Genomic DNA, 229,308 nt, shown 5'->3' on the forward strand with positions numbered 1-229,308 from the left:
CGCGGAATCGTCCGGCCCCGCAGCCGCCATCAGCGCGCGGATGTCGTCGTGATCTGCGGGAAGGGCCGCGACCTGCGCAGCGACGGGCCGGAAGCGGTCCCCCGGGAGATACGCGAGGGCGGCGGGCCCGAGCATGTCGACGACGGGCAGCCTCGCCGTGGCGGCGTCCGCCCGGACCAGGGCGTCCACGGGCGTCCCGGCCAATGCCTGTCGCAGCAGCCCGGTACGCGGCTCGTCGGGCCCGGTGACGATCGCGCCGTCCTCCAGCCTGACGATCCCGGCCCACCCCGGCGGGCAGAGCCGTGACCGCGGCGAGTGGACGATCATGACGCCGCCGCCCGTCGGGAACGGCCCCGGCACGGCGGCCAGCCGCCCCCAGAGCCCGTGCACCCGGCTCAGCAACGCGTCCCCGGTCATGTCCGCTCGGCCTTGGCCAGGGTCAGGCAGAAGGGGTGGCCGGCCAGGTCGGTGAGGACCCGCCACCGGTCACCGCCCGGCTGCGACTCGGGTTTGCCCGCGCCCAGCTCCAACAACCGTCGCTCGGCGGCGTCGAGGTCGTCGACGGCGAAGTCGAGATGGATCTGCTGCGGCACGCTCTGCCCGGGCCGGCGCGGAGGCTCGTAGTCGTCGACCCGCTGAAAGCCGAGCAGCAGACCACCCGCACCGACGAGCCCGGCGAAGTCCACACCGGACGCGTCGTGCAACGGAAGACCGGTGGCGCACGCGTAGAACGCTGCCAGAGCCGGCGGGTCGGGGCAGTCCAGAGTGATCGCCGTGAGTCGCATGCCGCTCACTCTCCTGACGGCGGCATGGTTGGATCAAGAGCCCGGGGGAAGCGGGTCTGTGACCTGCGGCACCACTTCACGAACCGCTGGCGGTGAACCGATGTGCTGGAGTGCGACGGCCGACGTGGTCGCCGGGGTCGGCGTCTGTGCGGTCGGGGTGGCTTGTGTGGCGCGGGTTCGACGTGGGGCGGAACTGCCGCTCGCCGCGCTGCCGTTGCTGCTGGGGGTCCATCAGTTCGTCGAGGCGGCGGTGTGGGCGTCGGACGGGGGGCGGGGGCCCGCCACCGTCGTCTGGGCCGTCATCGCGCTGCCCCTGCTCGCGGTGTGGGTGCCGTCGGGGACGGTGTGCGCCGCGCCGCCGCGGGCCCGGCGCCGACTGCTCGTCCCGCTGGCGGTGGGCGTGGTCACCGCCGCGGTGCTCGGGTACGCGCTGGCGACCGGGACGGTGACGGCCGAGATCCGCGGGCACACCGTGGGCTACGCCGTCGGCCTCTCCCACCCCGCACTGCTTGTCGCGGGTTATCTGTCGGCCACCGTGGGGGCTCTCCTGCTGTCGGGCGACCGGTGGCTGGTGGGGCTCGGGGGCCTGCTGGCGGTGGGCGCGGCGGGATGCTGGGCGCTGTGGCGGCTGGAGTTCGTGTCGACCTGGTGCGCGGTCGCGGCGGTGTGCTCGGTCGTGCTGTACGGGTGGGCGCGCGAGCGGTCCGCCATGGCGGGAACCCGGGCGGGGCGGGAGGCGTTGCGTGGATGAGCGGGGCGAGCCGGCCCGCCCGGTGGCGCCGGACGGGCACAGGAGCCGGTGCCGGACAGCCGGCGCCCGGACCGGCGCTGAGGAAACGGGGACGACATGGCGAGTGACAAGGCGCGGAAACTGTTCGAGGCGCTCGACCTCGACGCGAACGGCACGCTGACGCGTGAGGAAGTGATCGTCGCGCTGCGGAGAAAGGGCCCCGTCCTGGCGGCCTCGGGCGACCTGCCGTTCTGGGCCCTGGGCGACGCGGACGCGTCCTCCGCGCTGTTCGACGCCGCCGACCAGAACGGCGACTCGGTGCTGACGCTGGAGGAGTTCGCCGCGGTGGTCGACCGCCGCTTCGGCTGGCGCTGAGCGGCCCCGCCGAGAGCGCTCGCGCTGCTCCCCCGTATGGTCCGCCCCGCCGGGTGGTGCGACGCTGGAGGGGTCAGTTTCGCTGGAGGGGAGTGCCGGGAGGGCCGATGGGACGGGACGTCCCGGCGATGGTCTTCACCCGCGAGGACCGCCGCCGGTACCGGATCAAGATGCAGGACTGCCTCGACGCGCTCGCGCAGATGCTGCGTGACTCCCGCTTCGAATCGGAGCGGCCCCGGGTGGGGCTGGAGATCGAACTGAACCTGGTCGACGGCGAGGCCGAGCCGGCGATGCGCAACAGCGACGTGCTGGAGGCGATCGCGGATCCGGCCTGGTCCACCGAGCTGGGCCGGTTCAACCTGGAGATCAACGTCCCGCCGCGCCGGCTGACGGAGGGCGGCCCGGAGTCCTGGGAGTCCGAGATCCGCGCCGCGCTCAACCACGCCGACGAGCGCGCCAGGACGGTCGCCGCCCGGCTGATCATGATCGGTATCCTGCCCACGCTGCGGCAGGAGGACGTGGGCGAGGGGTCGCTCTCGGAGAACCCGCGCTACCGCCTGCTGAACGACCAGGTCTTCGCGGCGCGCGGCGAGGACCTGCGGATCGAGGTGGACGGCGTCGACCGCCTGCGGACGTACGCGGACACGATCACCCCGGAGGCCGCCTGCACCAGCACGCAGTTCCATCTCCAGGTCTCCCCTGAGGAGTTCGCCGCGTACTGGAACGCGGCGCAGGCCACCGCCGGCGTGCAGGTCGCGCTCGCGGCGAACGCGCCGTTCCTGTTCGGCAAGGAGCTGTGGCACGAGACGCGGATCCCGCTGTTCGAGCAGGCGACCGACACCCGCCCGGAGGAGATCAAGGTGCAGGGGGTGCGGCCCCGGGTGTGGTTCGGCGAGCGGTGGATCAACAGTGTCTTCGACCTGTTCGAGGAGAACCTGCGCTACTTCCCCGCCCTGCTGCCGCTCTGCGACGAGCAGGAGCCCAAGCGCACGCTGGACGAGGGCGACATCCCCGAGCTGGCCGAGCTGACCCTGCACAACGGGACCATCTACCGGTGGAACCGCCCGGTGTACGCCGTGGCCCACGACATGCCGCACCTGCGGGTGGAGAACCGGGTGCTGCCCGCCGGACCGACCGTCGCGGACACCCTCGCCAACGGGGCGTTCTACTACGGGCTCACCCGCGCCCTGGTGGAGGAGGAACGGCCGGTGTGGTCGCGGATGTCCTTCGCCGCCGCCGAGGAGAACCTGCACATGGCGGCCCGGCACGGCATCGAGGCGCCGCTGTACTGGCCGGGGATGGGCGAGGTGCCGGTGCCCGAACTCGTCCTGCGGCGGCTGCTGCCGCTGGCGCACCGGGGGCTGGAGCTGTCCGGCATGGACGCGTCGTGGCGGGAGCCGCTGCTCGGCGTGATCGAGCAGCGGTGCGTGACCGGCCGCAACGGGGCGGTGTGGCAGAAGGAGATGTTCCACCGGATCGAGGCGGCCGACCACGCCGGCCGGCACGAGGCGCTGCGCCGGATGACGCAGCTGTACATCGACTACATGCACCTCAACGCCCCGGTGCACACCTGGCCGGTCGACTGACCCGGCCGGGCGTCGCGCGCGGGCCGAGCGGAAGGGGCCCGCCGCCCGCGACGGGCCCCCTCCACGGCCGCGTGGTTCAGTAGCTGGACGTGCGGCCCTGGTACGTCCGCGCGCCGCTGTCCCACTCGCCCTTGGCGTAGGAGGTCACGTTGACGTCGTTGACCATCCGCGTGTAGCAGCTGGAGCCGCCGGCCGGCACGGAACAGGTGTACTCCCGCCCGTCGGAGTTGCGGTGGACGGTCGCGAACGGGGTGAACTGGCCGTTCCCGTAGCTCGCGCGGGAGATGCGCGCCCACGCCGCCCGGCAGCTCGGGCTGTAGCGCAGCTCCACGTACGCCTGGCCGAGCCACACTCCGCCCACGGGGGACGTCGCGTCGCCCCCGCAGTAGGTGTCGGGGTCCTTGCCCTCGCAGGACGAGCCGTAGCAGCTCGCGGTGGGGGCCGCGCTCGCGGGAGCGGCGACGGCGGTGCCCGCCCCGGCCATCAGCAGGACGGACGCGGCCGCGGCCCAGCGCCGAAGGTTCATCTTCTCTCTCCTCTTGGGGTGTTCTGATTCAAGCCCGCCGGGTCCCTGCCGAACCCCGTACGACAGGGACCCGCGCGCAGCTGATGTGAGGCTTCGTCAGGGGCTCGTCCGGTGGGGCTGGTTCGTGCGGCGGAACGCCTGACGACCTGCGCCGTGAGGATCTACGGTGGACCTTGCGAAAACCTTGTGACGGCAGGCGGTGGGCCGGCGCGTCACCGTGAACGGAACTGTCGGAGGACGAGTGGAAGCCCGGCGTCAGCGGTGATACTGCACTTGCTCGGCCCCCTGGAACTGCGGGTCGCGGGGCGCGTGCGCGAGGTGGGTCAGCCGCGCCGGCGAGCGGTCCTCGCGGCACTGGCGGCGGACGCGGGACGGCCCGTCCCGGTGGACGCCCTGATCGACCGCGTGTGGGACGCCGACCCGCCCGGCGGGGCAAGATCGGTCCTGTATGCGCACATCAGCCGGCTGCGCCGGCTCCTGGACGACGCCTCGGCCGAGGACGACGGGCGGAAGACGGAGGGGGCCGCGCTCCGTATCGCCAAAGCGTCGGGCGGCTATGTCCTGGAGGGCGACGACGGCGCCGTCGACCTGCTGCGCTTCCGCGCGCTCGTCGCCCGGGGCCGCGCGTGCCCCTCGGCGGCGGAGCGGGCCCGTGTCCTTCGGGAGGCGCTGGGGCTGTGGCGAGGTGCGCCGCTGCCGGAGCTGTCCGGGGCGTGGGCCGAGCGTGTGCGGGCCGTGTGGAGCGGCGAGCGGATCGAGGCGGCGCTCGCCTGGGCCGAGGCGGTCCGGCACGAGGGGAGGCCCGAAGAAGTGCCCGCCCTGCTCGGAACGTTGGCGGCCGAGCATCCCCTGTCCGAGCCTCTGGCCGTGACGCTCGTCCGCGCTCTGGGCGAGGCCGACAGGACGGCGGAGGCCGTGCACGCCTACACCACCGTCGAGCGCCAACTGGCCGAGGAGCTGGGGGTGGGCCCGGGGCGCGAACTGCGTTCGGCGTACGAGGAGTTGCTGAGCGAGAGGGACGGCGGGCAGCCGCCGTCCGCCGCTCCGCGCCCCGTACCCGCCACAGCTCCCGTCGCCACCGCTCACGTACCGGCGCAACTCCCGATGGACGTACGTCCTTTCACCGGCAGGGACGATCAACTCGCCGATCTGACAAGGCATCTGCTCGACGGGGAGGACACCTGCCGGACGGCGGCGGTCGTCGTCTCCGCCGTCTCGGGCACGGCCGGCGTCGGCAAGACCGCACTGGCCGTCCACTGGGCGCACCGGGTCCGCGACGTCTTCCCCGACGGTCAGCTCTACGTCGACCTGCGCGGCTACGACCCGCAGGAGCCGGTGTCCGCGGCGCAGGCGCTCGCCGGGTTCCTCACCGCGCTCGGCGTCCCCGGGCCGGAGATCCCGCTGCGGCTCGACGACCGGGCGGCGCGCTACCGTACGGCCGTCGACGGACGGCGGCTGCTCGTCGTCCTCGACAACGCCGCCTCCGCCGCGCAGGTCAGACCGCTGCTGCCGGGCAGCCCGGCCTGCCGGGTGCTGATCACCAGCCGGGACTCGCTGACGTCGCTGGTGTCGGTGCACGGAGCGCACCGGGTGGTCCTCGACGCCCTCTCCCCCGACGAGGCGACGGCGCTGCTGCGCACGCTCATCGGGCCGCGCGTGGACGCCGAGCCGGCCGAGGCCGCGGCGCTGGCCGAGCGGTGCGGGCGGCTGCCGCTGGCGCTGCGGGTGGCGGCGGAGCTGGTGCTGTCGCGGCCCGCCGAGCCCCTGGCCGCGCTGGTGGCCGAACTGCGCGACCGCAGACGGCGGTTGGACCTGCTGGACGGCGACGGGGACCCGCGGGCCGCGGTGCGCGCCGTCTTCTCCTGGTCCTACGACCGTCTGCCCGAACTGCCCGCCCGGCTGTTCCGGCTGCTGGGCCTGCACCCGGGGCCGGACGCCGACGTCCACTCCGCCGCCGCCCTGGCCGGCGAGTCCGCGGACCGCACCCGGCGGGCGCTCGACCTGCTGGCGGGGGCGCACCTGGTGGAGCGCACCGCGCCCGGCCGGTACGGCATGCACGACCTGCTGCGGGCCTACGCCGGGGAGCTGGCCGTCCGGCACGACGCGGCGCCCGACCGGGACGCCGCCCTGGCCCGGCTGCTGGACCACTGTCTGGCGGCGTCCGCCGCGGCCATGGACCTGCTCTACCCGGCCGAACGGCACCTGCGTCCCGTGGTGGACCTGCCGGACGCCGGTCTGCCGCCGCTGCGGACGCCCGAGGAGTGCCGGGCCTGGCTGACCGCCGCGCAGCCCACGCTGGTGGCCCTGTGCTCGCGGACCGAGGAGCCCGGCCCGTCCGGCCACACCGTGCGGCTCGCCACCACCCTGCACCGGCACTACGAGCGCTGCGGGCACTACGCCGACGCCCTGGCCGTGCACACCCACGCCCTGCGGGCGGCCCGGTCGGCCGGCGACGCCCGCGGCGAGGCCGACGTGCTGGTCTGCCTGGGGGCGGTGCACCGGCGGCTCGGCGAATACGACAGCGCCCACCGCTGCCACGACACCGCCCTCGCGCTGTGCCGTCGCGTCGGGTACCGCACCGGCGAGGCCCGGCATCTGACCAACGTCGGCGTGCTGCACGAGCTGCGCGGGCAGTACCGGGAGGCCGCCGACCACCATGAGCGGGCGGTCGGGCTGTTCCGCGCGGCGGGCGACGCGCACGGCGAGGCGGACGTGCTCAACAACCTGGGCATCGTGCACGAGTTGCTGGAGGACTACCAGGCGTCGATCGAGCGGTATCGCAGAGCGCTGGACCTGTACCGGTCGACGGGTCACGCGCTGGGTGAGGCCAGCGCGCTCGGCAACCTGGGCATCGTCGTGGCCCGGCTCGGCGACCATGCGTCCGCGGCCGGGTACTTCGAGCGGGCGCTCGCCCTGTTCCGGCGGCTCGGCAACACCGGCGGCGAGGCTCACGCGCTGTCCAACCTGGGCGACGCGTTCAGCGGACTCGGCCGGTACGAGGAGGCCGCCACGCACCAGGGCCGGGCGCTGGAGCTGTTCCGGCGGACCGGGGAACGCTACGGCGAGGCCGGGGCCCTCAACGGTCTGGGCGAGGCGCTGCACGGGGCCGGGCGGCACGCCGAGGCCCTCGACGCGCACGCCTCGGCGCTGGAGGTGGCGTCGGGGATCGAGGAGCGGGAGGAGCAGGCCCGCGCCCACGTCGGCACGGCCGCGGTCCGGCAGGCGCTGCGGGATCCGGAGCGGGCCGAGCACCACCTCCGGGCGGCGCTGGCGCTGTACACGGCGCTCGACTCGCCCCGCGCCGACGAGGTGCGCAAGGCGCTGCTGCTGGTGCGGGACGCCTGAGGGGCCTCGCCCCGCGCTCGTCCGGTCACGGCCCGGCACCGCGCCTCGCCGTGTCGCCGCACCTGCAGCTGACGCCGGCGAGCCGGGTGCGGCGCGGGCGAGACGCCCGTGCCGCACCCGCCCGAACGCCCGCGGCTTACGCCTTCTCCCCCGCCCGCTTCCCACCGCCATGCACCAGACTGGGGGGCGCAAGCGCAGTTCGTGTCCGTCGGCCTCGTGTCGCGCGGGCCGTGCCCCAGGAGGAAGCGACAGCGTGATCATCTTCGGCACCAAGGGATACCTGTACCAGCTCGCCATACTGACCCTGGTGTGCGGCCGGTGTCACAACCCCGCCGCGCACACGCTCAGGAAGCGGGTCACGAAGTTCACGCTGTTCTTCGTGCCGCTGTTCCCGATCTCGACGAAGTACCTCACCCAGTGCACGTTCTGCGGCGCGGAGCAGAAGGTGGGCCGGGAGCAGGCGGAGCAGCTGCGCGCGCAGAGCGCGGGCGGCCCGGCGTACGGGCAGCCGCAGCACCAGCAGCCGTACCAGTCGTAGCCGAACCAGCAGCCGTACCAGTCGTAGCCGAACCAACGGTCGTGGCGGTCGCGACGCCGCCGCGCGAAGACGACGTGCGAACCGTGCAACCATCGCGCCGCCCGGATTGTCCTGTCTGGTATCAGACACTTCGGAATCCCCGGGGGACACCATGGTGCGAAGCAGAACCGCCTGGGCGGCCGCCGCCCTCATGACCGCCACGCTGGCCGTGGCCGTGACGCCGGCCGAGGCCGCCCCGGCCGCCGCCCCTCGGGCCGCCGCGGCCTGCCCCACCGGCTGGGGCAGCGTCGCCAAGACGTACTCCGCCGGCACGGCGGACTCGGTGACGAACGTCAGGACCGGACGCCACGACTGCTACGACCGGTTCGTGGTGGACGTCCCCGGCGCGGCGAGCAACGAGCTCGGCTACTCCGTCAGGTACGTCGACCGCCTCTTCCAGGACGGTTCCGGCCGTCCGATCCCCGTCGGCGGCGGCGCCGTTCTGGAGGTGCGCGTGAACGCGCCCGCCTACGACGTGGACACCGGCGCGCCCACCTATCCCGGCCGGGTCGCCCAGCCGCTCCCGGGCGTCGACCTCACCGGGTACGGCACGTTCCGCGACACCCGCTACGCCGGCAGCTTCGAGGGCGTCACCCAGCTGGGGCTCGGAGTGCGGGCCCGGCTGCCGTTCCGGGTGCTGAGGCTGGACGGCGTGCTCGTCGTGGACGTCGCCCACTCCTGGACCGCCGCCCGCTGACCGGCCGCCGTCGCCCTCACCCACGACCGCCCGCCGCCCGGGCCGCCCGTCGCATCGGGCGACCCGGCGCGGGTACCCGGGAAGACAGGACGCTCCACGGCGCGCCGGGAGGAGGCCGAGGGGTCATGAGACTGACCGGAGCGGGCGTGGCCGGCCCGAGGGAACGGCTCGGCAACGGCCTGTTCATCCGCGTCGCCGGGCCGGACGGCCCCCGCAACCGCGCCCGTATCCACGACACGCCCGGCCCGCGCTGGTTCGGGCCCGAGCGGCCGGTGCGCCGGGTGCACGGGGACGCCTCGATGTTCATCGGCGGCCTGTCCGCGCTGCTGCTCCAGTCGCTGCACCCGCTCGCGATGGCCGCCGTGGCCGCCCACTCCGGCTTCCGCGGCGACCCGTGGGGGCGGCTCCAGCGTACGAGCACTTTCCTGGCGACGACGACGTACGGCACCGCAGAGCACGCCCAGCAGGCCTGCGACCGGGTCCGCGCCGTCCACGAACGGGTGAGGGGGGTGACGGACCTGGGCGAGGAGTACCACGCCTCCGACCCGCATCTGCTCGGCTGGGTCCACGCCGCGGAGGCCGACAGCTTCCTGCGCGCCCACCAGCGTTACGGCGCGCGTGCGCTGACGGAGGAGGAGTGCGACGGGTACGTCGAGGACATGGCGCGGGTCGCCGTCGCGCTCGGCGTGCCCGATCCGCCGCGCAGCCGGGCCGCGCTCACCGAACGGCTCGCCGCGTACCGGCCGGAGCTGAGGGCCACGGCCCCGGCGCGGGACACCGCGCGCTTCCTCCTGCTCAGCCCGCCGATCCCGCTCGTCGCCCGGCTGCCGTACGGGGTGCTCGCCGCGAACGCCGTGTCGCTCCTGCCGGACTGGGCCGCCCGGGAGCTGCGGCTGCCCCGGCTGCCGGTCGTCGACGGCCTGTGCGTACGGCCCCTCGGCCACGCCATGACGGCCACGGTCCGGTGGGCCATGGCGTCGGCGCGGCGCGCGGCGGCGGCTCCCGCCACCTGACGGGGCGACGGGTCCGCGAGTCGAGCGGGAGGGTGCACCCGTGTCCCCCGTTCGAGCAGGGGGCCCGGCTCCGACGGAGAATGCGTCAACTCTCCTGTACCGCTTGGCGTTTGGTTTCCACGAGGCGGCCCGCGACCGCGTCCGGCCGCCGTCGGGCGTCACCCGGGTGAGCGCCTTGAGTGGTGGCCCGCAGGCGTGTGGCTGACGGTGGATCACGTCAGGCCGGTACGAGTCAGCTGACTGCCTGCCAGCTGCCCGGCTGTGACGGAAGGACTCACAGATGCGCTCTGCCCGCATGCTCTTCGCCACCGCGGCGGCCTCGGCCGTCCTCGCCCTCACCACGCCCGGCGCCGCCTTCGCCGTCGGCGCGTACGACCACGACGACTCCTCCTCCTACAGCAAGGAAGCGGACAAGGACAAGGACAAGGAGCACGGCAAGGAGGAGGACAAGGAGAAGGGTTCCTGGTCCAAGGACAGCGAGAAGGACAGCGAGAAGGACAAGGAGTCGTGGGGCGGCGGCCACGGCAAGCCGGACGGTGGCGTCCACACCGGTGGCGGCGCCCTGAGCCTCACGAACGACGACGAGTGGAAGAGCAAGGACGACGAGTACAAGAGCAAGGACGAGGAGAAGGGCTCCTGGTCCAAGGACAGCGAGAAGGACAGTGAGAAGGACAAGGGGTCGTGGGGCGGCGGCCACGACAAGCCGAACGGTGGCGTCCACACCGGTGGCGGCGCGCTCGCCGCGCCCGGCGTGACCACGAGCGGGCTGGCCGCCCTCGCGGTCGTCGGCGCCGGTGTGTACGCGGTGCGCCGCCGGAAGACGGCGGGAAGCGCGGCCTGAGCCGTGCAGGGTGCGATAGCAGCCGTGGCCGCCACCGTGCACGTGTGGCGGCCCGGCCGCCTTTCCGGCCGCCGTTCACGGCGGCCGGTTCCCCGGCCCGTTTCCGTGGCCGTGTCGCGCCCGCTCCGTCCGCCCGTCCGCTCCGCCGCTGTGCCCAGTGAGGTGGTTTCCCGATGACAGCCAGTCCTCCCTCCCTCGCCGGCGCCGAGCCGACGCCGCCGGTCCAGGGGTCCCGTGCCGGAATGACCGCGCTGTGCGCCGTGGCGGTCCTGGCGGTGGGGCTGAACCTGTTCGGAGGCGGTGCCACACCGCCCGACGCCTCTCCCCCGCCGCACGCCCCGCTGCCCGTCCGCGTCTCCGCCGCGCCGACCGCGCCCGTCGGCAGCCCGACCGGCAAGCGGCTGCCCCGTTCCCGGCCGGTGCGCCTGCTGATCCCTAAGATCGGCGTCGACGCTCCGTTCACCGACCTGAGGATCGGTCCCTCGGGGCACCTCGAAGCGCCCCCGCCGAACGACACCAACCTGGTCGGCTGGCACGTCGACGGCGCCTCGCCCGGCGAGGCGGGTACCGCGATCATCGCGGGGCACGTCGACACCAAGACGTCCCCGGCGGTCTTCGCGGGACTGAGCGAGTTGACCGAGGGGGACGTCTTCCAGGTCAAGCGGGCCGACGGGCGCAAGGCCTCCTTCGTCGTCGACGACACGCAGACCTTCGAGAAGGACGACTTCCCGAGCGAGCGCGTCTACGCCGACACCCCGCAGGCCCAGGTCCGGCTGATCACCTGCGCCGGGGACTACGACCGCGCGGCCAAGGACTACACGGCGAACCTGGTGGTCTTCGGCCATCTCCTCTGAGTCTGACGCCTCCTCACGGCGTGCGGCTCCGGTCGGAGGCGGGCCAGACGTAGGGCAGGTCGTCGGGGACGCCCGGGAACAGAGGGGCGTAGAACCCGGGCTCCTTGCGCACCAGCGCGGACCGGTGGCTGCGGTGGAAGGCGGGGTCGCCCAGCCACGGCGGCAGGTCGCCGGCCTCGGCAAGCCGCCGCTGGCTGCGGACCGCGCCCGCGCCGCCTCCCGGCCCGGCGAAGCCGGCGACCAGGGAGGCGGCGCAGGTGTCCGTGCGGCCGGACGCCGTCCACACCCCGCACACCTCCAGGCCGTAGCGCACCAGCGCCTCCTCGTACCCGGTCCACATCCGCACCGCCGGGTGGTGCCGCCAGCCGTAGCCGGCGACCGTCAGCCCGCGCAGCACCTGAAGGGCCTCGACGCGCTGCTTGCCCAGCCGGCGCGGGTCCAGGACGGCGGCGGACCGGGTGAAGTCGGAGTACGGCAGGAAGGTCTGCATGGTCTCCCGTCACACGAGGACGAACCGCTCCCAGGCCCGGTGCTCGCCCAGGAGCCGGGTGACCTCACGCGCGGCACCGGCTCCGTCGGACGCGAGGACCACGCCCGGCGCGTCGACGGCGATCCCGCAGGCTTCGAGGGCGCTCTCCCCGCCCGCCCAGGCCCCGATGGCCTTGCCGTGGCGGAACGCCTCCGACAGCAGCAGGGTGACGCGGGGGTCGACCGCCGCCTGCCGCGGGGCGGCCGGGAACGCCTTGGCGTCGCGGGCGCCGAACGCGTCGCCGCCGATCGGAGGGGTCCCGGCGAGGAGCAGGGCGTCGAACTCGACGGACCGTGCGGTGGCGTAGGTCCGCTGAACGGTCACCGCCCCCTCGCCCGAGCCGAGCACGCCGCCCGTCGGGGCGACGACCAGCGGGACCATGCCCGCTTCGAGGACCGCGTCGCGTACGGCCCGTACGCCGTCGAGGTCGCTGTCGGGTGAGGCGACGACGCCGATGATCCGGCCGTCCGTGGGCCAGGTGCGGCCGAGCTGGGAGAGGGCCGGGCTGGGCTCGACGTCGGCGAGGGGCACGGTGGGCTCGGGCGCGGGGAGGCCGAGGCCCTCGGCGACGGCCGCACACAGCTCCGGGTCGATGTTGGCGAGCACCTTCAGGCCGCGTTCCTTGATCGCCTGCTCGTAGCACTTGCCCAGTTCGAAGGTGTAGGCGCCGATGATGTGCTCGCGCTCCACCGGGGTCATGCTGAGCCAGAAGCGGCGGGGCTGGCTGAAGTGGTCGGCGAAGGACTCGGGCGCCTCACGGACCTTGGTGGCCTCCGGCACCCGTACCGGCGTCTCGATGAACGCGCCGGCGTCCGCGCCGGCGGTGAACGGGCATCCGCCGTCGAGGGAGTTGGGCCGGTAGGGGGCGACGCCCCGGTGCACGGCCGTCTGGTGCATGCCGTCGCGCAGCATGTCGTTGACCGGCGCGTGCGGGCGGTTGATGGGCAGCTGGGAGAAGTTGGGGCCGCCGAGGCGGGTGATCTGGGTGTCCAGGTAGGAGAAGAGACGTCCGGCGAGCAGCGGGTCGTCGGTGACGTCGATACCGGGGACGAGGTGGCCGACGTGGAAGGCGACCTGCTCGGTCTCGGCGAAGTAGTTCGACGGGTTGCGGTCGAGGGTGAGCAGGCCGACCGGCTGCACGGGGGCCAGTTCCTCGGGGACGAGGTTGGTGGGGTCGAGCAGGTCGATGCCCTCGAAGGTCTGGTCCGGGGTGTCGGGGAAGGTCTGGATGCCCAGCTCCCACTGCGGGTGGGCGCCCGCCTCGATGGCGTCGGCGAGGTCGCGGCGGTGGAAGTCGGGGTCGACGCCGTTGATGATCTGCGCCTCCTCCCACACCAGGGAGTGCACGCCCAGCTTCGGCTTCCAGTGGAACTTCACCAGTGTCGTCGCGCCCTCGGCGTTGACCAGGCGGAAGGTGTGGACGCCGAAGCCCTCCATCGTCCGGTAGGAGCGGGGGATGCCCCGGTCGGACATGTTCCACAGGGTGTGGTGGGTGGCCTCGGTGTGCAGGGTGACGAAGTCCCAGAACGTGTCGTGGGCGCTCTGCGCCTGCGGGATCTCCCGGTCGGGGTGGGGCTTGCCCGCGTGGACGACGTCGGGGAACTTCACGGCGTCCTGGATGAAGAACACCGGGATGTTGTTGCCGACCAGGTCGAAGACGCCCTCGCTGGTGTAGAACTTGGTCGCGAATCCCCGGGTGTCGCGGACGGTGTCGGAGGAGCCGCGGGAGCCGAGCACGGTGGAGAAGCGCACGAAGACGGGCGTCTCCTCGTCGTCGGCGAGGAAGGCGGCCTTGGTGACGGCGGACGCCGTGCCGTAGCTCCGGAAGACGCCGTGCGCCGCCGCGCCCCGGGCGTGGACCACGCGCTCGGGGATGCGCTCGTGGTCGAAGTGCATGAGCTTCTCGCGCAGGTGGTGGTCCTGCAGCAGCACCGGTCCGCGCGGGCCCGCCTTGAGCGAGTGATCGGTGTCGTGCAGGCGGGTGCCCTGCGCGGTGGTCAGATGGCTGCCGGACTGCGCGGTGCGCGCCTGGTCGGCGCCGGTGGGCTGGCCGGTCGGCGAGACGGTGTCGGGGCCACTCTGGTCGTGCTTGGGCGGGAGCGGCTCCCGGGGCCGCGTGGGCTCCACGACCGGCGGGGACTGCGGGGCGGGCTTGCCCGGGACACCTCCTTCCGGGCCCGCGCCGTCGCCGTGAAGCGTGTCGGCGATCTTGTCCGCGGCCCGCTTGAGGGGGTTGGTCTCGCTCATCAGCACATCCTTCGCGTCTTGAGGCTGTCCGCTGTGGTCGACAGGACGTCCGCTCGCCGCGCTGTCGAAAGCCGGTTCCACGTCCGCCCGCCGCCGCCGGGTCCCCGGCTGGGGCCGATACGAAACTCCGTGGCCGGGTGGGGACGCGGGACGGCGGCCGCGGCACGCGGACGCGACTGCGCCCCCGCCGAGGCCTCGGTGGCTTCGGCGGGGGCGCGTGGCGACCGGCCGTCGCGGCCGGCGGCGGGCCGGGCGTCAGTTCATCGGCCGGGTCCGGAGCGGCGGGCGCCTGCGCCGGCCCGGGAGTCCTGCTGGATCCGGTACAGCTCCTGGGACGTCGTGATCAGTTCCTTGCGCTCCTCCTTCGAGCCCACCATCGGCTGGGAGCCGTTCAGGGAGACCTGCGCGCTCTCCGGCAGGAACTTGACCGTCACCAGGCCGATGACACCGGCCAGCATCAGGTAGTAGGCGGGCATCATGTCGTCGCCGGTGACGCTGATCAGCGCCTCGGTGACCAGCGGCGTGGTCCCGCCGAACGCGGCGACGGCGAAGTTGAAGCCGATCCCCATGGCGGCGTAGCGGACGGCCGTCGGGAACAGCGCGGGCAGGGTGGCGGCGCTGGGCGCGGCGAAGCAGGCCAGCAGCGTGGACAGGATCAGCACGCCGAGGATGGGCGGCCAGGTGCCGTCCATCTTGATCAGCAGGAAGGAGGGCACGGCCAGCACGATCATCGCGGCGGCGGCGACTCCGTAGATCGGGCGTCGTCCGATCCGGTCGCTGAGCCGGCCGATGAAGGTGATCAGCAGGACGATCCACAGCATGCCTATGAGCACGAGGACGTCGGCGGAACCGCTGGAGCGGTTCAGGGTCTCCGTCTGGTAGGTGGGCAGGAAGCCGGTGATCATGTAGTTCGTGACGTTGTACAGCAGCACCAGGCCCATGCAGATGAGCAGCGGCCGCCAGTGGTTCTTGACGATGGTCTTGAACTCGCCGCCGGTGGACTCCTGGGCGAGGCTCTTCTCGTGGTCGTCGAGCTGCTGCTGGAAGGCGGGCGACTCCTCGAGCTTGAGCCGCATGTACAGGCCGATCACGCCGAGCGGGCCGGCGATGAGGAACGGCAGACGCCAGCCCCAGGAGAGCATCTGGTCGTCGGTCAGGGCCAGGTTCAACACGGTGACCAGGGCGGATCCCAGCGCGTAGCCGACGAAGGTGCCGAAGTCGAGCCAGCTGGAGAGGAACCCGCGTCGCCGGTCGGGTGAGTACTCGGCGACGAAGGTGGTGGCGCCGCCGTACTCGCCGCCGGTGGAGAAGCCCTGCACCATGCGGGCGAGCAGCAGCAGGATCGGGGCGGCGATGCCGATGGTGGCGTAGCTGGGGATCAGGCCGATGGCGAAGGTGCCGACCGCCATCATGATCATGGTGGTGGCGAGCACCTTCTGCCGGCCCAGCCGGTCGCCGAGCGGGCCGAAGACGAGGCCGCCGAGGGGGCGCACGACGAAGGCCGCGGCGAAGGTCGCGAAGGAGGAGATGACCTGGGCGGCGGGGGACGCACCCGGGAAGAAGACCTTGCCGATGGTGGCGGCGAGGTAGCTGTAGACACCGAAGTCGAACCACTCCATGCAGTTGCCGAGCGCCGAGGCGCCGACCGCGCGCTTGAGCAGCGGCGGCTCGACGACCTGGACGTCGTCCTCACGGAAGGCGCGCTTGGTGCGGCGCAGCCGGCTCAGGAGGTCCTTGCGGACCTGTACGGGCAGCTCCTCGACGGTGTCGTCCGCCGTCGGCGTCGGCTTCGGGTCTGGTCGCCCTTCGGACATGACATCGGACACAGCGGTACCTTGGCGCCTTTCTCAGTGGGGAGATGTGTGCTCTGAAAGGGAGGTGGGGTTTCGCGGGGGACGCGTGCTTCGCGGGGTGTGTGTACTTCGGCCGGGGTGACGCGGCGCGGAACGCGACGGGGGCGGTGCAGACCTCCCCAGGCAGCACCGCCCCCGCATCACATCACCCGTCCGTGCTTGTGCCCCGCGATCTCGCGATCACACCGGTCACGTGTCCGTTGTCACAGTCGCGCACACGAGGGCGGCCCGGCCGCCCTCGCATGTGGGGCGGCCGGGCCGGAACGCGCAGGTCAGACGGTGGTGCAATCGGCGCCGTTCAGGTTGAAGACGGTGGGGGCCGTGTTGGCGGCGCCCTTCGCGCCGATGAAGCCGACGGTGACCGTGCCGCCGGCGGGGACGGCCGAGGTGTAGGAGGCGGCGGCGACGCTCACCGTGCCGCCGGTCTGGGTGGGCGTCCCGCCCCACATGCTGCTGACGGTCTGCCCGTCGGCGAAGGCGAAGCGGAGGGTCCAGCCGTCGACGGGAGCGGTGCCGGTGTTGCGCAGGGCGATCTCGCCCTGGAAGCCGCCCGGCCACTCCCCCAGCACGCGGTAGCGGACGGAGCAGGCCGCGCCGGGGCTGCCGCCGCCCAGGGTGGTGAGGGTCACCGTGGCCGAGCGGGGCGAGCGGTTGCCGGCGGCGTCGCGGGCGTAGACGGCGAAGGTGTACGCGGTGTTCGGGGTGAGGCCGGTGAGGGTCGCGGAGGCGGTCGTGGAGGAGGCGGCCGGGGTCTCGGCCCCGCCGCTGATCCGGACGACGTCGTAACCGGTCACCCCGACGTCGTCACTGGCGGCGCTCCAGGTGAGGGTGGCGGAGGTGGCGGTCACGGCGGAGGCGGCCGGGGCGCCGGGGGCGGTCGGGGGCCGGGTGTCGCCCGGACTGCCGCCGCCGAAGACGGTGGCTTCCTCGGCGGTCCGGGCGATGCCGTTGACGCCGTGGAAGACACGCTGTCCCCAGGCGCTCAGGTTCGCGGGGTCGAAACCGATGGACAGGTCGAGGGCGGGGTCGGTGTTGCCGCTCCACGACCAGGCCAGGTAACCGAGGTCGAGCTGCTCGGCGGCGGCCATCATGGTGTCCTCGTCCGGGTCGCCCCACTGGTCCGCCGGGCCGCCGAACTCGCCTATGAGCAGCGGGAGTCGGGCGTTCACGAAGTCGTTGAGGTAATCGGTGATCTCGGCCGCGGTGTCATAGACGCTGTACATGTGGATGGAGAAGATCAGGTTGCCTGTGGGGTCGGCGTCGTACACCGAACGGGCGTTGGCGCGCATGACGCCCTGCCAGTCCTGGCCCCAGTTGGGGGCGTCCACCATGAGGGTGTGCTGGAGGCCGGCGGCGCGCAGTTTCTTCACGGCGGCGATGGTGGGGGCGGTCCAGCCTTCCGGTGCGGTGTTGCCCCAGGGCTCGTTGCCGAGGTTGACGATGACGTAGTTCTCCTCGCCGGCCAGCACGCTCTTGAGGCCGATCCAGTAGTCGGCCGCCTGGTCGAGGGTGCCGGCGGCTGCCTCCTCGCCGTAGCCGGTGGTGTCGTGCACCTCCAGGACGCAGATCAGGCGGTTGGCCTTGCACTGGGCGATGACGGCGGCGACTTCGGCGGGGGTGTTCCTCGTCCAGCGGTGGCCGTCGGCCAGAACGACCCGGACGGTGTTGGCGCCCAGCGCCTTGATGTCGGCGAGGGACCGGGTCTGGTTCGGGTACCAGGTGTACGCGTGGTTGACCCCGCGCATGACGAAGTCGTTGCCGTTGGCTTCCAGCAGCCGGCCGTTGCTGATGTGCAGCCCGGTGGCGAGGGTTCCGGGCGCCGGGCCGATCCCGGCGGGCCGGGCGCCGGCCCGGTCGGCGGCCTGTGCGACGACGGGGGTGAACACCCCCACGGCCAGAGCCAGTCCGAGCAGGGCGGCCAGCCAGGTGAGGAAGTTCGTGGGTGCGGTGCTGTGTGCTCTTCTCACTGCGACTCCAGGGGAGTGGGCGCCGGAAACCGCGGGGCAGCGGTGGGGGGAGAGATATGGGAGCGCTCCCATAAAGCCATCGATGCCAAGTACACGTCAAGCCGTTGGGCGGGAGGGAGAGTTGCGAAAAGCGGGTGTCGTGAGGTCGCGTTCCGGTGGAGCCCGGTTGCCGTCGGCGACACCCGCCGATGCCTCCGGGAGGTCCACCGCCTCTCCGGATCCCTCCCGCCCCTGGCCTTCCGGCCCAGACGGAACCGAGTCCAGCACCCGGGCCCGACCGGACCGACAACCTGGCTCCGGCCCCGCTCTCCCGAAGCTACGACGAAGGCGGATGTCCGCGCTCGGCAGGTCCGGGTCGATCGGCGCCGGGGGCGGGCTCCGCAGCCGGCCCGGGCCGAGGTCGCACGAGGCCGGACCTCCACGCTGGGCCCTGTGCGGTCCGCGGCGCCGATTCCTGCGCGGCGTCGGAGCCGTGTCAGTTTCCCCGGCGCCCAAGTCCCTGATCTTCCCGGGCGGTCGGGGCCTTCGTGCTGTCGGAGCTGTACCGTGCGGACCCAAAGTGGTGGGGCTGTCGGACCGGGGCCCAACCACGGTGCCGGTCCGACAGCCCCGAGAGCACGGTGGCGATGCCGCCGCGGAAGTCCGAGGTGAGGTCAGCGGCCGGGCCAGGGGTAGGGGTGGGCGAGGATCGTCCACTCCTCGTCCGCACGGCCTGCCACCAGGCGGCACGGCCCTCTCCCATTGCTCAGCGAGCTCGCTGGAAATCGGCTCAAGCGCGGGGCGCAGAACCGTTTCGCTCCCGGGGTGGCCCACGCCGGTGACGGGCGTGAGCCGCATCGTCGCGGCCACGCCGGGTTCAACGGCGGCGCGGCCGTTCGGGTCCGGCTGCCGATCAGCCGGCGGTCAGCGGCTGCTGGGGTACCTCGATCAGGTGTGGTTCGTCCGTGGCCAGCGCGGCTGTCACCGCCGCTGTCAGTCCGGCGAGTGTGTCGACGCGGGTGGCGGAAATGCCGTATGCCGAGGCGATACCGGTGATGTCGATGCCGGGCAGTTCGAGGCCCGGCACGCCGGGTGCCTGCATGACCTGGGTGAATTTCTTGAGCGCCCCGTACTCGCCGTTGCGGGCGACGACGAAGACCACGGGGACGCGGTATCGGGCTGCCGTCCACAGCCCACTCACGGTGTAATGCAGGGCGCCGTCACCGAGCATGGCCAGTACGCGGCGCGAGGGATCGCCGAGCTGGAGGCCGATGGCCGCTGGCAGGCCCCAGCCAAGGCCTCCGGACGCCGGAAAGTACAAGCTTCCCGGTCGTGAGATGTCGAAGCGGTCCCAGGTGGTGTCGACCGACGTCCATTCGTGGGCGAGAACGGTGCTCTCGTCCTTGGCCGCGTCGAGGGCGTCGACGATCGCCTCCGCGCTGAATGCCGGGCCGGCCTCGTTCAGGCGGCTGGTTCGTTCGAGTTGTGGTGGCGGCGGTCGGTGGCGGGCGGGGACGGTCTCGGCGAGGCGGGCCAGGGCGTCGGAAGGGTTGCCGACCAGGATGTGCCCGAACGGTGCTCGGGTGGCTTCGTCGGGATCCGAGGTCACGGCCCACAGCTCGGTGCCCGGAGGCAGGTAGTCGCCTTCCTCGAACGCGTGATAGCGGAAGATCGCCGCGCCGAAGGCGACCACGAGATCGTGTCCGTCGAAGTGGCGTGCGACCCCGGGGATGTCCGAGGGCAGGACACCGCGATAGCCGGGGTGCCGGGTGGGAAACGGGCAGCGGGACGGGCTCGGCGCCACGAACACGGGAAGGGCGAGCCGGTCGGCGAGCCGACAGGCTCCGTCCCATCCGGTGGCGTCGTCGATGCCGGGCCCGACGACCATGACCGGGTTGGCCGCGCCGGTGAGCCGGCGGCGCAGGAGGTCGAGGGCGGGTTCGGAAACGACCGGGTCGCCTTGCACGGTGCGGGCCTTGAGATGCTTCAGTACGCCGGGATCCGCCTGGTGATCCCAGTCGTCCAGGGGCAGCGAGAGGTAGACGGGGCCGGCGGGGGCGGATCCTGCCAGCAGGATGCCCTGGGAGAGCGCCTGGGGCACGTCCTCGGGGCGCAGCGGTTCGCAGCTCCATTTCACCAGCGGGTCGGCCAGTGCCGTGGCTTCGACGTTCGTGAGCAGCGCGTTCAGGGCGGTGTAGCGTCGGGCCTGCTGTCCGGAGGTGACGACCACGGGCACGTGGCCGGACTGGGTGTTGGTCAAGTTCCCCATTGCGTTGCCGGTGCCGGCCGCGGCGTGCAGGTTGACCAATGAGGGTCGGCCGGTCGCCAGGGCATAGCCGTCCGCCATCGCGATCGCCGCGCCCTCGTGCAGTGCGAGGACGTAGCGGAAGTCGTCGGGGAAGTCACGCAGCAGCGGCAGTTCGTTCGAGCCGGGATTGCCGAAGACGGTGGTGATGCCGTGGCTCCGGAGCACCTCGAAAAACGCGTCGCGTACCTTCACGCCACCTTCCTCTCCCACAGTACGGAGCACAGTGCGCGCTCGGCACGATCAGCGACCCGGGGTGGAACTGTCGGCGTCATCGGCGGCATCTCCTCCCGCCCACAGCGCTCGCATGTCCCGCAGCACCCAGGTAAGTGCCTCGTCGGGGATCAGGTAGCCGCCGATGCCGCTGCTGTGCAACATGTCGTAGATCCGTCCGGACACGTCGGCCAGTCGGGCGGCCGGGTCGACACCCGGCCCGGGGGGAGCCGGGATGATCGCGGTGATCGTGTCCGCTCGTTGCTCGATGACCTCGACGCGGTACGCGCCGTCGACGACGGAGCCGAAGTAGGCGGCGAGCGCCGCCTTGGGGTCGGCCAGCAGCGCTGCCCTCATCGCCGGGTCGGTGCTGAGCAGCCGGTAGTGCTCGGTGAAACGATCGGCACCGCTCATCGGCCCTCCCCGCCGCCACGATTGCGGTACTGCTCGCGCATCCCCAGCAGTGCCGTCTTCGCGTCCTGCGGCAGGATCCAGACGAACTGCTCGCCGCTGCGCCACAAGTCCATCTGGTTCACGACGTTCTCGCCGCCGTCTTCTTCGCAGGACACGGGCGGGATGACGAGGTACAGCGTGTCCGGACGCTGGACCCTCAGGTCGAACCGCAGGGCGGGAGGTACATCGATGCCGAGCCGGGTCAACGCCGCGCCGGGGTTTTCGGTCAGTGCGGGATCGCTCCAGGCGAGGATGGTCAGGGCCTGCTCGAGGTCGAGGCTGCCCGGGCCGTCGGAGCCGGCGTTCTCATCAGGCTCATCCTTCACGAGTTCACGCCCGCATCCGGGGTGCCCCGGTCGTGCTGCCCGGCCACGGACAGTACGAGCCTCGACGACGAACGCACGGTGTTGCGGCTGCTCGTGCCGACGGGCGCATGGCGGAAGCCCATGATGGCCGGGGTGCTGCGGTCCTGGTCATCGCTGGTGACCACGAGCCGGATGCGATGCCCGGTGGTGAACCTCCGGGCGTTGGTGACGAGCGGGATCCGATACGTGGTGACCGAACCCGGGACGACGATCTCGGGTTCACGGCAGGGGAGTCCCGGCGGCCTGGCCGGGTCGGCGTCAGGATCGGTCCGGCGCAGACTGGCCCGGAGCCATCCGGCGGTGACGTCGACAGCGGTGTCGTCGGGCGCTACGTCCTGGAGGGTGACGACCCATGCCGTGTCGGTGGCGGTGGCGGCGGCGTGGAGCTCGACCTCGAAATCCCCGGCGGCGTCGAGCGTCTCGGTCAGCGGCTCGCTGGACCATGCCAGCTGGGTGGGAGGGTCGGCGTCGCTCGACCACGACCGACCGAGCCCCGCGCCGAGCACCATGAGCGACCGCTCGCCCGGACTGTCCTGTTCGTCGCCGAGCGTGCCGTCGGCACGCAGGCTCCATTCGCGTTGCTCAGTTCCCTCGGGGGGCCAGGTATCGCTTGTGCGCCACTCGTCGGCGCCGGGCATCCAGTACCGGATCGCGGGGCCGTCGAGGATGCCCGTGTCGTGATTCTTCAGCCAGTGGTCGAACCAGGCGAGTGCCTCGATGTGGAGGCTCTCCCACGGCCATGTGAGTCCGAACTCGCCGAGCATCGCGACCCGGACGACCGGAGTGCCGGTCAGCGCCCGCATGACGGGGAACGTGGAGGGGAGGTGGAGCGGGACGTTCTGCCAGTCGCAGCCGAGATAGGTGGGGACCTCGACTCGATCGAGGAGCGGCAGGAGGTTTCGTTCGTCCCACCACGCGTCACGCAGCGGGTGCTCGACCGCCATGGCGCGCCACAAGTCGTCCCACGGGTGCGGGTCGTGGTGGAGCTTGAGCGCGGCACGCAGGAGCGTGACCGACGACTCGCCGTTCATCGTGGCGAACTTCTTGTGCAGCGGCGCCGCACGCAGAACGTCTCGGGCCGCATCGATCAGCCGGTTGCGCCAGAACCGGTCGCCGCGAGCCGAGGTGAGCCCCACCATGGCCAGAAAGGGCGTCACGAAGCTGGAGCTGAACAGCCCGTGGTGCATCGCCGCTTCGTACAGGTCGGTGGTGACAGCCACCGGGAAGATCGCCCGCAGGTGCGCGGGGCGCTCGACGGCCGCCTCCAGCTGGGCCATGGCGAAGTAGCTGATGCCGATCATTCCGACCTTGCCGTCGCACCACGGCTGCTCCGCAGCCCACTCGACCAGGTCGTGCAGGTCGCGACGCTCCTGAGCGTCGAAGAACCCGAACGTCCCCCCGGATCCCCCCGTCCCCCGGAGGTTGGCGATCACGTGCACGTAGCCGCGCGGCACCCAGAAATCGGACGCACCGGCCTCGATGAAGCCCATCGGCGCGCCCAGGTCCTGGATCTGGCGCGGGTACGGTGATGCCGCGATCAGTACGGGAAACCGCCCGTTGCTGTCCGGTCGATGCACGTCGGCCAGCAACTCGATACCGTCGCGCATCCCCACGGTGACGTCCCGGTCGCACCGCATGCCGTGCACCGGCTCCGACAGATTGCGGTACTCGCGGCCAGTCGTCTGCGGACCGTTCAGGCGGCGCTGATCCGCTTCGACTCCTGCCACCCTGGACACAAGCTTCCTTCCCTGCCCTGTTCCGTCGATGCAGTGAGGGCACCCGATCGAAGACTAACAGGGCATATCGGGCAATTCGCGTATCTCTCCCGGCCATCGGCACGATCGCCTTCGCCTCCAGGTGCCGCATCACGGCGGTGAGCATCGCGGTGCGCTTGGGCTCCTCCGCCCGTTCCGGGCTCGCCGCCTTCGACCCCAGCCCGTACCGGGCCAGCGCGGCCAGCCGGTTCCGCGGGACCTGCGACAGCCGCACCCGGCCCAGACCGAACGCGCCGATCTCACCGGCCCGCTCCAACGGCCGGGCGAACGCCGTCCCGGTCGTCCGCGTCGGCGGCCGGCGCAACCGCTCCAGCTCCGAGAACCGGGCGCCCTCCGGCACCGCCACGACGCGGAAGACGGCACCTGCACCCTGATGCTGCCGGCCAGTTCCCGCCGCGCCTCCGTCCGCTCCCTGGAGCGATACGCACGGCCCGGCGTCGACTCGGTCGCTCGGCACGTCGCCGAACTCGACCCCGCTGCACGTCGCCGCACGTAGATCCGAGCGGATCAGGGCTTCAAGATCATCCCGTTGCCCCTTTGACGCGTATCTCGGTCACACCCCGAGTACTCACGGCGACGACGGAGGCGTTGACGTGCGCAGCACTGGACGTACTGGGGGACGCACCGCTACGTGCCGAGGCATGGGCGGAGCACGGCCGCGAAGGGTTAGCGGGGTGGGTGGGGTCAAGGGTCCGGGGGCGTGGGTTTCTTCGGGGGGCGGGTCGGCGGTTCGTCCGCTGTGAGGTGTTCGAGGACCTCCACCAGTTCCTGACAGGCGCGTTCCACCGAGCGGCGCGTGTTGCGCTGCTCGGTGATCAGCGCGGAGAGGAGCAGCGCGGTCAGGGCCATCGTCCCGTTGAAGGCCTGGAGCTTGATCATCACCTCGACCTGGGTGAGCCCCTCGAAGGGGCCGGAAGCGTCGGTGGCCGCGACGGTGGCCACGACGGAGGCGGCGAGGGCGCACAGGATGCTGCCGACGAGCTGGAAGCGCAGGGCGGCCCAGATCAGCAGCGGGTAGACCAGGAAGAGCAGGCTGAGGCTGCTGTAGGCGACCAGCGGGACGACGGCGACGGTGATGAGGAAGAGGCCGGTGGCCTCCGGCCAGCGGGACAGGGGCGGGCGACGGCGGGCGCCGTACAGGACGAGCAGCATCGGGGTGACGAGCAGAACGCCCATCGCGTCGCCGACCCACCAGGCCAGCCAGACGGGCCAGAAGGCGCTCGCCGCAAGCCGGTCGAAGAGGACGAGGACGCCGACGCCGACGGTGGCGCTGAGCAGCGTCGCGGTGAGGGCGGCGAGGAAGACCAGCGCCAGGCCGTCCCGCAGCCGGGCGAGGTCGTTGCGGAAGCCCACCTTGCGCAGCATCAGGTAGGCGCAGACGGGGGCGGCCGTGTTGCCCAGGACGTTGAAGATCGCCATCGGGCGGAGCGCGGTGATCGACATGATGACGAGCAGCGATCCGAGGGCGATGCCGAGGGTGGAGCGCAGCCCGAGGACCAGCAGGCAGGCGACGGCGACGCCGGAGGGCGGCCAGATGGGGGTGAAGACGGCCCCCTCGACGACGAGCTGCCGTACGAGGCCCAGCCGCCCGGCCGCGTAGTAGGCGAGGGCCACCGCCGCCGTCTCGACGGCGAGGATGCCCGCGCGGCGCAGTTCGCCGGTAGCCACCACAGCAGCTATCAGACACCGGGGCGGCCCGGACGGCGAGGCGAGCACCCCGGCTGACCGGCCCTATGGCTGAACGCGGGGCGCCCGCGGGCCGAGGACGCCGTCGTGCCCGACGACGAGGACGGCCGCGTCGTCCTCGTGTCCCACGCGCTCGGCGCCCCGGATGACGGCGGCGGCGAGGGAGCCGGCGTCCATGCCCGCGACGGCGGCGACGCCGGCGAGCCGCACGACCTGGTCGAGGCCTTCCTCGACGCTCAGTGAGGGCCCTTCGACCACGCCGTCCGTGAGGAGGACGAAGAAGCCGCCCTTGGTGAGCCGGTAGCGGGTGACCGGGTACGCCACGTGCTCCAGGACGCCCAGGGGCGGCCCTCCCTCGTCCTCGGCGACGCCGGACTTGCCGTCGGCGGTGGCCCACACGCAGGGGATGTGACCGGCCCGGGCGCTCTCCAGCAGGCCATTGACCGGGTCGAGGCGCATGAAGGTGCAGGTGGCGAAGAGGTCGCTGCCGAGGGAGAGGAGCAGCTCGTTGGTGCGGGCGAGGAGTTCGCCGGGCTCGCCGGTGACGGAGGCCAGTGCGCGCAGTCCGACGCGCACCTGGCCCATGAAGGCGGTCGCCTCGATGTTGTGGCCCTGGACGTCGCCGACGGACAGGCCGACGCGGCCGTCGGGCATGGTGAAGGCGTCGTACCAGTCGCCGCCGACGTTGAGGCCGTGGCAGGCGGGGGCATAGCGGACGGCGAGGCGGACGCCGCGGGGCTCGGGCAGGTCCCTGGGGAGCATGCCGCGCTGGAGAGCGATGGCCAGCTCGACGCGGGTGCGCTGGAGCTCCGCGCGCTCGCGCGCCTGGGCGGTGAGCGATCCGAGTCTGGCCAGCAGCTCGTCGTCTTCGTCCGTGGTGCGCTTGCGGGGCATGGATCACCTCGGAGAGACGGTTGCCCTCTCGGGGCGAACGTCACCATTAGACGCAAAAGCGTCATCTTTTACGTCTAATGGATGATAGCGACCCGGGCGGCGGCCCGTGGTGTCGTACGGCCGCCACCACGGCCCGCCCGCCTCTTGATCCCGGTCAGCCGCCGAGCGCCGCCATGACCACGTCCTTCGCCTCCTCCTGCACCTGGGCGAGGTGGTCGGGGCCGTGGAAGGACTCGGCGTAGATCTTGTAGACGTCCTCGGTGCCCGAGGGGCGGGCGGCGAACCAGGCGTGGTCGGTGGTCACCTTGATGCCGCCGAGGGCCGCGCCGTTGCCCGGGGCCTCGGTGAGCACACCCGTGACGGGGTCCCCGGCGAGGGTGTCGGCGGTGACCTGCGCGGGCGAGAGCTTGGCGAGCAGCGCCTTCTCCTCGCGGGTCGCGGGGGCGTCGACGCGGGCGTAGGCGGGCGCGCCGAAGCGGGCCGTCAGCGCGGCGTAGTGCTCGGAGGGGGTCTTGCCGGTGACGGCGGTGATCTCGGAGGCGAGCAGCGCCAGGATGATGCCGTCCTTGTCGGTGGTCCACACCGAGCCGTCGCGGCGCAGGAAGGACGCGCCCGCCGACTCCTCGCCGCCGAACCCGAGCGAGCCGTCGGCGAGGCCGTCCACGAACCACTTGAAGCCGACGGGCACCTCCACGAGACGGCGGCCGAGGTCGCCGGCCACGCGGTCGATCATGGAGGACGACACCAGGGTCTTGCCGATCCCGGCGCCGGCGGGCCACTGCTCGCGGTGGGAGTAGAGGTAGGAGATGGCGGCGGCCAGGTAGTGGTTGGGGTTCATCAGGCCGGCGTCGGGGGTGACGATGCCGTGCCGGTCGGCGTCGGCGTCGTTGCCCGTGGCGATGTGGAACCGGTCCCGTTGGTCGATGAGGGAGGCCATCGCGTAGGGCGAGGAGCAGTCCATGCGGATCTTGCCGTCCCAGTCCAGCGTCATGAACCGCCAGGTGGGGTCGGTGAGCGGGTTGACCACGGTGAGGTCGATCCGGTGCTGCTCGGCGATGCGGCCCCAGTAGGCGACGGAGGCCCCGCCGAGGGGGTCCGCGCCGATGCGGACGCCGGCGGCGCGGATCGCGTCGAGGTCCAGGACGGCCGGGAGGTCGGCGACGTAGGCGCCGAGGAAGTCGTGGCGGCCGGTGCCGGAGGCGGTGAGCGCCCGCGCGTAGGGGATGCGGCGTACGTCCTTGAGGCCGGCCGCGATGATCTCGTTGGCCCGGTCCTGGATCCAGGACGTGGCGTCGGAGCCGGCGGGGCCGCCGCTGGGCGGGTTGTACTTGAAACCGCCGTCGGCGGGCGGGTTGTGCGAGGGGGTGACGACCACGCCGTCCGCGAGGCCGGCGGTGCGGCCGCGGTTGTGGCTGAGGATGGCGTGCGACACGGCCGGGGTGGGCGTGTAGCCGTCGGCGCTGTCGATGAGCACCGTGACGTCGTTGGCGGCGAACACCTCCAGGGCGGTGACGCGGGCGGGCTCGGACAGGGCGTGGGTGTCGGCCCCGAGGAAGAGGGGGCCGTCGGTGCCCTGGGCGGTGCGGTACTCGCAGATCGCCTGGCTGGTGGCAGCGATGTGGTCCTCGTTGAACGCGGTGTTCAGGGAGGAGCCGCGGTGCCCCGAGGTGCCGAAGGCGACCCGCTGCGCGGGGTCGGCCGGGTCGGGGTGCAGCGCGTAGTACGCGGTGACCAGCCTGGCGACGTCGACGAGGTCCTCGGGGCCGGCCGGCCGACCCGCTCGTTCGTGCTGCATGGTCCGTTCCTCCGCATGGTGTTTGATCCGTCGCTCGCCGTCTCATCTTTCCTCGTGACGGCGGGGGCACGCGAGGGGGGTCGGCCGGCCGGGCGGGGGACGCCGTGCGGCGCCCCGGTCGGAAAGCCCGCGGTTCAGACCTCGGAGTCGATGCCGGTGACGACCGCGGGACCGAGTGGGGCCGCGCCGTCGTCGAGCCCGGCGTCGCGCAGGGCCGAGTCGGCGAGCTCGCGCGCCTCCTCTTCGGCGTGGGGGACGCTGTCGGCCTCGACGGTGAGCCGGATGGTGAAGGTGCCGTCCTCGTTCACGGTGAGGGCGTCGAGATCCTCGGAGGCTCCCATCCGGGTGCGGTGCGGGTCGGTGGGGCGCAGGCTGCGGCTGAGGTGTGCGCGGGTGTCCTCCTCGACGGTGGTGGTGAACGTGCCGGGCACGGTGATCACGTAGGTCGTCATGGTGGTCCTTTCCTCGGATCCTCTCCCGCGTACCCAGACCTGGCGGGCGGCATGGCCCGTCCCGTGCGGGGACGGGCCGTGCCGCGGTCAGCGTCTGCCGCGGACCGACCAGCCGCTGCCGACGCCGGCGAGGTGGAGGGCCAGCAGGGTCAGGCCGAGGAGCATGATGTTGACGGAGGTGAAGGCGTCGTTGGTCGAGATCTCCGCCGCGTTGATGAGGAAGGCGATGAAGAACGCCACTGCCGCGATGATGGCGAGCACGGATGTCCGTCCCTTCGGTCGTGTGGATGCGCTGCCGTTCGTGTGGTGACTTGGTGTCCCTGTTCCCGGATGCCCCCGAGCGGGCGGTGAACACGGGTCGCGGCGGGCGGAGTCGGCGGCGTTTCTGAGTAGCCGTACTCAGGCGTGGGTGGGTTGCCGCCGGGAGACTGAGGGCCACCGCGCTTCGCGCCACGCCCCGAGTGGAAAGGCCTTGTCGTGCTCACTCGCGCCGCCTCCGTCCTGGTGCCCCTCTTCGGACGCCTCACCGTGACCAGCGAACTGAGGATGCGTCTGCCGGCGGGGACCATCTTCGCCGCCAACCACGACTCCCTGGCCGACCCCGCGGTCGTCCTGAGCGCGCTGCGCTCGCTGGGCGTGGAGCCGGTCGTCATGGCCGCGGCGGGGCTGTGGCGGGTGCCGGTGCTCGGCCGGGCGCTGGCCCGTGAGGGGCACATCCCGGTGCACCGCCGCTCGGCGCGCGCCGCGCACGCGCTCGACGCCGCCGCCGAGGCGCTCGCGGACGGACGGCACGTGCTGCTCTACGGCGAGGGCGGGCTCCCGGGGCGCAGGGACGCCACCCCCGGCCCGCCGGAGGCGTTCCGCACCGGGCTCGCGCGTCTCGCGCAGCTTTCCGGCGCGCTGGTGGTGCCCGTGGGGCACGTCGGCGCCCGCCGCATCTCCTCGGGCTCCACGGCGAAGCAGCTGGCCGGCGTCCTGACGGCCCCGGTGCGCCGCCCGCGCTGCCACGTCCACGTCGGGGCGCCGCTCAGACTCCCCACCGAGGCCGACACCGGTACGGCGGCGGCCCGCCGGGCGGTCACGGTGGCCTGGCGTACGGCGGCCCGCGCGGTGGGCGACCGGGAGGCACAGCTCCACCTCGTCTGACGCCCGCCGCCCAGCCCTCGGGAAGGGGAGACGACTCGGGGCCTGACGGCCCCTCAGTGCGTCGGGTCCTCAACTCCTCGGCGGCGGCGCCGTGCTGGAGCGCTGGACCAGGCGGGTCGGCACCAGGGTGGTCCCGTGTTCGGGGCCGTCCCGGCGCATCTTGCGCAGCACGGCCTGGACGCAGAGGCGGCCGACCTCGGCGAAGTCCTGGTGGAGCGTGGTGAGCGGGGGCTGGAAGGAGCCCGCCTCGGGGATGTCGTCGAAGCCGATGACGCTGACGTCCTCGGGGACGCGGCGTCCGCGTTCGTGCAGGGCGCGCAGCAGGCCGAGCGCCATCTGGTCGTTGGCCGCGAAGACGGCGGTGCAGTCCTCGTGCGCGGCGATCTCCAGTCCGGCCCGGTAGCCGGACTCCGCCGACCAGTCGCCCCGTACGACGGGCGGCACGGGGCGGCCGGCCTCGGTGAGGGCGCCGCCCCAGGCGTCCGCGCGGCGCTGGGCGGCGAAGGAGCCCTCGGGACCGGCGAGGTGCCAGACGGTGGTGTGGCCGAGGTCGAGCAGATGCTGGACGGCGGTGCGGGTGCCGCCGGCCTGGTCGGTGTCGACGACCGTGTAGTGGCTGCCCGCGTCGGAGTCGACGACCACGACCTGGACGTGCGGCGGGAGGGTGACCGTGGCCGCGTCGAGGAGGTGCACCTCCATGATCACGATCACCGCGTCGACGGCCAGCTCCTCCAGCCGGGAGAACGCGCCGCGCACCTCGTCCTGGGTGGGGACGGCGACCGGCAGCAGGGTCACGGCGTACCCCTCGGCCGCGGCAGAGGTCGCGATGGCCTCCAGGGTGCGGACGTTTCCGGTGGTGGAGAGGGTGAAGGTGATGACGCCGATGGTGCGGAACTCGCCGCGCTTGAGGGCCCGGGCCGCGCTGTTGGGGCGGTAGCCCAGCTCCTTCATCGCCGCCAGCACCTGCTGCCGGGTCTCCTCGTTGACCCCGGCGTAGCCGTTGGAGACCCGGGAGACCGTCTGGGAGGAGACGCCCGCGAGGCGGGCCACGTCCGCCATGGAGGCGGTGGTCCGGCGTCGCGACCGCGTCCGCCGCGCGGCGACGCCCGCCGCGGGCAGGGTTTCCGGCAGCCCGGAGACGCGCCCGTGAGTGTCCCCGCCCGGGCCCCGCGCCCTCCCGGTCTCGTCCGCCCGGGATCTTCCCGCCATCTCCACTGCGCAGCCCGACCCTTTCTTCCACCGCGGCTTCCCATGGTCTCCCCGCGGTCTCCTCAGAGGACCCTTGACCATGGTTATCGGGGCAGTGTAGACATGCCGCCATCAGATGTTTACGTAAACATAACAGGCGATCGCCCCTTTCGCGGCGCTGATGTTTGCGTAACCATCCTGGCGGTGCGCGCAGCAGGCCGGCGCGGTGCCGCGGGCTCCAGGACAGGACGAACGAGGAACGACATGACGACGTTGCAACCGCCGGCGGCCGCCGCACCACGGCCGGCTCCTCCCCCGGCGAGACGGGACCGACGCTCCTGGGCGGGGTGGGGGTTCCTGGGTCCCTTCGTGGCCGTGTTCGCCCTGGTCTTCCTGGCCCCGATCGGTTACTCGATCTACCTCAGCCTCTTCCGCGACCAGCTCATCGGCGGCACCACCTTCGTCGGCCTGGACAACTACACGCAGGCCCTGAAGGACGACCAGTTCTGGGACTCCCTGGCCCGCGTGGCGCTCTTCCTCGCCGTCCAGGTGCCGATCATGCTCGGCATCGCCCTGCTGGTGGCCCTCGCGCTGGACAGCGGGCGGCTGTACGGCAAGAGCTTCTTCCGCATCACGATCTTCCTTCCGTACGCGGTGCCCGCCGTGGTCGCCACCCTCATGTGGGGCTTCATGTACGGCACCAAGTACGGCCTGGTGGGAGACGTCAACGAGGCGTTCGGCGTCTCGCTGCCCGACCCGCTCTCCCCCGACCTGGTGCTGGCCTCCATCGGCAACATCGTGACCTGGGAGTTCGTCGGCTACAACATGCTGATCTTCTACTCTGCGCTGCGCGTCGTCCCGCACTCGCTGTACGAGGCCGCGGAGATCGACGGCGCCGGGCAGATCCGCGTGATCACCGCGATCAAGCTGCCGGCGATCCGGGGCGCCCTCGTCATCGCGACGATCTTCTCGATCATCGGCAGCTTCCAGCTCTTCAACGAGCCGAACATCCTGCGCCCGCTGGCCCGCAACGCCATCACCACGGACTACACCCCGAACTTCTACACGTACTCGCTGTCCTTCAACGGCCAGCAGCACAACTACTCCGCGACCGTGGCCATCATCATGGGCCTCATCACGATGGTGATCGCCTACGTCGTGCAGCTGCGCGGCATGCGCAAGGGAGCGTGACCCGATGAGCAGCCCTCTCACCACCGCCTCCCCCACCCCGGCCGCAGTGACCGCCGACACCCCCAGGGCCGCCCCCCGGCTGCGCGGGCCGCGCCGGCACAGCGTCCAAAAGCCGCGTCGCAGCGTGCTGTTGACGGTGCTGACCTCGCTGATCGTCCTCTACACCGTGGTGCCGCTGGTCTGGCTGGCCGTCAACGCCACCAAGACGCAGGCCGGTCTGGCCGACTCCAGCGGTCTGTGGTTCAGCGACGACTTCGCCCTCTGGGACAACATCCGCGACACGTTCACGTACAACGACGGTGTGTTCGGCCGCTGGCTGCTCAACACCCTGCTGTACGTGGTGCTCGGCGCGGGCGGCGCCACCTTCCTCGCGGTGCTGGGCGGTTACGCGCTGGCGAAGTTCGACTTCCCCGGGAAGCGCGGCGTGTTCGCCGTCGTCATCGGCGCGGTCGCCGTCCCCGGCACGGCGCTCGCGGTGCCCACGTTCCTGATGTTCAGCAAGATGGGCCTCACCGACACCCCGTGGGCGGTGATCATCCCCTCGCTGGTGTCCCCGTTCGGCCTGTACCTGATGTGGGTGTTCGCCTCCGAGGCGATCCCCACCGAACTGCTGGAGGCCGCCCGCATCGACGGGGCCGGCGAGGCCCGCACGTTCTTCCGGGTCGCCCTGCCGCTGCTGGCCCCCGGCATCGTGACGGTGCTGCTGTTCACCACCGTGGCCACCTGGAACAACTACTTCCTGCCGCTGATCATGCTCAAGGACCCGGACTGGTATCCGCTGACCCTGGGGCTGAGCGCCTGGAACGCGCAGGCCGAGACCATCGGCGGCGAGGTGATCTTCAACCTGGTGATCACCGGTTCGCTGCTCACCATCCTGCCGCTGATCGCCGCCTTCCTGCTGCTGCAGAAGTACTGGCAGTCCGGTCTGGCCGCCGGAAGCGTCAAGGAGTGACCCCGCGGCCCGGCGGCCGCCCCTGAGCCCCCCCCATGGCGCACCACTCCCTCCCACGCACTTCACCCTCACACCCTCACCCACCACCAAGAAGCGGAAGCACTTCCATGCACAGAAGGACCAGCCGCGCGCTGCGTGGCCTCGCCCTCCTCTCCACGCTCGCCCTGGGCGCCACCGCCTGCGGCGGCTCCGACGACAGCTCGGACCAGAAGGCGGTCTCCGCCGGCGACGTCAAGGCTGCCCTGGAGAAGGGCGGCACGGTGACGGTGTGGGCCTGGGAGCCCACGCTGAAGACGGTCGCCGCCGACTTCCAGAAGAAGTACCCCAAGGTCAAGATCAACCTGGTCAGCGAGCGGTCCGGCGACAAGCACTACACCGCCCTGTCGAACGCGATCTCGGCCGAGAAGGGCGTGCCCGACATCGCCCAGGTCGAGTACTTCGCGGTCAGCCAGTACTCCCTCACCAAGGGCCTGACCGACCTCAAGGCGTTCGGCGCGGACAAGCTCGCCTCCAAGTACACCCCGGGCCCGTGGAACGCGGTCAGCGAGGGCGACGCCGTCTACGGCCTGCCGATGGACTCCGGCCCCATGGCGCTGTTCTACAACAAGAAGGTCTTCGACAAGTACAAGATCGCCGTCCCGACCACCTGGGACGAGTACGTCGAGGCCGCCCGCAAGCTGCACAAGGCCGACCCCAAGGTCTACATCGCCAACGACGCGGGCGACGCCGGCTTCACCACCAGCATGCTGTGGCAGGCCGGTTCGCGCCCCTACAAGGTCGACGGCACCAAGGTGAAGGTCGACTTCGCCGACGCGGGCGCCAAGAAGTACACGGAGACCTGGCAGAAGCTCCTCGACGAGAAGCTCCTCGCGCCCGTCAACGGCTGGACCGACGACTGGTACAAGGGCCTCGGCGACGGCACCATCGCCACCCTGGCCTCCGGCGCCTGGATGCCCGCCAACTTCGTCACCGGCGTCCCGAACGCCAAGGGCGACTGGCGCGCGGCCCCCATGCCGGCCTGGACCAAGGGCGACAAGGCGAGCGCGGAGAACGGCGGCAGCTCGCTGACCCTGCCCACGCTGGGCAAGAACAAGGAACTCGCCTACGCCTTCGCCGAGTACGCCAACGCCGGTGACGGCGTGAAGACCCGCGTCAAGCAGGGCGCCTTCCCGGCGACCACCGCGGAGCTGCAGTCCAGCGAGTTCCAGTCGACCAAGTTCGACTACTTCGGCGGCCAGGAGGCGAACAAGATCTTCGCCGAGTCCGCGGCCAACGTCGCGAGCGACTGGTCGTACCTGCCCTTCCAGCAGTACGCCAACTCGATCTTCAACGACACCGTCGGCAAGGCCTACGTCGGCGGCAAGAAGCTGACGGACGGTCTGAAGGCCTGGCAGGACGCCTCCGTCAAGTACGGCAAGGAGCAGGGCTTCACCGTCGAGTAGACCTCGGCACGCAAGTCCGCCGGGCGGCGCGGCACGTCGGCCGCGCCGCCCCCGCGCACCCCCATCCGGAAGGACCGCCATGATCTCCACCCTCCAGTCCCGCATGCTGCGCGGGACGGACGGTGACCCCGCCCCGCGTCTGGCCTACGGCGCCGACTACAACCCCGAGCAGTGGCCCCGGGACGTGTGGGAGGAGGACGTCCGGCTGATGCGCGAGGCCGGCGTCACCGTCGTCTCCGTCGCGATCTTCTCCTGGGCGCGCCTTCAGCCGGGCCCCGAGGAGTGGGACTTCGGCTGGCTCGACGAGGTCATGGACCTGCTGCACGCGGGCGGCATCGGCGTCGACCTGGCCACCGCCACCGCCTCCCCGCCGCCGTGGCTGACCACCGCCCACCCGGAGATCCTGCCGGTGACGGCGAACGGCGAGACGCTGTGGCCGGGGGCGCGCCAGCACTGGCGGCCGACCTCGCCCGTCTTCCGCGAGCACGCCCTGCGCCTGGTCCGCGAGATGGCGAACCGCTACAAGGACCATCCGGCGCTGGTCGCCTGGCACGTCTCCAACGAGCTGGGCTGCCACAACGTCTACGACTTCTCCGACGACGCGGCCCGCGCCTTCCGGACCTGGCTGCGCGCCCGCTACGGCACCCTCGACGCCCTCAACCACGCCTGGGGGACGGCGTTCTGGTCGCAGCGCTACAGCGACTGGGAGCAGATCCTGCCGCCGCGGCTCGCCGCCTCGCACCCCAACCCGACCCAGCAGCTGGACTTCAAGCGGTTCTCCTCCGACGCGCTCAAGGACCATCTGCGCGCCGAGCGGGACATCCTCCGCGAGATCACCCCGGACGTGCCGGTCACCACCAACTTCATGGTGATGGGCGGCACCAAGGGCATGAACTACCCGGACTGGGCCGACGAGATCGACTTCGTCTCCAACGACCACTACGTCCACCCCGGCCCGCAGGACCGCGACGAGCTGTCCTTCTCCGCGAACCTGGTCAGCGGCATCGCGGGCGGCCGGCCCTGGTTCCTGATGGAGCACTCCACCAGCGCCGTCAACTGGCAGCACGTCAACGTGGCGAAGCGGCCCGGCGATCTGGCCCGCGACTCGCTGCTGCACGTGGCGCACGGCGCGGACGCGGTGTGCTTCTTCCAGTGGCGGCAGTCCGCGGCCGGCGCGGAGAAGTACCACTCGGCGATGGTTCCGCACGCCGGCCCCGACAGCGACCTCTTCCGCGCGGTGCGCGACCTCGGCACCACCCTGAAGTCCCTTGCCCCGGTGGCCGGTTCGGAGCGGGAGTCCGCCGCCGTCGGCATCCTCTACGACTGGGAGTCGTGGTGGGCGAGCGAGCAGGACTCCCACCCCACCGCGCTGCTCGACTACCGGCAGGAGGCGCTCGACTGGTACTCGGCGCTGCTCGCCCTCGGCGTCCGCGCCGACCTCGTCACCACCCGCGCCGACCTCTCCCGGCACCAGGTGCTGATCGCCCCCGTGCTGCACATGGTGCCCGCCGAGCTCGCCAAGGAGCTGACCCGGTACGCCGAGCAGGGCGGTCACCTCGTCACCACCTACTTCTCCGGCGTCGTCGACCAGAACGACCATGTCTGGCTGGGTGGTCACCCGGGCGCCCTGCGCGAGCTGCTCGGCATCCGCGTCGAGGAGTTCGGGCCGCTGCTCGACGGGCAGAGCGTGGAGCTGGACGACGGCGGCACCGGCACCCTGTGGACCGACCAGGTCGACGTCGCCGACGACGACACCGAGGTCCTCGTCCGCTACCGCACGGGCACGCACGCCGGCCGGCCCGCCGTCACCCGCCGGGTCACGGAGCGGGGCTCCGCCTCGTACGTCTCCACCCGCCTCGGCGTCGACGGGCTCGTCCCGCTGCTGCCGCGGCTGCTGGAGCCGGCCGGGGTGCGCAGCGAACTGCCGGCCGAGGTCCGCGGACGGGTCGAGCTGACCGTCCGCCGAAGCGCCTCGGAGCGCTTCCTGTTCCTGGTCAACCGCACCGACGCCGCAGTACCGGTGACCGGGCTGGACGGCGAGGTCCTGCTCGGCGCCCGCGACGAGGGCGGCGCGCTCGTCCTGGGGCCGCGCGAGGTCGCCGTACTGCGTCGGCCCGCCGGCTGAGCGCGAACGCGCCCGCACCACCCGCACCACCTCCCTGACTCCTCGGCGGGGGCACGGCCTCCGTGTCCGCGCCGGGGGCCATCCCCTCCCGCTCTGGCGGCGGGAGGGGCCCACGCCAGCGACCGCACCGCAGTTGGGAGCACAGATGGCACGCCGTATCCGCAGCAGACGGTCCCTCGGGGCCGCGGCACTGACCGCCCTGGCCACCGGGGCCGCCCTGCTCAGCGTCCCCGCGCAGGCCGAGGCCGCGTCCTCGGTCACCGTTCGGCCGGACCCGTCGTACCAGCAGGAGAAGTTCGAGGGCTGGGGCACCAGCCTGGTCTGGTTCGCCAACGCCACCGGCGACTACCCGCCGGCGATCCGCGAGAAGCTGGCGAAGCTCCTCTTCGACGACGACGGCCTCGCGCTGAACATCGCCCGCTACAACATCGGCGGCGGCAACGCCCCCGACGTCAGGGACTACCTGCGCGCCGGCGGCGCCGTCGAGGGCTGGTGGAAGGCCCCCGCGGGCACCACCCGCGAGGACACCGACTGGTGGAGCGCCGACGACCCGGCCGACTGGAACGCCGACGCCGACGCCACCCAGCGCTGGTGGGTGGACCGCATCAAGAAGGACATCACCCACTGGGAGACGTTCAGCAACTCGCCGCCCTGGTTCATGACCGTCAGCGGCTACGTCTCCGGCGGATTCGACTCGGGCGCCGACCAGTTGAAGGCCGAGTCGGTCGACGACTTCGCCGCCTACATGGCCGGCGCGACCAAGCGGCTGGAGCGGGCGCACGGCATCAAGGTCAAGACCGTCGACCCGTTCAACGAGCCGAACACCACCTACTGGGGCACCCGGCTGGGCGCGGACGGCCGGCCCGTCGGCGGCCGTCAGGAGGGCGCCCACATCGGGCCCGAGCTCCAGCAGAAGGTCCTCGCCGCGCTGGACCCGGCGCTGAAGAAGGTGAAGACCAACGCGCGGATCTCGGCCATGGACGAGACCAACCCGGGCATCTTCGCGCAGAACTGGAACTCCTACTCCCAGGCGTCGCGCGACCTGGTCGACCAGATGAACGTCCACACCTACGGCACCGGGCAGCGCACCACCGTGCGCGACCAGGCCAAGGCCGCCGACAAGACGCTGTGGATGAGCGAGGTCGAGGGCGACTGGGGCGACGGGCAGAGCTTCACCGACATGCGCCCGGGCCTCGGCCTGGCCCAGCAGATCGTCAACGACCTGCGTGAACTGGAGCCCAGCGCCTGGGTGTTCTGGCAGCCGGTCGAGGACTACGACAACATGAAGCCGGGCGGCGAGTCCGCCAAGGGCGGCAACTGGGGCTCCATCCAGCTCCCGTTCAGCTGCACCTCGAAGGACACGCTGCAGAGCTGCCCCATCCACACGAACACCAAGTTCGACACCGCCCGCAACTTCACCCACTTCATCAAGCCCGGCGACCGGCTGATCAAGGTCGACGACACCTCCAGCGCCGCCGCGGTGACCGCGGACGGCAAGGGCCTGTCGCTCGTCCACGTCAACAGCACCGCCGAGGCCCGCACGGTCACCATCGACCTGTCGAAGTTCCGCAAGATCAGGGACGGGGCGACCGTCACCCCGGTCGTCACCAGCGCCGACGGCAAGCTCCAGGAGAAGGCCCCGGTCGAGGTCAGCGACGGCAAGGCCTCCTTCACCGTTCCGGCCCAGTCGGTGACCTCCTTCGCCGTCACCGGCGTGTCCGACGCCGCGAAGGACGCCCCGGTGGTCCGCGAGGGCCACACCTACACCCTGACCGGCGTCCAGAGCGGCAAGGCGGTCACCGTCGCGCCCGACGGCGCCTCCCTGGTCATCGGCACGGCCAACGGCTCCGCCGCGCAGCAGTGGCAGCTGGACGCCCGCTACGGCGCCACCGACGGCGCCCGCCAGCGGTACGTGTTCGCCAACCCGGCGCAGGGCAAGCGCCTCGCCGTCCGGGGCAACGTGCCGGTGGTGGAGCCCGACACCGGCGTGCGCGACGCGGCCACCGAGTGGATCCTGTCCACCACCGGCGACGGCACCTGGACGCTGGTGAACCCGGCGAGCAGCCGTGTCCTCGAGGTCGGCGGGCAGGCCACCGCCGAGGGCGCCGCGGTCACCACCTGGCAGCCAAACTCCGGCGCCAACCAGCGCTGGAAGGTGACGGACGTGACCGCTTCGGCGAAGGGAACGAACGCGCCCTGACCCACGCGCCCGCAGCGCCCTGAACGACCCGCGCCCGCACCGTGTCCTCACGGGCGGGCGCGGTCGTGGGCGGGTCAGGCCTTGCGCGGGCGGGCGCGGGCCGCCGCCCGCCACAGCTTCGGCAGGCTCTCCTCGCGGGCCTCCGCCGAGGCCTGCTCCCGGCCGTACAGCAGGCCCCAGGTGAAGCCGGGTTCACCGGCGGCGTGGGCGGCCACCGCGTGGCGGCGCAGGGCGTCGCGCGCGACCACGCTGTCATGGTGGTCGCCGAGCGCCTTCTGCACCGACTTGACGCTCTTGCTCAGGCGCTTCGCCGGCTTGCCGAGGGCGGGGCGGGCCACCTCGGCGGCGTAGCGCAGGCGCTTGGCCTTCTTGCGGGCCTCGTGGAGCGCGGCGTCGCGTTCGGGGCCCGCGGGCGTGCGCAGCGCCCGGTCGACCCGGTCCGCGAGCCGGTCGAACTCCTTGCCGAGCGCCTCGGGCAGCACCTTCGCCGCCTTCTTGGAGGCCCCGGCCCGCAGGGGCGGGTCGGCGACGATCCGGTCCAGCGCGTCGAGGAGGGCGAGGTACCGGGATGAGGACAGGGCGGCGAGGCTGCGTTCGCGGGCTTCGGCGGCCTTCGTGACGTCCCAGGCCTGGAGACGGGCGGAGACGGGGCCGAGGACCAGTTCGCCGGGCAGCCGGTCCACGCCGTCGCGCAGCCGCTGGGCGAGGACCTCCTGGTCGCGCTCGGCGCCCAGCTCGACGCCGAGCCATCGCAGGTCGGCCCGGACGGGGTCGGTGACCTCGCGGTCGACGAGGGAGCGGTAGGAGCGCAGGCAGCTGCGCAGCCGGCGGCAGGCGACCCGCATCCGGTGCACCGAGTCCGGCAGGCCGCGCCGTACCGCCGGGTCGAGGTCGACGAGGGCGCGGACCTGCTCGGTGAGGTAGGCGTGGAACTCCGCGCCGGCGGTGCCCGGGCGGGGGCCGGAGGCGGGGCGGGGCGCGCTCGCCTCGCCGGAGGCGCCGGCCGCGGTGTCGCTCAGCGCGCGGGCCAGTTTGGACGCGGACCCGGAGCGGGTGAAGCCCTCGGCGCCGAGTGCGTTCTCCACGCGGTCCAGCAGGGCGGGGTCGCCGTGACCGGGGGCCAGTTCGACTTCGAGTTCCGCCCAGGAGGCGTGGCCGCCCTCCGGGCGCAGCGAGTCGGCGTCCACCCGGTCCAGGGCGACCTCCGCGAGGACCGTGCCGTCGGCGTCGACGAGGTCGCGCACGCTGCGCCTGGAGCGGATGCGTACCACGGGCTGGAGGCGGGCGCCGCGGGTCCGGGACAGCGCCAGTTCGCGCAGCCGCTCGGGGACGCCGTCCTGAAGGGGGGCGCGGATCTCCTTCCGGTCGTCGCCGGGCAGCGGCAGCTTGAGGTGCCAGCCGGCGTCGGGGCCGCCCGTGCGGCGGCGCAGGGTCGCGGCGGAGCGGGCCAGCCGCAGGTCTGCGGTGTCGTAGTACACCGCGTCCAGGTCGTGCGCGCCGCCGTCGACGAGCGAGAGGCCGGGGCTTTCGGCCGTGACAGCCCGCTTCTTGCCCTTGTCCTTGCCCTTGGTCTTGCCGTCGGCGCCCTTGCCCTCACGTGACAGGGCGGCCAGCGTCGGGAAGCCGCCGGTGTCCGGCACCTCGTACTTTCGTTCTGTCTCCCGCGTCGACTGCGTCATGTCTCCCCGGTAGACACAATGGACGAAATCAAACCTCGCCGGCCGGGACGCGGGGCCGGGCTCAGGCCTTCTGCGGGCGGGTGAGGATGTCGGTGACCTGGTCGCTCAGTGCCGCCCAGGCGAGCGGGTCCAAGGCGCCCAGGTCCGTGTGGCGCAGGGCGGTGACGGTGTCCTCGGGTGTGGAGTCGCAGGCGGTGGTCTCGCTCAGCACCTCGTAGCCGTCGCGGACGGCGACCCGCAGGCGTCGTCCGCCTTCGGCGTCGGCGTGCACGGCGGCCGCCACGACGAACGGCGGCGGGCCGCCCGCCTCGCCGGCGAGCTTGCGGTAGCCGCTGACCGAGGGCTCGTCCCACTTGAGGTCCAGCAGGAGGGGCCGCTTGGCCACGACCTCGGCGAGGTCGGTCTCGTACACCCGGTCGGGTTCCAGCACGGTGGCCCGGGCGTCCAGGACGAGCGCCGCGGGCAGCAGACAGCGCAGGGTGCTGCCGACGATGTTGCCGCCGACCGTCGCCGTCCGCCGCACGGCCCCGGTGCCCACCGTGGCCGCGGCCCCGCGCAGCACCTCCGGCACGTCCTCGCCGATCCGGCTCAGCACCACCGCCGCGCCCAACATCCCCCGCCCGACCACGTTGGCCTCCGGCACCTCGCGCAGCGACATGGCCTGCTGCGGGAAGCCGTCCCGCTGCCAGGTCGCCCACACGAGGGAGGCCCCGCCTATCGGCATGGCCCCGGCCGCCAGGAACTCCTGGGCTTCGGACACGGAGGTGGGAAGACGCAACCACACGACGACCGACCTGCCTTCCCTGTACGTCGGCGGCCGCGCACCCGGTGTGTGACCGCCGCTTGATCGCGGACGGAGGAATTCTCCCCGGGCGGCCGGGGGCGCATACAGGGCTCACCCCTCGATTCATGCGCCCCTGGGCGGTGTTGCCTGTTCCAGGCCTGCCCGGAGGGGGCTGTCGCGTCCCCGGCGAGTGCGCTCCCCCGCACCCCCGCACGCCCCCCTCTCCCTTTCCTTCTTTTCGTATCGCGGGGGTGTCGATTCGGCCAACGCCGCTACGGTGGATCGGTATTCACCACCCCGCCCGTCAATTCACGTCCGGCGACGCGGAATTTAGGTGTGAACACATTTCGGGGGGACCGAACATCCTTGGACCAGAGAACGATTCCGACGCGTGTCGGGCCGTACCAGGTGGCGCGATTCCTCGGCCAGGGCGGCATGGGTTCCGTATATCTGGCGCACAGTCCGGGCGGCCGGCCGGTGGCCGTGAAAGTGGTCCGTCCCGAACTCGCCAGGCAGCCCCTTTTCCGTAAGCGCTTCGCACGTGAGGTGGCCGCCGCCCGGGCGGTCAACGGCGCGTACACCGCGCCGGTGGTGAACGCCGACACCGACTGCGACGAGCCCTGGCTGGCCACCGTCTTCGTCTCCGGCCCCTCCCTGTGGGAGACCGTCCGGGCGAACGGCCCGCTCACCGCCCGGGAGACGAGGCGGCTGGGGGCCGGACTGGCCGAGGCGCTGCTCGACATCCACGCCGCCGGGATCGTCCACCGCGACCTCAAACCGCACAACGTGCTGATGGACACGGCCGGTCCACGGGTCATCGACTTCGGCATCGCCCATGTGCCGGCCCTTCCCTCGCTCACCGATCCCGGCGCCGTCCTGGGCACCCCGCATTTCATGTCCCCGGAGCAGATCACCGGCAAAGGGCTGACCCCCGCGAGCGACGTCTTCGCCCTCGGGCTGGTCCTCGCCTTCGCAGCCGGCGAGCGCAGTCCTTTCGGGGCGGGGAGCAACGCCGAACTGCTGTACCGCATCGTGAACGCCCCGCCCGACGTGCGGTCGCTGCCGGACGGGCTGCGCACCCTGGTCACCACCTGTCTGGCCAAGCGCCCGGCGCAACGGCCCACCCCGGCCGAGCTCCTCGACGCGCTCGGCCGCCGCTCCGACGACCCCGGCGCCCCGGCCGGCGTCCGCTCTCCGTCGGCGCCGCCTCCGCCGCCCTCGGCGCCCCCGGGAGCGCTGTCCGAGACGATCCCCGCGGCGGGGCCGTGCGCCCCGACGCTGTGGCAGCCGCAGCCCCAGCACGACGACCTGGACCTCGCCCGCAACGCGCACGCCGTGCTGGCGGACGGGCTGACGGACGCCCTGCTCCTGGAGGCGGCCGGCCATGTCTGCTGAGCCCGACGCCCGCACCGCCCCCCTTCTCCTCGACGCCGAGTGGAGCCGCCTGGCCGCCGGCTGGGCCGCGGCGAGCGGGATGGACGTACGCGAGGAGCCCACGCACATGACCCTCAGCATGACCCGCCGCCCGGCGGGAGCCGACGAGCTGGAGGTCCGCCTGACCACCTCCCGTCGCTTCCTGGTGGCGTTCATGACCAACGGCCGCGGCCTGGCCCCGGGCGAGCTGGCGCGCGGCGCCGCCGCGGCCAACGCCTGGAACACCGAGCAGCTGACGCCGACCCTGTCCGTGTGGAACGTCCGCGGCACACGGCCGCACCTGGGAGGCGTGTGCACCCTGCCCCTGTCGTGCCGGCTGAGCCAGGAGGACTTCGACGCCGTCGCGTCCGGCTGGATCGACCAGGCCGTGACCATGTTCGCCCGATGCCGCGAGGTCTTCCGCCTGTGACGCGTCCCGCACCCACGCCGCGCCCCTCCTGCAGCACGCCCGAGGGCCGATCCCGCCGCACGCCGCCGCGCCGCTCCCGCCCGGCCCCGCGCCGAGGGCGGGCCCGGTTCGTCGTCCGCCGGCTGCTGCTGTGCGCCGCTCTGCTCGTCCCGTCGCTTCTCCTCGGCCTCGCGACGCGGTCCGGCGCGATGCAGCCGGAGCCTCCGCCGCCGTCCGTCACCGCGACCACCCGCGCGGCGACCGGATGCGCCCACACCGACTTCACCCGGTCGATGCGGTGCTGGGGGAACGCCGCCGCCGGCGGTGAACGCTCCATCGTCGTCACCGTCTCCGCGCCCCAGTCCCTGGGCGGGGAGCCCGGTCTCGACGCCGTCGCGGACGCGGTCGAGAAGCTGCGGGACAAACTCGTCGTGATCGTGCCCGACGGCGTCGGCACCGGCTCCGGCGGCACTCTCCTGCTCGCCCTCGCTTCGCACCGGATCGTCGGCGAGCACAGCTCGATCAGCCCGCTGAGCGTGTCCGAACACCGGCGTCTGACGGAACTCAACGGCTGCCCGCCCGACCGTTTCTGCGACACCGTCCGCAGCGTGACCCGCAGCGGCGGCGACCTGGTACGGCGCGGGCTGGCCCAGGACGCTCGCACCTCCCTGTTCACCGCGGGACCGGCGCGTTCCACCGCCCCCGCCGATTCCGGCGCGAACCCGGCGGACGGCGGCGGGGCCGGCGGCGTGCCCCCTACGGACGTGGAGGCGCAGGACGACGCGTCGGGCGACTCCTTCGCCGTGCTCCTCGTCATCGGCGCGGTCCTCCTCTGCCTGGTCACCACGCTGGGCCTCATGGTCCGCAGGACCGGAGGCGCGACGGAGGCGGCGCACCGCCGCCGGTCGCCGACCCCGTCGGCCTCCCGTCGGGAGCCGACCTCGCGACGGCGGCAGTTCACCGCCCGTCCGGGACGGACCGCACGGCCACCGGAGACGCCCCCGGGCCGGGAGCCGACCGCACGGGCACCGGAGACGAGCGCCCGCGCGCAACGGTCCGCACCGCGACCGGAATCCGCCCACCCGGCCCCGCACCGGCTGCCGACGACCGTCCCGGACACGCCGACGGCGGCAGCGGGGCGTCCCACCGCACAACAGCCCCGAGTGCAAAGGGCGATGACACCGCAGGCGGTGACGCCGCGGTCCGCCGAACTGCCCACGATGCCCGGCCCGACCGCCGCGTACCGGTCCGGCGTGGTCCGCACCGTCCTGCGGCCGCAGGGCTACGTGGACGTCGACGGCCTGCTGTACCGGGCCGGTTGGGGCGGCCCGGGCGAACCCCCGCCGCCCGGACGGCCGGTGCGCGTCGTCCGGGACGGCGCCGACGGACTGACCGCGCATCCCGCCGCGCACGACGACGATCTGATGCGCACCACGTCTGACTGAACGTCAGCACCCGCACCCCCGGCGACAGCGACCCACAGAGGTACTTCCATGCACGACGAGCGTTCGCGCAGTGTTCCGCTCTACTACGACGACATCGTGCCGGACGGCAACGCCCAGCGGCAGCCGCTGGTGCTGTGCCTGGACACCTCGATGTCCATGGCCGACGCGCCCATCACGATGCTCAACAGCGCGTTGCAGGAATGGGTCCGCGATCTGAGCACCGACGTCAACCTCGCCCACAGTGTCGAGGTCGCCCTCATCACCTTCGGCGGGCGTGAGGTGTGCGCCTGGCGGGGCGCCACCGTGCTGCCCGACGCGGCCGACCCGGACGCCTTCGTCGCGGCGCACTCGTTCCGCCCCCCGCTGCTCCAGGCCGGCGGCGTCACCCTGATGACGGACGCCCTGCGCACCGCCGTACGGCTGGTGGCGGCCCGGAAGTCGGCGCTGCGGCAGGCCGGTCACCAGTACTACCGCCCGCAGATCTGCCTGATCACCGACGGCCAGCCCACCACGAGAGAGGGGCACCTCACCGACGACTGGAAGGAGGTGGTGCCGCTCCTCGCCGAACAGCAACGGCGCAAGAAGTTCCGGCTGTTCGCGATCGGCGTCGGCGGGATCACCCCGCGCGGCGAGGAGGTGCTGCGGGCCATCGCGCCCAAGTACTACGCCCGGCTCCAGGGATTCCCCTTCCGCCAGGTGCTCCAGATGATGTCGGCGAGCGCCGGCGCGCAGGACAAGGGGGACGGCGAGGAGATCTACGAGAAGATCTTCGCCCGTTTCACCAGTCAGCGGTCCGCGTGGAACAACGGGTGAGCGGCATGACGTACTCCCCGGAGTGGCGGCTGCACGGGCTGAGCGTGCCCGGCCACCGGCACCGCAGCGACAACCTCCCCTGCCAGGACGCCTTCGTCTGCCACCAGACCGGCCCCGACACCTTCCTGCTCGCCGTGGCGGACGGGGCCGGCAGCCGCCCGATGTCCCGTGAGGGCGCACGACTGGCCGTGAGCCTCGCCCCGTCGGCGTTCCTGGCCACGCCCTCGCTGCCCAGGGAGCCCGACTACGTGCGCCCGTTCCTGCGGGACCGGTTCAGGCGCCTGCGGGCCGATTTCCTTCAGTCCGCCGGGCCGCGGCACGACGACTACGCGACCACCCTGACCGTCGTCGTGCGCACCCGGCACTGGCTCGGCTACCTCAGCGTCGGCGACGGGTTCGCGATGCTGCGCGCCGGGACCTCCGACGGGCAGCCCCTGTTCCATCTGCTGCCCCAGCCGGCCCCGGTCAGCGAGTACAGCAACGAGGCCTTCTTCGTGACCTCCGACGACGCCGCCGAACGGCTGGAGACGGCCTGCGTCCTCGACGACGGCATCACCGGGATCCTGCTGTCGACCGACGGGCTCACCCAGGCCGCCGTGGAGTCCCCCGGCAACGACAACCGGCGCGCGAAGCACACCTTCGTCTCCAAGGTGCTCGGGGCGATGGAGCGGCCGGACGTCCCCGCCGACGAGGAGGAGGCCGAACTGACCCGGCTGCTGCACTCACGGCGGCTGGCCGCGGACAACGCCGACGACAAGACCCTCGTCAGGGCGGTCAGAAGCTGATGGACCAGGTCTACATCGAAGGTGAGCCCACCCCGCTGGAGGAGGAGCCGCTCGCCAGCGGCGGGCAGGCCGCCGTCCACGCGGTCGTCGGCCGGCCGGAGCGGGTGGTGAAGATCTACCACGAGCCGCCCGGCCCGGAGCAGCAGCGCAGGCTGGCCGGCATGATCCGGATGTCGCCGCTGACCGGCCGGGCCACCGACGGCCGTCAGGCCCCCGAACTGGCCTGGCCGGCGGCGCTCGTCCGGGACGCCGAGGGCGCCGTCGTGGGGTACGCCATGCAGCGCTTCGCCCAGCCGGCGCACGTGCCGCTCGCGGCGCTGTTCGACCGGCGCAGCAGGGCCGAGTGGTTCCGTCCGGAGCTCGACTGGCGCTTCCTGCTGGGCGTCGCCTGGAACCTCGCCTATCTGACGGTCCGGCTGCACAGCGAGGGCATCGTCGTCGGCGACTTCTCCGCCCGGAACATCGTCGTCGACCGGGACGGTTTCGTGACGTTCCTGGACTGCGACTCGATGTCCTTCGACGACCCCGAGGACGGCACCCACTACCCGTCGGAGATGCACACGCCCGCCTACAGCGCCCCGGAGCGCTTCACCCGGGGCACGGCCTCGCGGGCCAGCGACAGCTTCGCCCTGTCGGTCTGCGTGTTCCAGCTGCTCACCGGCGGCACCCATCCGTTCGCCGGCCACCTCAAGGACGCCGGCTCCGAGAGCGTGTCGATGCGCAGCCGCATCTCCGGCGGCGTCTCGTACGTCAACCAGCCCGAACGGGTCGTCGTGCCGCGCGGCACGGTGCGGCCGGGGGTCCTTCCGCCCGCCCTGTTCGACCTCGCCCGGCGGACCTTCGGCACGGGGCCGTCGGACCCGGCGGCCCGGCCCACCGCGATCGAGTGGTTCGAGGCCCTGGAGAGCACCCGGAGCGCGGTGTCGTCCTGCGCCGTGCGCACCCATCACACCTACGCCTCCCACCTCATCACGTGCCCGTGGTGCGAGCGGCTCGCGCAGCGCCATCCCGACCTGTTCGACTCGGCCCCCGTTGCGCTGCCCCCGCCTCCGCCCGCCCCGCCGGCGCCGGCGCTGCCGCCGCCCGCGGGGCCGGACGCCTCGACGGCCGTCCTGTTGTGGTCGCTTCTCGCGCTCTTCGTCCTGTGCGTGCTGGTGCTGGCCCTCGCGTGAGAACGCGCGCGCGGACGCGGACCCGGCCACCGCTCGAACGCCGTTGTGCGGAAAACCCGTTGCGGCGGCCGCCGCTCCCCCGGACCCTGGCCCCATGTCCTACGTCCTGCGTGCCGCCACGCTCACCGACGCGCCCGCCGTCACCGACCTGCTCAACGCCGTCGACCTGATCGAGATCGGCCGGCCGGAGACGGACCTGCACACCGTCGAGGCGGACCTGAAGCACCCCGAGGTCGATCTGGCGCAGGACTCCTGGCTCGCCTTCGACGGGGACCGGCTGGTGGCTTACGGGCTGCTCTGGGACGAGTCGGACGGCGAGCGCGTCGACATCGACCACTACGTCCTGCCCGAGCACCAGGAGGCCGGGCGGCTGCTGCTGGACGCGATGGAGCCGCGCGCGCTGCGCAGGGCCAGGGACAACGGCGCCGAACGGGCCGTGGTGCACCTGAACTTGAACGTCGCGCCCACACTGGACACCGGTCTGCTCCGGGAGCGCGGCTGGTCAGTCGTACGGCGCTACCACGTGCTGCGCCGGCCTGTCGACCCCGTCGAGGACCGGGCCCCGGAGCCGCCCGCCGGAACACGGATCCGGCCCTGTGAGTCGGAGGCGGACCGCCGGCGCGTCCACGAGCTGTACCAGTCGACGTTCGCCGAGCACTTCGACTTCCAGCCGCGCGGCTACGAGCAGTGGCTGCACGACATCGACGGGACCGCCCTGGACTGGTCGCTGGTGTGGATCGCCGGCACGGACCACCTGGGGGACGCCGGGTTCCTGCTGGCGCGTGACGACCGGGAGGCGATGGGCTGGATCCGCAGCATCGGCGTCCGGCGCGAGGCCCGGGGACAGGGTCTGGCCGGGCTGCTGCTGCGGCACGCCTTCGCGGCGTTCGCCGCCCGGGGCCGGGACACGGTCGGCCTGGGCGTCGACACCTCCAACGAGACCGGCGCGCCGCAGCTCTACGCCCGCAACGGGATGACCGTGCACTACGCCGTGGACACCTGGGAGGCGGTGCTGCGGTGAACCGCAGCGCGGCGCGGCGCCGGTCGCCTCAGCCGCCGGCGCCCAGCCAGGGCCCCGGATCGGCGTAGTAGCCGTCGTAGACGACCTCGAAGTGCAGGTGCGGGCCGGTGGACAGGCCGGTCGAGCCGGCCCGGCCGACGAGGGTCCCGGTCCGCACGCTCTGCCCGACCCGCACGTCCAGCGCGGAGAGATGGCTGTACGTCGTCTCCAGCCGCTTGCCCTCGATGGTGCCGTGGTCGACGACGACCCGGTTGCCGTACGCCTTCGTCATCGCGGCGAACACGACCCTGCCGTCCCGCGCGGCCGTCACCGGGGCCCCCAGGGGAGCGGCGAAGTCCACGCCGGTGTGCAGTTTGGTCACGCCGGTCAGGGGGTGCCGGCGCGAGCCGTACGGGGAGGTGACGGTGAGCGCGGTCAGGGGCGCGGTGAGGACCGGGCCTCCCGCCGGACCGGTGTCGGTCTGCGGCTCCTTGTCGAAGGCCCCGTAGCGCGGCAGGAGCCCTTTCACCTCGGCCAGGTAGGTCAGCGCCCCGGCCGGGACGCGGCCGGCCCGCTTCACCGCGTCCGTGCCCACCGCGTACGCCGCGAGGGTCAGGTCGACGAGGTCGCCGTTCACGGTGCCCTCGGTGCGCAGCTCGGTGACCTGCTGGGCGAGGGAGCAGTCCTGCCGGCCGAGGGCCATGACGGCGTCGGCCGGATCCCGCGGCGAGGACTTCCCGTTGCCGTCGTCGTCGCGGCCCCAGCTGCGCCATTCGCCGTCGGTGAAGCCGGCGATGCCCTGTTCGCCCGAGGCGCCGGTGTCGTCGCGCCAGCCGGAGAGCTGGTCGATCTGGGCGGCGAGGAGCGCCGGGGTGACCACCGTGCAGGCCCCGGCGGCCTTGCGCAGCCAGGGCCCGTACGTCTCGTTCACACCGCCCGCGGCGCTCTGTCCTGAGCCGGCGTCCGGTGAGCCCTCGAGGGGGAGGCCGCCCGTCAGGGTGAGGACGCCGGCCACCGCGGCGAGGGTCAGCAGGCCCGGCAGCACGAGCAGGGTGACGGGGCCCGGGCCCCGCCGCGTCCTGCGGGGCGGGGACGGGACGGACTCGGGGGGCCGGTCCTGGGGTGCTTCGGCGGTGTCGCCGTGCGGCGGGTGCGGTGGTCGCGGTGCGTGCGGCCGGGCCTCGACGGTGCTGTCGTCGCTCACGCCACCGGCCGTCGCGGGGAGATGCGGTTGCTCACGGGCGGACGTTAGCGCGGGGCGCGCCCGGCGTCATCGGACGCGGAGGCAGAGGGCCCTGTCCCCGGGGGCAGACCTGCCCCGTCCGCGCGGCCCTCCCGGTCGTCGGCGGAGGGGCCCGGCGGAGGACCGCCGTAGGGGTTCTGGTGCGGCACGCTGTACGGGGCGTGCGGTCCGCCGGTGTGCGAGGGGTGTGGCGGGCCGCCGTACGGGGTCTGGTGCGGCACGGGGTACGGGCCGCCGTACGGATTCTGGTGCGGGCCGGCGTACGGAGCGTGCGGGTACCCCGGGTACGGGGCCGGCCGGCCTGCGTACGGGAAGTGCGGGTGCGGGGGGACCGGCGGCGGGGCCTGGGCCGTGCGGACCGGCGGGCGGCGGCGGGCGAGCCACAGGACGACCGCCGCGTACAGGAGCATGCCGGAGACGTCGACGAGCACGACCTGCCACGGTGAATCGGCGGCGGTCTCGTCGCTCTTGAGGCCGTCGACGATCGCGGCCGAGAAGCCGAAGGCGAACAGGTTGTTCACCGTGTGCAGCGCGATGCCCGCCTCCAGTCCGCCGGTGCGCACGCTCAACAGGCCCGCGACGACGCCGAACACGACCAGGTCGGCGAAGCCCCACGGGGTGCCCCACCCGTGGGCCGCGGCGAACAGCACCGCCTGCGGCACGACCGCCACCCAGGGCCGGCGGAGGAACGCGCCCGCGGCCTGGGTGAGCCAGCCGCGGAAGACGTACTCCTCGGCGGCGGCCTGGAACGGCACGAGCACCAGCAGCACGGCCATGGCGGACAGGAAGAACCCCCATCCGGCCCAGCGCACCGGCTCGTCGTCCCCCGGCAGCAGGAACATCACGGCGCCGGTGACGACGCTGACGGCGAGGGCGGCCAGCGTGTACGTGCCCAGCAGGCGCCAGCGCAGACGGCCGGTCACGGAGGAGACGGTGCCGGCCGGCCGGTCGCCGATCCAGCGCACCGCGAGCAGCACCACGGGGATGGCCACGGCTATCGCGACGAGGTCTACGGCGGTGCCCGCGACGGGTCCGAACTCCGTCATGCCGTCGCGGTCCACGGGATAGTCCCGAACGGCTCCCCAGACGTCGGCGAGGCCGTACACCAGGAGCAGGGTGAACGCGATGCCCCCCAGCAGGAACAGCGTGCCCACGAGCGGCCGCCACCATCGGTGGCGGGCCGATGTTCGGGCCAGGCGATGGTAGGCGAGCGTCTCGGAGTGCCCCGGGTCGGGTGCGGGCGGCGCCGGGTAGGGCGGGTACGTCGGGCCGGCGGGCGGAATCGTCATGCGGCGAACTCTCTCAGGGGCCGGTGCCCGGCATCGGCACCGGGCACGAACGGGGCGTCACCCATCTGAACGGACCGCCCGTCCACGAGTTCCCGCCCCGCCCGGCCCGGACATCCGACGCCACCGACCGGCCGCCGTCGATGCCCCGCGGGGTCGCGCTATCCGATCTCGACCAGCAGGTCCCCGCCCTCCACCTGCTGGATCCTGTTGATGGCGAGCCTGCTCACCCGGCCGCCCTTCGGGGCCGTGATGGTGGCTTCCATCTTCATCGCCTCGATGGTGGCCACGGTGGCGCCGGCCTCCACCTCGTCGCCCTCGGCGACCGTCAGCGTCACCACGCCCGCGAACGGGGCGGCGACATGGCCGGGGTCGGAGCGGTCGGCCTTCTCGGTGACCGGGACGTCGGTGGCGGCGGCCCGGTCGCGGACCTGGATGGGGCGCAACTGGCCGTTCAGGGAGGACATCACGGTGCGCAGACCACGCTCGTCGGCCTCGCCGATCGCCTGGAGCTCGATCAGCAGCCGCACGCCGGGTTCGAGATCGACGGCGTACTCCTTGCCCGGGCGCAGACCGTAGAAGAAGTCCTTGCTGTCCAGGACGCTGGTGTCGCCGTAGGCCTGGCGGTGGGTGTCGAACTCGCGGGTGGGACCGGGGAACAGCAGCCGGTTGAGGGTGGCGCGGGGGGACTTCTCCAGGCCCTCGCGGTCCTCGGCGCTCAGTTCGGTGACCGGCTTGGGCTCGGCGCGGCCCTGGAGGGCCTTGCTGCGGAACGGCTCGGGCCAGCCGCCGGGCGGGGTGCCGAGTTCGCCGCGCAGGAAGCCGATGACGGAGTCGGGGATGTCGTAGCGGTCGGGCGCCGACTCGAAGTCCTCGGGGCTGACGCCGGCGCCGACCAGGTGCAGGGCGAGGTCGCCGACCACCTTGGACGACGGGGTGACCTTGACCAGGTGGCCCAGGATGCGGTCGGCGGCCGCGTACATCGCCTCGATGTCCTCGAAGCGGTCGCCGAGGCCGAGCGCGACGGCCTGGGTGCGCAGGTTGGACAGCTGTCCGCCGGGGATCTCGTGGTGGTAGACGCGCCCGGTCGGGGAGGCGAGGCCCGCCTCGAAGGGGGCGTAGATCCTGCGGACGCCCTCCCAGTAGGGCTCGAGGTCGCCGACGGCCTGGAGGTCGAGGCCGGTGGGGCGCTCGGAGTGGTCGGTGGCGGCGACGAGCGCGGACAGCGACGGCTGGGAGGTCGTACCCGCCATGGAGGCCACGGCGCCGTCGACGGCGTCCGCGCCGGCCTGGATCGCGGCGAGGTAGGTGGCGAGCTGGCCGCCCGCGGTGTCGTGGGTGTGCAGGTGCACCGGCAGGTCGAACTCGCGGCGCAGCGCGGAGACGAGGGTGGCGGCGGCAGGGGCGCGCAGCAGGCCGGCCATGTCCTTGACGGCGAGGACGTGGGCGCCGGCCTCGACGATCTGCTCCGCGAGGCGCAGGTAGTAGTCGAGGGTGTAGAGGCGCTCGTTCGGGTCGGACAGGTCGGAGGTGTAGCAGAGGGCGACCTCGGCGATCGCGGTGCCGGTCTCACGTACGGCGTCGATGGCGGGGCGCATCTGGCCGACGTCGTTGAGGGCGTCGAAGATGCGGAAGATGTCGATGCCGGTGGCGGCGGCCTCTTGGACGAAGGCGTCGGTGACCTCGGTCGGGTAGGGGGTGTAGCCGACGGTGTTGCGGCCGCGCAGCAGCATCTGGAGGCAGATGTTGGGGACGGCCTCGCGCAGGGCGGCGAGCCGCTCCCAGGGGTCCTCGGCGAGGAAGCGCAGGGCGACGTCGTAGGTGGCGCCGCCCCAGCACTCCAGGGAGAGCAGTCCGGGCAGGGTGTGGGCGACGACCGGGGCGGTGGCGAGGAGGTCCTTGGTGCGCACGCGGGTGGCCAGCAGGGACTGGTGGGCGTCGCGGAAGGTGGTGTCGGTGACGCCGATGGTCGGGGACTCGCGCAGCTGCCGGGCGAAGCCCTCGGGGCCGAGGTGGATCAGGCGCTGGCGGGAGCCGGCGGGCGGCTCGCCCTGGGGCAGCGGCGGCAGCTTGGTGGTGGGGTCGATCAGCTCGGGCCGTTCGCCGTGCGGCTTGTTCACGGTGACGTCGGCGAGGTAGGTGAGCAGCTTGGTGCCGCGGTCGGCGGAGTGACGGGCGGTCAGCAGGTGCGGGCGCTGCTCGATGAACGAGGTGGTGACGCGTCCGGCCTGGAAGTCGGCGTCGTCCAGAACGGCCTGGAGGAAGGGGATGTTGGTGGCGACGCCGCGGATGCGGAACTCGGCGACGGCGCGCCGGGCGCGGCCGATCGCGGTCGGGAAGTCGCGTCCCCGGCAGGTGAGTTTGACCAGCATCGAGTCGAAGTGGGCGCTGATGTCGGTGCCGGCGTGGGTGGTTCCGCCGTCGAGGCGGATGCCGGAGCCGCCCGGGGAGCGGTAGGCGCTGATGCGGCCGGTGTCGGGGCGGAAGCCGTTGGCGGGGTCCTCGGTGGTGATGCGGCACTGCAGGGCCGCGCCGCGCAGCCTGACGGTGTCCTGCGACAGGCCGAGGTCTGCGAGGGTCTCGCCGGAGGCGATGCGCAGTTGGGCCTGGACGAGGTCGACGTCGGTGACCTCCTCGGTGACCGTGTGCTCGACCTGGATGCGGGGGTTCATCTCGATGAAGACGTGATTGCCGTCGCGGTCGAGGAGGAACTCGACGGTGCCGGCGTTGCGGTAGCCGATCTCGCGGGCGAAGCGGACGGCGTCGGCGCAGATCCGGTCGCGCAGCCCGGGGTCGAGGTTGGGCGCGGGCGCCATCTCGATGACCTTCTGGTGGCGGCGCTGGAGCGAGCAGTCCCGTTCGAACAGGTGGATGACGTCGCCCTGGCCGTCGGCGAGGATCTGCACCTCGATGTGGCGGGGTTCGACGACGGCCTTCTCGAGGAAGACGGTGGGGTCGCCGAAGGCGGAGGCCGCCTCGCGGGAGGCGGCTTCGACGGCCTCGCGGAGCTGCGCCGGGTCCTCCACGCGCCGCATGCCGCGCCCGCCGCCGCCGGCGACGGCCTTCACGAAGACCGGGAAGCCGATCTCGTCGGCGGCGCGGACCAGTTCGTCGACGTCGGTGGAGGGCTGCGAGGAGCCAAGCACCGGCACGCCGGCGGCGCGGGCGGCGGCGACCGCGCGGGCCTTGTTGCCGGTCAGCTCCAGGGTGCGGGCGTCGGGTCCGACGAAGGTGATGCCCGCTTCCTCGCAGGCGCGGGCCAGTTCGGGGTTCTCGGAGAGGAACCCGTAGCCCGGGTAGACGGCGTCGGCGCCCGCGCGGCGGGCGGCGCCGACGATCTCCTCCACGGACAGGTACGCGCGCACCGGATGTCCCGGCTCCCCGATCTCGTAGGCCTCGTCGGCCTTCAGTCGGTGCAGCGAGTTGCGGTCCTCGTGGGGGAAGACGGCGACGGTGCGCGCGCCGAGCTCGTAGCCGGCGCGGAACGCCCTGATCGCGATCTCGCCACGGTTGGCGACCAGCACCTTGCGGAACATCCTGGAATCCCTTCAGCCTGCCGGTGACGGCACCATGGTGTCGGTGCGGTCACCTCAGTGCCATGTGAATCAGGCCACTCGGCTCAGCGTGCCGACCTGTGCTCCGTACGGGGTAGAAGGGGCCGGCGCCCAGGGTGGGGCGACGGCGGCCGTGCGGTCCGGCGTCCCCGGTAGGCGCCGGTCTCCTGACCTCTGTCGCCAACTCGTCGTCACTGAGGGCGCTTTGAGAGGACACCAGGCCTTGTTCGACAGGTCGGACATCGTTCGAGATCTATTGACGCCGCACCACAGCCCGTTTGACACTCTCGCAACACCACGTCACACAGCTGAAACGGCGGGCCCCATGACGCACATCCCCCCACCCCGCAGCAGGGCGAGACGCCGCGCGAAACGGCTCGCCGGACTCGTCGCCGGTTCCATGCTCCTCGGGCTCACCGCGACGGCGGCCCCCGTCCAGGCGGCCGAGAGCGCGGACGTCACCGACGGGCTGGCCCTCTGGTACAAGTTCGACGGCCCCTCCGGCGCCGCCGACTCCTCCGGGCACGGCCGTGACGGCGTGGTCCAGGGCTCCGCCGACTGGTCCCGGCCGGGCGAGGGCCTCGGCTTCAACGGCGCCGACACCTACGTCAAGGCGCCGAACGACCTGATGAAGGGCATGGCCTCGATCACCGTCTCCACGGACGTGCTGATCGACGCCACGCAGAGCGCCCCCTACTTCCTCTACGGCTTCGGCAACACGAGCGGCGGCAGCGGCAACGGCTACCTGTTCACCACCGGCAACTCCTTCCGCACCTCGATCGCCACCGGCAACTGGTCGACGGAGCAGACCACCAAGCCCGCCGACTCCCACAATCTCACCCGCGCGGTGTGGAAGCACATCGCCTACACCCAGACGGGCAGCACCGGCGTCCTGTACGAGGACGGCGTCGAGGTCGCCCGCAACACCGCGGTGAGCACCACCCCGGGCGCCATCGGCGCCGGCACGACCACCGCCAACTCCATAGGCAGGTCGGTCTATTCGAGCGACAAGCTGTTCAAGGGCCGGATGCGCGACTTCCGCGTCTACGACCGGGCGCTGGCCGCCTCCGAGGTCGAGCGGCTCTCCCTGCCCGTGGCCGCGCGGGGCGTCGCCGACGACAAGGCCGCCCTCACGCTGGGGGACACCGCGGCCGTGACCGCCGACCTCGACCTGCCCAGGACGGGCCCGGCGGGCGGCTCGGCCATCACCTGGGCCAGCGACGCCCCGGCCGTGGTGTCCGCCGCCGGGAAGGTGACCCGCCCCGCCGCCGGCGAGCCCGACGGCCACGCCACGCTCACCGCGACCCTGAAGAAGGGCACGGTCACCGCCACCCGGTCCTTCGACGTCACGGTCCTCGCCGCCTACGACGACGCCACCTCCGTCCGGCAGGCGGCCGAGGCGCTCACCGTGCACAACCTCGGCGACGCGCGCGGCAACCTCTCCCTCCCGGCGTCCGGCGCGTACGGCACCTCCGTCGCCTGGACCTCCGCGCGCCCGGACGTGGTCTCCGCCGACGGCGTGGTCCGCCGGCCCGCGCACGGGGCCGGCGCGACCGCCGTCGAACTCACCGCGACCGTCACCAAGGGCGCGGCGAAGGCGACCCGCGCGTTCACCGCGAAGGTCCCCGAGCTCCCGGCGCCCGCCGCCCTCAAGGGCTACCTCTTCAGCTACTTCACCGGCGAGGGCACCGCGGACGGCGAGCAGGTCTCCTTCGCGCTCAGCCAGGGCGACGACCCGCTGAAGTGGCGGGAGCTCAACGACGGACGGCCCGTGCTGACCTCGTCCCTCGGCGAGCGGGGTCTGCGCGACCCGTTCATCATCCGCTCCCCCGAGGGCGACAAGTTCTACCAGATCGCCACCGACCTCAGGATCTACGGCAACGGCGACTGGGACGCCGCCCAGCGCACCGGCAGCAAGTCCATCATGGTGTGGGAGTCCACCGACCTCGTCCACTGGACGGACCAGCGCCTGGTGCGGGTCTCCCCCGACAGCGCGGGCAACACCTGGGCGCCTGAGGCGTTCTACGACGCCGAGCGCGGCGAGTACGTGGTGTTCTGGGCGTCGAAGCTGTACGCGGACGCGGCGCACACCGGCGACACGTACAACCGGATGATGTACGCCACCACGCGCGACTTCCACACCTTCAGCGAGCCCAAGGTGTGGGTCGACCGGGGCTATTCGGTCATCGACTCCACCGTGATCCGGCACGACGGCGTCTACTACCGGCTCTCCAAGGACGAGCGCAACAACAGCTCCTCCACGCCCAACAGCAAGTTCGTCTTCGAGGAGAAGAGCGACTCGCTGCGGAACCTCTCCTGGGAGCCGGTCGCCGAGGGCATCGGCAAGGGCGCGATGAACGCGGCCGAGGGGCCGCTGGTGTTCAAGTCCAACACCGAGGACAAGTGGTACGCGTTCCTCGACGAGTTCGGCGGACGCGGCTACATCCCGTTCGAGACGACCGACCTCGCCTCCGGCGTGTGGACCCCGTCCACCGGATACGAACTGCCCGCGCGGCCCCGGCACGGCACCGTCCTTCCCGTCACCCAGGCCGAGTACGACCGGCTGCTGCGCGCCTACCAGCCCGACCAGCAGGTCACCGACGTCGAGGACGTGAGCGTCGGCACCCGCGTCGGCCAGGCGCCCGTGCTGCCCGCGACGGTCGTCGCCGGGTACGCCGACGGCGTGCGCCGGCCCGTCGCGGTCACCTGGGACGCCGTCCCCGTCTCCGCGTACGCCCGGCCCGGGACCTTCGCCGTGGCAGGCGTTCTCGCGGACGGCTCCGCCACCGCCGTCCGCGCCCAGGTCACCGTGTCGGCCGAGGGCCCGGACACACCCGCCGACCTGCTCCTGCACTACACCTTCGACGAGACGTCCGGCAGCATCGCCCGTGACGTGAGCGGCCACGGCCTGCACGGCGCCTACGAGCGCACCCCCGCCTTCGGGACCGGCGTGCACGGCGGCTCGTTCGTGATGTCCGGGGACTCCGCGACCTCCCCCTACGTGAAGATCCCGAACGGACTGCTGAAGGACGCCGGTGGTGTGACGGTGTCGACGTACGCCAAGTGGAAGGGCGGCGCCGGCTTCCAGTGGCTGTTCGGGCTCGGCCCGGACAGCGACAAGTACCTCTTCGCCACCCCCTCCAACGGCGGCAACAGCCTCTACTCGGCCATCACCACGGCGAGTTGGTCGGCGGAGTCCAAGCTGACGGCGGGCTCCCCGCTGACGCCCGGGGTGTGGCGGCATGTGACGGTCACCCTCGACGGCGCGACCGGCCGGATGGTCCTCTACGTCGACGGGGTGGAGGCGGCCCGTACGACGACCGCCGTCAAGCCGTCCGAGCTGTACGACGCGGCCAAGGGCCAGAGCGGATACATCGGCAGGTCCCTGTACGCGGCCGACCCGTACTTCGGCGGCGAGGTCGACGACTTCCGCGTCTACGGCCGGGCTCTGTCGGCCGAGGAGGTCATGGAGCTGAGCGGCAACACCGCGGGCATCGCGAAGGCGTCGCACCCCGCGCTGAAGGTCGACGCGATCGTCGACGACGCGGGCGGCCGGATCACCCTGCCGATGAAGGAGGGCACCGATCTGAGCGCCCTGACACCGGAGTTCACGCTCGCCCACGGCGCTGCCGTCAGCCCCGCGTCGGGCAGTGTGCAGGACTTCAGCCATCCGGTGACGTACCAGGTGACCGGCTCCGACGGGAAGAAGCGCACCTGGACGGTGTCGGCGCTGGTCATGCGGACGCCGGCGCTGCCGGGTCTGAACGCCGACCCCAACATCGTCCGCTTCGGCGACACCTTCTACCTCTACCCGACCACCGACGGCTTCGAGGGCTGGAGCGGCACGCAGTTCAAGGCCTACTCCTCCACCGACCTGGTCCACTGGAAGGACCACGGCGTCATCCTCGACCTCGGGCCCGACGTGTCCTGGGCGGACAGCAGGGCCTGGGCGCCGACGATGGCGGAGAAGAACGGCAGGTACTACTTCTACTTCTCCGCCGACGCCAACATCGGCGTCGCGGTGGCCGACTCGCCCACCGGTCCCTTCAAGGACCCGCTCGGCCGGCCGTTGCTGAAGGCGGGCCAGCTCAGCGGCCAGATGATCGACCCGGCGGTGTTCACCGACGACGACGGGCAGTCGTACCTGTACTTCGGCAACGGGCGCGGATACGTCGTCCCGCTCAACGCGGACATGACCTCCTTCGACGCCTCGAAGATCAAGGACATCACCCCGAGCGGCTACAACGAGGGCTCCTTCGTCGTGAAGCGCAAGGGCGTCTACTACCTCATGTGGTCGGAGAACGACACCCGGGACGAGAACTACCGCGTCGCCTACGCGACCGGCTCCTCCCCCTACGGGCCGTGGACCAAGCGGGGCGTGATCCTGGAGAAGGACCTCTCACTGGGCGTCAAGGGCACCGGCCACCACTCGGTGACACAGGTGCCCGGCACCGACGACTGGTACATCGCCTACCACCGCTTCGCGATGCCCGGCGGTGACGGCATGCACCGCGAAACCACCCTGGACCGGCTGGAGTTCGACGCGGACGGCCTGATCAAGAAGGTCGTGCCCACGCTGACGGGCGTGGGCCCGGTGGGCATCGCCCACGCCGGCGCGGACGCCGCCGGGACGGAGGGCGCGGCGATCGCGCTCACCGGCACGGTCTCCGGCGCCGGCGGCGCCAAGTGGACGCTCCAGGCCGGCGCGCCCTGCACGCTCGCCGACCCGGCCTCCGCCCGCACGACGCTCACCTGCACCGACGACGGCGTCCACACGGCGGCCCTGACGGCGGGCCGCAGCAGCGACACCGTCACCGTCACCGTGGCCAACGCGGCCCCCGCGATCACGGCGGCCGCGGCCGCGCAGTCCCCGCTCCCGGTCCGCCGGCCGGCCGTCGTCACCGCCACGTTCACCGACGCCGGCGCGTCCGACACCCACACCTGCACCGTGGACTGGCGGGACGGCACGAAGCCGGCCGCCGGCCAGGTCACCGCGACCGGCTGCCGCGCCGAGCACACCTACGCCCGGCCGGGCATCCACCGCCCCGTCGTCACCGTGACGGACGACGAGGGGGCGACGGCCGCCGCGACGCTCCCCGAGCTGATCGTGTACGACCGCACCGCGGGCCCCGTGGTCGGCGCGGGCCTGTTCGACTCCCAGGCGGGCGCCTACCCGGCCAAGCCGGCACTGAAGGGCCCGGCGTTCTTCTCCGTCGCCGCCGGCTACCTGCCCGGCTCCACCGCCCCGGCCGGATCGGTCACCTTCGACTTCGCCCCGGCCGGCCTGACCCTCCGCTCGACCGCCCTCGACTGGCTGGTCGTCACCGGCGACACAGCCGTCCTCCAGGGCTCCGCGGCCCTGGGCGGCAAGAAGGGCTACGCCTTCCGCGCCACGGCGACGGAAACCCCGGGCACCTTCGCCCTCCGCGTCTGGAACACCACCACAGGAGCCGTCGCCTACGACAACACCCCCGGCACGAAGACCCACGCCCTCCTGACCGTCGGCCTGTGACCCCACCCGACACCGCACGGGCCCCCGCCGTTCCGGCGGGGGCCCGTCGCGTGCTCAGCCCGCCGGGATCGCCAGCAGGGCCGCCAGTGCCTCGGTCGTGGTCGGGTGGTGGGTGAGGAGGGTGGTTCCGGGGGCCTCGGGGCGGGGGGTGGTCGAGGTCGCCCACGTGCCGGGGTAGGTGAGGTGGGCTGCGAGGGCGTCGCAGGTGGTGGGGTGGCTGATGAGGAGGGCCAGGGGCTGGGCCGTGCTGGGCTCCGGAGCCGGGGGCAGCAGGGCCGGCTGGTGGTCGTGGAGCCAGGGTGGGGTCCAGGCGTCCAGGTCCTGGAGACCGGGCGGGAAGAGGCGGGCGGCCTCGCGGATCAGGAGGGGGGCCTGCTCGGCGCCGTCGGCGCGCAGGGTGCTGATGAGGGTGGGCAGCCAGGGCAGCAGGACCGGGTCGGGGAGGCGGGCGAAGGCGTTCGACACGGCCTCCACGACGAAGTCGGCCAGCGCGGGCACCGGTTCGAGGGCGTGCAGGAAGCCGCTGAGGTAGCGCGGGTAGGCCGGCAGCGCCAGCGGGTCGGCCAGCAGGGCGTCGCAGCGGGAGCGCAGGGCCGGCCGGGACAGGGTGCCCAGGTGGGTCCGGGCCGCCCACAGCAGCGCCGTCCTGGACGGCTCCTCCGGGTGGCACTGGGCCAGGGCCAGTTCGAGCTGGGCCCTGTCGCAGCCGAGGGAGAGCGCGAGGTGCTCCATGCCGAACAGGAAGCCCAGCATGGCCCCGACCTGGCGCACGGTGGCGTCCTCGTCGGTGAACGCCGTCGGCAGCAGCGTGCAGTAGTGCGCGTAGCCGGTCTTGACGAACGACTCGATCCACGGCGGCAGCACCGGTTCGCTGGTGCGGTAGTGCGTCAGCAGTCTGCGGATCCGGCGCAGGACCTCCGGCGCGCCGTCGACGCTGCGCTCGCCCGACAGCACGTCGAGGGCCCGGGTGCCGAGTTCGTCGGCGAGGCGGCGGCTGCGCAGGTAGAGGATGGCGTCCTCGACGGTTTCCAGGACCTGGGCGGCCGTGGCCTGCGGGGCGTACGCCGTCCGCCGCAGCCGCTGCTCGAGGACCTGTTCGATGCTGACGCCCTCGTAGCCGAGCTCGATCAGGGCCCGCTCGTGGGTGCCGAGCGCCAGGTCCCACGACTCCTGGATGGGGCGCTCGCCGAAGCTGCGCTCGCCCATGACGATCCGGGCCGCGCCCTGGGGCAGCAGACGACGCAGCATCCACAGCACGTCGGAGCAGCGCTCCAGCTCGGGCCGTGCGGCGATGTCGAGGAGGGCCCGCTGGACGCCCCGCTGCTGCAGTCGGAGGCCGAGCGGGGCGAGGCGGTCGTGCACGTCCCGGGCGAGGGGCGGCAGGGCGTCGTAGCCGACCCGGCCGATCCGGTCGCCGCCCATCATGATCTCGACCAGCCGGCGTACGTCCCGCCGCCCCGGCACGGCGTCCTTCTCGATGCAGGTGATCGCCGCGTCCTGGAAGTCGTACGGGGTGGGCTTGACGCGGTCGCGCATCCCGGCGAGCAGGATGGACGTCTCGAACACGGCGATGGCGTCGGCGGTGGAGGCGAGGTAGCCGCTTCGCCGGGCGGCCCGCACGATGTCCACGGACCAGCCGAGCAGTTCGGCCTCGTCGAGCGGGTCGAGGGCGGGCGGCCGCTGGAGGAAGCCGGTGAGCCTGTCGGCGGGCCCGCTCACGGACGCGGACGCGGATGCGGGGAGGGCCTTGCGCGCGCGGGTGCTCTTCTTCGCGCCCGCCTGGCCCGCCAGCCGGTACGGCTTGACGCCGGTCCGGTCGAGGTTCTTCGCCCACTGGGTCGCCGCGATGGACACCGAGCCGGCGGCCAGGCCGAACTGCGCCTCGATCGCGGCGTGGCTGGACGGGATCAGCCCGTGCAGCCACTTGGTGGGGGTGCGCGGGGTGATGGTGAAGGTGTCGCTGCCGTGCACGCCGAACTCGGCGACCTGGCTGGCGGCGTGGAACGCGCCGCACACGTACAGGCAGTCGGCGGGGTCGGCCCCGGTGGCGGCGAGGTGTTCGCGCATCCGGGTCCACATGTACCGTTCGCGGTCCTCGTCGACGCGCACCTGCCGCGCGTCGCCGGGGGCGAGCCGCCGGAAGAGGCTGCCGATGAGCAGCATGACCTGCCGGTAGGTGTCGTGGTCGCCGTCGCCGAGGGGGACCTCGACGTACTGGTGCCACCACTCCGACCAGTGCCGCACCCGGCCGTGGCGCAGCAGGTGCTCCTCCAGTTCGGCGAAGCGGGGCCGCAGGTCGCCGATCTCCACGCCGACGGCGTCGCCGTGGAGGGCGCTCTCCTCGTCGGCGGGCGGCGCGTCGAGGCTGGTCCCTTCGGCGGGCGGCGTCTGCCATTGGAAGACGTGGTCGGAGGAGCGGTCGACGAGGACGAGTTCCACGCCGGGGGTGTCGAGGGCGTAGGCGATCGCCTGGTACTCGGCGGACGCCTCGGTGACGGGGGCGACGACCGACAGCGGCGACCAGTCGGCGGGGAATCCGTCGACCTGGCCGGCGAACGCCTGGACGGCCACCGGAAGGCGGCAGTTGCGCAGTTCGGTCAGGAGCGGCGCCATGTCCTCGCACAGCTCCAGGTAGACCACCTTCGGCTGCTTCTGGCGCAGCCGGCGTGCCATGGCGAGCGCGGACGCCGGTGAGTGGTGGCAGACGGGGAAGATCTCCAGCGGTTCGCGCACCGCGCGTTCGACGTCGTCGACGATGCCCCGCAGGATGCCCTCCAGCGCGCCGGGCCCGTCGGCGAAGGTGAGGGCGGCGTCGTGGAGTTGGCCGCGCAGCGCGTCGAAGGCGCCGCCGCTCGTGCCGCCGTTCACGACAGGGTCGCGATCGCGTGGCGGCCGCCCTCCAGGAACTCCGGCCAGGAGCCCCCTTGTTCCTTGCTGCGGGGTTCGACGACGCCGTGCAGGTACTTGTTGAGGATGGCGAGGTCCTCGGGCTCGCGGCGGGCGAGGGAGCCGACGAGGGAGGAGGCGAGGGTGTGCGCGGTGAGGGCGCGCTCGCCGAAGAAGTTGCTGTGCAGGATGGCGTCCTCCAGGACGCCGATCTGTTCGGCCGTGGACAGCGCGGACTCCAGTTTCTCGTCGTCGCTGCCGGCCGCGGCGGCGGAGGCGCGCAGGTCGGCGAAGCTCTGCAACAGCACGTCCAGCAGGGTGGGCGGCACGTCGAGGTCGATGTGGTGGCGGCGCAGCAGTTCCTCGGTGCGGAAGCGGACGATCTCCGCCTCGCTCTTCTTGTTCGTCACCACGGGGATGCGGACGAAGTTGAAGCGGCGCTTGAGCGCGGAGGACAGGTCGTTGACGCCCCGGTCGCGGCTGTTGGCGGTGGCGATGACGGAGAAGCCGGGCTTGGCGAACACGATGTTGTCAAAGTCGCCGTCGCCGCCGAGTTCGGGGACGGAGATGTACTTCTCGGACAGGATCGAGATCAGCGCGTCCTGGACGTCGCTGGTGGACCGGGTGAGCTCCTCGAAGCGGCCGATGGAGCCGGCTTCCATCGCGGTCATGATGGGTGAGGGGATCATCGACTCGCGGGACTGTCCCTTGGCGATCACCATGGACACGTTCCACGAGTACTTGATGTGGTCCTCGGTGGTGCCGGCCGTGCCCTGCACGACGAGGGTGGAGTTGCGGCAGATCGCGGCGGACAGCAGCTCGGCCAGCCAGCTCTTGCCGGTGCCGGGGTCGCCGATGAGCAGCAGGCCGCGGTCGGAGGCGAGGGTGACGATGGAGCGCTCGACGAAGCTGCGGTCGCCGAACCACTTGGGCGCGATCTCCCGGTCGAGGCCGTCGGCGCGCTCGGAGCCGAGGATGAACAGCCGGACCATCTTGGGCGACAGCCGCCAGGAGAACGGCTTGGGGCCGTCGTCGACCGACTCCAGCCAGTCCAGTTCCTCGGCGTACTTGATCTCGGCGGGGGCGCGCAACAGGTCGGACATGTGAGGGCCTTTCACTTCGATGAGGGCGGTTGCCTAGACGAGGGACGACTTGAGCTCGTGGACGAGCTTGCGGACGTGGCCCGATATCAGCGGTGTGCCGAGGGCCTTGAAGCGCTCCCGGAACCAGGGGTTGACCTCCTGCCGGCCGGAGCTGGTCACCGAGCCGACGGGAATGAACTTCACCCCGGAGCGGTGGACCTCTTCGATGCCCTCGAAGAGAGGCTGCGAGCGGTCGAACTCGTAGAAGTCGGAGATCCACACCATCACGGTGTTCCGCGGCTCGGTGATCTTCGGCCGGGCCATGGCCATCGCGACCGGGCCGTCGTTCCCGCCGCCCAGCCGGGTGCGCAGCAGCACCTCGAACGGGTCGTGCACCCAGGGGGTGAGGTCCAGCGCCCGCGTGTCGTACGCGATGAGGTGGACATCGACCTTCGGCAGTCCGGCGAAGATCGAGGCCAGGATGGTGCAGTTGACCATGGAGTCGACCATCGAGCCGGACTGGTCGACGACCACGATCAGCCGCTGCGGTGTGGTCTTGCGGGCGGTGTGCCGGTAGTAGAGGCGGTCGACGTAGAGCCGTTCCTCCTCCGGGCTGTAGTTGGTGAGGTTCTTCCAGATCGTGCGGTCGAGGTCCAGGTTGCGGTAGACCCGCTTGGGCGGGACCGAGCGGTCGACGGCGCCGACGGTGGCCTTCTCGACCTGGGTGCGCAGTACTTCGGCGACCTGGTCGACGAAGCGGCGGATGAGCGACTTGGCGTTGGCCAGGGCGACGCCGGACAGGTTGCTCTTGTCGCGCAGGAGCTGCTCGATGAGTGACATGCTCGGGGTGAGCTGTGCGGCGAGCGTGGGGTCGGCCAGAACTTCGCGCAGCCGCATGCGCTGGACCAGGTCGGCCTCCAGGGCGCCGAGTTCGGGTCCGATCTGCGGGATGAGCCGGCTGAGATCGGGCGTACCGGTGCCGCCGCCGGAACCGGTGGGGCCGGCGCCACGACCGCCGGTGCGGCCACCGCGCAGGTCGCCGGGCGCGCAGCCGAGGGCGCGCTCCAGCCAGCCGGCGTCGGACTGCCAGCGCGCGAGCTGCCCGGCGCTGACGGATCCGCTGCCGGTGGCGAAGACGTTGAGCAGCACCTTGGACACCAGGGCCGCGCGCCGCACCTCGGCGGGCCGGTCACGTACGGCGGCGGCGTCTTCGTCCTCCGCGCTTTCCGGCGGCTCGGGTGCCATCAGCCCGTCGAACTCGGCCGCCAGTGCGGGGTGGCGCTGCACGATCGAGTCGACGGAGGCCCTCGGGTCCAGCAGTGCGGCGGGCAGGCCGAGGTCCTTGACGACGGCGAGGCTCGCGGACTCCAGGGCGGCCTGCTCCTCGGGGTCGAAGAGACGGGCGAGCAGTCGCCAGTAGAGGACCTGACGTCGGTTGTCGTGCGGGGCCGCCTCGCGGGGGTCCTCGTGCTCGACGGTGGGCTCGGTCGCCTCTTCGTTCATGGGATCGGTCATTTCCGCAGCAGCCTCCCCGCCCGCTCCCGCAGCACGGTGACCGCGTCCGTCGCGGCCTTCTCCGCCCTGACGCCGGCCTTGTCGGCGGTGCCGCCGGCCCACGCCCCGGCCTGGACGGTCACGGTCTTCCTGCGCACGGTGGTCTCCACAGCGAGCGGCTGCACGCGGAACCGTCCGTCGTCCCAGCGGAGCAGGCCGAGGCAGGCGCCGGAGGCCTCGACGGCCTCGGGGGTGAGCGGTCCGGCGGCCGGGATGCGGTCGGTGTCGACGGCCAGGGTCCGTCCGGCCACGGTGAAGGCGAGCGTGTCGCCGTCCCGCCGGACGTCGTAGCCCTCCAGGAAGACCGGTTCGGCCAGCCGCGCGGGGTGCCGGTCCAGAGGCGGCGTCGGCGGGGCGGTCGCCGTCGGCAGCGCGACGCGGGCGGCGGCGAACGCGTCGGCGCTGTCGCCCGGGCGGGCGCGCTCCTCGTCCCAGAGCAGGTCGCCGCCGTCGGTGAGGGGCATGTCGGTGAGGTCCATGGCCCGGCCTTCGCCGAGGGCGGCCAGCAGCGACAGATGCGGGCGCAGCAGCTGCCAGACGCCGGCCGCGACGACCGTGTCGGGCTTCGGCGCGGACACGCCGGCGCGGACCAGGCGGGGCGGGCCGCCGTCGGCGGGTTCGAACACGGCGTGCACCTGGGCCTGTGCGGCGGTGGCGTGTTCGTGCAGGTCGACGCCGAGGGGCAGCAGTCGCCCGGTGGCCGGGGCCACGGCTGCCGGCTCGGCCGCGCCGGGCCGGGTGAGCAGCAGGGCGCGCGCCCACAGGTCGCCCCAGCGGCGTGCCGGGAACCGTTCCTGGCCGGCGCCGGGGCAGGAGGCGGCGAGTTCGGCGGCGAAGCCGTCGAGCAGCGTGGCCAGACGGCGCAGGGCGGGGTCGGGGAGCATCGCGGAGACGATCGGGGCGGCCGCGCCGGCGAGTTCGTGGTCGAGGCCCTGCCAGCCGGTGCGGGCGAGGTCGGTGAGCCAGGTGCGGGCGGCCAGCAGCAGGTTGACCGTGCGCTGCTCGCCCGGTTCCGCCACGGCGCTTTCGCCGCGGGTGCGGCCGGTGGCCTCGTCGACGCGGGCCGTCAGCGCGTCGTGGGCGGCGCCGAGCAGGGCGGTGCGGGCGGCGGCGAGGGCGAGGAAGTGGTCCTCGCTCGCCGCTCCGGCCGCCGCCTTCTCCGCCGCCTCGGCGACGCGGTCGGCCAGGGGTGTGCCGGCGACGGCGCGGGCGAGTTCCGCGAGGTCGGCGGCGCGGGCGGGCTGGGGGCGCAGCAGGCCCCCGGTGAGGGCGCGGTCGAGGGCGTCGACCGCCGCCAGGGCTTCGTCCAGGCCGTCGACGGGCTCGGCGAGGTAAGCAGGGCCCTCTCCCTCGCTCGGGCCGCTGTCACGCGCGGCCTCGTCCGTCGCTTCCGCCCTGGTCGGCGCGAACCACTGCATCTCCGGCAAGGGGGCGGTGGTGGGCGCCAGTTCGAGGTAGGCGAGGTGGCGCAGGAAGCGGCTGAAGACGGGGGCCGCCAGGGTCTTCCCGTCGGCCTGCGGGGGCCGGGCGCCGGTCATGGCGGAGGTGAGGGACGCGGCGTCGCACTCCGTGCCGTCGGCCGTCTCGACGCGCAGATACCGGGCGACGCGCCGTGCGCCGTACTGCAGGACCGCCTCGGTGACCAGGGCGCGGATGTGGTTGCAGAACGAGCCGCGCGCACCCCCGCACGGGCGGTTGTTGTTGGTGCTGCACGCGAACGCGTAGGTGCCGGCGGCCACCGACGACACATACACGCGTTCGATGTCCGAGCCGCTGGAGACGACGCCCTGGAGGCGTCCGTCGGCCAGTTCGACGAAGGGGACCTTGGCGAGTTTGCGCGGGCGAGCCGGCGGCACCACCCGGGCCGTGCTCGACTTCTCCCAGTCAGACAACGCACCATCTCCTTTGCGCGCACAGCGGTGTCACGCCGTGTCGGCGCAGCACAGGGGGACTGTCACGCCCGATCCGGCGCGACAAGAACGAAACTACCGGCGACCACTGACAACGCCCTGGCGACGGCGGGCGCGGCATCCTTCGCGGTCCGCGCGCTCTCTTAGAATTCGCATGATCACGTCCGGGGGCGCGGAGGGGGCGTGACGGTCAGAAGGGGCGGGGTTGAGCGGGGAGCGGACGGCGTTCGGGGCGCTGTTGAGGGAGTTGCGGCTGTCCGCGTCGCAGACCATCGAGGGCCTGGCGGAGGCGTCCGGGGTGAGCGTGCGCGGCATCGGGGATCTGGAGCGCGGGCGGCGGGCGGCTCCGCAGCGGCGGACGGTCGCCGCGCTGGCGGACGGTCTGGGTCTGGACGAGGCGCTGCGGGAGCGGCTGCTGTCGGCGGCGCGGGCCGGGCGCACCGCCGGGTACAGCCCGGTGGGCGTGCGGGCGTTCCCGCGCGGCATCGGCGACTTCGTGGGCCGTGAGGAGGAGTTGGGGCGGCTCGCGCTCCTCGCCGGCGGTGGGGGCGACCGGCCGTCGGGGGCGGCGGGGCCTCCGGTGGTGGCCGTCTCCGGGGCGCCGGGCACGGGGAAGACGACGCTCGCGCTGCACGCCGCCCGGGATCTCGCCGACCGTTTCCCGGACGGGCAGTTGGTCCTCGACCTGCGGGGCACGGACGACGATCCGCCCGGCCCTGCCGAGCTGGTCCTCGGTGTGCTCAGGGCCTTCCAGGTGGCCGACCGCGATCTCGTCAAGGCCGGCCCGCAGGGGCATGTGGCGCTGTACCGGCGGCTGTCGGCGGAGCGGCGCTGTCTGCTGGTGCTGGACAACGCGCGTGACGAGGGTCAGGTGCGGCCGCTGCTGCCGGCGGCGGGCGGGGGCATGGTCGTGGTGACCAGCCGGCGGATGCTGACCGGGCTGGAGAGCGTGCACCGGCTGCCGTTGGGCGAACTCAGCCCGCGGGAGGCGGCCGCGTTCCTCGCCGGCCTCGTGGGAGCCGAGCGCGCCCAGGCCGATCCGGCCGCTCTCGCCGAGGTCGCCGAGCGTTGCGGGCATCTTCCGCTGGCCCTGCGGGTGGCGGGCAACTGGCTGGCCACCCGCACCGGTTGGACGGTGCGGCGGCTGGCGGACCGGCTCGCCGCCGACGAACGGCGGCTGGACGCGCTGGTCGCCGGCGACGTGCGCGTGGACGCCGCCTTCGACCTGTCGTACCGCCAACTCACCCCGTCCGCCGCCCGGTTGTTCCGACGGCTGGCGCTGGTGCCCGGTCCGGACGTCGGGGCGGCCGGCGCGGCCGCGCTGACCGGGCGGCAGGTGTTCGACGCCGAGGACACCCTCGAAGAGCTGGTCGAGGCGGGGCTGCTGGGGACCGACGGCGACCGTTACCGGCTGCACGACCTGCTGCGGCTGTACGCCCGTTCCCGGCTGGAGGCCGAGGAGAGCGCGAGGGAGGCCCGGGAGGCCCTGTACCGGTGGCTGCTCGACACGGCGGTGGTCGCGGGCCGCTGGTTCGAGCCGGACCACGGCGCTCCCCCGCCCTCGTGGCGGGGCACGGTCGACCTGTCGGGCGCCGAGCCGGCCCGCCGGTGGCTCCAGGCCGAGGGCGCCAACTGGCTGGCGGCCCTGCGCGCCGCCGTGAGCGCCGGGGAGCACGCCACGGTGGTGGAGGTGGCCGAGGCGCTGCACTGGTTCTCCGACCAGTGGATCTTCTGGGGGCACTGGCCCGAGGTGTTCGGCGGCGCCGCCCGCAGTGCGCGTGCGCTGGCCGACCCCGTCCTGGTGGCGACGCACGTCAACTATCACGCGTGGGCGCTGCTCCTGTGCGAGGGCCGTCCCGGGGACAGTCTGGCGGCCTCCGCCGAGGCCCTCGCCGCAGCGCGGGGCGCCGGGCACACCGGGCAGGAGGCGTGGGCCCACCTCTACCGGGGCTGGGCTCACCGGCAGTTGGAGGACCTCACGCCGGCCGCGGAGCATCTGTACCGCGCGGCCACGCTGTTCGAGACCGTCGGGGACCGGCACGGCAGTCTCCAGGCCCGGTTGGGGCACGGGCTGATCCTGCGGGACCAGGGTCTGACGGAGGAGGCCGTCGAGGCGTACACGCGCGTGCTCGATTTTCTGGAGCGGTCCGGCGACCGGCTGGAACCGTACATCGCCGAGACGGCCCGTATCTCGGTGCACGCCGGACTGGGCGGCGCCCACGCGGCGGCGGCCCGATGGGACCGGGCGGTCGATCACCTGAGCACCGCCGCGGCGATCTGCCGCCAGAACGGCAACGTGGCGTTGGAGAGTCGCCAACTCATCCTGCTGGGGGAGGCGTTGCTGTCCGCAGGCCGCCCGGACGAGGCCCGCGAGGCCTTCACCCGCTGCGTCGGCCTCGGCCCCGACGCCGACCCGAAACCGGTCGCGAGGTCCCGGTCCCACTTGGATCGCCTCGCCGGCCTCGCGTAGGCCCGAACTCACCAGCTCCGACGGGCACTTCCGCCTCGCCGGTGACGCCCGCGCTCCCCCGCCGCCGTCCTCGTGCCGCCGCAGCGCGAGGACGCGGGCGGGGGAAAACCGGGTGTCACCGGCGAGGGGATTCCCTCGTCGTGGTGCCATCCTCGGCCCTCGCGCTCCGCCGCGTCTTGTCCCGGAGCGCACCTCGCTGTCCCCGCAGCGCACCGCGCCCACGGGCCCCCGCCGCCGCGCGGTTTCTGCCTGCTTCCTGCCTGGAGGCCGATCGGTGCCGCTGCTTGGCTGGAAGCGGCGGGGATCTCCGGGCCGCAGCGTCGCCGCCCGCCCAGGCCATCGGCAGCACGGCGGCAACGGGCCTTACCCGGCCTCGCCACCCACACACGCCCCCTGGCTCCGAGGCTCCGCCGGTACCGCACAGGTGGAGAGGAGAACCAGGTGACCCTGGTGCTGACGACGGCTTCGGTCCCCGACGAGGACCAGCTCGCGTACTGGCGCGAAGCCCTGAACCGGACCCTGGGGCCCATGGCGGTGACCGCGCCCGGCGACGGGCCGTTCCGCGGCCGGATCGCCACCACCCGCCTGGGCCCACTGCGGGTCTCCTCCCTGGACGCCGATCCGCAGCGGGCCGGCCGCACGCACCGGCACATCGCCCGGGCCGACGCGGAGCACGTGGTGGTGGGCGTCCTGACGGCGGGCCGGGCGACGCTGCTCCAGGACGGCCGGAAGATCGACGTCGACACGGGCGATCTCGTCGTCTACGACACGACGCGCCCGTACTCCCTCGACTGCTCGGAGCCCTTCTCCGCCCGCGTCGCGCACATGCCCCGGCGGATTCCGGGGCTCGGCGAGGAGGAGCTGCGGCAGGTCACCGGCAGCGCGTTCGCCGCCTCGGAGGGGCCGGCCGCTCTGCTGGTGTCGTTCCTGACGGCGCTGACCCCTTCGGCACCCGCCTGCTCCCCGGCCGTCGCGGCACGGCTGGCCGCGAGCGTCGTGGACCTCTTCGGCACACTCGTCGACGTACGGACGGGGCAGGGCGCGGAGCGGGACGCCGGCGCGCACGAGCACCTCGTCCGGCGCGTCCGCGCCCATATCGACGGCCATCTGCGCGACCCGGAGCTGTCCCCGCACACGGTCGCCTCCGCGCACCACATCTCCGTGCGCTATCTGCACCGGCTGTTCGAGCGCGAGGGCGTCACCGTCGCCCGGCTGATCCAGCAGCGCCGGCTGGCGGAGTGCGCCCGTGAGCTGGGACACCGGGACGCGTCGCCTCCCACGGTGTCGGCGGTGGCCCAACGCTGGGGCTTCGCCAACCCCGCCCACTTCAGCCGGGCGTTCCGCGGGGCATACGGCGTGTCGCCGCGCGAGTGGCGCGGACGGGACACGCACGGCGGCCGGCCCGGGAACGACGGACACAACGAGCGGGAGGCGCACGGCGGCCAGCCCGGTCACGGCGCGGGCAGTGAGCGGGTGGGACGCGCCGCACAGTCCGGGAGCGGCGTCGCGCAGCCCCAGGGCTGACCGCCCCGGACGGCCGCTCAGGCAGGATCCGCGGCCTCACGGGAAACCCTCCGGGTCGCCCGTCAGGCGGTTCGCGCCGCCCGGGAGGAGCCCGAGCCTGTGGCCCGGATGCGAAGGAGCGTCAACGCGACGACCGCCGCGCCCGCCGCCCCCGCCACGAGGGCGCGCTCGCTCGCGGACCACCGCGCCGCCCGGCCCCGGAGGGCCACGCGCTCACCCCTCCAGGCCCCCACCGAAAGAACCGACGCGGCGGAGCCGACCGACCCCACGGACAGCACACTGCCGACCGAGAAGACCGACAGGGAGCTGCCGACGGAGCCGAGGGACAGCGCACTGCCCACGGACCCGACCGAGAGCACGCTGCCCACGGACCCGACGGAGAGCACACTGCCCACCGAGCCCACGGACAGGAAGGAGTCGACCGAGCCGATCGAGTACGCCGGCGTCGTCGAACGCCACGCGCGCCCGGAGCCGTCGGCAGGATTGCGGATCGTCATACGCCGATCCTGTCAGAGCCCTCGCCGCCAGGCACCGTGATCCCGGCCCGGACGGCCCCTCCGCTAGCCCTTCTTCGGCCAGTCGCGGTACGGGATGCGGGCCAGTTCGCGGACCTCGCCGACGGTGCTCCACTCGTCGCCGCCGAGCCGGGCGAGCGGCCGCAGCCGGCGGATGTCGGGGTGACCGTCGACGAGGACGTCCTCGTCGACGACGGCGTGGACGACCTGCCCGAGGACGAGCGTGGAGTTGCCGATGCCCAGGGTGGAGTGCAGTCGGCACTCCAGGGCGACCGGGGAGGCGGCCACGCGGGGCGGGGCGACCCGCAGGGAGGGTTCCCGCTCGATGCCGACGGCGTCGAACTCGTCCTCCTCCGCGGGGAAGTCGACGGCGCTGGCGTTGATCTGCTCGAACAGCGGCTCGGGAGCGAGGTTGACGACGAACTCGCCGGTGGCCTCGATGTTGCGGAGCGAATCCTTGCGGCCCACGGAGGTGAACTGCACGATCGGCGGGTCGGTGCACGCGACGGTGAAGAAGGAGTGCGGGGCGAGGTTGGCGGTGACGCCGTCGGCGGACAGGGTCGACACCCAGGCGATGGGCCGGGGCACGACGACGGCGGTGAGCAGCCGGTAGAAGGCTCGCGAGCCCAGGACCTCGGGGTCGTGATCGATGCGCATGCCAGCCAGTTCTACCCGATGCCGGCGCGGACGCCGGAAGCGACTCCGGCCCCGGTAGCTTGCAGTCGCTGCCGGGTTCAGCCGTCGGGGTGGGCGGTCCCGTCGTCGTCCCGCCGAGGCTCCGACCGCACCTTGGCGACCGCCGCCGCGATCTTCTCCTGCACGTCCTCCGCGGGCGGCGATCCCTGGACGGCGGCGACCAGCTCCCCCGCGAGTCGGTGGAGCTTGGTGTTGGTGTGCTGGGAGGCCTCGACCAAGACCCGCCAGGCGTCGTCCGCGCTGAGCGTGAAGGACGCCATGAGAATGCCTCGGGCGAGGTCGATGGCCGGCCGGGTCTCCATGGCCCGCCGCAGCTGGACCACTTCGATCCGCAGCTCCTGATCGACGCCGTCCGGGTGGCGGGGGCCGTCGAGAGTGGGGTCGGGGGCGGTGAACAAGGTGTCCGTGGCAGTCAGGGCGAGCAGACGGGCGACGACCGGGCCGGCCGCGCGGAGGGCGACCGTCTTGCCCTGCTCGAGCCCCCGCTCGCGTGCCCCGAGCAGCGCGTTGAGGGCGGAGCAGTCGCAGAAGACCACCTCGCCGAGGTCCAGGTCGACGCCGTCGGCAGCCTCCGCCAGCGCCGAGCGCAGAACGTGCGCCAACCGCTCGCAGGCGTCCAGGTCGAGCTCACCGCGCACGGCCACGACGACTCGGTCACCGTCCCGCCGGAGGGTGAACTGCGGGCCGCGCACCGCCGGAGCGCGGGGCTCGGGGCGTACGGGGCAGCCCGTCTCCTCCCGTACGCAGCCGTCCCCGGCAGCGGGGCCCGCCTCGTACGCAGCCTCAGACACGACCGCCTCCCCCGGTCACCCTTGCAGTGACACCAGATTCGCCCGGACAACCGTCACACGTCAACCGATACATGAAGTCGAATTCCGGCGTTTGTATACATGAATCCTCGTTGTAGAATCGCCCCATGGAGGGAGTGCCTGAGCCGCATACCGGATGGACGTTCCTGACCAATCACGCCCGCGTGCTGGCGGTCATCGCCGACAACCACACCGCGCGGATCCGTGACATAGCCGCGCACTGCCGGCTGACCGAACGCGCCGTCCAGAAAATCATTTCCGACCTGGAGCAGGACGGCTACCTGTCCCACCGGCGGGAGGGGCGCGGCAACACGTACCGGATCGAGCCGGGCAAGGTGCTGCGGCACCCGGCCGAGGCGGGGCTCACGGTGGCGTCCCTGCTCTCCCTGCTGATCCAGGACGAGGCGACCCGCGTCCGCCAGCCCGAGCCGGAGCCACACGGCGACTGAACCCCGCCCGTCCGGCTCCGGAGGTACACGCCGCCACCCCGCGGCCCGCCGATACGGCCGGAATCGTACGGGCCGCCCCCGGCGAGCCGCGGCCGCCCGTATCGGTCAAGTCGGGGCGAGTCAAACTTGGTTGCCGCCGGAAGAGACGAATGTCACGAATACGTATCGGACATTTAACGCTTCAATCTTCACACCAGGCACACAAGTTGGTTAGGTTGACGCCAGGCCGCACGACCGACTCCGGCGAACCCCGCCGGGCCGCGCGGCCACCGCCGAGTCCGTGGCACCAGTGGTACGGCCGGAGCCGGGGACCGATCATCCCCGGGGTGGACAACCGACCGTCCCGCAGGGCGGCGAGCGCGGAGCGCCCGGTGCACGGGCCGCTCGCAGCCACCGCCGACTCGGCCGGCGGAGCACGGAAGGAGTACGTCTTCCATGGCGACGGATCGCACCCGCCCCTCGGGCAAGGGTTCCGCACGCATCGAGGACGCCGGCACGCCGAGCCGCGCGGAGATCCAGCAGCGCATCACCTCCCTCTACGACCGGGCGGAGAACGACTCGGGCACCTTCAATGCCACCCGCGCCATGAACAACGGCCCGCGCCGGACCGTCACTTCCGTGGCCAACAGCCCGCGCCGCGGGTCGGGCGACCCCTCGCTGGAGGCTGTGGCCCGGCAGTGGTTCGACGTGGCGCGCAACAAGATCGGACCCGTCACCGCCGCGGTCCTGCCCGCCGACCGCATGCCCGAGCGCCCCTCCCGTCCGCGTACGCAGGAGCCGGCGGGCTCCGAAGCCCTGCGGGAGTTGGAGGCGGCCGCGCGGGAGCTGTCGTCCAGACGTGAGCTGGAGGGCGGCGACCGGCAGCCGCCGGAGCTGACCGGCCGCTCAGTCGCCGCGCTGCCCGCCGTGCCCTCGCCGCGGCAGGAGGAGCCCAAGGCCCTGCCGGCCGTGCCCGCCCAGGCCCCGGCAGCCCTTCCCGCCGCCTCCGGGTCCGCTTCCGCTCCCGCCGCGCCGCAGTCCTCGCTGCGCACGTCCAAGGAGCAGATCCGGCGCAAGCTCGACACCGCCCGTGAGGTGCTGGCTCGCGGTATCGCCCGGTCGACGGCAGCCCGCCCGGCCCTCGAGGCGCCCTCGGCCGCGCAGACCTGGGACACCGGGGAGCTGCCCTCCTACCGGACGGCCACGACGAACACCTGGGACGGCCACCAGACCGACGGGCCCACGACCGGCACGGGCCAGTTCTCCGCCGTCAACCCGACCGGCACCGGCCAGTTCCCCACCGTGGACCCCACGGGCACGGGCCAGTTCTCCGCCGTCAACCCGACCGGCACCGGCCAGTTCCCCACCGTGGACCCCACGGGCACCGGCCAGATACCCACCGTCAACCCGACCGGCACCGGCCAGTTCCCCACCGTGGACCCCACAGGCACCGGCCAGATACCCACCGTCAACCCGACCGGCACCGGCCAGTTCCCGACCGTGGACCCCACAGGCACCGGCCAGTTCGCGGCCGTGACGACCACCGGCACGGGCCAGTTCCCCGCCGTCACCGCGACCGGCACCGGCCAGTTCCCGACCGTGGACCCCACAGGCACCGGCCAGTTCGCGGCCGTGACGACCACCGACACGGGCCAGTTCCCCGCCGTCACCGCGACCGGCACCGGCCAGTTCCCGACCGTGGGCACTCCGGCCGCACCGGCAGCGCCGCCCGCCATCCCGTCGGCCGGTGCTGCCGATCCCGGGCTGGGAGCGCCCGTGGGCGGGTTCCCGGCGCCCGAGACGGGCATCCTTGCGGCCAGTTACGGCGACCTTCTCGCGCCCCCGACCGCGGGACTCCCGCCGCAGCAGCCGCAAGCCGCGGCCCCCGCCCAGGGGTTCATGCTGCCGACCCCCCAAGTCCCGCTTCCCGCCCCCTCGTACGCCCCGGCGGCCCCCGAAGTGACGCTGCCGACGCCTGAGTACGCCCCCGCAATGCCCGCGGTCGTGCCCGGATACGCACCGAACGCCCCGCAGGCCGCCGCGCCCGCGTTCGCAGCGCCCCCGGCTCCTCAAGCAGCGCCCCCGGCACCCGCGTTCGCAGCCGCCACGCCGCAAGCCGCTCCCCCGGCACCCGCGTTCGCCGCCGCAGCCCCTCAAGTCACGCTTCCCGCCCCCGAGTACGCCCCGCAGGCTGCCGCGCCTGGCATGTCGGCCATGCCCGCGGCCCCCGCCGGCGTCACCGCTCACGCGACCGGCGCCGTCTACCTCGGCAGGGCGGAGAAGGCGCTCGCTTTCGCCCGGGCGCAGTTGGGGCGACCGTGCGTGTGGGGTGCGACGGGACCGGAGTCCTACGACTGCTCCAGCCTCACCCAGGCCGCGTGGCGGGCCGCTGGCGTGACGCTGCCGCGGTCGGCCGTGGACCAGGCGCGGGCGTTCACCTCGGTCGCCCTGGACGACCTGCGCGCCGGCGACCTCGTCTTCTTCCACGACGACCTGAACCACACGGGCCTGTGCACCGGCGACGGCATGATGATCCACGCACCCGGTCCGGGCGCGCGCATCCGCGAGGATTCCGTGCACAGCCTCGGCGAGGGAGCGCTGCGCGGCGCCGTGCGCCCCGCCTGAGGACCCGCCCGGGCGCCCCGCCTGAGGACCCGCCCCGGCTTGAGGACCCGCTCCGGGCGGCCGGCAGCGGAACGGCCGCCGCACGCCTCGACACCCGCTGCGGCGGCGCACAGCCGGGGGCGGTCAGGAACCGGACTCAGCGAGCCGCCGAGTCGGCGCGCATCTGCTCCCTGCGGGCGTTGTTGTAGGCGCGCAGGAGGTGCTTGGAGACCGCGCAGGGCACGGTGTCGAAGTGGCACTGGCGGCAGGTGCGGGCGTGCTCCTCGTAGGTGGCACGGGCCTGCTGCAGGGCTTCCTCGGGAGAGGGCATGGGAGTCCTCCGATCGGATACGGCGATGACCCAGGCGTGGGCTACTGACGAGTAGGTATACCTGGAATTGAGAGTGGATCATGTTACTGACGGTAGTGGAAACTCTGATTCCGGCCGCTTCCGACGCCCCACTGCCGACAAAGGCCTGATTTGAACGGGTCGATGGCCGGACCGGCCGCGCGGCACCGTGAGCAGTGTCACTCTCCGTATAGCCGCGCGGCCCCGCCCGGCGCCGTTGTGAGCCCTCGTCAGGAATGCGACGATGCGCCTCCGGGCGCACACCACACCCGCGCACGCCATCCGCGCGCACGCCATCCGCCCGAACGACGGGGAGGCCCGACTTGACCGGTGAGCACGACGCACGACGCGCCGCGGCGGTGTTCGACGCGCTGGGATCCGCGTACGAGAAGGCGTTCGCGCACTCCGCCCCGCACCGGCGGTCGCTGGACTGGCTGCTGGGGCGGCTCACGCCGGGCAGCCGGGTGCTGGACGTCGGCAGCGGGACGGGCCGGCCGACGGCCGCCACCCTGGCCGCGGCGGGCCATGACGTCCTGGGCGTCGACGTCTCGCCCGTCATGGTCGACCTCGCCGCCCGGCAGGTCCCGGAGGCCGCCTTCCGCTGCGCCGACGTACGGGAACTGCCGCTGAAGGAGGGCTCGTTCGACGCGGTGTGCGTGTACTTCTCGCTGCTCCAACTGGATCGCGCCGAGCAGGCCGCCCTGATCGGCCGGCTGGCGCGGGCGGTGCGGCACGGGGGCAGCCTCGTGCTGGCGACCGTACCGCTGGACGTGGAGGGCGTGGACGCCGTCTTCATGGGGCAGCCGGTGCGGGTGACCAGCTTCGCCGGCCCGGACCTCGTCGAGACGGTGACCCGGGCCGGCCTGACGGTGCTGGCCGAGGAGAACGCCCTGTTCACCCCGGACCACCCCGAGGCCGTCCCCGAGCCCCATGTGTTCCTGCACTGCGCACGCCCCTGAACCAGGGGCGCCCGCTCAGTCGTCGAAGCGGGCCGCCACCGCGAGGACCAGGGCCGCCGAGCCGGTGCCCAGCAGCGCGCCGGCCACGACGTCGCCCGGGTAGTGCACGCCGGTGTGGACGCGCGAGTAGCCGACCGCGCAGGCCAGCAGGCCGAGCGGGACCGCGGCGGCGGGCAGGCCCGGGCCGACGGCCGCGGCGAAGGCGACCGCCGAGGCGGTGTGCCCGGACGGGAAGGACGCGGAGTCCGGCATCGGCACGTGCCGCCCGGGGAACGGCGAGTCGACGGCCCGGTGCGGGCGGGGACGGCGTACCAGCCGCTTGCCGAGCAGGTTGGCGCCCGCCGAGGCCACGCCGATGGCGGCGACGCCCAGCACGGCGGCGCGGCGGGTGCGTCCACCCCGCAGGGCGAGGCCGGCGGCGACCGCGAAGGAGATCTTGGAGTGGTCGGCGGCCCCGGACAGCCGGCGCAGCGCGGTGTCCAGGGTGGGCGTCCTGGTCACCGTGACCGTCTCATACAGGGCCCGGTCCAGGGTGGCCAGGTCACGGACCAGGCTCACGGCGGAGAACTTCGGCGAGCGGTCAGACATCGTAGGAGTCCTTGATCGTGCGGGGGTCGGGATGGCCGAGCGCGAGACGGACGATGCGCCGCCAGTCGACCGCGGGCGGGGCGTAGGCGGCGCCGGGCCGGTGCCGGGGCACCCGGACGCGGAGCACGCCGGGGCGCACCGAGCAGACGACCGGCGTGGGCAGTTCCAGGGCCTCGCCGTCGACGGCGACGGGGATGCGGTCCCGGTCGGCGTCGACGGTCACGCGCAGGGAGGTGAGCGAGGTGATGCCGCTGGCCCGCTCGCCGAGCAGGGCCAGCTCGGCGGCCTGGGCGGCGCTGTCCACCCGTACCCCGATCACCCCGAGCAGGCCGGCGTCCAGCCGGGGCCGGCGACCGCCGCCGAGCGGGTCGGCGCGGGCGTAGGCGTTGTTGCTGACCAGGAGGGCCTGCGGGGCCTGGACGCGGGAGTCGTCGGTGCGCACGTCCAGGGTGGCGCCGCCGTCGCCCGCGAGCAGCTCGGGCAGGTGTTCCAGCGCGGTGGCGGCCTTGGCGTCGCGGTACTCGGGGCTCTGCACGATCTCCGCGTACGCCCCGAAGGACACGGTGTTGACGAAGGGCCGCCCGCTGACCTCGCCGAGGTCGACGCGGAGTTCCACGCCCTCGGTGAGGGCGTCGAGGCTGCGCACGGGGTCGGTGCGGTCCAGGCCGAGGTCCATGGCGAAGTGGTTGCGGGTGCCGGCGGCGATGACCAGGAAGGGGACGCCATGTTCGGCGGCGACCGCCGCGACGAGCGCCTGGGTGCCGTCGCCGCCCGCCACGCCGAGCAGATCGGCGCCGTCGGCGATGGCCTGCCGGGCCACCGCGGCGGGGTCGACGTAGGTGTCCTGGCCGAGCAGGATCACCCGGGCGCCGAGCTTCTCCGCCCGTTCGACGAGGCCGAACCGCTCGACCTTGCCGCCGCCCGACCGCACGTTCATGATCAGCACCGGGCGGCGGGGCCGCGGCGTCCTGCGGGTGTGCATGCCGCGCGGGCGGCGCAGAAGGCGCAGCGCGGTCCGCGCGGAGGCGAGAGCGGCCGCCCACAGCGCGACCGCGCCCACGGCGACCACCCACAGCCCGGACGCGGCGTACAGCACCAGCACGGCGATCGGCGCGGCGACGGCCAGCAGGCCGCCGAGCAGCCGGGCGCCGCCGCGCCGGGCCAGCATCCACCACACACCGGCCCCGGCCACCGCCATCCCGGCGAACCCGATGAGCAGGACCAGCCAGCCGCCGGATCCGGCGCCCACCGCGACCACCGCGGCGCAGCCGGCGAGCATCAGCAACGCGAGCCGCGCCCAGCCGCGGGCGCGGCCGATCCCGGTGGAAGGCCGGGCCTCGGCCCGCGGTCTGGTGGCACTCGTCTCGTTCACCCTGCGCCTGCCATGGTCCGAGCCCCCTGTTCAAGCTGTTCGGCGTGGAAGTCCGTCGCGGCCGTCCGGCTCGGACAGCGCTGTCGATCAATTGTCCATGGCGCAGCAGCCTTCCGTCTCGGCGGGCCCGGCGCCGACGCTGTCGAGACGGCAGAAGCAGGACGCCTGCACGGGGACGTCGGCCACGGCGGCCGCGAACTTCAACTGGTGGGCCACGAGCCGCGCCTCCTCCCGCTTGCCGAGCCGGACCAGACACTCGTGGAGTCCGTGCAGGGACCACACGTTGCCGGGGTGCTGGGAGGGGCGCGGCAGCAGGTCGTCGAGACCGAGGTCGGCGCGGTAGACGGCCTCGGCCTCCGCGATGCGGCCCCGCTCCAGCAGCAGCGCGCCGTACGCGTGACGGGTGGGCTGCATCCAGCCCCACGGCTCGTCGTAGGGGAGGCCGTCGTCCAGGGCGATCGACCGTTCCAGGGCGGCGAACGCGGCGTCGTGGCGGCCCTTGCGGTACTCCAGTTCGCCGTCGAGCATGGCGGCGGCGATGGCGAGGATGTCGGCGCAGGTGTTGTTGAAGAGCATCCGGGTCTCGGGGACCCGGGCGACGGCCTCGTGGAACAGCGTCCGCTCGTGCTCCGCCTCCTCGACGCGGCCGGTGGCGGAGAACGCGACGCCGCGCGCGTAGTGCCGCATGGCGGTGGTCATGCAGTACAGCCGCGGGTCGGAGGGCGCCGGAAGGGCGAGGACGTCGGCCCAGCGGCCGAAGCGGATCAGCACGTGCGCCCGCATGGTGAGGAAGGCCTCCAGCCAGTCCGCCATGGGCGGGCTCTCCACCCGCAGCAGTTCCTCCGGCAGGGCCGCCTCCAGCTGGGCGGTGGCGTCCAGGGCGACCTGGGACCGGCCGAGGAACATCGCGCCGTAGATCCTGAAGTGGTGGTTGTGCGCCCGGTAGAGGGTGTAGAAGTTCATCGCCCCGGCGCGGGCGAGGTACCTCTCGTCGGCGGCGATCGCGCGCGTGTTGTCGGCGACGACCGCGCGGTAGTCCCCGCACAGCACCTCCAGGTGGGAGGGCATGTGCTGGAGGTGTCCGGCGTCGGGGACGAGGTCGCGCAGCCGGTCGGCGACGGACAGGGCCGCCTCGGGGGCCGGCGACATCTCCATCAGGTGGACGTGGAAGTGCAGGACGCCCGGGTGGTCGAGCGCGCCTCCGGCGGCGAGCGCCCGCTCCAGGACGGCCTTGGCCTCCAGCGTGCGCGCACCCTCGGCGGGCTCGCCCGTGCGCAGGTCCCACAGCTGCCAGGGCGTCAGGTTCATCAGGGCGTCGGCGTACAGCGCGGACACGTCGAGGTCGTCGGGGGCCAGTTCGTGGACGACGCGCATGGCGTCGGCGTACGGCGGGTTCCACACCGAGCAGTCCTCGGCGGGGCGGTCCTGCGGGTAGCGGGCGCGCAGCGCGCCGATGAGGGCCCGCTCCACGGGCCTTGCGCCCGCGGCCTTCTCGTGGGCCTGCTCCACGGCGGCGTGGGCGCGGGCGACCGTGCGGCGCAGGTCCTGGTCGTCGAAGAACTCCCAGGGCTTGTTGTAGTTGGGGCCGAGCGCGTACGCGATGCCCCAGTACGCCATGGCGCAGTCGGGATCGGCGCGGGCCGCGGCCTCGAAGCAGGCGACGGCCTCCTCGTGGTGGAAGCCGTACGACCAGACCAGGCCCCGGTCGAACCAGCGCTGGGCCTCGGGGGACGAGGTCGTGACGGGCCGGCCGTAGGAGCCGAGGTCGTAGTCGTAGCCGTCGGTTGGTGTGTGGTCCATGGCGCTCCCCTGGTCGCGCTGCGCACCGACCTCCCGGAGCCAGTGTCGCTCGGAGCGGCCCGTGGGGTCACTCCGAGCGACATATACCGTGCGGTCCGGCGGTGGGCGGCCACTCGTGTGCGGGTGCACCCGAACGCGCCGCCCCAGAGGGAGCCGCGGGCGCCTCAGTGGCGGCGGCTCGCGGCCCGGCGCAGGACGACGAAGCCGCCGATCACGAGGAGCCCGCCGGCGGCCGCGGGCCACAGGCTGGCGCCGGTGTCGGCCAGGCCGCCCTGGGCCTGCGGCGCGGGCAGGACGGGGGTGTCGCCCGCGTCGGCACCGCCCACAGCGCCGGCAGCGATGGAACTGTCCGAGATGTCCGAGCTGTCCGCACCGCCGGTGACACCCGCGGGCGCGGCCTGGGTGGGAGCGGTCGCCGGAGCGCCGACCTCGCCTTGGCCTCCGCCGACGGCGGCGGGAGCGGACGCGGGGGCCGCCTGGGTCGACTTCGCGGTCGGCTGGGTGGCTGAACGAGGCTCGGCGGTGCGGGGTTCGGTGGTACGAGGTTCGTCGGTTCGGGGTTCGGCGGTACGGGGCTCAGCGGTCCGGGGGGTGTCGGCCTTGCCGGTGCCTGCCGTGGCGGCGTCGGTGCGGGGGTTCTGGGCGGGGGGCTGCTGGTTGTCGCCCTGACCTGCGGTGTTGTCGCCGTTGCCGGCGTTGTCGCCGTTGCCGTTGCCGGCGTTCCCGTCGTTGTTCCCGCCGCCCGCGTTGTCGTTGCCGCCGGCGTTGTCGTTGCCACCGGTGTTGTCGTTGCCACCGGTGTTGTCGTTGTCGGCGTTCCCGCCGTTGTCGTTGTCGTTGCCGCCGGCGTTGTCGTTGCCGCCGTTGCCGCCTGCGCCCGCGCCGCAGGTGCGGCCGTCGTTGATGCAGTCGACCATCTCGTTCATCAGCTTCTCGTCGAAGACGTTGATGAAGTCGCCGTGGTCGGTGACCGCCTTGTGCAGCTGCTCGGGGAAGGAGTCCACCGCGAACAGCGGGGTCGTGCGGCCGCCGTCCTGGAGGCTGGGCGCGTCGACGTCGTAGACGATGCGCTGCACGAGCTGCGGGATGGCTCGGAAGCCGGCCGGGCAGCTGCCGTCGGCCGCGGCGAACGCCACGTGGGTGCGGTGGTTGGCGCTGTCGATGTTGGCGCCGTCCCAGCAGCTCTGGAAGCGGAAGGTGCGCACCACGTCGCTGCCGCCCGGGCAGAGCGGGTACTTGTCCTTCAGCTGCCTGTCCTCGAAGCCCGTGCAGCTCCAGGACGCGTTGGCGTTGGCGGTGCCGTTGACGAACGCCTTGGCGTCGCCGGTGATGATGCGCAGCAGCCGCGGCATGGCCGTGACCTCGGACCGCGGGTTGCCGACGAAGGTGAGGGTGACGTCCTTCGGCGTGACGATCTTCCCGGCGTTGCCCTCGATGCCGCCGCCGGGCGAGTTGGCGTCCCGTTCCTGGTCGCCGTTCTGCAGGCGCAGGACGGGCCAGTAGTAGGTGGACTTGTCGCCCTGGTCGACGCAGGTGGTCTCGGCGTTCGCCAGGTCCTCGTCGGAGGCGAAGGCGTCGTTGGACTGGTTGCCGATGTAGTCGTGGAAGTGGTGGGCGCCGTTGGAGACGCCCGGGGCCACGATCACGTTGTCGGAGTTGAACAGACCGTTCGCGTTGACGCCGCAGCTGGAGGTGAAGCTGCCGCTGGAGGGGCCGGAACCGGGGTCGGCGGGCTGCTGCGCGGGCTGGACGGCGGTGATGTCGGTGAAGTCGGCGGCCACGGGGCCGTTACCGGCCTGACCGCCGTTGCCCTTCCCTCCGTCGCCGCCCTGCTGACCTCCGCCGTTCTGCTGACCGTCGCCCTGCCCCTGGTTCTGGCCCTGGCCCTGATCCTGGCCCTGATCCTGGCCCTGGTCCTGACCCTGATCCTGGTTCCGGCCGTCGCCGCCCTGGTCTGCCTCGCCCGCGCGGTCGTCGGCGGTGCGCAGTGAGCACGCGGCGAGGTCCGAGAGGCCCTCCGGGCGTCCGCCGGCGCGGTCGAGGGCGTTGCCGATGCGCTCGATGGTCGCGGCGCGCTTCTCCTTCAGCGGGTTCATCACCGCGTTGTCGGCGAAGCCGGCGTCCTGGCGGACGGCCTGCGCGTTGTCCTGCAGTTGGCGGTAGGCGGCAGCGATCTGCTCGTCCAGGAGGGCGAGTTCGCGGTCGACCTCTCCCGAGGCCTGCTCGGGCACGTTCGTCAGCCGGTTGCCGACGTCGGGGCAGTCGATGGTGACGGAGCCCGACGTCCAGGGCCCGCCGGCGTCGTCCTCGCTCGCGGAGGCGTAGACGTTCGCGGCCATCAGTCCGCCACCGCCCAAAATCAACGCGACCGCGGCGAAGGTCGCTCGCCTCCCGCCCGTCGGGCGTCTGCGGCTGTTGTGTCCCACGGAGTGCTCCAAAGCTTCGTCGGCGGCCAGGGCATGGAATCCCCCTGGGCCAATACGCAGCCGGACGCAGTTGTGTTCAACAGAAACAGAAGTTCACAGTAAGCTCTCAGCGGAAAGCGCTGTCTATCCAGGTCAGAGGCTTTTCGTCGATTCACGGGCGCGCAGGGCCCGGACGCGGGACACCGGTCCGCCACTTCACCGACGGCCCGTCAGGTACCGTCCCCGGACCAAAGTTCGGAGCTGTCGCAGACGCGCGCGCCCATGTTCCGCTCCATCATCTGCAGGGCGGCGTCGGCGAGATCGGCGTGGATGTGGGCGACGGCGTCACGGGGCACGATCACGTTCAGATGGCGGATGTGGGCGTCCAGCGCCGAGTACAGGACGCATTGTTCGGTGACCTGGCCGGAGAGGACGAGCCGGTCGATGCCCTCCTGGTGGAGGAGATAGCCCAGCGGAGTCTCGAAGAAGATCGAGTGCCGGGCCTTCATGACGAACAGGGAGTCGTCGTCGGGACGCAGCGGTTCCACGAGGTCGGCGTGCGGCCCGGAGAGGGCGGCGTTGAGCAGCTCGCCGTGGTGGGAACGCCACTGGCCGAAGTTGTCGTTGACGTAGACGACGGGGACGTCGGCACGGCGGGCCCGCTCGAGGAGTCCGGCGATCACCGGGACCGTCTCGCGCGCGGACGGCAGAAGCAGCTCGACGTCCTTGTGGTCGTAGGTGTTGATCATGTCGATGAGGATCAGTGCGGTCTTGCCCATGCCGGACGGGTTCCCCTCATCGGGCTGCGGGATCCCGGCCGGGGTGGACATGGGGGAAGTCGGCGCCGGCCGGGAGCGGACCGGGTCCCCGGGAGGGCCGGGTCCGCTCCACCACCGTAGAACGATCAGCCCCGGTCCGCCCGGTGAGCGCGGACCGGGCGCTTCGACCCTTGAGGGGTCCTGACCGTCGTCAGCGCTGTTCGCGGAAGTCGACGTGCCGCCCGACGACATGGTCGTACTTGCGCAGGACCAGACGGTCGGCGTCGTTGAGCCGGTTCTTGCGGGTCACGTAGGTGACCCCGGTGCCGGCCGTCGACCTCAGGGTGACGACGGGGCGGGCTGTGCTGCGTGCCATGGGTGCCTCCTCTCACCGGCAGCGCCCTCATTGAGCGGGGCATGCCAGTCATGGGCTGCAACAGCGGACTCCGGGCCGGCATTCCCGGTGGGCTCGGCGTTCCCGACGGCCCGGCGTATCCCGCGCCCGGCGGCCCTGCGTATCCCGCGGCCCGGCGTTCCCGGCAGCCCGGCGTATCCCGCGACCCGGCGTTCCCGGCAGCCCGGCGTATCCCGCGACCCGGCGTTCCCGGCAGCCCGGCGTATCCCGCGCCCGGCGGCCCTGCGTATCCCGCGGCCCGGCGTTCCCGGCAGCCCGGCGTATCCCGCGACCCGGCGTTCCCCGCGGCCCGGCGTTCCCGGCAGCGCACCCCGGCACCCCCCTTCGCGCCTCACGCCCGCCCCGCCGTCACCCGCGCCGCGACGAGGTGCAGTGCGGCCGCGACCAGCAGCGCGCCCGTCAGCGACCACACGCCGATCGCACCGCCCGCGGCCGCGCCCAGCGCGAACCCGGTGATCTTCGCGCTGGCCCCGGTGGTGAAGACCTGGCCGCGCAGCCGCTCCGGTGTCTCCCGATGCCGTACGGCGAACAGTCCGGCGAGCTGCGGCCCCTCACCGGCGCCGATCGTCAGGGCGGCGGCCACGACGAGGGCGGCCGCGCCCCCGTCCCACGCAGCCGCAGGTCCCGCTGCCGCCGCCAGCGCGGCCCCGGCCGCCTGGAGCAGCGCCCCCGCCCGCATCACCCGGACCGGGTCCACATCCGGCGCCCGACGCGCGTGGACTGCGTTCGCGGCGAGAGCGGAACCGGCGGCGAGGGCCGACAGCAGAGCCCCGTCGGCCGCTCCCCCGAGGGCGCGCTCGCCCAAGAGGGGGACGCAGGCCGTCAGCACGCCCTGCCCGACGGCGGAGACGACCGAACCGAGGGTGACCGCGGCCAACACCGGACGCGCGAGAACGTACCGGGCGTCGGCGAGGACACGCACCCTCATGGAACCTTCCCCCGGGCCCCTTTCGGCCCCGGGCGGAGCCACGGACCCGGCCCGCCCGACACCGGCCTCCGCGGAACCCCCGGCGCCACTCCCCGCCAACCGCAGCGCGGCCGGGACCGACGCGCTGATCAGGGTGACCGCCGTCGCCACCGCGGCGTGCGCGTTCAACAGGCGGGTGACGAGGGCCGCGAGGGACGGGCCGGTCAGGCTCGCGACGTCGAACGTCATCGCGTCGAGGGCGGCGGCACGGGGCGTCGTCGCGGGCATCCGGGTCGTCCAGCCGGCGGACAGGGCCGGGCCCGGGAGCCCGGTGAGGACGGCGAGCAGAAGGGTGACGGGGAACGGAAGGCGGTCGAGCGTCAGCAGGACGGCCGTCAGACCCAGGGCGTGCAGGGCGAGGGCCGCCGCCAGCAGCCGGCCCGGCCGCCCGGTCCGGTCCAGGAGGACGCCCAGGACGGGCCCGCCGGCCGCGGCAGCCACCGTGGCGGCGGCGAGCAACACGGACGCCCGGGCGGCGGAGCCGGTGAGGGCGTACGCCGCGAGCAGCAGCGCCGGCCCGGCCATCTCGTCGCCCGTGCGGGCGGTGAGGGCGCCGGTCAGATACCAGGACAGCGCGTAACGCTTCTTCACCGGCGTGACGTTACGCCGGTAACTCAAACCTTCTCAATATGCGTTACATTGAGCGTGTGCTGCCCCCCACCGACGACTGGTCCACCCGGCACTCCGTCCTCGCGGTCGCCCGCCGCACCGCCGACCTGCTCAACGTCCTCCCCGAGGAACGCAGGGAACGCGCCGACCCCGACAAGCCGAACGTGCCGTCGGAGCCGCAGCCGCCCGGCCCCGCCGCCGTCGCCGCGGTCGTCGAGGTCCTGCGCGCGCACGGCGAGCCCGAGCCGCTCGACCTCACGCCGGACGACGTCGACCGGATGCGAGCCGCGGCCACGCGCCTGCGTGCAGTGTTCGCCGCACGGGACGCCGACGGTGCCGCGGCCGCGCTCAACGGGCTGCTCCGCGAGCACACGGGCGCACTGCGGCTCACCTCCCACGCGGGACGCACCCCCTGGCACCCGCATGTCGACCGCGCGGACGACGGGCCGTGGGACGAGTGGTTCCTCGCCTCCTCCTGCCTGGCGCTGACGGTGCTTCTGTGGGACCGTCAGCGGCCGCCCGGCCGAGTGTGCGCCTCACCGTCCTGCGACCGCGTCTTCATCGCCCGGGGCAGCGGCCCCGACCGCCGCTACTGCTCCCGCCGCTGCGCCACCCGGGAACGCGTCGCCGCCCACCGCCGCGCCGCCCGCTCCCCCGAGCCGACCTGAATGGTGAGGCGCGCCCGCACGGCAGACGTCTACCCTGCCGCCATGCCCCAAGCGAAGACCGCGTACGTGTGCCTGCCGTGCCGCGCCTCGTACAAACAGCAGTACGGCCTCGAGCGTGAGCGGCGCTGTCCGCGCTGCGCCCGCGTGATGATCCACGCGGGCTCGGCGTTCGCCCCGCCCCGACGGCGGGACAAGGACGCCTGGCGGGCGCTGTCCGTCGTGCTCAACGCGGGCATCGGGTTCCACAAGAGCTGCTGCGGCGGCCCCGGTTGGCGGCCGCGCAGCCTCCGCGAGGTCAAGGAACGCACCGCGTACGCCCACCGCACCGGCATGCCGATCGCCCGCGCGCTGCTGCGCTACGACGTGTGACCCCCGTACCGGATCCCCCCTCGGATACAGTGCTCCGCCGGTATCGAGAGGAGAACAGCGGTGCGCTTCGGGGTGGGGAACGGGTTGCGGGGGCTGGCAGTGGTCGCCGTGCTGACGGGGTTGACGACGGGATGCGGCGAGGAGGGGAAGGGCTCGGCCGGGAGCGAGGTGTCCGCCGGGGCCTCCGCTGCGGCGAAGTCGCCGGCTGCGGGGCCGGCCGCGGCGGCGAGCGGTGGCAGCGTGGGCGCGGACGGTTCCGCCTGTGAACTGCCCGTCACCTTCGACACGGCGAAGGCGTGGAAGGCGAAGGCCGTCGCCGCCGCCGACCAGAAGGGCGACACGGGCAACGCGCTGGCCGACGAACTCGCCGACGCACTCCTGCACCAGGGGCCCGTCACCATGGCCTGCGAGATCGACGCCAAGCCCGCCGGGAACATCGGCTACATGCGGGTCTGGACCGGCAAGCCGGGCGGCGCCGACGCGCGCACCGTGCTGGAGCAGTTCGTCGCCGCCGAGCCGGGCTCCGGCAAGGCCAGGTACAGCGCGTTCAAGGCGAGCGGACTGACCGGCGCTGAGGTCGATTTCCTCACCTACAACAAGATCATGGAGGAGTCCAAGAAGGAGCGGGCCCTCGCCGTGACCACGCCCGACGGCCCGGTCGTCCTGCACCTCGGCGGTCTGGACACCGGGGAGCACGAGGCGATGCTCCCGGCGTTCGAACTCGCCAAGAGGACGCTGAAGAAGACGGCCTGACGGAGCGACCGACCGCGGCCGGGGCCGCGGCGGCGATGTCCGTGAGGGCACCGGCCGCCGCGGCCGCCCCCTCAGCGGCCGAGCAGCTCCCGCATCCGTGTGGCCGCCCGTACGGCCGCGTCGGCGCAGCAGTTGTTGAACAGCGCGTGCACCCGTTCGGCCCGCGCGGCCAGCGCCCGCACCCTCGGCACCCACTCGCGCAGCTCGTCGTCGGTGTACTCGTGCCGGAAACGGTCCTCCTTGCTGCCCGTCCCCCAGGCCCTGCTGCGGCCGTGGAACCTCACGACCGACAACCGGCCGGAGGTGACGGGGGTGACGGGCGGGATCGCCGAGGGCAGCGACGGCTCCATGTCGACGGCGACGGCGGCGAACCCGTACGAGCGCAGCAGCTCGGCCGTCTCGGCCTCCCGCTCGCCGCGCCACCAGTCCGGGTGCCGGAACTCGACGCTGACCGGCCAGCCCGCCGTGCGCTCGGCGCACTGGGCGAGGACCTCGCGGGCCCGGACGCCGGGCCGCAGCCAGGGCGGGAACTGGAACAGGACGGCGCCGAGCCGCCCCGCCTCCCGCAGCGGCCGGATGCCGTCGGTGAACCGCCGCCACACCTCGTCCAGCGTCCCCGGGTCGCGCGTGTCGCCGGGCAGCCCGGCGGGCAGGACGGCGGACCGGGTGGGGTGACCGGTGAGCAGGGAGAAGGCCTTCACGTCGAACACGAACCCGTCGGGGGTGCGCTCCGTCCACAGGCGGCTGGTGCGCTCGGAGGGCAGGGCGTAGTACGTGGAGTCCACCTCGACGACCGGGAAGCGCTCCGCGTAGTGCCGTATCCGCCCCTCCGCGTCCCGTCGCCCGGTCGGGTACCAGCCGCTGCCGACCAGCGCGCGGTCCGTCCAGGAGCAGGAGCCGATCAATATCTCACCCATGGCGGGCGGTTACCCCGGCCGGCGGCGCGCAGACGGACGGCTTCGGGCGCCGGCCGCGCACCGGGATGCGCGCCGCCGTCGGTGTGGCGCATTCTTGCTGTGTCGCCCGCGGGGCGGCGCAGGGACGAGGTGGCGATGACTGCGAGCGCCGGGGACGAGCGGGAGCCGCCCGGGCCGTCGGCCGCGTTGCTGGCCGGGGTCACGGCGGAGGCCCTGTGTGCCGCGCAGGGGTACGCCGCGGGCGTGTACCTGTGTTCCCGCAGCCCGCACATGCTGCGGCTGGCGGTCCTCTCCGGGCTGCCCGGGCCGTTGTTCCGCCCGTGGTGGCGGGTGCACCTGGAGCGGCCGTTCCCGGTGGGCGACGCGCACCGGCTGGGCACGCCGGTGGTGCTGGCCAACGCCACCGAGGCGATGCGCCGGTACCCGCAGTTCGCGGCGGGACTGCCGTTCCAGTTCGGGACGCTCAACGTGCCGGTCGTGGCGGAGGGCCACGCCTTCGGGGTGATGACCGTCCTGCGGCCCGCGGCCTCCGACGCCGGGGAGATCCAGGAGCAGCGTGAGCGGCTCGCCCGGGTGGCCGACTCCCTGGCGGCGGCACTGCTGCGGTCGCTGGCCGAGGGCAGCGCCGTGACCTGGGACGACGAGCCGCTGTGCGTGCGCCCGCCGGCCGCCGGCCCGGCGCCGGGGCGGGTGGGACGCCTCGCATGGGACCCCGTGGGCGACTCCGTCACCACCGACGAGTGTGCGCGCGTCCTTCTGGGTCTCGCGCCGGACCGGCCGCCGGACACCCTGAGCGCCCTGTCCCGTGCCGTGGACCCGATGGACGCCCACCGGCTGCCGGGGCTGTTGCGCGAGGCCGCGCAGGGCAGGCCACCGCCCCGGCCGGTCCAGGTTCGCACCGCCGACGGGGGCGTGCGGCTGCTTCAGCTGTGGGCGCCCCCGTCGAACGCACCCACGCCGGTCAGCGGCGTCCTCATCGACCCGGCTCCCGGCTCGCTCGCCGACGGAGCGGCCGACCTGCTGCCCGAGGGGGTGTTCTGCCTGGACCGGCTCGGGCTGGTCGTCTACGCCAACGCGCGCGCCGCGCACCTGCTGGGCGTGGAGCGGGCCCGGATGCTGGGCCGGTCCCTGTGGGACGCCGTGCCCTGGCTGGGCCGGCCGGCCTGCGAGGAGCATCTGCGCGGTGCGCTGCTGTCGCCGGAGGCGGTGCACTTCCACATCCGCCGGCCGCCTCCTCCCGCGGAGGCCGGCGACGCCGGCGCGCGGTCCGGTCCACGGCCGTACGAGGGCGACTGGCTGAGCATGGCCGTCTACCCGGGACCGGACCTGCTGACCTGCACCGCCGTCCCGGCCAGCCGCGTCCCGCACGACCCACGGCGGCCCGCGCCCACAGGGGTGACCGAAGCGGCGGCCCAAGGGGTCAACGGCGCGGCGCCCGACGCCGAGGCCGACGTCCCGGCGCCGGACTCGGCCGCGTCGACGGCGCCGGCGTACCGCCCGATCGTGCTGGCCATCGCGCTGACCGAGGCGGTGACGGCCCGGCAGGTGTCGGCGGTGGTCGTGCAGGAGCTGCTGCCCGCGTTCGGCGGTCGCCGGCTGGCCATCTACCTGCTCCAGGAACGGCATCTGTACCTGGCGTGGGAGACCGGCTTCCCCGAGGGGTTCCTCGCGCCGTTCGAGGGCGTGGGCCTGGACGCGCGACTGCCCGGCGTGGAGACGCTGACCACCGGGCGGCCGCTGTTCTTCGACTCGATGGGGCAACTGGCCGACGCCTACCCGGGCATCCCGCTGGACGCGGAGGTCGGCGCCCGCGCGTTCCTGCCGCTGATCGCCTCGGGCCGCCCGGTCGGCTCGTGCATCCTCGGCTTCGACGGCCCCCGCAGCTTCGGCTCCGAGGAGCGCACGGTCCTGACCGCGTTGGCCGGTCTCATCGCGCACGCGATGGAGAAGGCCCAGCGCTACGACACCGAGGCCGCCCTCGCTCGCGGCCTCCAGCAGGTGCTGCTCCCCCGGCGGCTGTCGCAGCACGCGCGCGTGGAGACCGCGGGCCGCTATCTGGCCGGCACGGAGGGCATGGAGGTGGGCGGGGACTGGTACGACGTCGTGGAGGCGGGCGACGGGCTCGCCCTGGTCATCGGGGACGTACAGGGCCACGGGGTGCAGGCGGCGGCCACCATGGGCCAACTGCGCAGCGCCGTGCGGGCGTTCGCGTTGGGGGACCGGCCGCCGGAGGAGGTCATGGGCGGCACCAACCTGCTCCTCATCGACCTCGATCCCGGCCAGTTCGCCAGTTGCTGCTACGTCCGTCTCGACCCCGTCACCGGTCTGGCGCGGGCGGTCCGCGCAGGGCACCCGCTGCCGTTGCTGCGCCACGCCGACGGCCGCACGGAGGTGGTGGACCTGCGGGGCGGGGTCGTCCTCGGGGTGGATCCGCGCGCGCACTACCCGGTGACGGAACTGCGCCTGGATCCCGGCGCGATCCTCGCCCTGTACACGGACGGGCTGGTGGAGCGCCCCGGCCAGGACATCGACGAGGGGGTGACAGATCTGCGCTCGGCCCTCTCCGCCGCCGGCGCGCCCGGCCGCCCCCTGGCCGAGGTGGCCGACCGCCTCACCGCGGCCCCACGCCGAACCCCCGACCGCCCCGACGACATAGCTCTCCTCCTGGCCACCCGCCTCCCGACGCACCGCACCTGACCACCCCACACCAGCGCGCGAACCACCCCGCCGGCACCCCGCGCAAACCCCGTCGGACCCGCACATGATCGCCGTCATCCGCACAAGGCGGCCACGACCACCCGGCGCCGTACACACCTCGCCGCCCGCGCAACCCGCACCCACCCGCGCAAACCGCCCCTGGCCCGCCTGGCCGCGCGGGACGGCCGGGCACGCCACAGTCCTTCACGCTGCGTAACGCCCCTCGCCTCATTCGGCCGGGCAGTGTAGACATGGCACATGGTCCGACTCCTGGGGCGATCGGATGCCCGGCCGGCCCGTCGTCCCCGGGACCCGAAGGGGCGGCGCACGCCGGAGACCGCGCTCGGGCGGCGCAGTCTCGCCGCGCAGGTGTTCGTCCTGCAGGTGGTCGTCGTCCTGCTGCTCGTCGTCGCGGCGGTGGTCGCGCTGGTGCTCCAGGCACGGCACGACACCACGCAGGAGGCCCGCAACCGCTCGCTCGCCGTCGCCCAGACCTTCGCCAACTCACCGGGGATCGTCGCGGCGTTGCGCAGTCCCCGTCCCACACTCCTTCTGCAGCCGCGCGCCGAGGCGGCGCGCGAGGCGGCGGACGTCGACTTCATCGTCGTGATGAGCACCGACGGCACCCGCTACACGCACCCCAAGCCGGACCGCATCGGCAAGAAGTTCGTGGGGTCGCTGAAAGCGGCGCAGGAGGGCGGCACCATCGTCGAGGAGATCGAGGGGACGATCGGCCGGCTCGTGCAGGCGGTGGTGCCGGTGAAGGGTCCGGACGGCAAGGTCGTGGGCCTGGTGTCCGCCGGCATCACCACGGCCCGCGTCGGCGGCAACGCCGACCGCCAGCTGCCCCTGGTGCTGACCACCGCCGGCGTCGCCCTCGCCCTGGCCATGGGCGGCACCGCGCTGGTCAGCCGCCGGCTGCTGCGGCAGACCCACGGTCTGGGCCCGCGGGAGATGACCCGCATGTACGAGCATCACGACGCGGTCCTGCACGCCGTACGGGAAGGGGTCATCATCGTCGGCGGCGAGGGCGATCTGCTGCTCGCCAACGACGAGGCGCACCGCCTGCTGAACCTGCCGCCGGACGCCGAGCGCCGCAGCGTCCTCGCCCTGGGCCTGGACGCGGACATGGCCGCGCTGCTCGCCTCCGGGCGGACGGTCACCGACGAGGTGCGCCTGGTCGGCGACCGGCTGCTGGCGATCAACCAGCGGCCCACCCACGTGGCGGGCGGTCCGGCCGGCAGTGTCGCCACGCTGCGCGACTCCACGGAGCTGCGCGCCCTGTCGGGCCGGGCCGAGGCGACCCGTGAGCGCCTGGACCTGCTGTACGCGGCCGGGGTGACCGTCGGGACCAGCCTGGACGTGTCCCGCACGGCGGAGGAACTGGCGGAGCTGGCCGTGCCGCGGTTCGCCGACTTCGCGACGGTGGACCTCTTCGACGCCGTGCTGGAGGGCCAGGAGCCGGACGCGCGGGCCACGCTGCGGCGCACGGCGATAAGCGCGGTCCGCAAGGGCGCTCCGCTGTACGCGGTGGGTGAGCGGATCCGGTTCGTCGACAGCGCACCGCAGGCACGCGCCCTGCTCTCCGGGCGGGCCGTGCTGGAAGCGCGGCTCACCAGGGCGCCGGGCTGGCGGGCGCAGGACCTGGAGCGGACCGAGCAGGTCGTGGAGTTCGGCATCCACTCGCTGATCACGGTGCCGGTGCGGGCGGGGTCGCTGTTGCTGGGCGTGGTCAGCTTCTGGCGGTCGGAGCGGCCCGCGCCGTTCGACCCGGAGGAGGTCGTCCTCGCGGAGGAGCTGGTGGCGCGCGCGGCCGTGTCCATCGACAACGCGCGCCGCTTCACCCGGGAGCACGGCATGGCGGTCACCCTGCAGCGCAGTCTGCTGCCGCGCAGCCTGCCCGAGCAGGGCGCGCTGGACATCGCGTACCGCTACCTGCCGGCGCAGGCCGGCGTGGGCGGCGACTGGTTCGACGTGCTGCCGCTGTCCGGCGCGCGGGTGGCGCTCGTCGTGGGGGACGTCGTCGGGCACGGGCTGCACGCGGCGGCCACCATGGGCCGGTTGCGCACCGCCGTGCACAACTTCTCCTCCCTGGACCTCGCTCCGGAGGAGCTGCTCGGGCTGCTGGACGAGCTGGTGGCGCGGATCGACCAGGACGAGACGACGGACGGCGGCGCCGCCCCGGTCACCGGGGCGACCTGCCTGTACGCCATCTACGACCCGGTGTCGCGGCGGTGTTCCGTGGCCCGCGCCGGGCATCCGCCGCCGGCGCTGGTGCATCCGGACGGCCGGGTGGAGTACCCGGACGTGCCGGCCGGTCTGCCGCTCGGGCTGGGCGGGCTGCCGTTCGAGACGGCCGAGCTGGAGCTGGCGGAGGGCAGCCGGCTGGTGCTGTACACCGACGGGCTGGTGGAGGACCGGGGGCAGGACATCGACACGGGTCTGGAGCGGCTGCGCACCGCGCTGGAGCGGGCCGACGGCTCCCCGGAGGAGACCTGCCAGGCGGTCCTCGAGTCGCTGCTGCCGGCCCGCCCGAACGACGACATCGCGCTGATCGTCGCCAGGACCCGGGCGCTGGGCGAGGACCGGGTCGCCGAGTGGGAGGTCCCGATGGACCCCGCGGCGGTGGGCGAGGTGCGGGCGGCGGTGGCGCGGCAACTGGCGCGGTGGGAGCTGGAGGAACTGTCGTTCACGACGGAGCTGATCCTGAGCGAGCTGGTCACCAACGCGATCCGCTACGGCGGCGGTCCGGTCCGGGTACGCCTGCTGCGGGACCGTACGCTGATCTGCGAGGTCTCCGACACCAGCAACACCTCGCCGCATCTTCGGTACGCGGCGATGACGGACGAGGGGGGCCGGGGTCTGTTCCTGGTCGCACAGCTCACCGACCGCTGGGGCACGCGCTACACCCCCGAGGGCAAGGTGATCTGGGCGGAGCAGCCGCTCCCCTGAAGGTCATAAATGATGCTTATGAGTCCATAGACCGGACCCCCGTACCGAGTAAGGTTTGCCTCAGTTTAGGCTTCCCCCGAGTCGATCTGTCGCCGCTCGAAGGGAACCTGATCATGCCCCGCCCCCTGCGGGTAGCCATCGTCGGAGCCGGCCCCGCCGGGATCTACGCCGCCGACGCGCTGCTCAAGTCCGATGTGGCCGCCGAGCCCGGTGTGTCCATCGACCTCTTCGAGCGGATGCCGGCCCCGTTCGGACTGATCCGTTACGGCGTGGCCCCGGACCACCCCCGGATCAAGGGCATCATCACCGCCCTGCACCAGGTGCTCGACAAGCCGCAGATCCGACTCTTCGGCAACGTCGACTACGGCACGGACGTCAATCTGGACGATCTGCGCGCGTTCTACGACGCCGTGATCTTCTCCACCGGCGCGATGGCCGACCGCGACCTGCCGATCCCGGGCGTCGACCTGGACGGCTCCTACGGCGCGGCCGACTTCGTCTCCTGGTACGACGGCCACCCGGACGTGCCGCGCACCTGGCCGCTGGAGGCGGAGAAGGTCGCCGTCCTCGGCGTCGGCAACGTCGCGCTCGACGTGGCCCGCGTCCTGGCCAAGACGGCGGACGAACTGCTGCCCACCGAGATCCCGGCCAACGTCTACGAGGGCCTGAAGGCCAACAAGGCGCTGGAGATCCACGTCTTCGGCCGCCGCGGCCCGGCGCAGGCGAAGTTCTCCCCGATGGAGCTGCGGGAGCTTGACCACTCCCCCAACATCGAGGTCATCGTCGACCCGGAGGACATCGACTACGACGAGGGCTCGATCCAGACCCGGCGCGGCAACAAGCAGGCCGACATGGTCGCCAAGACGCTGGAGAACTGGGCGATCCGCGACGTCGGCGAGCGCCCGCACAAGCTGTTCCTGCACTTCTTCGAGTCGCCCACGGAGATCCTCGGCGAGTACGGCAAGGTCGTCGGCCTGCGCACCGAGCGCACCGTCCTGGACGGCACCGGCAACGTCAAGGGCACCGGCGAGTTCAAGGACTGGAACGTCGGCGCGGTCTACCGCGCGGTCGGCTACCTCTCCGAGAAGCTGCCCAAGCTGCCCTGGGACCTCGACTCGGGCACGGTCCCGGACGAGGGCGGCCGCGTCATCGAGGAGAGCGGCGCGCACCTGCAGTCGGTGTACGTCACCGGCTGGATCCGGCGCGGTCCGGTCGGCCTGATCGGCCACACCAAGGGCGACGCCAACGAGACGGTGTCGAACCTGCTGGCCGACTTCGCGGGCGACCGTCTGCAGATCCCCGGCTCGCCCGAGCCTGAGGCCGTGGACGCGTTCCTCGCCGAGCGTGGCGTCCGCTTCACCACCTGGGAGGGCTGGTACAAGCTGGACGCCGCCGAGAAGGCGCTGGGCGAGCCTCAGGGTCGCGAGCGCGTGAAGATCGTCGAGCGTGAGGACATGCTGCGGGAGAGCGGCGCGTGAGTCCGTACGCGTGAAGCAGAAGGGGTCCGGAGGCACTCGCCTCCGGACCCCTTCTCCGTGCGCCTCAGCCGCCGCCGTCCTCCCTCGGGTGGGTCTCGATGACCTTGCCGTGCAGACGGCGACAGTCAGGGGGCCGGCGCGGCGCGGGGCCGGCACGTCCTCGCCGGGTACGGCGGCCAGCGTGGCCAGGGTGCTCGCGCGGCGCAGCGGATGGTGGCCCTCGACGGCGACGTAGAGCAGCATGGCCAGCGACCACAGGTCGGCCGCCGGACCGCCCTCCGGTCAACCGCTACCTGCTGGTCGACCCGGGATCCACCGTCTTCGGCTCCGACCCCACGGTCAACGTCTACTTCTCGGACGACTACGGCAGCGCCTGTCTGAAAGCCGACGTCCGGCGCGACCAAGGCCGACGCGACCGACGACGACGTGCACCTCCTCACCGCCGGCGGCCTGCGCACCGCTGGGGCACGTGCAGTGTCCGGCCGGCGCCGGCGAGCAGCGCGGCCACGGCGTTCCGGTCGAACACGGCCAGGTCGACGGGGATGCCGCCGGGACGGACTCGTCCCCCGGCGCGGCGGGGCCGACCGCGTCGCGCGGCTCCGAGGCGGCGGCCGCGCCCGTCACCAGCTCCATCACGAGCCACGGATGGGTTCCCTCGCCGCCGTCGACGATGTGGTGGATCGTCACGACGTTGGGATGACGGACGCGCGCCAGCGCGCGAGCCTCCCGCAGGACGCGCTCACGCAGGACACGCGCCCCCTCGGGGTCGTGCGCTGCCGGCGCAGGATCCGGGGGCCGTACCTCCTTCACCGCCACGTCGCGGTGCAACGCCAGGTCGCGGGCGCGCCAGACCACGCCCATATCCCCCGCCGAGCCGCTCGACCAGCTCGAACCGGCCGTCGACCACCCGTCTGTCGTAACCCCCCGTGCTCATAGGGGGGAGCTTTAGGGGTATGCCGTGTGGACGGGCGCGTCGGCCAGAGGGAGCAGGGCGCGAATGGTATGCCGGGGCACGGGCATGCTGTGAACGGGGTCATTCCCGGCGGACCGTGCCGGAACCATCCCGGGTGCCTCCCCTTCCCGTCTGCTCGCCTCCCACGAAGGACATGTGGTCTTGGCTCTCATGCATCCTGAAGCCCCGTCAGCCCGCCGTCCCGGGCGTTCCTGGACGATCCGCGTGGTCGGGCACCGGGACCGCACCGCGTCGGTCACCTGCTCGTCGGCGTGCTCGATGCCGCCGCGCTCCCGCGATCTCACCGCCCTGCGCCGATTCGCCGAGGCCCACGCCGCCGCGCACGCGAAGGCGGCGGCGGTGCGCCACGACGCCGCCTGCTGGTGCCGCCACGAGCGGTGCGCGCTGCACGAGGGCGTGCGGGTCGCGTGCGCGGGGTCGGTGGTGCTGGTGTTGCGGCACAACCCGGCGGTGGGCCAGGTGTGGACGCTCAGCGAAGTGTGCTCGGCGTGCGCCCCGTTGATGACGCACACGCGTGTGCTCGGCCGGGCGGCGCCGCCGCGCCAGGAGACGGCCACGGGGCCCGGACGGCGGGCGCCGGCCGAACAGCCGGCGGTGTCCGACTCCGACACGGCCGCGCCGCCGCGTCTGGTGCCGGGCGGTTTCAGCGCGCCGGCGGCGGGGCCGACGTCCGGCGCCGGCCTGGAGCGGCCTCCCGCCAGGCGGCGGGGCGCCACCCGGCGCAGGGGCCGCGAGTCCTGACCGAGTCCTGACGGCGTGAGGGTGAGCGGGCCGGGCGGAGTCGTGGTGGAGTCCGAACCCTTGGTGGATTCAGTTCCCTTCAGGCCGTTCCGCCGTGCTCCGGCCCTCGTTGGACGCGGAACTGACGCGGGATGCGCACCGGTAACGCGCCCAGGGCCCGTAACGGGGTGACCGCGGGGGGATCCAGCGGCGGGGCGAGACGGCCGGGCGCGAGCCGGGACGCCATCAGCCCGGCGATGTGGGCCCCGCTGCGCCGGCCCTCCAGGTGCAGGCGGCCGACGTTGGCGCGGTCGTCGGCGAGCAGGGTCAGCACGGCGGAGGGGCCGGCCGCGTACGTGGCGACGTAGCCGCCCGCCCCGCGCACCAGGAGTTCGCAGAACTCGCCGCGAGCCGTGAGGTCCACCATCCGGTACCCGACGCCGAGCGCCGCCGCGGTGAGGGCCGCGAGGCTCTCGGGCTGGACGCCCGGCATGTCCTGGGCGAGGACGAGGCCGTCGACGCTGGCCGCCAGCGCCCCCGTCAGCTGGGGCATACGCGCGCGCAGCCGGTTCAGTTCGTTCAGGACCTCGGCCTCGACGGCCATGACCAGTCTCCTTCCGGCGCGTTGCCGACGACCACGACAGCCACCGCCCCGACGGCACACCGCGCCACGAGACCGCACAGCACAGCCGTACCGAGAGCGTGATCCCGAGGTTACGGAAAGTACGGTTCGCGGGTGACGCCTTTGGCATTTTCCTCCGGAAAAACCACACGGCACGGCCCAGCCGACCCTCAACTCGGCTTTCTGGAAGTCCTCTTCGCAGGTCAGGCGGGAGCGGGCCACCGGTCACAACGGCCGGCGGGGGCTCGATTCCGGGCGCTCGGCCCGTTCTCGCGTAGGCGCGCTCACGCGTAGGCGCCCTCACGCGTAGGCGCGTGCTCCGCGTCGGCCGATGCGCCGCCAGACCACTCGCCGGAACCTGAGCGTCAGCACGCCTGTCACGATCGACAGAAAGATGTCGAGCAGGAGTTGGGCGAGGGTTCCGCGCGCGTCGCTCCAGGACGAGAAGGCGCAGGACACGCCGATGTCGGCGGCGGCGGGGATGGTCGTGACCGAGATGAAGACGCCGAGCAGCGCGCTCGACCTGACCTGGGTCAGCGACATGATGCCGACGACGCCGGCCAGGACCGCTCGATCGCGTCGCCGTCGGGACGGCGGACCGAGGCGGGGCGGACCACCAGGTCGAACACGAACGGATCGCCGCTCAGCAGACCGACCGCCCGGGGCGCGAGATCAGGGGTGCTCACCAGCCGGAGGTGGATCACCGCGTGCGCGATCTCCCTGCTGTGGCCGACGGCGGCCGAGACGCCTCGGCGCGTACGCGTGCACCTGTCCGGCCCCTCCCCCCGGCCCGGCCGGGCCGGCCACAGCCAGTAACCCCCGCCCGGGCGGCCCCGGCGAACCGAGCGGCACGCGCCGGACACCGCAGCCCGCCGCGAGTGCCTCGCGCGTTCGATGTGGCAGGCGTGACAGGGGTGCCCGATAGTGGAGGCAGGGGGCTCCCCACAAGTTCCGGAGCATCCATGGACCGCTATCCTCCGATCGCCGACCACGGCCTGGTGGGCGACTTGCAGACCGCCGCGCTCGTTTCGTCGCAGGGCGTCGTCGACTGGTTCGCCGCTCCCCGGTTCGACTCGCCCAGCGTCTTCGCGGCCCTGCTCGACCACGACCGCGGCGGGTACCTCCGGCTGGCCCCCGAACACCCCGAGGGCACCTGCAAGCAGCTCTATTATCCCGACACCGCGGTCCTGGTCACCCGGTTCCTCTCCCCGGACGGCGTGGGAGAGGTGCTCGACTTCATGCCCCTGAGCGAGAGCGGCACGGCCACCGACCGGCACACCCTGGTCCGTCTGGTCCGTGTGGTGAGAGGGACCGTCGAGTTCACCCTCGAATGCCGGCCGCGCTTCGACTACGGCCGGGCCGAGCACAAGCTCGAACTGCGCGACGGAGAAGCGGTGTTCCGCTCCGGCGGCATCGACGGCCACCTGCAGTGCACCTTCCCGCTGGAGCGCGACGGCCAGGACGTGCGGGGCCGGGTGACACTGAGCGCCGGCGAATCCGGCGGCGCCGTGTTCACCGTCTGCGCCCCCGGCGGCGAGGCGCCCGAGGCCGTCACGGTCGACGGACTGACCGGACACTTCACGCGAGTCGCGCAGTTCTGGCGCGAGTGGCTGCGCCAGTCCCGCTACCGGGGACGGTGGCCCGAGCTGGTCCACCGCTCGGCCATCACCCTCAAGCTCCTCACCTACGCCCCCACCGGCGCGCTGGTCGCGGCCGCCACCATGGGCCTGCCCGAACAGGTCGGCGGGGAGCGCAACTGGGACTACCGGTACACCTGGATCCGCGACGGGGCGCTGTCGGTGCGGGCCATGCTGGACCTCGGCTTCGCCGACGAGGCCATCGCCTTCGTCCACTGGCTGGTGGACCGGCTGCGCGAGCGCGAGGGCAAGGAGGAGCCGCTGCAGACGATGTACCGGATCGACGGCAACCCCGACCTGCCGGAGGAGACGCTCGACCACTTCCAGGGCTACCGCGGCTCCGCGCCCGTCCGCATCGGCAACGGCGCCGCCGACCAGCTCCAGCTGGACATCTACGGCGAGGCCCTCTACGCGGTGGCCCAGAGCAAGGAGTTGGCGCAGCAGGCCACCGCGGAGGGATGGCGCACGGTCGCCAACGTGCTGGACTGGCTCGCCGACGCCTGGGACCGGCCGGACGAGGGCATCTGGGAGACCCGCGGCGGCCGCAAGGACTTCACCTACAGCCGGGTGATGTCGTGGGTCGCCTTCGACCACGGACTGCGGCTGGCCGACATGTCCCGCAGGCCCGCGAACGTGGACCGGTGGCGGGCCGCGAGGGACACCGTCTTCGACCAGGTCATGGAACGCGGTTGGAGTGAAACGGAACGCGCCTTCGTCCAGCACTACGACGACGACGTCCTGGACGCATCGCTGCTCCTCATGCCGAGCGTCGGGTTCATCGCCCCCCTGGACAAGACCTGGCTCTCCACGCTCGACGCGATGGACCGCAAACTCGTCTCCGACAGCCTCGTCTACCGCTACGACCCGGCCGCGTCACCGGACGGACTGCGCGGCTCCGAGGGCACGTTCAGCCTGTGCACCTTCCTCTACGTCGACGCGCTGGCACGGGCCGGACGGCTGAACCAGGCCCGCTACACCTTCGAGAAGATGCAGACCTACGCCAACCATGTCGGCCTGTTCGCCGAGGAGATCGGGCCGTCCGGTGAGCAACTGGGCAATTTCCCGCAGGCGTTCACCCATCTCTCCCTCATCAAGGCCGCCATCACCCTCGACAAGGCGCTCGACGCGGTGGACGGGCGCTGACCCATGGCGACGCGAGCCCCGACGGAACAACCCCGCCTGTCCGCAGCCGAGTTCGACGTGCTGTACCGGCGACTGGCCGCCCGCGCCGACTGGGCCGGGGGTGAGCGGGGTGCTCTGGCGGCGCTCACCCCCGCCCGGGCGCCGGCCGCCGGCCGCGAGGTGTGCGCACCGGCCGGACGGTCACGACGGCCGCGCCGGTGCAGACCGAGTCCGGTCCCGACGATCCGGAGCCCGCGAAGCACCGGATGAGCGCGTGGCCGCGGCGGCACGGCGAGGACGCGAGCGGCCCCCACTTCGCCGGGGACCGCTTCGCGATGAACGTGCACGAGGACGCCGACAGCCATGTCGACGCGTTGTGCCGTCGTCCACGACGGCACACTGCACGGCGGCGTGAGCGCGGACACCGTCACCGCGGACGGCGCGGACGCGCTCTCGATCGACACGGTTCACGACGGGATCGTCGGACGCGGCGTGCTGCTGGACGTCCCCGCGGCTGCGCGGAGTGCCGTGGCTCGAACCGGGAGAGCATGTGACGGCCGACGACCTGGGCGCGGCCGAGAGCGCCCAGGGAGTCCAAGTGCGCGGCGGGGACCTGCTGTTCGTCCGGATCGGCCATCGGGGCGGGTCAGCGGATCACGAACGTCGTCATCCTGTGACCGGGGAGGGTGGCGGTGAAGCCGTTCTTCGAGACGGCGGTCGCGGCCTGGGGTGCGTCGTTCCGGCTCGCGTCGGTGAGCCAGGACGCGACACCGGCCTGGTGCCGTTGGCCATTTGGCCAGGGTGAAGCGCTGGCTGACCGCGGAGGCGCTCTTGTTGGACGACGACGGCGAGCGTGGAGTTGTCCCCGGTACGCCGAGACGTACACGTCCGGCACCGGCTTCGCCGTCGCCTCGGCCGTCCTCGCCTCAGCGGTGCCGCGATCCCGGAGGCGGAGGGACGGGAGTGGGCCAAGGGGGCAGACGCCTCGAACCGGCGCCCGGCTCACCCTGCGGCGACCGCCAGCAGTTCGGGCAGGTCGCGCATGTCGTCGAACACGACGGTGTCCGGCCCTTCGAGTCGTGAGGCCGGGGTGAGGCCGCCGCAGTATCCGAAGGCCCGCATCCCGGCGGCCCGCGCCGCCCGCACCCCGTACGCGCTGTCCTCGACGACCGCGCATCGCTCGGGGCGTACGCCGAGGGTGCGGGCGGCGTGCCGGAAGAGGTCGGGGGCGGGCTTGCCCCGACGCACGTCGGCCGCGCTGAAGACGCGGTCCTCGAAGTGGTGGAGCAGACCGGTGAGCGTCAGACTGCGCCGGATGCCGGCGTGTCCGCCGTTCGACGCCACGCACACGCCTGTGGCGAGACGTTCCAGGGCGTCTGCCACGCCGTCCACGGCGGTGAGCTCGGCCTCGATGGCCTCCTCGTACAGATGCTCGTACCGCCGCTCCCAGCCCTTCTCCAGCCGGCGGCCGAGCCGTTCCTCCACTGCCGCGGTGTACACCTCGGTGGACGATCCCACGAACCGCTCGACGATCTCCGCCTCGGTGAACGCGCACCCCAGGTCGGCCATGACCACCGCGTCGACCTTGACGCAGATCCGCTCACTGTCGACGAGCACACCGTCGCAGTCGAAGATCACCAGTTCGACGGGGCTCCGCATCATGATCGTCAAGTTAGCCGAGGGCCTGCTCGGAGGAACAGGGCTCGCCCCGACGCGGATGGTGGGCGAGCCCTGTTCGCCGGGGTCGATTCTCCGGGGTGGGGGGTGGCCGGGGCCATGGGTGCGCCCGGGGGCGGAGTGGTGAATCCCTCACACCCCGTGTGAGGGGCGCACACCCCGAGGGGCGCCGCTCTTGAGGGAGCGCGCTGTGTGAGGGAGCGCACGCGTCGTGCACCCGGCGCGCCCCGGTGCTTCCACCGGGGCGCGTGACGCGCCGCCCGGTGGGGAAGGCGCACCCTCAGCGGGCCCCGGCGGCATGCCGTGGACCCCGCTTGATCGCCCACCCGCCGTCGACGACGATACTGGCAGCCGTACGTCGTCACCCCGCCCTCCGAATGGACTCATGCTCACCTCCCCGCCCGTCCCGCCACCGACTCCCTCGACGGTGTGGCTCGCCCGCGGCCGTCACACCGGACCGACCGCGCCGGACGTCCTCCGCAAGAACCTTCAGTCCCTCAAGGACGACGGTACGGTCCTGGACTTCCATGAGCTGTCCGGGGCCGACGCCCCCGCCGGGGAGCTAGCCTTCGAGGCCCGCTGGGTGGTGCCCGGCGACGTGACCGTCCGCGCCCGGCTGACGCTCGCGGAATGGTCGGGGCGCGGGCAGGAGTGGACGCTGGTCGCGGAGGCGGAGCGGCCCTGGGACCTATGGTGGCCGTCGCCCGCAGAGATGTTCTGGCCGTGGGAGGCCGACACCCCGTGGGGCCAGGAGACGGTCACGGGCCAGCGCTACCTGGACATCAACCCGCTCCCGGACGACGACAAGGACGTCAAGCGCACACTGCGCGGCGCCCTGCGCGACACCTGGACCGTTCACGTCCTGGTGCACGAGGCCATGACCCCCGACGAGCGCGGCCGCCGCACCCTGGTGCCGCTCCTGCCGCCGGGCCTGCACCACCGCGTGGTCGAGCACCGTGCCGCGCCCCACCAGCTGCGCACCGTGAACTGGGCGCTGCGCGACGCCGGCGTGGAGCTGCCGCGCGGCGGCGCCGTGGTACTGCCGGGCTCCCCCGCCCCGGACGGCTACGACGGCGCGGAATACTCGGTGCGCAACATGTTTCTGGACGGCACCCATCCCGCCGAACTCCTCGACGCCATAGGGAGGTTCGTCGATCTGCCCCGGCCGCTGCCGGACGGCGGCGAGGCCGCGCTGACCGTGCTGCGGGAGCAGTGGCAGCTGCTGACCCTGGAGGAGGAGCTGGCGCGGGAGCGGCAGCTGGTGGCGATGTACTCCGAGGCGCTGGAGGCGATGACGCGGTCCCGGGACCTGTACCGGGAGGCCGCCGAGCACGCCCACGAGGCGCTCGCCGCCTACCGGGACGCGGCCGCGGCCGGCGAGCGCCCCCAGCCGCAGGCCAGGGCGACCGGGTCGCCGTTCCAGCAGCTGGGCCGGACGCTGGAGCGGCTCAAGGTGACGGCCATGAGCCTGCGCCCCCTGCCCGCCCCCAGGCCCACGCCCACGGGGCAGGAGGGGCTCGACGATGAGGCCGGCCCCGCGCCGGAAGCTACCTCGCAGACTCCGCGGGAGCCTTCGGAGGGGGGCGTGCAGAACGGCGTGCACGAGAGCGCGAGGGGGCATGCGCCGGAGCTCACGCCCTCGAAGGACGCCCCGGCGGAGCAGCAGGCGGCCGACCGCTAGGGCCTGTCTGACAAACCCCCGCCGCAGAGCAGGCGGGGGTTTGTCAGACAGGCCCTGGGGCCCCGGCGGGCCGCCCGGCACCGGGGTCCCGGACGGCCGGGTGCCGGCGTCCCAGCCGTTCCTCCGCCCGTCACCCACCGCGGCCACCCGTTCACCCCTCGCGCCGTTCCCGAATCCTCACCCGTCCCGGGGTGTCGGTCCGCGTCTGCTGGATACGCGGTCCCCACGGCAGTGGCAGCACGGGTCTTCCGGAAGGGGTCCGGTCATGGACAGCGAGCACGGCTCCGCGGGCGGCGGTCCCGAGGCGCCTCCCCATCCCCACCGGTCGGCCGCGACCCTGCGCGTCAACGGCAAACCGCACACCCTCACCGTCGACCACCGGCGCGTCCTGCTGGACGTGCTGCGGGAGGACCTGGAGCTCACCGGCGCCAAGAAGGGCTGCGACCACGGGCAGTGCGGCGCGTGCACGGTCCTGGTGGACGGACGGCGGGTCAACAGCTGTCTGCTGCTCGCGGTGTCCCTGGACGGCTGTGACGTCACGACCGTGGAGGGGCTGGCCGGCGACGGCGAGGGACCGCACCCGTTGCAGCGGGCGTTCATGGAGCGCGACGCCTTCCAGTGCGGGTACTGCACGCCGGGGCAGCTCTGCTCGGCGGTCGGGGCCATCGCGGAGGCGGAGGCCGGTCATCCCTCGCACGTCACGGACGCGGGCGCGCCGGCCGGGCCCGTCGCGCTGAGCCGGGACGAGATCCGTGAGCGGCTGAGCGGCAACCTCTGCCGGTGCGGGGCGTACCCCCGTATCGTCGACGCGGTCGAGGACGTGATCCGGTGAAGCCCTTCGCCTACGTACGGGCCGGCAGCCTCGCCGAGGCGGCGGACGCCTACGCCGCGCACCCGGGCGCCCGCTATCTGGGCGGCGGCACCAACCTCGTGGACCTGATGAAGCTCGGCGTGGAACAGCCGTCCGCGCTCATCGACGTCACCCGGATCCCGATGGACGAGGTGACGGTTCTGCCGGACGGTTCGGTGCGGGTCGGGGCCCTGGTCCGCAACAGCGACCTCGCCGCGCACCCCCGGATCCGCGAGAGCTACCCCGCCCTGTCGCAGGCGCTGCTCGCGGGCGCGTCGGGGCAGTTGCGCAACGCGGCGACCACAGGCGGCAATCTGCTCCAGCGCACCCGCTGCCCGTACTTCCAGGACGTCTCCAAGCCCTGCAACAAGCGTGCGCCGGGCAGCGGGTGCGGCGCCCTGGACGGTGTGCACCGCGACCACGCGGTGCTCGGGTACTCCGAGCAGTGTGTCGCCACCCATCCGTCGGACATGGCCGTGGCCTTGGCCGCGCTGGACGCGGAGGTGGAGCTGTACGGGCTCGCTGGGGTGCGCCGGGTGCACGCGGCGGAGTTCCACCGGCTGCCCGGGGACCGTCCGGAGCTGGACACCGTCATCGAGCCGGGGGAACTGGTCACCGGCGTGGTGCTGCCCGCGGCGACGGCCGGGCTGCCGTCGGCGTACCGCAAGGCCCGCGACCGGGCGTCGTACGCCTTCGCGCTGGCCTCGGTCGCCGCCGTGCTGCAGGTGCGGGACGGCGTCGTGGCGCACGCGGGGATCGCGTTCGGGGCGTTGGCGCACCGGCCCTGGCGAGCCAGGCGGGCCGAGGAGGCGCTGCTGGGCGCGGCCCCGACCCGGGCGGCGTTCGAGCACGCCGTCGACCTCGAACTGTCGGCTGCGCGGCCTCTGCGCGACAACGCGTACAAGGTGCCGCTCGCCCACAACGTCGCCGTCGACGTCCTGACACGGCTCGTGCCGCCGGGGCCGCCGGGGGACGGGCCACGAGTTCCGCACGGGGAGGAATCATGAGCGGCGAGGCGGTGGGCGCTCCCGTCGAGCGGCGGGAAGGGCGCGAGAAGGTCACCGGGGCGGCTCGCTACGCGGCCGAGTTCGCCTCCCCGGGGCGGTTGTTCGCGCGACCCGTGCCGGCGACGGTGGCGCGGGGCCGGTTGACGGACGTGGACGCCTCCGAGGCGCTGCGGCTGCCGGGCGTCGTCGACGTGCTGACCCACGAGAACGCGCCGCGTCTGGGCGAGCCGGACGATGCGACCCTCGCCGTCCTCCAGGGCCCGGAGATCCCGCACCGGGGCTGGTGTGTCGCCCTGGTGGTCGCGGAGAGCCCGGAGGCGGCCAGGGAGGGGGCCGCCGCCGTGCGCGTCTCCTGCGCGCGGGAGCCGCACGACGTCATCCTGTCGGCCTCGCATCCGCGTGCGTACGTCCCCGAGAAGGCGAACGGCGGGTATCCCGCCGTCACCGAACAGGGCGACCCGGAAGGGGCGTCGGCGGCTGCGGCCGCCCGGGTGGACGTCGGCTACCGGGTGCCGCCGCTGCACAACCATCCGATGGAGCCGCACGCCAGCACCGCGCAGTGGGACGGTGAGCGGCTGACCGTGCACACCTCCAGCCAGGGCACCACGACCGTGCGGGCGGTGCTGGCGGGGTTGTTCGGTCTGACGGAGGACCGGATCACCGTCACCGCCGAGCACGTCGGGGGCGGCTTCGGCTCCAAGGGCACGCCCCGGCCGGACGTGGTGCTGGCGGTGATGGCCGCCCTGCGCACCGGGCGTCCGGTCACGGTTTCGCTGCCCCGCCGGTTCCTGCCGTCGACGGTGGGGCACCGGGCGCCGACCGAGCACCGGCTGCGGCTGGGGGCCGACGCGGACGGCCGGCTGACCTCCCTCGTCCACGAGGTCGCCACGCACACCTCGCGGATCAAGGAGTTCGTGGAGCAGGCGGCGACGCCGGCGCGCGTCATGTACGCCTGCCCGGCCATGCGCACGCTGCACCGCGTGGTGGCCCTGGACGTGCCGACGCCGTCGTGGATGCGGGCGCCCGGGGAGGCGCCGGGCATGTACGCGCTGGAGTCGGCGATGGACGAGCTCGCCGTCGAGCTGGGCATGGACCCGGTCGAGCTGCGGGTGCGCAACGAGCCGGAGACCGAACCGGAGAGCGGACGGCCGTTCAGCAGCCGCCACCTCGTCGAGTGCCTGCGCGAGGGCGCACGCCGGTTCGGCTGGGAGGGACGCGACCCCAGGCCGGGCACGCGGACGGAGGGGGCGCTGCTGATCGGCACCGGAGTGGCCGCAGCGACCTACCCGGTGCTGGTCGGGCCGTCGACCGCTTCGGCGCGGGCGCTGCCGGACGGAGGTTTCCTCGTCGAGACGAACGCCACCGACATCGGCACGGGCGCCCGAACGGTGCTCGCGCAGATCGCCGCCGACGCCCTGGGCGTCCCGCCGGAGCGGGTCCGGATCCGGGTCGGCAGCAGCGATCTGCCGTCCGCGTCGCTGGCGGGCGGTTCCTCGGGCACCGCGTCCTGGGGCTGGCCGGTGCACGAGGCGTGCACCCGGCTCGCGGAACGCCTGGCCGCCCGCCCCGGCCGGATCCCCGAGGAGGGACTGGTCGAGCACGCGGACACGGCAGGGCGGGCGGACGCCAAGTCCCCGTACGCCCGGCACGCGTTCGGCGCGCACTTCGCCGAGACGGCCGTGGACACGGTGACCGGTGAGGTGCGGGTGCGGCGTCTGCTGGGCGTGTACGCGGCCGGGCGGATCCTCAACTCCCGTACCGCGCGCTCCCAGTTCGTCGGCGGCATGACGATGGGTCTGGGCATGGCGCTGACCGAGGGAAGCACCGTGGACGCCGCGTTCGGCGACTTCGCCGAGTCGGATCTCGCGTCGTACCACGTGCCCGCGCACGCCGACGTGCCGGACATCGAGGCGCACTGGATCGAGGAGCACGACCCGCACCTCAACCCGCTGGGCGGCAAGGGGATCGGCGAGATCGGCATCGTGGGCACGGCCGCCGCGATCGGCAACGCGGTCCACCACGCCGTCGGCGTGCGGCTGCGGGAGCTGCCGCTCACGCCGGACCGGGTGCTGGCGGCGATGAGCGCTCCGTGAGCTGAGCGAGCCCGGGGCGGCCCGGCCGTTGCTCCACCTTCATGTCGATCATCAGACATGCCCGATCATCCGACATTCCCGACGACTCGGGCGTGGCGCGCGTGTGATGTCCGCCTCACCGGCTACCGTCCGGCCCGGTCGCCGATCCGCCGTCCGGTCATCGCGATATTCCCACCGGAAAGGGGGAATTCGGGACTCGAGTAGGGGGAATTCGACAGCCGGGGGGAACCCGAGCCGGGGGAACAGCGGACACCGCGCGTCGGACCGCGCACAGGGAGGGCCCGTGGATACGACCACCACGCTCGTCGCCGTCGCGGCGCTGCTGGCGGCCGCACTGTTCGTCGCGGCCGCCTGGGTGCTGATACGCCTGGTCAGGACCCGTCGGGGCCTGCGCAGGGCGGGCCTGCCGACGGGGTCGCGCTGGGTCTTCTGGGGTGCGATCGCCTACTTCCTGCTGCCGGTCGACGCGCTGCCCGACCCGGTGTATCTCGACGACATCGGAGTCCTCCTGCTCGCCCTGCGGTCACTGCGCCGGGCCCCCGACGGCTCCCCCGACGGCACGCCGGACGGAGCCGGGGCGGTCAACTGACCGCGCCGGAAAGAATTTTGGGCTTTTTCAGGACCCATCACCCCAGCTCAGCTCCCTGTGCCGGACCCGGAATCCGTGATGATCACGGAGAGTAAGGAAACCAAGCACCCGTTCGATTCGTATAAGTCACTGAAGGTCGCACCACCAGCGGGCCCGAGTGACGTCGCACAGCGGCACCGCTTGATCGAGGCAGTACCGACGAGGGAGAAACCGATGCAACCGTTCGCGCTCAACTACGCACGCCCCGCGGCGGAGTTGGAGTTCGCAACTCCGTACGCCTATGACCCCGGACTGCAGTTGAACGTGCTCCTGGACGGCCGGATCGCCGCTCGTGACCACGCCCTGCTGAGAGAACTGGGGACGACCACCTCGACAGCGGGCTCCAAGACGCACTTCGACGACTGAGCGCGGGCCACGAACATGACCGTGCTCATCATGACCTGCGAAGAGGACGTCACGGCGGACATGGTGGTCGTCCACCTGAACGCCGCCGGTGTCCCCGTCGTACGGCTCGACCCCGCCGATCTCACGCACACCGTCGCGCTCTCCGCGGAGTACGTGCACGGAGCGTTCCGGGGCCATCTGTCGTCCGCCGGACGGCTGGTGAGTCTCGACTCGCTGCGGTCCGTGTGGGTCCGCCGGCCCGGAACGGCCGCGGCCCGGGCGCCCCAGCCGTCCGCGTGGCTCACGGAGGAGGCCTCGCAGGCGCTGTACGGGATGCTCCGCGGCAGCGGGGCGCGCTGGATGAACCATCCGGACGCGGCCCGGCGGGCCCGGCACAAGCCCTGGCAGCTGCGGCTCGCCCAGAGCAGCGGTCTGCCCGTGCCGGCGACACTGATCACGACGTTCCCGCAGGCGGCCCGGGACTTCGCGGAGCGCTACCCGGACCTGGTGGTCAAGCCGGTGTCGGGGGCGCATCCGCAGGACCCGCCCCGGGCGGTGCCCACCACGCGCGTTCCGCCCGGCGCCGACTTCGCCGCCGTCGCCTACGGACCCACGCTGCTCCAGCGCCGGGTCGCCAAGCGGGCCGACATACGGCTGACGGCGGTGGGCGACCGGCTGCTGGCCGCCCGCAAGGCCACGGACCCCGACGGCGATCCCGACGCGGTGGACGTGCGCTTCGCGCCCTCGACCGAGCCGTGGCGCCCGGTCGAGGTGCCGCCACGGCTCGCCGACTCCGTGCGGACATATCTGCGGGAGGCCGAACTGACCTACGGCGCGTTCGACTTCGCCGAGGACGCCGACGGCACATGGTGGTTCCTGGAGTGCAACCAGTCCGGCCAGTTCGGCTTCGTGGAGGTGGAGACCGGCCAGCCGATCGCCCGCACGATCGCGGAATGGCTGGCCGGCCCCGACCCGGACAACGGCTCCCGGCACGTGGACTGCTGCGGGTCGGCGGTTCCCTGAGCCGCCGTCACCGGATTCGGCGCCGATGAGCGGCCCGGCGCGACGCCGAGCCCTCACCGGATCGCCCTTGCGCGCGGGCTCAGACGGCTACGCAGAGCCCGCTGTCCTCGTCGGTCCCCCGCTTCGGCCCCGGGATCGCCGGCCCCCGCACCGCGGCGGCGAGCAGCTGGTCCGCCGCGTCGACGGCCTCACGCACGTCGGAAGTGCCCATCAGCACGCACAGCGTGTAGGTGACGTCCTCCAGTTCACGGGCCGTCTCCGGCCGCTCCTGCTCCGCCTGCGCAATCTTCAGCGACGCGAACCGGGTCAGCAGCGTCCTGACGGCCTTCGGGTCCGGAACGATCACGAGCGCCCCTCTCTCCAGATGTAGTGGGCAGCGTGTGCCCGGAAGTGAGCGAATCATGCGCACCGGAGGAACAAATCACCTTTCGGGGGCACAATTTCAGCCACTTGGCCGTGCGATGGAGCGTCAAGCGATGTTCTCTGGGGGGATCAGCAGCGGCCGTTCAGGTGCTCCGCTTCCCCCCATCCGGTCCCCGGGCCCCGTGACGGTCCCTATTCTCGACCCCGTTCAGGCGACAGACGTCGCGCGCCGCCCCGGAGAGCGGGAGAGCAGACTGGTGCACACAGCCCCCGAAGAGCCTCCGCCTCCCGGTGAACCCCCGTCGTCCGGGGACGAGTTGAACCCTGAGGGCACATCAGCCGCACCCGCGTCCCTGCGGGACCTGCTGGCGTTCGAGGACGGGAACGCGCTGCGTCTGCTGTGCGCGCCCGCGGGGGACGCCGTCGTGCACCACATCGCCGTCGGCATGGACGACCTGGCCCCCGGCCGGCCCGGGACGCTGCTGCTGGCGGTGGGCGCCGCCCCGGACGCCGCGACCGTGCGCGAGGCGGCGCTGCAGGGCGCCTGCGCCGTCGTCCTGGGCGAGCCGCCACCCGCGGCGGCGACCCTCGAAGCCGCCCGCGAGGCCGGTCTCGCCCTCCTCGTGCGCGAGGACGGGGTCGGCTGGGCCGAGGTCGCCGGGCTGCTGCGGTCGGCCCTGTCCTACGCCCGGGCCGGACTCGACGACGGGGACGCGGTGCGCGGGCCGGAGGCGATCCCCTCGCTCGCGGCGCTGGCCGCACGGGTGGCCGCGTACGTGAAGGGGTCGATCACGATCGAGGACACGCGGTTGCGCGTGCTGGCGCACTCCGCCACCGGCCCCGGCGCCGACCCCCTGCGCCGCGCGGTGATCCTGGGCGGCCGGGTGCCGGACTGGCGGGTCGCCGAGCTGCGTCGCAGCGGTCTGCTGCGGGCCCTGTGGACCGCGCGGGACGTCCTGCACCGCCCCGCCGACGGCGACACGCCCGAGCGGCTGGTGGTGGCCGTCCGCAGCGGGCGGGAGGTGCTCGGGTCGATCTGGGCCGCCGCGGACGGCGCGGCCCTCGCGCCCGACGCGGCCCGCCATCTGCGCACGGCCGCCGGTCTCGCCGCCCCGCTGCTCGTCCGGGAGCGGCTGCGCGAGAGCGGCACGGCCCACCGCCGGGAGAACGCCCTGCGCGGGCTGCTGCACGGCCTGGGGGACCGCCGTACGCACGCATGGTCGCTGGGACTGTCCCCGGACGCGCCGTGTGCGGCGGTGGCGGCCGAGCGGGAGCCGGCGCGGGCGGACGACCGCGCGCTGGAGGTGCTGGTGCTGGAGCTCGCCGCGCACCGCCCCGGCACCGGGGTGCTGCGCGACGGCGACCGGCTCGCGCTGCTGGTGACCGGTGACGCGTCGGCCTCCGATCACGAGGCCGCCGTCCTGGCCGTCGTCCGCGAACTCGACGCGGCGGTGTCGTCGTCGCCGGACTGCGCCCCCGTGTGGCTGGGCGTCGGCCCGGTGGGGCCGCCGGAGCGGGCCGCGGAGTCCTACGACCGGGCCGTGCTGGTGATGCGGGCGCTGCGGGAGCGGGAGGCGCGGGCCTCGGCGACGGGAGCGCCCCGCCCGGCCCGGTACGCGGACGCCGCCGGGGCGGGTGCGGCGGTGGAGACGCTGCGGGTCCTGGACGCGGTGCGGCCGGTCTGGGAGTCCGGCGAGGGCCCCGTGCACGAGCTGATCCGGGCCGACCTGGCCGGCGGCGGGGAGCTGGTGCGGACCCTGGCGGCGTACTTCGACACGGGGGGCGACGTGACGGCGGCGGCCGGGCGGCTCGTCGTGCACCCCAACACGCTGCGGTACCGGATCGTCCGCCTCCGCGAGCGGGACGGCGTCGATGTGGACGATCCGGACACACGGCTGCTGCTGACTCTGGCGGCGCGTCTGGCCACCGCTGCCCCGCCTCCGTGACGGCGGCGGGGCAGCCCTTTGTGCGGGTACACGAAGGTCGCCGTCGTCTTTGTGCGGCCGGCCGAAGACGCGGAGCCCGCCCCCGGGCGAACCTGGAGGTACCGCCCGGGCCCGGCGGCGCCCCGTCGCACCGAAGCGAAGGAGACCAGGACGTGTCGATCCCCACCGAGACCACCCGCAGCACCGCACCGGCCCCCGACCGCACCACCGCGGGCGGGGTGACGACCGCCGACGTCGCCGCGGCCGTCCGCCAGGCCGTGGCGGACGGGCTGCTCGGCGCCGACCGGCCGCTCGCCGGGTTCCTCGACGTGCGGGGCGTGCGGGACAGCGTCGCCGGACTGCACGAGGCGTTCGGGGACGTCCCGGACGTGCTGCACACCTTCGCCGCCAAGGCCTGCGCCCTGGTGCCGGTGCTGCGGCTGCTCGCCGAGGCGGGCATGGGCTGCGAGGTGGCCAGCCCCGGCGAGCTGCGGCTGGCGCTGGACGCGGGGTTCCCGCCGGCGCGGATCGTGCTGGACTCACCGGCCAAGACCCGGGCGGAGATCCACGAGGCGCTGTCCCTGGGCGTCGCCCTCAACGCCGACAGCCTGGCCGAACTCGAACGCGTCGACGAGCTGCGCCCGACCGGCTCCTCCTCCGTCATCGGGCTGCGGGTCAATCCGCAGGTGGGTGCGGGGGCCATCGGGGCGATGAGCACGGCGACCGCCCACTCCAAGTTCGGGGTCGCCCTGCGCGATCCGGGGGCCCGCGAGCGGGTCGTCGAGGCGTTCGCGCGGCGGCCGTGGCTGACCCGGCTGCACGCGCACGTAGGCTCACAGGGCTGCCCGCTTCCCCTGATCGGCAGGGGGCTCGCCGCGCTGCACCGCCTCGCCGAGGAGATCGACGCCCGGGCCGGCCGCCGGCAGATCACCAGCCTCGACCTGGGCGGCGGGCTGCCGGTCAACTTCGAGGACGACTGCGTCACCCCGACCTACGCGGCGTACGTCGCCACGCTCACGGCCGCCGAGCCGGCCCTGCTGGACGGCCGCTACCGGCTGGTGACGGAGTTCGGCCGCTCCCTGCTCGCGAAGAACGGCTTCCTCGCGGCCCGCGTCGAGTACGTCAAGGAGGCGGGTGGTCGCCGCGTCGCCGTCACCCACGCCGGCGCGCAGGTCGCCACCCGCACGGTCTTCATGCCGCAGGACTGGCCGGTGCGGGTGAGCGCGTACGGCCCCGACGGCACGCCGAAGGAGGGGCCGGCGCTGCCGCACGACGTCGCCGGGCCACTCTGCTTCGCCGGGGACGTCGTGGCGCACGAGCGCCCGCTGCCCGAGCTCGCCGAGGGCGACTGGGTCGTCCTGCACGACACCGGCGCCTACTACTTCTCGGCGCCGTGGGCGTACAACAGCCTGCCGCGGCCCGGTGTGTACGGCTGTCTGCGGCGGGAGGACCGCGTCGAGTTCGCCACCGTGCGGACGCCGCAGACGGTGCGGGAGATCTCCGCGGAGAGCGGGCTGGCCCACGGGGACGCCCTGGTGAACGGCTTCGGCTGACGAAGTCGCCCCCGCGCAGGCATCAGCGGGCCGATCCGAGGCACCCGGTCTGCGTCGTCTGACGAGGAGAGAGTTCCGTGCTGTGGGTCGCCGTACTGCTGCTGCCGCTGCTGTCCGTACTGATCGCGGTCATGGACCGCGTGGAGGATCATCTCTACTCCCCCGCCCCCGCCTCCGCCCCCGACCGGGCCAAGCGCCGGCACGCCGCGCGCAAGCGACATCTGCGCCTGGTCCGGGGCGGGGCCGAGGGCGGCGAACCGGCCGTCGACGGGCCGGCGGAGGACGTCCGGGCGAAGCCGCGGGCGGCCTGAGGGGCCCTTGCACTGTGAGCGTCCGACCCGGACGGGCAGGGTGCAGCGGCCCCTGAGGGGCCGCCCCACCGATCCGGACGCCCCCCGGGGGTGTCCCGCGGCGCAGGCCGTGTGCGAGGCTCGCACACGGCCTGCGCCGTTTTTCTCACGCCGCCGGCCGTGATGTCGACCGGCAGCAGGGAGAGTCAGCGGGATGCGCATCGGTCTGCTCGGCACCGGCCCCTGGGCGCACATGGTGCACGCCCCCGTCCTGGCCGCGCACGAGGGCCTGGACTTCGCCGGCGTGTGGGGCCGCCGCCCCGAGGCGGCGAAGGAACTGGCCGACGCGCACGGCGTCCGCGCCTACGACGACGTCGACGCGCTGCTCCCGGAGGTGGACGCGGTGGCGGTGGCGCTGCCGCCGGACGTGCAGGCGGAGCTGGCCGTGCGGGCCGCCGGGGCCGGGTGTCATCTGCTGCTCGACAAGCCCGTCGCCACGACGGTGGCGGGCGCGCGGGCGGTGGAGCGGGCCGTACGGGAAGCGGGGGTCGCCTCGGTGGTCTTCTTCACCACCCGGTTCCTGCCCGAGCCGGAAGCCTGGATCGCCGAACAGGCCGCCGCCGAAGGGTGGTTCACGGGGCGTGCGCAGTGGCTGGGCGCAGTGTTCTCGGCCGGTGGCCACCCGTTCGCGACGCCGTGGCGCCGGGAGAAGGGCGCACTGTGGGACGTGGGGCCGCACGCGCTGTCGGTGCTGCTGCCCGTCCTGGGCGAGGTGCGTCGGGTGGCGGCCGCGGTGCGGGGTCCCGGCGACACCGTGCAGGTGGTCCTGGACCACGCCGGGGGCGCCTCCAGCACCATGACGCTGAGTCTGACGGCTCCGCCCGAGGCGTCGGGCACGGCCGTCGAGGTCCGGGGCGCGGCGGGGGTGGCTCGGCTCCCGGAGAGCGAGGCGGGCGCGGCGGTGGCACTCGGCCGGGCCGCGGACGCGCTGTGCGCGACGGCCGGTGGGGGGCGTCCGCACGCCTGTGACGCGGCGTTCGGCCTGCGGGTCACCGAGGTGCTCGCCGAGGCCGAGGCCTTGCTGGGCGGCGGCGCGGGCTGAGCGGGGGCCGGCCGTGAACCGGCCGTGGCCGGACACACGGAGACGCCGGCGGATCCGCCGGCGTCCTGCCGAACCGGCGTGCCGACCGGGTGTGCCACTGGGGCGGCCCGGTCGGGCACGTCGTCACTTCGAAGGGACCGTCAGGCGTGCCGGTGCGAGCGCCGGTTGCCGGTCACGGCCCGGTAGAGGACCAGCAGGATGAGCGATCCGACGATCGCGGCGATCCAGGTGGACAGGTCGAAGAACCCGTCGATCGAATCCACCCCGAAGATCACCTTGCCCAGCCAGCCGCCGAGCAGACCGCCGACGATGCCGATGAGCATGGTGACGATGATGCCACCCGGGTCCTTCCCGGGCAGCAGCAGCTTGGCGATGGCACCGGCGAGCAGGCCAATCAGGATCCAGGCGATGACGCCCACGGTTCCTCCCGTGTCCGTGCGAATACTTGTATGCCTTCCGGATGCACCAGCACGCCGTCTCCAAACCTGTCAATGCCCCAGGAGTGTGATCTGCACGGTCTCCGGATGCAGGGTGCGCTCCCGCGATGAATGGTGTTAGTGGGCCCGCCGCGCCTCCGGCGGCCGCACGGGCCCGAAGCAGCCCTCCGGACCGAGGAGCACACCATGTCGACCTCACAGCCCGGCGCCTCCGGGCCGTCCTCCGACCGCGTCACCCCCGACGCCCTGCTCCACACCCGCACCGGCACCGATGTGTCGCCGGAGGACATGGTCCTCGCCGCGGGCCGGGACCTCACCCCGCGCAACCTGGAGTGGGCGCGGCGCAAGCTCGACGAGGAGGGCCCGAACGCGATCGAGAAGCTGCTGCCCTGACCCGGTGCCCCTGGGAGGTGCGGGCAGCGCGACGGCCCCGTCGCCTGCCCCGGAGGAGCAGGTGACGGGGCCGCCCAGGCGACTCCCCTACGGGGCTCAGGGCAGGTCGCGGTCTTCGACGACGTGGACGGCCGCCTCCTCCGCGCCCGCGGCGCCGCCGTCGATGCCGACGTCCGTGGCGGTCTCCTCCTTGGTGGCGTCCGGGTGTGCGCCCTCGTCCGGGGCGACCAGCCGGCCGGCGCGGGCGTCGCCCACCTCGGGGTCGACCGGCTCGCCCTCGCCCCGGGGAAGGTCGCCGACGCCGTCGCCCACGGGCGCCTCGACGTCGGGGACCTCCTGGGCGAGGCGCTGGTCCAGCGTCTCGCCCTCGTGCTGCTCGGCCGCCGTGGTGCCGTACTTGGTGACGCCGAGCGGCTTCTCCGGCGGGGAGTAGCCCTCGTCCAGCATGTCGTCGTAGGTGCGTTCGTCGACCGCGTCCTGAAGGTCGAGCGGCGCGGCGTCCGCCTGCTCCTCGTTGGTGCCGGTGGGCTGGTAGGCGTCGTCGGCCGTGGTCGCGGCGTTCGCGGGGTTCTCGGGCTCCGTGGCCATGGTGCCTCCCTGGGCTGCTGCGACGGTTGCGTCGCCTGTCGTGGTCCTCGTTGTGCCGTTCGGGTATCCCCGCCACCTGTGCTCCAACCCCGTCGGCCGGGCCCGGCCGCCGCCGGAGTCCGGGCCCGGCGCCGGGAGAGAATCGGGGCATGCCCCTTCCTGAGGAGCCTCGCCGTGTCGCCCTTCTCGGGGGGCGGCTTCTCCACCGACTCCGACGGCGTGCTCGACGACTGGGTGCTGGGCCTCGCCCGCCGGCCGCGACCGAAGGTGTGCTTCGTGCCGACGGCGAGCGGCGACGCCGAGGGATACGCCGAGCGGTTCCTCGCCGCGTTCGCCGGGCGGGACTGCGAACCGTCCGTCCTGCGGCTGTTCCGGCGGGAGGCGGACGATGCGTCGCTGCGCGCCCACCTGCTGGAGCAGGACGTCGTGTATGTGGGCGGGGGCAACACTGCGAACCTGCTCGCGGTGTGGCGCGTCCACGGGGTGGACCGGCTGCTGGCGGAGGCGTACGAGCGCGGGACGCTGCTGTGCGGCATCAGCGCGGGCGCCAACTGCTGGGCGCGCGGCTCGCCCACCGACTCCTTCGGTCCGCTGACCTTCCTGCCGGACGGGCTGGGTCTGCTGCCGGGTTCGGTGTGCCCGCACTACGACAGCGAGCCGGGCCGCCGGCCCTCCTGCCTCCGGGCGGTGGCGAGCGGCGCGCTGCCCGCGGGGTGGGCGCTGGACGACGGGGCGGGCGCCCTGTTCACGGACGGTGTGGTGACCCGGACCGTCGCCCGGGCACCGGGGACGCACCTGTACCGGGTGGAGCCCGACGGGCGGGGCGGTGTCGCCGAGACGGTCGTGGGCCCGTGAGGCACACCGGCCGAGCGCGGCGCGAGTCGGCTCATCCCTGGCCGTCCCCGGCGGGTCGTGGGGCGAGGTGCAGGTCCAGGCCCGCCGAGGGGTGGCGGGTCCAGGTCCGGGCGTAGCGGGGCGGTGGGCCGCCCGGCGGGGAGAGGGCGGCGGTGGGGACGCGGCGGGCGGTGCCGAGGATGCCCGCCTCGGTGGTGTTGGCGTTGTTGCCGCTGGTGGCGGCCGAGGAGCAGCCGGCGTAGAAGGCGACGGGGATGGCCTCGGTCCCGGTGAGCAGACAGGGCGGCCGTACGCCCAGCCGGCGCAGGTCGGCCGCGGTGCGCGCCCAGTCGAGGCGGTCGGCGGCGGTGCGGTCCACCAGGCGGTCCAGGACGACGTACTGCACCGCCAGATGGCCGGTCAGCAGCAGGGCGGTCACGACGGCGGCGGCCGGGCGCCATCGGCCGTCGGGCCGGGTGACCAGGTGGAACAGGGCGTCGGCGACCGGGATGGCGAGCAGCGCGTAGACGGGTTGGAGGAAGCGGGGCGCCGCGTAGCCGATGAGGAACAGGTACGGCAGGGCGGCGGTCGTGGCGCAGACGAGGAGGAGCAGCGTGGGCGCCGTCCGCCCGGCCCGCACCGCGACGGCGAGGCCGGCGGCGGCGAGCAGCGGCAGCAGGACCCACCAGGCGGTGACGACCGGGTTGGGCAGCGGCCCGGTGCACGGGCGGCACAGGGCCCGGCCGATCAGGGCGCGCATCTGGTCGTCGACGGCGAGGTTCCGGCCGAGCCCGCCCTGGATGCGGGAGCCCTCGGCGAGCCGCCGCAGGGGGCCTCCGTGGCTCGTGTACGCCTCGATCAGCCACTGGACGACGCCGGTCGCCAGGCCCCCGGCGAGGAAGAGGGCGGCGCGGACATGGCGGCCCGCCAGCGCGAGGGCGAGCAGCGGCGGCGCGATCCAGACGGCGTCGGTGGGCCGCATCCACGCCATGAGCGCCGCGCCCGCGGCCACGCCCCACAGGGCGGACCGGTCACGGTGGTCGGCGCGGACCCGCAGCAGACAGCCGGCGCAGGCGAGGGCCCCGAGGGCGACCCACTGGTTGGGCATGGCCGCCGGGCCGTAGAACAGGGTCACCCACAGGGTGGCGAAGAGGGCGCCGGCGAGGGCCAGGACGCGGGCCGGGAACAGTCCGCGCCAGACGCGCAGGGCGAGGTACAGGCCGAGGCCGGACAGCAGCGCGAGGTAGACGCGCAGCAGTGTCGTGGAGGTGGACCAGGAGGCGACCGGCGCCACCAGCAGGGTGACGCCCCGGGCGCGGGGCGCGCTGAAGAAGGCGGGCGGGGCCTGGGCGGAGACCTGGCTGACGTACACGGTCTCGTCCCAGCCGAGGCCCAGACCGAAACCGGGGCCGAGGGTTCCCACGCCGGGGACGACGAGGATGAGTTGGGCGAGGGTGAAGGCGGCGGCCACGGCGGCGAGCGGGCGGACGCCGCGCGTCCGGCGGGAGCCGGGCTGGTTCGCCGGTGCGCCGCGCTGCCGACCGATCGGCAGGGCGTTCGTGCCGTGGGCCATCTGCACCCCTCGTTCCGGACGCGGGAGAGCCGGGCAGTCCCGGATCCGCCGCGCGGGGAATCCCGGGGTCGCGGAACGGAAGAACAGCGCGAACCGCGAGAAACACGATCAAAATAACCCGGTTCGGGCAGTCGCGCAGGACGGAGATCAGCCGGGTGCCGCACGCCCGGCGCCCCGCCGGCGACGGGCGGGGCACCGGGCGGGGCCGGTCGGCGGGCGGTCAGCCGGCGCGCGGGGCGCGGTGCGGGGGCTGTTCGGGCGCCGGGCGGGACCGCTGCGGCGGCACCGTGCGGGCCACGGGGCCGTCGCCGTTCAGGGTGAGCGCGCTGCCGTGGTGGTGGATCGTCAGCGCGTCGCCGGACAGCAGGGTGTAGACGGCCTTGTCGGGGCCGACCTCCACCCGCAGCCGGCGGCCCCGTATCTGGACGCAGAAGGCGAGGCGGCTGAACCGCTCGGGCAGCCGGGGTGCGAACCGCACGGTGTCGCCCTGCCGGCGCAGCCCGCCGAACCCGGCGACCAGGGCCGTCCAGGTGCCGGCGAGGGAGGCGATGTGCAGGCCGTCGCGGGTGTTCTGCTGGAGGTTCTCCAGGTCCATCAGGGCGGCCTCGGCCGTGTAGGCGTAGGCCAGGTCGAGATGGCCGGCCTGGGCGGCGACGACGGCCTGCCCGCACGCCGACAGGGAGGAGTCCCGCACGGTCAGCGGCTCGTAGTAGGCGAAGTTGCGGGCTACCTGCTCGTCGTCGTACTCCTCCTCGAAGTGACTGCCGCAGAGGTACATCGCCAGCACCAGGTCCGCCTGTTTGACGACCTGTTTGCGGTAGAGGTCGAAGTACGGGAAGTGCAGCATCAGGGGGTACTGGTCGGCGCGGGTGCCGGCGAAGTCCCAGCGCTGGTAGCGGGTGAAGCCGGCGTGCTGTTCGTGGACGCGGAGTTCGTCGTTGTACGGGATGTGCACGGCGCCGGCGGCGTCCCGCCAGGCCGCGCTCTCCTCCTCGTCCACGCCGAGGGCGGCGGCCTCGCGGGGGTGGCGTTCCACCACGTCGGCGGCGGCGAGGAGGTTCGCGCGGGCCATCAGGTTGGTGTACGTGTTGTCGTCGGCGACGGCGCTGTACTCGTCGGGGCCGGTGACGCCGTCGATGTGGAAGACGCCGTGGGCGTCGTGGTGGCCGAGGGAGCGCCACAACCGGGCGGTCTCCACGAGCAGTTCGACGCCGGTCTCCGCCTCGAAGCCGGTGTCGCCGGTCGCGGCGACGTAGCGGACGACGGCGTCGGCTATGTCGGCGTTGACGTGGAAGGCGGCGGTGCCGGCAGGCCAGTACGCGGAGCCTTCCGAGCCCTCGATGGTGCGCCAGGGGAACGCGGCCCCGCGCAGGCCGAGTTGGGTGGCGCGTTCACGGGCGGCGGGCAGGGTCTGCTGCCGCCAGCGCAGCGCCTCGGCGACGGACTCGGGCGCGGTGTAGGTGAGCAGGGGCAGCACGAACGTCTCGGTGTCCCAGAAGGCGTGGCCGTCGTAGCCGGAGCCGGTCAGGCCCTTGGCGGGGATGGCGCGGCCCTCGGCGCGGGCGCCGGCCTGCAGGACGTGGAAGAGGGCGAAGCGGACGGCCTGCTGGATCTTCTCGTCGCCGTCGACCTCGACGTCGGCGCGCGCCCAGAAGTCGTCGAGGTAGGCCCGCTGGTCGTCGAGGAGGCCCTGCCAGCCGCTGTGTCCCGCGGCGGCGAGGGCCGCTTCGACCTGGTCGCTCATCGCGGGCCGGGAGCGGACGCCGGACCAGCCGTGCGCGACGAGCTTCTCCACGCGGAGCGTCTCGCCGGGCTCCAGCACGGAGGTGACGGTGAGCCGGGCGACGTCGACGTTGCTCTCCGCGCTGGTGGTGGTCCGCTCGGGGCCGCTGATCGTGTGGTCGGCGGCCACCGCGACGCGCAGGCCGCTGCGTTTGGTGCGGTGGACCAGGCGCAGCCGGCGGTCGGCGGCGACGTCCTCCTCGGGTTCCAGCGGCGACTTCAGGGCCTTCGCGGCGCGCGGGTCGCCGTCCGGGTCGGGCAGGCTCTCGTTGGCGACCAGTTCGGACTGGATGACGACGCGTGAGCGGCTGTCGACGGCCTCGACCTCGTAGGCGACGGCGGCGACGGCCCGCTGGGTGAGGGAGACCAGCCGGGTGGAGCGCACCCGGACGGTGGACCCGGCCGGGGAGGTCCATTCGCAGGTGCGTTCCAGGACGCCGCGGCGCAGGTCCAGGACGCGTTCGTGGGAGACGAGGCGTCCGTAGCGCAGGTCGAAGGGCTCGTCGTCGACGAGGAGCCGCACGATCTTGCCGTTGGTGACGTTGATGACGGTCTGCCCGGACTCCGGGTAGCCGTAGCCGGCCTCGGCGTAGGGCAGGGGGTGCACTTCGTGGACGCCGTTGAGGTAGGAGCCGGGCAGGCCGTGCGGTTCGCCCTCGTCGAGGTTGCCGCGCCAGCCGACGTGCCCGTTGGACAGGGCGAACACGGACTCGCTCTGGGCGAGGACGTCGAGCTTGAGGTGGGTTTCGCGCACGCACCACGGCTCGACGGCGTAGGAACGGTCGGTGATCACGCGTCTCCCCCCAGGTCGGCCAGGTCGGCCAGGTCCTTGACGACGACGTCGGCTCCGTGCGCGTACAGGGCGTCGGTCTGCCCCACCCGGTCGACGCCGACGACGTAGCCGAAGTGCCCGGAGCGGCCGGCGTCCATGCCGGCGAGCGCGTCCTCGAAGACGGCGGCGTGGGACGGTTCGACGCCGAGGTCGCGGGCGGCGGCGAGGAAGGTGTCGGGGCGGGGTTTGCCCGGCAGTCCGCGTTCGGCGGCGACCACACCGTCGATCCGCACCTCGAACAGGTCCTCGGCGTCGATCGAGCGCAGCACGTCGCGGGTGTTGGCGCTGGAGGAGACGATCGCCGTGCGCAAGCCCCGGTCGCGGACGGCGGCGAGGTAGCGCAGGGTGCCGTCGTAGGGCTCCACGCCCTGGGTGCGGATCTTCTCCAGCAGCAGGTCGTTCTTGCGGTTGCCGAGGCCGTGGACGGTGGGCGCGTCCGGCGGGTCGTCGGGGCTTCCCTCGGGCAGGGTGATGCCGCGTGAGGCGAGGAAGGTGCGGACGCCGTCGGCGCGGGGTCGGCCGTCGACGTACTCGTCGTAGTCGTGGGACGGGTCGAACGGACGGAAGTCGTCGCCGTCGCGTTCGCGCAGGAACGCGTCGAACGCCTCCTTCCACGCGGCCGCGTGCACCACCGCCGTCCGGGTGACGACCCCGTCGAGGTCGAAGAGGCAGGCCTGGATGGTGTCGGGGAGTCCGAGCGTCGTCGTCATACGGATTCCCGTTCCCCCGCACGGGGCCGCCATCGGTGTGGCGCGCGCCACATCGGCAGGCCGGCGGGAGGCGCCGCGGTCTCAGTCGTGCGGGAAGGAGTGGTGTTCGTGGGCGATCAACCAGCGGCCGTGCTCCTTGCGCAGACCGAACGTCAGGCGCAGCCGCAGCGTGGGCCGTTCGGCGAGTTCCTCGGGGGTGCCGCAGCGCAGCAGCGCGTGGGCGTAGGCGACGTCCGCGCCGGCGACGACGTCCAGGGTGTCGATCTCGAACCGGGCGCCCAGCGCCTGCCAGGCGAAGAACGGCGGCCAGAGCACCCGGTAGGCGGCGAGCCCCCGGATGCCCTCGTGGGGCGGGGTGACGTGGTACAGCAGGAGGTCCTCGGCGTGGTCGGCGAGGACGGCCTGGATGTCACCGTTGTGCACGGCCTGGGCCCAGCGGGTGATCAGGGCGCGGATCTGCTCGTCGTCCTCCGGCACGTACTCCTCCTCTCCCCCTGCGGGTCTCCTCCCAGGGGACTGCGACACTCTGCTGTGTGCTCACTTTCGACGAACTGCTGATCCGTGCCCGGGGACTCGTCCGGGGCGGCGAGCGGGCGTTCCTCGGGATCGCCGGCAGCCCGGGCTCGGGCAAGACGACCCTCGCCGAGCGGCTGGTGCGGGAGCTGAACGGCGGCGGCGGGCCGTGGGCGGCGCATGTGCCGATGGACGGCTTCCATCTGGCGGACGCCGAGCTCGACCGGCTCGGCCGGCGCGGGCGCAAGGGCGCGCCGGACACGTTCGACGCGGCCGGGTACGCGGCGCTGCTGCGGCGGCTGCGGGAGGAGGCCGGCGGTGACGAGGTGGTGTACGCGCCGGGCTTCGAGCGGGTGCTGGAGCAGCCCTTGGCCGGCGCGGTCCCGGTGCCGCCGCAGGCGCGGCTGATCGTGACGGAGGGCAACTATCTGCTGCTGGGCACGGGCGCGTGGGCGCGGGTGCGGGCCGCACTGGACGAGGTGTGGTTCTGCGAGGCGGACGAGGAGGAGCGGGTGCGCCGGCTGGTAGCCCGGCACGAGGAGTTCGGCAAGGGTCCCGCCGAGGCGCTGGCCTGGGTGCTGGGCACGGACCAGCGCAACGCCGAGCTGGTGGCGGCGACCCGGGAGCGGGCCGAGCTGGTGGTCCGTCCCGGGTACTAGCCGAGCGCCTCCCCCGCTGCCGGGGCGCGGTCAGGCGGGGAGCAGGGTCAGCTCCGGTTCGCCGTGGGCGTCGTCGGGGCCGAGCACGGCGGTGAAGCGGGCCGTCCGTACGGTGATCCCCTCCGGGTTCCGTTCGACCCGCACCGTGAGCGGGTCCGACGTGCCGTAGCGCACGGCGAAGACGTGCAGGTCGTCGGGGGCGTCGGGGACGGGGCCGGCCTCCAGGGCGGTGGAGGCGACCAGGTGGCTCCAGCCCTCGTCGGGGTTGCCGTAGCCGCGCGGGTCGGCGGCGAGGGCGAAGGCGGCCTGTTCCTGGGTGAGTTCGCTGCGGGCGTCGAAGCGGTCCGGGCCCCGGCCGTCCGGGTGGGTCAGCCGCAGGGTGCCCGCGGAGGCGAGGGCCACCTGAGAGGTGCGCCGCACCCGGTCGCCGTCGTCCTCGGCGTAGGGCAGGCCGGCCAGCAGGTACGGCGTGCCGTCGAGGCGTTCCACCGCGACGGTGGTCCACAGGGCCGCGCCGTCGGTGACGTACAGGGAGCGCACGTACCGCAGGACGTGGTCGCGGCCGACGACCGGCTTGGTGACCAGTTTGGCGGTGAGGTCCCCGGCGCGCAGGTCGCGGACGCGGACCTCGCCCATGGGGCGGCAGAGCAGGAAGCCGTCGGTCACGGGGCCGAAGCCGTGCTGGCGGCCGACCGCGGCGGGCAGGCAGTAGGCGCCGCCCGCCTCGACGATCGCGGGGGTCATCCGGTCGTCGAAGGCCACCGAGACGGTCCCGGAGCGCAGTTGGTGGCGCACGGGCCCGGTGGAGGGGGTGCGCTGCCAGCGGCTGTCGTCCTGGATCTGCCAGACGAGCATCCACGCGAAGTGGCCGTCGACCCCGCCGTCCGGCTTGACGGCGTACCGGGCCCACCGGCTGTCGCCCCGGTAGCGGCCGAGGTCGGCGCCGATGCGCTGACCGAAGTAGCGCAGGCCGAGGACGGACTCGAAGGCGGAGTGCTGTTCGCTGTAGCGGGGGCCGCCGTTGTCGAAGCCGCCGCCGGTCAGCCGGGCGTCGATGTAGCGGGCGAGCGTGTCGCCGTCCTCGGCGAAGACCTCCTCGCCGCTGACCCGGTGGGCCTGGGCGAGGAAGGACAGGGAGATCGGGCCGTAGTTGTTGTCGTAGGCCCCGCCGTGCTCGGGGGGCAGCAGGGCGCCCCGGTCGCGGACCCGGTGGGCGCGGATCTCGTCGGAGTACAGCCGTAGCGCCCGCGCGCGGAGCGCCGCCGCCTGCTGCGGGAGGTGGCGGGCCAGCATCAGGCCGCCGACGACGCAGCCGATGGCCTGGTTGCCGGCCTCCTGCGGGTTGAAGAACGTCGCCTCGGTCAGCCAGCGCCAGTAGCCGTGGCCGAGCAGCGCCAGGTCGCGGCGCTGTTCGTCGTCGAGGAGGCCGTCGGCGAGTTCCAGCACGTTGACCAGCTGGAGCAGCGCCCACACCGTGCTGGGCCAGTCGCCTATGGGGTGCGCGCCGGGTTCGAGCACGTAGCGGGCGTACGGCAGACGGGAGTCGCGCAGGCGCAGGTTGGGATAGCCGGGGTTGTCCTCGGTGTAGACCCGCTCGCGCAGGTGGAAGGCGAGGCTGCGGCGCACCGCCTCCGGCAGCCTCGGGTCCTTGCCGCGCTGCCAGGCGAGCGCGAGGAGCGAGGTGATGCCGAGGGAGGTGTCGCCGATGTCGTCGTCGCAGTCGGGGTGCTCGAGGTTGCCGTCCGGCGTGATCCGCCGCAGGGCCTGCTCGACGACGTCGGCGAGGACGGCGTCGTAGGCCTCGGGCGTGTCCGGCAGGTCGTGCAGCGGGCCGCGCTGGTGAGGGAGGTGCACGGGTACGGTCAGTCCTTCAGTCCGGCGTTGATGTCGGCGCCCATGACGTAGCGCTGGAAGACCAGGAAGACGGCGATCAGCGGGATCATGGAGATGACCGACGCGCCCAGCAGGACCGACCAGTTGATGTTCTGCGCGCCGACGATGCTCTGGATGCCGATCTGCACGGTGAACTTGTTGGGGTCGTTGAGCATCAGCAGCGGCCAGATGTAGTCGTTCCAGCGCCACTGGAAGGACAGGATGGCGAGGGTCAGCATGATGGGCCGGGAGAGCGGCACCATGATCCGCGCGAAGATCGCGAGTTCGCGGGCGCCGTCGATGCGGGCGGCTTCCACGAGTTCGTCGGGCACCGTCAGGAAGAACTGGCGGAACATGAAGCATCCGGTCGCGGTCAGCACGGCCGGGAGGATGATGCCGGCGAAGGAGTTGTAGAGGCCGAGGTTGCGGACCACCAGGAACTCCGGGGCGAGCATGACCTCGGACGGCAGCATCGTGGTGGCCAGGATGCAGACGAAGAAGACCTTGAGCCACTTGTTGTCGTACTTGGCCAGCGCGTACCCGGTGCAGCAGCTGACTCCCACCGTGAGGATCGTGGTGATCACGCACACGATGGCCGTGTTGATGAAGTACTGGGAGAAGTTGGCGCTCTCCCATGCCGCCTTGAACCCCGTCAGGGTGGGGTTGTGGGGCACCAGCGTCAGCGGATAGGAGAACAGGTCGCTGGCCGGCTTGAAGGCGCTGAGGATGAACCACAGCACCGGCAACCCGTACAGGCACGCCATGATCCACAGCAGGGTCGTCGCGGACACCGCCTGCCGGAGCCCGCCGGTGGCCGCCTTGGGGGGCCGCTTCCTGACGACGGGCTGCTTGGCGTCGGCGTCGAGCGGGCGGGGCATGTCTGTGGTTGTCATCGGTTCTCCACCCGCCGGTTGACGATCAGCTGGACGATCGCGACGGCCATCAGGATGAGCATGAGCACGAACGACGCGGCGCTCGCGTAGCCGATCTGGCCCCGTTTGAAGCCGGTCTCGTAGATGTACTGGACGAGCAGGTTGTTCGAGGTGCCGGGGCCGCCGTTGTTGAGGGCGACGAACACCGGGTACTCCTTCATCGCGTTGATCGTGTTCAGAAGGATGACGATGAACGAGGTGGGCGCGATGCTCGGCAGCGTGATGCTGAAGAACTGGCGCCACGGGCCGGCGCCGTCGAGCGAGGCCGCCTCGTAGTACGACACCGGCACGTTCTTGATCGCGGCGATGAACAGCAGCATCGAGAAGCCCGTCCAGGCCCAGGACGCCGCCATCACCACCACGAGCAGCGACAGGTCCGCGTTCGACTGCCACGGGACGGCGCTTCCGCCGAACTGCTCGATGACGTAGTTGACGAGCCCGAAGTTCTCGCCGAACAGCCACCGCCACAGCACGCCGACGACGATGGGCGACAGCAGCCACGGGATGAAGAAGATGACGCGGGCGACCGACGCGCCCTTGGCGTGCTTGCTCACCAGCAGGTTGGCGGCGAGCAGCGAGACCGCGAAGTTCAGCGGCACGAAGAGCACGGTGTACAGCAGCGTCCGGCTCAGCGCGTCGTAGAACGTGGAGTCCCCGAACAGGTTCTGGTAGTTGTCCAGCCCGATGAACTGGAACGCCCCGACACCCGTGTAGTTCGTGAACGAGTAGATGAGCCCGATCACCGCCGGCCAGACGAAGAACAGCGAGAAGAGCACGACGTTGGCCGCGATGAGGACGAGCGGCGCGAGGGTGTACTTGCTTCGTCTCCTGGCCGGGCTCGCGGACACGTCCGAGGCGGTTTTTGTCATCTTGCAGACTCCGTGCTGGGGGTTGGATTGCTGTGGGCCCATGTCATGAGCCCGGCGTCACCTGAGCGCCGGGGCCGGGCGGCGGTGTCTGTCGATCCACCGCCCGGCCCTGTGGTCTGCGATCAGCCGCCGACCTGCTGGTTGTAGCCGGCCACGATGTTCTCCAGCGCCTTGTCGGGCGACTGCTGGCCGTTGATCGCCTTGCCGAGCTCCGCCTTGGTCGGGTCCTCGGTGAGGCTCTTGCCCTTCAGCACCCAGTTGGTCTGCGCGGTGTTGAAGTAGCCGGAGATCGGGGCGTAGAGCGGGATCGACTCGTTGTACAGCTTGAACGCCGCCTGCGCCGCCGGGGAGGTGAAGGGGTACTTCGGGTTCAGTCCGCTCTCGACCGGCAGGAAGCCGGACGCCTCGCACAGCGCCTGGTAGTGGGCCGGCTCGTACAGCCAGGACAGGAACTTCGACGCGGCGGTGGCCGCCTCGCCGTTGTTGTTGAAGCCGACCGTCAGGCCGCCGCTGTTGACGTCGCTGGCCTGGACGGGCTGGGCGGGAGTCGGGACGCTCGCCCACTCGAACTTCTTGATGCTCTCCGCGAAGGCGGGCACCTGCCACACGCCGGACCAGTAGGCGACCACGTCACCGCTCTGGAACATGGCGGACGGGTCGGCGCCGGACGTCCACACCGACTTCGGCATGGTCTTGTCGTCGTTCCAGCCGACGAAGGTGTTCACGGCCTTCTTGGTCGCCTCGTCCACCGAGAACTTGCCGGAGGAGTCCGCGTGGACGTACTTGCCGCCCATCTCGTAGACCATGGCGCGCAGCCGGGACGGCGACTGGTCGAAGGTCAGGGAGTACTTGGCCTTGGTCTTCTCGCGGACCGTGTCGGCCGCCTTGATGAAGTCGGTCCAGGTCCAGGTCTTCTGCGGCGAGGTCGGGAAGGTGACGCCGGCCTTCTCGAAGAGCGTCTTGTTGATGTACAGGCCGGACGCGGTGACGTCCGAGGGGATGGCCAGCACCTTGCCGGAGGAGTCCTTGGCGAGGAAGTTGGCGTTGATCTTGTTGCTCTTGTCGTTGGCGATGGAGCTGAGGTCGATCAGCTTGCTCGACCAGATCGGGTCCAGCGCCGGCACGGTCGCCACGTCGGGCAGGGAGTTCGCCTGCGCGGCGTTGTGCAGCTTCGTCGGGTAGCCGTCGTAGGGGATGTTGACGAGCTTGACGTCGACGCCGGTTTCCTTCTTGTACTGCGCGACCGCGTTCTTCCAGCCCGCGTCCTGCCCCGGGACCGTGGAGATCCAGAACGTCAGCGACTTGGCGTTGCCGCCCGAGTCGGAGCCCGACCCGCAGGCGGAGAGCAGAAGGGCACCTGCCGTGGCCACGGCAGCGAGGGGAACCACACGACGTATGCCGCCGCGGCCGAGTCGGCGGGAGCGCCGCACACCCACACTGGTCATTTTCGATCCCTTTTCGTCGTACTGGACGGAGCACGGCGCCAGCCGAGGCGGCACGGGTGCAGTTTGCAGGTGATGTCGCTTTCCGGGGGGCGCGGCCTCGCCCGGCCGCAGCCATCCTGACGGGTGGGATCCCCGGCCGCCGTGGCCGTCGTCACGCGAGCACGCCCTCGCGTGGCTGCCGTACCTCGAAGTACGGGCGGGACGCTCACCCTGAGTCGGCGTCCCGGCCGACTTAGAAAGCGCTTGTCCGGACATTGGCAGACCGAGTCGGAGGCCGTCAATCCTTCGCCCCCGCCGCTTCGGTCACGGTTTGGACTCCCCGGGCGACGGCGAGCCGTGCCGCCCCCACGACGGTGCCGAGATCGCCGATCGTGCTGCTGACCACGTCGGTGGGCCAGCTCAGCCGCTCCAACTCGGCCCGGACACCGGGCAGGAGCTGCGGGTCGGCGCCGGTGCTTCCGCCCAGCACGATCAGGCCGGGATCCAGGACGGCGGTCACGGCGGCGGTCAGCCGGCCCACGTCCACGGCGTGACGGTCGACGACCGCGCGGGCCGCCCGGTTCCCCTCGCCGGCGAGGGCCAGGAGCCGCTCGGTGGTGCGCGGGCAGGGCCCGTCGGCGTCCGCCCAGGCCTCGGCGGCCCTGCGCAGCAGGGAACGCGCCCCGATGTACTCCTCCAGCGCCTCACGGCGCGGCTCACGGCCGTCGTCCCAGGGATAGGGCAGCCGGGCCAGCTCTCCGGCGGCGCCGTTCGCCCCGCGCATCACCTGGCCGCCGACGACGATTCCGAGACCGATGCCCACGCCGATGCGCAGGTAGCCGAAGGTGTCCCGGCCCCGGGCGGCACCCTCGTGGAGCTCGGCCAGCGCAGCGCAGTTGACGTTGTTCTCCAGGTGGACGGGGACGTCGGGCGGCAGCGCGACCCGCACGGCGTCGAAGACGGGGCCGGCCTTGGCGGTCGCCGGGCGCATGCCGCCGCCCTCCCGCGCGGTGACGTCGCCGACGGCGACGACGATGGCGCGCAGCGGGGCGGCGCGGGGCAGCGCTCCGAGCGCCTCGCGCACCACGTCGGCGGCGTCGGGGCGGGGGCCGGCCGCCTCGGCGAGCAGCGCGCCGTCCAGGGCGCAGCCGCGCACCCGGGTCAGGGCGGGGCCGAGGTCGACGGCGAGCACGCTTCCGGCGGCCGGGCCGAGCCGGTAGACGGCGGCGGAGCGGCCCGTGCCGCTGGAGGCGGTGCCGGAGTGGGCGGCGAGCCGGACGCTCTCCAGCTCCGCCACGGCTGAGGACACCGTCGGCTTGGACAGGCCCGCGAGGCTCGCGAGCTGCGGCCGGGTGGCGGCGCCCGCCTCGGCGAGCACGGTGAACACGGCGCCCGCGCTCTCGGTCAGGCGGGGGGTCCTTGCCACGTCGAGTTCCACACTTTCCCCACTCAGGTGATGGGCCGCGCTCCCGGGGGCGGTCGCCCTCGCGGGACGCGGGTGACGGGATGCCGTGACGCCGGCGGGCCGCGGCGGACCGTGAAATCCGGCCGACGGGCGGATGCGCGACGCACTCTTGACGCACTGTACTTCGTTAGTTAACTTCCTAACGAACGTCACGGTACTCGCCTGCCGTGGTCCGCCAGAAGCCCGTCCCGGGGCTTCCCTAGTTCTTCCGCACCTCTCGGCACGGTTCGCCCACCGTCGCGGCACATGGCTCCATCGCGCTACGACGAAAGAGGATCCGTGCAGGACTCTCCCCCCGCGTGCGCCCTCGTGGTCGGCATCGACGTGGGCGGCACCAAGACCCATCTGCGCGCCCTGGCGGGCGACACGACGGTGGCCGAGCTGGTCCGCCCGAGCGAGGGCTGGCGCCCGCACGACCCGGTGGCCGCCGCCCGTTGGCTGGCCGCGCTGATCGCCGACGCCCTGGCGGCGGGCGCACGCCCGGCCGCCGTGGCCGTCGGCGCTCACGCCTGCGAGACGGAACTCCAGTGCGCGCGGATCCGCGCCGCGCTCGGACCCCATTTGGACGCGCCCGCGCTGGTCGTGGGCGACGCCGAGCTCCTCGTTCCCGCGGCGGGCCTCGACAAGGGCGTCGGCCTGGTCGCCGGCACCGGTTCGGTGGCGGTGGGCCGGCTGTCCGACGGCAGGTCCGTCCAGGTGGGCGGCTGGGGCGCGGTCCTCGGCGACGAGGGCGGCGCGGCCGGCCTGGTCCGGGAGGCGGCCCGCGCGGTGTGGGCCGCGCACGACCGCGGGGAGGAGCCTGACGCCCTCGCGCGCGGGCTCATCGGCGCGTTCGGGGTCGCCGAGGTGCCGGGGCTGTGCGCGGCCCTGGAGGCCGCCTCGTCCCCGTCCGCCGAGTGGGGCCGGCACGCCCCCGCCGTCTTCGCGGCCGCCGCCGAGGGCTCCCGCCTCGCCGCGTCCGTGATCGCCGAGGCCGGCGGCTCGCTCGCCGCCCTCGTCGCCCGGCTCGGCGCCCGTGGCGTCCCCGTCGACGACGTGGTGGTGGCGGGCGGCACGATCCTCGCCCAGCCCGCCCTGTACGACGCCTTCACCACGGCCCTCGCCGAGTCCTTCCCCGGCACCCGGACCCACCCCCTGAGCGCTCCTCCGGCCCAGGGAGCGGTGGCGCTCGCGCGGACGCTGCTGTGAGGGGCGGCGCCCGGGGCGCGGGTCCCCCGCCGGTGGTACGGGCCGGGCGGGGTCCGCCCGTTCATCCGTGGGACATGTCGCGGTCGTCGGGGCCTTGTCGGTGGGACACGGCCCGGCCGTAGATCTTCGCACGCACGCACTCTCCGGGCTCACGGGTCGTCAGGACCCGCGGCAGCGCACCGGATCAGCACGTCCCCCTCCACGGCCGTACGGCCGCAGAACTGAAAAGAGGCACACCCATGCCGTCTACCGACGGGCACCGCGTCATCTCCCCCGTGGACAGGAGGGGCTTCCTCAGGACGTCCCTGGGCGGGGCCGCCGCCCTGGTCGCCGCCCCGACCCTGATCACCTGGCCGGCCGCCGCCGACGCGAAGGCCGCGACCGCGCCGCTCCCGTTCGCGGACGACTACAAGACGAACGTCCTGGCGAACCTCACGCCCGAGACCAACGCCGTGGTGCGGATCCTCGGCGGCATGGCCCAGGTCTGGAAGACCGGCGCCGCCTGGAACACCGGCACACCGCTGCGCCCCGACGTGTTGCGCGCGAACATGCGCTACTGCGCGCGCCTCACCGCCGCTCGCACCGAGGCGCAGGCGAAGGAGGCGTTCCTCTACGACCGCCAGCACCAGAGCTACGCGATGATCGGCGGCCTGGGCCCGCTGGCCGGCCTGTACAAGGCGGGCGCCAAGGCGGTCACGTCGATCACCAGCGCCCCGGACACGACTCCGCCGGCCAAGATCGACGACTCCGTGCCGGCCGACGCCCCCGCCGGTTCCGCACTGGGCGCCGGCTCCCACACCTCCGACCTCGGCCAGGTGGCCAAGCTCGTCGACACGTTGCGCGGCCCCTACGCCTCCGGCAACCCGGGCAAGTACGCCTTCCAGTACCCGCGCCCGTGGCGCATGAACGAGGACAGCGAGGTCGTCGACACCGGCAGGACCGACGCGCTCGGCTACCCGGTCTACGCATCCGAGGTCAAGGTCGCCCCGCAGTTGCTGCGCCAGCGCAGCGCCTCGCCCGTCGACGACGGCGGTTTCCCGAGCGGTCACACCAACGCCTTCCACCTGGCGGCGCTCGCGTACGCATACGCAGTGCCCGAGCGGTTCCAGGAGCTGGTGACGCGGGCCCTGGAGCTCAGCCACACCCGGATCATGTCGGGCATGCACTCCACCGTCGACGTCATGGGCGGCCGGATCATGGCCACGGCCCTCGCCGCGGCCACGCTGGCCGACCCGGCGAACGCCGAGCTGAAGGCTGCGGCGCGGGCGCAGGCGCTGGCGTACTTCACGCAGCGCACCGGCACGACCGCCGACACCCTGTTCGCGTACGCCCACTCCGACGCGGGCGACCCGTACGCCGACCGGGAGGCCAACGCCCGCGCGGTCGAGCCGCGCCTGACCTATGTGCTGCGGCGGGAGGGCGGGGACGAGCCGCTGACCGTGCCCAAGGGCGCGGAGGCGCTGCTGGAGACGCGGCTGCCGTACCTGTCGGCGGCGCAGCGCCGGGAGGTGCTGCGCACCACCGCGCTGCCCGCCGGGTACGTGCTGCTGGACGGCTTCGAGCAGTGGGGCCGGCTCAACCTGTTCGCGGCGGCGGACGGATACGGCGCCTTCGACTCCGATGTGACGGTCACCCTGGACGCGGCGGCCGGCGGCTTCCACGCGGCGGACGCCTGGCGCAACGACATCGACGGCCGGGGTTCCCTGACCAAGCGGGGCACCGGCACGCTCACCCTGAGCGGCGACAACCGCTACCGCGGCGGCACGGTCGTCGAGGACGGCGTGCTGGTCGCCGCGTCGGCGCGCGCGCTGGGCCGCGACGACGTGCGGGTGGCGGGCGGGACGTTGCGCGTCGCAGGACCGACGCAGGTGCACGGGGTGTTCGCGCAGGAGGCGGGCACGCTGGAGTCGACGCTGCGGGCGGACGCGCGGCAGGCGGCGCTGACCGTGACCCGGCGGGTCGTGCTGGGCGAGGACAGCGTGCTGTCGCTGCACGTGGACGCGGAGCACGCCCCGGCCGTGGGCAGCACCCTCCGTGTGATCGACGCCCCGGCGCTGCGCGGCCGCTTCGCCCGGGTCGAGCTGAACTCCGAGACGCTGAGGGCCGTACCGCTCTACACGGCGGACGGTCTGTCGGTACGTGTCGTGAAGCGGTGACGCCCTGACGGCGGGGGCGGGGCGGCCGGGGTCCACCGGCGCCGCACCCGCCCCCGTCCGCAGCGTCCCCGGCGGTCCCCGCGCCGTTCTCCTCCGGGCCGCCCGCACCCGCAGCTCACGACCCCGGGCCGGCGTGGTCCGTGGGCTATGTTGAGCTTCGTGGGAGACAAAGGAGGACCAGCGGTGCCATCGCCTCAGCAGGCACGCGCACAGGCATCCACGATCACCTCGGGCAGGACCGGTCCGCAGACGGAGGTGTCCGCGACGTCCCGGCTCCGGGCGCTCTTCGACGGGCCCCGGCTGTCGCCGGGTCAGCGGCGCATCGCGCAGTACCTGATCGAGCACATCACCGAGGCCGCGTTCCTGTCGATCACGGATCTCGCGGACCGGGTGGGCGTCAGCCAGCCGTCGGTGACCCGGTTCGCGGCGGCGGTCGGCTTCAGCGGGTATCCGGCGCTGCGGGAGAAGCTCCAGTCGATCGCGCTGGGGACCCTGGCCGGCGGCCCGGCGGAGGTGAACCGGAGCAACGAACTCCAGGCGGCGGTCGACGCGGAGATCGAGAACCTGGAGAACCTGCGCCGCGACTTCGCCGATCCCGACCGGGTGATCGACGTGGGCCGGCAGCTGTCGGACTCGGCCCCGCTGACCGTGCTGGGCCTGCGCATCTCGGTCTCGCTGGCCGAGTACTTCGCCTACGCCGCCCGGCGGGTCCACCCGGACGTGCGGCTGGTGACGCGGGGCGGCAGCGTCGCCTACGACGCGCTGCTTCAGTCCCGGGAGGCCGGCGGCACCTGGGTGCTGGCGTTCTCGATGCCGCGGCACGCCCAGGAGACGCTGACCGCCGTACGGGTCGCGCGCGGCGCGGGGCTGAAGGTGGCGCTGGTGACGGACCTGGCGCTGGGGGCGATCGCCGACGAGGCCGACGTCACCTTCGCCACCGGGACCGGCTCCCGTCTGGTCTTCGACTCCTACGCCGCCCCCGGTGTGATGGCCGCGGCGCTGCTCCAGGCCATGACCGACGCGGGTCCCGAACGCACCCAGGCGCGACTGGACGAGTACGAGCAGATCGCCGAGCAGCACCAGTTCTTCCTGCGCGAGTAGGCGAACAGTCGCGGAGGCCGTCCGCCGCCCCTGCCCCGCACCCCCGGTCACGGAAAACACGCAGAGGGACCATTGCGGTCATTTCGCGCATGAATGTTTTCATACGTCTTGCAAAGCGGACGGCATATATAAATACTGCTCCACGGCTCCACCGGCCCCCCAAGGGCTCACGAACGGGCACCTGAAGCCGCCGTCCCCTACCCACGTCGGCGCGAGGGTGTCCGGGGCCTCGCCGGCGGCGGGGCCAACGTGGCGGCCCCGGTCCTCCCCTAGGCCGGGGCCGCCCCACACGTCGGACCACCCCTCCGCCACGACGCCGCACACCCGGAAGCGATGATCATGCCCCTGACGACGACGCGCATCAGCCCGGACTGGCCGTGCCAGGTCAAGAACCCCGGCAGCTACGACTGGGAGCGCTCCGCGGCCAAGTGGCTGCGCGAACTGGTGCCCGCGCGCTACGCCAGCTACCCGGCGCTGCTGCGGCACCCGGTCCTGCTGGCCCGCCACGCGCAGATCCAGGTCCAGCACGAGATCCGGGTGGCCCGCACCGCGCTGCAGACCGCGCGCGCCGACCTGCCGCGGCTCGGCATGCCCGAATCCGTCATCGAGCACACCATCAAGCTCTACGCGGCCGAGGTCATGCAGTTGCAGCACATCGCGCGCAGCGTCCGCGCCGTCACCGAGGCACTCGTGGAGCACTCCCCCGGCCGCTGAACGGCATCCTCCGCTCCAGCCCCCGTGACGGGATAGCCGCCGGTGGCAGGGTTGCCGCAAGACCGCGATCAAATGCGGTTGCATGTGCCATGCTCGTGCCGTGACGAGCGAATCCGCCCGGCCCGCCGAGTCCGGTGCCATGCCCGACATGGCGGCCCTCACCCGGATCGTGGCGCGCCAGCGGGCCGAGATGGACCGGCTGCAGAACCTGGCGGCCACCTCAGCGGTGCTGGAGCGGGCCAAGGGCGCGGTGATGGCGCTGACCGGCTGCTCCCCCGACGCCGCCCAGGAGGAGCTGCACCGGCGGGCGAAGGAGGCCCGGCGGACGCTGCTGGAGGAGTGCTGGGTCACCCTCGGCGGGCTGGGCCGGAGCGCCGCCGGCGCCGAGGCGGCCGGGGACGACGCCCTCGCCGGCCGCCGCGAGGAGAACCCGGCGGCCTGGGACCCGTACCCGCCGCCGGACCAGGAACCGGCCGACCCCGCCGGCCTCGGCCGGCTCGCCAAGGCGCTGGTCCACGTCGGCGGCCCCCAGGACCTCGCCCGCTGTCTGCTGGAACATCTCGCCCCCGGCGCCGACGCCGACGCCGTCATGATCTTCGCGCGGCGGCCCGGCGGCGGCCTCGAACTGGTCGGCCACGCCGGCGTCGACGACGTGCTGGCGGGTCAGTGGAGGCAGGTGCCGCCGCTGAGCGGGATCGCCGCCCTCGACGCGCTGGACTCCGGCGAGCCGCGCTGGCTGGAGAACCTGCGCGAGGACCGGGTCCGCTACCTGCTGATCGGCGATCCGCCCGACCGGTGGCCCAGCCGGGCCTGGCTGCCGGTGACGTCCGGGGACTCCGCCGACGTCGCCCTCGGCGTACTGCGCCGCCGCGAGGGCCCGTTCACCCCCGAGGTCCGGCAACAACTGCTGTCCGCCGCTCGGTTGGCCGCCGGCGCGCTGCGCACCTTCGGGCCGCGGCAGCACCCGACGCTCGGCACGGTCCCCGACTCCGTGCAGACGGTGTTCGACCGGCTGCCGGTGCCCGCGGTGCTGCTGTCCCCCCTGCGCACCCGCGCGGGCGACGTCGAGGACTTCCGCGTCGAGGCGGCGACCGTCGGCGCGTTCGACGCCGTCGGCCGCTGCGGGCGCGAACTGCTCGGGCTGCGCTTCCTGGAGTGCTGGCCCAGCGTGACCGAGGAACCGCTCTGGCAGGGCTGCCTGACGGCGCTGGCCTCCGGACAGCCCTTCGAGAGCGAGCCGTTCGCCCGGCAGCAGACCGTCGCCGGCACGGGCGAACTGGCGACGGTGTCGGCGCGCGCCGCGCGGCTGGGCGACGGACTGGTCGTCAGCTGGGTCCGGCACGACCCTTCCGACCGGCAGGAGCAGCGGCTCGCCGACGTGCAGCGGCTCGGCAACCTCGGCTGGGCCAACTGGAACCTCGTCACCGGCGAGATGAACTGGTCCACGCAGGTCTTCGCCATCCTCGACCGCGACCCCGCGCACGGCGCCGTGCCCCTGGCCCAGCTCCCGGGCCTCGCCCTGCCCGAGGAGACGCCCCTGCTCACCCGGGCCATCACCGAGCTGGTGCGGGAGGGACGGCCGTGCGACGTGCCGTTCCGCATCCTGACCCGCCAGGGTGTGCGGCATCTGCGGGCGGTCGCCGAGACGGTGTCGGACGTCCACGGCAGGCCCGTCGAGGTGCACGGCTTCCTCCAGGACCTGACCGCGCAGCGCAGCGCCGAACTCGCCCTCGTCGCCAGCGAGCGGGCGATCCTCACCCAGCACGGCGTGCTGCAGGCCGAGCGCACCATGGCCTCCCGCCTCCAGGACGCGCTGCTGCCGCTGCCCAGACGGCCCGTCCGGGTGGCCGGGCTGCGCGTCGACCTCGCCTACCTGCCCGCGCAGTCCGGCCTCAACGTGGGCGGCGACTGGTTCAGCGCCATCGAACTCCCCGACGGCGATGCCCTGTTCGTGGTGGGCGACGTCGCCGGGCACGGCATGGACGCCGTCGCCGCGATGGCGCTGCTGCGCTTCACCGCCAAGGGCATGATCATCACAGGGTCGTCGCTGACCGGCGCGCTGGTCCGGCTCAACGCCCTGCTGCTGCACTCCCGTGACCCGCACGGCACCGCGACCATGATCCTGGCCCGCTACAACCCCGCCCGGCGGCGGCTGCTGTGGGCGCAGGCCGGGCATCCGCCGCCGCTGCTGCTGCGCGACGGGGAGGCCCGCTATCTGGATCGGCCCCACGGCATGCTGCTCGGCGCGCGCGACAACCCGCGCTACGAGGAGGCGGAGTGCCTGCTCCGGCCGGGCGACCGGGTCGTGCTGTACACCGACGGGCTCGTCGAGCGGCCCTCGGAGAGCATCGACCGGGGCCTGGAGCGGCTCGCCGACGCCGCCGTCGCCTCCGGGGCGCTCGGCCCGACGCAGCTGGGCGGCCTGCTCGGCGCGATGCTGGAGCCCGAGCGGCGCGACGACGTGTGCGTGCTGGACATCCGGGTGCCGACGGACGAGGGGGAGGCACCTTAGCGGTCCTTGCGGGCTCATCCGGTGCGTGATTCCAGGTCGCGGCGGGTGTCGTCGCCGTAGACGCCGCTCTCGTCGCCGCGGATGCCGTACCAGAGCTGGAAGCGGGCCACGGCCTCGGTGAGGACGGTGTCGTAGCGGCCGTCGGTGGCGCCGCCGTCGTAGACGTTCGGGATACGGCGCAGCCGCTTCTGCAGGTCGGTGACCTCCGCGCCGGTGTCGCCCTCGCGCAGGGTGCCGGCGCCGTCCGGGTCGGCCGGGGCGGACGGCGCGGGCGAGGCGATCGGGGCGCTTTCGGCGGCCGTCGGCGCGGGCGCGGCCGGGGCGGACGGCGGGGGCTGCGCGGCCGCCTGCTGGGCGCGGGCGGGCAGCAGCAGAGCGCAGGCGAAACCGACGAGGGCCGCGGCCAGCACGGCGAGCGAGACGATGGCGATCCGGTGCGGGCCGGCGGTGCGGTCCCGGTCGGGCCCGGCGAGCCGGTCCGGGCGGGGCTCCCCGGGCGACCTGCGCGCGTCGGCGGGGCGCCGCCGGGACGGACCGACGCGCCTCCGGGTCGGCTCCACGCGCTCACGCCGGGACGCGCGGCGGCTCACCGGCGGGATCTCCTCGGTGTCCGCCTCGGCGCCGGGCTGTCGCGGGGGCGGCAGCGGGACCGCCTCGTAGAGGTCGGCGTCCTCGGTCATCTCGCGGAACATCTGCGCCAGAGCGTCGGTGTTGCGCGGTCGCAGCACCCGGATGGGCTCCAGGACCTCGCGCTCGTAGGGCTGCCCGGGTCCGTCCGGTGTCGGCACGCTCTCTCCTTCCGGTGGTCCCCGGGAAGAGATACGGGCGCGCGGCCGAGGGGGTTCAGCAGGGGGTGGCGGGCCGGCGCAGGAAGCGGTGCAGGGAACGCGTGAACGCGGCGACGAACGCGTCCCGGACGTCCTCGCCGAGGGCGTCCAGCGACAGGTACGGATTGAGGTCCTCCAGCTCCACCAGCAGCAGCCCGCCGTCGGGGGCGCGGCAGGCGTCGACGCGCTGGACGCCGTGCGGGAGGCCGTTGAAGTCGATGAAACGCCGGGCGAACTCCACGTCCTCGGGGGTGGGCTCGTACGGCTGGAGCCGCCAGCGGCGGTCGGGGTCCGGGGCGTACAGGGCGTACTGGAGCTCGTCGTCGACGAAGTAGAAGGAGACCTCGTAGGCGAAGTCGACGTACGGCTGCACGAGTACGGTTCCGTCGCTCGCCTCGGCGAGGGTGTGCAGGGCCTCGGGGCCGAGGACGCGCAGGCCCACGGAGTCGGCGCCGTGCTTGGGCTTGACGACATAGCGCTCGCTCACCGGCAGGCGGTCGAGGTCCTCGACCCGGTCGACGGTGGGGACGACCGGGAAGCCCTCGGCGCACAGGTCGAGCAGGTACTGCTTGCCGGCCATGTCCGCGCGGCCGGTGAGCGGGTTGTAGACCCGGGCCCCGGTGGCCAGGGCGCGCTCGCGGAAGGCGTCGTAGGCCTCGCGGTACCCGAGCACCGGCCCGCTGTTGCGGACGACGACGGCGTCGAAGGCGTCCATCAGCGCGGCGACGTCCAGCGGATGGCACAGGGCCAGGTCGAAGTCGGCGCGGAGCCGGGAGGTGAGGTAGACGTCCTCGTCGCCGTAGCGCCGGCCGCGGGCGGGGTAGGCGAGGTCGGTGACGTAGAGGAGACGGGCACGGGCGGCGGGCATGCGGATGCTCCTCGGGCGACGGGCGACGGCGGGGTGGTCCGGGAAGCGTACGCGGCAGGGGACGGGCGGGATGAGACGGGCGGCGGGCAGGGGACGGGCGGGACGTACGATGGCGGGTGGGGACCGGGGTGTGGGCCCGGTTCCGCAAGGCGTCCCCCTACCGTCCGCTGAAGTCTCCTGAAGGGCTCGCGACTCCCGTGACCACCGCAACACTCCTTGACGGCAAGGCCGCCGCGGCCGACATCAAGAGCGAACTCGCCCTCCGTGTCCAGGCGTTGAAGGAGCGCGGGATCACCCCGGGGCTCGGTACGATCCTGGTCGGCGACGACCCGGGCAGCCGCTCCTACGTCGGCGGCAAGCACCGGGACTGCGCCCAGGTCGGCATCGCGTCGATCCGGGTCGAGCTGCCCGCCGACGCCTCCCAGGCCGACGTCGAGGCCGCCGTGCTGCGCCTGAACGCCGACCCGGCCTGCACCGGGTTCATCGTGCAGCTGCCGCTGCCGGCCCATATCGACACCCACGCCGTGCTGGAGCTGATCGACCCGGTCAAGGACGCCGACGGCCTGCACCCGGCCAGCCTCGGCCGGCTGGTGCTGGGCATCCCGGGCCCGCTGCCCTGCACCCCGCGCGGCATCATCGACCTGCTGCGCCGCAACCATGTGCCCATCACCGGCCAGCAGTTCTGCGTGATCGGCTGCGGAGTGACCGTGGGCCGTCCGCTGGGCCTGATGCTGACCCGTGCCACCGAGCACGCCACGGTGACCCTGTGCCACGAGGCCACCCAGGACGTCGCCGCGCACACCCGCGTGGCGGACGTCGTCGTGGCCGCCGCCGGTGTGGCGCACCTGGTCACCCCGGACTGGATCAAGCCGGGCGCGACCGTGCTGTCCGTGGGCCTCACCCGCACGGTGGAGGGCATCCTCGGCGACGTCCACCCGGACGTGAGCGACGTCGCCGGGTCGTTCGCCCCGCCGGTCGGCGGTGTGGGCCCGATGACGCGGGCCATGCTGCTGACCAACGTCGTGGAGGCCGCGGAACGGCAGTGAGCGCGACGGCCGGGGCACTCGGTTCCCTCCCCGGAGGGAACCGAGTGCCATCGGGGACGGGCGGGTGTTACGTTCCCTGCCATGAGCGCCAGTGACCGCAGTGACCGCGCGGAGCAGGCCGCCCCGAAGCCGCCGATGCGGGACGCGTTGGTGGCGGCGGCCTTCCGGCTGTTCCTGGAGCGGGGTTACGAGCAGACGACCGTCGACGACATCGTGGCCCTCGCGGGGGTCGGCCGACGCTCCTTCTTCCGCTACTTCCCTTCCAAGGAGGACGTGGTCTTCCCCGACCACGAGCGCTGCCTGGCCGACATGACCGACTTCCTGGCGGCGAGCGGCGACACCGACGAGCCGGTGCGCCGGGTGTGCGACGCCGCCCGGCTGGTGCTGCGCATGTACGCCGAGAACCCCTCCTTCTCCGTGCAGCGCTACCGGCTCACCAAACAGGTGCCGGGGCTGCGCGCGTACGAGCTGTCGGTGGTGTGGCGCTACGAGCGCGCCCTCGCCGAGTATCTGCGCGCCCGCTTCGCCGGCCGGGCCGACGGGAGCCTGCGGGCCGACGTGATCGCCTCCGCCGTGGTCGCCGCGCACAACAACGCCCTGCGTTCCTGGCTGCGTTCGGACGGGCGGGGCGACGCGAGCGCGACGGTGGACCATGCGCTGGGGTATGTGCAGTCGGCGTTCGGCGGGCCGCCCGCCGCCCCGGTTGCCGAGCCGCCCGGCACGGCGGGCGGGGCCGCGGGCGCGTACGACGCCGACGATGTGGTCGTGGTGGTGTCGCGGCGGGGGGCTCCGCTGTGGCGGGTCGTGCAGGAGATCGAGACGGCCCTCGCCCGGGACTGAGCCCGGCCGGGGCCACCCGCGAGCCCGGAATATTGGGGGTACGCAGTGCCTTTACGAGTGGCACTGAGTGCCATACGCTGAGCGCGTGCACGGTGGCACGGTGAACCGCGCACGTCCGTGCACGGGTGATCCGAGCACGTGGATTCCGGCCTATGTGCAGGGAGTTGACCAGCGTGTACCACCACTCAGGAAGCGCCGTTCAGCCGGCAGCCGGCTCCTCCGCGGGTCTTCTCGACCGCCGGGGCACGGACACGGAGGCGATCTGGTTCCAGCGCTGCACCTGGTGCGGCACCGCGATGTACCACCGGCTGCTGTGTCCGGTGTGCCAGGGAAGCGAGCTGCTCACGGAGCGCAGCGAGGGCCTGGGAACGGTCCGTCACGCCACGGTGGTGCACCGCAACACCCCCTCCGCCCGCAACGTCTCCCTGATCGAGCTGGCCGAGGGTTTCGTGGTGCGCGGCAGGGTCATGGGCCCGCTGATCGGCGTCCACAGCGGCGACCGCGTTCGGCTGTCCACGGCCAAGGACCCGGTCCGGGGCGAGCCGGTCTTCCAGCTCGTCGACGAGCCGTACCGGGGCTGGCACTGACGCCGGCTCAGCAGGTCCCCGCCCGCGGGCGGCGGTGACCGGATCCTTGCGGTCCCGCCTGTTCGATTCCGCGCCGCAGGCAACCCGCAGGCGTGATCGGGGTTCCTCCGTGACACGAGGAGCTCCTGACACGGAAGGGGCTCCCGCTCTCACCCTTCAGGAGTGGACCCTTGATCCGTGCCCGGCGAACAGGTGTCGCCGTCGTGGCCGCGCTGGCGGCCCTGGCGGGAACACCGGGACTGGCGCAGGCCCGACCCCCGTCCGAATCCCCGGCGTCGACCACGTCGGCCGACCGCTCGCTGCCGCCCGGCTGGCGGATCAGCGGCCAGGGCGCCACAGCCGAGCTGGTGTGGCGCTCGCCCACGCGCGTGCCCGCCGGCGACGCCCGGGTGGAGTTCCACGCGGCGAACCGGCTGCTGGGCGTGCCGAAGCCGGACAAGGACGGCCGCACGTTCCGGCTCGCCCTTGACGAGGTGGCGGGCGCCCCGCTGAACGAACTGAGCGTGGTGGCCGCCGGCCGCCGCCTGGACGCGCCCGCGGGCGACTCGGCCGCTCCGGGCCGGCGTTCACGGGCGGCCGTCCGGCCGCCCGCCGCGCTGCCGGCGGGCTCCGTCGACCCCGGCGTGCCGGGCGCGTACCGGACCGTCACCGGCGAGTACGCCCTCGACCCGGTGAAGCTGCCCGGCTTCGCCGCCCCGGTGGAGATGCAGGCCGTCGTCGTCGCGCCGAAGGGAGCGACCGGCAAGCGCCCGCTCGCGCTGTTCCTGCACGGCCGGCACACGACCTGCTTCAAGCCGGACGACCCGGAGTTCATCTCCATCGAGTGGCCCTGCCCGACCGGCACCCAGCCCATCCCCTCCCACAAGGGATACCTCAAGGACCAGAAACTGCTGGCCTCCCAGGGCTATGTGACGGTGTCGATCTCCGCCAACGGGATCAACGGCCAGGACGCGGAGGTCGACGACGCCGGCGCCCAGGCGCGGTCCTCCCTGGTCCGGCAGCACCTCGCCCGCTGGGCGGGCTGGGCCGCGAACCCGGCCGGCGCCCCCGCGGCCGTCCGCGAGGCCCCGAAGGCCGACCTGTCGCGTGTGCTGCTCGTGGGCCACTCGCGCGGCGGCGAAGGCGTCAACCGCGCCGCGATGGACAGCCTCTACCCGGCGCCCGCCGCGCAGGACGGCTACAAGGGCCCGGTGCGCTGGAAGATCCGCGGCACCGTCCTCATCGGACCGACGATCTTCGGCCAGAATCCGGTCGCGGACGTGCCGTCGGCGACGATCCTGCCGGGCTGCGACGGCGACGTGTCCGACCTCCAGGGCGAGGTGTACGCCGACGGCACGCGCGGCGTCAGCAAGGGCGCGGCGCTGCACAGTTCGCTCTACATGGTCGGCGCGAACCACAACTACTTCAACAGCGAGTGGACCCCCGGCACGGCCGCGGCGCCCGCCTGGGACGACTTCACGACGGACGGCGACCAGCCGGACCCGGTGTGCTCGACGGGCGCCGCCACCCGGCTCACCGCGGACCAGCAGCACCGGGCCGGCGCGACCTACATCGCCGCCGCGGCCCGGCTGTTCGTGGCCGGCGACGACCGGGCGCGTCCGCTGCTCGACGGCTCCGGCCGGCGGGCCCCCTCCGCGGACCCCGCCCGCGTCCTGAGCCACGCGGTCGGAGCGCGCCGCACCGGCGGCTTCCTTCCCGACGGGCCGGTGACCGTGACCGGCGCCCGGCTCTGCTCGGCCGTCGCCGTCGACCCGGCCGCCGCCTGTCTGGACCCGGAGCAGGAAGGAAGCTCCCCGCACTTCGCGTGGTGGGAGACCGCACCGGAGACCGGCCGCCGCGCCGTGGCGCTGGACTGGTCCGCGCCGGGTGCGACGGCCCGTGTGCGGCCCGCCGCGCCGCTGTCCCTCGCGGGCTCGCGGGAGTTGGCGCTGCGGGTCTTCGTGCCCCCGAACACCACCGGAACCCGGCTCGACGTGGCCGTCACCGACGCCGCCGGACGGCGGGCCGCGCTGGGCGCCGTTCGGGTGGACGGGCTGCCGGGCAGCTCCCGCACCTCCTCCTACTGGGCGCGTGAGGTGCGCGTCCCGCTGACCGCGGCCGTCCGCGCGAAGCTCGACCTGCGCCACGTGAAGTCCCTCGATCTGACGCCGCGTTCGGCGTCGGGGAGGGCGTGGCTGATGGACGCCTGGGGCTGGGCGCCCGGCACCCCGGCGGTGCACGCGGCGAAGCTGCCGCGCGTCGACGTCGGCCGCACGATCGTCAAGGAGGGCGACTCCGGCACCCGCACCTACCGGATCCCGGTCGAGATCTCCGGGAAGGGCACCGGGAAGGTCCGCGTGTACATCCTCGACCCGGAGACCGGGCGCGGCACGGACAAGCTGGTCACGATACGTCCCGGCGGCAACGCCATCGACGTGCCGGTCCAGGTGAAGGGCGACACCCTGTTCGCCTACGACCGCCGTCAGGACATCGCCGTGAAGGCGGTCGAGGGCGCCGTCGTCGGCTCCCACCGGGGCGGGGTCACCGCGGAGAACGACGACCCCGAGCCGAAGATCACCGCGACGCCGGTCGCCGACCGGGTGACCGAGGGGCAGGCGCTGTCCTGGCGGCTGACGCTGTCCGAGGCCGCCGGCGTGGACGTGGGGCTGCCGATCGAGCTGACCCAGGTCGAGGGGGGCGCGGAGCTGTCCACCAAGGACCTCGACCCGAAGTGGCTGCTCGAGCAGGGCGTCGAGGCGGATCCGGAGCGCCCGCTGTCCGAGGCGCTGTGGCTGTGGCTGGACGTCCCGGCCGGGACCACGAGCGTCGACCTGACCGTGCCGACGGTGGCCGACCAGGTGGCCGAGCCGGCGGAGTCGCTGCGCATGCGGCTCGACGACTTCGAGGGCGTCCCCCGGCCCGACGCGCCCCCGCTGACGGGCACGGTGCTGGACGCGTCGTAAGGCGCGCGTGCGGGGGCGTGGTCCGCAGGGCCCGCCCCCGCACCTCACAAGGTGACGCGGATGCCCACCGTCCCCTTCGTCCCCCGGCGCAGCCGGCTGCCGAGCAGTGTGAGGCGGCCGATGAGGCCGTACTTGCGGGCGACCAGCGAGCGGTAGCGGGCGGTCGTCGACTCGTCGCAGACCTCGGCGGTGGCCGGTGTCTGCCTCCCGGTCGGGCGGCCGCGCACGTCGCAGGGGCCGACCAGGACGTCGGCGCGGGCGCGGATCCGCTTGACCTTCCAGGAGTCGGCGGCCGTCCACACGCCGAGGGCGTCCCCGTCGCGCACCACCCACACCGGGGTGGAGACGGGCGTTCCGTTCTTCCGGTAGCTGGTGAGCAGCAGGTACTTGCCGGCCGCCAGCGTGTCCACCACCGTCGCGTCCATACCCCGCAGTGTAGAAGGGGACGTCACCACCTGGGCAGTCGGAGTTCGTACTCCGGGTCGACCTTGATGCTGTCCTTCTCGGTGAAGGCGGCGAACAACCGGTCGTAGGCGGAGTCGGGATCGCGGCGGGTCCAGACCCGAAAGCCTGAACGGGTGGCCTGAATCTCACGCACCGTGCACGGCCGGGAACTCAGCGGTCTAGATTGCCGGTTGACCCGCGTGCGTGAACCGTGCGCCGGGACGTCCGTCCGACCGTGCCGTCAGCACCACAGGAGCAGATCCGTGACCGAGCACCCGACCGCCGTCGGCGGCCACACGGCGCAGTCCTCGCGCGAGCGCATCGACACCTCTCGGGCGCACACCGCCCGTATCTGGAACTACTGGCTGGGCGGCAAGGACAATTACGAGGTCGACCGCGCGGCCGGCGACGAGATCCGCCGGCTGCACCCCGGGATCGGCGAGTACGCCCGCGCCGACCGGCTCTTCCTCGGCCGCGCCGTGCGCCACCTGGTGACCGAGGCCGGGATACGCCAGTTCCTCGACGTCGGCACCGGGCTGCCGACGGCGGACAACACGCACGAGGTCGCGCAGCGGGCGGCGGCCGACTCACGGGTCGTCTACGTCGACAACGACCCGCTGGTCCTGGCGCACGCCCGCGCCCTGCTGGCCGGCACCCCACAGGGCCGCACCGACTATCTGGACGAGGACCTGCGCGACGTCGACGCGATCCTCCGGCATGCCGCGCGCACGCTGGACTTCGAGCGGCCGGTGGCGCTGATGCTGCTCGGCGTGGTCATCTTCCTCGGCGACGAGGAGGACCCGTACGCCCTGGTGCGCCGCCTGATGGACGCGCTCCCGCCGGGCAGCCACCTGGTGCTGTCGCACACCGTCACCTCCCCGGCGATGCCGGACGTGGACGAGGCGGTGCGGTTCTGGAACGAGCACGGCACGCCCAGGCTGACCCAGCGCACGCCCGCGGACGTGGCCCGCTTCTTCGACGGTCTGGAGCTGCTGGAACCGGGGGTGGTGTCCTGCTCGCGCTGGCGTCCTGAGACGTCCGGCGGGGCGGAGCCGGACGAGGTCGCCATGTTCGGCGGAGTGGCCCGCAAACGGTGAAATGATCACCCTACGGGTGAACGCTGCGGAGCCCGGGTGCGTATGGAAAGAAGGGCGCTCAACGACCGGAGGGCCCCGCGGTGTTGACACCGCGCGTTCTGGTTCGGGAGCCATGCATGAGGCACGTACGACGGCGGATCGTCCGGCGAGTGACACGGCTGGCGGCCGTCGGCGGACTCGTCGCGGGAGGAGCCATGATCACCCAGGCGGCCATGGCCGGCGAGCCGCCCGTCACCTCCGCGGTGGCGGGCGACACGGCACGGTCCGCCGACAGCACCGGGGCGAACCTGGTGAAGACGCTCGGCACCTCCCGCACCGCGGGCACGTGGATCGACGACGAGGGACGGCCGGTCGTGGCCGTCACCGACGACGAGAGCGCGGCCGCGGTCCGCAAGGCGGGCGCACAGGCGAAGCTCGTCGGGCACAGCATGAACGAGCTGAAGTCGGCGACGGCGGCGCTGCGTTCGGCCCCGAAGGTGCCCGGGACCGCGTGGGTACTGGACTACCGGTCGAACCAGGTGGTGGTGCGGGGCGACAAGACCGTCTCCGCCTCGGACTGGTCGCGGCTGACGAAGGTCGCGTCGGGCATCGGCAGTTACGTCCGCATGGAGCGCACCTCGGGCACCTTCACCACCCGGGTCAACGGCGCGCTGCCCATCCTGTCGACCGGCGGGCGCTGCTCGGCGGGCTTCAACGTGACCAACGGGTCGAACGACTTCATCCTCACCGCCGGCCACTGCGGACCCTCCGGGGCCGCGTGGTTCGCCGACAACCAGGGCAACCGGGCGCTGGGCAAGACGGTCGTCTCCAACTTCCCCGGCGCCGACTTCTCTTTGGTGCAGTACTCGTCGGGCGAGGCCGGCGAGGGCGCCGACGTGGTCGCCATCGGCAACGGCAACGGGGTGCGGATCACGGGCGTGGGCGACGCGGCCGTCGGCCAGCGGGTGTTCCGCAGCGGCAGCACGACCGGCCTGCGCGACGGCGAGGTCACCGGGCTGGACGCGACGGTCAACTACCCGGAGGGCACGGTGTCCGGGCTGATCGAGACGACCGTGTGCGCCGAGTCCGGGGACAGCGGCGGGCCGATGTTCTCCGAGGGCATCGCGCTCGGCATCACCTCGGGCGGCAGCGGCGACTGCAACACCGGGGGCACGACGTACTTCCAGCCGGTGACGAAGGCGCTGGCCCAGCTGGGCGTGCAGCTGATCGTGGCCGCGCCGTCCGACGCCCAGAACGGCACGTCGGCCGCGCCGAACGGGGACGGCTCCCAGCCGACGTCCGCGCCGACGGGCGCCGCGGGGGCCGGTTCGGGCGGGACTTCGCCGGGCTCGACCACGCCGGCGACGGGCGGCACCAGCGGTACGACGCTGGCGTCACGCCTGGTCGACCCCCGTAACGTCGGGCCGGGCCTGCTGGTGATCGCGGGAAGTCTGGTGGCGCTGGCCGCCACGCGCTATTTCCGGGCCGAGCAGGACCGCAAGGCCTACCAGCGGTACTACTCGACGACCTGGGGATGAGTGACGCGGGGCGGGCGGGGAGCGCCGGCCGGGCGGTCGGTCAGACCGCCTGGCCCGCGCTCGGGGCCGCGGCGGCCCACTCCAGGACGAGCCGCTGGTACTCCTCGCGCTGCTCGCCGCTCAGTGTCCCGCCCGATCGGAGCCACAGGGCCCGGATCTCTTCGTTGACCTCTTCAGCCGATCGCTCGGAGAGGCGTTCAACAGTGGTGGACATGATGTGAATCTTACGGGGTCGCAGGTGAAGGCAACGTGAGTAATACCTGAGTTAAATGGACAAAGCGGACGTGTCACTGATCACGTCCGCCCCGTCCCCTTATCGACCCGTTCGTCCGGCCGGTCACGTCCCCGGCTTGCGCCCGTACACGAAGACGTCGTCGCCCTTGCGCAGCAGCGACCAGTACTTCTGCGCCGCCGTCTTGGTCATGTTGACGCAGCCGTGCGAGCCCGGCGGGTTCCACATGCTGACGCCGACCGAGTGGAAGGCCTGTCCCCCGTCGAAGAACTGGCTGTAGGGCATGGGCACGTGGTAGATCGTCGACACGTGGTTGATGTTCCGCCAGTAGATCTTCTTCAGGCCGGTGCGGGTCTCGTACCCGTTGCGGCCGGTGCGGACCGGGACCGGGCCGTAGACGAGCTTGCCGCCGTCCTGGATCCAGCTGAGCTGGAGGGTGAGGTCGACGCAGGCGATGCGACCCTTGTTGGTCGGGCACTTGCCGGCCTTGTTGGGCTTGTTGCCCACGGCCTTCTGCTTGTTCATCAGGTCCATCACGCCCCAGGTGACGGGTCCCGCGTAACCGATGTTCGGCGTGATGCCGTGCTTGTTCTGGAAGGCGCGGATCGCCTTGCAGTCGGCGGCCGACTGCTTGCCGTCCACGGGCCTGCCGAGGAACCTCTCGACCTGCTTCTGGTACAGCCCGGCCTGCGTCGAACAACTCGCGGCCTGCGCGGGCGTCGTGCCCAGCGCGAGCGTCAACGGCGCCATCAGCCCCGTCACCCCGAGCACCACGGCCCCTCGTCTGCGTATGTCCCCCATGACTGCCCTCTTCTTCCTGGCGTGTTCGGCCCTCTCGACTTACTGGACAGATGGACGGCCCCGGCGGTTGTAGTGCGGTGCGGGCTGTGACGAAACGGTGAAGTTCGGTGGATGCGCCACCGGGCGGCGGGCGAGCGGCAGCGGCCCGGTAGCGTGCCCGCATGTCCGCGTTCATACAGCAACTGCCCGCGCTCGTCGGTGTGGTGATCGGCGCCCTGGGGTCGTATCTGGCGCTGGCGCGCAGTGACCGGGAGCGGTTCCGGCGCGAGCGCGCGGCCCGGTGGGAGGAGCGGCGGCTCGCCGTGTACGCGGACTACGCGCGGACGTTGAAGAAGTCGGTCGTGCTGACGTACCGCGTCGCCGCGCACCTGGGCGAGGACCCGCATCCGCACCCGATGTCCCCCACGGAGGCGGAGCCGCTGATGGCGGAGGCCACCGACGGCCGCGACCCCACCGGCGAGGCGCTGCTCATGCTGGGCGGCCATGAGGTGGTGGAGCGGGCCCGGGTGTGGGTGACCGTGGTGATGGAGATGGAGCGGTTCGTGCGGGCGACCACGCGGGACGCGGCGGCCTGGCCGGCCCTGCTGGAGCGGCAGCGGGCCGCCCGCGAGGGCTACTACGCGGCCGTGCGGGAGGACCTGGGGCTGCCGCCGGGGCATCCGGCGCGCTGGCCGACGTTCCCGACGGCGGACGGCTGAGCGGCCGCGCCCCCGCGGTCTCCGGCCTTGGGCGCCAACGGAACAGTCCGTCGCTCGGCGGGCCGGCGCGGCTGTGCCGTGCCCCCGCTTCAGATGCAGATCACGATCTTTCCGCGGGTGCGTCCGCGCTCGGCGTGCGCGTGGGCGTCGACGATGCGCTCCAAGGGGTAGGTCCGCTCGATACGGGGTGTGTAGCGGCCTTGCCGACCCAGTTCCGCAGCCGCGGACAGGAGGGTGGAGTCGTTCTCCGCGTTGACCACATGCGTGCCCAGGCGCTGCCCGCCTGCGTGGTCGGCGACCGTCGCGACGCGCGTCGGGTCGCCCGTGATCGCGACGAGGTCGTCCAGGGATCCGGAGGCCGCGGTGTCGAGCACGATGTCGACGCCGTGCGGAGCGAGAGCGGAGAGACGCTGCGCGAGGCCGGGGCCGTAGGTGACGGGAACGGCGCCGAGAGAGGTGAGGAACTCGTGGTTGTGTTCGCCGGCCGTCCCGATCACGGTGGCGCCTTGTGCCACAGCGATCTCGACCGCCGCGCTGCCCACACCTCCGGCGGCGCCCTCGATGAGAAGGGTGCGCCCCGCGAGGGAGCCGAGCGCGTTCAGGCCACGCATCGCGGTCACGGACGCGAGACCGGCGCCCGCAGCCTGCTCATCGCTCCACGTGTCGGGGGCGTGGGTCCAGGCCGAGAGGATGACCAGCTCTGCGGTGGCGCCGGTGACACCGCCCAGCCCGAAGACACGGTCGCCGATGCTCACCCCCTGTACTCCGTCACCGACTTCGTCGACCACGCCGGCGGCGTCGCGCCCGGGAATGGCGGGAAGCTCCAGGGGAAGCAACTGGCGCAGGGCGCCGGCGCGCAGCTTCCAGTCGATGGGATTCACGCCGGCCGCCGCGACGCGGACACGTATCTCACCGGGTCCGGGGTAGGGCTCGGGGGCCTGCTCGATCACCAGGCTCTCCGCTCCGCCGTATTCATGGAAGCGGGCTGCACGCATAATGTCCTGCCTTACCTTCACAGGTCGAGATGACGGGTGTCGGAATACCTGCCGTTGAGTCGATGCTCCGGAAGATATCCAGAAGGTCGGTCACCGTCTGGATACCAAGACCGGAGACGGGAGACCCTCGATGACGCAACGGCCACCGCTGCCACCCGACTTGTTCGACGAGCTGTGCCCGTCCTCGCTGCTGCCTTTCCGCTTCGGTGACAAATGGGCGCCCCTGGTCGTCCGCTGCCTGGAAGACGGCCCGCGCAGATACTCCGAGCTCCGCGTGCCACTGGGCCGCGTCACCCCGAAGGCGCTCACCCAGTCGCTCCGCGGCTTGGAGCGCAACGGGTTCGTGTCACGCACGGTGCACGCCGACCCGAAACTGCGGGTGGAGTACGCGCTGACACCGCTGGGCCGCAGCACGCTGGAGCCGCTGGCCGCCGCGTGCCGATGGGCGACCGAGCACTGGGACGAGCTGCTCGACGCCCGCGAGGGCGGCATCTCCTCCATCGGCTGACTCGAACCTGCATCGGCGCGTGCCGCACCGGAATCTCGGCCGCCCTGTCGGCTCGTCGGCGAACATTGCGTACGCCGCAGCCTGTTCAGCCGGTCGTCGGCCGCAGCCTCTCCGCCAGGGCCTCCTCGTCCGGCACGAACCACAGCTGGCGGCCCTGACCGGCCTCGTACACGAAGTCCCGCAGGGCCGGGCTGTCGGCGACGTGCCGTGAGACGTCGCCGACGACGGCCAGCCGCAGCCGGTAGTTCGCGAACTTCTGCACGACCGCCCCGGCGACCCCGGACCGCAGCTGGAAGAACGCCTCCCCCAGCCTCTCCACCGGCACGGCGACGAGCTGGGCGTCCTGCCCGTACGCCTCCCCGATCAGGTCGAGCGCCGCGCTCTCGCCGTCGATCACGGGGCCGTCGGCGGCGCAGCGCAGGACGCGGGTGTCATGGAGGGTCACGAGCGTGTCGGTGGCGGTCATGCCCGCGATCTTACGGCGGTCGGTGCGTTCAGTGGCCGCGTTTGATCCATTCGTCCAGGTGGGGGGCCTCGGCGCCGATGGTGGTGGGGTCGCCGTGGCCGGTGAGGACCTTCGTCTCGGGCGGCAGCGTCAGCAGCCGGTCCCGGATGGAGGCGATGATCGTCGGGAAGTGGGACCAGGAGCGGCCGGTGGCGCCGGGGCCGCCGTGGAACAGGGTGTCGCCGGTGAACAGCACGCCGAGCCCCGGGTCGTGCAGGCAGACCGCACCGGGCGTGTGCCCGGGGGTGTGCAGGACGGTGAGGTCGGCGCCGGCGGCCTCGATGACCTGGCCGTCGGCCAGATGACCGTCGGGCTCGCGGTCGGGGTGGGTCAGCTTCCACAGCGGCAGGTCGTCGGGGTGCAGCCAGATCGTCGCGCCGGTGAGGTCGGCGAGCGCGGGGGCCGCGCCGACGTGGTCGTTGTGGGCGTGGGTGCACACGATGGCGGTGAGTCGGCGGTCGCCGACGGCCGCTGCGACGGCCTCGGCGTCGTGGGCGGCGTCGATGACGACGACCTCGTGGTCGTCGCCGACGAGCCAGACGTTGTTCTCGACGTCCCAGGTGCCGCCGTCGAGGCTGAACTGGCCGGAGGTGACGAGGCGTTCGATGCGGGCGGACATCACAGCACCACCACCGAGCGCAGCACGTCGCCGTGGTGCATCCGGTCGAACGCCTTCTCCACCTCGTCGAGTTCGATCGTCTCGGTGACGAACGCCCCCAGGTCCAGGCGGCCCTGCTGGTGCAGGTCGATCAGCACGGGGAAGTCCCGGGAGGGCAGACAGTCCCCGTACCAGGACGACTTCAGCGATCCGCCGCGCCCGAAGACGTCCAGCAGCGGCAGTTCGAGCTTCATCTCCGGGGTGGGAACGCCGACCAGCACGACGGTGCCGGCGAGGTCGCGGGCGTAGAAGGCCTGCCGGTAGGTCTCGGGGCGGCCGACCGCCTCGATGACGACGTCCGCGCCGAAGCCGCCGGTCAGCTCGCGGATCGCCTCGACCGGGTCCGTCTCCGCTGAGTTCACGGTGTGCGTGGCGCCCATGGTGCGGGCCTTGTCCAGCTTGCGGCCGTCGATGTCGACGGCGATGATCCGCGCGGCGCCGGCCAGCCGGGCGCCCATGATCGCCGCGTCGCCGACCCCGCCGCAGCCGATGACGGCGACCGAGTCGCCGAGGCCGACGTTGCCGGTGTTGATCGCCGCGCCGATGCCCGCCATCACGCCGCATCCGAGCAGTCCGGCCACCGCGGGCGACACCGACGGGTCGACCTTGGTGCACTGGCCGGCGGCGACCAGGGTCTTCTCGGCGAACGCGCCGATGCCCAGCGCGGGCGACAGCTCGGTGCCGTCGGTCAGGGTCATCTTCTGGCGGGCGTTGCGGGTGTCGAAGCAGTACCAGGGGCGGCCGCGCAGACAGGCGCGGCACTGGCCGCACACCGCACGCCAGTTGAGGATCACGAAGTCGCCCGGGGCGACGTCGGTGACGCCCTCGCCGACGGACTCGACCACGCCGGCCGCCTCGTGTCCGAGGAGGAACGGGAAATCGTCGTTGATCCCGCCCTGCTTGTAGTGCAGGTCGGTGTGGCAGACGCCGCAGGCCTGCACCTTCACCACCGCTTCGCCGGGCCCCGGGTCGGGCACCACGATCGTCTCCACCCGCACGGGCTCGTTCTTCCCCGGTGCGATCACTCCGCGCACTTCCTGCGCCATGGTGCGGCCCCTTTCATCGGCGGCGGTCCGTCCGCTTCCGACCCTACGGGGCACTGATCGGTCCCCGCACGGCGATCGGCGCAGGTCACCTGAGTGCGCCTCGCGGGGCGCCCGCCCTCGTGGGGCGGGCGCCCCGGGGTCAGGCCTGGACGGCGGGGAGGAGACCGGTGACGGGGGCGGCGAGGTCGGTGACCTGGTGCAGCTCGCCCAGCCGGCGCAGTTCGTTCACCTTGTTCAGCTCGTTCAACTGGCTCGACACCGGGGGCAGTTCGCCCCGGTGCTCGGCGGGGATGTCGCTCTCGGCGATCGAGTCGAGCAGGGTCATCGGGCTGAGTCGGCCGCCGGCCGGGGCGTCGGCCGCGTTCGCCATGGGCGCGGCGAGGCCGGTGACCCCGACGGCGAGACAGGCGGCGGCGACGATGCGTCGAGTGGAGATCATGCCCTCAGCAACGGCGGGGACGACCGTCGGACACGGGTGCGGGGCGCCGCTCACCCGACAGGCGGACGGCGGCGTCCCGCGCTTGCCGGGTCGGGGCGGACGGAGGAGTCTCGAAGTGAGGGCCCGGCGGGCCCGCCCCCTGGGTCCGCGGTCCTCACGAGGAGGTCACCATGGGCACCGCGGCAGGCTCCGCCTTCGACACCGAGACCCTGCGCAGGGGCGTCGAGGGGAACACCCCGGCGACGCTGCTGTCGCTCTACGCGGACGACGCGGAGCTGCGCGTCGTGGACCGCAACAGCCAGCCCAGCCGGCCCACCGTCCTGCACGGCCGTGACGAGATCGCCGGGATGCTCGACGACGTCTACAGCCGCGACATGACGCACCGGCTGGAGGACTGCGTCATCCAGGGCGACCGGGCCGCCTTCACCGAGTCCTGCGTGTACGCGGACGGGGTACGCGTGCTGTCGGAGTCGATGCTCACGCTGCGGGACGGCAAGATCGTCGGCCAGACGATGATCCAGGCCTGGGACGAGTAGGGGCGGTCGCCTCGGGCGCCGCTCCGGATGGCCCCGGGGCGGTGCCCGATGAGGGTGCGCCGGTCATGAGGCGGCGGGGGTCCAGCCTCGGGGGCGCAGGATGCCCAGGAGCTGGCGGACCAGTTCGTCGACGACATCGTCGAGGGTGGCGTCGACCCAGCCGGCGCTCCAGTCGTGCAGGAGTCCGTTGACGCTGCCGATGAACGCCGTTGCGGCCAGGCGGTAGTCGCGGGGCGCGGCCTCGCCGCGGGCGGCGGCCTCGGTCGCCTCGGCGCAGATCAGGTCGACCCAGCGGGCCCTGCGGGCCAGGCGCTGTTCCTCCAGGCGCGGGCTGACGCCGACGATCTCGACGAAGGTGATGCGGATGCGGCGCGGGTCGCCGGTGACGTCGCCCGCGTAGGCGCGGAAGATGGCGGTGACCCGGTCGGCGAGGGGCAGGTCCCGGGCGGCGGCGAAGGCGGCGACCACGGCCTCCTCGGCCCGGTCGTTGACCTGGAGGTGGAGTGCCGCGAGGACGTCCTCCAGGGTGCGGAACTCCTCGTAGAACTGGCGGGTGGACAGCCCGGCGGCCTCGCTGAGGGCGGCGACCGTGGTGCCCCGGTAGCCGGGGGCGTCGCCGAACAGGTGCAGGGCCGCGTCCAGGAAGCGCCGGCGCCGCTCGGCCTGCCGTTCGGCGGCGGTCTTGCCCGCGTACCGTCCCGTGGCCGCCCTGAGCCTGCCCGTCACGCATCCTCCTTCGTCGCCGTCCCGCCCGATTTTGTCGTGCCCATGGTCTTGTGGTGAAGGCCGCCTCTTCCTTACTTTCCAGTAAGTCAACTTTGAACGCAACGGTGTTCAGATTCGGGCGGGCTTCGCGCGCGCCCGCGCCCCGCCCCCACTCAGAGGAGAGAGCACTCATGCCTGCCAGCAGAACCAGGCACCTATGCTCCGTGGCCGCCGCCCTCGTCCTGACCGTCACCGCCCCCGCCGCCGCGACCGCCGCCCCCGCCGCTCCCTCCGCGGCCGCGCTGCGCGAGGTGATGTTCGTCGGCAACAACTGGGAGGGCACCGCCGACGTCATCAGGTCCACCGGCGACTTCGCGAGGATCGGCCGGATCAACGTCATCCCCGACAAGGACGAGCGGATGGCGGAGATCAACGCCGATCCCGTCCGCTGGATCGCCTTCATGACCATCCGCAACAGCGTCGGCGAGGGCCACGACCAGTTCGTCGACGACATGTACTCCACGCCGGACGGCTCCTCGGTGGTCGTCTCGCGGCCGAGCTTCGCCGACGTCGTCTCGATCGACCTCGCGACGGGGCGCGTCAACTGGCGGTTCGCCGTGTCGGGTTACCGCTCCGACCACATGGCCGTCTCCCCCGACGGCACACGGGTCGCGGTCTCCGCCTCGACGTCGAACACCGTGCACGTCCTGGACATCGGGACGGGCCGTCAGCTGGGTTCGTACTCCACCGGCGACAAGCCGCACGAGAACATCTTCAGCAAGGACGGCAAGCAGATCTGGACCATGTCGATCGGCGAGGTGAACAACGCGCTCGACGCGCCCTGGCTGGACTGGACGAAGGGCGACCGGCGCATCACCGTCGTCGACGCGACCACGTTCAAGCAGGTCAAGGTCATCGACATGCGGCAGCGGCTCGACGCGATCGGCCTCAAGGACTACTCGGACGCCGTCCGCCCGGCGGTGTTCTCGCCGGACGAGTCCAAGCTGTACTTCCAGGTGTCGTTCTTCAACGGCTTCTTCGAGTACGACGTCGCCACCGACCGGATCACCCGGACGAAGACCCTGCCGAAGAACCCGGCGACCAGCGACGACCGCACCACGTTCGTCAACGACTCGCGCCACCACGGCCTGTCGATGAGCCCGGACGGGGCCAAGCTGTGCGTCGCCGGCACCATGGACGACTACGCGACCGTGGTCGACCGCGCGACCCTCCAGGAGGGGCAGCTCGTGACCGCCTCCAAGCCGTACTGGGCCACGGTCAGCGGGGACGGCAAGAGCTGTGTGATCTCCGAGAGCGGCACCGACCAGGTCACCGCGATCGACTTCGCCACCGGACGCAAGGTCGTCTCGGTGCCGGTGGGCGACCACCCGCAGCGCGTCCGGCTGGGCCATGTCGCCGCCGACTGGACGAGCCCCGGCAACTGAAGGGCCACGCGGCCTTGACGGCGCCCCGGGGGGATCCCCGAGGGCGCCGTCGGTTCATCCCAGCTTCTGGGCGACCCACGCGGACAGTTCGGAGCGGGCCGCGCTCAGCAGGGCCGCGGAGGGCGCGTTCGCCCCGTTGGTCACCAGCGCGTAGTGGACCGTGGCCGTGCCGGGCGCGGTGAGCAGCAGCCGACGGCTGCCGGCGCCGCCGGGTTCCGGGGCCGCGCCGACCGGCGTGGCGGTGGTGTACGCGGGCGGGGCGTGCACCGCGGCGAGGTCGGAGACGACGGTGGTGGACGCGGTCGGGAAGGAGGCGGGCAGATGGAGTTCGGTGGGCGCGGTCCCGCCGGCCGAGCGCCAGACGAGCAGGCCGTACTGGCCGGAGCCGACGAGTTGCGCCGTGTTCGGCAGGGAGGCCGGGACCGGGTTCCAGGTGAGGGTGGTGGAGCCGTCGCGGGAGCGGTCCTCGTAGGTGAAGGCGAGGGTCGCGCCGCTGGTGGCGGCCGGGTAGACGCGGTCCAGGAGTCGGGCGTCCTGCCGGAGCGCCGCCCGGCCGGTGTCGTCGAGGCGTACGGCGGAGAGATCCTCGTCGTTCCAGGCGTCGCCGGTGGTGAGCACCTTGTCGGGGTTGCCGTTCATCAGCTCGCGGTGGCGGCCGTGGTAGATGTCCCACTGCCATTGCTGGCCGGACAGGACGGGACCGGAGGCGGCCGGGGCGTTCCACCAACTCGCCCCCTTCACACGGGAGTCGAGCGCCTGGTACATGGCCTTGAGGACGGTCGGCGCCTTGTCCGCGACGGTGCCCGCGAGGGGGTGGCCGAACTCGCTGACCACGGCGGTCGTGCCTGCCGCCGCCGCGCGGTCCCGGACCGCGGCGAAGTCGCCGGCGTACTGGCCGTCGGCGGCCTTGCCCCACATCAGGATCCCGGAGATGGCCTTCTGGTCGTAGAAGTGGGTGTTGAGGACGTAGCGGGAGCCGAGCGCGCCCGCGTCGATGAGGCCGCCCTCCTGCTTCTGGGAGGCGATGTTGGCGTTCCAGAAGAGGTTCGGCTCGACGAGGGCGGGCTTGTCCTGCCAGCCGGCCGCGTCCATCCGGGCCCGGAACCTCACATAGAACGGCCAGAGCAGGTTGCGTTCCCAACTGCGGCTGTTCTGACCGGAGTCGTAGGAGCCGGCGTACGGCTCGTTGTAGGGGTCGAAGCCGACGACGCCCGCGAACTGCGCCGCTGTGAGGTTCTCCTTGAGGTAGGTCATGGTGCGCTGGGCGGTGGTGAGGAAGGCGTCCTGGAGGCCGTGGGCGTTGTGCCAGAAGTCGTACTGCGCGGCCTTCACGGCGCTGTTCTGCGTGATGTTCTGGCCCCAGAAGAAGCAGATGCCGCAGGACTCGTCGGGGTAGTTCCCCGCGTCGACGGCCCACTGGGGAGCGCCGTCGCCGGTGTACCAGCTGTCCGGGTCGAACAGGTGCCGGGAGTACAGGTCCTGGTGGAAGTCGGGGTAGACGCGGATCCCGGTGTCGAGGAAGGCGCGCATCTGGTCGGCGGCGGCGGCCAGGTAGGCGGTGTCGAGCTGGCCGCGCACGGGCTCGGCGTAGGCCCAGGAGAGCAGGAAGCGCACGGAGTTGCCGCCGCCGAGGGCGCGCAGCGCGGCCGCCGACTTCTTCGCGTCGGCGACCGAGGCGAAGGGCAGGCCCTTGTTCTCGGCGAGCTTGGTCTCGCCGGACACGTTGTAGCCGCGCAGGACGACCTCGCGTCCGAGGGCGTCGGTGAAGCGGCCGCCGGAGACGGTGAGGGGGGTGCCGTCGAAGGAGAGCGAGTCGGGGACGGTGGCGGCGGTGGCGGAGGGGGTGCCCGCCACCGTCAGTGATCCGCTGAGGACGACCAGAACAACGAGCAGACGTGCCCGGATATTCGGCATGTCCACTACAGTCCGGTGATTTCCGGACACCGTCAATAGCTTCTGACTCGCCAGTAAGGTCGGTGTCCGCTCACCTCAGCCGCGTGGTGGCAGGCGGTGCAGGACGACGTCGGTGAGCCGGCCGTCGGCCACCGTGGCCGTGAGGTAGGTGCAGTGCGGCTGGCGGCGGCGGTCCGTCAGGGAGCCCGGGTTGAGCAGCCTGAGCCCGCCGGGGGCGGTGGTGTCCCAGGGGATGTGGCTGTGCCCGAAGACGAGGACGTCGAGGTCGGGGTACCGGGCGGCGCAGCGCGCCTCGCGCCCCTGGGCGGGCCCGGTCTCGTGGACGACGCCGAAGCGCAGCCCGCCCAGCTCGGCGCGGGCGGTCTCGGGGAGCCGGGCACGCAGCTCGGGGCCGTCGTTGTTGCCGTACACGGCGACGAGCCGGCGGCTGCGCCGCTCCAGCAGGTCGAGGGTGGCGGTGTCCACCCAGTCCCCGGCGTGGATCACCACGTCCGCGTCCGGGAGCTCGTCGAGCAGCGGGGCCGGCAGGGCCTTGGCGCGCTTCGGAAGGTGGGTGTCGGAGGTCAGCAGGAGGCGCACCGTCTCAGCGTACGGCGGTCGCCGCGCGCCCGTGGATCGCGGCGACCCCCCTGCTCACAGCTCCGTCGTGCGGGTCAGTCGTCCCCCCTGACGATGTTGCCCTCCACGCCGTACGGCGTCCCGGGCGTGGCGCCCGGGGTGTACACGGCGGGGAGGCAGGTGCGCGGCGCGGCGCCGCCTCTGCGGAGACGGCGGGCCCTGGCCCAGCCCGACTCGGGCCGGCGCACGGCGCGGTTCTCCCGGCGCACGGCGGGCTTCTCCTCGGTCTGCGGGGTCACGACGGTTCACTGCCTTTCTGTGGAGGGATCAGCGGGCACCGGATCCACCGCTGCCGAACGAGCCGCTGGAGCCCTCGTCCCAGCGCGGGCGGCCCTGGTCCTCGCCGGGCCGGCCGCCGGTGGGCCGCAGCTCGTGCGGGGTGAGGCGTTCGCCGGACCGGGGCATCTCGTTCGGCTCGCGCCCCTCGCTGCTCTCCCGGACGGGGCCGGACGCGGGCATGCGGGGCTGCTCGTGCGGTCCGGGCGGCCCCGGCTCGCGCCTGCGTACGCGGAACCCGAGCCGGAAAGCCCAGATCAGGCCGCCGACGAGGGCGATGCCGACGATGACGAACGCGACGGAGGCCAGTGCTGACCCCCCGGAGGCCGCCAGGTGGGCGGAGGCGATGGTGTCCATGAACGGGCGGGTACCCTCCCCCGCCCAGGACACGCCCCGGGCCTCGGTCACGTCGGCCGAGTGGGCCAGGGTGCACGCAGCCCGTGCGGCGTCAGCGGGGCGGGGCCGGCATCGGGTCGCCGTGCGCGAAGGGCCGTGTGGGGGCAGATTTGGTTGCCTGGGAGCGCGCGGCCGGGTGAGGAGGTGGTCGCCGTGTCCGAAGGGCAGACGTCCGGCGGGCGGCCGGTGGCGGCCGCCGGCCCGGCGGGCCGTCCGGTGCTGTCGCTGGCGCTGACCGCGGTGATGGACGCCGTCGGGGCGCACTCCGGCGCGGTCTACCTCCGTCCGGGCGACGAGCCGGTGCTGGAGATGGCCGTGATGGCGGGGTTGCCCCGGGCCTTCGCGGCGCCCTGGGAGCGGGTGGGGCTGAGCGCGCCCATCCCGGTCGCCGAGGCGGTGCGCGAACGCCGGCTGGTGTGGGTGGGCGGCGAGGAGGACATGGCCCGGCGCTATCCACGGATCGCCGTCGTCCTGCCGTACCCCTTCGCGCTGGCGGCGGCCCCGGTGGCGACCGGGACGAGGGTGTACGGCGCGCTCTACGTGACCTGGCCGGGCTCGCATCCGCCGGAGCTGTCCGACCGTGAGCGCGACGCGCTGGAGTCGGCCTGCGAGCGGCTGGCGCTGCGGCTGGAGCGGGCGGCGGCGCACAACCGTCCGGCGCGGGCGGAGACCGATCCGCTGGACGCGGGCCCGCTGAGCGGTGTGTCGGGCACGCTCGGCACGGTGGAGGCGGCGCGGATGGTGGGCCGGCTGCCGTACGGGATGTGCTCGCTGGACCTCACCGGGCGGGTGGGCTTCGCCAACGCGGCGGCGGGCGAGCTGCTCGGCGTCCCGGTGAGCGTGCTGCTGGGCACGCAGCTGTGGGCGTCGGTGCCGTGGCTGAACGACCCGACGTACGAGGAGCACTACCGGGCCGCGCTGATCAGCCAGGACGCCACGTCGTTCGTGGCGTTGCGCCCGCCGTCCGAGTGGCTGTCGTTCCGGCTGTATCCGAGCACCACGGGGATCAGCGTGCGGATCAGTCGGGCCCGGGGTGTGGCGGAGCCGGGTCCGTCCCGTGCCGGGCAGGGGGACGCGCCGACGCGGCTGGTGTCGATGTCGCAGGCGCTGTCCCTCGCGGGGGCGCTGACGGAGACGGTGAGCGTGCAGGACGTGGTGCGGCTGGTGGCGGACGAGATCGCGCCGGCCGTGGGCAGCAGCGCGCTTGCACTGCTCGGGGCGCGCGCGGGCCGGCTGCATGTGCTGGGACACCACGGCTACCCCGATCCGCATGTGGTGGAGCGGTTCGACGGGATGCCGCTGAACGCCCCGACCCCCGGTGCGCACACCGTCTCGCACGGGGTGCCGGCGTTCTTCGACTCACGGCAGCAGCTGGAGCGTCTGTATCCGGCGCGGCACGCGACCCCCGACGGCTTCGCGGCCTGGGCGTTCCTGCCGCTGATCGCCTCCGGCCGCCCGGTGGGGGCGTGTGTGCTGGCCTACCCGCGGCCGCGGACGTTCTCCACGCACGAGCGGGCGGTGCTGACGAGTCTGGCGGGGCTGATCGCGCAGGCCCTGGACCGGGCGCTGCTCTACGACGTGAAGCACCAGCTGGCCCACGGGCTGCAGGCGGCGCTGCTGCCGCACTCGCTGCCGGTGCTGCCCGGCATCGAGGCGACCGCCCGCTATCTGCCGGCCACCCGGGGCATGGAGATCGGCGGTGACTTCTACGACCTGGTGTCGGCGCGGCCGCTGCCGGCGGCGGTGATCGGCGACGTCCAGGGTCACAACGTGACGGCGGCCGGGCTGATGGGGCAGATCCGCACCGCGGTGCGCGCGTACACGACGGTGGGTCAGGAACCGGCGGAGGTGATGCGCAGCACCAACCGGCTGCTGTTCGAACTGGGTTCGGACCTGTTCGCGAGCTGTCTGTACCTGCGGCTCGACCCGGCGCGCGGGCGGGCGGTGATGGCGCGGGCCGGGCATCCGCCGCCGCTGCTGCGCCGGCCGGACGGCCGGGTGCGGGTCCTCGACCTCGCGGGCGGTCCGCTGCTGGGCATCGACGGCGGGGCGACGTACGCGACCACGGAGGTCGACCTCTCCCCCGGCTGTGTCCTCGCCCTCTACACCGACGGGTTGATCGAGACGCCGGGCGTGGACATCGAGGACGCGGTCGCCGCGCTGGGCCGGCGGCTGGCGGCGGCCGGCGATTCGCCCCTGGAGGAGCTGGCCGACGAACTGGTGGGCCACTCCTCGGCGGCCGGGGAACGGATCGACGACGTGGCCCTGCTGTTGCTGCGGGCCGCCGACGGAGACTGACGGCCTCTCAAAGGTCTTCAACGCGATGCCGCGCGTGCGGTGACCCGGCCGGCCTTCCCACCGGCAGGTCACCGCACGCGCGTGGCCCGGCCCTCCCGCCGGAGGGCCGGACCGTTCCACCGCCCGGCCCGGAACCGCTGGGTGGGGCCGGCGGTGGGGCTGTGTCGGACTCGGTCAGTGCTTGTCGTTCTGACCGTTCTCGGCGCCCGCGCCGGCCTCTTCACCGGCGCCCGCGCCGTTGTCCTGGCCGCCGGCCTCCTGGCCCGCGCCCTGCTCACCAGCGCCCTGGCCGGCCTGCTCGCCACCGGCCTCCTGGCCCGCGCCGGCCTCTTCACCGGCGCCCGCGCCGTTGTCCTGACCGCCGGCCTCCTGGCCCGCGCCCTGCTCACCAGCGCCCTGGCCGGCCTGCTCGCCACCGGCCTCCTGGCCCGCGCCGGCCTCTTCACCGGCGCCCGCGCCGTCGTCCTGACCGCCGGCCTCCTGGCCCGCGCCCGCGCCCGCGCCGCCGCCCGCGCCAGCGGCGCCGAGGGTCGCGCCGGTCGCCTCGAGGGCGGTGGTCACCGGCTGGAAGAAGGTCTCGCCGCCGACGGTGCAGTCACCGCTGCCGCCCGAGGTCAGGCCGATCGCCTGGCCGTCCTGGGTGAACAGCGAGCCGCCGCTGTCGCCGGGCTCGGCGCACACGTTGGTCTGGATGAGACCGGTGACGGTGCCCTCGGGGTAGTTGACCGTGGCGTCGAGGCCGAGGACCTGGCCGTTGGAGAGGCCGGTGGTGCTGCCCATCCGGAAGACCTCGGTGCCGACGGTCGCCTCGGCGGCCTCGGTTATCGCGACCTTCTGCTGGCCGACGTTGACCTCGCTCGGGGCCTGCGTGGCGGCGTCGTCGTACTTCACGAGTGCGAAGTCGCCCTCGCCCGGGAAGACCGCCTGGTCGACCGTGGCGATCGGCTCGCCGTTCTCCGAGTCGGACCACTGCTCGGCCGCGACCCCGCAGTGACCGGCCGTCAGGAAGGCCGGGGAGCCGTCGCCTGCGGTGACGTTGAAGCCGAGGGAGCAGCGCGCTCCGCCGCCGAAGATGGCGTCGCCGCCGGAGACGAAGGTCTTGAACGTGCCGGCCGACTTCTTGATGGTCGCCATGTTCGCGCCGAGGCTGTTGACGGTGGACTCCAGCCGGTCCCACTTGCCGCCGGTGACGGTGGAGTCGGCCGTGACGAGGATCTTGTTCGTCCTGGGGTCGACGGCCCACGAGGTGCCCGGGATGGTGGCCTTGGCCTTGAGGGTCTGCGAGGCCGCCTTGAGCTCGGCCGGGCTGTTCTCGACCTGGCGGACCTGCGCACCTGCCTTCTTGGCCTGCACGATGACGTTGTTCTCGTCACCGGAGACGTTGACGACGTTGACGACGAGCTGCTTCTGACCGTCGTCGTAGTAGGAGCCGGCGAAGGCGTCGCCCAGGAGCTTCTCCAGCTGCGAGGCGAGGTCCGAGGCGTCCGACGCCTTCAGCGTCTTGGGTGCGGCCGCCGCCGTGTTGTTGCCGTCCTGGGAGGCGTTGGCGTTGGGGAGCAGGAGTGCCGCCGCACCGAGCGCCGCCACGCCGCCTACCGCGATCGCGGCCTTACGCTTCGGAATTCGCTTGTGACTCAAAAAACTCGACCTCCTGGGGGACGGGGTCTGGCTGCTGCCGGGGGTCGGCAGCTCCGTACAGCGGCGCCTGGTTGCCGAGGAGTACGCGGGGGAGGCGGCCCGCGTTCATCCCGATTGCCAATTCTCTTTGCACAACGCTGAATCGGCCATGACCGGAGTCCGAGCGGGCGGCCCGGGGAACAATCGCCCATATGACGATGACGACCGCCGAAGCCGACAAGATCCTTTCCGACAGCTTCGCGCCCTGGGTGCGGGCCCTGGGCCTGAGTGTCGAAAGCCTGGGAGCGGACCACGCCGTTCTGCGTCTGCCCTGGTCACAGGAGTTGGCGCGGGAGGGCGGCGGGCTGTCGGGGCAGGCGTTGATGGCCGCGGCGGACACCGCCACCGTGATCGCCGTGTCGGCCGCCCGGGGGGCTTTCGTACCGATGACGACGGTCCAGCAGTCCACCTCGTTCCAGCGCGCGGTGGCCGATTCGGATGTCTTGATTCATGCGGTCCTCACCAAGCTGGGCCGCCGGATGGCGTTCGCCGACGTCACGATGACGGCCGGACGGACCGGGGAACTCGCCGCCCGCGCGAGCACCGTCTACGCCCTTCTGGGCTGACGGCCGATCAGCGAGGGTGCCCCGCCTGGCTTCGCGGGGGAACCGCACCCCGCTCGTCGTGGATCCGCCCTCCGCTGGACGAGGGGCCGCACCCCGCACACCACACCTTCCGTGTCCGCATGTTGACGCTCCGTCCAGCACGGCAAGCGGAATCCCTGCTTCAGAGAATCTGCACACCGATTACCCATGCCGGTCACGGCGGGCAGGAGTTCTGCACATCCGCGCGCCGCCCTCCACGTCATTGGGGCGGGAGTGTCCAATTCGCCGCACCCGCTCCGGCCGACCGTCCGGGCGGGCCCGGGCGAAGGTGTGAAGAAGTCGCCGACAAGCCGTGCCCGAACCTGCACGCTTCGACCCTCGTGTGACGCATGTTCCCTGGTGAGGGCGCTGATTGATTGGATGCGCCGGCCCCGGACCTGCTTTGATCCATCGCACCGCAAGGCCGCAGCGGCTCCCGGAGACGGGTGCCCGGCGTCCACGGTCGCGGCCGTCATCTGTCCCCAGAGGGGGCCGCTCCCCCCTTACGAGTTATCCATATGAAGGGAAGTTCCCCCATGAACTCCACCCCCCAGGTTGAGACCGTCGAGATCGCCGACGCGGACCTCGACAACGTCTCCGGCGGCCTGTCCGTGAACGCCCTCGGCACCGTCACCGGCCTGGTGGACGGCATCGCCCCGGTCTCCGGCGTGGTCGACACGGCCGTCGGCACCGTCGAGGGTGTCACCGGCCTGAACACCGCCCCGGTCACCAACCTGGTCGCCGGTCTCTGATCGCACCACGTGTGACTTCCGAGTCCCGGAGCCGTCCCTCGGCTCCGGGACTCGTCGCCGTACCGGAACCCCCGAGAGAAGCCCGTGCAGTTCCGCCAACAGGCCCTAGCCAAGCTCCAGTCGCCGGAGGAACTCGACCTGCCGGTGCGGTTCGCGCGCCCCCAGGGCTGGCTGGTGCTGTCGGCGACCCTGATCGCCGTCGTCGCCGCTTCCGTGTGGGCGGTGACCGGATCGGTCGCCTTCACGGTGAGCGCCCCGGCCGTCCTCACCCACGGCGAGGGCAGCTACGTCCTGCAGAGCCCCGCCGCCGGCCAGGTCACCGCGGTCCTCGCGCGCGAGGGCCAGCGGCTGCCGGCGAACTCCCCCGTGCTGAAGGTGCGCACACCCCAGGGCGAGACCGTGGTGCGCACGGTCGCCGCGGGCCGCGTCACCGCGCTCGCCGCCACGCTCGGGCAGATCATCTCCACCGGCGCGAACGTCGCCGCCGTCGAGAAGGTCGCCCACGCCGACGACCCGCTGTACGCCACGGTGTACGTGCCCGCCGAGAACGCCGCCTCCATCCCCGAGGACGCGGCCGTCGACCTGACCGTGCAGACCGTGCCCGCCCAGCAGTACGGCGTGCTGCGCGGCCATGTGAAGGCAGTCGACCGCACGGCACAGTCGGCGCAGCAGATCGGCGCCTACCTCGGCGACAGCCAGCTCGGCGAGCAGTTCACCGAGGACGGCCGCCCCGTCGCCGTCCTGGTCCGCCTCGACCCCTCCCCCTCCACGAAGAGCGGCTACCGCTGGTCCTCCGCGAACGGGCCGCCGTACCCGCTCGCCTCCATGACCATGGCCACGGGCTCGATCCGGCTGGCCGACCAGCGTCCCGTCGATTGGCTGCTTCCGTGACCACCGCGCAGGAGAACCGGGGCAGACGGCGTGCGGCTCCGCCCCGCCGCACCGTCCCGCAGGGCCGCCGCAGGAGCGTCCGCACGCCCACCGTCCTCCAGATGGAGGCCGTGGAGTGCGGCGCCGCCTCCCTGGCCATGGTCCTCGGCCACTACGGCCGGCACGTCCCGCTGGAGGAGCTGCGCATCGCCTGCGGGGTGTCCCGCGACGGCTCCCGCGCCAGCAACCTGCTCAAGGCGGCCCGCAGTTACGGGCTGACGGCCAAGGGCATGCAGATGGACCTGGCCGCCCTCGCCGAGGTGCAGGCGCCGGCCATCCTCTTCTGGGAGTTCAACCACTACGTCGTCTACGACGGCATGGGCCGCCGCTTCGGCCGCCGGGGCGTGTTCGTCAACGACCCCGGCAAGGGCCGCCGGTTCGTGCCGATGGAGGACTTCGACGGCAGCTTCACCGGTGTGGTGCTGGTGCTGGAGCCGGGCGAGGACTTCCGGCGGGGCGGGCGCAGGCCGGGCGTGCTCGGGGCGATGCCGGCCCGGCTGCGCGGCACCGCGGGCACCCTGCCGGCCGCCGTCCTGGCGAGCCTGCTGCTGGTCCTGGTGGGCGCGGCGGTGCCGGCGCTCAGCCGCACCTACATCGACATGTTCCTGATCGGCGGGCAGACCTCGCTGCTGGACGTGCTGTTCACGTCCATGGGCGCGTGCGTGCTGCTCACCCTCGCGCTGACCTGGCTGCAGCAGGCCAACCTGCACCACGGACGGATCATCTCCTCGACGCTGTCCAGCGCGCGGTTCCTGCGCCATCTGCTGCGGCTGCCGGTGACCTTCTTCTCCCAGCGCAGCCCCGCCGACCTGGTGCAGCGCCTGCAGTCCAACGACGCGGTGGCCGAGACGTTGGCCCGCGACCTCGCCTCGGCGGGCGTGGACGCCGTCGTCGTCGTCCTCTACGCCGTCCTGCTCTACACCTACGACCCGCAGCTGACGTTCGTCGGTGTGGGCGTGGCCCTGCTGAACATCGTCGCCATGCGGATCGTGATCCGGCTGCGCGCGACCCGTACGGCGAAGCTGCGCGCGGACAACGCGCGGCTGACGAACACGGCGTACACCGGGCTGCAGCTGATCGAGACGATGAAGGCGACCGGCGGGGAGGACGGCTACTTCCGCAAGTGGGCCGGTCAGCACGCCACCACCCTGGAGGAGCAGCAGCGGCTCGGTGTGCCGAGCGCGTGGCTCGGGGTGGTCGCGCCGACGCTCGCCACGCTGAACAGCGCGCTGATCCTGTGGATCGGCGGGATGCGGGCGATCGAGGGCCACATCTCGGTGGGTCTGCTGGTCGCCTTCCAGGCGCTGGTCACCCGGTTCACCGCCCCGCTGACCCGGCTCAACGGCGTCGCGGGCCGCATCCAGGACTTCGCGGCGGACGTGGCGCGGCTGAAGGACGTGGAGAGCTTCCGCGCCGATCCGCTGTACGACCGGCCCGGCGGCGCGGACTCCACACGCCGGCTGCACGGACACGTGGAGCTGGAGAACATCGCCTTCGGCTACAGCCCGCTGGACAAGCCGCTGCTGACCGGGTTCGACCTGAGCGTCGGGCCGGGGCGGCAGGTGGCGCTGGTCGGCGGTTCGGGCAGCGGCAAGTCGACGGTGTCCCGGCTGATCTCCGGTCTGTACACGCCCTGGGAGGGCGTGATCCGCATCGACGGCAGGCGGCTGGAGGACATCCCGCGCGGTGCGCTGGCGGCGTCCGTGTCCTTCGTCGACCAGGAGGTGTTCCTGTTCGAGGGCACCGTCCGCGACAACGTGGCGCTGTGGGACCCGTCGATCCCGGACGAGGCCGTGGTGGACGCGCTGCGGGACGCGGCGCTGTACGACGTGGTCATGCGGCGGCCCGGCGGCATCCGCAGCACGGTGGAGCAGGACGGCCGCAACTTCTCCGGCGGTCAGCGCCAGCGGCTGGAGATCGCCCGGGCCCTGGTGCGCCGGCCGAGCATCCTCGTCCTGGACGAGGTGACGAGCGCGCTGGACGCGGAGACCGAGCTGACGGTGATGGACAACCTGCGCCGACGCGGCTGCGCGTGCGTGGTGATCGCGCACCGGCTCAGCACGGTCCGCGACAGCGACGAGATCGTCGTCCTGGACCACGGCACGGTCGTCGAGCGCGGGCGGCACGAGGAACTCCTCGCGCGGGGCGGGGCGTACGCGGCGCTGGTCAGGGAGCGGTGAGATGACGGTCACGCACGAAGGGGACGTCGTCCTCGCCGCGCTCGGCACGATGGGCGCGCCGGTCGACTGCGCGGGAGCCGGGCGGCTCGACCTCGAAGGGCCGCAGGTGCTGTGGCTGGTCGCGGGGGGCGCGCTGGACCTGTTCGCGGTGGACGCCGGGCAGCAGGGCCACTGGCACCACCTGGGCCGGCTGGAGGCGGGCACGCTGCTGCTGGGCCCGGTCGCCGGCCCTCATCACACGCTGGTGGCGCGGCCGTTGCGGGACTGCTTGATGCGCCGTATCGACCTGCGCGAGCTGTACCAGCCCGCGAGCACCCAGACCTGGTCCTACGACGAGTACGGCAATCCGCAGTACGTGCCGCCGACGTCGAGCCCGCTGGAGTACGCCCTTGCCCTGGGCGTGGGCCGAGGGCTCTCCGTCCTGTTCCAGGCGCCGATGGCCTCGGAGGATGGGGGTGCCCCCGTGCGAGCGCGTTCGAGCACGGGGGAGGACGACGACGTGTTCTGGATGCAGGTCCCGCCCGGCAGCGTGCAGTACGGCTCGCTGTACGGCGCGGAGGCCGCCGCCGATCTGCTGATGGACCCGGCGGTGTGGCAGTCCATGGTGGACCAGCAGTACCGGTTGCTGACCACGCTGGACCGCTGGATCGAACAGCTGGAACGCACTCACGAGACCCGTACGGCGGCCGGCATCGAGGCCGGTGAGGCGGTGCGGGCGCGGGCCGACCGGACGCTGCTGGCGTCGATCGGCAAGAACGGCAGGAACGACCGGCAGGACGGGAAGGGCCCCCGGCGCGCCACGGCCGCCGACGCGGACGCCACGTTCGCGGCGTGCCGGCTGGTCGCGCGGGCCGCCGGGATCAGCCTCGTCGAGCCCGCCCCGGCGGGCGACGGCGAGGAGCGTCTCGACCCGGTCGAGCAGGTGGCCCTCGCCTCCCGGGTGCGCGTGCGCGCGGTGCGCCTCGACGGCCGGTGGTGGCGGGACGACGTCGGGCCGCTGGTCGGTCACCGGGCGCTGTCCGGTGCGCCGGTCGCGCTGCTGTGGCGGCGCGGCGGCTATGTCGCGGTCCATCCCGCGACCGGGCGGGAGACGCCCGTGGAGAAGGCGAACGCGGAGGAGTTCGAGCCGCGCGCGGTGATGTTCTACCGGCCGCTTCCGGAGAAGCGGCCGGGTCCGCTCGGGCTGATGCGGTTCAGCATGCGCGGCACCGGCCGGGATCTGACGCGCCTGCTGCTGAGCGGACTGGTCACGGTGGCGATCGGGGCGCTGGTGCCGATCGCCACCGGCAAGGTGCTCGGCGAGTACGTGCCGAGGGCGCAGGCGGATCCGATCGTCCAGGTGTGTCTGGCGGTGATGGTCAGCAGTCTGGTCGCCGCCTCCTTCATGCTGCTGCAGAACCTGACCATCCTGCGGCTGGAGGGCCGCGTCGAGGCGACGCTGCAGCCGGCGGTGTGGGACCGGCTGCTGCGGCTGCCCACCAAGTTCTTCGCCGAACGCTCCACGGGTGAACTGGCCAGCGCGGCCATGGGCATCAGCGGCATCCGCCGGCTGCTGGCGGGGCTGGGCCCGTCGGTGGCGCAGGCGTCGACGATCGGCGCGATGAACCTGGGGCTGCTGCTCTGGTACAGCGTCCCGATGGCGATGGCGGCGATCGGCATGCTCGTCGTGATCGCGGGTGTCTTCCTGGGGCTCGGGCTGTGGCAGGTGCGCTGGCAGCGGCGGCTGGTGACGCTGTCCAACAAGCTGAACAACCAGGCGTTCCAGACCCTGCGCGGGCTGCCGAAGCTGCGGGTGGCGGCCGCCGAGAACTACGCGTACGCGGCGTGGGCGGAGCAGTTCGCCCGCAGCCGTGAGATGCAGCAGCGACTGGGCCGGATCAAGAACCTCAACACGGTCCTCGGCGCGGTGTACCTGCCGCTGTGCTCCCTGCTGATGTTCATGCTGCTCGCGGGTCCGGCGCGCGGCGCGCTGTCGGCGGCGGACTTCCTCACCTTCAACACGTCGATGACGATGCTGCTGACCTCGGTGACCGCGCTGACGGGCGCGTTCGTGTCGGCGGTGGCGGCGCTGCCACTGTTCGAGGAGATCCGGCCGGTGCTGGCGGCCACGCCCGAAGTGCGGGCGGCGAGCACCCGGCCGGGCCCGCTGTCCGGTGCGGTCGAGGCCCGGCGGCTGTCGTTCCGCTACTCCGACGACGGTCCGCTCGTCCTGGACGACGTCTCCTTCGAGGTGGGCGCGGGCGAGTTCGTGGCGGTCGTCGGGCCCAGCGGCTGCGGCAAGTCGACGCTGCTGAGGCTGCTCATCGGGTTCGACCGTCCGGTGTCGGGCAGCGTGCTGTACGACGGTCAGGACCTGGCCGCGCTCGACCAGTCGGCGGTGCGGCGGCAGTGCGGGGTCGTCCTCCAGCACGCGCAGCCGTTCACCGGCTCGATCCTCGACGTCATCTGCGGCACCGGCGCGTACACGCCGGAGGAGGCGATGGCGGCGGCCGAACTGGCGGGCCTGGCCGAGGACATCAAGCGGATGCCGATGGGCCTGCACACCATCGTCGCGGGCAGCGGGTCGGTCTCCGGCGGCCAGCGGCAGCGGCTGATGATCGCACAGGCGCTGATCCGCCGGCCGCGCATCCTCTTCTTCGACGAGGCGACCAGCGCGCTCGACAACGAGACGCAGCGCACGGTCATCGAGAGCACCCGCAAGCTCAACGCCACCCGCGTCGTGATCGCGCACCGGCTGTCGACGGTGATGGACGCGGACCGGGTGATCGTCATGGAGAACGGCAAGGTCGCCGAGCAGGGGCCGCCGGCGCAGCTGCTCGCCGACCCGGGCGGGCGGCTGCACGAGCTGGTGCGGCGTCAGATGACGTGAGCCCCGCGGGGCCGTCGACACCGGGCACGGGCATGGCGGGGTGCGCCTGGGTACTCGTCCGGCCGGAGAACGAGCGTCCGGGAGTCTTGCCGGGGCGGTCGTGGGGCATACGGCCAGGGAACCGCTCGGGCTGAAGACGTCACCGTCTGCCCGTGGGCGATCCCGAGGGCGTGCCACCGCGCTCCGAGGGGGCCCGCCACCCACCCGGTGCCACCGCGGATCGCCACCGCGAAGAACTGAAGGGAGCCACCCATGTCGGACGACACCCAGCGCCCGGAGAACGAGACCGCGCTCGAAGAGGTGATGCGGGAGATCGAGGAGGCGGAACTGCGCTCCGACGACTCCCGCGAGGCCCGCCACCGCCATGGCGAGGCCGCGGACGCCCTCACCCCGAACGCCGACGCCCAGAACCGGTCGAAGGGCGACTGACCCGGCCGCCCGCCCACCGTGCCGCCCCGGCCGCCGTCAGTCGTGCCGCCGGGGCGGCACAGGTGGGCGGCACCTCCGGGTTGCGCGCTGGCAGACACTGGGTACCCGGCGCCCATGTCACACGTCACCGAAGGCCCCCGCCTCCCGGCCGCGAGAGGCCCCCTCTCCTCGGCCGTACGGGAGTACCTGCTGGGCACGGGCCCCCTGCCCGCCACCGAGGCCGCCCTCACCGCACCCCCCTATGGCGACGACCTCCAGCTGGCGCTCTACCTCTGCTACGAGCTGCACTACCGCGGCTTCGCCGGCGTAGGCGCCGACCGCGAATGGGACCCCGCCCTGCTGGAGCTCCGCGCCGCGCTGGAGGACCGCTTCCTCACCGCCCTCCGCGAGGACACCCCCGTGCACGACACCGTCGAGGACGCGCTCGCGGAGCTGCTGGTGGAGCCGGTCGACGGCACGGGCGTCTCCCACTTCCTCCGGGACGAGGGCGAGTTGTGGCACCTGCGGGAGTACGCGGCGCAGCGTTCGCTCTACCACCTCAAGGAGGCCGACCCGCACGCCTGGGTGCTGCCCCGCCTGTGGGGCCGGGCGAAGGCGGCGATGGCGGCGGTGGAGTTCGACGAGTACGGCGGCGGCCGCCCCGACCGCGTCCATGCGCGCCTGTTCGCGGACCTGATGACCGACCTCGGGCTGGACACCGCCTACGGCCGCTATCTGGACGCGGCCTGCGCCGAGACGCTGGCCACGGTCAACCTGATGTCCCTGCTCGGTCTGCACCGTTCCCTGCGCGGCGCGCTGGTCGGTCACTTCGCCACGGTCGAGATCACATCCTCCCCCGGCTCCCGCCGCCTCGCGGAGGCGATGCGCCGCGCGGACGCGGGTCCGGCCGCCGCGTACTTCTACGACGAGCACGTGGAGGCCGACGCCGTCCACGAGCAGGTCGTACGGCACGACGTGATCGGCGGCCTGCTGGAGGAGGAACCGCACCTGGCCCCCGACATCGCCTTCGGCATCGGCGTCACCGGCCTGCTGGAGGACCGTCTCGGCGACCGCCTGCTCGGCTGCTGGCGTGCGGGGCGCTCCTCCCTGCGCACCCCCCTCGATTCCGGTTCCGCCCCGATCCAGCCCATATTTTCCTGAGGGTGGGGGTACTTGGTGGCCGTGAATCCGCTGGTACTGCCGGGCGTGTACGCCCCTCAGGAGGACACCGACCTGCTGGCAGGCGCGCTGTCCGAAGAAACGCTGCCCCCGGCCGCGCACGTCCTGGACGTGGGTACGGGCTCCGGCGCGCTGGCCCTGGAGGCCGCGCGGCGGGGAGGCCGGGTCACCGCTGTCGACGTGTCACGGCGGGCGGTGTGCGCCGCGCGCTGGAACGCCCGGCGGGCCGGCCTGCCGCTGCGGGTACGGCGCGGGAACCTCTTCGAGCCCGTGCACGGGGAGACCTTCGACCTCATCCTGGCCAATCCGCCGTACGTCCCGGCACCGGCCGACGTCGGGCGGCCGCGCGGGTCCGCGCGGGCCTGGGACGCCGGCGGGGACGGGCGGATGGTCGTGGACCGGATCTGCCGGGAGGCGCCCGCACTGCTGCGGCCCGGCGGAGTGCTGCTCATGGTGCACTCGGCGCTCAGCGATCCCGACCTCACCCTGACGCACCTGCGTGCGACCGGGCTGAAGGCCTCCGTCACGCGCCGTCGCCGTATCCCCTTCGGCCCGGTCCTGCGCTCGCGCGCGGACTGGCTGCGGCGCCGGGGGCTGATCTCCGCCGACGAGGACGACGAGGAACTGGTGGTGGTCCGTGCCGAACTCCCCAGCTGACCGGCCCCGCCGGGTCAGCATGCAGCGCAAGGGCCCCCTGCTGGTGGAGGGCCCCGTGGAGGTGGAGCTGGAGGACGGCTCCGTCGTCGCCTCCGACCGTTTCCGGGTCGCCCTGTGCACCTGCCGCCGCAGCCGCCGCTACCCGTGGTGCGACACCAGCCACCGCGACCGGGCGTAACCGAGAGGCGCGATCGTATACGACCGGACAGCGGACGGGGCCCGTCCGGCGGATCGCGCCGGACGGGCCCCGAGGCGGGTCGAAGGACCCTGGGTGATCCCCAGGGGACGGCGGGCGGCCCCACTCCGCCCGGCCGTCCCCTGGGGGCGAGATCGCGGTGTCCCGTGTCCAGTGGCTCGCACTCCCCACGTCACGAGCCTCTCGCGGCGTCCACAGGCGCCACGCGATCCCGGTCTCAGAAGGCGAAGAGGCGGCTCCCGGAGGCGTTCTTCATGCACGCGTTCGCGAAGGTGCGCTCGTAGGAGACGCGCTTGCCCTCCCACACGCCGTCGACGGTGACGACGACGGGGTCGTACTGCCGCGTGCACATCACGTCGCTCCTGCCGCTCGCCAGCGTCTCGAAGTCACCGCCGGCGGCGCGCACTTCGGCGCAGGCCAGAGCGGGGGCCGGATGGCTTCCGGAGGAGCCGGGCGCGCAGGTCAGGGTGACGGCACGGGCCGGGCTGACGGCGGCGGCGCTCTCGCCGTGCCCGAGGGTCAGCACCAGGGCCGACGGGGCGTACAGCGAGTCCGGGGCGGCCGGGGCGGCGAGCGCGGACCCGGTGAGGGGTCCGCAGACGGCGGTGGCCGTGAGGCCGATGGTCGCTGCCCAGCGCGCGGTGTTCCGCATTGTGTGCATCCTTCCGCTCGATTCGGTGCCGGCCGGCGTCGGTGGTGCCGGACGCGGCGAGCGCGAGTCTGCCGAGAACGCAGCCGAATATCACATCGACCCCACGGGTTTCAGTAACCTTTGGTGTTCAAGCAGTGGCGTGAAGTTACAGCCTTTGACCGTTCCAGGCCCGGAAGCAAGCGCTTCGTGATCCCTCGGTCCGCCTCCGTGACCGGTTTCCATACGCTCGTTAATAGGCCGGAAACATTCCGCATCCCGCCCGACCGCGCCCTCCCGGCGGCGCCGCACCGACCCGGACGACACGGCCGGGATCCGGTGCGGCACCGCTCGTGGAGCGTCTCTCAGGCCGTGCGGTCCGACAGTTCGACCGGCTGGGCCTGGGGCGCGCCGGTGCCGGTGCCCTCCAGGGAGCCGGGGCCGGCGGTGGCGGCGTCGGTCAGCCAGCGCTGGCCCGTGGAGCGGTCGCGGACCTTGACCACGACGTCGGCGCCGGGCTCCTCGTCCGCGGAGCCGAGCGCGAGGTTGGCGTCCCAGCGGGGCAGCAGCTCGCCCTGCGCGGTCAGGTCGTAGCGCACGTCGGCGGCGCGGCTGTCGCCGGTCTCCGCGCAGGCGCCGAGGATGACCACACCGGCGTCCGCGCGCGAGTCGACGCACAGGGCGGGGTCGGCGGCGCTGCGCAGCTGCCCGTCGCCCTCGTACGACCACCGCTGCGAGGACTCGGCGCCGCAGTCGTCCAGCTCGATCGCCGCACCCGGCCGGACCTCGCCGCCCCTGACGTCCAGGCAGAGGTCGGCGGCGGCGTTGCGCAGCCGGGTCTCGCCGGACACGGTGGGCAGCCGGGCGGTGTCCGGGGCCGAGCCGTCCGGTGCGGGGGCCGTCTGGGAGCCGGCGCCCGAGGCCGTGCCGCCGGAGGTGCTGCTGGAGGCGGCGGGGTCGGCGCCTCCGTCGTCCGGCCACATCCCGGCGGCGAGCAGCGTGGTCAGCAGACCGGCGGAGGCCAGGCCGACGCCCGCGATCAGGGCCTTGGGGGACTTGGGGCCGTCGGAGCCGCGCCGGCCGGGCGTGGGTATGCGTTCCAGCAGGGCTCCGGCGCGGCCGCCCCTGCGCGCGCGCCCTTCGCCGGCCGCGCGCCGGCCGCCGCGCGGCCGCCCGCCGCGGTGGCGGGAGGAGCCCCGGAGGCGGACGCTCTGCCGGCCGGCGCGGCCGGGCCGCGAGTCGGCGTAGCGGCGGCCGCCCCAGCCGAGCACGGCCTCGGCGAGCAGCACGCCCAGGTCGCCCTCGAAGTGGCCGAGCTGCTCAGCCGCGGCGCGGCAGTAGCGGCAGGCGTCGAGGTGCTGTCGGACGTCCGGCAGGAGTTCGCCGCCCCGGCCGATGGGGACGTCGAGGAGACGGTTGTAGAAGCGGCAGTCCTTGCTGGGCGCGAGTTCCCGGTGGGCGCGGACGCAGCCCTCGCGTAGTTTGTCCCGGGCCTGTTCGTGGACGGAGGCGACGGTGTCGGTGTCCATGCCGAGCAGACCGGCGGCGACGGTGATCGGCTCGGCCTCGACCTCCATGTGCCACAGGACGCAGCGTGCGACGGGCGGCAGGTTCTGGAAGGAGTGCTCGGCGAGAACCCGGTTGTCCGGGGTCATCGACTTGGCGGTGCGCATCCCGCGTGCGCCCGCGGGCTTGCGCAGTTCGGGCAGCACCCCGGACAGCCCCTCGTCGGCGGCCCAGATCCGGATCGTGTCCCTGACGGCCACCAGCAGGCGCGGGCGCAGTCCGGTGCCGGGCTCGCCCAGCTTGAGCCGGTCGAAGACCTGGTGGAAGGCGGCCGTGGTGACCATGGACGCGGAGGAGGCCGAGGTGGCGAGGCAGATGACCGCGTACTCGTGCACCGGCTGCCAGTGCCGCGCGATGAGCAACGCGGTGGACTGGGCGACCTCGCTGTCCGTGCCGCTGCGGGTACCGGCGGCCAGGGACTCGTCCGATTCTCCGGGTCCCGCGCCGGGCGGGGGGTAAGGAGGGCGAGGAGGTTGCGGGTTGAGCACTGAGCGGCGTCCTTCGGTATGTACCTGTTCGGCACGGCGCGGAGCACGCGTTCGCCTCCGTCGGCGAACACGGGGCACTCGGCCCCCCGGCCCCCGCACGAGTGGTTCACCTTCGCACAACTGAGTCGCGCGCAACAAGCCGCCGGGGATTCCCGGCCACTGTTGAAAGGAAGTCGACAAGACGCCGGTGAATTCCTGCCCGATCGCGGGCCTCTTGTCCTGCCTCCGTGTTCTGCCTCCGCTGCGATGTCGGCCGCACCGGGGGGCACTTGGCGCCCCGTGTGAAACCCGCGCACGCGCCCGTGTGGCGCACACGTTCCCGGTGTGCGCCGTCGTGTAGTGGACTGGGGGCGCGGCCCTTCCTCGGAGGCCCCGCACGGGACGGCGGCTCTCCCGTGCGAAACGGCCGCCGGCCGTGTTCCCCCCGCCCTCGGCCGGCGGCCCGGAAGGCCTTCCGGCCGACGCTCGTGATCAATGGACCTGGGTCTGCCAGGACCTGAGCCGGTCGGCCGCGCCGTGGACGTCGGTCCTGCGGTCGATCAGGTCGCGGGCCAGGTCGACGAGGGCGCCGTGGGGCGGGTCGATGCCGACGCCGCTGACGAACATGTAGGCGACCGCCGTGGCGCAGGCGAAGCGGGCGTTGGCCGACGGCAGGGGCCGGAGCAGGGCGAGGGTGTGCAGCAGCGCGGCGGCCCGCCAGGCCGGGTCGGAGTCCACGCCGAGGCGGGGCGGGTCCACCCGGTGCCGGGCGACGGCGGCGACCAGCACGGAGAAGTCGTCGACGGCCGGGTGGTCCGGCAGAACCTCTTCATGGCGCTGGAGCAGCCAGGGCACGTCGATGTGGATGACGGGCGCCATCGCTCAGGCGACCCGCCCCGCACCGGCGGCGGGCGCCTCGTCGTCCGGGAAGGCGGCCGCGAACTCGTCGGCGTGGGAGGCGAAGAACCGCCGGAAGGCTTCCGCGCCCTCCTGGAGCGCCCGGTGCCGGGCGATGTCGGCGGCGGCCGCCTCCCGGACGAGGGCCTTCATCGACGTGCCGCGTTCCTTGGCGACCTGCCGCAGGTCGTCCAGCTCGCGATCGCTGAACTCCACATTGAGGGCTGGCATGCCCCTCACGGTACCTTTCGGGTACTCGCCCGTAAATCATCACAGGTCAGAGCAGTGAGGAATCGGTACCGCGAGGGGCTGCGCAGATCACGTCTGGTCGGCCACGAAGGACGCGATCCGGGCCAGGGCGGCGTTCCAGTTGACGGCCGTCTCGTTGGTCGACCACGACTGGATGTCGTCGATGTAGCAGAACTGCCCGACGCAGCCGGTGAGCTTGGACTGCGCGAACGGGTCCTGGATGCCCGAGTTGGGGCCGCCGGCGAGGGTGCCGGCGGGCGGGTCCGGCAGGTTCGGGTCGAGCTGGCGGGCGTACCAGCGGCTGTGCTGCCGGTGCGCGTTGACCTCGCCGTAGCCGGTGACGTAGGAGATGTTCAGGGCGTTGCGGCCGAGCACGAAGTCCATGCTCTGGACGGCTCCGTCGCGGTACTTCGAGGCGCCCGTGATGTCGTACGCGGTGGCCATGACCACGGCGTTGTTCAGGACCTGGTGGGCGGAGCCCCAGTCGTAGAGGTTGCCGTCGGGGGCGTAGGGCATGCCGTACGGGTGGGCGCGCAGGGTGGCGAGGTAGCGGTCGGCGCCGGCGGTCACGGAGCGGCGGACCTTGTCGCGGCCGGGGAGCTTGCTGGGGACGGTCGCGAGGTCGAGGCGGGCCGCGGCGGCGGTGCTGCCCCAGCTGAGACTGACGGCCTGGAAGACGTCGGCGGTGTGCTGCGGGGAGTTGAGCACGTGGTCGGCGAACCGGCGTTCACCGGTGGTGAGGTAGAGCTCGGCCGCGGCCCAGTAGAACTCGTCGCTCACGTCGTCGTCGCCGTAGGCGCCGCCGCCGGTGCCGTCGTCGGGATCGGCCAGGACGGCGGGGTGGGCGAGGGCTGCGGTCCAGGCCTTGCGGGCGGCGGTGAGGGCGCGGGCGGCGAAGGCCTTGTCGTAGGGCTTGTACAGGCGGGCGGCCTGGGCGGCCGCGGCGGCCAGGTTGAGGGTGGCGGCGGTGGTCGGCGGGTGCAGTTCGCGCTTCTGCGGGTCGTCGGCGGGCAGCAGCGGCAGTCCGGTCCACTGCTGGTCGTGGATCTTGTGGTGGGCCATGCCGGCCAGCGGCTGCCCGTCGGGGACCTGCATCCGCAGCAGGAAGTCCAGCTCCCAGCGGGCCTCGTCGAGGACGTCGGGGACCCTGTTGCCGCTCTCTGGCAGGGCGAGCGTGCCGTCACCGAGTTTCGCCGGGCGGCCGGTGCGGGCGTGCAGGGAACGCTCGTAGGTGCTCAGCAGTTCCCAAGTGCTGATGCCGCCGTTGACGACGTACTTGCCGTGGTCTCCGGCGTCGTACCAGCCGCCGCTGACGTCCAGCGTGTAGTCGCAGACGCCGGGTTGGCACGGTACGGCCCTGTCGCCCTGGTTGGGGGCGACGCCGACGTGGCCGGCGGCGCGGCCGTAGCCGGGGCGCAGGTCGTCGCGGATCGGGGTGCCGCTGCGCTGGGTGTAGTAGTACTTGATCGCGTCCAGGCGAAGCCGTTCGTAGGCGGCGGTGTCGGTGTCGAACGGGCGGCTGGTCTCGCCGTCGGCGACCAGGGTGAAGCCCGCGCCGCGCTTGCGGTAGGCGCCGAAGTCGACGGAGTGGACGTTCTGCCCGGAGGAGGCGTCGACCCCGCGCGGCACGGTCCAGCCGTGGGCGACGGTCGCCCCGGCGGCGTTCTTGAGCGCCCAGGGCAGCTTCGTGGTCGCGTCGGTGACGAGGGTGGCGTTCTTCGGCCCGGCGGGCAGGTAGGCGACCTGGTTGACGCGGACCCGGGGCCCGGTGTCGGGTTCGTACACCTCCGGCGGCGCCCCGCCCAGCAGGGACACGTCGTCCACGCAGAACCGCCAGGGGGTGACGCTGCCGCCGACCTGGAAGGCGACCTGGGCCCGGGCGGAGTCGACGGGCGCGGTGAAGGTGTAGGAGTACGAGCCGGCCGCGGCGTCGAGGACCGGGCTCGCCTCCTGCCAGGTGTCGTACGGCTCCACCGACAGGCCGACGATCGCGCGCACGACGTGACCCTCGGGCACGCCGGAGGCCTTGAAGGAGAACCGGTAGGTCTCCCCCTTCACGAGGGTGATGTCGCTCTGGCCGACGGCGGAGTCCCAGCGGTTGACGGTGCCGCCCGGCACGTCGGCGCACAGCCGGCCCTCGGTGGGCGCGGCGGTGACGTTGCTGGTCCACCACCCGTCGGCGGTGCTGTCGAAGGTGCCGTTCCTGACCTGCTCGACCTCCTCGGCCCCGGCCTGCGGTACGGGCAGCGCGGTGAGCGCCGCGCCCAGCAGGGCCGCCAGGGGCAGCAGGGTGGTTCTGCGTCGTTTCACGTCCGGATCTCCTGGGCTCCTCGGGGGAGCGCGTCCTCCGCAAGGATGGGAGCGCTCCCAACGACGGTCGCAGGACATGTTTGTTGGAGTCATGACACCCCGTCAACGGTCCGGACGGGACGTGTTGCGCGGGCCCGCCGCCCCGTCCTCACTCGCGGGGGCCTACGCCTCCAGCTTGCTGATGCGCACGGCTCCTCGGGCCTCGCCGGGGTGAGCGCTGGTCAGGGTGAGCCGCAGCCGGGAACCGGTCACCGCGCCGAAGGTGATCACGGTGGGCTCGTCGGAGACCTGGGCCCAGTGGACGGCCGCGCCGGACACCGGCCGGTACCGGCGACCGTCCCAGACCTCGACGCCGATCGCGGCGGGCAGGCTGTGCGCGGGCCCGACGGTGAACGACGCCTCCACCCGGTCGAAGGTCCGCGTCCGCCCCCAGTCCACCGACACCCAGTCCCGCACCCGGGCCTGGCCGAAGGCCGGCAGCAGTGCGGTGGCCGCCTTGAAGAACGCGTTGGACCAGCCGGTGGCCGGGTCTCCGTCCAGCATGGCGGCGGGCAAGGTGTCCGGCCGGCCGGAGTAACTGGCGTCTGCATGGGGGTAGTTCGGCGGCGTCGGGTGGTCGGGGGCGAAGACGGCGGCGGGGGTGGTCGCGGCCGGACCGGCATGCGTGGTGCGGACGGTGGCCGTGCCCCGGCGCAGACCGTCCACGCGCGCGGTCACCTTCAGCGTGCCCGGCTTCGCACCCGACCGGAGGATGGCGAGCGCCTTGCCGCAGAAGGCGGTCCGGGTGCAGGCCTGGTAGCGCTCGGCGCTCTCCTCGCGCCCGTTGTCCACGCCGGCGACGGAGCCCCCGCTCACCTCGAAGGAGATCAGGTGCTCGGCGTCGGGCACGACCACCCCGCGCGCGTCGACGATCTCTGCGGTGACGAAGACCAGCGAACGGCCGTCGGCGGGCAGGGACTCGCGGTCGGGGGTGAGCCGGACGGCGTGCGGGACCCCGGCCGTGCGCAGCACGTCGGTGGCGACGGTCCTGCCGTCCCGGCGGGCCACCGCCTTGAGCTCGCCCGGTTCGTAGGGGACCTTCCAGGTCAGGTGCAGCTTGCCCGCGCTGCCGTCGGGGCTCGTGTAACTCCCGGGCCACGGGCCGTCGGTGAAGGTCTTGTCGTCGCCGACGGCCTCGGTGGTCTCCAGGTACTCCCGCCCGTCGACGGTCCTCTTCGTGTCGAACTCCCTGACGCCCAGCGACCGTCCGTTGAGGAACAGCTCCACGCTCGGGACGTTGGCGTACGCCCACACCTCGACGGTGTCGCCCTCCTGGTGGTTCCAGGTCATGGGCAGCAGGTGGACCATCGGCTCCTTCGTCCACTGGCTGCGGAAGAGGTGATACATGTCCTTCGGGAAGCCCGCGGTGTCGACCGCGCCGAAGAACGACGCCTTGACGGGGAACACGTCGTACGGAGTGGGCTCGCCGATGTAGTCGATGCCGGACCACAGGAACTGCCCGGCGAACCACTTCCGGTCCCGGTCCTTCTTGTGACCGTACTCGCCGCTCATCGTCCAGGGAGCGAGGTTGTTGTCGTAGGAGGAGACGGCCCGCCGGCCCGGGGTGTGGTTCTCCCCGGTGTTGAGGCGCTCGGGCTCCTGGTACACCCCGCGCGTCGAGGTCTCCGAGGAGGACTCCGACTCGAAGAGGAACAGGCGCGGATAGCGGGCGTGCAGGGCGTCCACCGACTTGGCGGTGTTGTAGTTGAGGCCGAGTCCGTCGAGCTTGGAGAGGATCAGGTCGGCGGGCGAACCGGGGGCGGGCACGCTGCGGTGCCGGTGGGAACCGATGACGACCGGGCGGGTGTCGTCGTACGTCTTGACGGCGGCGATGAGCCGGTCGGCGATGGGCAGGCCGGCGGCGGAGGTGAACTCGGAGATCTCGTTGCCGATCGACCACATGACGACGGCGGGCGAGTTGCGGGCGGCCAGCACCATCTCGGCGACGTCGCGCTCGGCCCACTCGTCGAAGAACCGGCCGTAGTCGTAGCGGGTCTTGGGGGCCTTCCAGCAGTCGAAGGCCTCCACCAGCATCACGATGCCGAGTTCCTCGCAGATCCCGATCATCTCCGGGGAGGGCGGGTTGTGGGAGGTGCGGAAGGCGTTGACGCCCATCGACTTCATGATCGTCATCTGCCGGCGGATCGCGTCGGCGCTGACGGCGGCGCCGAGCGCGCCGAGGTCGTGGTGGAGGTCGACGCCCCTGAGCTTGGTGTGGACGCCGTTGAGGTGGAAGCCCTCGTCCGGGTCGAGGCGGCAGGTGCGGATGCCGAAGAGGGTGCGGTAGGCGTCGGCGCGCCGGCCGCCGACACGCAGCTCGGTCTCCAGGGTGTAGCGGTGGGGAGCGGTGAAGTCCCACAACATCGGTTCTGGGACGACGAGTTCGTGATCCTCGCCGGCCTTGTCCACGACGGCGACGGTGGAGGACGCGCGCGCCACCGTGCGGCCGTTCGGGGCGAGGACCCGGGAGATCACCTCCACGTCCGCGCGCGCCCCGGAGGCGTTGACGACGTCGGTCCGCACCCGGACCAGGGCCCGTTCCGCGGAGACCTCGGGAGTGGTGACGCGGGTGCCCCAGCGGGCCACGTGGACCGGTTCGGTGACGATCAGGCGGGCCTCGCGGTAGATGCCGCTGCCGGAGTACCAGCGGCTGCTGGGCAGCTGGTTGCGCACCTCGACCGCGAGCACGTTCTCGGTGACGCCGTCGGTGTGCGCGAGGTCGGTGAGGTCGAACGCGAAGCCGGTGTAGCCGTAGGGGTGACGGCCGAGCTCCGTGCCGTTGACGTGGACGCGGGAGTCCATGTAGACGCCGTCGAACTCGACGGAGATCCGCTTGCCCGCGCAGGCCGGCGGCAGGGTGAAGGCGATCCGGTACCAGCCGAGGCCGCCGGGGAAGAACCCGGTCCCGCTGGTCGTGCCGTGCTCGGTCGTGGGGGTCTGTTCGATGCTCCAGTCGTGCGGGACGGCCACCCGCCGCCAGCCGGAGTCGTCGTGGTCCGGGTCGGCGGCGTCGGCGTACTCCCCGGTCGGGTCGGTGACGCCGCCCGGGTTCACCAGGGCGAACCGCCAGCCGTCGCGCAGCGGGACGATGCGGCGCCCCGGCTGGTCCGCGTCGCCGGTGGCGGCTCTGGCGGCATGGCAGGCGGAGGTGGCGAGGACCGCGCCGGCGACGGGCGCCACCGTGGAGGCGAACAGAACCGATCTTCGGGTGACCGTCATGGCGACTGTTCTCCCTCATCAGGAACCAGAAGTACGCACAAATGATCGTCAGCAAACAGAATCTGATGTCTTTCGGCACCCGTCCGTCAAGAGCGCCGCTCGGGCCGTCCGTCCGCCGGCCCTCACACGCCGGTCGTTCGGCGGGATCGGCCCTCGACCACTCCCGCCTGGAGCGGACGGGCTCCCCCGCCCTGCCCGTGACACAAGCACTAAGGTGGAACCGAAGTGGCGCGCCTGTTCACCGTGAGTGTCCGCGATGGAGTGGAGACGATGAGCCCGGACTACGCGTTCGACGATGCCTCGGCGGCGCGGGCGGTCATCCACGAGGACGGAACGCTCACGGACTGGAACGAGGGGGCGCGTCTGCTGCTCGGCTACGAGCGCTCCGAGGTGGTAGGCCGCCCTGCCGCCGCCCTGCTGGCCGTCGATCCGGACGACGGAGAGGCGCCGGCCGGCGACGACCCGGCGGACCATGCAGGCGCGGCGCGCGAGGGAGACGATCCGGCCGACGGCGGTGGTCCTGCGGGCAGTGGCCCTCCGGCCGGCCAAGGCGAGTCCCCCCGGCCCCCCGGGCCCGGTGAGGACCGCTGGAGCGGCACCCTCGCGCTGCGCCACCGCGACGGCGGCATCGTGTCCGTCTGGGTCCTCGCCCACCGCGGACGGCGCACGGACGACGCCCCGGCCACCTGGCTCGCCGTGACCCCGCTCGCCGGCGGCTTCCCCGCACCGGAGGACGACGACCTGCTGCAGTCCGCCCTCGCCCAGTCCCCGTGCGCCACGATGGTCTTCGACGAACGGCTGCGGCTGCGCGGCATCAACGACGCCATGTCCGGCCTGGTCGACCTGCCCTCCGCCCGCATCCGGGGCCTGCGCGCCCCCGACATCACCGACCGCCCGGAGAGCGCGGAGATGGAGAACCGGATGCGTCTCGCCCTCACCTCCGGCGAGCTCCAGGAGATGCAGTCCTTCATGAAGGCCACCGGCGAGGACCGTGCGCACGCCTGGCTGGCCAGGATCGCACCGCTCACCGACGCCTCGGGGCGCACGTGCGGGGTGTGCGTCACCGTGCACGACTTCACCGGCCACTTCCTCGCCCGCGAGCGGCTCCAGCTGGTCAACGAGGCGAGCGTGCGCATCGGCAGCACCCTCGACGTCACCCGCACGGCACAGGAGCTGGCCGAGGTGTGCGTGCCGACGCTGGCCGACTTCGTCAGCGTCGACCTGCTCGATCCGCAGGAGCACGGCGGGGAGGCCGTCGGCCCGCTGTCCGCGCCCGTCCATCTGCGGCGGGCCGCCCACCACTCGGTCAACCCGGGCGCCCCGGAGGCCGTGGTCGCGCCGGGCGACGTGGACGTCTACCCGGAGACCTCCCCTCAGGCCGCCTCCCTGCTCGCGGGCCGCGCCGTCGTGGCCGGCCGCCCCTCCGGCGACCTCGCCGCGTGGCTGTCCTGGGACGACAGGCGCTCCAGCCGCATCGCCGAGTACGGCATCCACGCGACGATGTCGGTGCCGCTCCAGGCCCGGGGCACCACCCTCGGCGTCGCCGTCTTCACCCGCTTCCGGCGCCCCGACCCGTTCTCCCCCGACGACGTGCTGCTGGCCGAGGAGGTCACCGCCCGGGCCGCCGTCTGCATCGACAACGCCCGCCGCTACTCACGCGAGCGCGAGACCGCCCTGGCCCTGCAGCGCAGTCTGCTGCCCCGCACACTGCCCCGGACCGCCGCCGTCGACGCCGCCTCCCGCTATCTGCCCGCCGCCCGCGCCGAGGTCGGGGTCGGCGGCGACTGGTTCGACGTGATCCCGCTGTCCGGGATGCGGGTCGCCCTGGTCGTCGGCGACGTGGTCGGACACGGCATCCAGGCCTCCGCCACCATGGGCCGGCTGCGCACCGCCGTGCGCACCCTCGCCGACATCGACCTCGCGCCCGACGAGCTGCTCACCCACCTCGACGACCTGGTCCTGCGGCTCTCCGAGGAGGCCGGCGGCGAGGGCGGCGGCCCCGGCGAACTGGGGGCGACCTGCCTCTACGCGGTGTACGACCCGGTGTCCCGGCGCTGCACCCTGGCCCGGGCCGGGCATCCCCCGCCGGTGCTGCTGCCGCCCAAGGGCACGCCGCGCCGCGTCGACCTGCCCGCCGGGCCCCCGCTGGGCCTGGGCGGGCTGCCCTTCGAGTCCACCGAGCTGTCGCTGCACGAGGGCTCGGTGCTCGCGTTCTACACCGACGGCCTGATCGGGCTCCGCACCGACGGACCGGACACCGGTCACGAAGCCCTCGGCGACGCTCTCGCCGGGCACACCGACTCCCTCGACGAGACCTGCGACCGCGTCCTTCACGCCCTGCTGCCGGGCGGCGGCGCCGCCGACGACGTGGCCCTGCTGCTCGCCCGCACCCGAGGGCTGCCCGCGTCGCAGGTCGCCACCTGGGACATTCCCGCCGACCCGGCGCTCGTCGCACCGATCCGCAAGCAGGTCGTGGAACAGCTGGACCGCTGGCGGCTGAGCGAGGCGACGTTCACGGCGGAGCTGGTGGTGAGCGAGCTGGTCACCAACGCCATCCGGTACGGGGCCCGTCCCATCCGGCTGCGGCTGATCCACGACGCGGCCACGCTGATCTGCGAGGTGTCCGACAACAGCCACACCGCACCGCACCTGCGCCGGGCGAAGACCTGGGACGAGGGCGGCCGGGGGCTGCTGCTGGTCGCGCAGCTCACCCAACGCTGGGGCAGCCGGCACACGGCCGAGGGAAAGACGATCTGGGCGGAGCTGAGCCTGTTCGACGAGGAGTGAGACACGACCGCGCCGGGTGAACCGGGGGGCCCGGTCCACCCCCGGTCTCGAAGTCCGGGCGTTTGGCATGTCCTTTACCCGGACCTGTTTGTATGACAGGGCACCCTCTCGACCACGCCCCGGAGAACCGCCCTGAACGCCCCGCTCGCCGTCGTCCTGTCCGTCACCCTGCTCGTCGCCTCGCTCACCTGGGCCGTGCTGCGCCCCGCCGGCCGCTCGGAGGCCCTGGTCGCGGTCCCGGCCGCGGCGCTCGCGGTGGTGGCCGGGGTGATCTCCCCGCAGCACGCGCTGGCGGAGGCGGAGCGGCTCGGGCCGGTGGTCGGGTTCCTGGCGGCGGTACTGGTGCTGGCGCACCTGTGTGACGTCGAGGGTCTCTTCACCGCGTGCGGGGCGTGGATGGCCCGCCGGGCGGCCGGCCGCCCCCGGCGGCTGCTGACGGCCGTGTTCGTGCTGGCCTCGGTCGTCACCGCGGTGCTCAGTCTGGACGCCACGGTGGTGCTGCTCACGCCTGTGGTGTTCGCCACCGCCGCCCGGATGGGGGTGCGCTCCCGGCCGCACGTCCACGCCTGCGCCCATCTGTCGAACACGGCCTCGCTGCTGCTGCCTGTGTCCAACCTGACGAACCTGCTGGCGTTCACGGCGAGCGGGCTGAGCTTCACACGGTTCGCCGCGTTGATGACGCTGCCCTGGCTGGTGGCGGTGGCGGCGGAGTACGCGGTGTTCCGGCGCTTCTTCGCCGCCGACCTGCCGGCGGCCGAGCCCGCCCCCGACGACGGCCCGGCGCCCGAGGTGCCGCTGTTCGCGCTGATCACCGTCGGCTGCACCCTGGCGGGCTTCGTGGTGGCGTCCGCCGTCGGCCTCGAACCGGTGTGGGCGGCCCTCGCGGGCGCGCTGGTCATGGCCGGGCGGGCGCTGGCGCGGCGGCGCGTGACGCCGGCGGCGGTGGTGCGGTCCGCCGCCCCGGGGTTCCTGGCGTTCGTGCTGGCGCTCGGGGTCGTGGTCCGGGCGGTCGTCGACCATGGGCTCGCCGACGCCCTGCGGCGCGTCCTGCCCGACGGTTCGGGTCTCCTCGCCCTGCTGGGCCTGGCCGCGGTGGCCGCGGTCCTGGCGAACCTGATCAACAATCTGCCCGCGGTGCTGGTCCTGGCGCCGCTGGCCGCCCCGGCCGGGGCGGGGGCGGTGCTCGCGGTGCTGCTCGGGGTGAACATCGGCCCGAACCTGACGTACGCCGGGTCGCTGGCGACGCTGCTGTGGCGGCGCGTGGTGCACGGTCACGAGGAGCGGGTCGCCGTGGGGGAGTTCACCCGGCTGGGACTGCTCACGGTGCCGGCCGCGCTGGTCCCGGCGGTGGTGGCGCTGTGGGCGTCGGTGCGGGTGCTCGGCGTCTGAGGCCCCTTGGCGGGCGCGCGCCCGGCGCGGAGGTCGGCCTCAGCGGCGCCAGTCGTTCGTGCCGCCGCCCCATTGGCCGCCGCCGTAGCCGCCGGAACCGAAGCCGGTTCCTTGATCCTGTCCGCTGCCGTACCGGTAGCCGCTTCCGTGACCGCCCCAGCCCTGGTCGCCGGATCCGCTGCCGCCGGGCCGTCCGGGATCGCCCGTGCCGCCGTTCGGCGGGCACGAGTACCAGGCCTGCGGGCAGGATGCGCCTGCCGAGCCGGTCTGCGCGGGCTTCCCGGCCGGGGCGGACGGCTCGGCCGAGGGCGACTGCCGCTTCGAGGCGGACGGCTTCGGGGTGGAGGACGGCGCGGGGGCCGGGGTCTTCGCCGCCTTGCGCGTGCGGAGCGCGTCGGAGGTGTCGGCGAGGGTGCCGCTGCTGTCGGCGTCCCAGTTGACGATCTGCATCTGCGGACCGGGATGCGAGCTGTCGATCACCCAGGCCTGGGCGGTGCCGTCCGCGCGGTTCTTCAGGACCACCGCGCCCGAGCCGTCGGTGGCGGCGGGGGCGAGGGCGAGGTTCTGGTTCCCGCGCGGGACGAGGATGCCCTGGAGGGTGAAGTCGTAGCGGACGTTCTTGGCCTCCGGCGCCGACGCCGCCGCGCACGGCGCCAGCCGCACCGAGAAGCCGAGCTGGGAGTCGAGGCACAGGCCCGGGCCAGCGGTGCTGCGCAGCAGTCCGTCCGTCTCGTACGTCCACTGCTGGTCGGCGGCGGACGAGCAGACGGCGAGCTGCGCCTCGGCGCCCTGGACGGCCTTCCCGCCGGCGATCCCGATGCACAGCCCCGACGACGCGTTGTGCAGCCGGCCGCGCAGGGTGCCCTGGGCGACGGGGTCGGCGCCGGCGAGGGACGGGTCGGCGGAGTCGGTGTCCGGGGCGGAGGCGCGGCCGGGCTCGTCGCCGGCGACCGGGTCGGTGTCGTCACCGCCGAAGGCGGACCAGATGACCAGCGGCAGTACGACCAGGCCGCTGACCGTGAGGACGGCGACGGCGAGGTTGCGGCGGCGGACGCGGCGGGCCGCCTTGAGCGCGGAACGCCGGGAGACGGCGCGGCGGTTCGCGGGCACGATGTCGGTCCCGGGCGTGCGCTCCTGTGCCGCGTGGTCGGGGGCGGCCGTGGAGGGGGTGCCGTCGGTGAACGGGTCGACCGGGGACGCGAAGGGCGCGGCGGAAGCGGCGGGGGGCTCGGCGGGCACGGGCGGCACGGCGTAGGAGTCGTCCGTGAAGGCCTCGCCCACGATCATCGGGGGACGCGGACGCTCGGGCGCCGGGGCGGGCGCGGGATTGGTCCTCAGCTCCCGGTACTCCCCCGCGGCCCAGCCCAGCACGCCCTCGGCGAGCGCGGCGCCCAGGTCGGCCTCGAACTGGCGGAGCTGGTCGGCGGTGTGCGCGCAGTGCCGGCAGCGGTCGAGGTGGCCGCGCAGGTCCGGGTCGACGTCGACGCCGACGCGGCGGCAGGTGACGTCGAGCAGCCGGTCGTAGCGGTGGCATTCCTCCTCGACGGCGAGCTCGCGGTGGACCTGGAGGCACTCCTCGCGCAACCGCTCGCGGGAGCGGCGCAGTTCGATGCGGGCGCCGTCCACCTCCATGCCGAGCAGGGCGGCCGGGGAGGCGAGGGGCTCGGCCTCGGCCTCGGCGTGCCAGAGCAGGCAGCGGGCGGTCTGGGGCAGCCGGTGGAACGCCCGGGAGAGCAGCCGCCGGTTCGGCGGCGGGAGCAGACGGGCGGCGAGCTGTTCGCTGTCGCCCTCCGCGGCGCGCAGTTCGGGGTGGAGCAGGTCGCGGCGGCCGTCGGAGTCCCACTCGGCGGCGATGCGGCGCACGGTGACCAGCAGGTAGGGGCGCCAGGCGGCGGTGGGGCCGTTCTGCCGCAGGGTCTCGCCGAAGAGGCGGGTGAAGGCGGCCGTGGTGAGCATGCCGGCGGCGCGCTCGCCGGCGGCGCAGAGCCGGGCGTAGGCGATGGCCGCTTCCCAGTGCCGGTCCAGCAGTTCACCGACGGGGTGCAGGGCGGGGGACGCCCCCGCCCAGTTCTTCAGCTCGGCGCTCAGCTGTTCGTCCGTCACGTCGAGGCGCCGCGCCGAAGAAGAACTCGACAGGCCTTCGTCTTTCACGGCGGCGTTCCTCCGGGAGGGGGCATACGGCATCAGGTCCATACCGGCGGGTACGGGACCCCGCCGTGGGGGTGACGGGATGCTCTCGCTCAGGATTCGGTGTCTGCGGCGTCCGCGGGACGGAACTCTTTCGAAGATGTGGGGAGGACGGTGAGACACCTCGTGCGCACGTGGGGAAATCGCTTCCGTGCGCCGACAGGGCACACCTTTGCACAGGCGGACCAGGCAGAACAAGTGACCCAACTGTTCCTGTCCGCGCGGCGTTCGAACTGGCTTGACGAACCGTCAACGGGTCGTCCGCGGCTTGTCCGCATTCGGGTCGCTTCCTCTGCCGCCGCGACGGACCGAGGGGGCGACGACCACGGACGAAAAGTGGTTGCCGCCGGTTCGCGGACCGGCTCATCATCGGGCCATGTTCTCGCTCTCAGCCCCTCTGCCGCTGTCGTCCGCCGCCGTTCGTCCGGTGCGGTCCCAGCAGCAGCCCGGGCGTCCCCGGAGGTCCGATCCCGCGCGCCCGTGACGGCCGCGCTCGTCGCCGGCCTGGTCGCGGGGTACGGCATCGCCGTTCCCGTCGGCGCGGTCGGGACGTACCTGGTCTCCCTCACCGCACGGACCTCCCTGCGCACCGGGGTGTGCGCCGCGCTGGGCGTCGCCGCCGCCGACGGGATCTACGCCCTGCTGGCCACGGTGGGCGGCTTCGCCGCCGCCGTGGCGCTGCGGCCGGTGCTGACGCCGCTGCGCTGGGCGTCGGCCGTCGTGCTGCTGGCGCTGGCGGCGTGGAGCGCGGCGACCGCGACACGCCGCTACCGTGCCCACCGTCTCGCCGTCCGGGCGGACCCGCCCCCGCCGAGCCCGGCCCGGGCCTTCCTGAGCCTGCTCGGCATCACCCTCCTCAACCCGACCACGGTGGTCTACTTCACCGCGCTGGTCCTCGGCGCCGGCACTCAGGACGCCGTTCGGCCGCTGGAGCAGGGCGTGTTCGTGCTGGCCGCGTTCGTCGCGTCCGCGAGCTGGCAGGTGCTGCTCGCCGCCGGCGGCGCCCTGCTGGGCCGGGCGCTGACGGGGCGGCGCGGCCGGCTGGCCACGGCGCTGGCGTCCAGCGCCGTGATGACGGTGCTGGCGGTGCGGATGCTGTGAGGAGTGAGCCCGCGCGGACGCGGTACGGATGAAACGCCGCGTCAATGGTGTTGCGATGGGATGCGGTGCGTGCGGGTCCGGCGGCTGTGCCGGCCGGCACGACGACACGACCGAACGCGAGCGAAGGGGACGGATGCCATGCCTCTCGAAGGCGAGTACGAGCCCAGCCCGACGAAGTGGGTGCGCGACCAGGTGGAGCTGTACGAGAGCTCCGGTGGCACGGAGGGGACCACGCTGCAGGACACGGGGAGGCCCGTGATCGTGCTGACCACCCGGGGCTCGAAGAGCGGGAAGATCCGCAAGACGCCGCTGATGCGGGTCGAGCACGACGGGCGCTACGCGGTGGTCGCCTCGCTCGGCGGCGCGCCCAGGCACCCGGTCTGGTACCACAACGTCAAGGCCGATCCCCGGGTGGAACTCCAGGACGGACCCGTCAAGCGGGACATGAGGGCCCGTGAGGTCACCGGTGAGGAGAAGGCCCAGTGGTGGGAGCGGGCCGTCGCCGCGTATCCGCCCTACGCCGACTACCAGGAGAAGACGGACCGGGAGATCCCCGTCTTCGTCCTGGAGCCGACCGACAGCCACTGATTCGAGAAAACCTGCCCTGGACGCACATGGACGCGTCCGGGGCGGGCACGCGAAGGTCAGGCCCCGCCGCGTTCCCCCGTCGCGGCGGGGCTTTCCGCTGCCTCACGGGCGAGACGGTCGGTCACGTCGAGGAAGATCTGGTCAGCCTCCGGGACCGTATGGGCGATGGACCTCTTGATGCGCACGGCGACCTCTTCCACCTGCTCGCTGTCCAGCCCCGGCGCCAGGTCGACGCGGGCCGCCACCAGGGCGGAGTCGAGCCCCGTCTTCATGGTGAACAGCGCCTCGACGCTGTCGATCTCCGGCTGCGCCTGGAGCAGCGCGCAGATGCGGGCGCCGGTCTGAGGGTCGGCGGCCTCGCCGATCAGCTGGTCGCGGGCCTCCCGGCCGAGGCGGTAGGCGACGAACACCAGCAGCACGCCGATCGCGAGGGAGGCGCAGGCCTCCCAGACGACCTGCCCGGTGACCATGTGCAGGACCATGCCGAGCGCGGCCAGGACGACGCCGAGCACCGCGGTGCCGTCCTCGGCGACGACCGTGCGCAGCGCCGGGTCGCGCAGCCCGGCCTTGCCGCCCTGGCGGCGCACCTGGTGCAGGGCCCGCAGCAGCGAGGCGCCCTCGGCGAGCAGGGCGAGGCCCAGCACCGCCAGGCCCGCGACATAGCCGCTGAACTTCTCCTCCGTGCCGGTCCTGAGGGCTTCGACGCCCTGGTAGAAGGAGAAGCAGCCGCCCATGACGAAGATGCCGACGGCCGCGAGGAGCGACCAGAAGAAGCGCTCCTTGCCGTAGCCGAAGGGGTGGCGCCGGTCCGCCGGGCGGCGGCTGCGGCGCAGGGCGGCGAGCAGGAAGACCTCGTTCAGGCTGTCGGCGACGGAGTGCGCCGCCTCCGACAGCAGGGCCGGCGAGCCCGCGAGCAGACCGCCCACGGCCTTGGCGATCGCGATGACCAGATTGGCCCCGAGGGCCACCAGCACCGTGACGCGTGTCCTGCGGTCCGCGGCCTGCTCCGCCCGAGTGCTGCCGCTCGCCGTCTCGCCGGCTGCCTGCGCGGGCCTTTCCGCCGCCTCGTTCGCCGTCGCGCCGCTCGTGGCCGCGCCGCTCTCGCTCTCCCCTTTGCGGGCTGTCCGTGGTGTGTCGTGTTCGGAGGGTGTCCCAGTCACCCAACGGCGGATGCCCCGTCCGGTCGGGCTCACACCGTGCCGTCGGCGGAAAACGGGGAACGCGTTGGAAGGGCACGCACGCACCACGAACTGGAGGAACCATGAGCGGCGGGGGCGACGGGAACAGCGCCTTGGGGCGCAAGACGTTCACCCGGTCCAAGAGCCACTTCGCGGACCGCGTCACCGCGGACGGCCGGGACGGCTGGCCCGTGGAGGCCGGCCGGTACCGCCTGGTCGTCAGCCGCGCCTGCCCGTGGGCGAGCCGGGCGGTGATCTCACGGCGGCTGCTGGGCCTGGAGGACGCGCTGTCCCTGGCGATCGCCGACCCGATCCAGGACGACCGCAGCTGGCGGTTCACCCTGGACCCCGACGGCCGCGACCCCGTCCTCGGCATACGTCACCTCAGCGAGGCCTACGAGAAGCGGGAGCCCGACGCGCCGGGCGGGGTGAGCGTGCCGGCGGTCGTGGACGTGCCGAGCGGGCGGCTGGTCACCAACGACTACCAGCGCATCACCCTGGACCTCGCCACCGAGTGGACCGCCCTGCACCGGCCGGGCGCACCCGACCTCTACCCCGCGGCGCGGCGCGACGAGATCGACGCGGTCATGGCCGAGGTGTACGAGGACGTCAACAACGGGGTGTACCGGGCGGGCTTCGCGACCGGGCAGGCCGAGTACGAGGAGGCGTGCGCCGGTGTGTTCCGGCGGCTGGACCTGATTGCGTCGCGGCTCGCCGGGCAGCGGTACCTCGTGGGGGAAACGATCACGGAGGCGGACATACGGCTGTTCACCACGCTGGTGCGGTTCGACGCGGTGTACCACGGTCACTTCAAGTGCAACCGCTGGAAACTGACGGAGAACCAGGTCCTGTGGGCGTACGCCCGGGACCTGTTCCAGACGCCGGGGTTCGGCGACACCGTCGACTTCGACCACATCAAGCGGCACTACTACCAGGTGCACACCGGGATCAACCCGACCCGGATCGTGCCGCTCGGCCCGGACCTGTCCGGCTGGCTCACCCCGCATCACCGTCAGGAGCTGGGCGGGCGCCCGTTCGGGGAGGGAACGCCGCCCGGACCGGTGCGCGCCGGCGAGGAGGTGCCGGCGCAGGGCAGGCCCTGACCCGCCGGCCCCTCCCCCACTCCCTCAGCCCAAGGCACAAGCACAAGGAGGCACACGTGAGCAAGAAACAGAAACTCCCCCTCGTCTACCAGCCCGTCGGTTTCGTGGTCGGCTGGGCGAGCGGCGCCCTGGCGGGGCTGGCCTTCCGCAAGGTCTGGAAGGCGATCCGGCACGAGGACGACGCCCCCGACGCCCTGGACCAGGACCGCGGCTGGGGGGAGGTCCTGCTCGCCGCGGCGATCCAGGGCGCGATCTTCGCCGCGGTGCGCAGCGCCGCCGACCGCACCGGCGCGAAGGCCATCGAACGGTCCACGGGCGTGTGGCCGGCGAAGGACAAGGGCGGCCGCGACTGAGGCCGCCCGGCCCGCTTCCCTGACACCGCGTGATCGTGAGGCGGTCCGCCCCGGAAGGTTCCGGGCGGACCGCCTCAGCCCTGTTTGGGGGCCGTGGAGGGCACCCGGCGCAGGGTGAAGGAGTGTCCCGCCGGGTCGGCGTAGCCGCGCTCCTCGTACGGGCCCGGCGCGCCCTTGGCGTCCAGCGGGCGGCCGCCGAGCCCGACGACCTTGCGCTCCGCCTCGTCGAGGTCGTCGACGAGGAAGTCCAGGTGCGCCTGGAGGGAGTTCTCGGGGCGGGGCCAGCTGGGCGGGGTCGCGTTGACGTCGCGGCGGAAGGCGAGCCGGGTGCCCTCGGCGCCCCGGATCTCCACGCGGTTGGCGGTGACGTCGGTGTCCTCCGCGTCCAGCAGCCCCTTGTAGAACTCGGCGAGTTTCTCGGGCTCGGCGCAGTCGAGCACCACGACCCCCGCTTTCACCAGTGCCATGTCTCCTCCGCAGGTATCGGACCGGGGACGGTCCGGACCCGCCCCCCGCAACCCCGGATACCCCGCACCCCCGTGTCGTGCACGTCACTCGTCCCCGCCGGGTTTCCTGGACAGTTGTCCAGTTATCGTGGACACCTGTCCAGGAGTGGTGAACGCGTCGGAGACGAGGAGAACGATGGAAACCGTTGCGCAGGTGCTGGTCGGGCTGGTCGCCGCGCTGCACTTCTACATCCTGGTGATGGAGATGTTCCTGTGGCAGAAGAAGCCGGGGCGGGCGCTGCACGGGTTCGACGCGGAGATGGCCCGGGCCACTGCCCCGATGGCCGCCAACCAGGGCCTCTACAACGGGTTCCTCGGTGCGGGCCTGGTCTGGGGGCTGATCGCCGCCGACCCGACCGGCTTCGGCGCTCAGGTGTTCTTCCTCTCCTGCGTGATCGTGGCGGGCGTCTACGGCGCTGCCACGGCGAACCGCCGCATCCTGGTCGCGCAGGCGCTGCCCGGCGCCCTCGCCCTGGCCGCCGTCCTCGTCGCTCGATGACCCGCGGCGAGCCCGAGGACCCGCGGGCCGCCCGCACGCGGTCCAGGCTGCGCGCCGCACTGCTGGCGGAGTGCGCGCGGCGCCCGCTGGCGGAGGTGGGGGTGGCCGCACTGGTGCGGCGGGCGGGGGTGGGCCGCGCCACCTTCTACGTGCACTACGCCGACCTGGAGGCGCTCGCGGTCGACGCCTGCGCCGACGTCGTCCGCGAGGCCGTGGAGGCGCTGCACTCCTGGCAGGGGCGGCCCGACCCGGCGCGGGCCCCGGCGGCGCTGGCGGAGTTCTTCGCCGCGCTCACCCCGCACGCCGCGCTGTACCGCGCCCTGTTGTCCCCGGGGGGCGGCGGGCCGCTCGGTCTGGTGCTGCACCGGGACCTGCGGGAGTACAGCCTGCGGGAGCGGCAGCGGGCGGGAGCGGCGGACGCGCCGCTGGTCGCCTCCGCCGTGGCGGCAACCTTCGCCGGCGTGCTGGCGGACTGGCTCCACGGCCTCCTGGAGGCCGGGCCCGCGGAGATCGCCGACCAGGTGTGGCAGTTGCTGGTGGCCCTGCACGCCAGCCGCTGACTCGGCCGCGGTTCAGGGGCTTGTGAAGGTCAGGACCGGCTTGATGGTCTTGCCCTCGGTCATGTCCCGCACCGCCCGGCCGATGTCCTCGAACGCGTAGGTGCCGATCAGACGGTGCAGCGGAAGCCGGCCCGTCTTGACCAGTTCGACGAGAGCCGGGATGAACGTCTGAGTCTCGCTGTCGCCGAGGGTGAGACCGACTACGCGCTTGCCGCCGAGCAACCCGTTGACGTCGAGGGCGACTTCGGTGCCGAACGGCGGGGCGCCGACGACGACCAGGGCGCCGCGGGCGGCGAGCGTGTCCACGCCCCGGCGGAGCATGCCGACGTTGCCGGTCGTCTCGACCACGCCGTCCGCGCCCCGGCCGCCGGTGATCCCGGCGATCGACTCCGCGAGGTCGGCCAACCCGGAGTCCACTGTGTGGGTGGCGCCCAACTCCTGGGCGAGTCGCAGGCGTTCGGCTATCCGGTCGACGGCGACGACGGTGGTGGCCGGGGAGAGCGCCGCCGCCATGACCGCCGACAGGCCGACCGCGCCGGCGCCGAGGACGACGACCGTGTCGCCGGCGGCCGGCCGCAGCACGTTCCAGACCGCGCCGACTCCGGTCTGAACTCCGCAGCCGAGCGGGGCGATCGACGTCAGCGGCACGTCGCGGTCGACCTTGACGAGGCTGCGCTCGTCGGCCAACGCCCGTTCGGCGAAGGAGGACTGGCCGAAGAAGTGGCCGCCGAGGGGTTCGCCGTGCCGGCCGAGGGTGCTGCTGCCGTCCGCGCGGCGGCCGCCGAGGAGGTTCAGCGGCAGCCAGGCGGAGCAGTAGGCCGGATGCCCGCCATGGCAGTTGCGGCAGTCGCCGCAGGAGGTGAAGGACAGCACGACATGGTCGCCGGGGGCCACCCGGGTGACGGCCGCACCGACCGCCTCCACCACGCCGGCGCCCTCGTGGCCGAGGACCCCGGGCAGCGGGAAGGGCAATCCGCCGCTCGCCACGCCGAGGTCGGTGTGGCACAGGCCGGCGGCCACCAGACGGACCACCGCCTCGTGCGGTCCGGGGTCGTCGAGGACGACGTCGCAGAGGGTGAAGGGCGCGCCGCCGGACTCGACGACGGCGGCGCGGGTGGTGAGGGGCATCGTGCGAACTCCCTTGATTCATACAGCCGTCGGCGAGGTCAGCCCAGTGAGACGACGACGGACTTGACCTTGGTGTAGGAGGCGAGCGCCTCGGGGCCGTACTCGCGTCCGAAACCGGAGTCCTTGACGCCGCCGAAGGGGACGGCGGGGTCGAGCATCGCCCAGTCGTTGACCCAGACGATGCCGGCCTGGAGCCGGTCGGCGACCCGGTGGGCGCGCGCCAGGTTGCTGGTCTGCACGCCCGAAGCGAGCCCGTACGGCGTGGAGTTGGCGAGCGCGACGGCCTCGTCCTCGGTGTCGAAGGGCTGGACGGTGAGGACCGGGCCGAAGATCTCCTCCTGGACGACCCGGGAGTCGCCCGGCAGGTCGGCGATGACGGTCGGCTTGTAGTAGTAGCCGCCGTCGAGGTCGAGCCGCTCACCGCCGCAGACGATGCGGCCGCCCTCCTCGCGGGCGAGGGCGACGTACCTTTCCACCTTGTGCAGGTGCCTCTCCCCCGCCATCGGGCCGACCACGGTCTCCGGCTTCCGCGGATCACCCACCGGGACGCCGGGGACGGCCTCGGCGAGGATGCTCAGCAGGGTGGCGTGGACCGGGCGGGCCACGAGCAGACGCGGGCCGCCCATGCAGAACTGGCCGGTGTTGAAGACGAAGCCCTTGATGATCGCGCCGACGGCGTTCTCCAGGTCGGCGTCCTCGAACACGATGTGCGCGGCGTTGCCGCCGAGTTCCATGGTGACGGGCTTGAGGGACTCGCCGGCGACGCTCGCGGCGTGCCGGCCGACCGCGGTGGAGCCCGTGAAGGCGATCTTGTCGACGCCGGGGTGGCGCAGCAGGGCCTCGCCGGCGACCGGGCCGGCGCCGGTGACCACGTTGACCACTCCGTCGGGGACGCCGGCGCGCTGGAGCAGCCCGGCCATGTACAGGGCGCTGAGCGGGGTCTCGTCGGCGGGCTTGTGGACGACCGTGTTGCCGGCGGCGAGGGCGGGGGCGAGCTTGGACCCGGCCAGGATCAGCGGGAAGTTGAACGGGGTGATCGCGGCGACCACCCCGAGGGGGCCGCGCTTGGTGTACGCGTGCGCGTTGAACGGTACGTCGCGAGTGGCGCCGTCCAGCGCGAAGGCGAGGGAGGCGTAGTACTCGTAGTCGTTCGCGGCGTTGGTGACGTCGACCGCGTGGGCCAGGGTGACCGGCTTGCCGACGTCGAGGCTCTCCAGCCGGGCGAGCTCGTCGGCCTCGGCGCGGATCAGTTCCGCCACGCGGTACAGCACGCGCCCGCGCTCCCGGCCGCTGAGCCCGGACCAGTGCCCGTCGTCGAAGGCCTCGCGGGCCGCGCGCACGGCGGCGTCGACGTCGGCGGCGCCCGCCTCGGCGACGGTGGTCACGACGGCGCCGCGGGACGGGTCGACCACCTCGGTGCGCGCTCCGTCGGCGGCCTCGCGCCACCGTCCGCCGATGAAGAGCCGGCCGGGGTCGATCTCGAAGGTGGTCATCGCCGCTCCTCAGCATCGTCGCCAAGTTTTCAAGTAACAGGATTCCTGTTGGTTCGCAGTCTCTTCACAGACAGGATTCCTGTCAATGCTCTAGGCTCCTCCTCATGGCCGGCATCCGGGCGACCAAGACATCCCCGTCCCTTCTCTACATGGTGAAGCAGGTGGAGCTCGTCGTGCGCTCCCACCTGGACGAGCTGGTCAGGCCGTCCGGGATCACGGCGTTGCAGTACACCGCGCTGACCGTGCTGGAGCGGCACGACGGACTGTCGGCGGCACAACTGGCGCGGGACTCCTTCGTGACCGCCCAGTCCATCGCCGACCTGGTGCGCTCCCTGGAGGGCCGGGGCCTGGTGCGCCGCGAGCGCAACCCGCGCAACCGCCGGGAGCTGCTGATCCTGCTCACCGAGGAGGGCCGGGCGCTGCTCGCACGGTACGAGGGGCCGGTGCGGGAGCTGGAGGAGCGGATGGTGCGTGACCTCACGGCGCACCAGGGCGAGCAATTCCGGCTGGCACTGTCCAAGGCGTGGCAGGCCCTGTCGTAGCACGTCGTACGCCGCGCGCCCGCGTACGCCCCCTTTCCGACCATCTTCGCTCACGGTGTGACCAAATATGCGCAGAGTCGGTTGCAATTCAAAGACATATGTCAATCGAACATGCTGGAATTCACTCCATCGGGGGTAACTTGCTGGGGCGGGGAACTGCTGTGCGCTCCCCCGCCGTTGGAGGCTCCCGACCGGTGGAGCGCGGTGTTGGAGGCGATGTCGTCGTGCAGCAGGAACCCACCGCGGACACCCCGCATCTGCGCGTCCGTGAGGACCGGGGGTACACGGTGCTGGAGTTCCGGGGAGAGATCGACCTCCTCGCCGCGACCGAGATCGGCCCGCACCTCGACGCCGCCACGGCGTCACCCGCCCCCCGGGTCGTGATCGACCTGAGCGGGATCGAGTTCTTCGACTGCTCCGGACTGCGCCTGCTCTACCGCGCCCGCGGCCGGGTCGTGGACCGCGGCGGGCATCTGCACCTCGTCTGCGCCCATCCGCTGACCCTGCGCGTCCTGCGGGCCACCGGCCTGTCCCGGCTGCTGCCCCCCGCGCCGACCCTGGACGCCGCCCTGGAACGGCCCGGGGCCGCCTCGGGTTCGTTATGACCCTGCGGACCACCCTCGGCATGCCCTCCCGGGCCCCCTCGAACGCGCCCCCGCCCGTCAGTCCCGCGGCCCCTCGAACAGGGCGCTGACCGACTCCCCGTTGTGGATGCGGCGCACGGCCTCCGCGAGCGCCGGCGCGATGGACAGGATCCGCAGCTTGTCCGTGTGCTCCTCGGACGGCACCGGCACGGTGTTCGTGCACACGATCTCCAGCACGTCGGGCTGCTCGCTGAGCCGCTTGAGCGCGCCGGCCGCGAACAGGCCGTGCGTACAGGCCACGCGGACCGACCGCGACCCCAGCTCCCTCAGCCGGTCCAGCAGTTCCAGCACGGTGCTGCCCTTGGCGATCTCGTCGTCCAGGACGATCACGTCCCGCCCCGCGACCTCCCCGATCACGGAATTGATGCTGACCCGGTCGTCCGGATAGCGCTGCTTGGCGCCGGCCGCCACCTGGGCGCCGATCATCCGGGCGAAGGCGGCGGCCTCCTTGGCGTTGCCCAGGTCGGGCGAGACGACGGTGGTGCGGGAGAGGTCGTGGCGGCGGAAGTGGGCGGCCAGCTCACGTCGGGCGTGCAGATGGTCGACCGGCATCGAGAAGAAGCCGTGCACCTGCGGGGCGTGCAGCGTCATGGCGAGGACGCGGTGGACGCCGGCGGCGGCCATCAGGTCGGCGACCAGCCGCCCGCCCAGCGAGATACGGGGCGCGTCCTTCTTGTCGGAGCGGGCGTAGGAGTAGTGCGGCATCACCACGGTGATCCGGCCTGCGGACGCGCCACGGGCCGCGTCGCACATCAGCAGCAGCTCCACCAGATGCTCCTGCACGGGCCTGACCAGGGGCTGGACCAGGAAGACGTCCCGCTCCCGGCAGTTGGCCTGGAGCTGGACCTCCAGGCAGTCGTTGGCGAACCGGCTCACCCGGGTGGGGCTCAGGGGGACGCCGAGATGGGCGCAGACCTCGGCGGCCAGCTCGGGATGGGCACTGCCGCTGAACACGGAGATGTCTCGCACGATCGGCTCCTCGCATGACCTCGGTCCGGCGGGCTCTCCTGCTCCGATCTCACATGCTGACGGATCTTCCCCGCCCCGTCATCCTCACCGTCCCGTGAGGCGGGACACCTCCCGGACGGGCGCCGCGCGGACTCCCTCAGGGCCCGCTCGCCCGCCGTACGCCTCCCCCCTTCGTCACAGCTCCTCAACAACGCGGTCTGACACGGGGATCGGCGGGCATCCGGTGAGCAGGAAGGAGGAGCGTCGACATGACGACTTCCATCAAGAGCGCTCCCCGGCGCATGCCCGGCTGGGCGAAGGCGCTGACGGCCGTCGTGGTCGTGCTCGCCGTGATGTTCGCCGGGATCCGGCTGAGCCTGCTGCCGGGACTGCGGGACTTCTTCGGCACCGAGACCCGGGACCGCACGGGCCCCGCCCTGCTCCAGTCCATCCAGGACATGAGCCGCTACGAGGCCGCCTCGGGCAACTTCCAGGTCGTGGTGGACCTGGAGAAGGACGCGAAGTTCCTGCCCGACGCGGTCCGCGGCACCCGCACCCTGTACGTCGGGGCGGGCACCGTGGACGCCTACGTCGACCTCGGCCAGGTCGGCGACAAGGACGTGACGGTCGACGAGGACCGCACGTCGGCGACGCTCCGGCTGCCGCACGCGCGGCTGGGCACCCCGGCCCTCGACCCCGACCGCTCCTACGCGGTGTCCAAGCAGCGCGGTCTCCTCGACCGCCTGGGCGATCTGTTCTCGGACAACCCCAACGGCGAGCAGGCCGTGCAGAAACTGGCGGTCAAGCACATCGGCGACGCGGCGAAGGACAGCGGGCTGACCGCGCGCGCCGAGGCCAACACCACCGACATGCTCCAGGGCCTGCTGCGCTCCCTCGGCTTCAAGGAGGTGCGCGTCTCCTACGGCGCCTGACTTGGGGCGGGACCGGCGGCATTCTCGGATCGTTCGCGGGTAACCGCGTTATCACGCAGCGAAGTTGAAGACTGGAGGACCGCATGGCACGGGCAGCTCTATCTCCGCGGACCGCCGCCGTGCGCGCGCGGAGCATGTTCCGCCTGCGCACCGCCGGATCCGCGAAACCGGCGACAGCGGCGCCCCCGGCGCGTCAGGAGCCGACGCAACGGACGGAGCGGCAGGAGCGGACGACCGGGCGGCGGTCCCGGCCCGAGCGCCGGCCGCTGCCGCTCCCGCTGCGGGCCCTGGCCATGCTCGCCGCCTTCGCGTTCATGGTGGGCTTCGCGGTCGTGCTCGCCCGCCTCACCCTGGAGCCCTCCCCCGCCTCCGAGGCGCTCATCCACACCAACATGAAACCGGGGCGCTCCCTGCGCGCCTACCTGGACCAGCCGGAACTGCGCGACGCGGTGAAGCAGATCGGCGGGAACCTGCTGCTGGGCGTGCCGTTCGGCGTGCTGGTGCCGGTGGTCGCGCCGCAGACGCGCGGTGTGCTCCGCGTGCTGCTGCTGACGGCGACGGTGATGCTGCTCGTGGAGTGCGCGCAGGGCGCGCTGGTGACCGGACGCGCCTTCGACATCGACGACGTCATCCTCAACACGACCGGCGCCCTGATCGGCTACCTGCTCATCGGCCGTCGGATGAGCCGGGCCGTGCACGCGCGCGTGCGGCGCGCCTGACGCCCGCGGCGGCGGGCGGGCTCAGCGCGGCGACCAGGTGTAGCGGTCGCCGCCGACCCAGCGCACCACGTCCGGGTCGTCCAGGTCGTGGACCGTGATGCCGAATGCGGCGGCTGTCTGCAGGACGTCGGTGACGTTCCTCGCCTCACCGACCACCTCGCCGTCGATTTCCACGATGCGGAACGGCGACGTGCCCGGCTGCACTCCGAGCACCGTCACCCGCGGGTGGGAGATGTAAGGGCTCGCACTTTCGGTCATGACATCGAGAGTAGAGCGACACCGACCGGCGTGAGGTGTTGGATCACGCTCCGGTTCACGCTTCGAGCAGCTCCGGCACCGCCGCCTCGGCCCCTCCCTGCGTCGCCGGCCGTCCGAAGTCCCCGTGCTCGCCCAGCCGGGTGAGCGACGGGGCGACGGTACGGCCCTCGTCGAAGAGCTCGAAGACGCGCGGGTCGATGTAGGAGGCCCGGCACACCGCGGGGGTGTTGCCGAGGTACCGGCTGACCTCCCGCACGGCCCGCGCGGTCTGCCGCCGGCGGGCGGCGGCGGTGGCGCGGGCCTCCCCCGTGGTGACCGAGAGGGCGACCGCGGCGAGCACGGTGGCGTGCCAGGTGCGGAAGTCCTTGGCGGTGATCTCGGTGCCGGCCAGCCGCCGCAGCGCCTCGTTGAGGTCGCCGCCGTGCAGGTCGTGCCAGCCGCCGCCCTCGTAGAAGGCCAGCAGCCGGTCCCCGCCGCGTCGGCGGCGCAGCAGCGCGCGGACCACGGCGTGCGCCTGGTCGTCCACCAGGGCGCGGACCACCTCGGCGCCTCCCTTGGCGGGGAAGCAGAACGCCAGCTCGCCGTGGCCGCAGGTGACGTGCTCGCACAGCATCGTCGTCAGGCCGTACGTCTCGCTGGCGCGGGTGTGCCGGTCGCTGCCGATGCGGAAGAAGCCGAGGTCGAGCAGGCGCACGGCGCAGGCGGTGACCCGGGCCCGGCTCAGGCCTCGCCCGGTGAGGTCGGCGCGGACCTGTGCGCGCAGCTCGGGCAGGGCGTGGGCGACCTGGCGGACGTGCTCGTGCTTGGCCTGCTCCTGCCGGGCGCGGAACACCTCGTGGTACAGGTACTGACGGCGGCCTGCGGCGTCGGTGCCGACGGCCTGGAGGTGGCCGTCGGGCCAGGGGCAGATCCACACGTCGCGCCAGGCGGGCGGGATGGTCAGGGCGCGGATCCGCTCCAGGTGCCCGGGGTCGGTGAGGGGATCGCCGCGCTGGTCCCGGTAGCGGAAGCCGCGACCGCAGCGGACCCTGCCGAAGCCGGGCCGGTCCCAGTGGCTCGTACGCAGTCTCATCGGCGTTCTCGCGTTCTCCTCGCGGCGCCCCGGACGCTTCCCGGCGCGCTCTGCGCTGCCCGGCGAGGCTCCCCGGGGTCGCGGCTCAGGGGCGGCGCCATGCGTCGCTCTCCAGATGGGACCCCGCCTGCGGCCCCATCCGCAGCATGCCGCCGTCCACGCTCCACGAGGCGCCGGTGACGTAGGAGGCGTCGGGCCCGGCCAGGAAGGCGATGACGGCGGCGACCTCCCGGGCGTCGCCGGGACGGCCCAGCGGGACGCCGGGGCGGTCGACGGCGTGCACGTCGGCGTCCTTCTGCCCGGTCATCGGTGTGGCGATCTCGCCGGGCGCGACCGCGTTGACGGTGATGCCGAACTCGGCCAGCTCCAGCGCCATCACCTGGGTGAGCAGTCCGAGCCCGCCCTTGGCGGCGCAGTAGGGGGCCGCGCCCACCCGGGGCTGGTGCTCGTGGACGGAGGTGACGTTGACGATCCGGCCGCCGTCCCCCTGCCGGATCATGTGCCGCGCCGCCTTCTGCCCGCACAGGAACGGCCCGACCAGGTCGACGTCCAGCACCCGGCGGACGTCGTCGAGTTCGAGGTCGAGGAACGGGGTCATGGTGCCGGTGCCGGCGTTGTTGACGAGCACGTCGACCCGGCCGAGCCGGTCGCACAGCTCGTCGACGGTGCCGGCCGCGGTGGGCAGCCGGGTCAGGTCCAGCTGGGCGACCACCGCCCGCCTGCCGTGCGCCCGCACCTCCTCGGCGGTCTCCTCGGCGCCCTTGAGGTCGGTGTGCCAGGTGATGCCGACGTCCATCCCGGCCTCGGCGAGGCGTACGGCGGTGGCCCGGCCGATGCCGGAGTCGGCGCCGGTGACCAGGGCCACCCTGGGGCGCGGTGCGGTCGGAGCGGTCATCGGCGGCCTCCTCGGGATCGCGCGCGGGCGTCGGGGCTGGGGGGCCGCAGTACCCGGGTGCGTACGGGACAAACCGCCGGGGCCCGCGGTGCGGGCCGGACCGAGTCGCGCAAGTCTGGGGACTGCCGGGGAAGCCGGGAGTGCGGAGGTGGCGATGGATCCCGTCGATGCTCTGGAGCGGATCGCCTTCCTGCTGGAGCGGTCCCTCGCGCCGACGTACCGGGTGCGGGCCTTCCGCGGCGCGGCCGGAGCGCTGCGGCGGCTGCCCGCCGGGGAGGTCGAGCGACGCGCGGGCGCGGGGACGCTGGAGCAGCTCAAGGGCGTCGGCCCGAAGACCGCGCAGGTGGTGCGCGAGGCGCTCGACGGGCGGACGCCGGCCTATCTGGAGCGGCTGGAGGGCGAGGTCGGCGGGCCGCTCACGGACGGCGGATCGCGGCTGCGGGCGCTGCTGCGCGGCGACTGCCATCTGCATTCCGACTGGTCCGACGGCGGCAGCCCGATCGAGGAGATGGGGCGGGCGGCGGCCGAGCTGGGGCACGAGTGGGCGGTGCTGACCGACCACTCGCCGCGCCTGACGGTGGCGCGCGGGCTGTCGCCGGAGCGGCTGCGCCGCCAGCTGGACGTGGTCGAGGAGCTGAACGCGACGTGGGCGCCGTTCCGGCTGCTGACCGGCATCGAGTGCGACATCCTCGACGACGGCTCGCTCGACCAGGAACCGGAGCTGCTGGAGCGACTCGACGTGGTCGTGGTGTCCGTGCACTCCAAGCTGCGCATGGAGTCCCGTGCGATGACCCGGCGGATGGTGAACGCGGTCCGCGATCCGCACGCGGACGTGCTGGGTCACTGCACCGGGCGGCTGGTGACGGGGCGGGGCCGGCCGGAGTCGCAGTTCGACGCGGACGAGGTGTTCGCCGCGTGCGCCGAGTCGAACACGGCCGTGGAGATCAACAGCCGTCCCGAGCGCCTCGACCCGCCCCGCCGTCTGCTGCGCCGCGCCGTCGCGTCGGGCGCGCTCCTGTCCATCGACACCGACGCCCACGCCCCCGGCCAGCTGGACTGGCAGATCCTCGGCTGCGCGCGGGCGGAGGAGTGCGAGGTGCCCCCGGAGCGCGTGGTGACGACCTGGCCGCTGGACGCCCTGCTGACCTGGACGCGGGAGGGCCGCCCGCCGCCGGGAGCGGCCGGCGCCTGAGACCCGGACGGCCATCGTCCGAACCGGGGAGCGCGGGCCGCCGCGAACGTGCACCGACCAGGCACGGAACAGGCACGGAACGGGTACGGGGTGCGCTTGACGCGGGATGTGCTGGGTACCCGGGCCGACGGCTCCGGCTGGAGCCCGCCGCAGAAAGGACCACGGATGGAACGCGCCGCCGTCTTCGACGTCGACGGCACCCTCGTCGACACCAATCACCTGCACGTCGTCACCTGGTGGGAGGCCTTTCGCCAGGCCGGGCACCGGGTGCCCATGCACGCCGTGCACCGGGCCATCGGGCTCGGGTCCGCCGACCTCGTCGCCCATCTGCTCGGCGACGGCCGCGACGAAGGCGAGGCCGACGAGCTGAGCGCCGCCCACAAGGCTCTCTACGCGCAGTACTTCGACCGGCTGCCCGCGCTGAAGGACGCGGGGGCGCTGCTGAAGCGGCTGCACGGCGACGGCTGGACGGTCGTCCTCGCCACCTCGGCGAGCGGGGCCGAGCTGTCGGCGCTGCGCCGCGCCATCGACGCCGACGAGGCGATCGCCGCCACGGCGAGCGCGGACGACGTCGAGGAGGGCAAGCCGGCCCCTGAGCCCATCGAGCACGCGCTGGAGCTGGTCGGGGTGCCCGCCGAGCGGGCGGTGCTCGTCGGCGACACCGTGTGGGACATGCGGGCGGGCAGCAAGGCCGGCGTGACCTGCGTGGGCGTGCTGTGCGGGGGCATCCCGCGCGCGGACCTGGAGGAGGCCGGCGCACAGGCGGTCTACGCCGACCCCGAGCAGCTGCTGGCCTCGCTGGCGGACAGTCCGCTGGCATGAGCATACGGGTCACGACACACGGGACGGACGTACCCGTGACACGTTGGGGTGAGTCCGCACGCCGTGAGGCCCGCGGCGCACGCCGGGCGGTGAAGGCGGCCTGGGGCGGCCCGGGACGCGAACGCGACCTGATCGTGCAGGCCCTCAAGGCGGCGCTGGCCGCGGTGATCGCCTGGCTGGTGGCGGGCGACTGGCTGGGCGACCCGATGGCGCTGATGGCACCCTGGGTGGCCATCGTGCTGGTGCAGACCACGGTGTACGGCTCGATGCGGCAGGCCGCCCAGCAGCTCGCGGCGATCTGCACGGGCACGCTGCTCGCCTCCGGGGCGCAGGCCCTGACCGACGACACACTGGGCGCGCTCGCGCTGTCGGTGCCGTTGTTGATGCTGCTGTCGCACTGGCCGCGCTTCGGCGACCAGGGCATCTACGCGGCGACGACGGCGGTGTTCACGGTGGCCTCCGGCGCGGTGTCCGTGTCGGCGGTGGGCCACCGGGTGGAGCAGGCGGCGATCGGCGCGCTGATCGGGGTCGCGGTGAACGCCTTCGTGCTGCCGCCGGTGCACCTGCGGGACGTGCGCGAGAACCTGGCGTGCCTGCCGCACGAGGCGGGCGAGGTGCTGCGTTCGGTGGCCGAGGGGCTGCGCGACGGCGACTGGGACGAGTCGACGGCCGCCCGCTGGTCCAGCGCGGCCTCCCGGCTGGAGCGGCGCCGGGACGGGCTGCGGGCGGCGCGCGGCTGGTGCCGGGAGAGCCTGCGGCTGACCGGCGGGCCGCTGCGGGTGCTGCACCGGGTGCCGCTGAACGTGCCCCCTGAGGCGGAGGACGCCCGCTGGGAACGGGTCACGGACCATGTCATCGCCCTCACCCGCACCCTGGCCGTCGCGGCCGACGACGACCGGGCGCCGGCTCCGCCCGAGGCGGCGGCGCTGCGGGTGTACTCCCGGCTGCTGGAGCTGATCGGCGACGCGTGCGAGAACGAGGCGCGACGGCTGCTGGGCGAGGGCCCGCCGAACGGCGACAGCGCGGAGGACCGCGACGCGGAGATGGCGGAGCTGCGCGGGCAGCTTCAGGAGGCGCTGCGCGACCACGCCGGGCAGGGCGCGGCGCACACGGCCGTGCTGGGGTCGCTGCTGCTCCAGGCGGAGAACCTGTGGGCGGAGGCGCTGCCGGGGTCCCGGGAGGAGCATCTGCGCGAGTGACGCGGATCACCACGAACGCGGATGATCCGGGGAACACCGGCGCCGGGTCGCCCGTTGAACCGACCGTGGGTGCGGACGGGACAGTGTCCCCGGGCCTCACCATCCGCCCACAGGGACGATCGTTCGGCTGAAGCCCTGTGGAGCCTTTCGCCGAGAGGCGACCGCCGTCCGCACCCACCTTCGGACCGCCCCGACCGTGATTCCCCCGTCCCGGTCGGGGCCTCTGCATTCCCGGCCCGTCTCTTGGCCCGTCCAGGCGTGGGTACTCGGGTCGCTCCAGTCGGCCGGGCGCTCCGGTCGAGCGACGCGGGCGAGAGGAGACGACGGTGAGCGACGGGTCTGGCATGAAGGTCGTCGTCACGGGCGCGACGGGCAACGTCGGCACGAGCGTGGTGCGGCACCTGGCACAGGATCCGCAGGTCGCGTCGGTGGTGGGGGTGGCCCGGCGCGTTCCCGACCAGGCGCCGCCGAAGACGCGGTGGGCGACGGTCGACCTGGGCTCCGGCGAGGTCGACTCGGGCGCCCTGGCCGAGGTGTTCCAGGGCGCGGACGCGGTGGTGCATCTGGCCTGGGCCTTCCAGCCGACGCACGATCCGGCGCTGACGTGGCGGACGAACGTCCTGGGCAGCATGCGGGTCTTCGAGGCGGTGGCGGCGGCCGGGGTGCCCGTCCTGGTGCACGCGTCGTCGGTCGGCGCGTACTCGCCGGGCCCCAAGGACCGGGCGGTGGACGAGTCCTGGCCCACGCACGGCTGGCCGGACGCCGCGTACTGCCGTGAGAAGGCCTATCTGGAACGGGCTCTGGACACCTTCGAGCGCGACCGCCCGGACGTGCGGGTGGTGCGGATGCGCCCGGCGTTCCTCCTCAAACGCGAGTCGGCCAGCGAGCAGCGCCGCATCTTCGGCGGTCGCTTCCTGCCGGGGTCGATCGCGCGCCCCGAGCTGGTGCCGTTCCTGCCCGACGTGCCGGGCCTGCGGGTCCAGGCCCTGCACACGGACGACGCGGCCGAGGCGTACCGGCTCGCAGTGCTCACCGAGGTGCGCGGGGCGTTCAACCTGGCCGCCGATCCGCCGGTCGACGCGGAACTCCTCGGCCAGATGTTCGACGCCCGTACGGTGCGGCTGCCCCGCACGGCGGCCCGCTCGGCCATCGCCGCGGCGTGGAACCTGCACCTGCTGCCCGCGTCCCCGCACCTGTTCGACGCGGTCCTGCGCCTCCCCCTGATGGACTGCACCCGAGCCCGCGTGGAGCTCGGCTGGCGTCCGCAGCACACGGCGACGGAGGTGCTGGAGGAGTTCGTCCTCGGCATGCGCGCCGGTGCGGGCGAGGAGACGGAGCCGCTGCGGGGGAGGAAGGTGGGATGACGTCACGCCGACGGACTGCCGCCCACCCGCTTCGAAGCGGGTGGGCGGCAGTCCGTCGGCGTGAGCGCGTGACTCAGTCGGCCGGTTCCTCCGGAACGGGGTGTTCCGGATGGACCGTTGCCGATTTCGGGGCGCCCTGGGGTCCGGTGCCCGCTTCGTCCGTGTCGGGGACGTCGGCGGGCTCATCCTCCGGCGCGCTGTCCACCTTCCCGTCCGAGCGGGCGGATGCGACGTCCCAGGGGTCTTCGCCGGCCGTGGCCTGCTGGTCGGGCAGGTCGCGCGGCACGGGTGCGCCGTTCTCGCCGGGTCCTTCGAGGCGGTGGTCGGCCACTGCGTCCTCCTCACGTGTGGATCCCTCCGCGAGTACCTCCGCTCCGACCCCCGAAACCCTCAGCGCGCGCTCCCGATCTTCCGCAGGGCCGCGAGGAGCTGGGGGGCCACGGTCTCCTGGGTCCACCGGTCGCGGCCCTCGTCGACCGCCCGGGGCACGGTCTCCGTGAGCATGATCAGATAGAGGTACGCGCGATACAGGGCGAGCCGCAGACACGCGGGCCGGTCGAACACGGCGCGTCCGCCCGCCTCGCGGTAGCCGGCGAGGAAGGACTCGTCGTCGCGTATGTCGCCGAGCAGCGCCAGGGAGACGAAGTCGGCGAGCGGGTCGCCCCAGAACATGCGCTCGCCGTCGATCAGGCCCCCGATGCGCGGCTCCCCCGCCGAGCGGTCCACCAGGATGTTCCCCGACCACAGGTCGAAGTGGACCGCGCGGGGCGAGACGACCTCGTCCAGCGCGTCGTACGCGGTCCGCAGCACGTCGGCGATCTCGTCGGCGGGGCGCGGCAGCCGGGCGCGGTGGTCGCGGGCGTCGGCGAGGACGGCGTCGAGCATCGCGGTGAACGCGGTGCGCCAGTCGGGGGCGAGCGGCCCGAGGGCCTGGGACGGGTATCCGAAGCCGGGGCCGACGACCTCGTGCAGGCGGGCCACCTGACGGCCCAACTCGGCCCGAAGGTGTCCCCGTTGGGCCGCCGTGAGGTCTTCGTCCCAGGGGGTGCCGGGGCAGGCGGTCATCAGCAGGTGCGGCCCGTCGAGCGTCACCACCCGGGGCGCCGCCACGCCGGCCCGGGCCGCAGCACGATAGAACTCGGCCTCGGAGACGAGCAGTTCGCGCTCGTGGCGCAGGCCCGCCGCGGTGGGTGCGACCTTGAGGACGTACCGGGTGCCGTCCGTGAGGCGGAGCTCCTCGACGGTGTTGTAGGTGCCGCCGTCGAGCGGGCGGACGCGGGCGAGGCGGCCGGACGGGATGCCGACCGCCTCGAGGCAGTGCAGGGCGCGTTCCCAGGAGTCCGTCACTCGCCCCACCCCGTCCCGTGTGTCAGCCGGCGGCGTACACGTCCTCGACGTACCGGCCGTTCGCGATCAGCTCGTCCAGCCATGCCCCGGCCGCCGGGTCGTCGGCGCCGGGCGTGCGGTCCCGGTACAGGGTACGGAACGCCTCGCGCACGCCGGGCGCCATCCGGGTCCCGTCGCCGCACACGTACACCCGCGCCCCGGCGGTGAGGAGCTGCCACACCTCGTCGCCCTCGGCGGCGATGCGGTGCTGGACGAACAGCGCGCCGTTCTCCGGTGCCGCGCTGAACGCGGGGCCCCTGCTCGCCGGCGGCGCGACGACCGCCCGGGCCGCCCGGGACACCGGGCTCACCCCGGACGGCGTGACCTACCACCTGCGCTGGAACGCGGCGAACCGAACGGAACTGGTCGCCCGCGCCTACGCGCTGGGCGTACTGACCCCGGGCGTCCGGCCCCCGGCCGCAGCCACGGAACCGACGGAGGGCGACCACCGAGGGCATGGGGTTACGTAAATTCGCTGGTCCTCTCGCCCCTGACCTACATATGCTTCCATTAAACCTAGCCCCCCTAGGCCAGGACGGTATCGATCGCCGGTGTTCCGGCGTCCAGGAGGCTCCTCCCATGAAGTCGCTCAGCGAGCGTGACATCCGTGACTCGTTCGTCAACTGCTCCAAAGGGGAGGCCAAGCGGCTGGCTGTGCCGCGGGATCTCGGGGAGCGGCCGTGGGAGGATCTGGACTTCCTGGGGTGGCGTGATCCCGGCGCTCCCGACCGGAGTTATCTGGTCACCGAGCGGCGCGGGCGGCTCGTCGGCCTCACGATGCGCTTCCCGGCCTCCCAGCGCGGCTTCCTGCACCGCAGCATGTGTTCGCTGTGCATGACCACCCACCCCGGCGGCGGCGTCTCGCTGATGACCGCGCGCAAGGCCGGCTCCGCGGGCCGCGAAGGCAACTCGGTGGGCCTGTACATGTGCACCGACCTGGCCTGCTCCCTCTACGTACGGGGCAAGCGGGTCCCGGACGGCGGCCGCCGGTTCGAGGAGAGCCTCACTCTGGAGGAGCAGATCGCGCGCACCACCGCGAACCTCTCCGCCTTCCTCGACAAGCTGGACGTCTGACGTCCGGCACCCGCGGCCTGATCCCGTCGGCCACCCGTCCCATCAGGTTGCCGAAGGGACGTTCGAGGTCCGTGAGGAACGGGAACTGGCCAAAGGATGGAAGAAGTACGTGAGCGCACCGCGCCGCTCGTACGGTTCGTCAAGCGCCATCGGGAACCCGTGGTCGTCAGGGCCGTGCGGTCGGCCGCCGCGGCGACGATCGCCTATGTCATCGCACTCCGGCTGAGTCCGGAGCCGGCCCCTCTCACCGCGCCGCTCACGGCGCTGCTCGTCGTCCAGGTCACCCTGTTCGCGACGCTCACCAACGGGGTGCGGCGCGTCAACGCGGTGGTGGCCGGCGTGCTGGTGGCCATCGCGTTCAGCCTGCTGGTCGGTCTGACCTGGTGGAGCCTCGCGCTGGTGATCGTGGCCTCGCTGGCCGTCGGGCATCTGGTGCGGGTCGAGGAGTACGTCCAGGAGGTGGCGATCAGCGCCATGCTGGTGCTGGGCGTGACCACCATCGGGAACACGGCGTGGGCGCGGGTGCTGGAGACGCTGATCGGCGCCGTCGTCGGCCTCGCGATCAACCTCCTGCTGCCGCCCCCGGTGTGGGTGGAGGAGGCCGGCGAGTCGATCGAGGGATTGGCGCGCCGCGTACGGCAGTTGATGCTGCGTGTCGGAGAGCAGGCCGCCGGCCGCACGCCCGCCGAGGAGGCCGCCGCCCGGCTGCACGAGGCGCGCCGGCTCGACCACGAGATCGTCGAGGTGGACGCGGCCCTGCGGCAGGCCGAGGACAGTCTGCGGCTGAACCCGCGCGTGCGGGAGGGCGTGCTGCACCGGGTGGTGCTGCGCACGGGCCTGGACACGCTGGAGATCTGCACCGTCGTGCTGCGGGTGCTCGCCCGCACCCTCACCGACCTGGCCAAGGAACGCGAGCCCGACCCCTTCACCGCGCCGGACGCGGAGCCGGAGCCGCTCTTCCCGGCCGAGACGGGCGCCACACTGGAGCGGCTGCTGTCGGAGGTCGCCGACGCCGTGGTCAGCTTCGCAGTGCTGGTCACCACCCAGGTCAGTGCGAACGCGGACGCCGCCGAGGAACGTCTGACGGCCGAGCTGCGGCAGGCCGCCACCACCCGCGACAAGCTGGCCCAGCTCCTGTTCGAGCAGCTCCAGCGGGACGCCCGGCAGTGGCATCTGCACGGCGCGGTGCTGACCGAGGTGAACCGCATCCTCGACGAGCTGGACACCGAGCACCGCTCCCGCCGACTGCTGGAGGAACTCGACCGCGCCACCCGCGAGCAGCGCGGACGCATGCCGTGGCTGTACCGGGCCCAGGAGCGGCTGCACCGCTTCCTGCGCGTCCCCGGCCGTCTGCGGCGCGCCCGGACGGACGCGGCGCAGCGCCGCGGGTGACCGGCGCCCTGCCGGACGCGGTGGCCGCCCCTGGCGGGGTGAGCCGGTCGCGTCAGCGGTCGCCGTCGGTGCGCTGCCGCTGCAGGGCGCGCGGGCAGGCGGCCGCGGCGGCCTGGCCGAGCAGGGCGTGCATGCGCTCCGTGAGCTGTCCGACGTCGTCGGCGGGCGCGTGGAAAGGCAGTCGTACGTCGCCGTGGGCGCCGGTCCGCTCGATGCGCAGCGTCAGTCCGTGCCGGTCGACGGCGAGCGGCTGGACGCGCACGACGCCGTGCAGGCTCTCGCTGCGGACGAGCCGGGTGAGCCGTCGGACGGCGTCCGGATGGGCGTCCGCGAGATGCGTGAGCAGATGGGACTCGGCGGTGGCGAGCGGGTCGGGCGCGGCCGCGGCGAACTCGTCGAGGTCGACGACGACGGCCCCGGAGGGCTGCTTCAGCACGACGCGGGTGGCGCGGAAGGCGAGCCGGTCGCCGTCGGGGGTGAACCAGCCGGCCAGCCAGAGCCGGGCGCGAATGCGGCTGCGGACGGGGACGGGTGCGACGTCGGCGAACTCCAGCACGGCGGACGGCTCACCGCGCGGCGCGCAGATCGCCGCCGTGAGCAGGGCGCTGTCCTCGGGCGCCCGCAGCAGGACCCGTCCGTCCTCCTCGACGGTGTGCGCGCCGACGAACTCCTCGCGTCCGCCGTCCGCTGTCACCGTGCAGGACCACGAGGCGGCGAGCACCGACCGGGCCCGCTCGGCCGTGGCGGGCGCCGCGGCCCAGCCGTGGCTGTCACTCATCCCGAACCTCCTCAGGTAAGGCTTGCCTAAGTTATCGGAGATCCGGGCGTACGCCAACCAGGGCCGGCCGGGAAGCCCGCTTCAGGCTCTCCTCAGGGCCTACGACGGCCGGCCCCGCGGTTCAGTCGGCGATGTCAGTCTGCGATGACGCCGAGCAGCGCCCGCGCGCACAGATCCCGTACCTGCTCACGCGAGGGTGACAGGGAGGGCGACGGTCCCTGCGATTCCCCGCGCAGCCACTCCAGGCACACCGCCGTGATGAAGGCGAGCCAGCCCCGCACCGCCAGCCGTACGTCCGGACGCTCCCCGAAGAGCGGCCCGAACTCGGGGTCGGCGGCGAGCGCCGTCAGGATCTGCTCCTCCTGCGCGGCCAGGGCGCGCCGGTAGACGCGGCGCACCGCCAGGTCGCCCGCCGCGTCCGCGCGATGGAAGGCACGGTAGCCGTGGGCGTGGGCGCGGACGTACTCCAGGTAGGCGTCGAGGCCGGCGGTCAGCTGCTCGCGGACGGGGACGCCGGGCACCGCCGCCGTCAGACGCAGCATGCGCTCGCTCTCCCGCTCCACGACCGCCGCGAAGAAGTCCCGCTTGGTCGGGAAGTAGTGGTAGAGCAGGCCCCGGGAGACCCCGGCGATCTCGGCGACCTGCTCGATCCACACCTCGTCGTAGGGGTTCTCCGAGAACAGGCGCGCGCCGACCGACAGGAGCTGTTCCCTGCGCTCCTCGGTGCTGAGCCGACGCCGTGCGCGCTGCCCCTGGTTGGCGGCCATGTCCGCACCTTACTTGACGCCGGTTCAGCGGCGGGACGACACTGAACGCGCTATTGAACTCACGTACAACACGCTCGACCTGCCGCTGGATCAAGGGAGATCGCGTCATGGCGGAGACGACAGCAGGGGTGACCGGCGGGGCCGGGCCGGACGGGGGCGGTCCGCCGACGGGGTTCCGCGGCGCCGAGCTGGGGTGGCCCGAGCTGGACCGCCTCCCGCATCCGCCCTACCGGCTCCCGCTGCTCGGCGACGTGATCGGCGCGAGCCTGCGCACACCGCTGCAGGACTCCATGCGGCACGCCCGACGGCTCGGGCCGGTCTTCCGGCGCCGTGCCTTCGGCCGGGAGTTCGTGTTCGTGTGGGGCGCGCGCCACGCCGCCGACATGGCGGACGAGAAGCGGTTCGCCAAGCACGTGGGGCTGGGCGTCGCCAACCTGCGGCCGCTCGCCGGCGACGCGCTGTTCACGGCGTACAACCACGAGCCCAACTGGCAGTTGGCGCACGACGTGCTCGCCCCGGGGTTCAGCCGGGAGGCCATGGCCGCCTACCACCCGATGATGCTGGACGTGGCGGAACGGCTCACCGGTCACTGGGACCGCGCCCTCGCCGCCGGCCGACTCGTCGACGTGCCGGGCGACATGACCAAACTGACCCTGGAGACGATCGCCCGCACCGGCTTCGGGCACGACTTCGGCTCCTTCGAACGGTCCCGTCCGCATCCGTTCGTGACGGCGATGGTGGGCGCGCTCAGCTACGCCCAGCGGCTCAACACCGTTCCTTCTCCCCGGTTGTTGAGAGGGGCCACGCGCCGCAACGAGGCGGACATCGCCTATCTCGACCGCACCGTCGACGACTTGGTGCGCGCCCGCCGCGACAGCGGCCCCGGGGGCGGCGACCTGCTGGACCGGATGCTGCGGACCGCGCACCCCGAGACCGGCGAACGCCTCTCCGCGCGCAACGTGCGCCGGCAGGTCGTCACCTTCCTCGTCGCGGGCCATGAGACCACCTCCGGCGCGCTCTCCTTCGCCCTGTACTACCTCGCCCGCCACCCCGACGTCGCCGCCCGCGCCCGCGCCGAGGTGGACCGGGTGTGGGGCGACACCCCGGCGCCCGGCTACGACCAGGTCGCCAAACTCCGTTATGTGCGGCGGGTGTTGGACGAGTCGCTGCGGCTGTGGCCCACGGCGCCCGCGTTCGCGCGAGAGGCCCGCGAGGACACCGTGCTCGCCGGCGAGCATCCGATGCGGCGCGGCGGCTGGGCGCTCATCCTGACGCCGATGCTGCACCGCGACCCCGAGGTCTGGGGCGAGGACGCCGAACGGTTCGACCCGGACCGCTTCGACGCCGGGGCGGTACGCGCGCGTGCCCCGCACACCTACAAGCCGTTCGGCACCGGGGCGCGGGCCTGCATCGGACGGCAGTTCGCGCTGCACGAGGCCACGCTGGTGCTGGGGCTGCTGCTGCGCCGCTACGAGTTGCTGCCCGACCCGGCCTACCGGCTGCGGGTCACCGAGCGGCTGACGCTGATGCCGGAGGGGCTGCGGCTGCGGCTGGAGCGGCGGCCCGTGCCCCGGCCCGCCGTGTCAGGAGCGCCCGGTCCAGTGGGCGGGGCGGGCGAGTGACCCCGGCAGGCGGGTGCCGGCGCTCCCCCGGGCCGCGTCGACCTGCGGCTGGGTCAGGAAGAGCGCGTCGGTCAGATCGGCGTCCGTCAGGTCGGTGTCCCGCAGGTCGGCGCCTATGAGGTCCGCGCCGCGCAGGTCGGCGGAGGTGAGGTCGGCGGCGATCAGACAGGCGCCGCGCAGGTTCGCCCCGCGCAGGTCGGCGCCCTTGAGGCGGGCGCCCATCAGATCGGCGCCCCGTCGTTCCCGCTTCGCCCGCCCGGGTATGCCGGCCCGCGCCAGCTCGCTGGTCCTCAGCAGCAGCACGTTGACGTCCTGGCGGTGCGCGGGGACGTCCAGCGCGGCCAGTTCCCCGGGCGGCAGCCGGGTGAGGTCGTCGATCGTCGTCAGCATGGCGCGCAGTTCGGCGTGGACGGGGCGGGCCGCCGGGTGGGCGAGCGCCTCGGTCAGGTACCACAGCAGCTCGTGGAGCTGCCGGACGACGGGGAACGTCTCGGTCATACGGCGGATCTGCTCGCGCCCGCCCGTGCGCCAGTCCCGGCCGCCGAAGGTGACCTGGGAGACCTTCTGTCCCGCGCCGAAGCAGTCGTAGACCGTGCAGCCGGTGAAGCCCTTCTGCCGCAGGCGGTCGTGGATGCCGCAGCGGTGGTCCTCGGCGAGGTTGGGGCAGGGCTTGCCGGCGTCCTTGTCGAGCGCGAAGTCCGTGGAGCGGGCGAACGGGAGGGCTACGCAGCACAGGCCGAAGCAGTTGGCGCAGTCGCCGCGGAGATGTGCGCGGGGCGCCGTGTCTTCTCGCATTCGCCCGACTCTATAGGAGGCGGTTCCCTGGCGCCGTCCTCCGCGGACCCGCCGTCGTGGCCGATCGCGCGGTTCCCCGCGCCCCTTCCCGGTGCTGCCGCACCCCGGGCTCGACAGCGCCCTCGCCGGGGCGCACCGAAAACGCCGTGCTCCGGCCTCCCACCGTCGTGGCCGATCGCGCGGTGGTCAGCGGGGGAACAGTTCGAAGGCTACTGCTGGGCGGTTGTGGAAGCGTTCGCCGACTGAGTGGGCTGCTTCTGTGAGGAAGTTGCGGGCGTAGGTTTCGGCGTTCTCGTCGGTCAGGGCGTTGATGTAGGAGCGGTGTTCCAGCAGGGAGGCCACGGCTCGGTCCAGGCCCGGAGTGGCGTCGACGGCGTGGGTGGGGGACGCGGAGCCCGCCACCGCGACCCAGCGGACGCCGTTCCAGGGTTCGAGGCCCTGCTCGGTGAGCTCGGGGAAGATCCAGCGGTTCCCGGCGTCGCCGGCCGCGTCGAGTGTGGCGCGGCCGACGGCGACGTGGTCCGGGGTGTTCCACGCGATGCCGCCCCAGGTGTCACGGTGGTTCAGCGTGATGACCAGCTCGGGCCGGTGCCGGCGGATCGCGGCGGCGATGTCGCGGCGCAGCGCGGGGCCGTACTCGATCACGCCGTCCCGGTGGTCGAGGAAGTCGACGGCGGTGACGCCGACGACGGCGGCGCTCGCCCGCTGTTCGCGCTCGCGCAGCGGCCCGCACTCGGCGGGCGGGACGGTGTCGATGCCGGCCTCGCCGCGGGTCGCCAGCACATAGGCGACCTCACGGCCGGCGTCGGTCCAGGCGGCGATCGCCGCGGAGCACCCGTACTCCAGGTCGTCCGGGTGCGCGACGACGGCGAGCGCGCGCCGCCAGTCCTCGGGCATCGGCTTGAGCTGGGTGCTCGTCGGCTCGGTCATGTCCGCACACTAGACCTCGTCGCGGGTCAGGGCGAGGAGGCGGTCCAGGACGCGGGGGCCGCCGGCGCGGACGCCGTCGTGCTCGAACTCGTCGGTGACCCACGTGCGCAGGCCGCGCACCGCGCGGGCCGTCCGCAGGGAGTGCGCGGTGTCGACGTACAGGTCGTCGTGGTAGATCGCCGCGGCCACCGGGACCTCGTTGGCGGCGAGGCGGGCCGGGTCGTACAGGGGCGTCCAGTCGGTGCGGGCGGCGAGGAGTCCGGCGGTCTCGCGCAGCGGGCGCAGCGCGGGGTCGACGTCGAACAGCCAGGGGTGGACGGTCTCGCCGGTGAGCGGCAGCGGGCCGTCGTCGGCGAGCGCCTTCGCCGCGTCGAACTGCGGGAACTCCGCGCGCACCCGTTCCGCCGCCCAGGCGGTGGGCCGGCTGTCCTGCCCGTAGATCGACTCGTGGACGAGGGCGTACAGGGGGTGGCTCGCGTACGACAGCAGGCCCTGGATCTGTTCCTGGAAGGCGTCGGACAGCTCGGGGCCGTGCGGCGTGGGGACGAAGGCGTCCTCCAGGAGGTGGTGCAGACGGTGGCTGCCCTGGCTGCCGCCGAGGAGGCTGCCGAGGCTCTGGAAGGCCTCCACGGTGAGGCGGTAGCCGCTCGGGAGCGTCACCTCGTGGGTGAGGAGGTGGTCGGCGATGCGGCGGGCGCGTTCGACGTCCTGCGGGTAGCGGGCGTAGTGCGCGGCGGTCTTGCGCTCCATGCGCGGGTAGGCCGCCCGGTAGACGTCGTCGGCGTGGGCGTCCAGGGAGGGCAGCCCGCCGGTGATCAGGGCGGCGGCCAGGCCCTCGGGGGCGAAGGACAGGTAGGTGACGGCGCAGAAGCCGCCGTAGCTCTGCCCGAGGACGGTCCAGGGGGCGCCGCCGGTGACCTCGCGGCGGACCAGCTCGCAGTCGCGGACGATGGAGTCGGCGCGGAAGCGGGTGAGGTGGTCGGCCTGTTCGGCGGGCCCGCCGCGCAGCGGAAGCGTCTGGCGGTTGACGGGACTGGAATGACCGGTGCCGCGCTGGTCCAGGAGGAGCACGCGGAACTCCTTCAGCGCGCGGCCGAGCCAGCCGGGCTTGCCGACGAAGCGGTCGGCGCCGAAGCCGGGCCCGCCCTGGAGGTACAGCAGCCACGGCAGGTCCTGGTGTTCCTTGTCGCTCGCGACGACCTCGCGGGCGTACAGCCCGATCGTCTCCCCGGCCGGATCGGCGTGGTCGAGGGGCACGGTGAAGCGTCGGTCGGTGAGGACGACGCCGGGCTGACGGTAGCGGTGGGACAACAGGGGCTCCAGGGACGCTCGGTGTGTCGGTCCGCGTCCCAGTTCAGCACACGGCCTGGCGTCGCCGGAGACCAGGGATCACCGTCCGCCGCCGGAACGGCGCGGACACCGCTGCTGAACGGCCGGTCAGCGGGCGGAGAGGCTGGAGCGGCGGACGACCAGCTCGGGCTGGAGCACGACCCGGCGGTGTTCGTGGCCGCTCCCGTCGTCCTCGGTCTCCTCCAGGAGCATCTCGGCGGCCAGGGCGCCCATGGTGACGGCGGGCTGGCGGACCGAGGTGAGGGGGACGGCGGCGGCGGCCGCGAACTCGATGTCGTCGTAGCCGACGATGGCCAGGTCGTCGGGGACGTTGACGCCGGCCGCGTACATGGCCTGCAGCACGCCCAGGGCGAGCAGGTCGTTGGCGCAGAACACGGCGGTCGGGCGGTCGGCGAGGCCGAGCAGGCGGGCGCCCGCGTCCCGGCCGGCGGCGACGTCGAGCCGCTCGGTGGGCAGCTCACGCAGGTGCTCGGGGCCGAGGCCGGCCTCGGCGAGGGCGTCGAGCGCGCCGGTGCGGCGGTCGCGGACCTGGTTGAAGCCGGGCGGGCCGCTGACGTAAGCGATCGAGCGGTGTCCGGCGTCGACGAGGTGCCGTACGGCGAGCGCGCCGCCGGCGACGTCGTCGACGGACACCGAGCATTCGGTGGTGCCCTCGGAGACCCGGTCGACCAGCACGAAGGGGATGCCGTGCCGGCGGAAGGAGGCGATGTTGCGGCCGGTGGCGTCGGCCGGGGTGAGCAGCACGCCCCGCACGCGCTGCTCGGCGAAGAGGGCGAGGTACTCGGCCTCCTCGCCGACGCTCTCGGCGCTGTTGCAGACCATCACGCCGAGCCCCGACCGCCGGGCGGCCCGCTCGGCCCCGCGGGCGACGTCCACGAAGAAGGGGTTTCCCATGTCGAGGACGAGCAGCCCCATGATCCGGCTGCGGCCCGCGCGCAGTTGGCGGGCGGACTCGCTGCGCACATAGCCGAGCCGGTCTATCGCGGACAGCACCCGGGCCCGGGTCTCGGTCGCGACGGTGTCCGGGCGGTTGATGACGTTGGAGACCGTGCCGACGGAGACTCCGGCAGCACGGGCGACGTCCTTGATACCCACCGACTGGGCCATCAGGCGGGGACCTCCAGGGGAACGAAAGCGAACGGGTGCGGCGGGAAGGCCTTCACATTACCGCCCTCCCGTCGCGCCGCCCGACCGGTCAGGCGGGCAGCCGGAAGTCGACGACGTGGAGCGCCGAGGGGGTCGTCCCGGTCGACTTCTCCTGGTACATGAAGGACAGGACGCCGTCCTTCGCGATACGGGTCTCGTCGACGACGACCTCGCCGAAGGCGTTCAGTCCGCTGCCGTCGAACAGCAGCTTCCAGTCGGTGTGCCCGGAGGCCTTGGACGCACCGGCGATCCGCCCGAACGGGAAGACCGCGTAGGCGTTGTCGTACTTGTCCAGCACCAGTTTGGTGCGCTGGCTGGAGCCGAGCGGGACGGGGATCTCCGTCTTGCGCCAGCCGCCCGAGGCGTCCTTGCGGAGGTGGAAGGCGCGCCCGTCGGCGGTGCGGTCGGCCACGTAGTTCGTCGTGCACTGGCCGAAGCGGCCGGGGACGTAGGAGATGATCGCGTGCGGCCGGCCGGCGGAGTCGGTGAACTGGCTCTCCTGGTTCATCAGGGAGTGGTCCGGGTTCAGCGGGTCCACGACCAGGCCCGCGTCGGTGACGGCCACCTTGTCGGCGCCGCCGGTGACACCGACGACCGTGCCGGCGTCGTTGCGCCAGGTGCGGCCGCGGTCGTCGGAGTAGACGTAGCCGGTGTCGTGGTTGGTGATGCCGCCGCCGGAGCACATCACGGCGCCGTTCTGCTCGCGCCAGGTGAAGAGGGAGTGCAGCCGGCCGTTCACGTCGTAGTCGATGCCGTGCAGGTACATGTTGCGGGCGGTGCTGGAGCCGTGCTCGCTGGTGTACGTGCCCGTGGAGCCGGACCACTCGCCGAGGTCCGTCCACTTCACGCCGTCGTACTCGGCGAGCGCGTTGCGGCCGTTGCCGGAGACGGCGACACGGTAGCTGAGCTGGAGTCGGCCCTCGGGCGTGGAGACGAACTGCGGGTAGGTGAACTGGGAGGTGAGGGCGAGGCCGTCGAGGGTGGACTGTGGTGCGCCGAAGCGGCTCGCGGTCCAGCTGAGTCCGGCCGGGTCGTCCATGAGTCCGGCGGCCGACTTGACGTAGGTGAAGCCGTCGCTGTGGGAGTCCATGTCGAGGTGGAGCCGGCCGTCGATGGCGGAGACGCCCATGGAGATGACGTTGTGGGAGTCGTCGTAGCGCAGGGTGTGGCCGATCCTCACGGTGGACCAGGTGCTCGCGCCGAGCGCGCGACGGGCGACGACGGCGCTCCGGTCGGCGGTGTACCAGGCCGCGTACTGGTGGCCCTTGTAGGTCAACAGGCCGTTCTTCTGGAAGGAGTTGTTGTTGACCAGCCCGTCGTAGGAGACGAAGAAGAGGGCTTGGCCGTCGAGGGTGGTGGTGCCGGTCCGGGTGACGGAGGGGCCCGGGTCGGCGGCCCGGGCGGTGCCGGCGGCCAGGGCGGGGGCCGCCACGGCCCCGGCGAGTGCGGCGCCGAGCAGGGTACGTCGGTTCATCGCGGGGACCTTCGTCGTCAGGCGAGGTGGAAGACCTCGGTGAGCGGTTTCATGGCCTCGTCGGGGCGGGAGCCGTCGAGGGACTCGAAGAACGGCGCCATCTCGGCCTGCCAGCGGGCGTTGACCTCGGCGGCCTCCATGCCGGCCAGGGCGGCCGGGAAGTCCTCGGTCTCCAGATAGCCGACCAGCAGGCCGTCCTCGCGCAGGAAGAGCGAGTAGTTGCGCCAGCCGGTGGCCGAGAGCGCCTGGAGCATCTCGGGCCACACGGCGGCGTGACGTTCGCGGTACTCGGCGACCCTGTCCTGGCGGACCTTGAGCAGGAAACAGACGCGCTGCATGAAGTACCGTCGCTTTCCTAGAAGTTGAACTGGTCGATGTTCTTCGCGTCGAAGACGGTCGGCTTGCCGAGGCTGATCACACCGTCCTTGCCGATGATGTACGAGGTCGTGCCCGCCTTGAAGGTCTCGCCCTCCTTGCCGGTGATCTGGCCGGAGACCAGCGCCACGGCGGTCTGCGCGGCGAGCGCGCCGAGCTTCGCCGGGTCCCACAGCTCGAACGCCTCGACGGTGCCGTTCTTGACGTACTTGCGCATGTCGTCGGGGGTTCCGAGGCCGGTCAGCTTGACCTTGCCCTTGTACTTGGAGCCCGACAGGTACTGGGCGGCGGCCTTGATGCCGACGGTGGTCGGGGAGATGATCCCCTTCAGGTTCGGGTACTCCTGGAGCAGGCCCTGCGTCTGCTGGAAGGACTGCTGGGCGTCGTCGTTGCCGTACGCGATCTTGACGAGCTTCATGTCCTTGTACTTCGGGTCCTCCAGCTCCTTCTTCATGAAGTCGATCCAGACGTTCTGGTTCGTCGCCGTCTGCGCCGCCGACAGGATCGCGATCTCGCCCTTGTAGCCGATCTGCTGGGCGAGGAGTTGCACCTCGGTGCGGCCTAGGTCCTCGGCGGACGCCTGGGAGACGAACGCGTTGCGGCACCCGGGGTCGGTGTCGGAGTCGTAGGTGACGACCTTGATGCCGCTGCCCATGGCCTGCTTGAGCGCGGTGCACAGGGCGCCCGGGTCCTGTGCGGACACGGCCATCGCGTCGACCCGCTGCTGGGTGAGCGTGTTGACGTACGACACCTGCCCCGAGGTGTCCGTAGCGCTGGAGGGGCCGACCTCCTTGTAGCCGGAGCCCAATTCCTTCAGTGCCGCCTCGCCGCCCTTGTCGGCGGAGGTGAAGTACGGGTTGTTGACCTGCTTGGGCAGGAAGCCGACGGTCAGGCCCTTCTTGGTCGCCGCGTTCGGGTCGGCCTTGCCGGCGGAGGCGGCGGCGCCGGTGCTCTCGTTCTTGACGTCCTCCTTGGTGGTGCCGCCGCAGGCGGTGGCGGCGAGCGCGAGCGAGGAGACGGCGGCGAGGGCCGCGCAGGCACGGCGGAGGGAGGTTCTGCGCATGGCGGGGGTTCCTTTACACGAGGGCGATCACAGCGCGCCCCTCCAGGGGCGCGGGTCTGTATTGATGTGCGGCTCCGCCGCGCGGGCGCGACCAGCCACTGGCGGCCGCGACTTTGAAAGACGACCTATCCGGAGGAGCCGGCCGCCGCCCGGGCGACAGCGACCTGCTTCGCGACCCGGGGCCCCAGCACGGACACCACCAGCAGCACACCGGTCACCACGATCTGCGACTGCGCGGACACGTCCTGAAGACTCATCACGTTCTGCAGCACGCCCAGCAGGAAGACCCCGGCGATCGCGCCGCCGAGCGTGCCCTTGCCGCCGTCGAAGTCGATGCCGCCGAGCAACACCGCGGCGATGACGGACAGTTCGAGACCGGTCGCGTTGTCGTAGCGGGCGCTCGCGTAGTGCAGCGCCCAGAACACCCCGGTGAGGGACGCCACCAGCCCCGTCAGCGTGAACAGGACCAGCTTGTGCCGCTTGACGCGGACACCGGCGAACCGCGCGGCCTCCTCGCTCGCGCCGATCGCGAACAGCGACCGCCCGAACGGTGTGGCGTGCAGTACGACCAAGGTGATCGCGAGCAGCGCCAGGAACGGCGGGAAGGCGTACGGGACGAACGTGTCGCCGATGCGGCCGGCCGCGAAGTCCAGGTACTGCGCGGGGAAGTCGGTCACCGCGTCGGAGCCGAGCACGATCTGCGCGATGCCCCGGTAGGCGGCGAGGGTGCCGATGGTGACGGCGAGGGACGGCAGCCCCAGCCGGGTCACCAGCAGCCCGTTGACGAGCCCGCAGACCAGCCCGAGGAGCAGACAGACGGGGATGATCGTCTCGATCGTCATGCCCTCGTTCCACAGCCTGCCCATCACCGCGCCGGACAGTCCCGCCGTGGAAGCGACGGACAGGTCGATCTCGCCGGCGACCACGAGCATCGTCATCGGCAGGGCGATCAGCGCGACGGGCAGGGTGCTGCCGATCAGGAACGACAGGTTGAAGGCGTTGCCGAAGCCGTCGACGAAGGTGAAGGAGAACAGCAGCAGGGCGATCAGGAGGGCGCCGACCACCGTGTCCCACCGGACCGCGCGCGTCAGAGAGTCAGGCATGGCGGGCGCTCCTCTTCTTCAGGGCCGACGCCACCCGCAGCGCGACGACGCGGTCCACGGCGATGGCGAGGATGAGCAGGATGCCGTTGATGGCGAGCACCCAGACGGAGCTGACGCCGAGGGCGGGCAGCACACCGTTGACGGAGGTCAGCAGGAGGGCGCCGAGCGCCGCGCCGTGGACGCTGCCGGAGCCGCCGGTGAAGACGACTCCGCCGACCACCACGGCGCTGACCACGGTGAGTTCGTAACCGGTGCCGGTACCGGAGTCCACGTTGCCGAACCGGGCCAGGTACATCGCTCCCGCGAGGCCGGCGAGGGCGCCGCAGAAGGTGTAGGCGGCGAGGATCCGCCTGCGCACGGGGATGCCGGCGAGTTGGGCCGCCTCCGGGTTGGAGCCGAGCGCGTACAGTTCCCGGCCGCTGCCGAAGTGCTTGAGGAAATAGGCCGTGGCGATCAGCACGGCGAGGGCGATCAGCGCCAGGCAGGGCACGGCGGAGATGCCCCCGGAGCCGAAGTCGACGAACCCGCCGGGCAGGTCGGCCGCGGTGATCTGGCGGGAGCCGACCCAGATGGAGTCGACGCCTCGGATGATGTACATCGTGCCGAGGGTGACGACGAGGGCGGGCACCTGGCCGAGGCTGACCAGCAGGCCGTTGAGGAGCCCGACGCCGATGCCGAGGAGCACCGCGAGCGCGACCGCGACGACCGGGTTGCCGCCGCCGTTCAGGCAGGTGCCGGCGGCGAAGGCGGTGATGCCGAGCGTGGAGCCGACGGACAGGTCGACGTTCCTCGTGATCACCACCAGCGACTGCCCGGTGGCGACCAGGACCAGGATGGTCGCGTTCAGCAGCAGGTCCTTGATCCCCTGTTCGGAGAGGAACTCGCTGTTGCCGGCCCGGGCGATCGCGATCATCGCCAGGAAGACGACCAGGATGGCGAGTTCGCGCATCCTGAAGACGCGGTCGACCAGCCGGGTGCCGCTGGACCTGGTCGTCTCGGCGGCGGGTGCGTGGTCGGGGGCGGTCACCGTCATGCGGCGGCCCTCCCCGTGGCTGCGGCCATCACGGTTTCCTCGGTGGCTTCGGAGCGGGGGATCTCGGCGGTGAGCCGGCCGTCGTGCATCACCAGCACGCGGTCGGCCATGCCGAGGACCTCCGGCAGGTCGGAGGAGATCATCAGGACGGCGACCCCGTCGGCGGCGAGCCGGGACAACAGCCGGTGCACCTCGGCCTTGGTGCCGACGTCGATGCCGCGCGTGGGCTCGTCGACGATGAGCACCTTGGGGCCGGTGGCCAGCCACTTGGCGAGGACGACCTTCTGCTGGTTGCCGCCGGAGAGCGTGTTGACGGTGTCGGCGATCCGGGCGTACTTGACCCGGAGCTTGACGGCCCAGTCGAGGGACCGGCTGCGTTCGGCGCCGCGGTCCATCAGGCCGGCCCTCACGGTCGTACGCAGCCCGGTCAGGCCGATGTTGCGCTCGATGGACATGTCCATCACCAAGCCCTGGGCGCGGCGGTCCTCGGGGACGAGGGCGAGGCCGGCGGCCATGGCGGTGGAGGGGGCGCCGTTCGTCAACCGCCTTCCGCGCACCTCCACTTCGCCGGCGTCCCAGCGGTCGATGCCGAAGACCGCGCGGGCGACCTCGGTGCGGCCGGCGCCGACGAGTCCGGCGAGGCCGACGATCTCGCCGCACCGGACGTCGAAGGAGACGTCCGTGAAGACGCCCTCGCGGGTGAGCCGGCGGACGCTGAGGGCGACCTCGCCGGGCTCGACGTCCTGCTTCGGGTAGAGCTCATCCAGGTCGCGGCCGACCATACGGCGCACGAGGTCGTCCTCGGTCATGCCGTCGACCGGCTCGCTGGCGATCCAGGCGCCGTCGCGCAGGGTCGTCACCCGTCGGCAGATCTCGAAGATCTCCTCCAGGCGGTGCGAGATGAACAGCACCGCGGCGCCCTGTTCGCGCAGAGTGCGTACGACGCCGAAGAGCCGGGCGACCTCGCTGCCGGTGAGGGCCGCGGTCGGCTCGTCCATGATCAGGACGCGGGCGTCGAAGGAGAGCGCCTTGGCGATCTCGACGATCTGCTGGTCCGCGATGGACAGGCCGCGCGCGGGGCGGTCGGGGTCGAGGTCGACGCCCAGCCGCGTCATCAGGGCCGCGGTGGCGTCGCGGGTGGCCTGGTGGTCGATCCGGCCGAGGGCGCGGCGCGGCTGGCGGCCCATGAAGATGTTCTCGGCGATGGACAGGTCGGGGAAGAGCGTGGGCTCCTGGTAGATGACGGCGATGCCGGCGTCACGGGCGTCGCCGGGGCCGTGGAAGACGACGGGCTCGCCGTCGAGCAGCACCCGGCCGGCGTCCGGTCGGTGCACCCCGGCGAGCGTCTTGATGAGGGTCGACTTGCCCGCGCCGTTCTCCCCGGCGAGGGCGTGCACCTCGCCGGGGAACAGCTCCAGACGGACGCCCCTGAGGGCGCGCACGGCGCCGAAGGACTTGGAGACGTCCTCGAGCGCCAGCACCGGGGCCGGTCCCGTGTCGGACGGGTGGGTCATGGATGGCTCCTCGACGACGCTCGCGATCCGCTCCCGCCGGGGGCCGTCACGACGTCGTGAAAGGTTTCAATCGGTTGGCCGGGACGTTAGGCACGGCGGCCATGTCACGTCAATGGGTCGACCTCGAAAAGTTTTCGATACCCGGAGATCACGCAGAGGCCCCGGAAGACACCCGTGGGCAGAGGGGTTGACACTCCCCCGGCGGCCTCATAGCTTCCCCTTCTGAATCGTTTCATACGGTCGCTTCCGCTGAAGACCTCAGGGACGCCTCCGCGGAAGCGTTCAGGACGTGTCTTCCGACAGAACCCGACGTCACAGGAGCCCGAAGTGACCGACCTCGCCGCGGTGAGAGCCGCGCTGAAGACCCAGGCCGTCGAGACGCCGTCATGGGCGTACGGGAACTCCGGGACCCGCTTCAAGGTGTTCGCCCAGCAGGGCGTGCCGCGCACACCGCAGGAGAAGCTGGACGACGCGGCGAAGGTGCACGAGTTCACGGGCGTGGCGCCGACGGTGGCCCTGCACATCCCCTGGGACAAGGTGGAGGACTACTCCGCACTCGCGAAACACGCCGAGGACCGGGGCGTGGGGCTCGGGGCGATCAACTCCAACACCTTCCAGGACGACGACTACAGGTTGGGGAGCATCTGCCATCCGGACGCGAGGGTGCGGCGCAAGGCCGTCGACCATCTCCTGGAGTGCGTCGACATCATGGACGCGACCGGCTCCACCGACCTGAAGCTGTGGTTCGCCGACGGCACCAACTACCCCGGCCAGGACGACGTACGAGGGCGGCAGGACCGGCTGGCTGAAGGGCTCGCCGAGGTGTACGCCCGGCTCGGGGACGGGCAGCGCATGCTGCTGGAGTACAAGTTCTTCGAACCGGCCTTCTACACGACCGACGTGCCGGACTGGGGCACGGCCTACGCGCACTGTCTGAAGCTCGGCCCGAAGGCGCAGGTCGTCGTCGACACCGGGCACCACGCGCCGGGAACCAACATCGAGTTCATCGTCGCCACGCTGCTGCGGGAGGGCAAGCTCGGCGGGTTCGACTTCAACTCCCGCTTCTACGCCGACGACGACCTCATGGTGGGCGCGGCCGACCCGTTCCAGCTGTTCCGGATCATGTACGAGGTGGTGCGCGGGGGCGGGTTCACCTCCGAAGTGGCCTTCATGCTCGACCAGTGCCACAACATCGAGGCGAAGATCCCGGCGATCATCCGTTCCGTGATGAACGTGCAGGAGGCCACGGCGAAGGCGCTGCTGGTCGACCGGCAGGCGCTGGCCGCGGCCCAGGCGTCCGGGGACGTGCTGGAGGCGAACGCGGTGCTGATGGACGCTTACGACACGGATGTGCGGGCGCTGCTCGCGGAGGTGCGCGAGGAGATGGGGTTGGACGCGAACCCGATCGCCGCGTACAAGGCGTCCGGGTGGGCCGAGAGGATCGTTGCCGAGCGGGTCGGTGGGGAGCAGGCCGGGTGGGGGGCGTGAGCGTCTGCCGAGTTTCTGTTCGTCGCGGGCTGCGGGCCCGTCGTGGCTGACCGCGCCCGCGCGGCCGGGCCGCAGATCGACACGGCCCCGCGCCCCTGAGGCGCTGCACTCACCGTCTCTCACAGTTAAGGACTGAAGCTTCATGGCAACCCATCCCGAAGCCGCCGCCCTGCTCGCCCGGTCCCGTCGGCTCGGCGCTGATCCCCGTAACACGAACTACGCCGGCGGGAACGCGTCCGCGAAGGGCACCGACACCGATCCCGTCACCGGTGGGGACGTCGAGCTGATGTGGGTCAAGGGGTCCGGCGGGGACCTCGGGACGCTCACCGCGTCCGGGCTCGCCGTGCTGCGGCTGGACCGGATGCGGGCCCTGGTCGACGTCTATCCCGGTGTGGAGCGCGAGGACGAGATGGTCGCCGCGTTCGACTACTGTCTGCACGGCAAGGGCGGGGCCGCGCCCTCGATCGACACCGCGATGCACGGTCTCGTCGACGCCGCGCACGTGGACCATCTGCACCCGGACTCCGGCATCGCGCTCGCCTGCGCCGCCGACGGGGAGAAGCTGACCGCGGAGTGCTTCGGGGACTCGGTCGCCTGGGTGCCCTGGCGCAGGCCCGGCTTCCAGCTGGGGCTGGACATCGCCGCGATCAAGGAGGCGAACCCGCGGGCCGTCGGCTGTGTGCTGGGCGGGCACGGGATCACCGCCTGGGGTGACACCGCCGAGGAGTGCGAGCGCAACTCGCTGCACATCATCCGCACCGCGGAGGCCTTCCTGGCGGAGAAGGGGAGGCCGGAGCCGTTCGGGCCCGTGATCGACGGGTACGGGGCGCTGCCCGAGGCGGAGCGCCGGGAGCGGGCGGCCGCACTCGCGCCGTACCTCCGGGCGATCGCCTCCAAGGACAGGCCGCAGGTCGGGCACTTCGACGACTCCGAGGTGATCCTGGACTTCCTGGCGCGGGCCGAGCACCCCCGGCTCGCCGCGCTCGGCACCTCCTGCCCCGACCACTTCCTGCGCACCAAGGTGCGCCCGCTGGTGCTGGACCTGGCGCCGGACGTGCCCGTGGAGGAGGCGGTGACGCGGCTGAAGGAGCTGCACGCCGGGTACCGGGAGGAGTACGCCGCCTACTACAAGGCGCATGCCCTGCCGGACTCCCCCGCGATGCGCGGCGCCGATCCGGCGATCGTGCTGGTGCCCGGCGTGGGCATGTTCTCCTTCGGCAAGGACAAGCAGACCGCGCGGGTCGCCGGGGAGTTCTACGTCAACGCCGTCAACGTGATGCGGGGCGCGGAAGCCGTCTCGACGTACGCGCCGATCGAGGAGTCGGAGAAGTTCCGCATCGAGTACTGGGCACTGGAGGAAGCCAAACTCCAGCGGATGCCGAAGCCGAAGGCGCTGGCCACGCGGGTCGCGCTGGTGACCGGTGCGGGCAGCGGGATCGGGAAGGCGATCGCGCGCCGGCTGGTCGCGGAGGGCGCCTGCGTCGTCGTCGCCGACCTGAACGCACAGAACGCGGCCGCGGTCGCCGAGGAACTGGGCGGGCCGGACAAGGCCGTCGCCGTGACCGTCGACGTCACCTCCGAGGAGCAGATCGCCGAGGCCTTCCGGGCCGCCGTGCTCGCCTTCGGCGGGGTGG

General features: G+C 73.2%; 195 protein-coding genes and 7 pseudogenes (2 of these 202 cut by a window edge). 97 read left to right on the top strand and 105 right to left on the bottom strand.

The features are described from left to right. Both ACIOC0_RS29660 and ACIOC0_RS29665 read right to left on the bottom strand, forming a co-directional pair. Window positions 1–417: the 5' portion of a GNAT family N-acetyltransferase gene (locus tag ACIOC0_RS29660; RefSeq protein ID WP_402158823.1), read on the bottom strand. The gene continues 306 nt to the left of window position 1, outside the view; the window shows 417 of its 723 coding nt (coding positions 1–417); it begins with the start codon at window positions 415–417; the stop codon falls past the left edge of the window. Continuing rightward, complete coding sequence (locus tag ACIOC0_RS29665) at window positions 414–785, bottom strand: VOC family protein (protein WP_402158824.1); 372 nt, start codon at window positions 783–785, stop codon at window positions 414–416. The genes ACIOC0_RS29660 and ACIOC0_RS29665 overlap by 4 nt, the downstream gene beginning before the upstream one ends. A gap of 100 nt (window positions 786–885) precedes the next feature. On the opposite strand from ACIOC0_RS29665, the gene ACIOC0_RS29670 reads away from it, so the two are divergent. The 3 genes from ACIOC0_RS29670 to ACIOC0_RS29680 all read left to right on the top strand — a co-directional run bounded on the left by ACIOC0_RS29670 (window position 886) and on the right by ACIOC0_RS29680 (window position 3,476). Beyond that, complete coding sequence (locus tag ACIOC0_RS29670; protein ID WP_402158825.1) at window positions 886–1,536, top strand: DUF6629 family protein; 651 nt, start codon at window positions 886–888, stop codon at window positions 1,534–1,536. 96 nt (window positions 1,537–1,632) lie between these two features. Next, on the top strand, window positions 1,633–1,890 hold the full coding sequence (locus ACIOC0_RS29675) for an EF-hand domain-containing protein (protein WP_358798316.1): 258 nt from the start codon (window positions 1,633–1,635) through the stop codon (window positions 1,888–1,890). Between the two features lie 107 nt (window positions 1,891–1,997). After that, entirely contained in the window at window positions 1,998–3,476 is a 1,479-nt protein-coding gene (locus ACIOC0_RS29680; RefSeq protein WP_351096631.1) for a glutamate--cysteine ligase, read from the top strand. A 76-nt stretch (window positions 3,477–3,552) separates the two neighbouring features. On the opposite strand, the gene ACIOC0_RS29685 is transcribed toward ACIOC0_RS29680, so the two are convergent. Continuing rightward, the gene (locus ACIOC0_RS29685; RefSeq protein ID WP_402158826.1) at window positions 3,553–4,002 is read right to left on the bottom strand and encodes a DUF2690 domain-containing protein; all 450 of its coding nucleotides are present in this window, start codon (window positions 4,000–4,002) and stop codon (window positions 3,553–3,555) included. 261 nt (window positions 4,003–4,263) lie between these two features. Between ACIOC0_RS29685 and ACIOC0_RS29690 the strand changes: the two genes are divergently transcribed. The 6 genes from ACIOC0_RS29690 to ACIOC0_RS29715 all read left to right on the top strand — a co-directional run bounded on the left by ACIOC0_RS29690 (window position 4,264) and on the right by ACIOC0_RS29715 (window position 11,329). Beyond that, window positions 4,264–7,347, top strand: a complete 3,084-nt coding sequence (locus tag ACIOC0_RS29690) for a tetratricopeptide repeat protein (protein ID WP_402158827.1) — start codon at window positions 4,264–4,266, stop codon at window positions 7,345–7,347. A 253-nt stretch (window positions 7,348–7,600) separates the two neighbouring features. Continuing rightward, the gene (locus tag ACIOC0_RS29695) at window positions 7,601–7,885 is read left to right on the top strand and encodes a zinc-ribbon domain-containing protein (protein ID WP_402158828.1); all 285 of its coding nucleotides are present in this window, start codon (window positions 7,601–7,603) and stop codon (window positions 7,883–7,885) included. Window positions 7,886–8,036: 151 nt separating this feature from the next. Beyond that, a complete protein-coding gene (locus tag ACIOC0_RS29700; protein ID WP_402158829.1) occupies window positions 8,037–8,621 on the top strand; it encodes a hypothetical protein in 585 nt (194 codons plus the stop codon). A 125-nt stretch (window positions 8,622–8,746) separates the two neighbouring features. Beyond that, a complete protein-coding gene (locus tag ACIOC0_RS29705; RefSeq protein WP_402158830.1) occupies window positions 8,747–9,634 on the top strand; it encodes an oxygenase MpaB family protein in 888 nt (295 codons plus the stop codon). A gap of 280 nt (window positions 9,635–9,914) precedes the next feature. Beyond that, on the top strand, window positions 9,915–10,475 hold the full coding sequence (locus tag ACIOC0_RS29710) for a hypothetical protein (protein ID WP_402158831.1): 561 nt from the start codon (window positions 9,915–9,917) through the stop codon (window positions 10,473–10,475). Between the two features lie 173 nt (window positions 10,476–10,648). Then, entirely contained in the window at window positions 10,649–11,329 is a 681-nt protein-coding gene (locus ACIOC0_RS29715; RefSeq protein WP_402158832.1) for a class F sortase, read from the top strand. 13 nt (window positions 11,330–11,342) lie between these two features. Here ACIOC0_RS29715 and ACIOC0_RS29720 read toward each other — a convergent pair whose 3' ends face one another. The 14 genes and pseudogenes from ACIOC0_RS29720 to ACIOC0_RS29785 form a co-directional block, all read right to left on the bottom strand. Next, window positions 11,343–11,819, bottom strand: coding sequence for an MSMEG_6728 family protein (locus tag ACIOC0_RS29720; RefSeq protein ID WP_402158833.1), 477 nt, complete (start codon window positions 11,817–11,819; stop codon window positions 11,343–11,345). Between the two features lie 9 nt (window positions 11,820–11,828). Then, window positions 11,829–14,105: a catalase gene (locus ACIOC0_RS29725; RefSeq protein WP_402158834.1), complete on the bottom strand. Its 2,277-nt coding sequence runs from the start codon at window positions 14,103–14,105 to the stop codon at window positions 11,829–11,831. A gap of 260 nt (window positions 14,106–14,365) precedes the next feature. After that, entirely contained in the window at window positions 14,366–15,919 is a 1,554-nt protein-coding gene (locus ACIOC0_RS29730; protein ID WP_402159066.1) for an MFS transporter, read from the bottom strand. Between the two features lie 311 nt (window positions 15,920–16,230). Next, the gene (locus ACIOC0_RS29735; protein ID WP_402158835.1) at window positions 16,231–17,925 is read right to left on the bottom strand and encodes a cellulase family glycosylhydrolase; all 1,695 of its coding nucleotides are present in this window, start codon (window positions 17,923–17,925) and stop codon (window positions 16,231–16,233) included. 892 nt (window positions 17,926–18,817) lie between these two features. After that, a complete protein-coding gene (gene mdlC, locus ACIOC0_RS29740) occupies window positions 18,818–20,404 on the bottom strand; it encodes a benzoylformate decarboxylase (protein ID WP_402158836.1) in 1,587 nt (528 codons plus the stop codon). 48 nt (window positions 20,405–20,452) lie between these two features. Further along, window positions 20,453–20,836 (bottom strand): hypothetical protein, encoded by a 384-nt coding sequence (locus tag ACIOC0_RS29745; RefSeq protein WP_402158837.1) that lies wholly within the window; start codon window positions 20,834–20,836, stop codon window positions 20,453–20,455. Beyond that, window positions 20,833–21,201, bottom strand: coding sequence for a nitrile hydratase (locus tag ACIOC0_RS29750; protein WP_402158838.1), 369 nt, complete (start codon window positions 21,199–21,201; stop codon window positions 20,833–20,835). The genes ACIOC0_RS29745 and ACIOC0_RS29750 overlap by 4 nt, the downstream gene beginning before the upstream one ends. Next, on the bottom strand, window positions 21,198–22,967 hold the full coding sequence (locus ACIOC0_RS29755) for a CocE/NonD family hydrolase (protein ID WP_402158839.1): 1,770 nt from the start codon (window positions 22,965–22,967) through the stop codon (window positions 21,198–21,200). The genes ACIOC0_RS29750 and ACIOC0_RS29755 overlap by 4 nt, the downstream gene beginning before the upstream one ends. A 112-nt stretch (window positions 22,968–23,079) precedes the next feature. Then, window positions 23,080–23,355 (bottom strand): annotated as a pseudogene (locus ACIOC0_RS29760) (hypothetical protein); the annotation flags it as partial. A 344-nt stretch (window positions 23,356–23,699) separates the two neighbouring features. Beyond that, the gene (locus ACIOC0_RS29765) at window positions 23,700–24,686 is read right to left on the bottom strand and encodes an MASE1 domain-containing protein (RefSeq protein WP_402158840.1); all 987 of its coding nucleotides are present in this window, start codon (window positions 24,684–24,686) and stop codon (window positions 23,700–23,702) included. A 60-nt stretch (window positions 24,687–24,746) separates the two neighbouring features. Continuing rightward, a complete protein-coding gene (locus ACIOC0_RS29770) occupies window positions 24,747–25,595 on the bottom strand; it encodes a PP2C family protein-serine/threonine phosphatase (protein WP_402158841.1) in 849 nt (282 codons plus the stop codon). A 154-nt stretch (window positions 25,596–25,749) separates the two neighbouring features. Beyond that, window positions 25,750–27,390, bottom strand: a complete 1,641-nt coding sequence (pgm, locus tag ACIOC0_RS29775; protein WP_402158842.1) for a phosphoglucomutase (alpha-D-glucose-1,6-bisphosphate-dependent) — start codon at window positions 27,388–27,390, stop codon at window positions 25,750–25,752. 134 nt (window positions 27,391–27,524) lie between these two features. Continuing rightward, window positions 27,525–27,842, bottom strand: a complete 318-nt coding sequence (locus ACIOC0_RS29780) for a hypothetical protein (protein ID WP_389028716.1) — start codon at window positions 27,840–27,842, stop codon at window positions 27,525–27,527. Between the two features lie 87 nt (window positions 27,843–27,929). Beyond that, on the bottom strand, window positions 27,930–28,103 hold the full coding sequence (locus ACIOC0_RS29785) for a hypothetical protein (protein ID WP_351096659.1): 174 nt from the start codon (window positions 28,101–28,103) through the stop codon (window positions 27,930–27,932). 216 nt (window positions 28,104–28,319) lie between these two features. Here ACIOC0_RS29785 and ACIOC0_RS29790 point away from each other — a divergent pair, with 216 nt between their 5' ends. Next, the gene (locus tag ACIOC0_RS29790) at window positions 28,320–28,988 is read left to right on the top strand and encodes a lysophospholipid acyltransferase family protein (RefSeq protein WP_402158843.1); all 669 of its coding nucleotides are present in this window, start codon (window positions 28,320–28,322) and stop codon (window positions 28,986–28,988) included. 69 nt (window positions 28,989–29,057) lie between these two features. Here the strand turns inward: ACIOC0_RS29790 and ACIOC0_RS29795 are convergent, their stop codons facing one another. Continuing rightward, window positions 29,058–30,047 carry a LacI family DNA-binding transcriptional regulator gene (locus tag ACIOC0_RS29795; RefSeq protein ID WP_402158844.1) on the bottom strand — a complete coding sequence of 330 codons (990 nt, stop codon included), beginning with the start codon at window positions 30,045–30,047 and terminating at the stop codon, window positions 29,058–29,060. A 393-nt stretch (window positions 30,048–30,440) separates the two neighbouring features. Here ACIOC0_RS29795 and ACIOC0_RS29800 point away from each other — a divergent pair, with 393 nt between their 5' ends. The 5 genes from ACIOC0_RS29800 (at window position 30,441) to ACIOC0_RS29820 (ending at window position 38,086) form a co-directional block, all read left to right on the top strand. Then, complete coding sequence (locus tag ACIOC0_RS29800; RefSeq protein ID WP_402158845.1) at window positions 30,441–31,367, top strand: carbohydrate ABC transporter permease; 927 nt, start codon at window positions 30,441–30,443, stop codon at window positions 31,365–31,367. A gap of 4 nt (window positions 31,368–31,371) precedes the next feature. Continuing rightward, entirely contained in the window at window positions 31,372–32,319 is a 948-nt protein-coding gene (locus ACIOC0_RS29805) for a carbohydrate ABC transporter permease (RefSeq protein WP_402158846.1), read from the top strand. A 107-nt stretch (window positions 32,320–32,426) separates the two neighbouring features. Further along, window positions 32,427–33,761 carry an ABC transporter substrate-binding protein gene (locus tag ACIOC0_RS29810; RefSeq protein ID WP_402158847.1) on the top strand — a complete coding sequence of 445 codons (1,335 nt, stop codon included), beginning with the start codon at window positions 32,427–32,429 and terminating at the stop codon, window positions 33,759–33,761. Window positions 33,762–33,840: 79 nt separating this feature from the next. Beyond that, entirely contained in the window at window positions 33,841–35,886 is a 2,046-nt protein-coding gene (locus ACIOC0_RS29815; RefSeq protein ID WP_402158848.1) for a beta-galactosidase, read from the top strand. A 145-nt stretch (window positions 35,887–36,031) separates the two neighbouring features. After that, window positions 36,032–38,086 carry an RICIN domain-containing protein gene (locus ACIOC0_RS29820; RefSeq protein ID WP_402158849.1) on the top strand — a complete coding sequence of 685 codons (2,055 nt, stop codon included), beginning with the start codon at window positions 36,032–36,034 and terminating at the stop codon, window positions 38,084–38,086. A 74-nt stretch (window positions 38,087–38,160) separates the two neighbouring features. Here the strand turns inward: ACIOC0_RS29820 and ACIOC0_RS29825 are convergent, their stop codons facing one another. Both ACIOC0_RS29825 and ACIOC0_RS29830 read right to left on the bottom strand, forming a co-directional pair. Continuing rightward, window positions 38,161–39,765, bottom strand: coding sequence for a CHAD domain-containing protein (locus ACIOC0_RS29825; protein WP_402158850.1), 1,605 nt, complete (start codon window positions 39,763–39,765; stop codon window positions 38,161–38,163). Between the two features lie 61 nt (window positions 39,766–39,826). Continuing rightward, a complete protein-coding gene (locus ACIOC0_RS29830; RefSeq protein WP_402158851.1) occupies window positions 39,827–40,549 on the bottom strand; it encodes an FAD binding domain-containing protein in 723 nt (240 codons plus the stop codon). A 408-nt stretch (window positions 40,550–40,957) separates the two neighbouring features. Between ACIOC0_RS29830 and ACIOC0_RS29835 the strand changes: the two genes are divergently transcribed. From ACIOC0_RS29835 to ACIOC0_RS29865, 7 genes are all read left to right on the top strand, one after another. After that, a complete protein-coding gene (locus ACIOC0_RS29835) occupies window positions 40,958–41,944 on the top strand; it encodes a serine/threonine-protein kinase (RefSeq protein WP_402159067.1) in 987 nt (328 codons plus the stop codon). After that, the gene (locus ACIOC0_RS29840) at window positions 41,934–42,392 is read left to right on the top strand and encodes a hypothetical protein (protein ID WP_402158852.1); all 459 of its coding nucleotides are present in this window, start codon (window positions 41,934–41,936) and stop codon (window positions 42,390–42,392) included. The genes ACIOC0_RS29835 and ACIOC0_RS29840 overlap by 11 nt, the downstream gene beginning before the upstream one ends. Next, the gene (locus ACIOC0_RS29845; protein ID WP_402158853.1) at window positions 42,389–43,816 is read left to right on the top strand and encodes a hypothetical protein; all 1,428 of its coding nucleotides are present in this window, start codon (window positions 42,389–42,391) and stop codon (window positions 43,814–43,816) included. The genes ACIOC0_RS29840 and ACIOC0_RS29845 overlap by 4 nt, the downstream gene beginning before the upstream one ends. A 48-nt stretch (window positions 43,817–43,864) precedes the next feature. Beyond that, window positions 43,865–44,629: a VWA domain-containing protein gene (locus ACIOC0_RS29850; RefSeq protein WP_352251144.1), complete on the top strand. Its 765-nt coding sequence runs from the start codon at window positions 43,865–43,867 to the stop codon at window positions 44,627–44,629. 5 nt (window positions 44,630–44,634) lie between these two features. Beyond that, complete coding sequence (locus ACIOC0_RS29855; protein WP_402158854.1) at window positions 44,635–45,414, top strand: PP2C family serine/threonine-protein phosphatase; 780 nt, start codon at window positions 44,635–44,637, stop codon at window positions 45,412–45,414. Next, the gene (locus tag ACIOC0_RS29860) at window positions 45,414–46,586 is read left to right on the top strand and encodes a protein kinase (RefSeq protein ID WP_402158855.1); all 1,173 of its coding nucleotides are present in this window, start codon (window positions 45,414–45,416) and stop codon (window positions 46,584–46,586) included. The genes ACIOC0_RS29855 and ACIOC0_RS29860 overlap by 1 nt, the downstream gene beginning before the upstream one ends. A gap of 94 nt (window positions 46,587–46,680) precedes the next feature. Beyond that, entirely contained in the window at window positions 46,681–47,607 is a 927-nt protein-coding gene (locus ACIOC0_RS29865) for a GNAT family N-acetyltransferase (RefSeq protein WP_402158856.1), read from the top strand. A 28-nt stretch (window positions 47,608–47,635) separates the two neighbouring features. On the opposite strand, the gene ACIOC0_RS29870 is transcribed toward ACIOC0_RS29865, so the two are convergent. From ACIOC0_RS29870 to ACIOC0_RS29880, 3 genes are all read right to left on the bottom strand, one after another. Then, a complete protein-coding gene (locus ACIOC0_RS29870; protein ID WP_402158857.1) occupies window positions 47,636–48,790 on the bottom strand; it encodes a peptidoglycan DD-metalloendopeptidase family protein in 1,155 nt (384 codons plus the stop codon). A gap of 44 nt (window positions 48,791–48,834) precedes the next feature. Beyond that, window positions 48,835–50,118, bottom strand: coding sequence for a type II CAAX prenyl endopeptidase Rce1 family protein (locus tag ACIOC0_RS29875; protein ID WP_402158858.1), 1,284 nt, complete (start codon window positions 50,116–50,118; stop codon window positions 48,835–48,837). A gap of 158 nt (window positions 50,119–50,276) precedes the next feature. After that, the gene (locus ACIOC0_RS29880; RefSeq protein ID WP_402158859.1) at window positions 50,277–53,651 is read right to left on the bottom strand and encodes a pyruvate carboxylase; all 3,375 of its coding nucleotides are present in this window, start codon (window positions 53,649–53,651) and stop codon (window positions 50,277–50,279) included. A 343-nt stretch (window positions 53,652–53,994) separates the two neighbouring features. On the opposite strand from ACIOC0_RS29880, the gene ACIOC0_RS29885 reads away from it, so the two are divergent. Next, window positions 53,995–59,181 (top strand): family 43 glycosylhydrolase, encoded by a 5,187-nt coding sequence (locus tag ACIOC0_RS29885; protein ID WP_402158860.1) that lies wholly within the window; start codon window positions 53,995–53,997, stop codon window positions 59,179–59,181. Between the two features lie 54 nt (window positions 59,182–59,235). On the opposite strand, the gene ACIOC0_RS29890 is transcribed toward ACIOC0_RS29885, so the two are convergent. From ACIOC0_RS29890 to ACIOC0_RS29910, 5 genes and pseudogenes are all read right to left on the bottom strand, one after another. Beyond that, window positions 59,236–62,049, bottom strand: coding sequence for a hypothetical protein (locus ACIOC0_RS29890; RefSeq protein ID WP_402158861.1), 2,814 nt, complete (start codon window positions 62,047–62,049; stop codon window positions 59,236–59,238). Then, window positions 62,046–63,170, bottom strand: a complete 1,125-nt coding sequence (locus tag ACIOC0_RS29895) for an AAA family ATPase (protein ID WP_402158862.1) — start codon at window positions 63,168–63,170, stop codon at window positions 62,046–62,048. Before ACIOC0_RS29895 ends, ACIOC0_RS29890 begins: the two co-directional genes overlap by 4 nt. Before the next feature lie 33 nt (window positions 63,171–63,203). After that, entirely contained in the window at window positions 63,204–64,652 is a 1,449-nt protein-coding gene (locus ACIOC0_RS29900; RefSeq protein ID WP_402159068.1) for a VWA domain-containing protein, read from the bottom strand. Window positions 64,653–64,660: 8 nt separating this feature from the next. Next, complete coding sequence (locus ACIOC0_RS29905; RefSeq protein ID WP_402159069.1) at window positions 64,661–66,013, bottom strand: hypothetical protein; 1,353 nt, start codon at window positions 66,011–66,013, stop codon at window positions 64,661–64,663. A 75-nt stretch (window positions 66,014–66,088) separates the two neighbouring features. Continuing rightward, a pseudogene (locus ACIOC0_RS29910) lies at window positions 66,089–66,562 on the bottom strand (hypothetical protein); the annotation flags it as partial. A gap of 256 nt (window positions 66,563–66,818) precedes the next feature. On the opposite strand from ACIOC0_RS29910, the gene ACIOC0_RS29915 reads away from it, so the two are divergent. Together ACIOC0_RS29915 and ACIOC0_RS29920 are read left to right on the top strand one after the other, a co-directional pair. Continuing rightward, window positions 66,819–69,083 (top strand): ATP-binding protein, encoded by a 2,265-nt coding sequence (locus ACIOC0_RS29915; protein WP_402158863.1) that lies wholly within the window; start codon window positions 66,819–66,821, stop codon window positions 69,081–69,083. A 441-nt stretch (window positions 69,084–69,524) separates the two neighbouring features. Continuing rightward, window positions 69,525–70,607, top strand: a complete 1,083-nt coding sequence (locus ACIOC0_RS29920) for a helix-turn-helix domain-containing protein (RefSeq protein ID WP_402158864.1) — start codon at window positions 69,525–69,527, stop codon at window positions 70,605–70,607. A gap of 62 nt (window positions 70,608–70,669) precedes the next feature. On the opposite strand, the gene ACIOC0_RS29925 is transcribed toward ACIOC0_RS29920, so the two are convergent. The 3 genes from ACIOC0_RS29925 to ACIOC0_RS29935 all read right to left on the bottom strand — a co-directional run bounded on the left by ACIOC0_RS29925 (window position 70,670) and on the right by ACIOC0_RS29935 (window position 72,609). Then, window positions 70,670–71,104, bottom strand: coding sequence for a hypothetical protein (locus ACIOC0_RS29925; protein ID WP_402158865.1), 435 nt, complete (start codon window positions 71,102–71,104; stop codon window positions 70,670–70,672). Between the two features lie 63 nt (window positions 71,105–71,167). Then, window positions 71,168–71,779 carry a flavin reductase family protein gene (locus ACIOC0_RS29930; RefSeq protein WP_402158866.1) on the bottom strand — a complete coding sequence of 204 codons (612 nt, stop codon included), beginning with the start codon at window positions 71,777–71,779 and terminating at the stop codon, window positions 71,168–71,170. Between the two features lie 77 nt (window positions 71,780–71,856). Further along, window positions 71,857–72,609: an ANTAR domain-containing protein gene (locus ACIOC0_RS29935; protein WP_402158867.1), complete on the bottom strand. Its 753-nt coding sequence runs from the start codon at window positions 72,607–72,609 to the stop codon at window positions 71,857–71,859. Window positions 72,610–72,734: 125 nt separating this feature from the next. Between ACIOC0_RS29935 and ACIOC0_RS29940 the strand changes: the two genes are divergently transcribed. Both ACIOC0_RS29940 and ACIOC0_RS29945 read left to right on the top strand, forming a co-directional pair. Further along, on the top strand, window positions 72,735–73,076 hold the full coding sequence (locus ACIOC0_RS29940; RefSeq protein ID WP_402158868.1) for a helix-turn-helix transcriptional regulator: 342 nt from the start codon (window positions 72,735–72,737) through the stop codon (window positions 73,074–73,076). A 435-nt stretch (window positions 73,077–73,511) separates the two neighbouring features. Next, a complete protein-coding gene (locus ACIOC0_RS29945) occupies window positions 73,512–75,680 on the top strand; it encodes an NlpC/P60 family protein (protein ID WP_402158869.1) in 2,169 nt (722 codons plus the stop codon). 136 nt (window positions 75,681–75,816) lie between these two features. On the opposite strand, the gene ACIOC0_RS29950 is transcribed toward ACIOC0_RS29945, so the two are convergent. Then, the gene (locus ACIOC0_RS29950) at window positions 75,817–75,990 is read right to left on the bottom strand and encodes a hypothetical protein (RefSeq protein ID WP_352251111.1); all 174 of its coding nucleotides are present in this window, start codon (window positions 75,988–75,990) and stop codon (window positions 75,817–75,819) included. Window positions 75,991–76,331: 341 nt separating this feature from the next. Between ACIOC0_RS29950 and ACIOC0_RS29955 the strand changes: the two genes are divergently transcribed. Next, entirely contained in the window at window positions 76,332–76,967 is a 636-nt protein-coding gene (locus ACIOC0_RS29955; RefSeq protein WP_402158870.1) for a class I SAM-dependent methyltransferase, read from the top strand. 15 nt (window positions 76,968–76,982) lie between these two features. On the opposite strand, the gene ACIOC0_RS29960 is transcribed toward ACIOC0_RS29955, so the two are convergent. From ACIOC0_RS29960 to ACIOC0_RS29990, 7 genes are all read right to left on the bottom strand, one after another. Next, entirely contained in the window at window positions 76,983–77,555 is a 573-nt protein-coding gene (locus tag ACIOC0_RS29960) for a phosphatase PAP2 family protein (RefSeq protein WP_351096724.1), read from the bottom strand. Then, the gene (locus ACIOC0_RS29965) at window positions 77,548–78,927 is read right to left on the bottom strand and encodes a diacylglycerol/lipid kinase family protein (protein ID WP_402158871.1); all 1,380 of its coding nucleotides are present in this window, start codon (window positions 78,925–78,927) and stop codon (window positions 77,548–77,550) included. The genes ACIOC0_RS29960 and ACIOC0_RS29965 overlap by 8 nt, the downstream gene beginning before the upstream one ends. Before the next feature lie 87 nt (window positions 78,928–79,014). Beyond that, the gene (locus ACIOC0_RS29970; protein WP_402158872.1) at window positions 79,015–80,727 is read right to left on the bottom strand and encodes a hypothetical protein; all 1,713 of its coding nucleotides are present in this window, start codon (window positions 80,725–80,727) and stop codon (window positions 79,015–79,017) included. Window positions 80,728–80,891: 164 nt separating this feature from the next. Then, window positions 80,892–83,066 (bottom strand): DUF1996 domain-containing protein, encoded by a 2,175-nt coding sequence (locus ACIOC0_RS29975; protein ID WP_402159070.1) that lies wholly within the window; start codon window positions 83,064–83,066, stop codon window positions 80,892–80,894. A gap of 296 nt (window positions 83,067–83,362) precedes the next feature. Continuing rightward, window positions 83,363–83,911 carry an isochorismatase family cysteine hydrolase gene (locus ACIOC0_RS29980; protein WP_402159071.1) on the bottom strand — a complete coding sequence of 183 codons (549 nt, stop codon included), beginning with the start codon at window positions 83,909–83,911 and terminating at the stop codon, window positions 83,363–83,365. Window positions 83,912–84,101: 190 nt separating this feature from the next. Further along, window positions 84,102–84,266 carry a 50S ribosomal protein L33 gene (gene rpmG, locus ACIOC0_RS29985; protein WP_351096733.1) on the bottom strand — a complete coding sequence of 55 codons (165 nt, stop codon included), beginning with the start codon at window positions 84,264–84,266 and terminating at the stop codon, window positions 84,102–84,104. 370 nt (window positions 84,267–84,636) lie between these two features. Further along, entirely contained in the window at window positions 84,637–85,863 is a 1,227-nt protein-coding gene (locus ACIOC0_RS29990) for an MFS transporter (protein ID WP_402158873.1), read from the bottom strand. 38 nt (window positions 85,864–85,901) lie between these two features. Here ACIOC0_RS29990 and ACIOC0_RS29995 point away from each other — a divergent pair, with 38 nt between their 5' ends. Genes ACIOC0_RS29995 through ACIOC0_RS30005 form a run of 3 tightly spaced genes read left to right on the top strand, consistent with a single transcriptional unit; the run spans window position 85,902 to window position 87,671 of the window. Then, complete coding sequence (locus ACIOC0_RS29995; RefSeq protein WP_402158874.1) at window positions 85,902–86,549, top strand: CGNR zinc finger domain-containing protein; 648 nt, start codon at window positions 85,902–85,904, stop codon at window positions 86,547–86,549. Between the two features lie 42 nt (window positions 86,550–86,591). Then, a complete protein-coding gene (locus ACIOC0_RS30000) occupies window positions 86,592–86,918 on the top strand; it encodes a deoxyxylulose-5-phosphate synthase (protein WP_402158875.1) in 327 nt (108 codons plus the stop codon). 60 nt (window positions 86,919–86,978) lie between these two features. Further along, window positions 86,979–87,671, top strand: coding sequence for a lipoprotein (locus tag ACIOC0_RS30005; RefSeq protein WP_402158876.1), 693 nt, complete (start codon window positions 86,979–86,981; stop codon window positions 87,669–87,671). Between the two features lie 71 nt (window positions 87,672–87,742). On the opposite strand, the gene ACIOC0_RS30010 is transcribed toward ACIOC0_RS30005, so the two are convergent. Further along, complete coding sequence (locus ACIOC0_RS30010; RefSeq protein WP_402158877.1) at window positions 87,743–88,588, bottom strand: DUF72 domain-containing protein; 846 nt, start codon at window positions 88,586–88,588, stop codon at window positions 87,743–87,745. Between the two features lie 135 nt (window positions 88,589–88,723). Between ACIOC0_RS30010 and ACIOC0_RS30015 the strand changes: the two genes are divergently transcribed. From ACIOC0_RS30015 to ACIOC0_RS30025, 3 genes are all read left to right on the top strand, one after another. Beyond that, window positions 88,724–91,285, top strand: a complete 2,562-nt coding sequence (locus ACIOC0_RS30015; protein WP_402158878.1) for a SpoIIE family protein phosphatase — start codon at window positions 88,724–88,726, stop codon at window positions 91,283–91,285. A gap of 258 nt (window positions 91,286–91,543) precedes the next feature. Continuing rightward, complete coding sequence (locus ACIOC0_RS30020; protein ID WP_402158879.1) at window positions 91,544–94,237, top strand: SpoIIE family protein phosphatase; 2,694 nt, start codon at window positions 91,544–91,546, stop codon at window positions 94,235–94,237. Between the two features lie 113 nt (window positions 94,238–94,350). Next, window positions 94,351–95,715, top strand: a complete 1,365-nt coding sequence (locus ACIOC0_RS30025; protein WP_402158880.1) for an FAD-dependent oxidoreductase — start codon at window positions 94,351–94,353, stop codon at window positions 95,713–95,715. 126 nt (window positions 95,716–95,841) lie between these two features. Here ACIOC0_RS30025 and ACIOC0_RS30030 read toward each other — a convergent pair. Beyond that, window positions 95,842–95,994: pseudogene (locus tag ACIOC0_RS30030) on the bottom strand (serine/threonine protein kinase); the annotation flags it as partial. A gap of 332 nt (window positions 95,995–96,326) precedes the next feature. Continuing rightward, a pseudogene (locus tag ACIOC0_RS30035) lies at window positions 96,327–96,649 on the bottom strand (protein kinase); the annotation flags it as partial. A 243-nt stretch (window positions 96,650–96,892) separates the two neighbouring features. On the opposite strand from ACIOC0_RS30035, the gene ACIOC0_RS30040 reads away from it, so the two are divergent. Further along, the gene (locus tag ACIOC0_RS30040) at window positions 96,893–97,429 is read left to right on the top strand and encodes a hypothetical protein (RefSeq protein ID WP_402158881.1); all 537 of its coding nucleotides are present in this window, start codon (window positions 96,893–96,895) and stop codon (window positions 97,427–97,429) included. A 79-nt stretch (window positions 97,430–97,508) separates the two neighbouring features. Here ACIOC0_RS30040 and ACIOC0_RS30045 read toward each other — a convergent pair whose 3' ends face one another. The 3 genes and pseudogenes from ACIOC0_RS30045 to ACIOC0_RS30055 form a co-directional block, all read right to left on the bottom strand. Next, on the bottom strand, window positions 97,509–98,012 hold the full coding sequence (locus ACIOC0_RS30045) for a roadblock/LC7 domain-containing protein (protein ID WP_402158882.1): 504 nt from the start codon (window positions 98,010–98,012) through the stop codon (window positions 97,509–97,511). A 318-nt stretch (window positions 98,013–98,330) separates the two neighbouring features. Continuing rightward, window positions 98,331–98,600 (bottom strand): annotated as a pseudogene (locus ACIOC0_RS30050) (DUF389 domain-containing protein); the annotation flags it as partial. Next, entirely contained in the window at window positions 98,564–98,734 is a 171-nt protein-coding gene (locus ACIOC0_RS30055; RefSeq protein WP_402158883.1) for a hypothetical protein, read from the bottom strand. The pseudogene ACIOC0_RS30050 and the gene ACIOC0_RS30055, both read right to left, overlap by 37 nt. Before the next feature lie 258 nt (window positions 98,735–98,992). On the opposite strand from ACIOC0_RS30055, the gene ACIOC0_RS30060 reads away from it, so the two are divergent. Further along, window positions 98,993–100,810, top strand: coding sequence for a glycoside hydrolase family 15 protein (locus ACIOC0_RS30060; protein ID WP_402158884.1), 1,818 nt, complete (start codon window positions 98,993–98,995; stop codon window positions 100,808–100,810). 981 nt (window positions 100,811–101,791) lie between these two features. Here ACIOC0_RS30060 and ACIOC0_RS30065 read toward each other — a convergent pair. Next, window positions 101,792–102,451, bottom strand: coding sequence for an HAD family hydrolase (locus ACIOC0_RS30065; RefSeq protein ID WP_402158885.1), 660 nt, complete (start codon window positions 102,449–102,451; stop codon window positions 101,792–101,794). Window positions 102,452–102,851: 400 nt separating this feature from the next. Here ACIOC0_RS30065 and ACIOC0_RS30070 point away from each other — a divergent pair, with 400 nt between their 5' ends. The 7 genes from ACIOC0_RS30070 (at window position 102,852) to tgmB (ending at window position 110,093) form a co-directional block, all read left to right on the top strand. Further along, window positions 102,852–104,147: a hypothetical protein gene (locus tag ACIOC0_RS30070; RefSeq protein WP_402158886.1), complete on the top strand. Its 1,296-nt coding sequence runs from the start codon at window positions 102,852–102,854 to the stop codon at window positions 104,145–104,147. A 265-nt stretch (window positions 104,148–104,412) separates the two neighbouring features. Further along, window positions 104,413–104,979, top strand: coding sequence for a (2Fe-2S)-binding protein (locus tag ACIOC0_RS30075; protein ID WP_402158887.1), 567 nt, complete (start codon window positions 104,413–104,415; stop codon window positions 104,977–104,979). After that, window positions 104,976–106,004 carry an FAD binding domain-containing protein gene (locus tag ACIOC0_RS30080; RefSeq protein WP_402158888.1) on the top strand — a complete coding sequence of 343 codons (1,029 nt, stop codon included), beginning with the start codon at window positions 104,976–104,978 and terminating at the stop codon, window positions 106,002–106,004. The genes ACIOC0_RS30075 and ACIOC0_RS30080 overlap by 4 nt, the downstream gene beginning before the upstream one ends. Further along, complete coding sequence (locus ACIOC0_RS30085) at window positions 106,001–108,097, top strand: xanthine dehydrogenase family protein molybdopterin-binding subunit (RefSeq protein WP_402158889.1); 2,097 nt, start codon at window positions 106,001–106,003, stop codon at window positions 108,095–108,097. The genes ACIOC0_RS30080 and ACIOC0_RS30085 overlap by 4 nt, the downstream gene beginning before the upstream one ends. A 283-nt stretch (window positions 108,098–108,380) precedes the next feature. Further along, window positions 108,381–108,686 carry a DUF1232 domain-containing protein gene (locus ACIOC0_RS30090; protein ID WP_402158890.1) on the top strand — a complete coding sequence of 102 codons (306 nt, stop codon included), beginning with the start codon at window positions 108,381–108,383 and terminating at the stop codon, window positions 108,684–108,686. 213 nt (window positions 108,687–108,899) lie between these two features. Further along, entirely contained in the window at window positions 108,900–109,091 is a 192-nt protein-coding gene (gene tgmA, locus ACIOC0_RS30095; RefSeq protein ID WP_352251714.1) for a putative ATP-grasp-modified RiPP, read from the top strand. Window positions 109,092–109,106: 15 nt separating this feature from the next. After that, window positions 109,107–110,093: an ATP-grasp ribosomal peptide maturase gene (tgmB, locus tag ACIOC0_RS30100; RefSeq protein WP_402158891.1), complete on the top strand. Its 987-nt coding sequence runs from the start codon at window positions 109,107–109,109 to the stop codon at window positions 110,091–110,093. 79 nt (window positions 110,094–110,172) lie between these two features. Here the strand turns inward: tgmB and ACIOC0_RS30105 are convergent, their stop codons facing one another. Next, the gene (locus tag ACIOC0_RS30105) at window positions 110,173–110,439 is read right to left on the bottom strand and encodes a DUF5133 domain-containing protein (protein WP_402158892.1); all 267 of its coding nucleotides are present in this window, start codon (window positions 110,437–110,439) and stop codon (window positions 110,173–110,175) included. Window positions 110,440–110,713: 274 nt separating this feature from the next. Between ACIOC0_RS30105 and ACIOC0_RS30110 the strand changes: the two genes are divergently transcribed. From ACIOC0_RS30110 to ACIOC0_RS30125, 4 genes are all read left to right on the top strand, one after another. Further along, complete coding sequence (locus ACIOC0_RS30110) at window positions 110,714–112,402, top strand: PucR family transcriptional regulator (RefSeq protein ID WP_402158893.1); 1,689 nt, start codon at window positions 110,714–110,716, stop codon at window positions 112,400–112,402. A gap of 152 nt (window positions 112,403–112,554) precedes the next feature. Further along, on the top strand, window positions 112,555–113,934 hold the full coding sequence (locus tag ACIOC0_RS30115; RefSeq protein ID WP_402158894.1) for a diaminopimelate decarboxylase: 1,380 nt from the start codon (window positions 112,555–112,557) through the stop codon (window positions 113,932–113,934). Window positions 113,935–114,011: 77 nt separating this feature from the next. Beyond that, window positions 114,012–114,245 (top strand): hypothetical protein, encoded by a 234-nt coding sequence (locus tag ACIOC0_RS30120; RefSeq protein ID WP_402158895.1) that lies wholly within the window; start codon window positions 114,012–114,014, stop codon window positions 114,243–114,245. Window positions 114,246–114,438: 193 nt separating this feature from the next. Beyond that, window positions 114,439–115,326, top strand: coding sequence for a Gfo/Idh/MocA family protein (locus tag ACIOC0_RS30125; protein WP_402158896.1), 888 nt, complete (start codon window positions 114,439–114,441; stop codon window positions 115,324–115,326). Window positions 115,327–115,466: 140 nt separating this feature from the next. Here the strand turns inward: ACIOC0_RS30125 and ACIOC0_RS30130 are convergent, their stop codons facing one another. After that, a complete protein-coding gene (locus tag ACIOC0_RS30130) occupies window positions 115,467–115,745 on the bottom strand; it encodes a GlsB/YeaQ/YmgE family stress response membrane protein (RefSeq protein ID WP_351098613.1) in 279 nt (92 codons plus the stop codon). Between the two features lie 204 nt (window positions 115,746–115,949). Here ACIOC0_RS30130 and ACIOC0_RS30135 point away from each other — a divergent pair, with 204 nt between their 5' ends. Continuing rightward, window positions 115,950–116,156: a hypothetical protein gene (locus tag ACIOC0_RS30135; protein ID WP_352251702.1), complete on the top strand. Its 207-nt coding sequence runs from the start codon at window positions 115,950–115,952 to the stop codon at window positions 116,154–116,156. A gap of 96 nt (window positions 116,157–116,252) precedes the next feature. Here ACIOC0_RS30135 and ACIOC0_RS30140 read toward each other — a convergent pair whose 3' ends face one another. Further along, on the bottom strand, window positions 116,253–116,744 hold the full coding sequence (locus ACIOC0_RS30140; RefSeq protein ID WP_402158897.1) for a DUF5709 domain-containing protein: 492 nt from the start codon (window positions 116,742–116,744) through the stop codon (window positions 116,253–116,255). 174 nt (window positions 116,745–116,918) lie between these two features. Here ACIOC0_RS30140 and ACIOC0_RS30145 point away from each other — a divergent pair, with 174 nt between their 5' ends. Further along, a complete protein-coding gene (locus ACIOC0_RS30145) occupies window positions 116,919–117,599 on the top strand; it encodes a Type 1 glutamine amidotransferase-like domain-containing protein (protein WP_402158898.1) in 681 nt (226 codons plus the stop codon). Between the two features lie 31 nt (window positions 117,600–117,630). Here the strand turns inward: ACIOC0_RS30145 and ACIOC0_RS30150 are convergent, their stop codons facing one another. From ACIOC0_RS30150 to ACIOC0_RS30165, 4 genes are all read right to left on the bottom strand, one after another. Continuing rightward, complete coding sequence (locus tag ACIOC0_RS30150) at window positions 117,631–119,151, bottom strand: hypothetical protein (protein ID WP_402158899.1); 1,521 nt, start codon at window positions 119,149–119,151, stop codon at window positions 117,631–117,633. A gap of 220 nt (window positions 119,152–119,371) precedes the next feature. Then, window positions 119,372–121,726, bottom strand: coding sequence for a glycoside hydrolase family 65 protein (locus ACIOC0_RS30155; RefSeq protein WP_402158900.1), 2,355 nt, complete (start codon window positions 121,724–121,726; stop codon window positions 119,372–119,374). Continuing rightward, entirely contained in the window at window positions 121,723–122,475 is a 753-nt protein-coding gene (locus tag ACIOC0_RS30160) for an HAD family hydrolase (RefSeq protein ID WP_402158901.1), read from the bottom strand. The genes ACIOC0_RS30155 and ACIOC0_RS30160 overlap by 4 nt, the downstream gene beginning before the upstream one ends. A gap of 81 nt (window positions 122,476–122,556) precedes the next feature. Further along, entirely contained in the window at window positions 122,557–122,952 is a 396-nt protein-coding gene (locus ACIOC0_RS30165) for a YybH family protein (protein WP_402158902.1), read from the bottom strand. Between the two features lie 56 nt (window positions 122,953–123,008). On the opposite strand from ACIOC0_RS30165, the gene ACIOC0_RS30170 reads away from it, so the two are divergent. Continuing rightward, window positions 123,009–123,647, top strand: coding sequence for a nucleoside/nucleotide kinase family protein (locus ACIOC0_RS30170; protein WP_402158903.1), 639 nt, complete (start codon window positions 123,009–123,011; stop codon window positions 123,645–123,647). A gap of 30 nt (window positions 123,648–123,677) precedes the next feature. Here the strand turns inward: ACIOC0_RS30170 and ACIOC0_RS30175 are convergent, their stop codons facing one another. The 5 genes from ACIOC0_RS30175 to ACIOC0_RS30195 all read right to left on the bottom strand — a co-directional run bounded on the left by ACIOC0_RS30175 (window position 123,678) and on the right by ACIOC0_RS30195 (window position 130,170). Further along, window positions 123,678–125,501: a hypothetical protein gene (locus tag ACIOC0_RS30175; protein WP_402158904.1), complete on the bottom strand. Its 1,824-nt coding sequence runs from the start codon at window positions 125,499–125,501 to the stop codon at window positions 123,678–123,680. An 8-nt stretch (window positions 125,502–125,509) separates the two neighbouring features. Further along, window positions 125,510–126,412: a carbohydrate ABC transporter permease gene (locus ACIOC0_RS30180; RefSeq protein ID WP_402158905.1), complete on the bottom strand. Its 903-nt coding sequence runs from the start codon at window positions 126,410–126,412 to the stop codon at window positions 125,510–125,512. Next, complete coding sequence (locus tag ACIOC0_RS30185; RefSeq protein WP_402158906.1) at window positions 126,409–127,320, bottom strand: carbohydrate ABC transporter permease; 912 nt, start codon at window positions 127,318–127,320, stop codon at window positions 126,409–126,411. The genes ACIOC0_RS30180 and ACIOC0_RS30185 overlap by 4 nt, the downstream gene beginning before the upstream one ends. Before the next feature lie 122 nt (window positions 127,321–127,442). Then, a complete protein-coding gene (locus tag ACIOC0_RS30190; RefSeq protein ID WP_402158907.1) occupies window positions 127,443–128,765 on the bottom strand; it encodes an ABC transporter substrate-binding protein in 1,323 nt (440 codons plus the stop codon). Between the two features lie 277 nt (window positions 128,766–129,042). After that, complete coding sequence (locus tag ACIOC0_RS30195; protein WP_402158908.1) at window positions 129,043–130,170, bottom strand: ROK family protein; 1,128 nt, start codon at window positions 130,168–130,170, stop codon at window positions 129,043–129,045. Window positions 130,171–130,488: 318 nt separating this feature from the next. Here ACIOC0_RS30195 and ACIOC0_RS30200 point away from each other — a divergent pair, with 318 nt between their 5' ends. The 5 genes from ACIOC0_RS30200 to ACIOC0_RS30220 all read left to right on the top strand — a co-directional run bounded on the left by ACIOC0_RS30200 (window position 130,489) and on the right by ACIOC0_RS30220 (window position 137,880). Beyond that, window positions 130,489–131,397: an N-acetylglucosamine kinase gene (locus ACIOC0_RS30200; protein ID WP_402158909.1), complete on the top strand. Its 909-nt coding sequence runs from the start codon at window positions 130,489–130,491 to the stop codon at window positions 131,395–131,397. Window positions 131,398–131,636: 239 nt separating this feature from the next. Next, window positions 131,637–133,553: a phosphatase PAP2 family protein gene (locus ACIOC0_RS30205; protein WP_402158910.1), complete on the top strand. Its 1,917-nt coding sequence runs from the start codon at window positions 131,637–131,639 to the stop codon at window positions 133,551–133,553. Window positions 133,554–133,736: 183 nt separating this feature from the next. After that, a complete protein-coding gene (locus ACIOC0_RS30210; protein WP_402158911.1) occupies window positions 133,737–134,654 on the top strand; it encodes a MurR/RpiR family transcriptional regulator in 918 nt (305 codons plus the stop codon). 333 nt (window positions 134,655–134,987) lie between these two features. After that, a complete protein-coding gene (locus tag ACIOC0_RS30215; protein ID WP_352251673.1) occupies window positions 134,988–135,368 on the top strand; it encodes a hypothetical protein in 381 nt (126 codons plus the stop codon). 139 nt (window positions 135,369–135,507) lie between these two features. Then, window positions 135,508–137,880, top strand: a complete 2,373-nt coding sequence (locus ACIOC0_RS30220; protein ID WP_402159072.1) for a SpoIIE family protein phosphatase — start codon at window positions 135,508–135,510, stop codon at window positions 137,878–137,880. 14 nt (window positions 137,881–137,894) lie between these two features. On the opposite strand, the gene ACIOC0_RS30225 is transcribed toward ACIOC0_RS30220, so the two are convergent. Together ACIOC0_RS30225 and ACIOC0_RS30230 are read right to left on the bottom strand one after the other, a co-directional pair. Beyond that, window positions 137,895–138,668 carry a peptidoglycan-binding protein gene (locus tag ACIOC0_RS30225; protein ID WP_402158912.1) on the bottom strand — a complete coding sequence of 258 codons (774 nt, stop codon included), beginning with the start codon at window positions 138,666–138,668 and terminating at the stop codon, window positions 137,895–137,897. A 55-nt stretch (window positions 138,669–138,723) separates the two neighbouring features. Next, a complete protein-coding gene (locus ACIOC0_RS30230; protein ID WP_402158913.1) occupies window positions 138,724–139,575 on the bottom strand; it encodes a RimK family alpha-L-glutamate ligase in 852 nt (283 codons plus the stop codon). Window positions 139,576–139,772: 197 nt separating this feature from the next. Here ACIOC0_RS30230 and ACIOC0_RS30235 point away from each other — a divergent pair, with 197 nt between their 5' ends. The 4 genes from ACIOC0_RS30235 (at window position 139,773) to ACIOC0_RS30250 (ending at window position 144,990) form a co-directional block, all read left to right on the top strand. After that, complete coding sequence (locus tag ACIOC0_RS30235; protein ID WP_351098575.1) at window positions 139,773–140,621, top strand: bifunctional methylenetetrahydrofolate dehydrogenase/methenyltetrahydrofolate cyclohydrolase; 849 nt, start codon at window positions 139,773–139,775, stop codon at window positions 140,619–140,621. A gap of 135 nt (window positions 140,622–140,756) precedes the next feature. Then, window positions 140,757–141,461 carry a TetR family transcriptional regulator gene (locus ACIOC0_RS30240; RefSeq protein ID WP_402159073.1) on the top strand — a complete coding sequence of 235 codons (705 nt, stop codon included), beginning with the start codon at window positions 140,757–140,759 and terminating at the stop codon, window positions 141,459–141,461. Between the two features lie 173 nt (window positions 141,462–141,634). Beyond that, window positions 141,635–142,048: a zinc ribbon domain-containing protein gene (locus tag ACIOC0_RS30245; protein ID WP_351098576.1), complete on the top strand. Its 414-nt coding sequence runs from the start codon at window positions 141,635–141,637 to the stop codon at window positions 142,046–142,048. Window positions 142,049–142,218: 170 nt separating this feature from the next. Then, on the top strand, window positions 142,219–144,990 hold the full coding sequence (locus ACIOC0_RS30250; protein WP_402158914.1) for an alpha/beta hydrolase family protein: 2,772 nt from the start codon (window positions 142,219–142,221) through the stop codon (window positions 144,988–144,990). Between the two features lie 44 nt (window positions 144,991–145,034). Here ACIOC0_RS30250 and ACIOC0_RS30255 read toward each other — a convergent pair whose 3' ends face one another. Continuing rightward, entirely contained in the window at window positions 145,035–145,415 is a 381-nt protein-coding gene (locus tag ACIOC0_RS30255) for a PPOX class F420-dependent oxidoreductase (protein WP_402158915.1), read from the bottom strand. Window positions 145,416–145,438: 23 nt separating this feature from the next. Next, window positions 145,439–145,588, bottom strand: a complete 150-nt coding sequence (locus ACIOC0_RS30260) for a hypothetical protein (RefSeq protein ID WP_402158916.1) — start codon at window positions 145,586–145,588, stop codon at window positions 145,439–145,441. Window positions 145,589–145,697: 109 nt separating this feature from the next. On the opposite strand from ACIOC0_RS30260, the gene ACIOC0_RS30265 reads away from it, so the two are divergent. Together ACIOC0_RS30265 and ACIOC0_RS30270 are read left to right on the top strand one after the other, a co-directional pair. Continuing rightward, window positions 145,698–146,531 carry an SAM-dependent methyltransferase gene (locus ACIOC0_RS30265; RefSeq protein ID WP_402158917.1) on the top strand — a complete coding sequence of 278 codons (834 nt, stop codon included), beginning with the start codon at window positions 145,698–145,700 and terminating at the stop codon, window positions 146,529–146,531. Window positions 146,532–146,647: 116 nt separating this feature from the next. Continuing rightward, window positions 146,648–148,048: a S1 family peptidase gene (locus ACIOC0_RS30270; protein ID WP_402158918.1), complete on the top strand. Its 1,401-nt coding sequence runs from the start codon at window positions 146,648–146,650 to the stop codon at window positions 148,046–148,048. A gap of 40 nt (window positions 148,049–148,088) precedes the next feature. Here ACIOC0_RS30270 and ACIOC0_RS30275 read toward each other — a convergent pair whose 3' ends face one another. Beyond that, the gene (locus ACIOC0_RS30275; RefSeq protein WP_351098581.1) at window positions 148,089–148,262 is read right to left on the bottom strand and encodes a hypothetical protein; all 174 of its coding nucleotides are present in this window, start codon (window positions 148,260–148,262) and stop codon (window positions 148,089–148,091) included. Between the two features lie 123 nt (window positions 148,263–148,385). After that, complete coding sequence (locus ACIOC0_RS30280) at window positions 148,386–149,081, bottom strand: L,D-transpeptidase family protein (protein WP_402158919.1); 696 nt, start codon at window positions 149,079–149,081, stop codon at window positions 148,386–148,388. A 161-nt stretch (window positions 149,082–149,242) separates the two neighbouring features. Here ACIOC0_RS30280 and ACIOC0_RS30285 point away from each other — a divergent pair, with 161 nt between their 5' ends. Next, window positions 149,243–149,779, top strand: a complete 537-nt coding sequence (locus ACIOC0_RS30285) for a hypothetical protein (protein WP_402158920.1) — start codon at window positions 149,243–149,245, stop codon at window positions 149,777–149,779. A gap of 89 nt (window positions 149,780–149,868) precedes the next feature. Here ACIOC0_RS30285 and ACIOC0_RS30290 read toward each other — a convergent pair whose 3' ends face one another. Next, the gene (locus tag ACIOC0_RS30290; RefSeq protein ID WP_402158921.1) at window positions 149,869–150,774 is read right to left on the bottom strand and encodes an NADP-dependent oxidoreductase; all 906 of its coding nucleotides are present in this window, start codon (window positions 150,772–150,774) and stop codon (window positions 149,869–149,871) included. Between the two features lie 130 nt (window positions 150,775–150,904). Here ACIOC0_RS30290 and ACIOC0_RS30295 point away from each other — a divergent pair, with 130 nt between their 5' ends. Next, window positions 150,905–151,282, top strand: a complete 378-nt coding sequence (locus ACIOC0_RS30295) for a winged helix-turn-helix transcriptional regulator (protein WP_402158922.1) — start codon at window positions 150,905–150,907, stop codon at window positions 151,280–151,282. A gap of 85 nt (window positions 151,283–151,367) precedes the next feature. Here the strand turns inward: ACIOC0_RS30295 and ACIOC0_RS30300 are convergent, their stop codons facing one another. The 4 genes from ACIOC0_RS30300 to ACIOC0_RS30315 form a co-directional block, all read right to left on the bottom strand. Further along, window positions 151,368–151,748 (bottom strand): DUF4180 domain-containing protein, encoded by a 381-nt coding sequence (locus ACIOC0_RS30300; RefSeq protein WP_402158923.1) that lies wholly within the window; start codon window positions 151,746–151,748, stop codon window positions 151,368–151,370. A 28-nt stretch (window positions 151,749–151,776) separates the two neighbouring features. Continuing rightward, entirely contained in the window at window positions 151,777–152,406 is a 630-nt protein-coding gene (locus tag ACIOC0_RS30305) for an MBL fold metallo-hydrolase (protein ID WP_402158924.1), read from the bottom strand. Then, complete coding sequence (locus ACIOC0_RS30310) at window positions 152,406–153,491, bottom strand: S-(hydroxymethyl)mycothiol dehydrogenase (protein WP_402158925.1); 1,086 nt, start codon at window positions 153,489–153,491, stop codon at window positions 152,406–152,408. The genes ACIOC0_RS30305 and ACIOC0_RS30310 overlap by 1 nt, the downstream gene beginning before the upstream one ends. A 139-nt stretch (window positions 153,492–153,630) precedes the next feature. Beyond that, the gene (locus tag ACIOC0_RS30315) at window positions 153,631–153,930 is read right to left on the bottom strand and encodes a hypothetical protein (RefSeq protein ID WP_351098588.1); all 300 of its coding nucleotides are present in this window, start codon (window positions 153,928–153,930) and stop codon (window positions 153,631–153,633) included. 170 nt (window positions 153,931–154,100) lie between these two features. Here ACIOC0_RS30315 and ACIOC0_RS30320 point away from each other — a divergent pair, with 170 nt between their 5' ends. Beyond that, entirely contained in the window at window positions 154,101–154,466 is a 366-nt protein-coding gene (locus ACIOC0_RS30320) for a nuclear transport factor 2 family protein (protein WP_402158926.1), read from the top strand. A 63-nt stretch (window positions 154,467–154,529) separates the two neighbouring features. Here ACIOC0_RS30320 and ACIOC0_RS30325 read toward each other — a convergent pair whose 3' ends face one another. After that, window positions 154,530–155,192: a TetR/AcrR family transcriptional regulator gene (locus ACIOC0_RS30325; RefSeq protein ID WP_402158927.1), complete on the bottom strand. Its 663-nt coding sequence runs from the start codon at window positions 155,190–155,192 to the stop codon at window positions 154,530–154,532. A gap of 170 nt (window positions 155,193–155,362) precedes the next feature. Here ACIOC0_RS30325 and ACIOC0_RS30330 point away from each other — a divergent pair, with 170 nt between their 5' ends. After that, window positions 155,363–156,616: a YncE family protein gene (locus ACIOC0_RS30330; protein ID WP_402158928.1), complete on the top strand. Its 1,254-nt coding sequence runs from the start codon at window positions 155,363–155,365 to the stop codon at window positions 156,614–156,616. Window positions 156,617–156,670: 54 nt separating this feature from the next. Here the strand turns inward: ACIOC0_RS30330 and ACIOC0_RS30335 are convergent, their stop codons facing one another. The 4 genes from ACIOC0_RS30335 to ACIOC0_RS30350 all read right to left on the bottom strand — a co-directional run bounded on the left by ACIOC0_RS30335 (window position 156,671) and on the right by ACIOC0_RS30350 (window position 159,781). Next, window positions 156,671–158,530, bottom strand: a complete 1,860-nt coding sequence (locus ACIOC0_RS30335; protein WP_402158929.1) for a cellulase family glycosylhydrolase — start codon at window positions 158,528–158,530, stop codon at window positions 156,671–156,673. 75 nt (window positions 158,531–158,605) lie between these two features. Beyond that, complete coding sequence (locus ACIOC0_RS30340; protein ID WP_402158930.1) at window positions 158,606–159,109, bottom strand: metallophosphoesterase family protein; 504 nt, start codon at window positions 159,107–159,109, stop codon at window positions 158,606–158,608. 74 nt (window positions 159,110–159,183) lie between these two features. Further along, on the bottom strand, window positions 159,184–159,387 hold the full coding sequence (locus tag ACIOC0_RS30345) for a hypothetical protein (protein ID WP_402158931.1): 204 nt from the start codon (window positions 159,385–159,387) through the stop codon (window positions 159,184–159,186). Between the two features lie 28 nt (window positions 159,388–159,415). After that, complete coding sequence (locus tag ACIOC0_RS30350; protein ID WP_402158932.1) at window positions 159,416–159,781, bottom strand: DUF6479 family protein; 366 nt, start codon at window positions 159,779–159,781, stop codon at window positions 159,416–159,418. A 183-nt stretch (window positions 159,782–159,964) separates the two neighbouring features. Between ACIOC0_RS30350 and ACIOC0_RS30355 the strand changes: the two genes are divergently transcribed. Further along, window positions 159,965–162,118, top strand: coding sequence for a GAF domain-containing SpoIIE family protein phosphatase (locus ACIOC0_RS30355; RefSeq protein ID WP_402158933.1), 2,154 nt, complete (start codon window positions 159,965–159,967; stop codon window positions 162,116–162,118). Window positions 162,119–162,292: 174 nt separating this feature from the next. Here the strand turns inward: ACIOC0_RS30355 and ACIOC0_RS30360 are convergent, their stop codons facing one another. Then, complete coding sequence (locus ACIOC0_RS30360; RefSeq protein ID WP_402158934.1) at window positions 162,293–163,756, bottom strand: S1 family peptidase; 1,464 nt, start codon at window positions 163,754–163,756, stop codon at window positions 162,293–162,295. 191 nt (window positions 163,757–163,947) lie between these two features. On the opposite strand from ACIOC0_RS30360, the gene ACIOC0_RS30365 reads away from it, so the two are divergent. The 9 genes from ACIOC0_RS30365 to ACIOC0_RS30405 all read left to right on the top strand — a co-directional run bounded on the left by ACIOC0_RS30365 (window position 163,948) and on the right by ACIOC0_RS30405 (window position 173,532). Next, entirely contained in the window at window positions 163,948–164,361 is a 414-nt protein-coding gene (locus ACIOC0_RS30365) for a PaaI family thioesterase (RefSeq protein WP_402158935.1), read from the top strand. Between the two features lie 554 nt (window positions 164,362–164,915). Then, on the top strand, window positions 164,916–165,131 hold the full coding sequence (locus ACIOC0_RS30370; RefSeq protein WP_351098600.1) for a type A2 lantipeptide: 216 nt from the start codon (window positions 164,916–164,918) through the stop codon (window positions 165,129–165,131). Window positions 165,132–165,215: 84 nt separating this feature from the next. After that, on the top strand, window positions 165,216–166,022 hold the full coding sequence (locus tag ACIOC0_RS30375) for an HlyD family efflux transporter periplasmic adaptor subunit (protein WP_402158936.1): 807 nt from the start codon (window positions 165,216–165,218) through the stop codon (window positions 166,020–166,022). Beyond that, entirely contained in the window at window positions 166,019–168,241 is a 2,223-nt protein-coding gene (locus tag ACIOC0_RS30380; RefSeq protein ID WP_402158937.1) for an NHLP family bacteriocin export ABC transporter peptidase/permease/ATPase subunit, read from the top strand. The genes ACIOC0_RS30375 and ACIOC0_RS30380 overlap by 4 nt, the downstream gene beginning before the upstream one ends. A gap of 1 nt (window position 168,242) precedes the next feature. Beyond that, complete coding sequence (locus ACIOC0_RS30385) at window positions 168,243–171,110, top strand: NHLP bacteriocin export ABC transporter permease/ATPase subunit (protein WP_402158938.1); 2,868 nt, start codon at window positions 168,243–168,245, stop codon at window positions 171,108–171,110. 252 nt (window positions 171,111–171,362) lie between these two features. Next, window positions 171,363–171,539: a hypothetical protein gene (locus ACIOC0_RS30390; protein ID WP_402158939.1), complete on the top strand. Its 177-nt coding sequence runs from the start codon at window positions 171,363–171,365 to the stop codon at window positions 171,537–171,539. Between the two features lie 114 nt (window positions 171,540–171,653). Continuing rightward, window positions 171,654–172,679: an iron-containing redox enzyme family protein gene (locus tag ACIOC0_RS30395; RefSeq protein ID WP_402158940.1), complete on the top strand. Its 1,026-nt coding sequence runs from the start codon at window positions 171,654–171,656 to the stop codon at window positions 172,677–172,679. A gap of 12 nt (window positions 172,680–172,691) precedes the next feature. Then, window positions 172,692–173,354, top strand: coding sequence for a HemK2/MTQ2 family protein methyltransferase (locus tag ACIOC0_RS30400; RefSeq protein ID WP_402158941.1), 663 nt, complete (start codon window positions 172,692–172,694; stop codon window positions 173,352–173,354). Continuing rightward, window positions 173,335–173,532 (top strand): CDGSH iron-sulfur domain-containing protein, encoded by a 198-nt coding sequence (locus ACIOC0_RS30405; RefSeq protein ID WP_402158942.1) that lies wholly within the window; start codon window positions 173,335–173,337, stop codon window positions 173,530–173,532. Before ACIOC0_RS30400 ends, ACIOC0_RS30405 begins: the two co-directional genes overlap by 20 nt. Before the next feature lie 235 nt (window positions 173,533–173,767). On the opposite strand, the gene ACIOC0_RS30410 is transcribed toward ACIOC0_RS30405, so the two are convergent. The 6 genes from ACIOC0_RS30410 to ACIOC0_RS30435 all read right to left on the bottom strand — a co-directional run bounded on the left by ACIOC0_RS30410 (window position 173,768) and on the right by ACIOC0_RS30435 (window position 182,925). Further along, complete coding sequence (locus ACIOC0_RS30410; protein WP_402158943.1) at window positions 173,768–174,202, bottom strand: protease inhibitor; 435 nt, start codon at window positions 174,200–174,202, stop codon at window positions 173,768–173,770. Window positions 174,203–174,543: 341 nt separating this feature from the next. After that, window positions 174,544–176,232 carry an RICIN domain-containing protein gene (locus ACIOC0_RS30415; RefSeq protein WP_402158944.1) on the bottom strand — a complete coding sequence of 563 codons (1,689 nt, stop codon included), beginning with the start codon at window positions 176,230–176,232 and terminating at the stop codon, window positions 174,544–174,546. Window positions 176,233–176,703: 471 nt separating this feature from the next. Further along, entirely contained in the window at window positions 176,704–177,090 is a 387-nt protein-coding gene (locus tag ACIOC0_RS30420; protein ID WP_402158945.1) for a toxin Doc, read from the bottom strand. Between the two features lie 3 nt (window positions 177,091–177,093). Further along, the gene (locus ACIOC0_RS30425) at window positions 177,094–177,339 is read right to left on the bottom strand and encodes a hypothetical protein (protein ID WP_402158946.1); all 246 of its coding nucleotides are present in this window, start codon (window positions 177,337–177,339) and stop codon (window positions 177,094–177,096) included. An 87-nt stretch (window positions 177,340–177,426) separates the two neighbouring features. Next, window positions 177,427–179,667 carry a glycoside hydrolase family 9 protein gene (locus ACIOC0_RS30430; RefSeq protein WP_402158947.1) on the bottom strand — a complete coding sequence of 747 codons (2,241 nt, stop codon included), beginning with the start codon at window positions 179,665–179,667 and terminating at the stop codon, window positions 177,427–177,429. Between the two features lie 162 nt (window positions 179,668–179,829). Next, on the bottom strand, window positions 179,830–182,925 hold the full coding sequence (locus ACIOC0_RS30435; RefSeq protein ID WP_402158948.1) for a glycoside hydrolase family 2 TIM barrel-domain containing protein: 3,096 nt from the start codon (window positions 182,923–182,925) through the stop codon (window positions 179,830–179,832). Between the two features lie 270 nt (window positions 182,926–183,195). On the opposite strand from ACIOC0_RS30435, the gene ACIOC0_RS30440 reads away from it, so the two are divergent. Both ACIOC0_RS30440 and ACIOC0_RS30445 read left to right on the top strand, forming a co-directional pair. Then, window positions 183,196–185,712 (top strand): SpoIIE family protein phosphatase, encoded by a 2,517-nt coding sequence (locus tag ACIOC0_RS30440; RefSeq protein ID WP_402158949.1) that lies wholly within the window; start codon window positions 183,196–183,198, stop codon window positions 185,710–185,712. Between the two features lie 132 nt (window positions 185,713–185,844). After that, entirely contained in the window at window positions 185,845–187,101 is a 1,257-nt protein-coding gene (locus ACIOC0_RS30445; protein ID WP_402159074.1) for an SLC13 family permease, read from the top strand. A 39-nt stretch (window positions 187,102–187,140) separates the two neighbouring features. Here the strand turns inward: ACIOC0_RS30445 and ACIOC0_RS30450 are convergent, their stop codons facing one another. Next, window positions 187,141–189,252 carry an RICIN domain-containing protein gene (locus ACIOC0_RS30450; RefSeq protein ID WP_402158950.1) on the bottom strand — a complete coding sequence of 704 codons (2,112 nt, stop codon included), beginning with the start codon at window positions 189,250–189,252 and terminating at the stop codon, window positions 187,141–187,143. 516 nt (window positions 189,253–189,768) lie between these two features. Between ACIOC0_RS30450 and ACIOC0_RS30455 the strand changes: the two genes are divergently transcribed. After that, entirely contained in the window at window positions 189,769–190,389 is a 621-nt protein-coding gene (locus tag ACIOC0_RS30455; RefSeq protein WP_402158951.1) for a LysE family transporter, read from the top strand. Between the two features lie 138 nt (window positions 190,390–190,527). Next, entirely contained in the window at window positions 190,528–190,977 is a 450-nt protein-coding gene (locus ACIOC0_RS30460) for a nitroreductase family deazaflavin-dependent oxidoreductase (RefSeq protein ID WP_402158952.1), read from the top strand. 56 nt (window positions 190,978–191,033) lie between these two features. Here the strand turns inward: ACIOC0_RS30460 and ACIOC0_RS30465 are convergent, their stop codons facing one another. Then, a complete protein-coding gene (locus ACIOC0_RS30465; RefSeq protein WP_402159075.1) occupies window positions 191,034–191,951 on the bottom strand; it encodes a cation diffusion facilitator family transporter in 918 nt (305 codons plus the stop codon). A gap of 287 nt (window positions 191,952–192,238) precedes the next feature. Here ACIOC0_RS30465 and ACIOC0_RS30470 point away from each other — a divergent pair, with 287 nt between their 5' ends. Then, window positions 192,239–193,258, top strand: a complete 1,020-nt coding sequence (locus tag ACIOC0_RS30470) for a glutathione S-transferase family protein (protein WP_402158953.1) — start codon at window positions 192,239–192,241, stop codon at window positions 193,256–193,258. A gap of 56 nt (window positions 193,259–193,314) precedes the next feature. After that, complete coding sequence (locus ACIOC0_RS30475) at window positions 193,315–193,611, top strand: DUF4235 domain-containing protein (RefSeq protein WP_351099883.1); 297 nt, start codon at window positions 193,315–193,317, stop codon at window positions 193,609–193,611. A gap of 74 nt (window positions 193,612–193,685) precedes the next feature. On the opposite strand, the gene ACIOC0_RS30480 is transcribed toward ACIOC0_RS30475, so the two are convergent. Further along, on the bottom strand, window positions 193,686–194,078 hold the full coding sequence (locus ACIOC0_RS30480; RefSeq protein WP_402158954.1) for a VOC family protein: 393 nt from the start codon (window positions 194,076–194,078) through the stop codon (window positions 193,686–193,688). Between the two features lie 175 nt (window positions 194,079–194,253). On the opposite strand from ACIOC0_RS30480, the gene ACIOC0_RS30485 reads away from it, so the two are divergent. Further along, the gene (locus ACIOC0_RS30485; protein WP_402158955.1) at window positions 194,254–194,616 is read left to right on the top strand and encodes a DUF1304 domain-containing protein; all 363 of its coding nucleotides are present in this window, start codon (window positions 194,254–194,256) and stop codon (window positions 194,614–194,616) included. Further along, a complete protein-coding gene (locus tag ACIOC0_RS30490; protein ID WP_402158956.1) occupies window positions 194,613–195,176 on the top strand; it encodes a TetR/AcrR family transcriptional regulator in 564 nt (187 codons plus the stop codon). Before ACIOC0_RS30485 ends, ACIOC0_RS30490 begins: the two co-directional genes overlap by 4 nt. Before the next feature lie 12 nt (window positions 195,177–195,188). On the opposite strand, the gene ACIOC0_RS30495 is transcribed toward ACIOC0_RS30490, so the two are convergent. Together ACIOC0_RS30495 and ACIOC0_RS30500 are read right to left on the bottom strand one after the other, a co-directional pair. Beyond that, entirely contained in the window at window positions 195,189–196,304 is a 1,116-nt protein-coding gene (locus tag ACIOC0_RS30495) for an NAD(P)-dependent alcohol dehydrogenase (RefSeq protein ID WP_402158957.1), read from the bottom strand. A gap of 38 nt (window positions 196,305–196,342) precedes the next feature. Beyond that, window positions 196,343–197,797, bottom strand: a complete 1,455-nt coding sequence (locus ACIOC0_RS30500) for an aldehyde dehydrogenase family protein (RefSeq protein ID WP_402158958.1) — start codon at window positions 197,795–197,797, stop codon at window positions 196,343–196,345. 104 nt (window positions 197,798–197,901) lie between these two features. Here ACIOC0_RS30500 and ACIOC0_RS30505 point away from each other — a divergent pair, with 104 nt between their 5' ends. Further along, window positions 197,902–198,339 carry a MarR family winged helix-turn-helix transcriptional regulator gene (locus tag ACIOC0_RS30505; protein WP_402158959.1) on the top strand — a complete coding sequence of 146 codons (438 nt, stop codon included), beginning with the start codon at window positions 197,902–197,904 and terminating at the stop codon, window positions 198,337–198,339. A 224-nt stretch (window positions 198,340–198,563) separates the two neighbouring features. Beyond that, complete coding sequence (locus tag ACIOC0_RS30510) at window positions 198,564–198,944, top strand: anti-sigma factor antagonist (protein WP_402158960.1); 381 nt, start codon at window positions 198,564–198,566, stop codon at window positions 198,942–198,944. 57 nt (window positions 198,945–199,001) lie between these two features. Here ACIOC0_RS30510 and ACIOC0_RS30515 read toward each other — a convergent pair whose 3' ends face one another. Then, window positions 199,002–199,952, bottom strand: a complete 951-nt coding sequence (locus ACIOC0_RS30515; RefSeq protein WP_402158961.1) for a ribose-phosphate diphosphokinase — start codon at window positions 199,950–199,952, stop codon at window positions 199,002–199,004. A 248-nt stretch (window positions 199,953–200,200) separates the two neighbouring features. Here ACIOC0_RS30515 and ACIOC0_RS30520 point away from each other — a divergent pair, with 248 nt between their 5' ends. Together ACIOC0_RS30520 and ACIOC0_RS30525 are read left to right on the top strand one after the other, a co-directional pair. Beyond that, window positions 200,201–200,863, top strand: a complete 663-nt coding sequence (locus ACIOC0_RS30520) for a DUF4230 domain-containing protein (RefSeq protein WP_352247458.1) — start codon at window positions 200,201–200,203, stop codon at window positions 200,861–200,863. Window positions 200,864–200,946: 83 nt separating this feature from the next. Next, window positions 200,947–201,582 carry a VanZ family protein gene (locus ACIOC0_RS30525; protein ID WP_402158962.1) on the top strand — a complete coding sequence of 212 codons (636 nt, stop codon included), beginning with the start codon at window positions 200,947–200,949 and terminating at the stop codon, window positions 201,580–201,582. Window positions 201,583–201,603: 21 nt separating this feature from the next. Here ACIOC0_RS30525 and ACIOC0_RS30530 read toward each other — a convergent pair whose 3' ends face one another. From ACIOC0_RS30530 to ACIOC0_RS30540, 3 genes are all read right to left on the bottom strand, one after another. Then, window positions 201,604–201,840: a hypothetical protein gene (locus ACIOC0_RS30530; RefSeq protein WP_402158963.1), complete on the bottom strand. Its 237-nt coding sequence runs from the start codon at window positions 201,838–201,840 to the stop codon at window positions 201,604–201,606. Window positions 201,841–201,895: 55 nt separating this feature from the next. Next, complete coding sequence (locus ACIOC0_RS30535; protein ID WP_402158964.1) at window positions 201,896–202,912, bottom strand: DNA topoisomerase IB; 1,017 nt, start codon at window positions 202,910–202,912, stop codon at window positions 201,896–201,898. Window positions 202,913–202,997: 85 nt separating this feature from the next. Continuing rightward, entirely contained in the window at window positions 202,998–203,807 is an 810-nt protein-coding gene (locus ACIOC0_RS30540) for an SDR family oxidoreductase (protein WP_402158965.1), read from the bottom strand. Window positions 203,808–203,961: 154 nt separating this feature from the next. Here ACIOC0_RS30540 and ACIOC0_RS30545 point away from each other — a divergent pair, with 154 nt between their 5' ends. The 4 genes from ACIOC0_RS30545 to ACIOC0_RS30560 all read left to right on the top strand — a co-directional run bounded on the left by ACIOC0_RS30545 (window position 203,962) and on the right by ACIOC0_RS30560 (window position 208,384). Then, on the top strand, window positions 203,962–204,999 hold the full coding sequence (locus tag ACIOC0_RS30545) for a PHP domain-containing protein (RefSeq protein ID WP_402158966.1): 1,038 nt from the start codon (window positions 203,962–203,964) through the stop codon (window positions 204,997–204,999). Between the two features lie 165 nt (window positions 205,000–205,164). Continuing rightward, window positions 205,165–205,821: an HAD family hydrolase gene (locus ACIOC0_RS30550; RefSeq protein ID WP_402158967.1), complete on the top strand. Its 657-nt coding sequence runs from the start codon at window positions 205,165–205,167 to the stop codon at window positions 205,819–205,821. Next, on the top strand, window positions 205,818–207,020 hold the full coding sequence (locus tag ACIOC0_RS30555; RefSeq protein WP_402158968.1) for an aromatic acid exporter family protein: 1,203 nt from the start codon (window positions 205,818–205,820) through the stop codon (window positions 207,018–207,020). The genes ACIOC0_RS30550 and ACIOC0_RS30555 overlap by 4 nt, the downstream gene beginning before the upstream one ends. A gap of 344 nt (window positions 207,021–207,364) precedes the next feature. Continuing rightward, a complete protein-coding gene (locus ACIOC0_RS30560) occupies window positions 207,365–208,384 on the top strand; it encodes an SDR family oxidoreductase (protein WP_402159076.1) in 1,020 nt (339 codons plus the stop codon). Window positions 208,385–208,457: 73 nt separating this feature from the next. Here ACIOC0_RS30560 and ACIOC0_RS30565 read toward each other — a convergent pair whose 3' ends face one another. The 3 genes and pseudogenes from ACIOC0_RS30565 to ACIOC0_RS30575 all read right to left on the bottom strand — a co-directional run. Beyond that, window positions 208,458–208,715 carry a hypothetical protein gene (locus tag ACIOC0_RS30565; RefSeq protein WP_402158969.1) on the bottom strand — a complete coding sequence of 86 codons (258 nt, stop codon included), beginning with the start codon at window positions 208,713–208,715 and terminating at the stop codon, window positions 208,458–208,460. Between the two features lie 59 nt (window positions 208,716–208,774). Continuing rightward, window positions 208,775–209,731 carry a phosphotransferase family protein gene (locus tag ACIOC0_RS30570; RefSeq protein WP_402158970.1) on the bottom strand — a complete coding sequence of 319 codons (957 nt, stop codon included), beginning with the start codon at window positions 209,729–209,731 and terminating at the stop codon, window positions 208,775–208,777. A gap of 22 nt (window positions 209,732–209,753) precedes the next feature. Then, window positions 209,754–210,032 (bottom strand): annotated as a pseudogene (locus tag ACIOC0_RS30575) (hypothetical protein); the annotation flags it as partial. Between ACIOC0_RS30575 and ACIOC0_RS30580 the strand changes: the two are divergent. The 3 genes and pseudogenes from ACIOC0_RS30580 to ACIOC0_RS30590 all read left to right on the top strand — a co-directional run. Further along, window positions 210,028–210,240, top strand: a pseudogene (locus ACIOC0_RS30580) (diguanylate cyclase); the annotation flags it as partial. The pseudogenes ACIOC0_RS30575 and ACIOC0_RS30580 sit on opposite strands and share 5 nt — an antisense overlap. A 109-nt stretch (window positions 210,241–210,349) precedes the next feature. Further along, window positions 210,350–210,844 carry an FBP domain-containing protein gene (locus tag ACIOC0_RS30585; protein ID WP_402158971.1) on the top strand — a complete coding sequence of 165 codons (495 nt, stop codon included), beginning with the start codon at window positions 210,350–210,352 and terminating at the stop codon, window positions 210,842–210,844. Between the two features lie 96 nt (window positions 210,845–210,940). Further along, a complete protein-coding gene (locus ACIOC0_RS30590; RefSeq protein ID WP_402158972.1) occupies window positions 210,941–212,236 on the top strand; it encodes an aromatic acid exporter family protein in 1,296 nt (431 codons plus the stop codon). A gap of 52 nt (window positions 212,237–212,288) precedes the next feature. On the opposite strand, the gene ACIOC0_RS30595 is transcribed toward ACIOC0_RS30590, so the two are convergent. Then, window positions 212,289–213,014, bottom strand: coding sequence for a DUF2470 domain-containing protein (locus ACIOC0_RS30595; protein WP_402158973.1), 726 nt, complete (start codon window positions 213,012–213,014; stop codon window positions 212,289–212,291). A gap of 134 nt (window positions 213,015–213,148) precedes the next feature. Then, the gene (locus ACIOC0_RS30600; protein WP_402158974.1) at window positions 213,149–213,781 is read right to left on the bottom strand and encodes a TetR/AcrR family transcriptional regulator; all 633 of its coding nucleotides are present in this window, start codon (window positions 213,779–213,781) and stop codon (window positions 213,149–213,151) included. Window positions 213,782–213,888: 107 nt separating this feature from the next. Here ACIOC0_RS30600 and ACIOC0_RS30605 point away from each other — a divergent pair, with 107 nt between their 5' ends. Further along, window positions 213,889–215,403: a cytochrome P450 gene (locus tag ACIOC0_RS30605; RefSeq protein ID WP_402158975.1), complete on the top strand. Its 1,515-nt coding sequence runs from the start codon at window positions 213,889–213,891 to the stop codon at window positions 215,401–215,403. Here the strand turns inward: ACIOC0_RS30605 and ACIOC0_RS30610 are convergent. The 10 genes from ACIOC0_RS30610 to ACIOC0_RS30655 all read right to left on the bottom strand — a co-directional run bounded on the left by ACIOC0_RS30610 (window position 215,365) and on the right by ACIOC0_RS30655 (window position 226,186). Next, on the bottom strand, window positions 215,365–216,198 hold the full coding sequence (locus ACIOC0_RS30610; protein ID WP_402158976.1) for a pentapeptide repeat-containing protein: 834 nt from the start codon (window positions 216,196–216,198) through the stop codon (window positions 215,365–215,367). The two genes, ACIOC0_RS30605 and ACIOC0_RS30610, sit on opposite strands and share 39 nt — an antisense overlap. Before the next feature lie 186 nt (window positions 216,199–216,384). Next, the gene (locus ACIOC0_RS30615; protein WP_402158977.1) at window positions 216,385–217,128 is read right to left on the bottom strand and encodes a PIG-L deacetylase family protein; all 744 of its coding nucleotides are present in this window, start codon (window positions 217,126–217,128) and stop codon (window positions 216,385–216,387) included. A gap of 9 nt (window positions 217,129–217,137) precedes the next feature. Further along, window positions 217,138–218,439: an alpha/beta fold hydrolase gene (locus ACIOC0_RS30620; protein WP_402158978.1), complete on the bottom strand. Its 1,302-nt coding sequence runs from the start codon at window positions 218,437–218,439 to the stop codon at window positions 217,138–217,140. Between the two features lie 126 nt (window positions 218,440–218,565). Further along, window positions 218,566–219,585 carry a LacI family DNA-binding transcriptional regulator gene (locus ACIOC0_RS30625; RefSeq protein ID WP_402158979.1) on the bottom strand — a complete coding sequence of 340 codons (1,020 nt, stop codon included), beginning with the start codon at window positions 219,583–219,585 and terminating at the stop codon, window positions 218,566–218,568. Window positions 219,586–219,673: 88 nt separating this feature from the next. Next, entirely contained in the window at window positions 219,674–221,098 is a 1,425-nt protein-coding gene (locus ACIOC0_RS30630) for a BNR repeat-containing protein (RefSeq protein ID WP_402158980.1), read from the bottom strand. A 17-nt stretch (window positions 221,099–221,115) separates the two neighbouring features. Then, the gene (locus ACIOC0_RS30635; protein WP_402158981.1) at window positions 221,116–221,436 is read right to left on the bottom strand and encodes an L-rhamnose mutarotase; all 321 of its coding nucleotides are present in this window, start codon (window positions 221,434–221,436) and stop codon (window positions 221,116–221,118) included. A gap of 17 nt (window positions 221,437–221,453) precedes the next feature. Further along, the gene (gene rhaS, locus ACIOC0_RS30640; RefSeq protein ID WP_402158982.1) at window positions 221,454–222,536 is read right to left on the bottom strand and encodes a rhamnose ABC transporter substrate-binding protein; all 1,083 of its coding nucleotides are present in this window, start codon (window positions 222,534–222,536) and stop codon (window positions 221,454–221,456) included. Window positions 222,537–222,661: 125 nt separating this feature from the next. Beyond that, window positions 222,662–223,639 (bottom strand): ABC transporter permease, encoded by a 978-nt coding sequence (locus ACIOC0_RS30645; RefSeq protein ID WP_402158983.1) that lies wholly within the window; start codon window positions 223,637–223,639, stop codon window positions 222,662–222,664. Then, window positions 223,632–224,672: an ABC transporter permease gene (locus tag ACIOC0_RS30650; RefSeq protein WP_402158984.1), complete on the bottom strand. Its 1,041-nt coding sequence runs from the start codon at window positions 224,670–224,672 to the stop codon at window positions 223,632–223,634. Before ACIOC0_RS30650 ends, ACIOC0_RS30645 begins: the two co-directional genes overlap by 8 nt. After that, complete coding sequence (locus ACIOC0_RS30655) at window positions 224,669–226,186, bottom strand: sugar ABC transporter ATP-binding protein (RefSeq protein WP_402158985.1); 1,518 nt, start codon at window positions 226,184–226,186, stop codon at window positions 224,669–224,671. Before ACIOC0_RS30655 ends, ACIOC0_RS30650 begins: the two co-directional genes overlap by 4 nt. 327 nt (window positions 226,187–226,513) lie before the next feature. Between ACIOC0_RS30655 and rhaI the strand changes: the two genes are divergently transcribed. Further along, a complete protein-coding gene (gene rhaI / locus ACIOC0_RS30660; RefSeq protein WP_402158986.1) occupies window positions 226,514–227,674 on the top strand; it encodes an L-rhamnose isomerase in 1,161 nt (386 codons plus the stop codon). 142 nt (window positions 227,675–227,816) lie between these two features. Then, a protein-coding gene (locus ACIOC0_RS30665) for a bifunctional aldolase/short-chain dehydrogenase (RefSeq protein ID WP_402158987.1) crosses the window boundary here: on the top strand, window positions 227,817–229,308 show its 5' portion. It continues 548 nt past the right edge of the window; 1,492 of the gene's 2,040 nt are visible here — the first part of the coding sequence; its start codon is at window positions 227,817–227,819; its stop codon lies beyond the right edge, outside the window.

Source organism: Streptomyces sp. NPDC088254, from assembly GCF_044740925.1.
Classification (GTDB): Bacteria; Actinomycetota; Actinomycetes; order Streptomycetales; family Streptomycetaceae; genus Streptomyces.

Coding starts and splice junctions, on each gene's coding strand:
- ACIOC0_RS29975 (WP_402159070.1), bottom strand. CDS start 83,066: ATGGCCGCGAACGTCTACGCCTCCGCGAGCGAGGACGACGCCGGCGGG.
- ACIOC0_RS30490 (WP_402158956.1), top strand. CDS start 194,613: ATGACCCGCGGCGAGCCCGAGGACCCGCGGGCCGCCCGCACGCGGTCC.
- ACIOC0_RS29930 (WP_402158866.1), bottom strand. CDS start 71,779: ATGCGCATCGATCACGACCCCGAGGTCCTGGGCTCGCGAGCCTTCTAC.
- ACIOC0_RS30460 (WP_402158952.1), top strand. CDS start 190,528: ATGCCTCTCGAAGGCGAGTACGAGCCCAGCCCGACGAAGTGGGTGCGC.
- ACIOC0_RS29720 (WP_402158833.1), bottom strand. CDS start 11,819: ATGCAGACCTTCCTGCCGTACTCCGACTTCACCCGGTCCGCCGCCGTC.
- ACIOC0_RS30025 (WP_402158880.1), top strand. CDS start 94,351: ATGCCCCGCCCCCTGCGGGTAGCCATCGTCGGAGCCGGCCCCGCCGGG.
- ACIOC0_RS30305 (WP_402158924.1), bottom strand. CDS start 152,406: ATGTCCGCCCGCATCGAACGCCTCGTCACCTCCGGCCAGTTCAGCCTC.
- ACIOC0_RS29730 (WP_402159066.1), bottom strand. CDS start 15,919: ATGTCCGAAGGGCGACCAGACCCGAAGCCGACGCCGACGGCGGACGAC.
- ACIOC0_RS29670 (WP_402158825.1), top strand. CDS start 886: ATGTGCTGGAGTGCGACGGCCGACGTGGTCGCCGGGGTCGGCGTCTGT.
- ACIOC0_RS30630 (WP_402158980.1), bottom strand. CDS start 221,098: ATGAACCGACGTACCCTGCTCGGCGCCGCACTCGCCGGGGCCGTGGCG.
- ACIOC0_RS29685 (WP_402158826.1), bottom strand. CDS start 4,002: ATGAACCTTCGGCGCTGGGCCGCGGCCGCGTCCGTCCTGCTGATGGCC.
- ACIOC0_RS30600 (WP_402158974.1), bottom strand. CDS start 213,781: ATGGCCGCCAACCAGGGGCAGCGCGCACGGCGTCGGCTCAGCACCGAG.
- ACIOC0_RS29770 (WP_402158841.1), bottom strand. CDS start 25,595: ATGCCCCGCAAGCGCACCACGGACGAAGACGACGAGCTGCTGGCCAGA.
- ACIOC0_RS30300 (WP_402158923.1), bottom strand. CDS start 151,748: ATGACCGCCACCGACACGCTCGTGACCCTCCATGACACCCGCGTCCTG.
- ACIOC0_RS30645 (WP_402158983.1), bottom strand. CDS start 223,639: ATGCCTGACTCTCTGACGCGCGCGGTCCGGTGGGACACGGTGGTCGGC.
- ACIOC0_RS30280 (WP_402158919.1), bottom strand. CDS start 149,081: ATGGGGGACATACGCAGACGAGGGGCCGTGGTGCTCGGGGTGACGGGG.
- ACIOC0_RS29810 (WP_402158847.1), top strand. CDS start 32,427: ATGCACAGAAGGACCAGCCGCGCGCTGCGTGGCCTCGCCCTCCTCTCC.
- ACIOC0_RS30215 (WP_352251673.1), top strand. CDS start 134,988: ATGATCATGCCCCTGACGACGACGCGCATCAGCCCGGACTGGCCGTGC.
- ACIOC0_RS30560 (WP_402159076.1), top strand. CDS start 207,365: ATGAAGGTCGTCGTCACGGGCGCGACGGGCAACGTCGGCACGAGCGTG.
- ACIOC0_RS30410 (WP_402158943.1), bottom strand. CDS start 174,202: ATGCGGAACACCGCGCGCTGGGCAGCGACCATCGGCCTCACGGCCACC.
- ACIOC0_RS29865 (WP_402158856.1), top strand. CDS start 46,681: ATGTCCTACGTCCTGCGTGCCGCCACGCTCACCGACGCGCCCGCCGTC.
- ACIOC0_RS30205 (WP_402158910.1), top strand. CDS start 131,637: ATGCCGTCTACCGACGGGCACCGCGTCATCTCCCCCGTGGACAGGAGG.
- ACIOC0_RS30350 (WP_402158932.1), bottom strand. CDS start 159,781: ATGGACACCATCGCCTCCGCCCACCTGGCGGCCTCCGGGGGGTCAGCA.
- ACIOC0_RS29960 (WP_351096724.1), bottom strand. CDS start 77,555: ATGTCTGACCGCTCGCCGAAGTTCTCCGCCGTGAGCCTGGTCCGTGAC.
- ACIOC0_RS29860 (WP_402158855.1), top strand. CDS start 45,414: ATGGACCAGGTCTACATCGAAGGTGAGCCCACCCCGCTGGAGGAGGAG.
- ACIOC0_RS30370 (WP_351098600.1), top strand. CDS start 164,916: ATGAACTCCACCCCCCAGGTTGAGACCGTCGAGATCGCCGACGCGGAC.
- ACIOC0_RS30615 (WP_402158977.1), bottom strand. CDS start 217,128: ATGACCGAGCCGACGAGCACCCAGCTCAAGCCGATGCCCGAGGACTGG.
- ACIOC0_RS30180 (WP_402158905.1), bottom strand. CDS start 126,412: ATGACAACCACAGACATGCCCCGCCCGCTCGACGCCGACGCCAAGCAG.
- ACIOC0_RS30530 (WP_402158963.1), bottom strand. CDS start 201,840: ATGACCGAAAGTGCGAGCCCTTACATCTCCCACCCGCGGGTGACGGTG.
- ACIOC0_RS30590 (WP_402158972.1), top strand. CDS start 210,941: ATGGAAGAAGTACGTGAGCGCACCGCGCCGCTCGTACGGTTCGTCAAG.
- ACIOC0_RS30020 (WP_402158879.1), top strand. CDS start 91,544: ATGGTCCGACTCCTGGGGCGATCGGATGCCCGGCCGGCCCGTCGTCCC.
- ACIOC0_RS29680 (WP_351096631.1), top strand. CDS start 1,998: ATGGGACGGGACGTCCCGGCGATGGTCTTCACCCGCGAGGACCGCCGC.
- ACIOC0_RS30390 (WP_402158939.1), top strand. CDS start 171,363: ATGTCGGACGACACCCAGCGCCCGGAGAACGAGACCGCGCTCGAAGAG.
- ACIOC0_RS30495 (WP_402158957.1), bottom strand. CDS start 196,304: ATGCCCCTCACCACCCGCGCCGCCGTCGTCGAGTCCGGCGGCGCGCCC.
- ACIOC0_RS30240 (WP_402159073.1), top strand. CDS start 140,757: ATGCGGGACGCGTTGGTGGCGGCGGCCTTCCGGCTGTTCCTGGAGCGG.
- ACIOC0_RS30270 (WP_402158918.1), top strand. CDS start 146,648: ATGAGGCACGTACGACGGCGGATCGTCCGGCGAGTGACACGGCTGGCG.
- ACIOC0_RS30315 (WP_351098588.1), bottom strand. CDS start 153,930: ATGATCTCCACTCGACGCATCGTCGCCGCCGCCTGTCTCGCCGTCGGG.
- ACIOC0_RS30070 (WP_402158886.1), top strand. CDS start 102,852: ATGCTCACCTCCCCGCCCGTCCCGCCACCGACTCCCTCGACGGTGTGG.
- ACIOC0_RS30065 (WP_402158885.1), bottom strand. CDS start 102,451: ATGATGCGGAGCCCCGTCGAACTGGTGATCTTCGACTGCGACGGTGTG.
- ACIOC0_RS30395 (WP_402158940.1), top strand. CDS start 171,654: ATGTCACACGTCACCGAAGGCCCCCGCCTCCCGGCCGCGAGAGGCCCC.
- ACIOC0_RS29795 (WP_402158844.1), bottom strand. CDS start 30,047: ATGGCGGACGTGGCCCGCCTCGCGGGCGTCTCCTCCCAGACGGTCTCC.
- ACIOC0_RS29725 (WP_402158834.1), bottom strand. CDS start 14,105: ATGAGCGAGACCAACCCCCTCAAGCGGGCCGCGGACAAGATCGCCGAC.
- ACIOC0_RS30255 (WP_402158915.1), bottom strand. CDS start 145,415: ATGGACGCGACGGTGGTGGACACGCTGGCGGCCGGCAAGTACCTGCTG.
- ACIOC0_RS30365 (WP_402158935.1), top strand. CDS start 163,948: ATGACGATGACGACCGCCGAAGCCGACAAGATCCTTTCCGACAGCTTC.
- ACIOC0_RS30190 (WP_402158907.1), bottom strand. CDS start 128,765: ATGACCAGTGTGGGTGTGCGGCGCTCCCGCCGACTCGGCCGCGGCGGC.
- ACIOC0_RS30485 (WP_402158955.1), top strand. CDS start 194,254: ATGGAAACCGTTGCGCAGGTGCTGGTCGGGCTGGTCGCCGCGCTGCAC.
- ACIOC0_RS30550 (WP_402158967.1), top strand. CDS start 205,165: ATGGAACGCGCCGCCGTCTTCGACGTCGACGGCACCCTCGTCGACACC.
- ACIOC0_RS30470 (WP_402158953.1), top strand. CDS start 192,239: ATGAGCGGCGGGGGCGACGGGAACAGCGCCTTGGGGCGCAAGACGTTC.
- ACIOC0_RS29995 (WP_402158874.1), top strand. CDS start 85,902: ATGCGTTACATTGAGCGTGTGCTGCCCCCCACCGACGACTGGTCCACC.
- ACIOC0_RS30010 (WP_402158877.1), bottom strand. CDS start 88,588: ATGGGTGAGATATTGATCGGCTCCTGCTCCTGGACGGACCGCGCGCTG.
- ACIOC0_RS29970 (WP_402158872.1), bottom strand. CDS start 80,727: ATGGACCACACACCAACCGACGGCTACGACTACGACCTCGGCTCCTAC.
- ACIOC0_RS30435 (WP_402158948.1), bottom strand. CDS start 182,925: ATGACGGTCACCCGAAGATCGGTTCTGTTCGCCTCCACGGTGGCGCCC.
- ACIOC0_RS30125 (WP_402158896.1), top strand. CDS start 114,439: ATGCGCATCGGTCTGCTCGGCACCGGCCCCTGGGCGCACATGGTGCAC.
- ACIOC0_RS30650 (WP_402158984.1), bottom strand. CDS start 224,672: ATGACGGTGACCGCCCCCGACCACGCACCCGCCGCCGAGACGACCAGG.
- ACIOC0_RS30185 (WP_402158906.1), bottom strand. CDS start 127,320: ATGACAAAAACCGCCTCGGACGTGTCCGCGAGCCCGGCCAGGAGACGA.
- ACIOC0_RS29710 (WP_402158831.1), top strand. CDS start 9,915: ATGCGCTCTGCCCGCATGCTCTTCGCCACCGCGGCGGCCTCGGCCGTC.
- ACIOC0_RS29900 (WP_402159068.1), bottom strand. CDS start 64,652: ATGAACGAAGAGGCGACCGAGCCCACCGTCGAGCACGAGGACCCCCGC.
- ACIOC0_RS29940 (WP_402158868.1), top strand. CDS start 72,735: ATGGAGGGAGTGCCTGAGCCGCATACCGGATGGACGTTCCTGACCAAT.
- ACIOC0_RS29800 (WP_402158845.1), top strand. CDS start 30,441: ATGACGACGTTGCAACCGCCGGCGGCCGCCGCACCACGGCCGGCTCCT.
- ACIOC0_RS29665 (WP_402158824.1), bottom strand. CDS start 785: ATGCGACTCACGGCGATCACTCTGGACTGCCCCGACCCGCCGGCTCTG.
- ACIOC0_RS30385 (WP_402158938.1), top strand. CDS start 168,243: ATGACGGTCACGCACGAAGGGGACGTCGTCCTCGCCGCGCTCGGCACG.
- ACIOC0_RS30540 (WP_402158965.1), bottom strand. CDS start 203,807: ATGACCGCTCCGACCGCACCGCGCCCCAGGGTGGCCCTGGTCACCGGC.
- ACIOC0_RS30320 (WP_402158926.1), top strand. CDS start 154,101: ATGGGCACCGCGGCAGGCTCCGCCTTCGACACCGAGACCCTGCGCAGG.
- tgmB (WP_402158891.1), top strand. CDS start 109,107: ATGACCGTGCTCATCATGACCTGCGAAGAGGACGTCACGGCGGACATG.
- ACIOC0_RS30420 (WP_402158945.1), bottom strand. CDS start 177,090: ATGGCGCCCGTCATCCACATCGACGTGCCCTGGCTGCTCCAGCGCCAT.
- ACIOC0_RS30000 (WP_402158875.1), top strand. CDS start 86,592: ATGCCCCAAGCGAAGACCGCGTACGTGTGCCTGCCGTGCCGCGCCTCG.
- ACIOC0_RS30605 (WP_402158975.1), top strand. CDS start 213,889: ATGGCGGAGACGACAGCAGGGGTGACCGGCGGGGCCGGGCCGGACGGG.
- ACIOC0_RS30285 (WP_402158920.1), top strand. CDS start 149,243: ATGTCCGCGTTCATACAGCAACTGCCCGCGCTCGTCGGTGTGGTGATC.
- ACIOC0_RS30140 (WP_402158897.1), bottom strand. CDS start 116,744: ATGGCCACGGAGCCCGAGAACCCCGCGAACGCCGCGACCACGGCCGAC.
- ACIOC0_RS30330 (WP_402158928.1), top strand. CDS start 155,363: ATGCCTGCCAGCAGAACCAGGCACCTATGCTCCGTGGCCGCCGCCCTC.
- ACIOC0_RS30625 (WP_402158979.1), bottom strand. CDS start 219,585: ATGGCCCAGTCGGTGGGTATCAAGGACGTCGCCCGTGCTGCCGGAGTC.
- ACIOC0_RS30480 (WP_402158954.1), bottom strand. CDS start 194,078: ATGGCACTGGTGAAAGCGGGGGTCGTGGTGCTCGACTGCGCCGAGCCC.
- ACIOC0_RS30525 (WP_402158962.1), top strand. CDS start 200,947: ATGGCACGGGCAGCTCTATCTCCGCGGACCGCCGCCGTGCGCGCGCGG.
- ACIOC0_RS29675 (WP_358798316.1), top strand. CDS start 1,633: ATGGCGAGTGACAAGGCGCGGAAACTGTTCGAGGCGCTCGACCTCGAC.
- ACIOC0_RS30295 (WP_402158922.1), top strand. CDS start 150,905: ATGACGCAACGGCCACCGCTGCCACCCGACTTGTTCGACGAGCTGTGC.
- ACIOC0_RS29885 (WP_402158860.1), top strand. CDS start 53,995: ATGACGCACATCCCCCCACCCCGCAGCAGGGCGAGACGCCGCGCGAAA.
- ACIOC0_RS30230 (WP_402158913.1), bottom strand. CDS start 139,575: ATGCCCGCCGCCCGTGCCCGTCTCCTCTACGTCACCGACCTCGCCTAC.
- ACIOC0_RS30135 (WP_352251702.1), top strand. CDS start 115,950: ATGTCGACCTCACAGCCCGGCGCCTCCGGGCCGTCCTCCGACCGCGTC.
- ACIOC0_RS30085 (WP_402158889.1), top strand. CDS start 106,001: ATGAGCGGCGAGGCGGTGGGCGCTCCCGTCGAGCGGCGGGAAGGGCGC.
- ACIOC0_RS29880 (WP_402158859.1), bottom strand. CDS start 53,651: ATGTTCCGCAAGGTGCTGGTCGCCAACCGTGGCGAGATCGCGATCAGG.
- rhaS (WP_402158982.1), bottom strand. CDS start 222,536: ATGCGCAGAACCTCCCTCCGCCGTGCCTGCGCGGCCCTCGCCGCCGTC.
- ACIOC0_RS29745 (WP_402158837.1), bottom strand. CDS start 20,836: ATGAGCGGTGCCGATCGTTTCACCGAGCACTACCGGCTGCTCAGCACC.
- ACIOC0_RS30160 (WP_402158901.1), bottom strand. CDS start 122,475: ATGACGACGACGCTCGGACTCCCCGACACCATCCAGGCCTGCCTCTTC.
- ACIOC0_RS30335 (WP_402158929.1), bottom strand. CDS start 158,530: ATGCCGAATATCCGGGCACGTCTGCTCGTTGTTCTGGTCGTCCTCAGC.
- ACIOC0_RS29925 (WP_402158865.1), bottom strand. CDS start 71,104: ATGACGATCCGCAATCCTGCCGACGGCTCCGGGCGCGCGTGGCGTTCG.
- ACIOC0_RS29840 (WP_402158852.1), top strand. CDS start 41,934: ATGTCTGCTGAGCCCGACGCCCGCACCGCCCCCCTTCTCCTCGACGCC.
- rpmG (WP_351096733.1), bottom strand. CDS start 84,266: ATGGCACGCAGCACAGCCCGCCCCGTCGTCACCCTGAGGTCGACGGCC.
- ACIOC0_RS29855 (WP_402158854.1), top strand. CDS start 44,635: ATGACGTACTCCCCGGAGTGGCGGCTGCACGGGCTGAGCGTGCCCGGC.
- ACIOC0_RS30290 (WP_402158921.1), bottom strand. CDS start 150,774: ATGCGTGCAGCCCGCTTCCATGAATACGGCGGAGCGGAGAGCCTGGTG.
- ACIOC0_RS29705 (WP_402158830.1), top strand. CDS start 8,747: ATGAGACTGACCGGAGCGGGCGTGGCCGGCCCGAGGGAACGGCTCGGC.
- ACIOC0_RS30075 (WP_402158887.1), top strand. CDS start 104,413: ATGGACAGCGAGCACGGCTCCGCGGGCGGCGGTCCCGAGGCGCCTCCC.
- ACIOC0_RS29780 (WP_389028716.1), bottom strand. CDS start 27,842: ATGACGACCTACGTGATCACCGTGCCCGGCACGTTCACCACCACCGTC.
- ACIOC0_RS29950 (WP_352251111.1), bottom strand. CDS start 75,990: ATGCCCTCTCCCGAGGAAGCCCTGCAGCAGGCCCGTGCCACCTACGAG.
- pgm (WP_402158842.1), bottom strand. CDS start 27,390: ATGCAGCACGAACGAGCGGGTCGGCCGGCCGGCCCCGAGGACCTCGTC.
- ACIOC0_RS30555 (WP_402158968.1), top strand. CDS start 205,818: ATGAGCATACGGGTCACGACACACGGGACGGACGTACCCGTGACACGT.
- ACIOC0_RS30060 (WP_402158884.1), top strand. CDS start 98,993: ATGGACCGCTATCCTCCGATCGCCGACCACGGCCTGGTGGGCGACTTG.
- ACIOC0_RS30045 (WP_402158882.1), bottom strand. CDS start 98,012: ATGGCCGTCGAGGCCGAGGTCCTGAACGAACTGAACCGGCTGCGCGCG.
- ACIOC0_RS30150 (WP_402158899.1), bottom strand. CDS start 119,151: ATGGCCCACGGCACGAACGCCCTGCCGATCGGTCGGCAGCGCGGCGCA.
- ACIOC0_RS29945 (WP_402158869.1), top strand. CDS start 73,512: ATGGCGACGGATCGCACCCGCCCCTCGGGCAAGGGTTCCGCACGCATC.
- ACIOC0_RS29715 (WP_402158832.1), top strand. CDS start 10,649: ATGACAGCCAGTCCTCCCTCCCTCGCCGGCGCCGAGCCGACGCCGCCG.
- ACIOC0_RS30535 (WP_402158964.1), bottom strand. CDS start 202,912: ATGAGACTGCGTACGAGCCACTGGGACCGGCCCGGCTTCGGCAGGGTC.
- ACIOC0_RS29700 (WP_402158829.1), top strand. CDS start 8,037: ATGGTGCGAAGCAGAACCGCCTGGGCGGCCGCCGCCCTCATGACCGCC.
- ACIOC0_RS29825 (WP_402158850.1), bottom strand. CDS start 39,765: ATGACGCAGTCGACGCGGGAGACAGAACGAAAGTACGAGGTGCCGGAC.
- ACIOC0_RS29875 (WP_402158858.1), bottom strand. CDS start 50,118: ATGACGATTCCGCCCGCCGGCCCGACGTACCCGCCCTACCCGGCGCCG.
- ACIOC0_RS30635 (WP_402158981.1), bottom strand. CDS start 221,436: ATGCAGCGCGTCTGTTTCCTGCTCAAGGTCCGCCAGGACAGGGTCGCC.
- ACIOC0_RS30610 (WP_402158976.1), bottom strand. CDS start 216,198: ATGCGAGAAGACACGGCGCCCCGCGCACATCTCCGCGGCGACTGCGCC.
- ACIOC0_RS29805 (WP_402158846.1), top strand. CDS start 31,372: ATGAGCAGCCCTCTCACCACCGCCTCCCCCACCCCGGCCGCAGTGACC.
- ACIOC0_RS30425 (WP_402158946.1), bottom strand. CDS start 177,339: ATGCCAGCCCTCAATGTGGAGTTCAGCGATCGCGAGCTGGACGACCTG.
- ACIOC0_RS29815 (WP_402158848.1), top strand. CDS start 33,841: ATGATCTCCACCCTCCAGTCCCGCATGCTGCGCGGGACGGACGGTGAC.
- ACIOC0_RS30520 (WP_352247458.1), top strand. CDS start 200,201: ATGACGACTTCCATCAAGAGCGCTCCCCGGCGCATGCCCGGCTGGGCG.
- ACIOC0_RS30310 (WP_402158925.1), bottom strand. CDS start 153,491: ATGGCGCAGGAAGTGCGCGGAGTGATCGCACCGGGGAAGAACGAGCCC.
- ACIOC0_RS30440 (WP_402158949.1), top strand. CDS start 183,196: ATGAGCCCGGACTACGCGTTCGACGATGCCTCGGCGGCGCGGGCGGTC.
- ACIOC0_RS29895 (WP_402158862.1), bottom strand. CDS start 63,170: ATGTCCGACCTGTTGCGCGCCCCCGCCGAGATCAAGTACGCCGAGGAA.
- ACIOC0_RS30220 (WP_402159072.1), top strand. CDS start 135,508: ATGCCCGACATGGCGGCCCTCACCCGGATCGTGGCGCGCCAGCGGGCC.
- ACIOC0_RS29980 (WP_402159071.1), bottom strand. CDS start 83,911: ATGGGCAAGACCGCACTGATCCTCATCGACATGATCAACACCTACGAC.
- ACIOC0_RS30585 (WP_402158971.1), top strand. CDS start 210,350: ATGAAGTCGCTCAGCGAGCGTGACATCCGTGACTCGTTCGTCAACTGC.
- ACIOC0_RS30655 (WP_402158985.1), bottom strand. CDS start 226,186: ATGACCCACCCGTCCGACACGGGACCGGCCCCGGTGCTGGCGCTCGAG.
- ACIOC0_RS30545 (WP_402158966.1), top strand. CDS start 203,962: ATGGATCCCGTCGATGCTCTGGAGCGGATCGCCTTCCTGCTGGAGCGG.
- tgmA (WP_352251714.1), top strand. CDS start 108,900: ATGCAACCGTTCGCGCTCAACTACGCACGCCCCGCGGCGGAGTTGGAG.
- ACIOC0_RS29850 (WP_352251144.1), top strand. CDS start 43,865: ATGCACGACGAGCGTTCGCGCAGTGTTCCGCTCTACTACGACGACATC.
- ACIOC0_RS29820 (WP_402158849.1), top strand. CDS start 36,032: ATGGCACGCCGTATCCGCAGCAGACGGTCCCTCGGGGCCGCGGCACTG.
- ACIOC0_RS30275 (WP_351098581.1), bottom strand. CDS start 148,262: ATGTCCACCACTGTTGAACGCCTCTCCGAGCGATCGGCTGAAGAGGTC.
- ACIOC0_RS30505 (WP_402158959.1), top strand. CDS start 197,902: ATGGCCGGCATCCGGGCGACCAAGACATCCCCGTCCCTTCTCTACATG.
- ACIOC0_RS30500 (WP_402158958.1), bottom strand. CDS start 197,797: ATGACCACCTTCGAGATCGACCCCGGCCGGCTCTTCATCGGCGGACGG.
- ACIOC0_RS30595 (WP_402158973.1), bottom strand. CDS start 213,014: ATGAGTGACAGCCACGGCTGGGCCGCGGCGCCCGCCACGGCCGAGCGG.
- ACIOC0_RS30015 (WP_402158878.1), top strand. CDS start 88,724: ATGACTGCGAGCGCCGGGGACGAGCGGGAGCCGCCCGGGCCGTCGGCC.